General features: G+C 69.5%; 213 protein-coding genes, 2 tRNA genes and 2 pseudogenes (2 of these 217 running past the window's edge). 156 read left to right on the plus strand and 61 right to left on the minus strand.

All coding sequences use genetic code 11. The annotated features are described in order from the left end of the window. The 6 genes from treS to RM423_RS00285 all read right to left on the minus strand — a co-directional run. A protein-coding gene (gene treS / locus RM423_RS00260) for a maltose alpha-D-glucosyltransferase (RefSeq protein ID WP_311420979.1) crosses the window boundary here: on the minus strand, positions 1-113 show its 5' portion. Its footprint begins 1,678 nt before the window's first position; only the first 113 of its 1,791 coding nucleotides appear in the window; the start codon lies at positions 111-113; the stop codon falls past the left edge of the window. A gap of 156 nt (positions 114-269) precedes the next feature. Beyond that, positions 270-2,033 carry a malto-oligosyltrehalose trehalohydrolase gene (treZ, locus tag RM423_RS00265; protein ID WP_311420980.1) on the minus strand — a complete coding sequence of 588 codons (1,764 nt, stop codon included), beginning with the start codon at positions 2,031-2,033 and terminating at the stop codon, positions 270-272. Positions 2,034-2,113: 80 nt separating this feature from the next. Beyond that, positions 2,114-4,456: a malto-oligosyltrehalose synthase gene (treY, locus tag RM423_RS00270; RefSeq protein WP_311420981.1), complete on the minus strand. Its 2,343-nt coding sequence runs from the start codon at positions 4,454-4,456 to the stop codon at positions 2,114-2,116. Further along, on the minus strand, positions 4,456-6,570 hold the full coding sequence (gene glgX / locus RM423_RS00275; RefSeq protein ID WP_311420982.1) for a glycogen debranching protein GlgX: 2,115 nt from the start codon (positions 6,568-6,570) through the stop codon (positions 4,456-4,458). The genes treY and glgX (RM423_RS00275) overlap by 1 nt, the downstream gene beginning before the upstream one ends. 179 nt (positions 6,571-6,749) lie before the next feature. Continuing rightward, the gene (locus RM423_RS00280) at positions 6,750-8,066 is read right to left on the minus strand and encodes an SPFH domain-containing protein (protein WP_311420983.1); all 1,317 of its coding nucleotides are present in this window, start codon (positions 8,064-8,066) and stop codon (positions 6,750-6,752) included. A gap of 82 nt (positions 8,067-8,148) precedes the next feature. Further along, positions 8,149-8,583: an NfeD family protein gene (locus tag RM423_RS00285; protein WP_311420984.1), complete on the minus strand. Its 435-nt coding sequence runs from the start codon at positions 8,581-8,583 to the stop codon at positions 8,149-8,151. A 133-nt stretch (positions 8,584-8,716) separates the two neighbouring features. On the opposite strand from RM423_RS00285, the gene RM423_RS00290 reads away from it, so the two are divergent. After that, entirely contained in the window at positions 8,717-9,538 is an 822-nt protein-coding gene (locus RM423_RS00290; protein WP_311420985.1) for a lipase family alpha/beta hydrolase, read from the plus strand. Between the two features lie 24 nt (positions 9,539-9,562). Here the strand turns inward: RM423_RS00290 and RM423_RS00295 are convergent, their stop codons facing one another. Genes RM423_RS00295 through RM423_RS00305 form a run of 3 tightly spaced genes read right to left on the minus strand, consistent with a single transcriptional unit; the run spans position 9,563 to position 12,530 of the window. Beyond that, positions 9,563-10,378 carry an ABC transporter permease gene (locus tag RM423_RS00295; protein WP_311420986.1) on the minus strand — a complete coding sequence of 272 codons (816 nt, stop codon included), beginning with the start codon at positions 10,376-10,378 and terminating at the stop codon, positions 9,563-9,565. After that, positions 10,375-11,403 carry an ABC transporter ATP-binding protein gene (locus tag RM423_RS00300; RefSeq protein WP_311420987.1) on the minus strand — a complete coding sequence of 343 codons (1,029 nt, stop codon included), beginning with the start codon at positions 11,401-11,403 and terminating at the stop codon, positions 10,375-10,377. The genes RM423_RS00295 and RM423_RS00300 overlap by 4 nt, the downstream gene beginning before the upstream one ends. Next, a complete protein-coding gene (locus RM423_RS00305) occupies positions 11,400-12,530 on the minus strand; it encodes a hypothetical protein (RefSeq protein WP_311420988.1) in 1,131 nt (376 codons plus the stop codon). The genes RM423_RS00300 and RM423_RS00305 overlap by 4 nt, the downstream gene beginning before the upstream one ends. Before the next feature lie 184 nt (positions 12,531-12,714). On the opposite strand from RM423_RS00305, the gene RM423_RS00310 reads away from it, so the two are divergent. After that, positions 12,715-13,143 (plus strand): PPOX class F420-dependent oxidoreductase, encoded by a 429-nt coding sequence (locus tag RM423_RS00310; RefSeq protein ID WP_311420989.1) that lies wholly within the window; start codon positions 12,715-12,717, stop codon positions 13,141-13,143. A gap of 175 nt (positions 13,144-13,318) precedes the next feature. On the opposite strand, the gene RM423_RS00315 is transcribed toward RM423_RS00310, so the two are convergent. The 3 genes from RM423_RS00315 to RM423_RS00325 form a co-directional block, all read right to left on the minus strand. Beyond that, entirely contained in the window at positions 13,319-14,617 is a 1,299-nt protein-coding gene (locus RM423_RS00315) for an HNH endonuclease signature motif containing protein (protein WP_311420990.1), read from the minus strand. Between the two features lie 83 nt (positions 14,618-14,700). Next, positions 14,701-15,592 (minus strand): IS5 family transposase gene (locus RM423_RS00320; protein ID WP_396327532.1). Its coding sequence is split into 2 segments (ribosomal slippage): positions 14,701-15,253 and positions 15,252-15,592, totalling 894 coding nucleotides; the frame shifts between segments, so codons are not numbered across the junction. Positions 15,593-15,669: 77 nt separating this feature from the next. Beyond that, positions 15,670-17,658, minus strand: a complete 1,989-nt coding sequence (locus tag RM423_RS00325) for an alpha-1,4-glucan--maltose-1-phosphate maltosyltransferase (protein WP_311420991.1) — start codon at positions 17,656-17,658, stop codon at positions 15,670-15,672. Between the two features lie 89 nt (positions 17,659-17,747). Between RM423_RS00325 and glgP the strand changes: the two genes are divergently transcribed. Together glgP and RM423_RS00335 are read left to right on the plus strand one after the other, a co-directional pair. Next, positions 17,748-20,345 (plus strand): alpha-glucan family phosphorylase, encoded by a 2,598-nt coding sequence (gene glgP / locus RM423_RS00330; RefSeq protein WP_311420992.1) that lies wholly within the window; start codon positions 17,748-17,750, stop codon positions 20,343-20,345. A 5-nt stretch (positions 20,346-20,350) separates the two neighbouring features. Continuing rightward, complete coding sequence (locus tag RM423_RS00335) at positions 20,351-21,256, plus strand: NAD-dependent epimerase/dehydratase family protein (protein WP_311420993.1); 906 nt, start codon at positions 20,351-20,353, stop codon at positions 21,254-21,256. 106 nt (positions 21,257-21,362) lie between these two features. On the opposite strand, the gene glgX (RM423_RS00340) is transcribed toward RM423_RS00335, so the two are convergent. Next, a complete protein-coding gene (glgX, locus tag RM423_RS00340) occupies positions 21,363-23,528 on the minus strand; it encodes a glycogen debranching protein GlgX (protein ID WP_311420994.1) in 2,166 nt (721 codons plus the stop codon). A 121-nt stretch (positions 23,529-23,649) separates the two neighbouring features. Between glgX (RM423_RS00340) and RM423_RS00345 the strand changes: the two genes are divergently transcribed. The 6 genes from RM423_RS00345 (at position 23,650) to RM423_RS00370 (ending at position 28,850) form a co-directional block, all read left to right on the plus strand. Next, a complete protein-coding gene (locus tag RM423_RS00345; protein WP_311420995.1) occupies positions 23,650-24,459 on the plus strand; it encodes an ABC transporter ATP-binding protein in 810 nt (269 codons plus the stop codon). Between the two features lie 156 nt (positions 24,460-24,615). After that, positions 24,616-25,395 carry an enoyl-CoA hydratase/isomerase family protein gene (locus tag RM423_RS00350; RefSeq protein ID WP_311420996.1) on the plus strand — a complete coding sequence of 260 codons (780 nt, stop codon included), beginning with the start codon at positions 24,616-24,618 and terminating at the stop codon, positions 25,393-25,395. 2 nt (positions 25,396-25,397) lie between these two features. Then, positions 25,398-26,390, plus strand: coding sequence for a class I SAM-dependent methyltransferase (locus tag RM423_RS00355; protein WP_311420997.1), 993 nt, complete (start codon positions 25,398-25,400; stop codon positions 26,388-26,390). Beyond that, positions 26,387-27,037: an HAD hydrolase-like protein gene (locus tag RM423_RS00360; protein ID WP_311420998.1), complete on the plus strand. Its 651-nt coding sequence runs from the start codon at positions 26,387-26,389 to the stop codon at positions 27,035-27,037. Before RM423_RS00355 ends, RM423_RS00360 begins: the two co-directional genes overlap by 4 nt. Positions 27,038-27,039: 2 nt before the next feature. Next, positions 27,040-27,759 carry an acyltransferase gene (locus RM423_RS00365; RefSeq protein ID WP_311420999.1) on the plus strand — a complete coding sequence of 240 codons (720 nt, stop codon included), beginning with the start codon at positions 27,040-27,042 and terminating at the stop codon, positions 27,757-27,759. Then, positions 27,756-28,850, plus strand: a complete 1,095-nt coding sequence (locus tag RM423_RS00370) for an L-cysteine desulfhydrase Cds1 (protein WP_311421000.1) — start codon at positions 27,756-27,758, stop codon at positions 28,848-28,850. Before RM423_RS00365 ends, RM423_RS00370 begins: the two co-directional genes overlap by 4 nt. 146 nt (positions 28,851-28,996) lie before the next feature. Here the strand turns inward: RM423_RS00370 and RM423_RS00375 are convergent, their stop codons facing one another. From RM423_RS00375 to RM423_RS00385, 3 genes are all read right to left on the minus strand, one after another. Beyond that, positions 28,997-29,470 carry a hypothetical protein gene (locus tag RM423_RS00375; protein WP_311421001.1) on the minus strand — a complete coding sequence of 158 codons (474 nt, stop codon included), beginning with the start codon at positions 29,468-29,470 and terminating at the stop codon, positions 28,997-28,999. Positions 29,471-29,728: 258 nt separating this feature from the next. Continuing rightward, the gene (locus RM423_RS00380; RefSeq protein ID WP_311421002.1) at positions 29,729-30,508 is read right to left on the minus strand and encodes a class I SAM-dependent methyltransferase; all 780 of its coding nucleotides are present in this window, start codon (positions 30,506-30,508) and stop codon (positions 29,729-29,731) included. Continuing rightward, the gene (locus tag RM423_RS00385) at positions 30,505-31,206 is read right to left on the minus strand and encodes a cyclase family protein (protein WP_311421003.1); all 702 of its coding nucleotides are present in this window, start codon (positions 31,204-31,206) and stop codon (positions 30,505-30,507) included. The genes RM423_RS00380 and RM423_RS00385 overlap by 4 nt, the downstream gene beginning before the upstream one ends. A 75-nt stretch (positions 31,207-31,281) precedes the next feature. Here RM423_RS00385 and RM423_RS00390 point away from each other — a divergent pair, with 75 nt between their 5' ends. From RM423_RS00390 to RM423_RS00400, 3 genes are all read left to right on the plus strand, one after another. Further along, positions 31,282-31,911, plus strand: a complete 630-nt coding sequence (locus RM423_RS00390) for a hypothetical protein (protein WP_311421004.1) — start codon at positions 31,282-31,284, stop codon at positions 31,909-31,911. A gap of 79 nt (positions 31,912-31,990) precedes the next feature. Next, entirely contained in the window at positions 31,991-32,365 is a 375-nt protein-coding gene (locus RM423_RS00395) for a VOC family protein (RefSeq protein ID WP_311421005.1), read from the plus strand. 307 nt (positions 32,366-32,672) lie between these two features. After that, entirely contained in the window at positions 32,673-32,897 is a 225-nt protein-coding gene (locus tag RM423_RS00400) for an MgtC/SapB family protein (RefSeq protein WP_311421006.1), read from the plus strand. Between the two features lie 77 nt (positions 32,898-32,974). Here the strand turns inward: RM423_RS00400 and RM423_RS00405 are convergent, their stop codons facing one another. The 3 genes from RM423_RS00405 to RM423_RS00415 form a co-directional block, all read right to left on the minus strand. Beyond that, positions 32,975-34,606 carry an alpha-amylase family glycosyl hydrolase gene (locus RM423_RS00405; RefSeq protein WP_311421007.1) on the minus strand — a complete coding sequence of 544 codons (1,632 nt, stop codon included), beginning with the start codon at positions 34,604-34,606 and terminating at the stop codon, positions 32,975-32,977. A gap of 105 nt (positions 34,607-34,711) precedes the next feature. Further along, a complete protein-coding gene (locus RM423_RS00410; RefSeq protein WP_311421008.1) occupies positions 34,712-36,238 on the minus strand; it encodes a 1,4-alpha-glucan branching protein domain-containing protein in 1,527 nt (508 codons plus the stop codon). Continuing rightward, positions 36,235-36,945, minus strand: a complete 711-nt coding sequence (locus tag RM423_RS00415; RefSeq protein WP_311421009.1) for a class I SAM-dependent methyltransferase — start codon at positions 36,943-36,945, stop codon at positions 36,235-36,237. Before RM423_RS00415 ends, RM423_RS00410 begins: the two co-directional genes overlap by 4 nt. 392 nt (positions 36,946-37,337) lie before the next feature. Between RM423_RS00415 and RM423_RS00420 the strand changes: the two genes are divergently transcribed. The 8 genes from RM423_RS00420 (at position 37,338) to RM423_RS00455 (ending at position 47,341) form a co-directional block, all read left to right on the plus strand. Further along, positions 37,338-38,117: an electron transfer flavoprotein subunit beta/FixA family protein gene (locus tag RM423_RS00420; protein ID WP_311421010.1), complete on the plus strand. Its 780-nt coding sequence runs from the start codon at positions 37,338-37,340 to the stop codon at positions 38,115-38,117. 36 nt (positions 38,118-38,153) lie between these two features. Beyond that, positions 38,154-39,113: an electron transfer flavoprotein subunit alpha/FixB family protein gene (locus RM423_RS00425; RefSeq protein WP_311421011.1), complete on the plus strand. Its 960-nt coding sequence runs from the start codon at positions 38,154-38,156 to the stop codon at positions 39,111-39,113. Between the two features lie 114 nt (positions 39,114-39,227). Further along, complete coding sequence (locus RM423_RS00430) at positions 39,228-40,676, plus strand: MFS transporter (protein WP_311421012.1); 1,449 nt, start codon at positions 39,228-39,230, stop codon at positions 40,674-40,676. Between the two features lie 3 nt (positions 40,677-40,679). After that, positions 40,680-41,912, plus strand: coding sequence for a cysteine desulfurase family protein (locus RM423_RS00435; RefSeq protein WP_311421013.1), 1,233 nt, complete (start codon positions 40,680-40,682; stop codon positions 41,910-41,912). After that, the gene (mnmA, locus tag RM423_RS00440) at positions 41,909-43,030 is read left to right on the plus strand and encodes a tRNA 2-thiouridine(34) synthase MnmA (protein ID WP_311421014.1); all 1,122 of its coding nucleotides are present in this window, start codon (positions 41,909-41,911) and stop codon (positions 43,028-43,030) included. Before RM423_RS00435 ends, mnmA begins: the two co-directional genes overlap by 4 nt. A gap of 58 nt (positions 43,031-43,088) precedes the next feature. Further along, positions 43,089-44,099 (plus strand): methionine synthase, encoded by a 1,011-nt coding sequence (locus tag RM423_RS00445; protein WP_311421015.1) that lies wholly within the window; start codon positions 43,089-43,091, stop codon positions 44,097-44,099. Between the two features lie 291 nt (positions 44,100-44,390). Then, positions 44,391-46,451 (plus strand): NAD-dependent DNA ligase LigA, encoded by a 2,061-nt coding sequence (ligA, locus tag RM423_RS00450; RefSeq protein ID WP_396327542.1) that lies wholly within the window; start codon positions 44,391-44,393, stop codon positions 46,449-46,451. Further along, positions 46,448-47,341 carry an SIS domain-containing protein gene (locus RM423_RS00455; protein ID WP_311421017.1) on the plus strand — a complete coding sequence of 298 codons (894 nt, stop codon included), beginning with the start codon at positions 46,448-46,450 and terminating at the stop codon, positions 47,339-47,341. Before ligA ends, RM423_RS00455 begins: the two co-directional genes overlap by 4 nt. 113 nt (positions 47,342-47,454) lie before the next feature. Here the strand turns inward: RM423_RS00455 and RM423_RS00460 are convergent, their stop codons facing one another. Beyond that, positions 47,455-48,117, minus strand: a complete 663-nt coding sequence (locus RM423_RS00460) for an ACT domain-containing protein (protein WP_311421018.1) — start codon at positions 48,115-48,117, stop codon at positions 47,455-47,457. A gap of 148 nt (positions 48,118-48,265) precedes the next feature. On the opposite strand from RM423_RS00460, the gene gatC reads away from it, so the two are divergent. The 3 genes from gatC to gatB are packed head-to-tail and all read left to right on the plus strand — an operon-like array spanning position 48,266 to position 51,635. Then, positions 48,266-48,577 (plus strand): Asp-tRNA(Asn)/Glu-tRNA(Gln) amidotransferase subunit GatC, encoded by a 312-nt coding sequence (gene gatC / locus RM423_RS00465; RefSeq protein WP_311421019.1) that lies wholly within the window; start codon positions 48,266-48,268, stop codon positions 48,575-48,577. Then, positions 48,577-50,127 carry an Asp-tRNA(Asn)/Glu-tRNA(Gln) amidotransferase subunit GatA gene (gene gatA / locus RM423_RS00470; protein WP_311421020.1) on the plus strand — a complete coding sequence of 517 codons (1,551 nt, stop codon included), beginning with the start codon at positions 48,577-48,579 and terminating at the stop codon, positions 50,125-50,127. The genes gatC and gatA overlap by 1 nt, the downstream gene beginning before the upstream one ends. Beyond that, positions 50,124-51,635, plus strand: coding sequence for an Asp-tRNA(Asn)/Glu-tRNA(Gln) amidotransferase subunit GatB (gatB, locus tag RM423_RS00475; protein WP_311421021.1), 1,512 nt, complete (start codon positions 50,124-50,126; stop codon positions 51,633-51,635). Before gatA ends, gatB begins: the two co-directional genes overlap by 4 nt. Before the next feature lie 12 nt (positions 51,636-51,647). Here the strand turns inward: gatB and RM423_RS00480 are convergent, their stop codons facing one another. Further along, complete coding sequence (locus RM423_RS00480; RefSeq protein ID WP_311421022.1) at positions 51,648-52,886, minus strand: PQQ-dependent sugar dehydrogenase; 1,239 nt, start codon at positions 52,884-52,886, stop codon at positions 51,648-51,650. A 106-nt stretch (positions 52,887-52,992) separates the two neighbouring features. Between RM423_RS00480 and RM423_RS00485 the strand changes: the two genes are divergently transcribed. After that, on the plus strand, positions 52,993-53,925 hold the full coding sequence (locus RM423_RS00485) for a 2-hydroxyacid dehydrogenase (RefSeq protein ID WP_311421023.1): 933 nt from the start codon (positions 52,993-52,995) through the stop codon (positions 53,923-53,925). Positions 53,926-53,989: 64 nt separating this feature from the next. On the opposite strand, the gene RM423_RS00490 is transcribed toward RM423_RS00485, so the two are convergent. After that, positions 53,990-54,373, minus strand: a complete 384-nt coding sequence (locus tag RM423_RS00490; protein WP_311421024.1) for a PH domain-containing protein — start codon at positions 54,371-54,373, stop codon at positions 53,990-53,992. Positions 54,374-54,405: 32 nt separating this feature from the next. Between RM423_RS00490 and ilvD the strand changes: the two genes are divergently transcribed. Beyond that, positions 54,406-56,103, plus strand: a complete 1,698-nt coding sequence (gene ilvD / locus RM423_RS00495; RefSeq protein ID WP_311421025.1) for a dihydroxy-acid dehydratase — start codon at positions 54,406-54,408, stop codon at positions 56,101-56,103. Between the two features lie 16 nt (positions 56,104-56,119). On the opposite strand, the gene RM423_RS00500 is transcribed toward ilvD, so the two are convergent. Next, the gene (locus RM423_RS00500) at positions 56,120-57,382 is read right to left on the minus strand and encodes an FAD-dependent oxidoreductase (protein WP_311421026.1); all 1,263 of its coding nucleotides are present in this window, start codon (positions 57,380-57,382) and stop codon (positions 56,120-56,122) included. 249 nt (positions 57,383-57,631) lie between these two features. Here RM423_RS00500 and RM423_RS00505 point away from each other — a divergent pair, with 249 nt between their 5' ends. The 6 genes from RM423_RS00505 (at position 57,632) to RM423_RS00530 (ending at position 65,900) form a co-directional block, all read left to right on the plus strand. Further along, the gene (locus RM423_RS00505) at positions 57,632-59,425 is read left to right on the plus strand and encodes an acetolactate synthase large subunit (RefSeq protein ID WP_311421027.1); all 1,794 of its coding nucleotides are present in this window, start codon (positions 57,632-57,634) and stop codon (positions 59,423-59,425) included. A gap of 33 nt (positions 59,426-59,458) precedes the next feature. Then, positions 59,459-59,986, plus strand: a complete 528-nt coding sequence (gene ilvN, locus RM423_RS00510) for an acetolactate synthase small subunit (RefSeq protein WP_311421029.1) — start codon at positions 59,459-59,461, stop codon at positions 59,984-59,986. A gap of 70 nt (positions 59,987-60,056) precedes the next feature. Continuing rightward, positions 60,057-61,091 (plus strand): ketol-acid reductoisomerase, encoded by a 1,035-nt coding sequence (gene ilvC, locus RM423_RS00515; protein ID WP_311421030.1) that lies wholly within the window; start codon positions 60,057-60,059, stop codon positions 61,089-61,091. A gap of 98 nt (positions 61,092-61,189) precedes the next feature. Next, entirely contained in the window at positions 61,190-62,212 is a 1,023-nt protein-coding gene (locus tag RM423_RS00520; protein ID WP_311421031.1) for a 3-isopropylmalate dehydrogenase, read from the plus strand. Positions 62,213-62,243: 31 nt separating this feature from the next. Next, complete coding sequence (cimA, locus tag RM423_RS00525; protein WP_311421032.1) at positions 62,244-63,815, plus strand: citramalate synthase; 1,572 nt, start codon at positions 62,244-62,246, stop codon at positions 63,813-63,815. Positions 63,816-64,523: 708 nt separating this feature from the next. Continuing rightward, complete coding sequence (locus RM423_RS00530) at positions 64,524-65,900, plus strand: HNH endonuclease signature motif containing protein (RefSeq protein WP_311421033.1); 1,377 nt, start codon at positions 64,524-64,526, stop codon at positions 65,898-65,900. A gap of 256 nt (positions 65,901-66,156) precedes the next feature. Here the strand turns inward: RM423_RS00530 and RM423_RS00535 are convergent, their stop codons facing one another. Then, the gene (locus RM423_RS00535; RefSeq protein ID WP_311421034.1) at positions 66,157-66,504 is read right to left on the minus strand and encodes a hypothetical protein; all 348 of its coding nucleotides are present in this window, start codon (positions 66,502-66,504) and stop codon (positions 66,157-66,159) included. Positions 66,505-66,559: 55 nt separating this feature from the next. Between RM423_RS00535 and RM423_RS00540 the strand changes: the two genes are divergently transcribed. The 5 genes from RM423_RS00540 (at position 66,560) to RM423_RS00560 (ending at position 70,549) form a co-directional block, all read left to right on the plus strand. Further along, a complete protein-coding gene (locus tag RM423_RS00540) occupies positions 66,560-67,354 on the plus strand; it encodes a fumarylacetoacetate hydrolase family protein (RefSeq protein ID WP_311421035.1) in 795 nt (264 codons plus the stop codon). Further along, positions 67,351-68,853, plus strand: a complete 1,503-nt coding sequence (gene gltX, locus RM423_RS00545; protein WP_311421036.1) for a glutamate--tRNA ligase — start codon at positions 67,351-67,353, stop codon at positions 68,851-68,853. Before RM423_RS00540 ends, gltX begins: the two co-directional genes overlap by 4 nt. Positions 68,854-68,981: 128 nt before the next feature. Then, positions 68,982-69,053: transfer RNA gene (locus RM423_RS00550), tRNA-Gln, on the plus strand. 48 nt (positions 69,054-69,101) lie between these two features. Next, positions 69,102-69,174 (plus strand) — tRNA-Glu (locus tag RM423_RS00555). Positions 69,175-69,610: 436 nt separating this feature from the next. Further along, complete coding sequence (locus RM423_RS00560; protein WP_311421037.1) at positions 69,611-70,549, plus strand: peptidoglycan-binding domain-containing protein; 939 nt, start codon at positions 69,611-69,613, stop codon at positions 70,547-70,549. A 24-nt stretch (positions 70,550-70,573) separates the two neighbouring features. Here the strand turns inward: RM423_RS00560 and RM423_RS00565 are convergent, their stop codons facing one another. After that, a complete protein-coding gene (locus tag RM423_RS00565; protein WP_311421038.1) occupies positions 70,574-71,119 on the minus strand; it encodes a flavin reductase family protein in 546 nt (181 codons plus the stop codon). Positions 71,120-71,262: 143 nt separating this feature from the next. Between RM423_RS00565 and RM423_RS00570 the strand changes: the two genes are divergently transcribed. The 6 genes from RM423_RS00570 to RM423_RS00595 all read left to right on the plus strand — a co-directional run bounded on the left by RM423_RS00570 (position 71,263) and on the right by RM423_RS00595 (position 76,005). Beyond that, complete coding sequence (locus tag RM423_RS00570; RefSeq protein ID WP_311421039.1) at positions 71,263-72,141, plus strand: Gfo/Idh/MocA family protein; 879 nt, start codon at positions 71,263-71,265, stop codon at positions 72,139-72,141. Positions 72,142-72,361: 220 nt separating this feature from the next. Beyond that, entirely contained in the window at positions 72,362-72,928 is a 567-nt protein-coding gene (locus RM423_RS00575; RefSeq protein ID WP_311421040.1) for an adenylate kinase, read from the plus strand. A 201-nt stretch (positions 72,929-73,129) separates the two neighbouring features. Beyond that, positions 73,130-73,492, plus strand: a complete 363-nt coding sequence (locus RM423_RS00580) for a three-helix bundle dimerization domain-containing protein (RefSeq protein WP_311421041.1) — start codon at positions 73,130-73,132, stop codon at positions 73,490-73,492. Between the two features lie 105 nt (positions 73,493-73,597). Beyond that, positions 73,598-73,771 (plus strand): CsbD family protein, encoded by a 174-nt coding sequence (locus RM423_RS00585; protein ID WP_311421042.1) that lies wholly within the window; start codon positions 73,598-73,600, stop codon positions 73,769-73,771. Between the two features lie 124 nt (positions 73,772-73,895). Next, entirely contained in the window at positions 73,896-74,171 is a 276-nt protein-coding gene (locus RM423_RS00590; RefSeq protein WP_311421043.1) for a GlsB/YeaQ/YmgE family stress response membrane protein, read from the plus strand. A 220-nt stretch (positions 74,172-74,391) separates the two neighbouring features. Next, positions 74,392-76,005: an EAL domain-containing protein gene (locus RM423_RS00595; RefSeq protein WP_311421044.1), complete on the plus strand. Its 1,614-nt coding sequence runs from the start codon at positions 74,392-74,394 to the stop codon at positions 76,003-76,005. Here the strand turns inward: RM423_RS00595 and RM423_RS00600 are convergent. After that, positions 76,002-76,706 (minus strand): IclR family transcriptional regulator, encoded by a 705-nt coding sequence (locus tag RM423_RS00600; protein ID WP_311421045.1) that lies wholly within the window; start codon positions 76,704-76,706, stop codon positions 76,002-76,004. The two genes, RM423_RS00595 and RM423_RS00600, sit on opposite strands and share 4 nt — an antisense overlap. A 71-nt stretch (positions 76,707-76,777) precedes the next feature. Between RM423_RS00600 and leuC the strand changes: the two genes are divergently transcribed. Together leuC and leuD are read left to right on the plus strand one after the other, a co-directional pair. Then, complete coding sequence (leuC, locus tag RM423_RS00605) at positions 76,778-78,175, plus strand: 3-isopropylmalate dehydratase large subunit (RefSeq protein WP_311421046.1); 1,398 nt, start codon at positions 76,778-76,780, stop codon at positions 78,173-78,175. Between the two features lie 16 nt (positions 78,176-78,191). Further along, a complete protein-coding gene (gene leuD, locus RM423_RS00610) occupies positions 78,192-78,797 on the plus strand; it encodes a 3-isopropylmalate dehydratase small subunit (protein ID WP_311421047.1) in 606 nt (201 codons plus the stop codon). Positions 78,798-78,844: 47 nt separating this feature from the next. On the opposite strand, the gene RM423_RS00615 is transcribed toward leuD, so the two are convergent. Beyond that, positions 78,845-79,732, minus strand: a complete 888-nt coding sequence (locus tag RM423_RS00615; protein ID WP_311421048.1) for an NUDIX hydrolase — start codon at positions 79,730-79,732, stop codon at positions 78,845-78,847. Further along, positions 79,729-81,936, minus strand: coding sequence for an RNA degradosome polyphosphate kinase (locus RM423_RS00620; RefSeq protein ID WP_396327533.1), 2,208 nt, complete (start codon positions 81,934-81,936; stop codon positions 79,729-79,731). The genes RM423_RS00615 and RM423_RS00620 overlap by 4 nt, the downstream gene beginning before the upstream one ends. A gap of 143 nt (positions 81,937-82,079) precedes the next feature. Here RM423_RS00620 and RM423_RS00625 point away from each other — a divergent pair, with 143 nt between their 5' ends. Beyond that, positions 82,080-83,123 carry an NAD-dependent epimerase/dehydratase family protein gene (locus RM423_RS00625; protein ID WP_311421050.1) on the plus strand — a complete coding sequence of 348 codons (1,044 nt, stop codon included), beginning with the start codon at positions 82,080-82,082 and terminating at the stop codon, positions 83,121-83,123. Here RM423_RS00625 and RM423_RS00630 read toward each other — a convergent pair. After that, a complete protein-coding gene (locus RM423_RS00630; RefSeq protein ID WP_311421051.1) occupies positions 83,112-84,254 on the minus strand; it encodes a sensor histidine kinase in 1,143 nt (380 codons plus the stop codon). The two genes, RM423_RS00625 and RM423_RS00630, sit on opposite strands and share 12 nt — an antisense overlap. Then, entirely contained in the window at positions 84,254-85,018 is a 765-nt protein-coding gene (locus RM423_RS00635) for a response regulator transcription factor (RefSeq protein ID WP_311421052.1), read from the minus strand. Before RM423_RS00635 ends, RM423_RS00630 begins: the two co-directional genes overlap by 1 nt. A gap of 122 nt (positions 85,019-85,140) precedes the next feature. Here RM423_RS00635 and RM423_RS00640 point away from each other — a divergent pair, with 122 nt between their 5' ends. Genes RM423_RS00640 through RM423_RS00650 form a run of 3 tightly spaced genes read left to right on the plus strand, consistent with a single transcriptional unit; the run spans position 85,141 to position 87,121 of the window. Continuing rightward, on the plus strand, positions 85,141-85,785 hold the full coding sequence (locus tag RM423_RS00640) for a glycosyltransferase family 2 protein (RefSeq protein WP_396327543.1): 645 nt from the start codon (positions 85,141-85,143) through the stop codon (positions 85,783-85,785). Then, a complete protein-coding gene (locus tag RM423_RS00645) occupies positions 85,782-86,444 on the plus strand; it encodes a TIGR04282 family arsenosugar biosynthesis glycosyltransferase (protein WP_311421054.1) in 663 nt (220 codons plus the stop codon). The genes RM423_RS00640 and RM423_RS00645 overlap by 4 nt, the downstream gene beginning before the upstream one ends. Continuing rightward, positions 86,441-87,121 (plus strand): class I SAM-dependent methyltransferase, encoded by a 681-nt coding sequence (locus tag RM423_RS00650; RefSeq protein WP_311421055.1) that lies wholly within the window; start codon positions 86,441-86,443, stop codon positions 87,119-87,121. Before RM423_RS00645 ends, RM423_RS00650 begins: the two co-directional genes overlap by 4 nt. On the opposite strand, the gene RM423_RS00655 is transcribed toward RM423_RS00650, so the two are convergent. Together RM423_RS00655 and RM423_RS00660 are read right to left on the minus strand one after the other, a co-directional pair. Further along, entirely contained in the window at positions 87,061-87,504 is a 444-nt protein-coding gene (locus RM423_RS00655) for a hypothetical protein (RefSeq protein WP_311421056.1), read from the minus strand. The two genes, RM423_RS00650 and RM423_RS00655, sit on opposite strands and share 61 nt — an antisense overlap. Continuing rightward, positions 87,504-88,640: a molybdopterin-dependent oxidoreductase gene (locus RM423_RS00660; RefSeq protein WP_311421057.1), complete on the minus strand. Its 1,137-nt coding sequence runs from the start codon at positions 88,638-88,640 to the stop codon at positions 87,504-87,506. Before RM423_RS00660 ends, RM423_RS00655 begins: the two co-directional genes overlap by 1 nt. Between RM423_RS00660 and RM423_RS00665 the strand changes: the two genes are divergently transcribed. Further along, a complete protein-coding gene (locus RM423_RS00665) occupies positions 88,621-90,270 on the plus strand; it encodes a glycosyltransferase family 87 protein (RefSeq protein ID WP_311421058.1) in 1,650 nt (549 codons plus the stop codon). The two genes, RM423_RS00660 and RM423_RS00665, sit on opposite strands and share 20 nt — an antisense overlap. Positions 90,271-90,353: 83 nt before the next feature. Here RM423_RS00665 and cofC read toward each other — a convergent pair whose 3' ends face one another. Continuing rightward, the gene (gene cofC, locus RM423_RS00670; protein WP_311421059.1) at positions 90,354-90,980 is read right to left on the minus strand and encodes a 2-phospho-L-lactate guanylyltransferase; all 627 of its coding nucleotides are present in this window, start codon (positions 90,978-90,980) and stop codon (positions 90,354-90,356) included. A gap of 82 nt (positions 90,981-91,062) precedes the next feature. Between cofC and RM423_RS00675 the strand changes: the two genes are divergently transcribed. From RM423_RS00675 to RM423_RS00685, 3 genes are read left to right on the plus strand one after another with little or no spacing between them, the layout of a single operon-like run. Continuing rightward, positions 91,063-91,800: a lysophospholipid acyltransferase family protein gene (locus RM423_RS00675; protein WP_311421060.1), complete on the plus strand. Its 738-nt coding sequence runs from the start codon at positions 91,063-91,065 to the stop codon at positions 91,798-91,800. Then, positions 91,797-92,792: an NAD(P)H-dependent glycerol-3-phosphate dehydrogenase gene (locus RM423_RS00680; RefSeq protein WP_311421061.1), complete on the plus strand. Its 996-nt coding sequence runs from the start codon at positions 91,797-91,799 to the stop codon at positions 92,790-92,792. Before RM423_RS00675 ends, RM423_RS00680 begins: the two co-directional genes overlap by 4 nt. 22 nt (positions 92,793-92,814) lie before the next feature. Continuing rightward, positions 92,815-93,885: a D-alanine--D-alanine ligase family protein gene (locus tag RM423_RS00685; RefSeq protein WP_311421062.1), complete on the plus strand. Its 1,071-nt coding sequence runs from the start codon at positions 92,815-92,817 to the stop codon at positions 93,883-93,885. Positions 93,886-93,980: 95 nt separating this feature from the next. On the opposite strand, the gene RM423_RS00690 is transcribed toward RM423_RS00685, so the two are convergent. After that, entirely contained in the window at positions 93,981-94,538 is a 558-nt protein-coding gene (locus tag RM423_RS00690) for a DUF3515 domain-containing protein (RefSeq protein WP_311421063.1), read from the minus strand. 77 nt (positions 94,539-94,615) lie between these two features. Continuing rightward, positions 94,616-94,858: an Lrp/AsnC family transcriptional regulator gene (locus RM423_RS00695; RefSeq protein WP_311421064.1), complete on the minus strand. Its 243-nt coding sequence runs from the start codon at positions 94,856-94,858 to the stop codon at positions 94,616-94,618. A gap of 153 nt (positions 94,859-95,011) precedes the next feature. Here RM423_RS00695 and RM423_RS00700 point away from each other — a divergent pair, with 153 nt between their 5' ends. Then, the gene (locus tag RM423_RS00700) at positions 95,012-95,932 is read left to right on the plus strand and encodes a thiamine-phosphate kinase (RefSeq protein WP_396327534.1); all 921 of its coding nucleotides are present in this window, start codon (positions 95,012-95,014) and stop codon (positions 95,930-95,932) included. 31 nt (positions 95,933-95,963) lie between these two features. Beyond that, positions 95,964-97,049, plus strand: a complete 1,086-nt coding sequence (locus RM423_RS00705; RefSeq protein WP_311421065.1) for a branched-chain amino acid aminotransferase — start codon at positions 95,964-95,966, stop codon at positions 97,047-97,049. 116 nt (positions 97,050-97,165) lie between these two features. Here RM423_RS00705 and rpmB read toward each other — a convergent pair whose 3' ends face one another. Beyond that, a complete protein-coding gene (rpmB, locus tag RM423_RS00710; protein ID WP_311421066.1) occupies positions 97,166-97,357 on the minus strand; it encodes a 50S ribosomal protein L28 in 192 nt (63 codons plus the stop codon). Between the two features lie 287 nt (positions 97,358-97,644). Between rpmB and RM423_RS00715 the strand changes: the two genes are divergently transcribed. The 15 genes and pseudogenes from RM423_RS00715 to RM423_RS00785 all read left to right on the plus strand — a co-directional run bounded on the left by RM423_RS00715 (position 97,645) and on the right by RM423_RS00785 (position 114,137). Then, positions 97,645-99,414, plus strand: coding sequence for a DAK2 domain-containing protein (locus RM423_RS00715; RefSeq protein WP_311421067.1), 1,770 nt, complete (start codon positions 97,645-97,647; stop codon positions 99,412-99,414). Between the two features lie 32 nt (positions 99,415-99,446). Further along, positions 99,447-101,609, plus strand: coding sequence for an ATP-dependent DNA helicase RecG (recG, locus tag RM423_RS00720; protein ID WP_311421068.1), 2,163 nt, complete (start codon positions 99,447-99,449; stop codon positions 101,607-101,609). A gap of 82 nt (positions 101,610-101,691) precedes the next feature. Continuing rightward, a complete protein-coding gene (gene rsmD / locus RM423_RS00725) occupies positions 101,692-102,249 on the plus strand; it encodes a 16S rRNA (guanine(966)-N(2))-methyltransferase RsmD (protein ID WP_311421069.1) in 558 nt (185 codons plus the stop codon). A gap of 58 nt (positions 102,250-102,307) precedes the next feature. After that, positions 102,308-102,841, plus strand: a complete 534-nt coding sequence (gene coaD, locus RM423_RS00730; RefSeq protein WP_311421070.1) for a pantetheine-phosphate adenylyltransferase — start codon at positions 102,308-102,310, stop codon at positions 102,839-102,841. Beyond that, the gene (locus tag RM423_RS00735) at positions 102,838-103,467 is read left to right on the plus strand and encodes a hypothetical protein (RefSeq protein WP_311421071.1); all 630 of its coding nucleotides are present in this window, start codon (positions 102,838-102,840) and stop codon (positions 103,465-103,467) included. The genes coaD and RM423_RS00735 overlap by 4 nt, the downstream gene beginning before the upstream one ends. A 217-nt stretch (positions 103,468-103,684) precedes the next feature. Then, a complete protein-coding gene (locus RM423_RS00740) occupies positions 103,685-104,260 on the plus strand; it encodes a YceD family protein (protein ID WP_311421072.1) in 576 nt (191 codons plus the stop codon). A gap of 5 nt (positions 104,261-104,265) precedes the next feature. Then, a complete protein-coding gene (rpmF, locus tag RM423_RS00745) occupies positions 104,266-104,445 on the plus strand; it encodes a 50S ribosomal protein L32 (RefSeq protein ID WP_311421073.1) in 180 nt (59 codons plus the stop codon). 110 nt (positions 104,446-104,555) lie between these two features. Continuing rightward, positions 104,556-105,293 carry a ribonuclease III gene (rnc, locus tag RM423_RS00750; protein ID WP_396327544.1) on the plus strand — a complete coding sequence of 246 codons (738 nt, stop codon included), beginning with the start codon at positions 104,556-104,558 and terminating at the stop codon, positions 105,291-105,293. Next, on the plus strand, positions 105,294-106,169 hold the full coding sequence (mutM, locus tag RM423_RS00755) for a bifunctional DNA-formamidopyrimidine glycosylase/DNA-(apurinic or apyrimidinic site) lyase (RefSeq protein WP_311421075.1): 876 nt from the start codon (positions 105,294-105,296) through the stop codon (positions 106,167-106,169). A 6-nt stretch (positions 106,170-106,175) separates the two neighbouring features. Further along, a pseudogene (locus RM423_RS00760) lies at positions 106,176-106,316 on the plus strand (acylphosphatase); the annotation flags it as partial. Positions 106,317-106,513: 197 nt separating this feature from the next. Further along, positions 106,514-106,702: a hypothetical protein gene (locus RM423_RS00765; RefSeq protein WP_311421077.1), complete on the plus strand. Its 189-nt coding sequence runs from the start codon at positions 106,514-106,516 to the stop codon at positions 106,700-106,702. A 100-nt stretch (positions 106,703-106,802) separates the two neighbouring features. Continuing rightward, positions 106,803-110,525: a chromosome segregation protein SMC gene (smc, locus tag RM423_RS00770; protein ID WP_311421078.1), complete on the plus strand. Its 3,723-nt coding sequence runs from the start codon at positions 106,803-106,805 to the stop codon at positions 110,523-110,525. Between the two features lie 12 nt (positions 110,526-110,537). Next, complete coding sequence (gene ftsY, locus RM423_RS00775; protein WP_311421079.1) at positions 110,538-111,746, plus strand: signal recognition particle-docking protein FtsY; 1,209 nt, start codon at positions 110,538-110,540, stop codon at positions 111,744-111,746. Positions 111,747-111,859: 113 nt separating this feature from the next. Further along, entirely contained in the window at positions 111,860-112,903 is a 1,044-nt protein-coding gene (gene tdh / locus RM423_RS00780; RefSeq protein WP_311421080.1) for an L-threonine 3-dehydrogenase, read from the plus strand. Positions 112,904-112,958: 55 nt separating this feature from the next. Further along, positions 112,959-114,137 (plus strand): glycine C-acetyltransferase, encoded by a 1,179-nt coding sequence (locus RM423_RS00785; protein WP_311421081.1) that lies wholly within the window; start codon positions 112,959-112,961, stop codon positions 114,135-114,137. A gap of 43 nt (positions 114,138-114,180) precedes the next feature. Here RM423_RS00785 and RM423_RS00790 read toward each other — a convergent pair whose 3' ends face one another. Together RM423_RS00790 and pepN are read right to left on the minus strand one after the other, a co-directional pair. Next, complete coding sequence (locus RM423_RS00790; RefSeq protein WP_311421082.1) at positions 114,181-114,555, minus strand: VOC family protein; 375 nt, start codon at positions 114,553-114,555, stop codon at positions 114,181-114,183. A 24-nt stretch (positions 114,556-114,579) separates the two neighbouring features. Continuing rightward, on the minus strand, positions 114,580-117,066 hold the full coding sequence (gene pepN, locus RM423_RS00795; RefSeq protein WP_311421083.1) for an aminopeptidase N: 2,487 nt from the start codon (positions 117,064-117,066) through the stop codon (positions 114,580-114,582). A 166-nt stretch (positions 117,067-117,232) separates the two neighbouring features. Between pepN and RM423_RS00800 the strand changes: the two genes are divergently transcribed. The 13 genes from RM423_RS00800 (at position 117,233) to RM423_RS00860 (ending at position 132,571) form a co-directional block, all read left to right on the plus strand. Further along, positions 117,233-118,585, plus strand: coding sequence for an ammonium transporter (locus RM423_RS00800; protein ID WP_396327545.1), 1,353 nt, complete (start codon positions 117,233-117,235; stop codon positions 118,583-118,585). Continuing rightward, on the plus strand, positions 118,582-118,920 hold the full coding sequence (locus RM423_RS00805; RefSeq protein WP_311421085.1) for a P-II family nitrogen regulator: 339 nt from the start codon (positions 118,582-118,584) through the stop codon (positions 118,918-118,920). The genes RM423_RS00800 and RM423_RS00805 overlap by 4 nt, the downstream gene beginning before the upstream one ends. Then, entirely contained in the window at positions 118,904-121,225 is a 2,322-nt protein-coding gene (locus RM423_RS00810) for a [protein-PII] uridylyltransferase (RefSeq protein ID WP_311421086.1), read from the plus strand. The genes RM423_RS00805 and RM423_RS00810 overlap by 17 nt, the downstream gene beginning before the upstream one ends. Before the next feature lie 52 nt (positions 121,226-121,277). Continuing rightward, complete coding sequence (locus RM423_RS00815) at positions 121,278-122,387, plus strand: phosphotransferase family protein (RefSeq protein ID WP_311421087.1); 1,110 nt, start codon at positions 121,278-121,280, stop codon at positions 122,385-122,387. Continuing rightward, the gene (locus tag RM423_RS00820) at positions 122,388-123,626 is read left to right on the plus strand and encodes an acyl-CoA dehydrogenase family protein (protein WP_311421088.1); all 1,239 of its coding nucleotides are present in this window, start codon (positions 122,388-122,390) and stop codon (positions 123,624-123,626) included. Continuing rightward, positions 123,623-124,288, plus strand: coding sequence for a TetR/AcrR family transcriptional regulator (locus tag RM423_RS00825; protein WP_311421089.1), 666 nt, complete (start codon positions 123,623-123,625; stop codon positions 124,286-124,288). Before RM423_RS00820 ends, RM423_RS00825 begins: the two co-directional genes overlap by 4 nt. 17 nt (positions 124,289-124,305) lie before the next feature. Continuing rightward, positions 124,306-125,340 carry an LLM class F420-dependent oxidoreductase gene (locus tag RM423_RS00830; RefSeq protein ID WP_396327546.1) on the plus strand — a complete coding sequence of 345 codons (1,035 nt, stop codon included), beginning with the start codon at positions 124,306-124,308 and terminating at the stop codon, positions 125,338-125,340. Beyond that, complete coding sequence (locus RM423_RS00835; RefSeq protein WP_311421091.1) at positions 125,337-126,143, plus strand: SDR family oxidoreductase; 807 nt, start codon at positions 125,337-125,339, stop codon at positions 126,141-126,143. Before RM423_RS00830 ends, RM423_RS00835 begins: the two co-directional genes overlap by 4 nt. A gap of 72 nt (positions 126,144-126,215) precedes the next feature. Next, positions 126,216-126,980 (plus strand): 3-oxoacyl-ACP reductase FabG, encoded by a 765-nt coding sequence (gene fabG / locus RM423_RS00840; RefSeq protein WP_311421092.1) that lies wholly within the window; start codon positions 126,216-126,218, stop codon positions 126,978-126,980. A gap of 98 nt (positions 126,981-127,078) precedes the next feature. Continuing rightward, positions 127,079-128,638 carry a signal recognition particle protein gene (ffh, locus tag RM423_RS00845; protein WP_311421093.1) on the plus strand — a complete coding sequence of 520 codons (1,560 nt, stop codon included), beginning with the start codon at positions 127,079-127,081 and terminating at the stop codon, positions 128,636-128,638. 171 nt (positions 128,639-128,809) lie between these two features. After that, positions 128,810-129,892: an amidohydrolase family protein gene (locus tag RM423_RS00850; RefSeq protein ID WP_311421094.1), complete on the plus strand. Its 1,083-nt coding sequence runs from the start codon at positions 128,810-128,812 to the stop codon at positions 129,890-129,892. A gap of 94 nt (positions 129,893-129,986) precedes the next feature. Next, positions 129,987-131,309, plus strand: coding sequence for an MFS transporter (locus RM423_RS00855; RefSeq protein WP_311421095.1), 1,323 nt, complete (start codon positions 129,987-129,989; stop codon positions 131,307-131,309). A 47-nt stretch (positions 131,310-131,356) separates the two neighbouring features. Further along, positions 131,357-132,571: an amidohydrolase gene (locus RM423_RS00860; protein WP_311421096.1), complete on the plus strand. Its 1,215-nt coding sequence runs from the start codon at positions 131,357-131,359 to the stop codon at positions 132,569-132,571. A gap of 38 nt (positions 132,572-132,609) precedes the next feature. On the opposite strand, the gene RM423_RS00865 is transcribed toward RM423_RS00860, so the two are convergent. The 6 genes from RM423_RS00865 to RM423_RS00890 all read right to left on the minus strand — a co-directional run bounded on the left by RM423_RS00865 (position 132,610) and on the right by RM423_RS00890 (position 139,052). After that, on the minus strand, positions 132,610-134,043 hold the full coding sequence (locus tag RM423_RS00865; protein WP_311421097.1) for a glycoside hydrolase family 1 protein: 1,434 nt from the start codon (positions 134,041-134,043) through the stop codon (positions 132,610-132,612). Further along, positions 134,040-134,948: a carbohydrate ABC transporter permease gene (locus tag RM423_RS00870; protein ID WP_311421098.1), complete on the minus strand. Its 909-nt coding sequence runs from the start codon at positions 134,946-134,948 to the stop codon at positions 134,040-134,042. Before RM423_RS00870 ends, RM423_RS00865 begins: the two co-directional genes overlap by 4 nt. Beyond that, on the minus strand, positions 134,945-135,958 hold the full coding sequence (locus RM423_RS00875) for a carbohydrate ABC transporter permease (protein WP_311421099.1): 1,014 nt from the start codon (positions 135,956-135,958) through the stop codon (positions 134,945-134,947). The genes RM423_RS00870 and RM423_RS00875 overlap by 4 nt, the downstream gene beginning before the upstream one ends. A 74-nt stretch (positions 135,959-136,032) precedes the next feature. Next, positions 136,033-137,364 carry an ABC transporter substrate-binding protein gene (locus RM423_RS00880; protein ID WP_311421100.1) on the minus strand — a complete coding sequence of 444 codons (1,332 nt, stop codon included), beginning with the start codon at positions 137,362-137,364 and terminating at the stop codon, positions 136,033-136,035. A 285-nt stretch (positions 137,365-137,649) separates the two neighbouring features. After that, positions 137,650-138,681, minus strand: coding sequence for a LacI family DNA-binding transcriptional regulator (locus RM423_RS00885; RefSeq protein WP_311421101.1), 1,032 nt, complete (start codon positions 138,679-138,681; stop codon positions 137,650-137,652). 131 nt (positions 138,682-138,812) lie between these two features. Then, the gene (locus RM423_RS00890; protein WP_311421102.1) at positions 138,813-139,052 is read right to left on the minus strand and encodes a hypothetical protein; all 240 of its coding nucleotides are present in this window, start codon (positions 139,050-139,052) and stop codon (positions 138,813-138,815) included. Between the two features lie 7 nt (positions 139,053-139,059). On the opposite strand from RM423_RS00890, the gene RM423_RS00895 reads away from it, so the two are divergent. From RM423_RS00895 to RM423_RS00965, 15 genes are all read left to right on the plus strand, one after another. Then, positions 139,060-140,856, plus strand: coding sequence for a S8 family serine peptidase (locus RM423_RS00895; protein WP_311421103.1), 1,797 nt, complete (start codon positions 139,060-139,062; stop codon positions 140,854-140,856). 29 nt (positions 140,857-140,885) lie between these two features. Beyond that, complete coding sequence (locus RM423_RS00900) at positions 140,886-141,755, plus strand: hypothetical protein (RefSeq protein WP_311421104.1); 870 nt, start codon at positions 140,886-140,888, stop codon at positions 141,753-141,755. 169 nt (positions 141,756-141,924) lie between these two features. Beyond that, positions 141,925-142,461: a 30S ribosomal protein S16 gene (gene rpsP / locus RM423_RS00905; RefSeq protein ID WP_311421105.1), complete on the plus strand. Its 537-nt coding sequence runs from the start codon at positions 141,925-141,927 to the stop codon at positions 142,459-142,461. Further along, a complete protein-coding gene (locus tag RM423_RS00910) occupies positions 142,462-142,701 on the plus strand; it encodes an RNA-binding protein (RefSeq protein ID WP_311421106.1) in 240 nt (79 codons plus the stop codon). It abuts the gene before it with no gap. Between the two features lie 32 nt (positions 142,702-142,733). Beyond that, entirely contained in the window at positions 142,734-143,279 is a 546-nt protein-coding gene (gene rimM, locus RM423_RS00915) for a ribosome maturation factor RimM (RefSeq protein ID WP_311421107.1), read from the plus strand. Continuing rightward, a complete protein-coding gene (trmD, locus tag RM423_RS00920; protein WP_311421108.1) occupies positions 143,276-143,992 on the plus strand; it encodes a tRNA (guanosine(37)-N1)-methyltransferase TrmD in 717 nt (238 codons plus the stop codon). The genes rimM and trmD overlap by 4 nt, the downstream gene beginning before the upstream one ends. A 171-nt stretch (positions 143,993-144,163) precedes the next feature. Beyond that, positions 144,164-144,520, plus strand: coding sequence for a 50S ribosomal protein L19 (gene rplS, locus RM423_RS00925; RefSeq protein WP_311421109.1), 357 nt, complete (start codon positions 144,164-144,166; stop codon positions 144,518-144,520). Between the two features lie 25 nt (positions 144,521-144,545). Beyond that, positions 144,546-145,589 (plus strand): signal peptidase I, encoded by a 1,044-nt coding sequence (gene lepB / locus RM423_RS00930; RefSeq protein WP_311421110.1) that lies wholly within the window; start codon positions 144,546-144,548, stop codon positions 145,587-145,589. Beyond that, entirely contained in the window at positions 145,562-146,119 is a 558-nt protein-coding gene (locus RM423_RS00935) for an NUDIX hydrolase (RefSeq protein ID WP_311421111.1), read from the plus strand. Before lepB ends, RM423_RS00935 begins: the two co-directional genes overlap by 28 nt. Next, positions 146,106-146,990 carry a ribonuclease HII gene (locus tag RM423_RS00940; protein WP_311421214.1) on the plus strand — a complete coding sequence of 295 codons (885 nt, stop codon included), beginning with the start codon at positions 146,106-146,108 and terminating at the stop codon, positions 146,988-146,990. The genes RM423_RS00935 and RM423_RS00940 overlap by 14 nt, the downstream gene beginning before the upstream one ends. Next, the gene (locus tag RM423_RS00945; protein ID WP_311421112.1) at positions 146,987-147,310 is read left to right on the plus strand and encodes a DUF2469 domain-containing protein; all 324 of its coding nucleotides are present in this window, start codon (positions 146,987-146,989) and stop codon (positions 147,308-147,310) included. The genes RM423_RS00940 and RM423_RS00945 overlap by 4 nt, the downstream gene beginning before the upstream one ends. Positions 147,311-147,423: 113 nt before the next feature. Continuing rightward, entirely contained in the window at positions 147,424-147,780 is a 357-nt protein-coding gene (locus RM423_RS00950) for a YraN family protein (RefSeq protein ID WP_311421113.1), read from the plus strand. Next, the gene (locus RM423_RS00955) at positions 147,780-149,312 is read left to right on the plus strand and encodes a YifB family Mg chelatase-like AAA ATPase (protein ID WP_311421114.1); all 1,533 of its coding nucleotides are present in this window, start codon (positions 147,780-147,782) and stop codon (positions 149,310-149,312) included. The genes RM423_RS00950 and RM423_RS00955 overlap by 1 nt, the downstream gene beginning before the upstream one ends. After that, positions 149,309-150,646, plus strand: a complete 1,338-nt coding sequence (gene dprA, locus RM423_RS00960; protein ID WP_311421115.1) for a DNA-processing protein DprA — start codon at positions 149,309-149,311, stop codon at positions 150,644-150,646. Before RM423_RS00955 ends, dprA begins: the two co-directional genes overlap by 4 nt. A 78-nt stretch (positions 150,647-150,724) precedes the next feature. Beyond that, positions 150,725-151,819: a tyrosine recombinase XerC gene (locus RM423_RS00965; RefSeq protein WP_311421116.1), complete on the plus strand. Its 1,095-nt coding sequence runs from the start codon at positions 150,725-150,727 to the stop codon at positions 151,817-151,819. 36 nt (positions 151,820-151,855) lie between these two features. On the opposite strand, the gene RM423_RS00970 is transcribed toward RM423_RS00965, so the two are convergent. Continuing rightward, positions 151,856-152,410: a M23 family metallopeptidase gene (locus RM423_RS00970; RefSeq protein ID WP_311421117.1), complete on the minus strand. Its 555-nt coding sequence runs from the start codon at positions 152,408-152,410 to the stop codon at positions 151,856-151,858. A 364-nt stretch (positions 152,411-152,774) separates the two neighbouring features. On the opposite strand from RM423_RS00970, the gene rpsB reads away from it, so the two are divergent. The 6 genes from rpsB (at position 152,775) to rlmN (ending at position 158,684) form a co-directional block, all read left to right on the plus strand. Then, positions 152,775-153,773, plus strand: coding sequence for a 30S ribosomal protein S2 (rpsB, locus tag RM423_RS00975; RefSeq protein ID WP_311421118.1), 999 nt, complete (start codon positions 152,775-152,777; stop codon positions 153,771-153,773). Positions 153,774-153,893: 120 nt separating this feature from the next. After that, a complete protein-coding gene (gene tsf, locus RM423_RS00980) occupies positions 153,894-154,718 on the plus strand; it encodes a translation elongation factor Ts (RefSeq protein ID WP_311421119.1) in 825 nt (274 codons plus the stop codon). Between the two features lie 241 nt (positions 154,719-154,959). Then, complete coding sequence (gene pyrH / locus RM423_RS00985; protein WP_396327547.1) at positions 154,960-155,658, plus strand: UMP kinase; 699 nt, start codon at positions 154,960-154,962, stop codon at positions 155,656-155,658. A 52-nt stretch (positions 155,659-155,710) separates the two neighbouring features. Beyond that, on the plus strand, positions 155,711-156,268 hold the full coding sequence (gene frr, locus RM423_RS00990) for a ribosome recycling factor (RefSeq protein ID WP_311421121.1): 558 nt from the start codon (positions 155,711-155,713) through the stop codon (positions 156,266-156,268). Beyond that, positions 156,268-157,554 carry a phosphatidate cytidylyltransferase gene (locus tag RM423_RS00995; protein WP_311421122.1) on the plus strand — a complete coding sequence of 429 codons (1,287 nt, stop codon included), beginning with the start codon at positions 156,268-156,270 and terminating at the stop codon, positions 157,552-157,554. Before frr ends, RM423_RS00995 begins: the two co-directional genes overlap by 1 nt. Before the next feature lie 32 nt (positions 157,555-157,586). After that, the gene (gene rlmN / locus RM423_RS01000) at positions 157,587-158,684 is read left to right on the plus strand and encodes a 23S rRNA (adenine(2503)-C(2))-methyltransferase RlmN (RefSeq protein ID WP_311421123.1); all 1,098 of its coding nucleotides are present in this window, start codon (positions 157,587-157,589) and stop codon (positions 158,682-158,684) included. A gap of 206 nt (positions 158,685-158,890) precedes the next feature. Here the strand turns inward: rlmN and RM423_RS01005 are convergent, their stop codons facing one another. Continuing rightward, the gene (locus RM423_RS01005) at positions 158,891-160,639 is read right to left on the minus strand and encodes a hypothetical protein (RefSeq protein WP_311421124.1); all 1,749 of its coding nucleotides are present in this window, start codon (positions 160,637-160,639) and stop codon (positions 158,891-158,893) included. A 281-nt stretch (positions 160,640-160,920) separates the two neighbouring features. Between RM423_RS01005 and RM423_RS01010 the strand changes: the two genes are divergently transcribed. Next, positions 160,921-161,754 (plus strand): TrmB family transcriptional regulator, encoded by an 834-nt coding sequence (locus tag RM423_RS01010; RefSeq protein WP_311421125.1) that lies wholly within the window; start codon positions 160,921-160,923, stop codon positions 161,752-161,754. A gap of 34 nt (positions 161,755-161,788) precedes the next feature. Here the strand turns inward: RM423_RS01010 and ald are convergent, their stop codons facing one another. Beyond that, positions 161,789-162,904, minus strand: a complete 1,116-nt coding sequence (gene ald / locus RM423_RS01015) for an alanine dehydrogenase (protein WP_311421126.1) — start codon at positions 162,902-162,904, stop codon at positions 161,789-161,791. A 115-nt stretch (positions 162,905-163,019) separates the two neighbouring features. Between ald and RM423_RS01020 the strand changes: the two genes are divergently transcribed. Further along, the gene (locus RM423_RS01020) at positions 163,020-163,574 is read left to right on the plus strand and encodes an Lrp/AsnC family transcriptional regulator (RefSeq protein WP_396327535.1); all 555 of its coding nucleotides are present in this window, start codon (positions 163,020-163,022) and stop codon (positions 163,572-163,574) included. A 22-nt stretch (positions 163,575-163,596) separates the two neighbouring features. On the opposite strand, the gene RM423_RS01025 is transcribed toward RM423_RS01020, so the two are convergent. Together RM423_RS01025 and RM423_RS01030 are read right to left on the minus strand one after the other, a co-directional pair. Continuing rightward, on the minus strand, positions 163,597-165,006 hold the full coding sequence (locus tag RM423_RS01025) for an aspartate aminotransferase family protein (protein ID WP_311421128.1): 1,410 nt from the start codon (positions 165,004-165,006) through the stop codon (positions 163,597-163,599). Next, on the minus strand, positions 165,003-165,479 hold the full coding sequence (locus RM423_RS01030; RefSeq protein ID WP_311421129.1) for an Lrp/AsnC family transcriptional regulator: 477 nt from the start codon (positions 165,477-165,479) through the stop codon (positions 165,003-165,005). The genes RM423_RS01025 and RM423_RS01030 overlap by 4 nt, the downstream gene beginning before the upstream one ends. 209 nt (positions 165,480-165,688) lie before the next feature. On the opposite strand from RM423_RS01030, the gene speB reads away from it, so the two are divergent. Next, positions 165,689-166,702: an agmatinase gene (speB, locus tag RM423_RS01035; protein WP_311421130.1), complete on the plus strand. Its 1,014-nt coding sequence runs from the start codon at positions 165,689-165,691 to the stop codon at positions 166,700-166,702. A gap of 76 nt (positions 166,703-166,778) precedes the next feature. Here speB and RM423_RS01040 read toward each other — a convergent pair whose 3' ends face one another. Further along, positions 166,779-167,051, minus strand: coding sequence for a DUF2631 domain-containing protein (locus RM423_RS01040; RefSeq protein ID WP_311421131.1), 273 nt, complete (start codon positions 167,049-167,051; stop codon positions 166,779-166,781). A 163-nt stretch (positions 167,052-167,214) separates the two neighbouring features. On the opposite strand from RM423_RS01040, the gene dxr reads away from it, so the two are divergent. From dxr to RM423_RS01075, 7 genes are all read left to right on the plus strand, one after another. Beyond that, the gene (gene dxr, locus RM423_RS01045; RefSeq protein WP_396327536.1) at positions 167,215-168,438 is read left to right on the plus strand and encodes a 1-deoxy-D-xylulose-5-phosphate reductoisomerase; all 1,224 of its coding nucleotides are present in this window, start codon (positions 167,215-167,217) and stop codon (positions 168,436-168,438) included. An 89-nt stretch (positions 168,439-168,527) separates the two neighbouring features. Further along, complete coding sequence (locus RM423_RS01050; protein ID WP_311421133.1) at positions 168,528-169,820, plus strand: M50 family metallopeptidase; 1,293 nt, start codon at positions 168,528-168,530, stop codon at positions 169,818-169,820. 21 nt (positions 169,821-169,841) lie between these two features. Beyond that, entirely contained in the window at positions 169,842-170,228 is a 387-nt protein-coding gene (locus RM423_RS01055; protein ID WP_396327537.1) for an FKBP-type peptidyl-prolyl cis-trans isomerase, read from the plus strand. A gap of 91 nt (positions 170,229-170,319) precedes the next feature. Beyond that, positions 170,320-171,480 (plus strand): flavodoxin-dependent (E)-4-hydroxy-3-methylbut-2-enyl-diphosphate synthase, encoded by a 1,161-nt coding sequence (gene ispG, locus RM423_RS01060; RefSeq protein ID WP_311421135.1) that lies wholly within the window; start codon positions 170,320-170,322, stop codon positions 171,478-171,480. Positions 171,481-171,533: 53 nt separating this feature from the next. Further along, positions 171,534-172,763, plus strand: coding sequence for a GNAT family N-acetyltransferase (locus RM423_RS01065; protein ID WP_311421136.1), 1,230 nt, complete (start codon positions 171,534-171,536; stop codon positions 172,761-172,763). A 34-nt stretch (positions 172,764-172,797) separates the two neighbouring features. Continuing rightward, on the plus strand, positions 172,798-173,685 hold the full coding sequence (locus RM423_RS01070) for a GNAT family N-acetyltransferase (RefSeq protein WP_311421137.1): 888 nt from the start codon (positions 172,798-172,800) through the stop codon (positions 173,683-173,685). A 52-nt stretch (positions 173,686-173,737) separates the two neighbouring features. Continuing rightward, positions 173,738-174,415 carry an HAD family hydrolase gene (locus tag RM423_RS01075; protein ID WP_311421138.1) on the plus strand — a complete coding sequence of 226 codons (678 nt, stop codon included), beginning with the start codon at positions 173,738-173,740 and terminating at the stop codon, positions 174,413-174,415. A 4-nt stretch (positions 174,416-174,419) separates the two neighbouring features. Here the strand turns inward: RM423_RS01075 and RM423_RS01080 are convergent, their stop codons facing one another. Together RM423_RS01080 and RM423_RS01085 are read right to left on the minus strand one after the other, a co-directional pair. Next, positions 174,420-174,971 (minus strand): DUF4439 domain-containing protein, encoded by a 552-nt coding sequence (locus RM423_RS01080; RefSeq protein ID WP_311421139.1) that lies wholly within the window; start codon positions 174,969-174,971, stop codon positions 174,420-174,422. Continuing rightward, complete coding sequence (locus RM423_RS01085; protein ID WP_311421140.1) at positions 174,968-175,495, minus strand: hypothetical protein; 528 nt, start codon at positions 175,493-175,495, stop codon at positions 174,968-174,970. The genes RM423_RS01080 and RM423_RS01085 overlap by 4 nt, the downstream gene beginning before the upstream one ends. A gap of 94 nt (positions 175,496-175,589) precedes the next feature. On the opposite strand from RM423_RS01085, the pseudogene RM423_RS25345 reads away from it, so the two are divergent. The 6 genes and pseudogenes from RM423_RS25345 to rbfA form a co-directional block, all read left to right on the plus strand. Next, a pseudogene (locus RM423_RS25345) lies at positions 175,590-175,733 on the plus strand (ribosome maturation factor RimP); the annotation flags it as partial. A 98-nt stretch (positions 175,734-175,831) separates the two neighbouring features. Continuing rightward, complete coding sequence (locus RM423_RS01090; protein WP_311421141.1) at positions 175,832-176,275, plus strand: ribosome maturation factor RimP; 444 nt, start codon at positions 175,832-175,834, stop codon at positions 176,273-176,275. Positions 176,276-176,278: 3 nt separating this feature from the next. After that, on the plus strand, positions 176,279-177,457 hold the full coding sequence (gene nusA, locus RM423_RS01095; RefSeq protein ID WP_311421142.1) for a transcription termination factor NusA: 1,179 nt from the start codon (positions 176,279-176,281) through the stop codon (positions 177,455-177,457). Positions 177,458-177,518: 61 nt separating this feature from the next. Continuing rightward, positions 177,519-177,800: a YlxR family protein gene (locus RM423_RS25350; protein WP_396327548.1), complete on the plus strand. Its 282-nt coding sequence runs from the start codon at positions 177,519-177,521 to the stop codon at positions 177,798-177,800. Between the two features lie 173 nt (positions 177,801-177,973). Further along, positions 177,974-180,958, plus strand: a complete 2,985-nt coding sequence (gene infB / locus RM423_RS01105) for a translation initiation factor IF-2 (RefSeq protein ID WP_396327538.1) — start codon at positions 177,974-177,976, stop codon at positions 180,956-180,958. A gap of 106 nt (positions 180,959-181,064) precedes the next feature. Beyond that, positions 181,065-181,499 (plus strand): 30S ribosome-binding factor RbfA, encoded by a 435-nt coding sequence (gene rbfA / locus RM423_RS01110; protein WP_311421143.1) that lies wholly within the window; start codon positions 181,065-181,067, stop codon positions 181,497-181,499. A 105-nt stretch (positions 181,500-181,604) separates the two neighbouring features. Here rbfA and RM423_RS01115 read toward each other — a convergent pair whose 3' ends face one another. Further along, positions 181,605-181,748, minus strand: coding sequence for a hypothetical protein (locus RM423_RS01115; protein ID WP_311421144.1), 144 nt, complete (start codon positions 181,746-181,748; stop codon positions 181,605-181,607). Here RM423_RS01115 and RM423_RS01120 point away from each other — a divergent pair, their 5' ends adjacent. The 5 genes from RM423_RS01120 (at position 181,749) to nusB (ending at position 185,548) form a co-directional block, all read left to right on the plus strand. Further along, positions 181,749-182,024, plus strand: a complete 276-nt coding sequence (locus RM423_RS01120; protein WP_311421145.1) for a GNAT family N-acetyltransferase — start codon at positions 181,749-181,751, stop codon at positions 182,022-182,024. 10 nt (positions 182,025-182,034) lie between these two features. Next, positions 182,035-183,345 (plus strand): MATE family efflux transporter, encoded by a 1,311-nt coding sequence (locus RM423_RS01125; protein ID WP_311421146.1) that lies wholly within the window; start codon positions 182,035-182,037, stop codon positions 183,343-183,345. Between the two features lie 47 nt (positions 183,346-183,392). After that, positions 183,393-184,295, plus strand: coding sequence for a tRNA pseudouridine(55) synthase TruB (gene truB / locus RM423_RS01130; RefSeq protein ID WP_311421147.1), 903 nt, complete (start codon positions 183,393-183,395; stop codon positions 184,293-184,295). A 205-nt stretch (positions 184,296-184,500) separates the two neighbouring features. Next, complete coding sequence (efp, locus tag RM423_RS01135; protein WP_311421148.1) at positions 184,501-185,064, plus strand: elongation factor P; 564 nt, start codon at positions 184,501-184,503, stop codon at positions 185,062-185,064. Positions 185,065-185,110: 46 nt separating this feature from the next. Beyond that, complete coding sequence (gene nusB, locus RM423_RS01140) at positions 185,111-185,548, plus strand: transcription antitermination factor NusB (RefSeq protein WP_311421149.1); 438 nt, start codon at positions 185,111-185,113, stop codon at positions 185,546-185,548. A gap of 44 nt (positions 185,549-185,592) precedes the next feature. Here the strand turns inward: nusB and RM423_RS01145 are convergent, their stop codons facing one another. Further along, positions 185,593-186,069 (minus strand): transcriptional regulator, encoded by a 477-nt coding sequence (locus tag RM423_RS01145; RefSeq protein ID WP_311421216.1) that lies wholly within the window; start codon positions 186,067-186,069, stop codon positions 185,593-185,595. Positions 186,070-186,471: 402 nt separating this feature from the next. On the opposite strand from RM423_RS01145, the gene pyrR reads away from it, so the two are divergent. The 10 genes from pyrR to gmk all read left to right on the plus strand — a co-directional run bounded on the left by pyrR (position 186,472) and on the right by gmk (position 197,955). Further along, complete coding sequence (gene pyrR / locus RM423_RS01150; RefSeq protein WP_396327549.1) at positions 186,472-187,044, plus strand: bifunctional pyr operon transcriptional regulator/uracil phosphoribosyltransferase PyrR; 573 nt, start codon at positions 186,472-186,474, stop codon at positions 187,042-187,044. Beyond that, positions 187,041-188,063, plus strand: coding sequence for an aspartate carbamoyltransferase catalytic subunit (locus RM423_RS01155; RefSeq protein ID WP_311421151.1), 1,023 nt, complete (start codon positions 187,041-187,043; stop codon positions 188,061-188,063). The genes pyrR and RM423_RS01155 overlap by 4 nt, the downstream gene beginning before the upstream one ends. Next, positions 188,060-189,427: a dihydroorotase gene (locus tag RM423_RS01160; protein WP_311421152.1), complete on the plus strand. Its 1,368-nt coding sequence runs from the start codon at positions 188,060-188,062 to the stop codon at positions 189,425-189,427. Before RM423_RS01155 ends, RM423_RS01160 begins: the two co-directional genes overlap by 4 nt. Beyond that, positions 189,424-189,951, plus strand: coding sequence for a PH-like domain-containing protein (locus RM423_RS01165; protein ID WP_311421153.1), 528 nt, complete (start codon positions 189,424-189,426; stop codon positions 189,949-189,951). The genes RM423_RS01160 and RM423_RS01165 overlap by 4 nt, the downstream gene beginning before the upstream one ends. Then, positions 189,944-191,056 (plus strand): glutamine-hydrolyzing carbamoyl-phosphate synthase small subunit, encoded by a 1,113-nt coding sequence (carA, locus tag RM423_RS01170; RefSeq protein WP_311421154.1) that lies wholly within the window; start codon positions 189,944-189,946, stop codon positions 191,054-191,056. Before RM423_RS01165 ends, carA begins: the two co-directional genes overlap by 8 nt. Before the next feature lie 148 nt (positions 191,057-191,204). After that, positions 191,205-194,570, plus strand: a complete 3,366-nt coding sequence (carB, locus tag RM423_RS01175) for a carbamoyl-phosphate synthase large subunit (RefSeq protein ID WP_311421155.1) — start codon at positions 191,205-191,207, stop codon at positions 194,568-194,570. Next, complete coding sequence (locus RM423_RS01180) at positions 194,567-195,457, plus strand: dihydroorotate dehydrogenase electron transfer subunit (protein WP_311421156.1); 891 nt, start codon at positions 194,567-194,569, stop codon at positions 195,455-195,457. Before carB ends, RM423_RS01180 begins: the two co-directional genes overlap by 4 nt. 1 nt (position 195,458) lies before the next feature. Then, the gene (locus RM423_RS01185; protein WP_311421157.1) at positions 195,459-196,424 is read left to right on the plus strand and encodes a dihydroorotate dehydrogenase; all 966 of its coding nucleotides are present in this window, start codon (positions 195,459-195,461) and stop codon (positions 196,422-196,424) included. Next, complete coding sequence (gene pyrF / locus RM423_RS01190) at positions 196,421-197,248, plus strand: orotidine-5'-phosphate decarboxylase (protein WP_311421158.1); 828 nt, start codon at positions 196,421-196,423, stop codon at positions 197,246-197,248. The genes RM423_RS01185 and pyrF overlap by 4 nt, the downstream gene beginning before the upstream one ends. 122 nt (positions 197,249-197,370) lie before the next feature. Next, a complete protein-coding gene (gene gmk, locus RM423_RS01195; protein ID WP_311421159.1) occupies positions 197,371-197,955 on the plus strand; it encodes a guanylate kinase in 585 nt (194 codons plus the stop codon). Between the two features lie 40 nt (positions 197,956-197,995). Here gmk and RM423_RS01200 read toward each other — a convergent pair whose 3' ends face one another. From RM423_RS01200 to RM423_RS01210, 3 genes are read right to left on the minus strand one after another with little or no spacing between them, the layout of a single operon-like run. Continuing rightward, positions 197,996-199,393, minus strand: a complete 1,398-nt coding sequence (locus tag RM423_RS01200) for an NAD(P)(+) transhydrogenase (Re/Si-specific) subunit beta (protein ID WP_311421160.1) — start codon at positions 199,391-199,393, stop codon at positions 197,996-197,998. Further along, entirely contained in the window at positions 199,390-199,740 is a 351-nt protein-coding gene (locus tag RM423_RS01205; protein WP_311421161.1) for an NAD(P) transhydrogenase subunit alpha, read from the minus strand. Before RM423_RS01205 ends, RM423_RS01200 begins: the two co-directional genes overlap by 4 nt. Then, positions 199,737-200,966: an NAD(P) transhydrogenase subunit alpha gene (locus tag RM423_RS01210; RefSeq protein ID WP_311421162.1), complete on the minus strand. Its 1,230-nt coding sequence runs from the start codon at positions 200,964-200,966 to the stop codon at positions 199,737-199,739. Before RM423_RS01210 ends, RM423_RS01205 begins: the two co-directional genes overlap by 4 nt. A gap of 260 nt (positions 200,967-201,226) precedes the next feature. Here RM423_RS01210 and rpoZ point away from each other — a divergent pair, with 260 nt between their 5' ends. The 4 genes from rpoZ to RM423_RS01230 all read left to right on the plus strand — a co-directional run bounded on the left by rpoZ (position 201,227) and on the right by RM423_RS01230 (position 206,178). Next, complete coding sequence (gene rpoZ / locus RM423_RS01215) at positions 201,227-201,499, plus strand: DNA-directed RNA polymerase subunit omega (RefSeq protein WP_396327539.1); 273 nt, start codon at positions 201,227-201,229, stop codon at positions 201,497-201,499. Between the two features lie 40 nt (positions 201,500-201,539). Continuing rightward, positions 201,540-202,787 carry a bifunctional phosphopantothenoylcysteine decarboxylase/phosphopantothenate--cysteine ligase CoaBC gene (gene coaBC / locus RM423_RS01220; protein WP_311421164.1) on the plus strand — a complete coding sequence of 416 codons (1,248 nt, stop codon included), beginning with the start codon at positions 201,540-201,542 and terminating at the stop codon, positions 202,785-202,787. Positions 202,788-202,820: 33 nt separating this feature from the next. Further along, positions 202,821-204,023, plus strand: a complete 1,203-nt coding sequence (gene metK / locus RM423_RS01225) for a methionine adenosyltransferase (protein WP_311421165.1) — start codon at positions 202,821-202,823, stop codon at positions 204,021-204,023. Between the two features lie 127 nt (positions 204,024-204,150). Then, positions 204,151-206,178 carry a primosomal protein N' gene (locus RM423_RS01230; RefSeq protein ID WP_311421166.1) on the plus strand — a complete coding sequence of 676 codons (2,028 nt, stop codon included), beginning with the start codon at positions 204,151-204,153 and terminating at the stop codon, positions 206,176-206,178. 112 nt (positions 206,179-206,290) lie between these two features. Here RM423_RS01230 and RM423_RS01235 read toward each other — a convergent pair whose 3' ends face one another. Continuing rightward, on the minus strand, positions 206,291-208,174 hold the full coding sequence (locus RM423_RS01235; protein ID WP_311421167.1) for an MFS transporter: 1,884 nt from the start codon (positions 208,172-208,174) through the stop codon (positions 206,291-206,293). A 118-nt stretch (positions 208,175-208,292) separates the two neighbouring features. Between RM423_RS01235 and def the strand changes: the two genes are divergently transcribed. The 9 genes from def to RM423_RS01280 all read left to right on the plus strand — a co-directional run bounded on the left by def (position 208,293) and on the right by RM423_RS01280 (position 216,211). Next, the gene (def, locus tag RM423_RS01240) at positions 208,293-208,868 is read left to right on the plus strand and encodes a peptide deformylase (RefSeq protein ID WP_311421168.1); all 576 of its coding nucleotides are present in this window, start codon (positions 208,293-208,295) and stop codon (positions 208,866-208,868) included. Beyond that, positions 208,865-209,839, plus strand: coding sequence for a methionyl-tRNA formyltransferase (gene fmt / locus RM423_RS01245; RefSeq protein WP_311421169.1), 975 nt, complete (start codon positions 208,865-208,867; stop codon positions 209,837-209,839). The genes def and fmt overlap by 4 nt, the downstream gene beginning before the upstream one ends. Then, positions 209,839-211,197 carry an RsmB/NOP family class I SAM-dependent RNA methyltransferase gene (locus RM423_RS01250; RefSeq protein WP_311421170.1) on the plus strand — a complete coding sequence of 453 codons (1,359 nt, stop codon included), beginning with the start codon at positions 209,839-209,841 and terminating at the stop codon, positions 211,195-211,197. Before fmt ends, RM423_RS01250 begins: the two co-directional genes overlap by 1 nt. An 80-nt stretch (positions 211,198-211,277) precedes the next feature. Then, entirely contained in the window at positions 211,278-211,958 is a 681-nt protein-coding gene (gene rpe / locus RM423_RS01255; RefSeq protein ID WP_396327551.1) for a ribulose-phosphate 3-epimerase, read from the plus strand. A 14-nt stretch (positions 211,959-211,972) separates the two neighbouring features. After that, a complete protein-coding gene (gene ribD / locus RM423_RS01260) occupies positions 211,973-213,034 on the plus strand; it encodes a bifunctional diaminohydroxyphosphoribosylaminopyrimidine deaminase/5-amino-6-(5-phosphoribosylamino)uracil reductase RibD (protein WP_311421172.1) in 1,062 nt (353 codons plus the stop codon). A 2-nt stretch (positions 213,035-213,036) separates the two neighbouring features. Then, positions 213,037-213,696: a riboflavin synthase gene (locus tag RM423_RS01265; RefSeq protein WP_311421173.1), complete on the plus strand. Its 660-nt coding sequence runs from the start codon at positions 213,037-213,039 to the stop codon at positions 213,694-213,696. Then, entirely contained in the window at positions 213,689-215,038 is a 1,350-nt protein-coding gene (locus RM423_RS01270) for a bifunctional 3,4-dihydroxy-2-butanone-4-phosphate synthase/GTP cyclohydrolase II (RefSeq protein WP_311421174.1), read from the plus strand. Before RM423_RS01265 ends, RM423_RS01270 begins: the two co-directional genes overlap by 8 nt. Continuing rightward, positions 215,035-215,526 (plus strand): 6,7-dimethyl-8-ribityllumazine synthase, encoded by a 492-nt coding sequence (ribH, locus tag RM423_RS01275; protein WP_311421175.1) that lies wholly within the window; start codon positions 215,035-215,037, stop codon positions 215,524-215,526. Before RM423_RS01270 ends, ribH begins: the two co-directional genes overlap by 4 nt. Positions 215,527-215,539: 13 nt before the next feature. Next, positions 215,540-216,211, plus strand: coding sequence for a nucleotidyltransferase family protein (locus RM423_RS01280; RefSeq protein ID WP_311421217.1), 672 nt, complete (start codon positions 215,540-215,542; stop codon positions 216,209-216,211). 23 nt (positions 216,212-216,234) lie between these two features. Here RM423_RS01280 and RM423_RS01285 read toward each other — a convergent pair whose 3' ends face one another. The 3 genes from RM423_RS01285 to RM423_RS01295 are packed head-to-tail and all read right to left on the minus strand — an operon-like array spanning position 216,235 to position 220,078. Further along, positions 216,235-217,656, minus strand: coding sequence for a YlbE family protein (locus RM423_RS01285; RefSeq protein WP_311421176.1), 1,422 nt, complete (start codon positions 217,654-217,656; stop codon positions 216,235-216,237). Beyond that, positions 217,653-219,212 carry a hypothetical protein gene (locus RM423_RS01290; RefSeq protein ID WP_311421177.1) on the minus strand — a complete coding sequence of 520 codons (1,560 nt, stop codon included), beginning with the start codon at positions 219,210-219,212 and terminating at the stop codon, positions 217,653-217,655. Before RM423_RS01290 ends, RM423_RS01285 begins: the two co-directional genes overlap by 4 nt. Next, a complete protein-coding gene (locus tag RM423_RS01295) occupies positions 219,209-220,078 on the minus strand; it encodes an oxamate carbamoyltransferase subunit AllH family protein (protein WP_311421178.1) in 870 nt (289 codons plus the stop codon). Before RM423_RS01295 ends, RM423_RS01290 begins: the two co-directional genes overlap by 4 nt. Positions 220,079-220,131: 53 nt before the next feature. On the opposite strand from RM423_RS01295, the gene RM423_RS01300 reads away from it, so the two are divergent. From RM423_RS01300 to RM423_RS01335, 8 genes are all read left to right on the plus strand, one after another. Further along, entirely contained in the window at positions 220,132-221,856 is a 1,725-nt protein-coding gene (locus tag RM423_RS01300; RefSeq protein WP_311421179.1) for a PucR family transcriptional regulator, read from the plus strand. Between the two features lie 195 nt (positions 221,857-222,051). Next, positions 222,052-223,458: a uracil-xanthine permease family protein gene (locus RM423_RS01305; RefSeq protein ID WP_396327552.1), complete on the plus strand. Its 1,407-nt coding sequence runs from the start codon at positions 222,052-222,054 to the stop codon at positions 223,456-223,458. Further along, positions 223,455-224,327 carry an FAD binding domain-containing protein gene (locus tag RM423_RS01310; protein WP_311421181.1) on the plus strand — a complete coding sequence of 291 codons (873 nt, stop codon included), beginning with the start codon at positions 223,455-223,457 and terminating at the stop codon, positions 224,325-224,327. Before RM423_RS01305 ends, RM423_RS01310 begins: the two co-directional genes overlap by 4 nt. 8 nt (positions 224,328-224,335) lie before the next feature. Beyond that, on the plus strand, positions 224,336-224,884 hold the full coding sequence (locus RM423_RS01315; RefSeq protein WP_396327553.1) for a (2Fe-2S)-binding protein: 549 nt from the start codon (positions 224,336-224,338) through the stop codon (positions 224,882-224,884). Continuing rightward, positions 224,881-227,310: an aerobic carbon-monoxide dehydrogenase large subunit gene (gene cutA / locus RM423_RS01320; RefSeq protein ID WP_311421183.1), complete on the plus strand. Its 2,430-nt coding sequence runs from the start codon at positions 224,881-224,883 to the stop codon at positions 227,308-227,310. Before RM423_RS01315 ends, cutA begins: the two co-directional genes overlap by 4 nt. Continuing rightward, positions 227,307-227,972 (plus strand): SRPBCC family protein, encoded by a 666-nt coding sequence (locus RM423_RS01325; protein WP_311421184.1) that lies wholly within the window; start codon positions 227,307-227,309, stop codon positions 227,970-227,972. Before cutA ends, RM423_RS01325 begins: the two co-directional genes overlap by 4 nt. Further along, positions 227,972-228,943, plus strand: a complete 972-nt coding sequence (locus RM423_RS01330) for a carbon-nitrogen hydrolase family protein (protein ID WP_311421185.1) — start codon at positions 227,972-227,974, stop codon at positions 228,941-228,943. Before RM423_RS01325 ends, RM423_RS01330 begins: the two co-directional genes overlap by 1 nt. An 8-nt stretch (positions 228,944-228,951) precedes the next feature. Next, on the plus strand, positions 228,952-229,566 hold the 5' end (the start) of the coding sequence (locus RM423_RS01335) for a hydantoinase/oxoprolinase family protein (protein WP_311421186.1). The gene runs 1,509 nt beyond the window's last position; the window shows 615 of its 2,124 coding nt (coding positions 1-615); its start codon is at positions 228,952-228,954; its stop codon lies beyond the right edge, outside the window.

The following is a 229,566-nucleotide window of genomic DNA, read 5'->3' on the forward strand; positions in this document are numbered from 1 at the left end:
AGATCGCCCGTGCCGTCGCCGTTGGAGTCGGCGAAGCCGCGGACCAGCACCTCATAGAAGACAGCACGCTTGAACCACTCGGGATCAGGCGTGGTGGACGCAGGGTGATTCACTTCGGGTTCCAATCGCCGACGCTCCTGATGCATGTGTTTGCGAGTCTGCCACGTCGAAATCTCCCTCACAGGCCGCTCACTCGGCTGAGTTCGCCTCGAGCAGGCACGGCTCACTCGGCTGAGTTGGCGTGGGCAGGGCTCGGCTGGTTAGGCGGCTTATGCCACCCGTACGATGGCTGCCGATTCGGCCGACAACCGTACGCCGGACGTCCCACCCGGGGATTCGTCCAGCTCGGCGGTCGAGCCGGTGGCGAACACGATCTCGCCGGCGCCCGGTACCTCGACGGTCTGCGGCCGGCCGGCGAGATTGGCCACGACCCGGAACTCACCGCGGTGCACGACCACCCAGTTGCGATCCTCGTCGAAGTCGACCGAGACCTCGCCGAGCCGGGGATCGGCCAGGCTGGGATTGCTCGCGCGGAGCCGGATCAGGTCGCGGTACAGCCGCAGCACCCGCGCGTGCTCGCCGCCCTCGGGCTCGGACCAGTCCAGCACCGAGTCGTGGTAGGCGGCCGGGTCCTGCGGGTCCACCATCGCGGCGGTGTCCCAGCCGTGGTCGGCGAACTCGGCGACCCGGCCCTCGCTGACGGCCTTGCCCAGGTCGGCCTGCGGATGCGAGGTGAAGAAGGGCCACCTGGTACGGGCCGCCCACTCCTCACCCATCCACAGCATCGGGGTGAACGGCGAGGTGAGCAGCAGCGTCGCCCCGACGCCCAGCAGTCCCGGCGACACCAGCTCGGACAGCCGGTTCCCGGCCGCCCGGTTGCCGACCTGGTCGTGATCCTGCAGGAAGGCCACGAACCGCCAGCCCGGAGTGCGTTCGCGGTCCACCGGCTTGCCGTGGGTGCGGCCCCGGAAGCTGGAGTACGTCCCGTCGTGGAAGAACGCCCGGGTGAGTACCTTGGCCAGGCTCGGCAGCGATCCGAAGTCGCTGTAGTAGCCGTGCCGCTCGCCGGAGAGCATCGCGTGCAGCACGTGATGAACGTCGTCGTCCCACTGCGCGTCCAGGCCGTAGCCGCCCTCGGCCTGCGGGGTGATCAGCTTCGGGTCGTTCAGATCGGACTCGGCGATCAGCGGCAGCGGCCGGCCGGCCTTAGCGCTCAGCCGGCCCACCTCGGTCGCCAACTGCTGCAGCAGGTGGGTCTCGGAGGAGTCCACCAGGGCGTGCACCGCGTCCAGGCGCAGACCGTCGATATGGAACTCACCCAGCCACATCAGGGCGTTGTCCAGGATGTAGCGGCGGACCTCGTCGCTGCCGGGGCCGTCCAGGTTGACCAGGTCACCCCAGGTGTTGCGACCGGTCTTGAGGTACGGCCCGAACTTGGGCAGGTAGTTCCCGCTCGGGCCGAGGTGGTTGTAGACCACGTCCAGCACCACAGCCAAACCCCGGGCGTGGCAGGCGTCGACGAACCGCTTCAGCGCGTCCGGGCCGCCGTACGGCTCGTGCACCGCGTACCAGGCCACGCCGTCGTAGCCCCAGTTCCAGGTGCCGTTGACCGCGTTGAGCGGCAGCAGTTCGACGTGGCTGATCCCGAGCTCCACCAGATGATCGAGCCGCTCGATGGCCGAGTCGAGCGTCGCGCCCCTGGTGAAAGTGCCGACGTGCAGCTCATAGATCACGCCGCCGGCGAGCTTCCGGCCCTGCCAGCCGGAGTCCTGCCACTGGTGCGCCTGGGTGTTATAGACCTCGGTGAGGCCGTGTACGCCGTCGGGCAACCGCCGCGAGCGCGGGTCGGGGACGGCCGTCTCGTCGTCGTCCACCAGGTAGCCGTACCGGGTGCCCGGCGGCAGGTCCTCGTCGAGCTGCCACCAGCCGGAACGGAAGGCGTCCCTGGCAAGCTCTGTCTGCCGCTGATCCTCGCCGGTGGCGATCACCGCGCGCACGCGCTGGCTGTCCGGTGCCCATACTGCCGGTCGCATCGTGTTGCCTCGTCCTTGCTGTCGCGCTCGGACCTGTCTGCTCAGGCCGTCCCTCTGGGAAATTGTCTGGTCCGGAAAGCTCAGTCGCTGAGGGCCAGCAGGGCGACCGGGTAGTCCGCGAGCAGCACGGCCACCTCGACGGTGCCGCTGTACTCGTGGCCGGTGAGATCGTCCCGGTAGCGGCCGTTGGGCAGGGTCACCGCGGTGTCGTGCCACCCCCCGGCGCGCTGCAGGCCGACCGGAAGCCGGGTCGCCACGGTGATCGCGCCGCCACGGTCGAAGGCCACCACGTGCTCGGCCGCCTCGCCCGCCGCGGTCAGCGGCGTGTACGAGCTGAACCGGTCCGGGTGCAGCCTGCGCAACCGCAGCACGCACGCGGTCAGCCACAGCTTCGCCTTTCCGATCATCTCGAGCTGCAGTCCCGGCGTACTGGACCGGCCGCTATTGACCGAATGCGCCGGACGGCTGTCGAGCTCACTCAGCAACTGCCGCCGCAGGTCGAAGTCGACCGGACGCCGATTGTCCGGATCCACCAGGGAATAGTCGAACAGCTCGGTGCCCTGGTAGACGTCGGGGATGCCGGGCATGGTGAGTTGCACCAGCTTCTGCGACAGGCTGTTGGACCAGCCGTGCGGCGTCACCTCGGCCATCAGGTCGTCGAGCAGGTTGTAGATCTCCTTGTCGACATAAGCCCGATCGACCACCGCGTGTACCGCTGCCTCGAAGTCGGCATCCGAGTCGCGCCAGCCGGTCCCCGCACTGGCCTCGCGCATCGCCTTCTCGGCATAGGCGTGCATCCGCTCCGGCTCGATCCAGCCGGCTCCGACGAACGTCTGCCAGAGCAGGTAGCCGAAGCTCTGGTCGGGCAGCGGGCAGCGCTGCATCAGCTGCTCGGCAGCCGCGTACCAGCGCTCGCCGAGTTCGGGCAGCACCGCGACCCGGGCCCGGACGTCCTCGCTGCGCTTGGTGTCGTGGGTGGACAGCGTGGTCATGGACTCGGGCAGCAGCCGCTGGCGCTGTTCCTGCGCGGCGTGGAACTCCGCGACCGTGCTGCCGAAGCTGCCGGGATCTCCGCCGACCTCGTTCAGGCCGATGGCCCGGTTGTAGCGGTAGTAGGCGGTGTCCTCGACGCCCTTGGCCATGATGGCACCGGTCGCCTGCTCGAAGCGGACGGTGACCTCCCGGTCCCCGCCAGCCAGCAGCGGGAGCAGCGCGTCGAAGGTGCCGGCGAGCTCGGGTTTGCGCGAGGTCGCCAACTGGACGGCCGCACGCAACTGCTCGTTGCCCACCGGCTGGTAGGACCGGTACACCGGAAACGCGACAGCCAGCTCGGTGAGGGCCGCGACCACGAGCTCGTCGCCGTCGGCCAGGTCCGGTGCCGCGGCCCGGACGGCCCGCCCGATGCGCAGCAGCTCCGCGTGCAGGATGGTGGTGGCGACCAGCCTCTTGCCCTGTGCGACATGGCTGCCCCAGTCCCGGTCATCGCCGGTGAGCGACCGGTACCGGCTGCTGGCCGTGGCCTCGTCGGCCGGGTCGTAGAGCAGCGAGTTGACCTCGGCCAGCGCGTCGTACCCGGTGGTGCCGGCGACCGGCCACTGTTCGGGCAGCAGCTCCCCGGGCTCGGTGATCTTCTCCACCGTGATCCACGAGTCGGGCGCGGCCGCGGCCAGCCACTCCAGGTACTCGGCCGGGTTGGCGAGGCCGTCCGGGTGGTCGATCCGGATTCCGTCGACGCCGCCGGTGGAAACCCAGCGCAGGAGCTCGGCATGGGTGGCGTCGAAGACGGCACGGTTCTCGACCCGGATGCCGGCCAGATCGGTGACGGCGAAGAAGCGCCGGTAGTTCTGCTCGGCGTCCGCCCGCCGGTAGCTGACCAGCTCGTAGTGCTGGCGCCCGTGCACCTCGGCGGGGGTCGCCCCCCCGGGCGCCGTGCCGGGTGCGATCGGGAAGCGGTGCTCGAAGTAGCGCAGCTCGCCGTCTTCCAGGGTGAGCTGGTCGTCGGTGAAGTCGTCCCCGAGGACAGGCAGCTTGATGCGGCCGCCGCCTGCCTTCCAGTCGACGTCGAACCAGGCGGCGTGCTCGCCCTCGCTGCCGAGACGGAGCAGCTCCCACCAGGCCTTGTTCTGCGCCGCGTCGGCGACGCCCATGTGGTTGGGGACGATGTCTACGACGACCTCGAGCCCGAGCTCGCGCGCCTTGGCGACCACGTCGAGGCGCCCCTGCTCACCGCCACGCTCGGGGTCCACCCGGTCATGGCTGGTGAGGTCGTAACCGTGGTCGGAGCCTGAGGTGGCCTGCAGGATGGGGGACAGGTAGACCGCGTCCGCCCCCAGCGTCTTCAGGTAGTCCGCCACCTCGGCCGCCGCGCTGAGCGGGAACTGCTGCCGGATCTGCAGCCGGTACGTCGAGGTGGGAACCGCCATCAGCTCATCCTCTGCAGCACGACCAGCGTGCGTGGCTGAACCGGCACCGTACTGCCCGGCGCGAACGGCTTCTCGTCGTCGCCGGCCAGCTCGTCCGAGGCAGTGTCGATGACGACCTGCCAGCAGACCTCGTCACCGAGACCGGGGAGCTGGAAGTCGATCGGCTCGTCGTGGGCGGAGAAGCAGAGCAGGAACGAGTCGTCGGTGACCGGGCCGCCGCGCTCGTCGGTGCCCGGAATGGCCGCGCCGTTGAGGAACACCGCGACCGACCGGCCGAAGCCGGAGTCCCAGTCCTCATCGGTCATCTCGCTACCGTCCGGACGCAACCAGGCGATGTCGGGCAGGCTCTCTTCACCCTTGCGCTTGATCGGCCGGCCGTCGAAGAACCGGCGGCGGCGGAACGCCGGGTGCTCCCGGCGAAGGGCGGCGATGCGGCTGGTGAACGCCATCAGCGCCTCGTCCGCGGACTTCCAGTCGATCCAGGTCAGCTCGTTGTCCTGGCAGTAGCCGTTGTTGTTGCCGTGCTGGGTGCGGCCGAGCTCGTCACCATGGCAGAGCATCGGAACGCCCTGCGACAGGAACAGTGTCGCGATGAGGTTGCGCTGCTGCCGCGCGCGCAGCGCGTTGATCCCGGGGTCATCCGTCGGGCCCTCGACGCCGCAGTTCCACGACCGGTTGTGGCTCTCGCCGTCGTTGTTGTTCTCGCCGTTGGCCTCGTTGTGCTTCTCGTTGTACGACACCAGGTCGCGCAGCGTGAAGCCGTCGTGCGCGGTGACGAAGTTGATGCTGGCGACGGGCCGGCGGGCGGAGTGCTCGTACAGGTCGGCCGAGCCGGTGAGCCGGGCCGCGAACTCGCCGAGAGTGGCCGGCTCGGCGCGCCAGAAGTCACGGACGGTGTCGCGGTACTTGCCGTTCCATTCAGTCCATTGCGGCGGGAAGTTGCCGACCTGGTACCCGCCGGGGCCGATGTCCCACGGCTCGGCGATGAGCTTGACCTGACTGACGGTCGGGTCCTGCTGCACGAGTTCGAAGAAGCTCGACAGCCGGTCCACGTCGTAGAACTCGCGGGCCAGGGTGGCGGCGAGGTCGAAGCGGAAGCCGTCGACGTGCATCTCGGTGACCCAGTACCGCAGCGAGTCCATGATCAGCTGCAGCGAGTGCGGATGCCGGACGTTGAGGCTGTTGCCGGTACCGGTGTAGTCGGTGTAGTAGCGCTTGTCGTCCTCTTCGAGCCGGTAGTACGCGGCGTTGTCGATGCCGCGGAAGCTGACCGTCGGACCCAGGTGGTTGCCCTCGGCGGTGTGGTTGTAGACCACGTCGAGGATGACCTCGATGTCGGCGGCGTGCAGCGCGCGCACCATGGTCTTGAACTCCTGCACCTGGCCGCCGGGCGTGGTCGACGAGCTGTACTTGGAGTCCGGCGCCAGGAAGCCGATGGTGTTGTAACCCCAGTAATTGCTCAGGCCCTTGTCTATCAGCGTGGAGTCGTTGGCGAAGTGGTGGACGGGCATCAGCTCGATCGCGGTCACGCCGATGGAGTGCAGGTGCTCGATGATCAGCGGGTGCGCGACGCCGGCGTAGGTGCCGCGAAGCTCCTCCGGCAGGCCCGGGTGCCGCTCGGTGAGGCCCTTGATGTGCGCCTCGTAGATCACGGTGTCGGCGTACTGGCGCTTCGGGGGCCGGTCGACGCCCCAGTCGAAGAACGGGTTGATCACCACGGACTTCGGCATGTGCTCGGCCGAGTCGTCATCGTTGCGGCTGTCGGGGTCGCCGAAGTTGTAGCCGAACAGCGACTGCTCCCAGTCGAAGGTGCCGTGAATGGCCTTCGCGTACGGGTCGAGCAGCAGCTTGTTGGGGTTGCACCGCTGACCGTTCTCGGGGTCATGGGGCCCATGCACGCGGTAGCCGTAGAGCTGACCGGGCTCGATACCTGGTACGAAGGCGTGCCAGACCAGGCCGTCGACCTCCGGAAGGTCGATCCGGGTCTCGGTGCCGTCGGCGTCGAACAGGCACAGCTCGACCCGGTCAGCGATGTCGCTGAAGAGGCCGAAGTTGGTGCCCGAGCCGTCGTAGGTTGCACCGAGCGGGTACGCGGTGCCTGGCCAGATCTGCATGAGTCTCCTTGATTGCCCGAAACGCTGATTCCCCAGCGTTCCAGATGCTCGCAACTGGCCGGACGAGCAGCCCCCGGTAAGCGGGGGGTTCGGAGGAGATATTACCGACAGCGTCCGACGGCACGCGCCACCGCTGACGCCGCGCTACCTCAGTGCTGGCCCACTCAGTGCTGGCCCACTCAGTGTTCGCTCGAGCCGTTGAGCTGGTCCGAGCCCGTGAGCTGCTCCGTCGCGGTGCTGAGGGGCGGCACGGTGGGCAGCGGCGGGACGGACGGCAGCGCCGTTGCGGGCTGGTCGTCGAGGCCCTCGTGCGCCAGTAACGAGTCGGGATCGCCGTCCGAGGCCCGCAGGTTGCCGGCCTCGGGCTGGGCCGCGGCGGGCGGCAGGTTGGAGTCGAACCAGCCCTCGGTGTCGATCTTCTCCCCGGGCGGGGTGTCGGCTGCCGCGTTCGGACCGCCGGTGCTGGTCGCCGACAGCCAGGACGGGGTGCCTCCAGCAGTGCTGGCGGTGCCCCCAGCACCGTCGGTGCTGGCGGTGCGCCCAGTGCCTGCCGCCGCGCTGCCGGCCGCGCCCGCGAGGCCGGCCAGGCCTTCGAGTGCCTTGGAGAACTCGCTCGGCACGATCCACATCTTGTTGGCGTCGCCCTGAGCTATCTGGGGCAGCGTCTGCAGGTACTGGTAGGCGAGCAGCGCCGGGTCCGGCTTCGCGGCGTGAATCGCGTTGAAGGTCGTCTCGATCGCCTTGGCCTGGCCCTGGGCGCTGAGGTAACGGGCGGCGCGCTCGCCCTCCGCGCGCAGGATGCGGGACTGCCGGTCCGCTTCCGCGGCGAGGATCGTGGCCGTCTTCGCACCCTCGGCCGACAGGATCTGCGCCGCCTTCTGACCCTCGGCGGTCTTGATGGCTGATTCCCGTTGCCCTTCGGCGGAAAGGATGATCGCGCGCTTGTCGCGGTCGGCCCGCATCTGCTTCTCCATGGCGTCGCGGATGGAAGGCGGTGGCTCGATCGCCTTGATCTCGACCCGGGCGACCCGGATTCCCCACGGGCCGGTGGCCTCGTCCAGCACCCCGCGCAGCTGGGTGTTGATGCCGTCCCGGCTGGTCAGCGTCTGCTCCAGGTTCAGGGAGCCGACCACGTTGCGCAGCGTCGTGATGGTGAGCTGCTCGACGGCCTGGATGTAGTTCTGGATCTCATACGTGGCCGAGCGCGGGTCGGTGACCTGGAAGTAGATGACCGAGTCGATGCCCACCGTGAGGTTGTCGGAGGTGATCACCGGTTGCGGCGGGAAGCTGACGACCTGCTCGCGCATGTCGATCAGCGGCCGCATCCGGTCCACGAAAGGCACCAGCACGGCTACCCCGGGACCCTGGGTGCGGGTGTACCGGCCCAGCCGTTCGACCACCGACGCGCGCGCCTGCGGCACGATCCGAACGCTGCGCAGCAGCGTGATGACGACAAGCGCGGCGACGATCAACACCGCGATCAGTACAGCGTCCATGCTGACTCCTTCTCAGAGATCTGTGCGGTCTCACTGGCTCTCGGCGGTGCTGGGTCTGCGTCTCGGGTGCGGGATCGGGTTTTCACAGCGTGTGGGTCCAGACGAGCGCGGTCGCGCCGCTGATCTGCATCACCTGCACGCTGGCGCCCACCGGGATCACCTGGGTCTCGTCGTAGGATCGGGCCGACCACTCGCCGCCATTGAGCCGGACCCGGCCGCCCTTGGCGTCGACCGTGCTCAGCACGATGGCGTTCGTACCGACCAGCGCGCTGGTCCCGTCCAGAGTCGTGTCTGTCCCGGTGAGGTGGCGCTTGGCGACCGGCCGGACGAACAGCAACAGCGCCAGCGCGCCGGCGATAGCGACGGCGACCTGCGCCGCCGGTGGCAGTCCCGCCGCCGCGCCCACGCCGCCCGCCGCGGCGCCGCCCGCGCACATGATCAGCACCAGGTCCAGCGACAGCGTCTCAGCACCCGCCAACGCCGCGGCGAGGATGAGCCAGAGCAGCCAATCGTGCACGCCCCCATGGAACCACGCTATGGCGGTTCTGCCCGCTGAAAGGAGCCTTCTGTGACCGCTTCTCAACCGGGCTGGTCCAACCGGCTTCGTCGGGCTGTCCTTTCCCGCGTCCGGAGGGGCGCAATATGAACGGATGCTCTCATCCCTCGCCCCGGCGCGCCGCCGGCTCGTCGTCGGGATTGTGGCCCTCGTCCTGCTCGCCGCGCTGGTGGCAGTCGGGATCGCGATCGCCGGCGGGTCCTCGCGCGGCAAGGCCGGGACCGCGCCACCGGTCGCACAGAGCAGGCCGGGTCCCGTGCTCCTGCTTCCCGGCTACGGCGGGTCCACCACCGGACTGCGGGTACTGGCGGGACGGTTACGGACGTCCGGCCGGGGCGTCGAGGTGGTCAGCCTGCCGGACAACGCCCAGGGCGACCTGCGGGCGCAGGCGCGGGTGGTGGCGAGCGCGGCCAAGGCGGCAATGGCACGAGCGGGCGCCGCGTCCGTGGATGTCGTCGGGTACTCCGCGGGCGGCGTGGTCGCCCGGATCTGGCTCAAGGAAGACGGCGGGGCGGCGATCGCGCGACGCGTGGTCACCCTCGGCGCGCCACAGCACGGAACGGAACTGGCCACGCTGGGATCGCTGTTCCAGGGGGAATGCCCGACGGCGTGCCAGCAGTTGACGCCGACCAGCGACGTGCTCGCCGCGCTCAACGCGGACAACGAGCTTCCGGCCGGTCCCGCCGTGATTTCGCTGTGGAGCAGCAGCGACGAGGTGGTGATCCCGCCGCGGTCGGCTGAGTTGAAGGGCGCGCTGAACATCGAGATTCAGCAGGTCTGCGCCGGTTCCACTGTGCGGCACGGCGCGTTGCCGACCGACCCGCTGGTGTCGGCGATGGTGGCCGTGGAGCTCGGTGGCAGCCGGCCGACCAGCCTCACCGCCAGGGACTGCGCCCGGTTGAGCAAGGGCTCCTGAGCCGACTTGTTGGGCTGTGCTGGCTCAGCTGGTGATGTCCTTGGTGGTGAAGTTTGCCCAGGCGGCGCCGAGCAGAACCACCACGTACACGCCCTGCAGCGCGACCCCGCGCACTACGTTGCGCCACAGGATCGGATTGCGGAACAGGTCGATGAACGAGAGCCAGTACCGGGTCGGCAGGTACGGCTGCAGCGCGCGGGAGGCGTCGATGGTGAGCAGCAGCGACGACGCGATCAGGATGGCCAGCGCGCCGAGGCTGGCCGACAGGGCGGAGTCGGTGAGGGTGGACAGGAACAGCGCGACCGCGGCGACCCCCAGCATCGAGAAGGCCACGTAGCCGACGGCGATCAGCGTCCGGACGGCGAGCTGGCCGGGTGTGAGCGCGCTCCCCGACACACTGGTCACCGCGACGCCCAGGGACTGGTTGCCCAGCAGCGCGCGCCCGACCAGGAACCCGGTGCCGGCGACCACCACGACGGAGACGCACACGAACACGAACACCGCGACGAGCTTCGCGGCGAGCAACCTGGTCCGCCCGACCGGGCGGATCAGCAGGTAGCGCAGCGTTCCGCCCTGGGCCTCGCCGGCAATGGAGTCACCGGCGACGACCGCCACCGCGACCGGCAGGAACAGCGGCAGCACGATGCCGAGCGCGGCCACCGCGAACAGCGAGCCGTTGGCCAGCACCGCCGACAGGAACGCCGGCCCCTGCCCGGGCCGCGGGCCGATGTGCGTGATCGCCAACAGCACCGCCACGAGCGTCGGCAACGCGTCCAGCAGCGCGATCGTCAGCCAGGTCCGGGGCCGGCGGAACAGCTTGAGTAGTTCGATCCTGATCACGAGGGCTCCACCCGATCCGCGCTCGGTCCGGTGAGCTCCAGAACGGTCTGTTCCAGACTTCGCCGTTCCAGGCCGAGCTCACTGACCCGGACGCCGCGCTGCACCAGCCGGGCATTGAGCTCGGCCGGGTCCAGGGCGCGAATCAGCAGCCGGTCGCCGTCCTGGTGCTCGACGTGTCCGTCCAGCAAAGACCGGGCGGCGGCGATGTCGGGCGTGCGCACCACGATCCGTCCGGTGGGTTTCTGCAGGTCTGCCAGCTGTGATTGCACGATCAGCCGGCCACGGTCGAGCACTCCGACCCGGGTGCACAGCTGTTCCACCTCGGCGAGCAGATGGCTGGACAGGAAGATGGTGGTGCCGTTGGCGTGCAGGTGCAGCAGCAGCTGGCGGATCTCCTGGATGCCCTGTGGGTCCAAGCCGTTGGTGGGCTCGTCCAGGATCAGCAGTTCGGGAGACCGCAACAGGGCCGCGGCCAGGCCGAGTCGCTGGCGCATGCCCAGCGAGTACGCTTTCACCGGGCGCCGTCCGACACCACCCAGGCCGACGTGCGTCAATGCCTCGTCGACCCTAGCGCCGCGGTTGCGGCGGCTGGCGCCGGGACCGCTGCCATCGAGCAGCAGCAGGTTGGTCCGGCCGGACAGGTGCCCGTACGAGCCGGGACCCTCCACCAGCGCGCCGACCTTGGGCAGCACCCGACCGGTGGCCTTGGGCATCCGCTGGCCGAGCAGCTCGATCTGGCCGGACGTCGCCAGCACCAGGCCCAACAGCATCCGGACGGTGGTGGTCTTGCCGGAGCCGTTCGCGCCCAGGAAGCCGTAGATGTCACCGCGGCGCACATCCAGGTCGATGGAGTCGACCGCGACGAGCGAGCCGAACCGCTTCGTCAGGCCGCGGGTGGCGATGACGGAGGTGCCGGCGGTCGAGACGGCGGCTGATGGGCTGAACAAGCCTTCGGACGCGGGCGCGCCGCCAGAGCTGTGAGAGTCGCCGGGTGTGGCACCTAGTGCTGAGGCTTCGGTGCTCATGGCAGTTCCGGGTGCGGCGGGAGCTCGGCCGCGGCGGTGGTCAGGATGGTCGATTGCACGGTGCCGACCAGCAGCCAGGCGCTGCCGAATCGCGCACTGTTGCTGAGCAGCAGGTTCAACGGACCCACCGAGACGTTGAAGTCGGCGTTGGAATCGACGGTGCTGTCCCCGGGGCTCGCGCTGCTGGTCGGCTTGGCGGCGCCGAGCTGCTGGCGAAGCAGGTACGCGGCACGTCCGGGCAGCGGTACCGCGACGAACTCGGTGACGCCCCGGCCGTATACGCCGACGCTGCCGAGCTTGGGCAGCGCGGTGTTGCGAGCGATGCCGGCCAGGTTCGCCGGTGATACCACTCCGGCGAGCTGGTCGATTGCCGTGGCAAGGTCCTGCGAGGTGCCGCTGCTGATGCTCGCGTTCGCCGGCGGTGAGAAGGCGGTGACGGACGCCGACGGGGTGGCGAGTGACAGGTCCAGGAAGCTGCTGGATACCGCGGGGCTCAGGGCCTGCTTGCCCCGGACGACCACCCGGAGCGGCAGGCCGGTAGCGGGGTCGGCCCACACGTCGACGTGGTCGATGCTGGACGTCTGCGCGTCCGGCTGGATCCGCAGGCCGGCGGCGCTGTGCCCAGCGATGCGGTCCGAGCCGATCCGTGATGCCTCCCGGGGCAGTGCCTCGCTGAGTAACCGGCGCCCCAGCTCGGGCGGCGTGAGGTCGACCGCTGTCGGCAGCCGGACGCGGGGTGCCTGCGGTTGTTCGGTCCAGGTGGCGCTGTTCGACTCGTAGTTCCAGGTCCAGTAGCCCCGGGCGCTGCGCCGGACGTCGGTCTCGCCGGCGATACCCACCGAGTCCACGCGCCAGTCGTCGGTCGAGCGCCACCACACTCGTAGCTGGCTCTGGCCGCCGAACAGATCCGCGATGGAGCTGAACTGGTTGGTGACCGGCAGGCTCAACCCGCCGGTGGATTGGGCGTAGCCGCTGTACGGCGTGGATGCCGAGTGCTGGATGCGGGTGAGCAGTTGCGACGCGCTCAGCTCGGGGGTGTGCGACGGCAGCGCGCCGACTGCGGACGGCAACGCCACCAGGACCGCGATGCCGGCGAGGACGACAAGCCATCGCCGCGGGGAGGTCATTCCTCACGGTACGTCAGACGGCGGCGATGCTGCCCGCGTTGCCGACGAGCGTTCAGGCTCTCGGCTCGCAGGCAGCGATAGCCCGCAAGCGGCGGTAGTGCGGTTTCCCGATCTCCCGATGTCCCGATGTCGCGCTGGCAGTGCGACGCTGGCAGGGCTGCGCGGTGTCGGGGATAGTGGCTGGATGGCACACCCGATGACCCACGAGCAGATCCGTGCATTTCTCACCGAGGGGTACCGGACCGGCAAGGTCGCCACGGTGCGTGCGGACGGCCGTCCGCATGTGGCGCCGATCTGGTTCGTGCTCGACGGCGACGACATCGTCTTCATGACGGGGGCCGAGACGGTGAAGGGCAGGTCGCTGCGTCGCGATCCGCGGGTTGCGATGTCGGTGGACGTGGAGGAGCCACCGTACGGATTCGTGCTCGTCGAAGGGTCCGTGACGATCTCGACGGACCTGAACGAGATGCTGCCGCTTTCGATCGAAATCGCGCGACGGTATGTCGGTGACGAGCGCGCGGAGGAGTACGGCCGGCGCAATGCCGTCGAGGGCGAGTTGCTGATCCGGCTGCGTCCGGACAAGACCGTCGCCGTGGCTGACCTGATGGGCTGACCGCAGCACACCGGTGAAGCGCGGCCGTGGCGGGATGCAGCGGTCGTCCGGGCCAGTGCTCGGTACGGCGTCGACCCGCGCAGCGCACGGCGTTGGCCCGCGCTGCGCACGGCGTTGGGCCGCCCAGCGCACGGCACGGCATTGCCCGGCAGCATGCTCATCCTGAGACGATGGCTCATGGTGCTACCGAGAATCGTGAGTTGCGCAGGGGTTTTCGTTCCGGGTCGATCCACTCCGGTGGGATGAACCACGGGATCCCGGCACGCATGTCGATCGTCCATTGCTGGCGTTCGTGCCGGTCGTGGTGGTAGTCGCACAGCAGGCACATGCCGTCGACGTCGGTCTGGCCGCCGTCCGCCCACGGAATCACGTGGTGCTTCTCGGTCCACTCCGGCGGTGCCTGGCAGCCGGGAAACGCGCAGCCGCCGTCCCGGGCAATCAGTGCCAGTGTCTGATGCTCTGTTGCCAGCCGCCGTGTTCGACCGAGCGCCAGTGGCTTACCGTTGCTGTTGTGCACGATCCACGCGATAGCTGCTTGGTCGGCGAGTCGTAATGCGCAGTCGATGCTGAGCGGCTGGCCGAAGGACGTGCTTGCCACCCCGGTTCGCGACTCCAGTTGGTCGGCCGTCATGGTGATGAGCACGGTCGCGGGAGTGCCGCCGGACTTCGGCAGTTCGCCGGACCGCAGCGCGAGCTTGAGCACGGATCGGAAGGCGTCGTGGCGGCGCTGTCCCGGCGTGCGCTCATCGCGGCCGCCGGCGTCGGTGGGTTGCGGCGCAGACAGCGAGCCCAACACCGCACTCGCGAGAGCACTGCACTCCGCATCGAGTTCTCCGCTGATGCGATGCATACCATCGCCCAGAGCCGTTACGGTTACGTTCCTGCGACGTGCTTGGTCGCGCTCGTCGGTCAGGCTTCCATCGGGGTCAAGGGTGTCCAGCAGTCGGTGAGCCACACCGGTGAGCTGCCTCGCGTCGATCTTCGTTGCCCAGTCGGCGAGGAATCGCTCCGCCTCAGCAGCCTCCTCGACCGGCAAGCAGGCGGGAAGCTTGTGGAGCGTGCGCAGGATCACCGAGGCGTGCTCGTCGGTGATGCGTCCTGCGGTTCGGTGTTCGGCCGTTGCCTCCCATAATGGCGCGAGAGCCTGTCCCGAGGGCGACAGTCGCACGCCCAGCTCGCGAGCGTGTCGCACCCTGCGACCGGCCTCGGCAGGGGACAGGTTCAGCACTCCGGCCAGTACCGCGGCAGCGTTGCGCATCACCAGCCGCTCGGGAATGGCTCGGCTGTCCAAAGCCGCCACGACGTGCTGGTCGAAGCATTCGAGCCGGCGGCGCGCAGTCTCGACCGCGCGCATGGTGTCGAGCACTTCGGCGTCGGTCAGCGAATCCATCGGTGAACGCAGCAGATCGTCTACGGCAGCGGTCAGTGCGGTCACCCTCGCGGCAACCGACCCATCCATCCCCGAAACGCCCATAGGAGAAGGCTAGGACAGGGGTCTGACAAAACCGGGCCAAGCACAGCCGAGCCGATCAGAACCACTAGGGTCTGTCTCCCGGATCATGTCCTGAGCCAGAGGGCGAGGCTGGCTAGGACGACGCCGCCGAGGTAGTTGGTGGCGAGTTTGTCGAAGCGGCTGGCGATGCCGCGCCACTGCTTGAGTTGGGCGAAGCAGCGTTCGACGACGTTGCGGTCGCGGTAGGCGCTGTTGTCGAAGCTGTAGGGCCGGCCGCCGGCGCTGCCCCGAGCCGTGCGGTGGTGCTTCTGGTCCTCCCGCTCGGGGATCGTCACCGCGATGCCGCGACCGCTGAGCATGCGACGGTTCGTCCTGGAGCTGTAGCCCTTGTCCGCGAGCAGCCGGGTGGGCCGGGTCCGTGGTCTTCCAGGACCCTGCCGAGGCACCCGAATCTGCGCCAGCAACGGCCCGAGCAGCTGGGTGTCGTTGGTGTTCCCGCTGCTCAGCAGCATCGCCAGCGGCCGTCCCCGGCCGTCGCACGCCAGATGAACCTTGCTCGTCAAGCCGCCCCGCGACCGCCCGATCGCATGATCAACCGGCTCCAGGCGCAGATCCTTGTAGTTCGACCGAGCCCCCCCTGACCTGACAGGCCTGCGGCCGGGCCCCGGCGCTGTGCTGATGCGCACGGGCGATCGTGGAGTCCGCTGACACCACCCAGTCCAGGCCCCCAGCCGCGTCTGCGTCCGCCTGCACCGCCTGCAGCAGCCGCACGTACGTCCCGTCAGCGCTGAACCTGTCGTGCCGCTTCCACACCGTCTGCCACGGCCCGAACCGCTCCGGCAGGTCCCGCCACGGCGAGCCGGTCCGGAACCGCCACGCGATCGCCTCCAGCACCAGACGGTGATCCCGAAAGCGCCCCCCGCGCAACCCCTCCGAGCTCGGCAGCAACGGCTCGATCCGCGCCCACGCCTCATCTGAGAACACCACAGCAGCCATACCGAACAAGATCTCGCCCCCGACCGCCTACATCCCGGAGACACGCCCTAGGCGAAACAGGTCTCAGCCGCCAGGGCCTACAGGTGCCGGTGCACCGCGAAGATGTGCGCCGGCGCGTCGGGACTCAACCGGACGAAGTTGTGCTCGCTCCACGGATAGTTCACCCCGCTGAGCAGGTCGGCCGCGGCGAAGCTCTTGTCCGTCCCGATGCCCAGCTCGTCCAGTCGCAGGTGCACCCATCCCTCACGGGTGTTGTGCGGATCCATCGAGCACGCAACGAGAATCGTGTCACCGGTCGCGGAATCGTGCTTGGAGAACACCAGGATCGCGTCGTTCTCGCTGTAGTGGAAACGCAGGTTGCGCAACAGGTGCAGCGCGGGGTGCGCTCGGCGGATCCCGTTGAGTCGCTTGAGAAACGGCGCCAGCGAGTCGCCGCGCCTGATCGCGCCCTCGTAGTCGCGCGGGCGCAGCTGGTACTTCTCGGAGTTCAGGTACTCCTCGCTGCCAGGGCGGACCGGCACGTTCTCGTACAGCTCGTAACCCGAGTAGATGCCGTACGCGGGCGCCATCATCGAGGCGAGCACGGCGCGGATCGCGAACGCTGCGCGCCCGCCGTGCACCAGGAATTCATTGAGGATGTCGGGAGTGCTCGGAAAGAAGTTGGGCCGCATGTAGTCGGCCGCCTCGACCAGCTCCTCACCGTACTGCCCCAGCTCCGAGGCGGTGTTTCGCCAGGTGAAATAGGTGTAGCTCTGGGTGAAGCCGATCCGAGCCAGCTCATGCATCATGGCCGGCCTGGTGAACGCCTCGGCCAGGAAGAGCACGTCGGGATGCTCCGCCTTGATGCTGCGGATGAGCCACTGCCAGAAGTTGAGCGGCTTGGTGTGCGGATTGTCGACCCGGAAGATCCTCACACCGCGCGAGATCCACAGCAGCGCGACCCGCAGCACCTCGGCCGCCAGTCCGGCCGGGTCGTTGTCGAAGTTGAGGGGGTAGATGTCCTGGTATTTCTTCGGTGGGTTCTCGGCAAACGCAATCGTGCCGTCGGGCAACGTGGTGAACCACTCGGGGTGCTCGGTCACCCAGGGGTGATCCGGCGCGCACTGCAGAGCGAAGTCGAGCGCCACCTCGAGGTCCAGTTCACGGGCTCGCGCCACGAAGGCCGCGAAGTCCGCCTCGGTGCCCAGCTCGGGGTGGATGGCGTCGTGGCCACCCTCTGCCGAGCCGATCGCCCATGGCGAGCCGGTGTCCGTCGGCTTGGCGTTCAGGGTGTTGTTCGGTCCCTTGCGGTTGACCCGTCCGATCGGGTGGATCGGCGGCAGGTACGCCACGTCGAAGCCGAGGTCCGCGACGTAGTCCAGATGCTTGGTGGCGTCGGCGAGCGTGCCGTGCCGCGCCGGGCGCGCCGGATCGTCCGGGTCGTTGGCCAGCTCCGCGCCGATGGAGCGCGGAAAGAACTCGTACCAGGCGCCGTACAGTGCCCGCTGCCGATCGACCCAGACCTCGTGACTCGAGGACTCGGTGATCAGCTCGCGGACGGGGTAGTCATGGGCGAGCTCGCGCACCTCACTGCTCATCGCGCGGGTGGTGCGCAGGGGCAGGTCGACGGACTCCCGGCGCAGATCCGCCGCGGTCTCCAGGGCGAGCTCGGAGCCTGCCTTCGAGCCGGCCAGCTTCGATACCTCGTCGAAGAGCCGGGCGCCGATCTCGAGATCGTTGGCGAGTTCTTCGGCACTCTGGCCGGCGTCCATCTTGACCTCGACCGCGTGGTACCAGGTCGCCAGCGGATCGCGCCACGCCTCGATCACGTACGTCCAGGTGCCGGTGCTGTCGGCCACCACCTCGGCGCGCCAGCGGTCCGTGCCGCCGCCCAGCGGGCGCATCCGGTTGAAGCCGGCTGCTTTTCCGTCAGGTGAGCGCCACACGACAGACGCGGCTACGGCGTCGTGTCCCTCACCGAAGACGGTCGCCTCGACAGGGACCGGCTCGCCGACAACGGCCCTGGCGGGCAGCTCTCCGTGCGCGATCACCGGATGTACGAAATTGAGTCCTAAGCGTCCAGCCACGCCTCTACGGTATCGTCCCGGCGGCCGCCCGCAATCACCGCTGATGGGATTGTCCGTAAGCGCTACCGCCAGCCGCTATCGTGTGCGGAATGAAGGCACTACGACGACTGACCGTCCGCGCGGCCCTGCCCGCAGCACTGGCTCCGCTCGGCGAGATCGTGGCGAACCTACGCTGGTCCTGGCACGCGGATTCCCTAGACCTCCTGGAGTCGATCGACCCTGAGCTGTGGGCCGAGTGCAACGGCGACCCCGCCCGGCTGCTGGGCGGCGTGAGCACGGAGCGCCTCGCCGCCCTCGCCAAGGACCGCAAGTTCCTGCGCCGGCTGCAGGACGTCTCCGATGACCTGCGCGACTACCTGGAGCAGCCGCGCTGGTACCAGCGCCAGCAAGAGCTCGAGGCCGCCAAGCCCGCGAACGAAGCCTCGTCGCTGCCGTCCTCGGTGGCGTACTTCTCGCCCGAGTTCGGCATCGCCGAGGTGCTGCCGCAGTACTCCGGCGGCCTTGGAATTCTCGCCGGTGACCACCTCAAGGCAGCCTCGGACCTCGGCGCTCCCATCATCGGGGTCGGACTGCTCTACCGGGCCGGCTACTTCTCCCAGTCCCTGTCGCGCGAGGGATGGCAGCAGGAGCGCTATCCGTCGCTGGACCCCCAGGGCCTGCCGCTGACCCCGCTGCGCGACGTCGCCGGCAACCTTGCCCGGGTGCTGCTGGAACTGCCCGACCAACGCGCCCTGCACGCCCAGATCTGGCTGGCCTCTGTCGGCCGCGTTCCATTGCTGCTGCTGGACTCCGACGTCGAGGAGAACGACGCGGCGGCCCGCGGCGTGACCGACCGCCTGTACGGCGGTGGCCCTGAGCACCGCCTGCTGCAGGAGCTGCTGCTGGGTGTCGGCGGCGTCCGGGCGCTGCGCGTCTACTGCTCCATCACCGGTCATCCCGAGCCCGAGGTGTTCCACTCCAACGAGGGCCACGCGGGCTTCCTCGGCATCGAGCGGATCAGCGAGCTCAGCTCCGGCCCGGCCAAGCTGAGTTTCGCCGAGGCCCTGACGGCGGTACGCGCGGGCACGGTGTTCACCACCCACACCCCGGTTCCGGCCGGCATCGACCGCTTCGACCGCGACCTGGTGGCCGCCCACCTGGGCAAAGTTCCCGGCGTCCCGGTCGCCGAGGTCCTGGCGCTGGGCGCCGAGGATGATCCGACCAAGTTCAACATGGCGCACATGGGCCTGCGGCTCGGCCAGCGCGCCAACGGAGTGGCCCAGTTGCACGGCCGGGTCAGCCGCTCGATGTTCAACAACCTCTGGCCCGGCTTCGACGCCGACGAGGTGCCGATCACCTCGATCACCAACGGCGTGCACGCCCCGACGTGGATGGCGCGTGAATTTCTCGACCTCGCCGAGCAGGCGATCGGCTCCGAGGCGCTGGCGACCGGTGGCGGCTGGGCGGCCATCGACCAGGTCGAGGACACCGAGCTGTGGTCGACCAAGCGTGAGCTGCGTGCCCGGCTGGTCGGTGAGATCCGGCGCCGGATTCGGCAGAGCGGTGTCGAGCGCGGTTTCTCCGGTGTCGAGCTGGCGTGGACCGCCACGGCCTTCGATCCGGACGTGCTCACCATCGGATTCGCCCGGCGGGTGCCGTCCTACAAGCGACTCACCCTGATGCTGCGCGACCCGGCGCGGCTGAAGCGCCTGCTCACCGATCCTGACCGTCCGGTGCAGATCGTGGTGGCGGGCAAGTCGCACCCCGCCGACGACGGCGGCAAGGAGCTCATCGCGCAGCTCGTCCGGTTCACCGACGACCCGGAGGTCCGGGGCCGGATCGCCTTCCTGCCGGACTACGACATCGGCATGGCGCGCTACCTGTACTGGGGCAGCGACGTGTGGCTGAACAACCCGCTGCGCCCGCTCGAGGCCTGTGGTACGTCCGGGATGAAGGCGGCGCTCAACGGCGGCCTGAATCTGTCCATCAAGGACGGCTGGTGGGACGAGTGGTGCGAGGACGGCAAGAACGGCTGGGAGATCCCGTCCGCGGACGACTCGCTGACCGGTACCACCGACGACCACCGCGACGCCGTCGAGGCTGCCGCGATGTATGACCTGATCGAGCACCAGGTCTCGCAGCGGTTCTACAGCCGCGACGCCCGGGGGATTCCGACCCAGTGGATAGCGATGGTCCGCTACACCCTGAAGTCACTCGGACCGAAGGTGCTCGCGACCCGGATGGTCCAGGACTACATCCGCAAGCTGTACGCCCCGGCCGCGCGCTCGGCCGCCGTGCTGGTGGCCGATGACTTCGCGGCGGCGAAGGACCTGGCCGCGTGGAAGAGCTGGGTTGCCGGTGCCTGGAAGGACGTCGCCGTGCGGCACGTCGAATCGCACGTCGAGGGTGATCCGACCCTGGGTGGGTTCCTGCAGCTGCGGGCCGAGGTGGCGCTGTCCGGGCTGAAGTCCTCCGACGTCCAGGTGCAGGCGCTGTACGGGCCGGTGGACGCCGACAACCGGCTGACGTCGGTACAGATCGTGCCGCTGACCATGGCGGACGAGCGTGATCACACCGGGTTCTTCACAGGCGACGTGCCGCTGAAGAAGGCGGGTCCGTTCGGTTACACCGTGCGGGTGTTGCCGCACAACGATCTGCTCGCCAATCCCGCCGAAACCGGCCTGGTCGCCGCGGCGACGCAGGGCTAGCCGCCATGAAGGTATTGGTCACCGGCGCTCGCGGAAAGGTCGGGCGAGCGGCGGTCGCCGAGTTGCTCTCCGTCGGTCACGACGTGGTGAGCACCGATCTCGGCACGCCGACGTACGAGCGAGCCGAGCCCGGTTCGGCCCACTACATTCGGGCGGATCTGACCGACGCGGGGGCGGCGTTCCAGCTCGTACGCGGGATGGACGCGGTCGTGCACTGCGCCGCGATTCCCGAGCCCACTCAGGACGTTGCGCACACGGTGTTCGGCAACAACCTGCTGGCCGCGTTCAACATCGTCGAGTCGTGCGTCCGGATGGGTGTCTCCCGGCTGGTGAACGTCTCGTCCGAGACGGTGCCCGGAATGGCCTTCGCCGAGCGGCCGTTCGAGCCGGACTACTTTCCGATCGACGAGCAGCATCCGGTACGGCCGCAAGATCCGTATGCGCTGGCCAAGCACTTCGGCGAGCAGCTTTGCGACGCGGCAGTGCGCCGGTCGGACCTGCGCTGCGTGACGATCCGGCCGACCTGGGTGCAGGACGAGACGTCCTATGCGCGCAACCTCGGACCGATGATTCGGGCGGCGCGGTCCGGTAACCCGGAACCGAGCCTGAACGGCTGGTCCTACATCGACGCCTACGACCTGGCCATCGCGCTCCGGCTGGCGGCCGAGTCGGAGCTGTCCGGCCACGAGATCTTCTATATTTCATCACCGGATTCCGCCGGGATGCCGGACACCGCGGCCGCGCTGCGCGCCTTGTACGGGAACCGGGTCGAGGTCCGCGAGCTGCCGTTCGCCGATGCCTGCGGGACGTCGATCACGAAGGCCCGGCGGCTGCTCGGCTGGAATCCGACCCGCAGCTGGCGCGACTACCTGACGGACGAGGGCGAGGCTCGGCCGATCGACCGTGGCTGAGGGTTGGTCGACTGAGAATGAGCCCGTCGTCGAGTGGCCCCGTCGGCTGACGAGGAGCTTCGCCGGGCGTGCACCGGCTGATCGGCGCGGTGGTCGAACTTCGGGTTCAGACCCGGACGGCCCGCAGCAGCAGCACCGACCGGGCTTGTACCAGGAGCTGCGTTCCCGCCGCAACAGTGCTGACCGCCGTTCCACTCACTTCGGTAGTGTCGATGACGCTCTCGTACTGCTCGGCCCAGGGACGCCCGGGCAGCAGAAACCGCACCGGCTCGTCTCCGGAGTGCAGCACCAGCAGGTAGGACTCGTCGGTGATGACGTTGCCCCGGGGCCCGCGATGGCGCAGCCCCTGGCCGTCCAGGTACATGCCGATGGTGCGCAGTGCGGTGTCGAACCAGTCGCCGTCGTGGAGCTCGCGGCCTGAGGCGTGGAACCACGCGAGGTCCTTGCAGCCGTCGCCGCCCGGAAGCGGACGGCCCTCGAAGAACGCATGCCGGCGCAGCACCGGTGACTGCTTGCGCAAGGCGATCAGCCGGCGGGTGAGCGCCAGCAGGTCCGCCCCGGCCTCGGTGTCACTCCAGTCGATCCACGAGATCTCGTTGTCCTGCACGTAGGCGTTGTTGTTGCCGCCCTGGGTGCGATAGCGCTCGTCACCGGCCACCAGCATCGGAACGCCGGTGGACACTAGCAGCGTGGTGAGCAGATTGCGAACCTGCCGTAGCCGCAGGGTATTCACTCCTTCGTCCGCCGTCTCGCCCTCGACGCCGAAGTTGATCGAGCGGTTGTCGTCCGTCCCGTCGCGGTTGTTCTCGCCGTTGGCCTCGTTGTGCTTGCGTTCGTAACTGGCCAGGTCGCGCAGGGTGAAACCGTCGTGCGCGGTGACGAAGTTGATCGAGGCGAACGGGGAGCGGCCGTCGTCGGCATACAGGTCCGAGGAGCCCGTCAACCGGAAGGCGAGGTCGCGGACGCCGCCGGCGCCGTGGGCCCAGAAGTCCCTTACGGTGTCACGGTATTTGCCATTCCATTCGGTCCACAGCGGCGGGAACTCACCGACCTGGTAACCGCCGTCGCCGATGTCCCAGGGCTCGGCGATCAGCTTGACCTGGCTGATGACAGGGTCCTGGTGGATGGTGTCGAAGAAGGACGACAGCTTGTCGACGTCGTGCAGCGAGCGGGCCAATGCCGAGGCCAGATCGAAGCGAAAGCCGTCGACGTGCATCTCGGTGACCCAGTACCGCAGCGAATCCATCACCAGCTGCAGCACCGCCGGGGTACGGACGTCCAGGGTGTTGCCGCAGCCGGTGTAGTCCAGGTACCGGGAAGGATCGGCGGGGTCGACGCGGTAGTACGCCGCATTGTCGATTCCGCGGAACGACAGCGTCGGCCCGTCCGGCGTCGCCTCGCCGGTGTGGTTGTAGACGACGTCCAGGATCACCTCGATGCCGGCGGTGTGCATTGCCCGCACCATGGCCTTGAACTCGCGGACCTGGTTGCCGCCGAGCCGGCCGGTGTGGGTGGCGTAGGCCGCGTGCGGGGCGAAGAAGCCGATCGAGTTGTAGCCCCAGTAATTCTTGGCGCCGCGCCGCTGCAGGGCCGGCTCGGAGACGAACTGGTGGATCGGCAGCAGCTCGACCGCGGTCACCCCGAGGTCCTTGAGGTACGAGATGACCGCCGGGTGTGCCAGGCCGGCATAAGTTCCGCGCAGGTCAGCCGGAATGTCCGGATGGCGCGCGGTGAAGCCCTTGACGTGCAGTTCGTAGATGATCGTGTCGTCCCAAGGCCGGTTGGGACGGGGGTCGTTGCCCCACGGAAAGCTGTCCACCACCACGACGGAGCGAGGGACGTACGGCGCGGAATCCAGCTCGTTGTCGCCATATACCGCGTCGTTGTCAATGAAATCGCCCTCGATGGCCCGGGCGTACGGATCGATCAGCAGCTTGTGCCGGTTGTGCCGCAGGCCGGTGCTCGGGTTGTACGGGCCGTCCAGGCGGTAGCCGTAACGCTGGCCGGGGTTGATGCCGGGCAGGTAGCCGTGCCAGATGTGAAAGCTCTGCTCGACGAGCCGGGCCCGGTGCTCGGCTCCGGTGCTGTCGAAGAGGCAGACCTCGGCCCGGGTCGCGGTGGGGGACCAGACGCTGAAGTTGGTGCCCTCGCCGTCCCAGCTCGCGCCGAGCGGAAACGGCTTGCCCGGCCAGGACGCCACCGCGCCGAACTCGTCCGGTGCCGAGTCGAGCCGGCGGGCGACCACGTGCGAGAGATCAGCTGCCGATTCCATAGAGCGCCGACCTTACGCCCGGCTGACCGGGCCTCGGGCCGCAATCCGCGGACGTCGGGGCAGGGGGCTGTGCGGCGCGCCCTGCTGAGGCACCGGGAACGGCATGGGGTTGGATAGGGCCGTGGCGGTTCCTGACTTCGACGTTGATCCCGATGCCGTCCTGCAGTTGCGGCAGGCGACCGTGCGGCGTGGCTCCAAGCTGCTGCTCGATTCGGTCGACTGGACGGTCGAAGAGGATGAGCGGTGGGCCGTACTCGGTCCGAACGGCGCGGGTAAGACGACGATGCTGCAACTGGCCGCGGCGACCATGCACCCGACGTCCGGGCAGGTGGCGATCTTCGGCGAGCGGCTGGGCGCGGTGGATGTCTTCGAGTTGCGTCCCCGGATCGGCTTGTCCTCCGCGGCTCTGGCGCAACGGATTCCCGGCGGTGAGCTAGTCGTGGACGTGGTCGTGTCGGCGGGCTACGCCGTGATCGGACGCTGGCGTGAGGCCTACGGCCGGCTGGACGTCGGGCGGGCACGCGCGTTGCTGACCCGCTTCGGGGTGGGTGAGCTGGCCGATCGTACGTACGGCACTCTGAGCGAGGGCGAGCGGAAGCGGGTTCAGATCGCCCGGGCGCTGATGACCGACCCGGAGTTGCTGCTGCTGGACGAGCCCGCCGCCGGGATGGATCTGGGTGGCCGGGAGGATCTGCTGCGCCGGCTGGGCATGTTCGCGGTGGACGCCGAGGCACCGGCGATGATCCTGGTGACCCACCACGTCGAAGAGATTCCGCCGGGGATGACGCATGCCCTGCTGCTGCGCGCGGGCCGGGTCGTGTCGCAGGGCCTGATCGGCGACGTACTGACCTCCGAGAACCTGTCCGAGGCGTTCGGGTTGACGCTGACGGTGGAGCGCGAAGCCGCCCGGTTCTTCGCCCGGGCAGTGTGACGGGCGCATGTGATAGCCCGGGCAGTGTGACGGGCGCATGTGATCGCCCGGGCAGTGTGACGGGCGGGTGTGATAGCCCCGGGCAGTGTGACGGGCGCATGTGACATTTCGGGCGGTATGACCGTCCGGCGAGTGGGTGTCGGTAGGCTCGCGGCCATGACAGAGTTTGTGCAGCTCGAGGTCGACGGCTCGGTCGCCACCATCCGGATCAATCGCGCGCCGGTCAACGCCCTGAACGAGCAGGTACAGGAGGAGTTGCGCGAGGCCGCCACCGCCTGTACCCGCCGCGACGACATCAGGGTGGTCATCCTGTGGGGCGGCGAGAAGGTATTCGTCGCCGGCGCCGACGTCAAGGAGTTCCACACCATGTCCGCCCAGGACATGCAGCGTCGGGCGGCGGACCTGTCCTCGGCCCTGGACGCGGTGGCACACATCCCCAAGCCGGTGATCGCGGCGGTGACCGGCTACGCCCTCGGCGGCGGCTGCGAGCTGGCCCTGACGGCGGACTTCCGGATCAGCGCGGACAACGCCAAGTGGGGCCAGCCCGAGATCCTGCTCGGGGTCATTCCGGGCGCGGGTGGAACACAGCGGCTACCCCGGTTGATCGGCCCCGCCAAGGCGAAGGACCTGATCTACACCGGGCGGTTCGTCGCCGCCGACGAGGCGCTGGAGCTGGGCCTGGTGGACGCGGTGGTCGGCGCGGATGAGGTGTACCCGACGGCGCGGGCGATGGCCACCAAGTTCGCCGCTGGGCCGGCACTGGCGCTGCGGGCCGCCAAGGCCGCCATCGACGGCGGCCTGGACACCGACCTCGGCAGCGGCCTGAAGCTCGAATCGCACTTGTTCGCCGGGCTGTTCGCGACCGAGGACAAGCAACGCGGGATGGCCTCGTTCATCGAGCAGGGCCCCGGCAAGGCCCAGTTCGTGGGTAACTGACCGTGTCGGCAACAGAGAACCTTCAGCCCCAGACAAACACGAATCCGCAGACAAGCGCCAACCCGCACGCCAGCATCGAGCAGGTCGAGGCGGCCTGGCAGGACCCCAAGCTCGCCAATGTGCTTTACCACGACTGGGAAGCCGGAACCTACGACGAGAAGTGGTCGATCAGCTTCGACCAGCGCTGCATCGACTATGCCCGCGACCGCTTCACCCACGTGGCCGGCGATCAGGGCTGGCCGTACGGCAAGGCTCTGGAATTGGGCTGTGGTACCGGCTTCTTCCTGCTGAACCTCAAGCTCGCGGGCGTGCTGGACGAGGGCCACGTCACCGACCTGAGCCCCGGCATGGTCGGGGTCGCCATCCGCAACGCCGAGGGTCTGGGCTTCGCCGTCGAGGGCCGGGTGGCCGACGCCGAGTCGATCCCGTACCCCGACAACAGCTTCGACCTGGTGCTCGGCCACGCGGTGCTGCACCACATCCCGGACGTGGAGCAGGCGCTGCGCGAGGTGCTGCGGGTGCTCAAGCCGGGTGGCCGGCTCGTGTTCGCCGGCGAGCCGACGACGTACGGCGACTACATCGCCCGGCGGCTGTCCCGGCTGATTTGGTGGGCCACCACGCGGGCCACCAGGCTGAACCGGCTCTCGGCGTGGGAGCGGCCGAAGGCGGAACTGGACGAGTCCTCCCGTGCCGCGGCGCTCGAAGCGGTGGTGGACCTGCACACCTTCGACCCCGCCGACCTGCGCAGGCAGGCGCTGCGGGCCGGCGCGGTCGACGTACGCACCACCACCGATGAGCTGACAGCCGCCTGGTTCGGTTGGCCGGTGCGGACCTTCGAAGCGGCCGTTCCCAAGCACAAGCTCGGCATGCGCTGGGCAATGTTCGCCTTCCACAACTGGCAACGGCTGCACGCGCTGGACTCCAAGGTGCTGGCGCGGGTCGTCCCGGCGAAGCTGTTCTACAACGTCGAGATCACCGGAACGAAGCCCGAATGAGCACCTCGGTTCTGTTCGACCTGGACGGCACCCTCAGCGACTCCGCGCCCGGCATCCTCGGTTCACTGGAGTTCGCCTTCGACGAGCTGGGCCTGCCCTGGGTGGACGAGGTCACGGCCCGGTCGCTGCTCGGGCCGCCGTTCTGGCACTCGCTGCCGCCGCTGGTCGGTGCGAGCCGCGTGGACGAGGTCGTCGAGGTCTACCGACAGCATTACGTCGAGGACGGCGGGATGTTCAACACCCGGCGCTACGACGGTGTGATGGAGGTTCTCACCGCGCTCAGCGATGCCGGTTATCGGCTGGCCGTGGCGACCAGCAAGCCGGAAATCCACGCGGTGCGGATCCTCACCCACCTCGGCATCACCACCTTCTTCGAGCGGATCTGTGGCGACACCCTCGACGGCCAGCGCGGCTCGAAGGCGATGGTGGTCGGTGAGGTGCTGTCGCGGCTCGGGCGGCCGGACCCGGAGTCGGTGCTGATGGTCGGTGACCGCAGCCATGATGTGCTGGGCGCAGCCGCGCACGGCGTGCGTTGTGCCGGTGCGCTATGGGGATACGGCACCGTCGAGGAGTTGACCGCGGCCGGCGCGCTGCGGTTGTGCGAGCGCCCCGGTGAGGTGCTGGAGCTGCTCGGCGTCGGCCGCTGACCATGCTGACGCGATGGCGGGCGCGCAGCCGTGACCCGCGCCAGGCGCGGTTCCTCACGCTCGCGAGCCTGCGCTGGGTGCGCGCCAACCGCGCGTACACGCCCTGGTATCTGCTGCGGTACTGGCGGTTCTGGCGGTTCAAGGTGGCCAATCCGCACGTGATCACGACCGGCTTCGTGTTTCTGGGCAGGCGGGTCGAGGTCACCGCGCGTCCCGGCTTCGGGCGGCTGGTGCTCGGTCGCTGGGTGCACCTCGGTGACGGCACGTCGCTGCGTTGCCACGAGGGGACTTTGACCATAGCCGACAAGGTCGTCTTCGGTCGTAACAACGTGGTGAACTGCTACCTCGACGTCAGTGTCGGAGCGGCGAGCATCATCGCCGACATGGTGTACGTGGCCGACTTCGACCACGTATTCGCCGATGCGGACACGCCGATCAAGGACCAGGGCATCGTGAAGTCACCGGTCCGGATCGGTGCGGACGTGTGGCTGGCGAACAAGGTCTCCGTGGTGCGCGGAACCTCGATCGGCGATGGTTCGGTGGTCGCCGCCAACGCAGTGGTGACCCGGGACCTGCCGCCGTACTCGATCGCTGGAGGCGTTCCGGCGCGGGTGATCCGCAACCGCCGCGACGACTCCGAGGCCGCCGCGCAGACCCGCGAGGCGCTTGCCGACATGGCCGCCAAGCTCGCCGCGGCGCGGGATGGGACCATCCAGCCATGACGGACTTCGAGCGGAGCGCCGGAACTGGGCGCGTGTGGTGTGACCAGGCGATGCGCAAGGTCGAGGCGGACGCCAACCGCTCGGCGGACACCCATCTGGTGAAGTACGAGTTGCCCTCGGACTGGGGCGTCGACCTGTATTTCAAGGACGAATCCACCCATCCGACAGGCTCACTGAAGCACCGGCTGGCACGCTCGCTGTTCCTGTACGCGCTCGCGAACGGCTGGCTCGCCGAGGGAACCACGGTGGTCGAGGCATCGTCCGGCTCGACCGCGATCAGCGAGGCGTACTTCGCCCGGATGCTCGGCCTGCCGTTCGTGGCGGTGATGCCCCAGAGCACGTCGGCGTTCAAGATCGAGCTGATCGAGCGCGAGGGCGGCCGGTGCCAGCTGGTGGGCGACCCGAACACGGTGTACGCCGAGGCGGCCCGGCTGGTGGCCGAGACCGGCGGGCACTACATGGATCAGTTCACCTTTGCCGAGCGGGCCACCGACTGGCGGGGCAACAACAACATCGCCGAGTCGATCTTCGCGCAGATGCGGCAGGAGCCGTGTCCGGTGCCGCGCTGGATCGTCACCGGCGCCGGAACCGGTGGCACGTCGGCCACCATCGGCCGCTACCTGCGATACCGGCAGCTTGCTACCAGACTCTGTGTGGTGGATGTCGAGAACTCCGCGTTCCTGCCGGGGTGGCGGGCCAACGACGACACCGTCCGGACGGGGCGGGGCTCCCGGATCGAGGGCATTGGCCGGCCGCGGGTGGAGCCGAGCTTCGTGGGAGACGTGGTGGACCGGATGATCGCGGTGCCCGATGCCGCGTCGCTGGCCGCCATGCGGTTGCTGGAGGGATCGCTCGGCAAGCGGGTCGGCGCGTCCACCGGCACGAACTTCGTCGGAGCGCTGCGGATCGCGTGCCAGTTGAAGGCCGCGGGGGAGCGGGCCAGCATCGTGACGCTGATCTGCGACAGCGGCGACCGGTACGCCCAGACGTACTACTCCGACGACTGGGTGCGGGCGCAGGGGCTCGACCTGGCACCGCACACCGAGCAACTGCGTGCCGTGCTGAGCAGTGGTTCCTGGATCGAGATTTAGCCTTGTTCTGCTGAAGGTTTGTTCGTCGACTCGCACCGTGGGCGGTTCAGCACCCGGGCGTACACCTGTGCGGTTCGCTCGCCGGCGCACCAGCAACACGCGCATTCGACGACGATGATCGCGCATGGCCGGCGTCGGGTGGGCAGCTACGGCAGCTCCATGGTCTCGGCGCGCTCGATCTCGGCGAGCGCGAAGCTCAGGTAACCGTCCAGTGGTTCGTCGGCCATCACCAGCAGATCGGCAATGAGCAGTGCGGCGTGCTCGGCGATGGCGGTGTGGTTCGGCTGCGGGCCATCGGTCGGGTCGGCGGCACCCAGTGCGCCCATGAGCACCAGGACGAGCAGGTTCGGGTCGAGGTCCGGGTACCACGGTGCCGCGTTCTTTGCGCAGCACTGGATGGCCTCTTGAGCGTCGGCGCTGGACAGCCCACCGGGGTGCAGTTGTTCGAGCAACGTACGTACGACGGAGCCTTGGACGATCGCCAGCCGCTCGTGGTCCTTGGCGCTGCTGGCGGCGTGCAGCGGTTCGAGCTGGTGCGCCGCGGCGGCAGCGGTCGCCTCTGTCACGGATCGCCGAATGCCGCGCACGGCAGCGGAGCCGCTGGGTGGTCGAGTGCTCATCGGGTGCTCTCCGTTTCGTCGTCGGCGCCATCCTCTCAGCCGGTCGCTAGTGGTGTTGGATGCGGTGGTTTTGTTGAGGTGTGGGTCGCAGCACCGGAATGCAGTACACCCTCCGACTGCTGCTGACCCGTTGGTCCATACATCAGAAACTACGACCACCCTCCGGCAATTCTGTCCGATTTCTAGTGCCGGCGAAGCATCCTGGCTGCCCCGGCTCGAACGGCCCGGTGCGTGCGGTGTTCGAGGATGACCTTCGACTCAGCTGGTGATCGGCGCGGGTGCGGCGATGGTGATGATCTCAGGGCTGTCGTCGGTGAGCGGCCGGCTATTCCAATCGCCGAATTGGTGTACGACGTCCAGACCCGCCGCGGCGAGGAGTGCGGCCAACCGCTCGACGCCGCAGAAGCGCAGGCTCGTCCGGCTCACCTTCGGAGTTCCCCAGTCCGAGGAGGTGAACGTCTCGGAGAAGCGGACCACGTCGCCCTCGACAGGTTCCGCTACCTGGTGCTCCACACGCACGGTGGAACCCGACGCGGTGACGGCCTCGACGGCATGAGCCGGCGTCCAGGATTCCCATGGACGGGTCAGTGGATTCCTGATCTCGAAAACTACTCGACCCTCGGGAACGAGGCACGATCGCATCGCGGCGAGGGCGGCTTCGATGTCGTCGTCGGTCAGGAGGACCTGAAACGCGTGGCCGGTCATCACCACGAGATCGAACCGGCCAGGCAAGGAGCAACTGGCCAGATCCCCCTGCACCCACTCGATGTCTGCGCGCGCACGCCCCACGTCGAGCATTGCCGCCGCCGGGTCGAGCCCGCACAAGCGGCCATGGTGGCCCGATTCGCGGGCGCGGCGCAAGAGGGCGCCGGTTCCGCACCCGACGTCCAGCACGGACGCCGCTGACATCGTCAACCCAAGGTAGAACTCGTCGCTGGGACCCCACGGATTCAGGAGGTCGTACAGCTCCGCCAGGGAGTGGTCGGAGTAGGCGCGGTCAACCTCGCTCGAAGCACTGCTCACCACTTCGCTGGTCACGGCTTCGGCGCACCCGACTCCACCGAGGCATAAGTGCGCACCGGAAAGGTGCCGAACTGCGCAACCCGCGGTGGAGCGGCGGTGAAGCGGGCACCGGTGATCGGCAATTCGCCCAATCCCGTCAGGTGTTCAACGATCGGAATGCCGGCCGCGAGCAGGACGGTGTGAGCCGGCCGCTGTCCGCCGCCGGTGGTGTCATCGATGTTGACGGAGTCGATTCCCACGAGCTGTGCTCGGTGTTCGACGAGCCAGTGGGCGCCCGCTTCGGTGAGGTAGGGCGCGTCGATGGCGTATTCCGGCGTACCCCAGTGCTCGTCTCCACCGGTATGCAGCAACACCGCGTGTCCCGTCAAGTCGTCAATGCCGGGCGCGGCCAGGTCGGGCACATCGACGGCGCGTGAACGGCTGCCCTTGGTCCGCACCACCACGGTGGGCAGATCGGCCAGTGCGCTGAGCGGCAGACCGGCGAGATCGGTTCCGTCGGCGTACCGGTGGAACGGGCTGTCGAGGTACGTCCCGGTATTGCCGATCATGCTGATGCGGTCCATGGCGAACTCGGTCCCCGGCGCGTAGACCTGCCGGGATGCCTCGCGGGTGAGATGTGGCGTCACCTCGGGAGCCGGCAGCCCCGGGTACGTCGTCATGCCGGCGACAATCAGATGGCTGAGCTCGACCCAGTTCCGTAGGGGTGGTGTCATGCGCCTGAGCTTGCCCGTCCGGTGGCTGTCGGCAAAACGATATCGACCACCGCTCGGGTATGGCAGCGTGATCGGATGACGAACTGGCAAGCGTGGCACGAGCCGTACCAGGACGCCGACTCGCCGCTGTCCCGCCGGCTGGCTGTTGTGCGACGGCACATCGTGACGTGGCTGGACGAGCGACCGGAGCCGACGCTGACCGTGCTGAGTGTGTGCGCCGGCCAGGGGCACGACCTGCTCGGGGTGCTGGTGACCCGGCCGGACGCGCGAAGAGTCCGCGCCACGCTGCTGGAATCCGACCCGCACAACGTCGAGGCGGCCGAGGCGGCTGTCGAGAGCGCGGGCCTCCAGCACATGTCGGTGGTGCGCGTCGATGCCGGCGATCTGGCCTCGTACGTCGGTTCGGTACCCGCCGATCTGGTGCTCATGGCCGGCGTGTTCGGCAATATCAGCGACGCCGATGCCCACCGGACGATTCGGGCGCTGCCGCGGTTGTGCGCGGCCGGTGCCACGGTGGTGTGGACCCGAAGCCGGCGCGCTCCGGACCGCACCCCAACGATCCGGCGGTGGTTCGAGGCCACCGGCTTCGTGGAACGCGCCTTCGATGCGCCGGACGACGCCCTGTTCTCGGTTGGGGTCTCGCGCTTCGAGGGTGTGCCGGAGCCCTTGACCGCGCACGGGCGGCTCTTCACCTTTCTCCGCTGAGGTGAGGTGAGGTGGGCTGACGTGGGCCGAACTGCGCTGGCGAGCGCCTTTTGTCGTACCCCCGTGCTGTAGTGATTGCATGACAGTCATAGCGCGTCTCGCGGCAGTATCACTGGATTGTGCGGACCCGGCCGAGCTGGCTGGGTTCTATCGAGATTTGCTGGGCCTCGAACAGTTCTGGGAATCACCGGACTTCGTCGCGCTCAAGGGGGCGGGGATCTATCTGACCATGCAGCGGATCGAGGATCACCAACCGGCCAGCTGGCCGGGCGGCAGCAGACCCAAACAACTGCACCTCGAGTTGGCGGTCACCGATCTCGACGGCGCGGAGGAGCAGGCGCTCGCTCTAGGGGCGGTAAAGGCCGACATCCAACCGTCGCCGGATGGCTGGCGGGTGTTTCTGGACCCGGCCGGGCATCCCTTCTGCTTCACCACGCTCGTGCCCGAGCTGTGACCGCCAGAGCGTGCCTTGAGTTACGGCTTGCCAGCAAAGCTGAACGGCGAGGTGGGGCCACGGTCGGTCGTAGCGCCACCGCCGAAGGTTCTGCGCGGTCACGGGGAACGGTGCGCAACGTGCGCGTCGCAACCGCCGATGCAGGGCCACCGGATCTGCGAACGGTCGGTAGCGCGGACCGGCTTGCCTATGCCCGCTGATAGCGCCGCGGATGTGGCACCGTCGAAAGGGTGACCTCCGTTCACGTGATCGCGTTGGCGGCGAATCATGGGCAGGGCTGGCGTCAGATCGGCGAGCTGCTCGTGGCTTGGGGCTGTCGTCGCTCATCGGCCTGGAGCGCCAGATTCGGGGCAAGAGTGCCGGCGGCAACCGTGACCGCACCGCACTGCACTTCGTGATCGTGCTCGGCTATACCCCGTTGTCCCGTCACCTGCCGAGGCCGAACCAGCGTGCCAGTCATGTCCGGGTCGTCTACAACGACGGTCAGGGCGTGCTGCGCCAGCTCCTGGCCGAGTGCACCGCCCACCAGTGACCATCCTTGCTCTGGCCACGGCCGCGCCGCGGAACCCAGACGATGTCGGCAGGTTGTTGATCGAGTGACTGGCCGGCTCAGTCCAGTTCGATGATGGCGGCCTCGGCCGGTTCCAGCACCAGCTCCCCGAGGACCACAGCCGTCCCCGCTGCCCGGCTGCCTGTGGACAGCACCAGCCGTCCCGGCGCCGTGCCCAGCTCACCGGACGGCAACCGGGCAATCACGGGCTCGTCCGAGAAGTTGATCGCCACAAGCAGCCCGCCGGACCCGGTCCGGCGGGTGAACGCGTACACCTGCTCGGCGGCGGCGACGCCCTGGTAATCGCCCCCGGTCAGGCGTGGCTCGGCAGCCCGAAGCGCGATAAGCCGGCGGTACAGGCTGAGCAGTGACGATGGATCGCCTTGCTGCGCTGCCACATTGACCTTCGACAGCGCCGGTGCCGCCGGGACCGGCAGCCACGGCCGGCCGGTGGTGAAGCCCCCGGCGAAGGAATCGCTCCACTGCATCGGGGTGCGGTACGGGTCGCGTCCGTCGGGGTCGGCGGCCTGCTCCGCGGGCACCGGCACGTCGGTCATGCCGATCTCTTCGCCGTAATAGACGAACGCCGTGCCGGGCAGCGTCAGCAGCAGTACCGCGGCCGCGCGTGCTCGGGCCAGCACCTGGTCGATGCCTGCACCGGGGCCGCTGAAGCGGGTGGCGCTGCGGGACAGGTCGTGGTTGGACAGCACGTGCGTCGGCCAGCGGCGCGGATCGGGCTGCCGGTCCAGCCGCTCGCCCAGGGCACGGAAGGATTGCGCGTCCCAGCCGGTGTCGAGGTAACCGAAGTCGAAGATCAGTTGGAACTCATCCCCGGCGCTGCCGGGGTAGGCCATCCGGCGCACGGGATGGCGTACCCCGACCTCGCCGATGAGCACCTGGTCGGGGTACTCGTCGAGCACCGACCGGAGGCCGCGAATCAGCTCGTGGACGTCCTCATGGTCGATGTTGCGGTGCCGCCGGTCGTCCAGCTGGGTGCTGAGCAGCACGTTCACCACGTCTGGCGGGTTGTCCCGCAGCTCGGGGTCCTTCGCGATCCGATGCGGCGCGTCCACCCGGAAGCCGTCCACCCCGCGGTCCAGCCAGAACCGCAGGACGTCGTGCATCGCAGCGCGTACGGCGGGGTTTCGCCAGTTCAAGTCGGGCTGTTCGGGTGTATAGGAGTGCAGGTAGTACTGGCCGCTGGCCTCGTCCAGGGTCCACGCGCTGCCGACCTTCGCGAATGCCGAGCGCCAGTTGTTCGGCGGGCCGCCGCCGGCCGCGGGGTCCGCCCAGACATAGCAGTCGCGGTGCTCAGCGGCGGGACCTGAGAGCGCGTCGACGAACCACGCGTGCTGGTCCGAGGTGTGGTTCGGAACGAAGTCGAACAGCACGCGCAGCCCATGGTGGTGCGCCTGCTCGATCAGCGTCTCGGCGTCGGCAAGCGTGCCGAACCGGGGATCGATGTCGCAGTGGTCGGCGATGTCGTAGCCGAAGTCGACCATGGGGGAGCGGAAGATCGGCGACAGCCAGATGGCGTCCACGCCGAGGCTGTCCGGCTCCCCGGCCAGGTACCCCAACTGAGATGTGATGCCTGCCAGATCACCGACACCGTCACCGTCGGAGTCGGCGAAGCTGAGCGGGTAGATGTGATAGATCGCGGCTCGCTGCCACCACGCCTCGTCAACGGCCATACCGCGATCCAAGCAGCATTGCGGGCTCGGCATCCAATCAGCATTGCGGGTTCGGTGACAGCAGAGGTGCCGCAGCCGCTCAAACGCTCTCAGAACAGCCGCTCGTCAGAACAGCCGCGCGTCGACGTGGCCGAACGGGCCGTCGATCCGACGCAGCCGCTCGGCGAGCGCCGCCGCCGCACGGGCATCCCCCGATTCCATCGCGTCGGCCAGGGCGTGGAACCGCTCGGCGTGACCCCGCGCGCGTTGCCGCCCGTAGTCCGCCGCAGAGTCACGGGTCACCATGAAGGCCCAGTCGCTGGCGCTCACCAGCAGCGCCTCGCGCGCAAGCTGGTCGGCCACCGCGTCGCGACCAGCTGACGGCCTCGGCACTGCCGCGGCGGCCCGACGTGCGAATCGCCCGTCCAGTACGGCATAAAGCCGCTGCTGCACCTGAGCGATCTCGTCGTTGAGGTCGCGGATCTCGTCGTTGTCCCACACCCGCCAATCCTTGCCCGCGCCCCAGGACGAGGACGGCAGTCGGATCGGGTCAGCGACCAGGCCCGCGTCCATCGCGCCGCGCAGGGTGCTCAGCCGGACCCCCGCCCGGGGCAGCAGCCGCAGCACCGTCTCGAGAAACTCCGGTCCCTCGTACCACCAGTGTCCGAACAGCTCGGTGTCGAAGGCCGCCACGACAAGCGCGTCGCGACCGTGCCGCCGGCTCAGCTCCGTCAACCGGCTCAGCACCGCGCCCACGAAATCCTCGGCGTCACGCAGCACCGCCGCACTGGCCGAGGCCGGGTCCCACGGCTGCTTGGCCTCGCTGGACACCGACATCCCGGTGACCCGCGACGGCCGAAACCCCGAGGCGTGGTCGAAGGTGTGGAAGTCGCGGTAGCTCTCACCGCCCGGGTACCCGGCCCGTGCGGACCAGATCCGGTACGAGACGGGCAGGTCCCGGGCGAACGCCACGACGTCCGACTCGCCGACCGGACGGCCGAACCCGGTGTCACCGTCCACGGCCGGGCCGTCCACCAGAAAGTGCGACACCCCATGCGCGGCGTAGCGATCCTCCAGGCCGGAGGCATAACCGCACTCCGGCGCCCAGATGCCCGTGGGCGAGGTGGTGCCGAGCCGCAGCCTGGTGTCGGCGAGGCCGGTCGCCAGCTGGGCATCGGCGAACCGGTCGGTGAGCAGGGGCTGAAACGGATGGGTGGCCGGCCCGGACAGGACCTCCAGAACGCCGGCGTCCAGCAGCGGCCGGAGCACACCGGACAGCCCACCCGTGAGCCAGCGCCGCTCGACATCATCGAGGCACGCCACCGCCTGCCGCCGCTCGTACCCGGCCAGTTCGCCGAACTCCGGGCGGGCGCTCAGCTCCTCGGCACGCAGTTGCCACCGCCCTGCCCAGGAATGGATCTCGTCCAGACAGTAGGGATCATCCATCATCGCCGCCACGATGGGCGTCACTCCGAGCGTTGCCACGTCCGAATAGCCTTGTTCGGCAAGGGATTCGAACACTCTCAGCACCCGGCGCCATGATCCGGTGAACGCCTGATGCAACCATTCCTCACCGACCGGCCAGGTCCCGTTGTGCGCGACCCAGGGCAGATGGGTATGCAGGACGAGGCAGAACGTGCCGACGGGCTTCACGGCCGCCGCGCCAGCAGGATCAGATCAAGGCTCTCGTCCACAGCTTCCTCGGCCACCTCGAAATCGGCGGTACTCACCGAGGCCACCGAGGTCCGTACGTCCGCCGGCCACTGATCCGGCGGACACGCCAGCTGAGCTGCCGCGAAGCCACCGGACGCCGCGTGCTCGGCGTCCAGGGATCGCAGCCGGCTGCCGGCATGCAGACCGAGCACGGATATCGCCTCGAACCCGGCGCGCGCGATCAGGCTTGACAGCTCGGCCGCGGTGAACTCGTGCGTGTGAAAAGGATTGACGGGCGTGTCGAGGCCTGGGGAGAAGGTCAGCCGGTTCGGCGTCGAGAGCAGCAGCAGGCCGCCCGGACACAGCACTCGCCAGCACTCGGCGACGAACTCCGGATGGTCCCAGACATGCTCGATCACCTGCAGCGAGACGACGGCGTCGACGGTGCCGTCAGCGATCGGCAGCGCGGCCAGGTTCGCCCGCACCGGTCGCAGCCGGGGATAGGTTCGCGCCAGGTGAGCGATGGCGAGCTCGTCGTAGTCCAGCGCGAGTACGGTCCTGGCACGCTCGGCCAGCAGGTCGGCGCCGTACCCCTCGCCGGCCCCCACCTCGGCCAGGACGCCGGTGCTCGGTTCGTCCGGCAGCAGCCCGAAGACGAACTCGTAGGCGGCCTCGTGACGCCGGAACCAGTAGTTCTCGCTCAGCACACCCGGCAGGGTGCGCTCGCCGGTCAGCGGCAGCGCCGGTGCGTGCCCCCGACCGCGTTGGAACTTTCACCCCCCTTCCGGGTCACAGGCTGATCCTTCCGGGTCGAGGCTGAGGCGTCCGGTGGTGCCTGCCATGCCGACTCCCTCGCCGACCGTGTAAGAGCATCTTGTAAGACAATGCAGACAGACGGTGCTGCCGGGCGTGCCCGGGGTTGGTACCGGGTGATCGGGAACACCCTACGGTCGCAGCCCGAACGGTTACTGCTCACAGGTACCGTCAGCGCTATCGCAGGACCGCAGGCGGTGTAACCGCACCGTGTGCGGACGCGCTGACGAGGAACCGACAGCGCTGACCGAACCGACAGTGACCGAACAGTAAGGACGAGTGACGGATGAACATCGTTGTCCTGATGAAGCAGGTGCCCGACACCTATGCCGAGCGCAAGCTCAATCCCGATGACAACACCCTTGACCGCGACGCCTCCGACGCCGTCATCAACGAGATCGACGAGTATGCGATCGAAGAGGGCCTGCGGCTGAAAGAGGAGCATGGCGGCGAGGTCACCATCCTGACGATGGGGCCGGACCGGGCCATGGAATCGATCCGCAAGGCGCTGTCCATGGGTGCCGACAAGGGTGTGCACGTGGTCGACCCGGCACTGCACGGTTGCTGTGTCATCACGACCGCGAAGGTGCTCGCCAAGGCGCTCGGCACCATCGAGTACGACCTGGTCATCGGTGGCTCCGAGGCGACCGACTCCCGGCTCTCGGTGCTGCCCGCCCTGCTCGCCGAGGCGACCGGCCTGCCGCAGCTGTCCGGTGCCCGCAAGGTGACCGTGGACGGCTCCTCGGTGACCATCGAGCGGGTGACCGATACCGGTTATGACGTCGTGCAGGCATCCACCCCGGCCGTCCTGAGCGTGGTCGAGAAGATCAACGACCCGCGCTACCCGTCCTTCAAGGGCATCATGGCCGCGAAGTCGAAGCCGGTGACCCAGTTGTCGATCGCTGACCTCGGACTGACCGAGGGCGAGGTCGGCCTGGCTGCCGCGACCACGGCGGTTGCATCCTTCGAGGTCGCACCGCCGCGCGCGGCCGGTGTGGTCGTCAAGGACGAGGGCAACGGTGGCGCCGCGATCGCTGAGTTCCTCGCGACCAAGAAGCTCATCTGAGTCGGCTGACGAGACAGAACAGGACGAATAACAATCATGGCTGAAGTGCTTGTGCTGATCGATTCAGTGAACGGAAACGTCAAGAAGTCCTCCCTGGAACTGCTCACCGCCGCCCGCGCGCTCGGTGAACCCGCCGCCGTCGTCATCGGCGCGCCGGGCACCGCCGCCGCGCTGAAGGACAAGCTCGCCGAGTACGGCGCCGCCAAGGTCTACGTCGCCGAGAGCGATGAGGTCGATGGTTACCTGGTCGCCCCGAAGGCCGAGATCCTGGCGGCCGTGGCCGGTCAGGCCAGTCCCGCCGCGATCCTGGTCGCCTCGACGCCGGAGAACAAAGAGGTCGCCGCGCGCACCGCGTTCAAGATCGACTCCGGCTTCATCGCCGACGCGGTGGACGTCAGCGCGGACGGCTCCGCCACCCAGTCCATCTTCGGTGGTGCCGTCTCGGTGTCCTCCAAGGTGACCCATGGCATTCCGGTGGTCAGCCTGCGCGCGAACTCGGTCGCCGCCGAGCCCGCCCCCGGTGCGGCCGAAGAGGTATCTGTCCCGGTGAGCCTGAGCGACGGTGCGAAGGCCGCCAAGGTCGTCGACCGGGTGGCCGAGGCCAAAGGCTCCCGCCCGTCCCTGCAAGACGCCTCGGTGATCGTCTCGGGAGGTCGCGGGGTGGGCTCGGCCGACAACTTCTCGGTCGTCGAGAGCGTCGCCGACTCCCTCGGGGCCGCGATCGGCGCCTCGCGCGCGGCCACCGACGCGGGCTGGGTGCCGCATCAGATGCAGGTCGGGCAGACCGGTGTCACGGTCTCGCCGCAGCTGTACGTGGCCCTGGGCATCTCCGGCGCGATCCAGCACCGCGCGGGCATGCAGACGTCCAAGACCATCGTCGCCGTCAACAAGGACGCGGAGGCGCCGATGTTCGAGCTTGTCGACTTCGGTGTCGTCGGTGACCTGTTCAAGGTCGCGCCTCAGTTGGCGGAAGAGATCAGCAAGCGCAAGGGCTGATCGACGCCCCATCCCACCTGCTTCGGCGGACTGCTTTGCGGCGTACGGCACGGGAGCCGCCGTCGTGTTCCGCGGCGTGCGAAACCGTTTCTGAGGCCGCCTAGACTGAGCGAAGTGACCGTCGACAACTCCCGCCGCAGCCGCAGCCGCAAGCCTGGCCGCCGGAGCCGGTCCACCGCCTCGGTCTTCGCTCCGCGCTACCGGATCACCACTCTCGCCATCCTGACCCTGATGACGATCATCGCCTTCGAGGCGCTGGCCGTCGCCACAGCGCTGCCGACCGCGGCCCGCAGCCTGCACGGATTGGCGTCCTACGGCTGGGCGTTCACCGGGTTTCTGGTGGCCAGCGTCGTCGGCATGGTCGCCTCGGGAATGCACGCCGACTCGCGCGGCGCGCGGTCCCCGCTGCTGATCGGCCTGGTGCTGTTCATCAGCGGGCTGCTCGTCGGCGGTGTGGCGGAGTCGATGCGGGTGCTGATCGCCGCCCGGGTGGTACAGGGACTGGCGGTCGGCCTGCTGATAACCGCCATGTACGTGGTGATGGGCGAGGTCTATGACGACGCGATCCGGCCCAAGATGTTCGCCGCGCTGGCGACGTCCTGGATCGTGCCGGGCCTGGTCGGCCCGGTCGTCGCCGGCTGGATCACCGAGCACCTGTCGTGGCGGTGGGTCTTTGGCGGACTGGCGCCGTTCGTGGCGATCGCCGGGCTGATGCTGCTGCCGGCCCTGCGCCAGCTGCGCACGCACACCGCCTCCGGCGCGATGCGCGACCGCCGCCGGATCGGGTTTGCCGTGCTCACCGCGCTCGGCATTGCCGGGGTCGCGGACCTCGGTGAGAGCCAGAGCGTGCTCAGCGTGCTCCTGGGGATCCTCGGTCTGGCCGCAATGGTGTTCGGGCTGCGACGGCTGCTCCCGGCTGGAACGGCCGGCTTCGTCGTCGGGGTACCTGCGGCCATCGCCTTTCGCGGAGTGCTGTCCGGGGTGTTCTCCGGCATGGAGATCATCGTTCCGCTCACCCTGACCGTCCAGCACCACTACTCACCGACCCTGGCCGGCATGCCGCTGATGCTGACCGCCATCTCGTGGGCGACCGCATCCCAGATCCAGGGGCGGCTGCGCGATCCCAACCGGGCGGTGCTGGTGGCGCTCGGGCTCACCCTGATCGCGGCCGGCGGTTTCGGCATGGCCGTGGTGGCAGTCCGGGCCGTTCCCGGCTGGACCGCGTTCCTCTGCTGGCCGGTGGCGGGGTTCGGCGCGGGCTTCGCCCTGACGAGCGCGAGCGTGGTGCTGCTCGAACACACCACCGACGCCGACCGCGGCTCGGACTCGGCGGCGTTCCAGCTTTCGGACTCCGCGATGAGCGCCCTGTTCACCGGGTTCTCCGGCGCCCTCGTGGCGTCCGCCGCGCATGGCCGGATCAGTTACGGCGCCGGCTTCGCCACGGTCTACCTCACCATGGCGATCGTCGCGGTGCTGACCATCCTGCGGGCACCGCGGCTGCGGCCGAAATCGGTCCCCGACGGCGTCGGTCCGCTCGGCGCGCCGAGCGTCGTAAGCTCGTAGCCGATGCCCTATCTCGATCACGCCGCGACCACTCCGATGCTGGAGGAGGCCATCACCGCGATGTCAGCGGCGATGGCCCAGGTCGGCAACCCGTCGTCGTTGCACACCTCCGGCCGGCGGGCCCGCCGCATCGTCGAGGAGTCCCGTGAGCGGCTGGCCGCGGCCCTGGGCGCCCGTCCGTCCGAGGTGATCTTCACCAGTGGCGGCACGGAGTCCGACAACCTGGCGGTGAAGGGCATCTTCCTGGCCCGCCGCAACGAGGCCCGCGCCCACCGACGGGTGCTGATCAGCGCCATCGAGCACCACGCGGTGCTGGATTCGGCGCAGTGGCTGGTCGACCACGAGGGCGCCGAGCTGGTGCTGCTGCCGGTGGACGAGCGGGGCACGGTACTTCCCGCGGCGCTGTCCGCCGCGATCGCCGAGGACCCGAACGCGGTGGCCCTGGTCAGCGTGATGTGGGCGAACAACGAGGTCGGGACGGTGCAGCCGATCGCCGAACTGGTCGCAATCGCGCACGCGTACGGCATTCCGTTCCACACCGACGCCGTGCAGGCCGCCGGGGCGCTGCCGGTCTACTTCGCCGAGTCCGGCGTCGATGCGATGACGGTCACCGCGCACAAGCTCGGTGGCCCGTACGGCACCGGCGCGCTGCTGCTCGGCCGCGGCGTCGCGTGCGCCCCGGTGCTGCACGGCGGCGGCCAGGAGCGCGATGTCCGCTCGGGCACCATCGACACTCCCGGGGTGGTCGGCTTCGCCACCGCCGCCGAGATCGCGGTCGCCCGCCGGGACGCCTCGGCCGCCCGGCTGGCCGGTTTGCGCGACTCCCTCGTCGCGGGCGTGCTCGAGGCGGTTCCGGATGCCGTGCTCAACGGCGATCCGGTGTCCCGGCTCCCTGGCAACGCCCATCTGTCCTTTCCCGGCTGCGAGGGTGATTCGCTGCTGATGCTGCTGGACGCCCGGGGCATCGAGTGCTCCACCGGCTCCGCCTGCTCGGCCGGCGTCGCGCAGGCATCCCACGTGCTGCTGGCGATGGGCGCCGACGACCAGCGGGCACGCGGCTCGCTGCGGCTCTCGCTCGGCCACACCTCCACGGCCGAGGACGTGCATGCCGTGATCGAGGCGATCGGACCCGCGGTCGAGCGCGCCCGGCGGGCCGGCATGGCCTCCGGCGGGTCAGCATTCGCGTACTCTTCCCCGGCTCTGGCCGGGATGGACACCACCGGACGAAATCGATGAGGGTACTGGCCGCGATGAGCGGGGGAGTGGACTCGGCGGTTGCCGCCGCTCGGGCGGTCGACGCCGGCTGGGACGTCACCGGCGTCCATCTGGCGCTGTCGCGTCAGCCCGCGACGCTGCGCACCGGCTCGCGTGGTTGCTGCTCGGTCGAGGACTCCCACGACGCCCGCCGAGCCGCGGACGTCCTCGGCATCCCGTTCTACATCTGGGACTTCGCCGAGCGCTTCCAGGCCGACGTGATCGATGACTTCGTCGCCGAGTACGAGGCCGGCCGCACCCCGAACCCGTGCCTGCGCTGCAACGAGAAGATCAAGTTCGAGGCGCTGCTGGACCGCGCGCTGGCCCTGGGCTTCGATGCGGTGGCCACCGGGCACCATGCCCGGCTGGTGAACGGCGAGCTGCGGCGCTCGGTCGATGAGGCCAAGGACCAGTCCTACGTCCTCGCCGTGCTGCGGCCCGACCAGCTCGCGCACGCGATCTTCCCGCTCGGAAACAGCACGAAGGACCAGGTACGCGCCGAGGCCGCGGCCCGCTCGCTGTCGGTGGCGAACAAGCCGGACTCCCACGACATCTGCTTCATCGCCGACGGCGATACCCAGGGCTTCCTGTCCCGGCGGCTCGGCCAGCAGCCCGGCGAGATCGTCGATGCCGACGGTTCGGTGCTCGGCGGGCACGACGGCGCATTCGGCTTCACCGTCGGCCAGCGCAAGGGGCTGAATCTGACGAAAGCCGGCCCCACCGGGGAGCCGCGGTACGTGCTCTCGATCCAGCCCAAGACCAATACCGTGGTGGTCGGCAGCGCCGCGGACCTCGAGATCGACACGGTGCGCTGCGTCCGTCCGGTGTGGACGTCGGGCGTGCCGGCTGCCGCCGCCGATGGCACCGGAACTGACCTGCGGTCGAACTGCCTGCGGTTCGGCTGTCTGGTGCAGTTACGCGCGCACGGGCTGGTGTCGGCGGCCACGATCAGCGGGACCCCGGATGGCGAGCTGACCGCGACGCTGACCGAGCCGCAGCGTGGCATCGCCGCCGGCCAGGCGCTGGTGATGTACGACGGTGACCGCGTGATCGGTTCGGCCACCATCACCGCGGCGCATCGCGCAACGGTGTCCGCCTGATGGCGACACTCCTTGATGGCGACTCCTTGATGGTGGTTCGTTTGATGGCGGCTTTTTAATGGCCCAGAGTGTGCAGGCCCATCCGTGGCCGCCCGGCGCGGCGACCGGCATCGGATCACTGCCCGGCACCGACCCCGGCGAGGCTGTTCGGCTGGTGCTCGGCGAGGTTCCTGACCTGCCGTATCTGCCGGAGCTGCCCGAGCGTGGGCTCGGCGCGGATCTGGTGGGGCGGACCGGTTCGCTGCTGGTCGACCTGCCGCTGGAGTGGCAGCCGCACGGCTGGACGGTGGCCAGCCATCCCGGCCGCGACCTTTCGCGTGCCCACGACCAGCTGGCCCGTGATCTCGACGCCATCACCGAGTTGGGGCAGGGTTTACCACTCCTCAAGGTGTCGGTCTGCGGGCCGATGACCCTGGGCGCCAGCATCGAATTGCCCAATCTGCACAAGGTACTCACCGACCATGGCGCCTTCCGGGACCTCGCCGCGTCACTGGCCGAGGGCGTCCGGGAACACCTGGCCGACCTTGCCTCGCGGCTGCCCGGTACCGCTCTGGTGCTGCAGGTGGACGAGCCGAGCCTGCCGCAGGTGCTCAGCGGCCGGGTTCCCACACCCTCGGGGTACGGAACTGTCCGGTCGTTGGAGCGCTCGATCGCCGGACCGGCGCTGGCGCAGCTGCTGGCGGTAGCCGCCGAGGGCCACCGGGTGGTGCACTGCTGCGCCGAGGACGTCCCGTTCGACCTGCTCGCCAGCTCCGGCGCGTCCGCGATAGCGGTGGACGCCGACCTGATCACCCACGCCGACCTCGACGCGGTCGGTGAGCTGGTCGAGTCGGGTGTGGGCCTGTGGCGCGGTGTGGTGCCCGGCGTCGATGCTCCGATCTCGGTCCACTCGGCACGGGCGAAGATCCAGCCGGTGTGGAGCAAGCTCGGGTTCAGTCCGGAACTGCTGGCCAGCGCTGTGGTCCCCACGCCGTCCTGCGGCCTGGCCGGGGCGTCGCTCGGTTATGCCCGCAAGGCGATGAAGGTGCTGTCAGAGGTGGGCAGGTCACTGCTCGAAGAGCCCGCCTGATCACGTCTTTCCGTGTTTTCTGCGCCACCGGCGTCCACCGTCCGCTGTCCGCCGTCAGGCATCCTGGAAGAGCGGTTCTCTTTCTGCTGTTCCAGCGCTACATCCTGAGCACGGCCGAGGGCGGCCTGAAGGAGTGAACTCGGCTGAGCAGAACTGTCGGCCGGTCGCGGTAGCTTAGGCCTCGTGACGACAGCACCCGACCGCGAGCAGCGGAGCGCCGGCGACCGGCCAGCCGGCGACCGGCCAGGCGGGGACGAGCCAGCTGGCGACCGGCCAGGCGGGGACGAGTCTCTGGCCGCCCGTCAGCGCCATGCCGAGCTTGTCGCCCGGCTGACTGACGCCGAGTACCGGTACTACGTCCTGGACGTCCCGAGCCTGTCCGATGCCGACTATGCCGGACTGCGCGCCGAGCTGACCACTCTGGAGGGCCGGTTCGCGGACCTGGCCTCGCTCGACGTGGCCGCCCAACACGCCGCTGAAAGCCTGTCGGTGCAGTTCAGCCCCGTCCAGCACCTCGAGCGGATGCTCTCGCTGGACAACGCCTTCTCCGCCGACGAGCTGGCTGCCTGGGCGCTGCGGGTGCGGCGCGAGGTCGGCGAGACCCCGTACCTCTGCGAGCTGAAGATCGACGGCCTGGCCATCAACCTGGTGTACGAGTCCGGCACGCTGGCCCGGGCAGCGACCCGCGGTGACGGCCACACCGGTGAGGATGTGACCGCCAACGTCCGCACCATCAGCTCGATCCCGAACCGGCTGAGCGGTGACGATCTGCCCGAGGTGATCGAGGTCCGTGGCGAGATCTTCTTCCCGCTCGAAGAGTTCGCGGCGCTGAACGCCCAGCTGGTCGCGGCGGGCAAGGCCCCCTACGCCAACCCCCGCAACACCGCCTCCGGCTCGCTGCGCCAGAAGGACCCGCGGATCACCGGCGCCCGCAAGCTGCGCATGGTGGTGCACGGGGTGGGGCGCGTCCAGGGTGGGCCGCCGGTCGAGAGCCAGTCCCAGTGGTACGAGGTGCTGCGGGCCTGGGGCCTGCCGACCTCCGCGCGCGCCACGGTGGTGAACTCCATGGATGAGGCGTCGGCGTTCATCGCGCACTGGGGCGAGCACCGTCACGACGTCGAGCACGAGATCGACGGCGTGGTGGTCAAGGTCGACTCGCTGGCACACCAGCGGCAGCTCGGCTCGACCAGCCGGGCGCCGCGCTGGGCCATCGCGTACAAGTACCCGCCCGAAGAAGTGCAGACCAGGCTGCTCGCCATCGAGGTCAACGTCGGCCGCACCGGCCGGGTGACGCCGTACGGCGTGATGGAGCCGGTGCTGGTTGCCGGGTCCACGGTCGAAATGGCGACCCTGCACAACGCCAGCGAGGTCGCCCGCAAGGACGTCCGGGCAGGCGACACCGTGGTACTGCGCAAGGCCGGCGACGTGATTCCCGAGATTCTGGGACCGGTTCGCGAGCTGCGTCCCACCGACGCGCAGCCATGGGTGATGCCGACGCACTGCCCCGCCTGCGGCACCGAGTTGCGGCCGCAGAAAGAGGGTGACGCCGACATCCGCTGCCCCAATCAGCGCTCCTGTCCCGCACAGCTGCGGGAGCGGCTGTTCCACGTCGCCGGCCGCGGTGCGTTCGATATCGAGATGCTCGGCTACGAGGCGGCCACCGCGCTGCTCGATGCGGACTTGGTTTCCGACGAGGGCGACCTGTTCACCCTGTCGGCCGAGCAGCTGGAGCAGAGCGCCTTCTTCACTCGCAAGACGGGAGGCCTGGCGGCGAACGCCCGCAAGCTGCTGGACAACATCGAGGCGGCCAAGACCCGGCCGTTGTGGCGGGCGTTGGTGGCCCTGTCCATCCGCCATGTTGGCCCGACCGCCGCCCAGGCGCTTGCCCGCCAATTCGGCTCGATCGAGCAGATCCGCACGGCCAGCAGCGAAGCGCTGGCCGCGACCGAGGGGGTCGGCCCGACCATCGCCGAGGCCGTCCGCGCGTGGTTCGAGGTGGATTGGCATCGCGACATCGTGGCCAAATGGCTGGCAGCAGGCGTGTTCAACGAAGAAGTGGTGGTCGACAGCGGGCCGAAACCGCTGGCGGGCATCGCGGTGGTCGTCACCGGAGCTTTGCAGGCTTACAGCAGGGACGAAGCGGCCGAGGCGATTACCAGCCGTGGTGGCAAGGCGGCCAGCTCCGTATCGAAGAAAACCTCGTTCCTCGTCGTGGGGGACACCCCCGGCACCAAGTATGCGAAGGCGGTTGAGTTGAAGGTTCCGATTCTCGACGAGGCAGGATTCACCCTGCTGCTCGAAGAAGGTCCCGAGGCCGCAACTGCGGTCGCCCGCGCCGGAGAGCCGGAGTGAACGAGTTCGTTACCGCCGAGATCCTGAGCCAGCCCGAGTGCTGGCGCCGGGTGGCCACCATGGACAGCGTCAGCGCCCTGCCCGCGTCGGGCAAGCGAATCGCCGTCACCGGCTGTGGGACGTCCTGGTTCATCGCGATGGCCTACGCCGCGCTGCGTGAAGAGGCCGGTCACGGCATCACCGACGCCTTCGTCGCGTCCGAGTTCCCCCGCGGCCGCGAGTACGACGCGGTAGTCGTGATCAGCCGGTCCGGCACGACCACCGAGGTTGCCGAGCTGCTGAGCTGGTTGTCCACCACCGCGCCGCACATCCTCACCGTGGCCATCGTCGGGGTCGCCGGAACGCCGATCGAGCGACTCGCCGGAACCGCCGTCGTACTGGACTTCGCCGACGAGCAGTCGGTGGTGCAGACCCGGTACGCCACCTCGACACTGGCCTTCCTGCGCGCGCAACTCGGCCACGACCTGAACCGGATCGCCGCGGCCGGTGAGCGTGCGCTGCGGCGGCCGTTGCCCGAGGCGGCGGTGACGGCGGAGCAGCTGACCTTCCTCGGCCGGGGCTGGACCGTCGGACTGGCCCACGAGGCGGCCCTGAAGAACCGCGAGGCGGCCCAGTCGTGGGCCGAGTCCTATCCTGCGATGGACTACCGGCACGGCCCGATCGCGATCGCCGCGCCGGGCCGGGTGGTCTGGGGCTTCGGTGAGATGCCTGCCGGTCTGGCGGCCGACGTGGCGGCCACCGGCGCCGACTGGATTTCCGGCGACCTCGACCCGATGGCCGAGCTGGTGGTGGCCCAGCGGGTCGCGGTGGCCCGGGCCGAGTGCCTCGGACTGGACGCCGACCGCCCGCGTCACCTCACCCGGTCGGTCATCCTCGACCAGCACTCATAGCGGGGCAGCACTCATAGCAGGGCGGCACTCTTAGCGGGGCCGGCACTCTCAGCGGGCAGCAGTCGTAGCGGAGCAGCACTCTCAGCGGGGCAGCACTCTCAGCGCGAGCATGCTCAGGACGCGGCCGGCTCCAGCACGGTCGCGGCGATCGAGGCCAGGTGTGACATCCGGATGATCTCGCTCGCGAGCCAGCGCAGCCCGGGCCGGCCCACCAGGATCGCGTTCGGCCCCAGCGGTGCCACCGCCAGCTCGGTGCCGAGCTGGCCCCAGTCCACCGGCGCCCAGCCCTCGTCCGCGCTCAGCGGTCGGGGCGGCGTCGGCGGCCACCAGGGGGCGACCAGCGTCTCGATCTCGGGCGCGGCCGCACTACGGGCGACGACGGTGGCGCGGTCGCCGTCCAGCTCAGGCGCTTGCAGCACCAGCGCCCAGCCGGCCCGGAACAGGCGGCAGAAGCCATCGGCCAGCACCCGCGGCGCTTCCTCCGGGGCGACGGCCAGCTTCTCGAGCAGCTGCAGCTCGCGGAACGGGTCGATCACACCGGCGTACGGCCGGATGGACTCGACCCGAACGCCCTCCACGCTGCTGGCCGCTGAGACCAGTGAGTCGGCCAGCTTGCCCGCCGGCAGCTCGACCACCAGGTCGTCGATGGCCTGTCCGGCCGAGCGCTCGACGATGTCGACGCTCAGGATGTCCGCGCCGGCGTGTCCCAGCGCCGACGCGACAGCTCCCAAGGCACCCGGACGGTCGGGCAGGACGACGCGGATGAGGTGGGACACGGCCACAGTCTGCCAAATGGATATATCTCTGCTGTTACGACGAGCGGGTTGGACCGGCACCAGTTCCCGATCCTGTTTCGGCGCCGCTGGCAACCGGGAGCCGCCCGGGCCGGTCGTTTGTCGGCGGCGAGCCCTAGACTCAGGACCCGTGTCCGATGATCGCACCACCCTCACCCGCGACGAAGTCGCGCACCTTGCCCGGTTGGCCAGGCTGGCCGTGACCGATGACGAGCTCGACCTGTTCGCGGGCCAGCTCGACGTCATCCTCACCGCCATCGCGCGGATCGGCGAGGTAGCCGCGGCCGACATCAAGCCAACGTCGCACGCCGTGCCGTTGCAGAATGTGCTGCGTCCGGACGAGGTGCGGCCGTCGCTGCCCCGCGAGGATGTCCTCGCCGGAGCGCCCTCGGTTGAGGACGACCGTTTCCGGGTGCCGCAGATCCTGGGAGAAGAAGAATAATGGCCGACCTGGTTGAACTGAGCGCCGCCGATACCGCCGCCGCCATAGCGGCCGGTGAGACGAGCGCGGTGGATGTCGCCCAGGCGCACCTGGACCGCATCGCCGACGTGGACTCGCAGTTGCGGGCCTTCCTGCACGTCGACGTCGACGGCGCGCTGTCCGCGGCGAAGTCCGTGGACGACCGTCGCGGCACGGGCGAGGAGCTCGGCCCGCTGGCCGGCGTGCCGCTGGCGATGAAGGACGTCGTCGTCACCAAGGGGCTGCCGACCACCTCGGGCTCGAAGATCCTGCAGGGCTGGATCCCGCCGTATGACGCCACGGTGACCCGCAGGATCCTCGACGCGGGGCTGGTCATGCTCGGCAAGACCAACATGGACGAATTCGCCATGGGGTCCTCGACCGAGAACTCGGCGTACCACCCGACTCACAATCCTTGGGATCTGTCCCGGGTGCCCGGCGGTTCGTCCGGCGGTTCAGCGGCCGCGGTGGCCGGTTTCGAGGCGCCGCTGTCGATCGGTACCGATACCGGCGGGTCGATCCGCCAGCCCGCGGCCGTCACCGGCATCGTGGGCCACAAGCCCACCTACGGTGCGGTGAGCCGTTACGGGCTGATCGCCTTCTCGTCCTCGCTGGACCAGGCGGGCCCGTTCGGCCGTACCGTGCTGGACACCGCGCTGCTGCACCAGGTGATGGCCGGGCACGACCCGATGGACTCCACCTCCATCCCGCAGCCGGGCCCGGACGTCGTCGCCGCGGCGCGTTCGGGAGCGCGCGGCAACCTTGCCGGCCTGCGCATCGGGGTCGTGCGTGAACTCGACGGTGCCGACGGTGGCTACCAACAGGGCGTGCTCGACTCCTTCCATGAGGCCGTGCGAACGCTGGAGTCCCTCGGGGCCGAGGTGGTCGAGATCTCGTGCCCGCACTTCGGCTACGCACTGGCTGCGTATTACCTGATTGCGCCGAGTGAATGCTCGTCCAACCTGGCGCGCTTCGACGCCGTCCGCTACGGCCTTCGGGTCGGCGACAACGGCAGCCACTCGCTCGAGGACGTGATGTCACTGACCCGCGAGCAGGGCTTCGGGCTCGAAGTGAAGCGCCGGATCATGATCGGCACCTACGCGCTGTCGTCGGGCTACTACGACGCCTACTACGGGCAGGCGCAGAAGGTTCGCACCCTGATCGCCGGGGACTTCGCCGCGGCATTCAAGCAGGTCGACGTCCTGGTCTCACCCACGTCGCCGTTCGTGGCATTCGGCCTGGGCGAGCGGGTCGATGACCCGATGGCGATGTACGTCAACGACCTCTGCACGCTGCCGGCCTCGCTGGCGGGCACCCCCGCGATCTCGGTTCCCTGCGGGCTGTCCGACGAGACCGGCTCCGCGCTGCCGGTGGGCCTGCAGGTGATGGCCCCGGCGATGTCCGATGACCGCTGCTATCGGGTGGGCGCCGCCTTCGAAGCTGCCTACAACGCCGCCAACGGGCCGATTCTGGCCCGCATCCCCACGCTGGCTCGCAACGTCGGAGCGGGCCCGGACGGAGCCACACGATGACTCTCAGCTATGACGCGACCAGCTACGACGATGTGCTGACCCGGTACCAGCCGGTGTTCGGGCTCGAAACCCACGTCGAGCTGGGCACCGCGTCCAAGATGTTCTGCGGCTGCTCCACCGTCTTCGGTGCCGAGCCCAACACCCACACCTGCCCCGTGTGCCTGGGCATGCCGGGCGCGCTGCCGGTGGTCAACGCCTCGGCCATCGAGTACGCCATCAAGATCGGCCTGGCGTTGAACTGCTCGATCGCGTCCTGGTGCCGGTTCTCCCGCAAGAACTACTTCTATCCCGACATGCCGAAGAACTACCAGATCTCGCAGTACGACGAGCCGATCTGCGGCGAGGGCTATCTCGACGTCGACGTCAACGGGCAGACGGTCCGGGTCGGCATCGAGCGGGTGCACCTGGAGGAGGACACCGGCAAGAACACCCACCTGGGTGGCGCGACCGGCCGCATTCACGGCGCCGACTACTCGCTGGTGGATTTCAACCGAGCCGGCATCCCCCTCGTCGAGATCGTCACCAAGCCGGTCGAGGGCACCGGCACGATGGCACCCGAGGTGGCCCGCGCCTACGTCGCCGAGCTGCGCGACATCCTGCGCACCCTCGGGGTCTCCGACGTCAAGATGGAGCAGGGCAGCCTGCGCTGCGACGTGAACACCTCGTTGTCCCCGATCGGCAGCTCCGAGTGGGGCACCCGCACCGAGACCAAGAACGTGAACTCACTCCGCAGCGTCGAGCGGGCGATGCGGTCGGAGATGATCCGGCAGGCCTCGATCCTGGATGCTGGCCGCAAGATCAAGCAGGAGACCCGGCACTTCCAGGAGACCACCGGGACGACCCGGTCCGGGCGCAGCAAAGAAGAGGCGACCGACTACCGCTACTTCCCCGAGCCCGACCTGGTGCCGGTCGCACCCGCGCCGGACTGGGTGGCTGAGATCCGGGAGTCGCTGCCGGAGCTACCGGCCGCGCGCCGGGCTCGGCTGCAGTCCGAGCTTGCCCTCACCCCGGACGAGCTGCGGGCCCTCGTCAACGCCGGCCTGGTGGACGTCTTCGCCGACACGGTAGCCGCCGGCGCCCCGGCCGCGGAGGCGCGCAACTGGTGGCTCGGCTATCTGGCGCAGCTGGCCAACGCGCAAGAGATCGAGGCCTCGGCGCTGGCCATCACGCCCGCGCAGGTGGCCGCGGTGATCAGCCTGGTCGCCGAGGGCGCGTTGTCCACCGCACTCGGCAGGCAGGTCGTGGACGCCGTGCTCGAGACCGGTGAGGATGTTGACCGGGTCATCGCCTCCCGTGGGCTGGCCGTGGTGTCTGACACCGGGGCGCTCACCGAGGCTGCCGACGCGGCCATCGCCGCCAACCCCGCGGTAGCGGACAAGGTGCGCGGCGGCAAGATCCCCGCCGTGGGCGTGCTGGTCGGCTCGGTCATGAAGGCGACCCGCGGCCAGGCCGACGCCGCCACCGTCAAGGCAATCCTGCTGGAACGCCTCGGCGTCAGCGAGAACTAGCGCCTGTTCGGCTCAGACGATGGGGCTGCCGGAGTCCGACGAGGACGTGATCCGGATGACCCGGTCGTCCTCGGCCGTCGGCTTGCCGTGCCCGTCCCGGTTGCGGGTGGTCAGCCACAGGGCGCCATCCGGCCCGGCGACCGCGGTGCGAAGGCGACCGTAGGTTCCCTTGGCGGCGGGGGCGAAGGCTCCGATCACGCCCTTGGCGCTGATGCTTGCCACCGCCAGGGACTTGCCGGCGGACGTGGCGATGGTCAGCTGTCCGTTGCCGGTCGCGCAGCCACCGCCGCCCGGCGTCGTCGAGGGCAGCGTCTTGGCGGCACCGACCGACAGGTTGCTCGGGCGAGGCCACCCGTAGTCCACCCCCGCCTTGACGATGTTCACCTCGTCCGGCGTGCGCGAGGCTCCGCTGCCCGCCGTCGCCGAGATGGCGATGCGCACGCCGGACTTCGGATCCACGCACAGGCCGTCGACGGAGCGCAGGCCGCGGGCGTACACCCGCGAGGTCGGCGACGGGTTGTCGGCAAGCGGCTGCCCGATGTCGTTGGTCCGCAGGATCTTGCCTGCCAGGCTGGTGGCTGACGCGGCCAGCGCCGGACGTCCGGCGTCACCGGTTCCGGTCAGCAGGGCACCGGTCGCGTCGAAGGCGATGCGGCCGGAATTGCCTGTCCTGCCCTTGGGAATCCCGCCAATGACCGTGGACGGAACCGAGCCGAGCGCGAAGTGCAGTACCCGGTTGTCCGTCGCGGTGGTGACGTAGGCGTAGACCAGCCCGTCCTGGTCGAAGGTCCGCGACAGTGCCAGATCCAGCAGGCCGCCATCGCCGGTGCCGTCGACTCCCGCCACGGTCTGCACGAGTACGGCCGGCCTGCCGGCCACCGGCTGAACTCGGAAGATCTTGCCGGTCCTCCGCTCGCCGACGAGTGCGGTTCCGTCGGGCAGCACGACCAGACCGGTGGGTTGGTCGAGCTTGCTGGCCACCACGCTGGGATCGGTCGCGGGCGTGGACCGGCCGGGGCTGGCTGCGGACCCGTTCGGTGCCGGGGCCGGCTGGCTGCCGCCTGGCATGGACGGCGCGGGGATACCCGGGTTGGGCAACTGCGGCTGCGGATCGTTGTTGCCCTGGTAGTTGGGTTGAGCGACCCACCCGCCGCTGTCGTCCTTGGACCCTGAGCTGCATCCGGTCAGGACGGCCAGCGCGATCGCGGCAGCGGCCGCCATCGCCCGTCGGGTCAGGAGTGGGGATGACACCCGGTCAGTCTGCCCGTTCCGGCGAAACTTTCCTACCGACCCGACGAACCGGGGTGGGGCGCGCGCGAGCCGGAGCACCGTTCGGCTCCGACTAGGATGGGAAGACATGAGAAGACTGTGCGTTCCCTCGGCCGCCATCCTCGACCGCGTACGCGCGGTGGCTCCGGACCTGGAGCTCGCCGAGAGCGCGTTGGTGTGGCAGGACGCCGCGACACCGCCGGCGGACGTGGCCGAGATCGAGTTCTGGGTACCGCCCTTTCTCGGCACGGACCAGGACGCGGCGCGGGCGGCGGTGGCGCAGATGCCCAACCTCAAGGTCATCCAGACGCAGTCGGCCGGTGTCGACGTCGTGCTGCCGATCGTGCCCGAGGGAGTCTCGCTCTGCGATGCCCGGGGCGTGCACGGCTCCTCGACCTCGGAGTGGGCGCTGACGGCGATCCTGTCGGTGCTGCGGGAGTTTCCGCGATTCGAGCGTGCCCGCCAGGCCCGGCACTGGGACCAGACGGCGACGGACGAGCTCGCGGGCAAGCGGGTACTGATCATCGGCGCCGGTGATGTCGGGCGCCAGCTCGGTCGCCGGCTGTCCGCGTGTGACGCGACGCCGGTGTTCGTGGCCCGGACGGCTCGCGACGATGTGCACAGCATGACCGAGCTGCCGCAACTGCTGCCCGAGGCGGATGTGGTGGTGCTCATCGTTCCGAAGACGTCCGAGACGATCGGCATGGTCGACGCGGCGTTCCTGGCGCGACTCAGGGACGGTGCGCTGGTGGTGAACGCCGCCCGCGGTCCGGTGGTGGACACCGACGCGCTGCTGGCGGAACTGCAATCGGGCCGGCTGCGTGCTGCCCTGGACGTGGTCGAACCCGAGCCGCTGCCCGCGGACCACCCGCTGTGGGCCGCGCCGAACCTGCTCATCACCCCGCACGTCGGCGGGGCGGTGCCCGGGCTGCCCGGCCGCTTCGCAGAGCTGCTGGTGGCTCAACTGCGCAGGTTCGGCAAGGGTGAGCCGCTGGAGAACGTCGTCGTGGGTGAGTACTGAGCAAGCGCGTACAGAGTAAGCGCGTACAGAGCGGGCGAGTGCTGAGCGACGGGTAGCCGGTGGATCAGCCGGGGTTCTTGGCGGGATCCGGAATCCGCCCCCGGCCGGCAGCTACCAGCGCGTCGAGCCGGGTGCTGCGGATGCACGGCAGCCGCACCTGGCCGTCGCTGCGGTCCACTGCGTACACCGACCCCGAGGGGTCCAGCCGCAGCCCCGCGATCTCGTCCCAGGTCACGAGCTGCGAGCCGAACAGGCCCTGCGCCGTGATGCCGCGCTCGTCGACCACCGTCGCGGTGCGGGCCAGGAACGCCGCGCCTGCCAGCGGAATCAGATACACCAGCAGCTGAATGGGCGAACGCACCAGGGCCGTAGCGCATAGCGCCACGAAAGCCACAATTAGGTATCCCGAAGCCGGATGCTTGATCACGGTGCGCTGCATCGCCGTCATGGTGTGTCAGCGTAGGTCGTACGCTCTTCGTCGTGACGACTGAGCAGCCCGGTAGTAAGCCGCAACACCGCAAGCCGCACTCCGGAGCGGTCACCGACGGCATCCAACGCGCCGCCTCGCGCGGCATGCTGCGCGCCGTCGGCATGGGTGATGACGACTGGCGCAAGCCACAGATCGGGGTGGCCTCGTCCTGGAACGAGATCACCCCCTGCAACCTGTCGCTGAACCGGCTCGCCAAGCGCGCGAAGGTCGGCGTGCGGGGTGCGGACGGGTTTCCACTGGAATTCGGCACCATCTCGGTCTCTGACGGCATCTCGATGGGCCACGAGGGCATGCACTACTCGCTGGTCTCCCGCGAGGTGATCGCCGACTCGGTCGAGACGGTGTTCCGCGCGGAGCGCCTCGACGGCGGCGTGCTGCTCGCCGGCTGTGACAAGTCACTGCCCGGCATGTTGATGGCCGCCGCACGGCTCGATGTCGCGGCGGTGTTCCTGTATGCGGGTTCGACCCTGCCCGGCAAGCTGCACGGCAACGACGTCACCATCATCGACGCCTTCGAGGGGGTCGGTGCCTGCCTGGCGGGCAAGATCACCCGCGACGAGCTCGACGAGATCGAGCGTGCGATCTGTCCGGGAGAGGGTGCCTGCGGCGGGATGTACACGGCGAACACGATGGCCTCGGCCGCTGAGGCGCTGGGGATGTCGCTCACCGGTTCGGCCGCCCCGCCCGCCCCGGATTCGCGCCGCGACGCCTACGCCGAGCGCTCCGGAGAGGCTGTGGTGCACCTGATCGACGCCGGCATCACGTCGCGCCAGATCCTGACGAGGCAGGCGTTCGAGAATGCGATCACGGTGGTGATGGCGCTCGGCGGCTCCACGAATGCGGTCCTGCACCTACTGGCGATCGCCCACGAGGCCGAGGTAGAGCTGGAGTTGGCGGACTTCAACCGGATCGGCGACAAGGTTCCGCACCTGGCCGACATGAAGCCGTTCGGCCGGTTCGTGATGACCGACGTCGACCGCATCGGCGGCATCCCGGTGGTCATGCGCGCTTTGCTGGACGCCGGTCTGCTGCACGGCGACGCCCTGACGGTCACCGGAAAGACGCTCGCCGAGAATCTGGAGTTGATTTCACCGCCGCTGCCGGACGGCGAGGTCATCCGGCCGATGAACCGGCCGATCCACCGCACCGGCGGCATCACCATCCTGCACGGCTCCCTGGCTCCCGAGGGCGCGGTGGTGAAGACCGCCGGCTTCGACGCCGAGGTGTTCGAGGGAACGGCGCGGGTCTTCGACCGCGAGCAGGCCGCGATGCAGGCGGTCGAGGACGGCACGTTGAAGGCTGGTGACGTGGTGGTCATCCGATGGGAGGGGCCGAAGGGTGGCCCGGGCATGCGCGAGATGCTCGCCATCACCGGCGCGATCAAGGGGGCTGGCCTCGGCAAGGACGTGCTGCTGCTCACCGACGGCCGCTTCTCCGGCGGCACCACCGGCCTCTGCATCGGCCATGTCGCTCCCGAGGCCGCGGTGGGCGGCCCGATAGCCCTGGTTGCCGACGGCGACCGGATCGTGGTCGACATCGCCAATCGGACGATCGAACTGGACGTGGACTCCGACGAGCTGCAGCGCCGCCGCGATGCCTGGCAGCCGCTGGCGCCGCACCTGAACACCGGGGTGCTGCGCAAGTACGCCCAGCTCGTCGGCTCCGCCGCTCAAGGCGCCGTCTGCTAGCCGCTCAGTTGGCCGGCTAACTGAGCGGTGAGCCCAGCTGCCGGAGGATCGCCCGCGCCGCACGCGCCCCGGAGGCGAGCGCGCCCTGCTGTGACGGGGTGTCGCGGTGGTCGCCGGCCACGAACAGGATGTCGCTGAGCCGCACCGGCTGGCGCAGCACCAGCGGCGGAACGGCCGCCGGAAGGGCCGCGTCGATCTGGTCGGTCCGCAGCAGCTCCCACTCGGCGGTGGACCCGCCGAAGATCAGCCGGGCGTGCTCGGTGACCAGCTGCGGGTCGACGGCCGGTCCCACCACGCTGCACTGGATCAGCGCGCGAGAGTCGGGGGAGTACCCCGGCGCGACCGCGGACATCACCACGGCGTTCACGACCGGGCCGCGGCGCAGGCCGTCCACGTGCAGGATCGGCCGGGCACAGGGCGGCTGCGGGCCGACGAACCAGAAGGTGCTCAGCGTCCGGGTCAGCGGGGAGGCCAGCCCGGTCAGTGTCGCGGCGCCGGCCGGATCGGCGGCGACCAGGACCGCGCGGGCAGTCACCGTCCCGTGCGAGGTGTGCACCGCACCTGCCGCCACCCGCTCCACGCGGACACCGGTAACCAGCGCTCCGGCGGGCAGCGCGGCCGCCAGCTGCTCCGGAAACGCTCCCATCCCGGCGTCCGGAACCGCGGGCGTGCCCCGTACGAAGGTGCGCATCAGCAGCGAGACGTAGTGCGCCGAGGTCTCACCGGTGTTCTCACCGAGCACGCCGGCCAGGAAGGAATCCAGCACGCCGGTGCGCAGCGGGCCGGTGATGCCCGCGCGGTTCAGGGCGGCTCCGTACGGCTCGTCCGGGCCGGCCGTCAACCGGCTCACCGGCTCGACCGCGCGCCGGGCAGCCCAGGCGGCCAATCGGGTCTTGACCGCGATCGATCCCACCGGTGCGCGCAGGGTGGCGAGCAGCTCCGCGGGACGGCGCAGCGGGTCGGCGAGTACCACCCGGCTGTCCGCCAGCGCCACCCGGACGCCCGGCTCGAAGCTGCGCAGCGCCAGCCGGGGCAGGTCCAACACGCCCCGCTCGGCCAGCCGGCGCACCTGCGGGTACGCGGGATTGAGCTGCTGAAAGCCACGGTCCAGCCGGAAGCCGTCGACCACGTCGGTTCGGACCCGGCCGCCCGGGCGGTCCGAGGCCTCCAGCACCGTGATGGTGAGGCCCGCGCGTACCAGTGCCACCGCCGCCGCCAGCCCCGAAAGTCCCGCGCCGACGATGGCGACATCGACCTCGGAGAAAAGCCCACTCGCCATGGCAGCACTGTATGCGTGGATGGCATCGTCCCGCTCAATGAGATCCCGTTCCCGAAGAGTTGAACGGCTCGCGAAGCGGGGTGTAGAGTTTCTCGCATGCAGCGCCTCGTACTTATCGACTAGCGCGTCCTCAGCGGCAGACCGCCGCAGACGACGCGCAAACCCTTCGTGCCTCAGCACGAGGGGTTTTTTGTTGCGGCAGAGCTACTTGGACGTCCGAGCAAGACCGCTAGAAGGAGACACGGGTACATGACAGGGACATTCGCCGAAGAGCAGGTGAGCGGAGCGAAGTCGCTGGTTCGATCGCTCGAAGAGGTGGGCGCGGACGTGGTGTTCGGTATTCCGGGCGGCGCGATCCTGCCGGCGTACGACCCCCTGTATGACTCCACGAGAGTTCGCCACATCCTGGTCCGCCACGAGCAGGGCGCAGGACACGCGGCAGAGGGTTATGCGCAGGCCACCGGCAGGGTGGGCGTCTGCATGGCGACATCCGGACCGGGTGCCACGAACCTGGTCACGCCGATCGCGGACGCCTTTCTCGACTCGGTGCCGATCGTGGCCATCACCGGTCAGGTTCCGTTTCCGGCGATCGGCACCGATGCCTTCCAGGAAGCCGACATCTCCGGCATCACCCTGCCGATCACCAAGCACAACTTCCTGGTTCAGCACCCCGAGCAGATTCCGCAGACCATCGCGGAGGCGTTTCACCTTGCGGCAACGGGCCGTCCGGGACCGGTGCTGGTCGACATCCCCAAGGACGTGCTGCAGGCAGGCACCACCTTCAGTTGGCCACCGACGATCGACCTGCCGGGTTACCGTCCGGTGCTCAAGCCGCACGGCAAGCAGATCCGCGAGGCGGCCAAGCTGATTGCCAGCGCGCGACGTCCGGTGCTCTACGTCGGCGGCGGCGTGCTCAAGGCCCGGGCCACCGCGGAGCTGCGAAAGCTCGCCGAGCTGACCGGCATTCCGGTCGTCACGACTTTGATGGCGCGCGGTGCCTTTCCCGATTCGCACCGTCAGCACCTGGGCATGCCCGGCATGCATGGCACGGTCGCCGCGGTGACGGCGCTGCAGAAGAGCGATCTGCTGATCGCGCTGGGAACCCGGTTCGATGACCGGGTGACCGGCCGCCTGGACTCGTTCGCACCGCATGCCACGGTGATCCACGCCGACATCGATCCCGCTGAGATCGGCAAGAACCGGATCGCCGAGGTGCCCATCGTCGGTGATGCGCGCGAGGTGATCTCGGAGTTGATTCCCGCGGTCCAAGCCGAGTACGCCGCCGGCAACCGCTACGACCTGACCGGGTGGTGGCGCGAGGCCGACCGGTGGCGCACGACTTACCCGTTGGGGTATGAGGATCCGGCCGACGGCAGCCTGGCGCCGCAGTACGTCATCCAGCGGCTCGGAGCCATGGCCGGTCCGGACACCATCTTCGCCTCGGGCGTCGGTCAGCATCAGATGTGGGCCTCGCACTTCATCTCCTATGAGAACCCCTACACCTGGTTGAACTCCGGCGGTGCCGGCACGATGGGCTACTCGGTGCCAGCCGCGATGGGAGCCAAGGTCGGCGCACCCGACAAGCTCGTCTGGGCGATCGACGGGGACGGCTGCTTCCAGATGACGAACCAGGAGCTGGCGACCTGCGCGATCGAGGGCATCCCGATCAAGGTTGCCGTGATCAACAATGGCAATCTCGGCATGGTGCGGCAGTGGCAGACGCTGTTCTACGAGGAGCGTTACTCCAACACCAACCTCGGCACCCACTCGATCGGTGAGCCCGGCACGTCGGGTGCCACCCGCCGCATTCCGGACTTCGTGAAGTTGGCCGACGCTCTGGGTTGTGTTGGGCTGCGGTGCGAGACGAAGTCCGAGGTCGATGCCACGATCGAGAAGGCGATGTCGATCGATGACCAGCCGGTCGTGGTCGACTTCACCGTCGGCAAGGACGCGATGGTCTGGCCGATGGTTGCCGCCGGCACCTCGAACGATGAGATCATCGCCGCCCGCGGTATCCGTCCCAACTTCGACGCGGGGGTTTGAGATGAGCGCTTGCGTGAAGATCGGAAGCCGATAATGTCTATCCACACCCTGTCCGTGCTGGTCGAGAACAAGCCGGGCGTACTGGCCCGGGTGTCGGGTCTGTTCAGCCGACGCGGCTTCAACATCGAGTCACTGGCGGTGGGCCCCACCGAGCATCCCGAAATCTCCCGGATCACGATCCTGGTGTCCGTCGAGGGCAATGCGCTGGAGCAGATGACCAAACAGCTCAACAAGCTGATCAACGTGCTCAAGATCGTCGAGCTCGAGCCGGGTCAGGCAGTGCAGCGCGAGTTGCTGCTGGTGAAGGTCAGAGCCGATGACACCAACCGCAGCGGCGTGGTCGACATCGTGGAACTGTTCCACGCGAAGGTGGTCGACGTCAGCCTCGAGACGCTGACTGTCGAGGTCGTCGGGCCGCCCGCCAAGCTTGAGGCGATGCTCAAAATGCTGGAGTCCTATGGCATCCGAGAGATGGTGCAGTCCGGAATGGTCGCGCTCGGCCGCGGTCCCCGCTCGATGACCCAGGCAGCGTTGCGGGCCGTCGAGCGTAACGCCGGCTAACCCAGCACGTCAGGTACGAACCCGAGGCCGTCGCAGGGATGGCCCACCCGAATGAGAGGGAACGCCGCACATGGCCGTGGAGATGTTTTACGACGACGACGCCGACCTGTCCATCGTCCAGGGACGCAAGGTGGCCGTGCTCGGCTTCGGTAGCCAGGGTCATGCCCACGCGCTGAGCCTGCGCGACTCGGGCGTCGACGTGCGGGTGGGCCTTCCCGAGGGTTCCAAGAGCCGCGGCAAGGCCGAGGACGCCGGGCTGCGCGTGCTGACCCCGTCCGAGGCCTCGGCCGAAGCCGATCTCATCATGGTCCTCGCGCCCGACCACAAGCAGCGGGCGCTCTACACCGAGTCGGTCGAGCCTAACCTGAAGGACGGTGACGCCATCTTCTTCGGGCACGGCTTCAACATCCGGTTCGGCTACATCAAGCCGCCGGCGAACGTCGATGTCGCGATGGTCGCACCCAAGGGCCCGGGCCATCTGGTGCGGCGGCAGTTCATCGACGGCAAGGGCGTGCCGGTGCTGGTGGCCGTGGAGCAGGACGCGTCCGGATCGGCCTTCCCACTCGCACTGTCCTATGCCAAGGCCATCGGCGGCACCCGGGCCGGCGCGATCAGGACGACCTTCACCGAAGAGACCGAGACGGACCTGTTCGGCGAGCAGGCGGTGCTCTGTGGTGGTGCCTCGCAGCTGGTGCAGTACGGCTTCGAGGTGTTGACCGAGGCCGGGTACGAGCCGGAGATCGCGTACTTCGAATGCCTGCACGAGCTCAAGCTGATCGTGGATCTGATGTACGAGGGCGGAATCGCCAAGCAACGCTGGTCGATCTCGGACACTGCCGAGTACGGCGACTACGTGTCAGGCCCGCGAGTGATCGACGCCCATGTGAAGGACAACATGAAGACGATCCTCGGCGAGATCCAGGACGGGTCGTTCGCGGCTCGCTTCATCGCCGACCAGGACGCGGGGGCGCCGGAGTTCAAGGCGTTGCGCGCCAGGGGCGAGCAGCACCCGATCGAAGAGACCGGCCGCAAGCTGCGCGGGTTGATGAGCTGGGTCAACAGCGATTCCGACTCCGACTACCAAGAGGGCACGGCAGCTCGCTAGAGCTGGCCGCCCCATCGATCCGCCGCCCCATCGATCCGCCGATTCACCAGCAGACGATTCACCAGCAGACGATTCACCAGCAGAGAAGGACAAAGCCGATGAAGCTAGCCGTGGTGCCCGGTGACGGAATCGGGATCGAGGTGACCGAGCAGGCTCTCGCGACGCTGGAGGCGGTGCTGCCCGGTGTGGACAAGACCTCCTACGACCTCGGCGCGGGACGGTGGCACCGCACGGGGGAGGCGCTGCCCGACTCGGTGCTGGCCGAGTTGCGCCAGCACGACGCGATCCTGCTCGGCGCGGTCGGCGATCCCTCGGTGCCGTCAGGGGTTCTCGAACGCGGACTGCTGCTCCGGCTGCGTTTCGAGCTCGACCACTTCGTCAACCTGCGCCCGGCGAAGCTGTATCCGGGTGTCGCCACCCCGCTCGCCGGCAATCCGGCGATCGACTTCGTTGTGTACCGCGAGGGAACCGAGGGACCGTACGTCGGCAACGGCGGGGCGTTGCGCAAGAACACGCCGCATGAGATTGCCACCGAGGTCAGCATCAACACCGCCTTCGGTGTCGAGCGCGTGGTGCGGGCGGCGTTCGAGGGCGCCGCCCGGCGTCCACGTCAGCACCTCACCCTGGTGCACAAGAACAATGTGCTTGTGTACGCAGGTGATCTCTGGTTCCGCACCGTGCGGCGGGTCGCCGAGGAGTACCCGGCGGTCACGGTCGCCTACCACCACGTCGACGCGGCCACCATCTACCTGGTGACCGACCCCGGACGCTACGACGTGATCGTCACCGACAACCTGTTCGGCGACATCATCACCGACCTTGCCGCCGCGGTGGCGGGCGGAATCGGTTTGGCCGCAAGCGGAAATGTGAATCCGACGGGGACCTCGCCATCGATGTTCGAGCCTGTCCACGGGTCCGCACCGGACATCGCCGGGCAGGGCAAGGCTGACCCAACGGCGGCGATCCTGTCGGTGGGAATGCTGCTGACCCACCTGGGCCACGATGCGGAGGCGTCGCGGGTCGAAGCCGCAGTGGCAGCAGACCTGGCCTCGCGCGACTCATCGTCTCCGGGCTCCACGAGTGAGATCGGCGAGCGGATCGCGTCCGCCGCAGCCTCCTGACTCGCCCGGTTCCCAACCGATAGGAACAGCCATGCTCACCGACGATTTCCACGTGTTCGACACGACATTGCGCGACGGCGCACAACGCGAGGGCATCAGCTATTCGGTCGCCGACAAGCTCGCCGTGGCGCGCCTGCTCGATTCCCTCGGCGTCGGCTTCATCGAGGGCGGCTGGCCGGGCGCGGTACCCAAGGACACCGAGTTCTTCGCCCGAGCGGCGCAGGGTGAGCTGCAGCTCAAGCACGCGACGCTGGTGGCGTTCGGGTCCACGCGCAAGGCCGGGGTGGCGGTGCGCGAGGACCGGCAGGTGCAGGCGCTGCTGGACAGCGGTGCTCCGGTGATCACCTTGGTGGCCAAGTCCGACGTCTGGCACGTCAAGCGCGCGCTGCGCACCACGCTGGATGAGAACCTCGCAATGGTGAGCGACACGGTGTCGTTCCTGCGGGCGGCGGGTCGCCGGGTGTTCGTGGACTGCGAGCACTTCTTCGACGGCTACAAGCACGATTCCGATTACGGCGTCAGGGTTCTCGACGCGGCACAGGCGGCCGGTGCGGACGTCGGAGTGCTGTGCGACACCAACGGCGGCATGCTTCCGATGGGCATCGGGGACACCGTCCGTGCCGTCCGTGCCCGTACCGGAATCCGGCTGGGTATCCACACCCAGGACGACACCGGGTGTGCCGTCGCGAACACCCTGGCCGCGGTCGACGCAGGCGTGACGCACGTGCAGGGAACCGCGAACGGCTACGGCGAGCGAGCCGGTAATGCCGACATTTTCGCCGTGCTCGGCGGCCTGGTGTTCAAGATGGGGCTGAACGTGCTGCCCGAGGGAACCATCGGCGAGAGCATGCGGGTCTCGCACGCCATCGCTGAGATCGCCAACCTGGCTCCGGACACGCACGCGCCGTACGTGGGCAGTTCGGCCTTTGCGCACAAGGCAGGACTGCATGCCTCCGCCATCAAGCTGGGACCCGAGTTGTACAACCACATGGACCCTGAACTAACCGGCAACAGCCAGAAGATCCTGATCACCGAGATGGCCGGCCGGGCGTCGGTGGAGCTGAAATCCGCCGAGCTGGGCATGGACGTCACCGATCGTCCGGACGTGGTGAGCAGCGTGGTGGACCGCGTGAAGGAGCGGGAGTCATCGGGCTGGTCGTACGAGGCCGCCGATGCCTCGTTCGAGTTGCTGGTCCGCGACGAGCTGCACACCGCGCCCAGCCAGTTCCGGCTGGAGTCCTACCGGGTGATCATCGACCGGCGCGAGGACGGCGCGCTGGTGACCGAGGCGACCGTCAAGGTGCACGCGGGGGAGCAGCGCATCATCACCACCGCCGAAGGCAACGGGCCGGTCAATGCCCTGGACCTGGCGCTGCGGTCGGCGCTCGGCGAGGTTTTCCCACGGCTGGCGGCACTCGAGCTGTCGGACTACAAGGTGCGCATCCTGCCGGGCAAGCACGGCACGGACGCCATCACCCGGGTGCTCATCGAGACGTCGGACAAGAGCACCGAGTGGACGACGGTGGGCGTGCACCCGAACATCATCGAGGCGTCCTGGCTGGCGTTGGAGGATGCGGTGCGGTTCGGTCTGCTGGAGCGCTGACGGGCATGAGTAGGTTCACGTTGCGGAATCCATGGCGGCCGGACCGTTTCACCTTTCTTGATGGGCAGGTTCGTCGCCTCAGTGAGCTGTTGGAGACGCCGCCGGGTGTCGAAGTCGGTCAGCGGCTCCTGACGCCAGGCATCGATGGTGCGGGCCAGGAGGTGCAGTTGGGCGATGTCGGTGTTGACGCAGTAGGTCAGCCACCGGTGCAGTCGCTGGGCAGCTCGGATGCGGCCTGTGGCGGCGTAGCGGAGCCGGACGTCTTGGGCGGTGATCCAGGTCGGCCGAGGCGGGTGACATGAAAGCGGTCCAGCACCCGGGGCGCTGCCGGAAGACTGGTCGCGGGGGGCGGTGGCGTGGCATAACCACGGAACGGATCCGGTGCCGCCACGGCGATTGGATCCCGCCATTCAGGTGGGCGTTGATTCACCCATCCCGATAAAGCTGGTCCGACCGGCCAGCCACGGTGTCCAGCAACCAGGGGTAGTCGTACTCGCGCACCGCGGCCATGACCGTGGCCCAGCCGCCCCCAACTGCCCAGCGGCCTACGCAACTGTGTGACCGTCCTGCCCCACCCGGCGAGCTCGTTCGGTCAGGCAGACACGCGCCGGATCGCCTCGCTGTGCGCTCGGTCCAGGTCCGCGCCCGATCACCACGTTTCATTTGGAAGAGCAAGTTCTGTCAGACCCTGTCCGTAGTGTCCAGGACATGGCGGACATGAACGGCGGCGCGGTCTCGGGCGGGTTGACCGAGGCGGCCAACGGGCTGTCGTTTTATCTTGGCGACGTCTCCGCCGGAGTCCTGAGCAGCCTGTCGGACGGCGATCTGCTCGCTGAGTTACGCGAATGTGAGGCCCTGCGACGGCGCTGGTTGATGGTTGATGCCGCGCTGGTCGCCGAACTGGAACGGCGTTCGTTTGCCGGACGGTTGGCAATGCCCTCGACATCGACGCTATTGCAGGGTGTTCTGCGGCTGTCCCCGACCGAGGCGCGGCAGCGGGTCGATGCGGCCGCGGTGTGCGGACCGCGATGGTCCCTGACGGGCGAGCGACTCGAGCCGCTGCTACCCCGGGTCGCCGCGAGCCAGGCGGACGGTGTGCTGTCTGCCGAGCACGCGCGGGTGATCGCTTCGACGATCGAGCGCCTTCCCGCATCGGTGGCCCCAGCCGACGCTATTGCCGCTGAGGAGCACCTCGTACTGGCCGCCGGGCAATTGCGGCCGCGCGAGGTCGGTCTGGTGGGGCAGCGGATCCTCGCCCACTTGGATCCCGACGGCGTCTTGCAGTCCGATGCCGAACACGCTCGACGGCGCTCGTTCAGCGTGACGCCCGAGTCTGGCGGCGGTTACCGGGCGTCCGGGCGGCTGACGCCGGCATGTGGCGCGCTGCTGCTGACCTGGCTCAGCCCGCGCGCGGCACCCCGGCCGGCAACTTCCGAGGGGCCCCATAACTCAGGTGACAACGCTGCCGAAGACAACAGGTCCGCTACTGGTGCGCCGTCGGAACGCGTGCAGGACGCCCGGTCGTACGGGCAGCGCATGCATGACGCGCTAGAAGAGTTGGCCGGACTCGCGGTCCGTAGCACCGAAGTTGTCGAATCGGGCGCGCCGGCACAGGTCATCATCACCATGACCGCCTCGCAGCTGGCCGATAGGAGCGGCCTGGCCGAGACCTCCTTCGGGCAACTGCTAACGGTTCCCGAGGCACTGCGATTGGCCGACGAGGCCGCGATCAGCCTGCTGGTGCGTGATGCTCGCGGGGCGATCCTCAAGCATGGCCGACTCAAACGAATCGCGACGAGAGCCCAGACACTCGCGTTGATAGCCCGGGACAGGGGCTGTTCCTTTCCTGGCTGTGACAGGCCGCCGGAATGGTGCCAGCGCCATCACGTCGTTGGCTGGGCAGAGGGTGGCCGGACCGATCTGGACAACCTCACCTTGATTTGTGGCTACCACCACCGTCACTTCGAAGCCGAGGGTTGGTCGTGCCGGCTCGTCGAGGGACTGCCGACCTGGATTCCTCCACATTGGATCGACCCCGAGCGCAGACCACGACGCAACCACCGCATCACCCATGAGCTGCGGTAACGCCGGGTCCCGGCGCGGGCTCCCGGTCTCCCCGGGGCCGAATACGAGGAGGGCGTCAACGCCATCCGGCATGCGGACATCCGGCATGGGGACACAGGGCGACCCGACATCCGCCATGCGGAAATCTAACATGGGAAGGTTCGACCTGCCGTGGGCAGCCACGGTTTACCTAGCTTGGTTCGGCCTGCCTAGCTTTGGTTCGGCCTGCCTTCGCTGTCCTGGAGCCGGCCGACCTCCGCCCTTCCCGCAGCGAACGTCAGACGCGCCGTAGTGATTTCACAGCGCAGTCGTCCACGCCGCAGGCGCCGCAATTCGAGCCGCAGCTATCGGCTCCGGTGAGCGCTGCCTCGCCGAGGATCGCGTCATCCAGTTGCTGTTCTCGCGCGGCGGCCTCGTCCAGGGCGGCTGAGCGCTGCAGGCCCCAGGCGACGCCGAGTACCAGCACGGCCAGAACGATCAACACCACACCGACGAGCTTCCAAACGATGCCACCCGCCACAACCGGGACCGCTCCGGCCACCAGCAACACCGCACCGAAGGGCATGAGCACCAGTGCCATCTGCCGCCGTCGCGCCGGCGCGATGCGGTTCAGCTCGTCGCTCACACGATCCAGTATCCGACATGCGGGCGGCCGCAGGAGCACCGGTAGCCTGAGTGCCGTGCGCATCGCGAGATTTGTTCATCCTGGTGGAATTGCTTGGGGCGTCGTCGAGGGAGTGGTCGAGGCGGGGTCCAAGCCCAGCTTCGATGCGCTGACCATCGCGGCCATCAAGGATCATCCGATGGGGCCGATCGAGTTCACCGGGGACCGCTTCGCCGTGGGCGACGTCCGGTTGCTGGCCCCCATCCTGCCGAGCAAGGTGCTGGCCATCGGCCGCAACTACGCCGCCCACGCGGCCGAACTCGGCAACAGCGTGCCGGAGCGGCCGCTGATCTTCCTCAAGCCCTCCACGTCGGTCATCGGCACCACCGACGTGATCCGGCTCCCTGCCGATTCCGAGCAGGTCGAGCACGAGGCCGAGCTGGCCCTGGTGATCGGCAAGGTCGCCAAGGACGTCCCGCGCGAGCGCGCACTCGACGTGGTGTTCGGCTACACCTGCGCCAACGACGTGACCGCCCGCGACCAGCAGCGCGCGGACGTGCAGTTCACCCGGGCCAAGGGGCACGACTCGTTCTGCCCCATCGGTCCCTGGATCGAGACGTCCTTCGATCCGTCGGCGGTCCGGGTGCGGGCGCTGGTCAACGGTCAGACCAGGCAGGACGGCAACACCGGCGACATGATCTTCGACGTCGCGACCATGGTGTCGTTCATGTCGCATGTGATGACCCTGGTGCCCGGCGACGTCATCCTCACCGGAACCCCCGAGGGCGTCGGCAGGATCGTCGACGGCGACACGGTCACGATCTCGATCGACGGCATCGGTGACCTGGTCAACCCGGTGCGGCGCAAGTGAGTACCCCAGGAGCGGCGGTGCACCCGGCCACCGGCAGCGACATCCGCGTCCGGTTCTGCCCGTCCCCGACGGGCAATCCGCACCTCGGACTGGTGCGCACCTGCCTGTTCAACTGGGCCTACGCCCGGCACGTCGGCGGCACCTTCGTCTTCCGGATCGAGGACACCGACGCCGCCCGGGACTCCCAGCAGTCCTACGACCAGTTGCTGGATGCCCTGCGCTGGCTCGGGCTCAACTGGGACGAGGGCCCTCAGGTCGGCGGCCCGTACGGCCCCTACCGGCAGAGCGAGCGCCGCGGGCTGTATGCCGAGGTCATCGACAAGCTGCGGGCGGGCGGCCACCTCTACGAGTCGTTCTCGACCCCGGACGAGGTCGAGGCCCGGCATCGGGCGCAGGGTCGGGACCCGAAGCTGGGCTATGACAACTTCGACCGCGACCTGACCGACGAGCAGCGGGCGGCGTTCCGGAGCGAGGGTCGCCTGCCGGTGCTTCGCCTGCGGATGCCGGACCAGGACCTCGGCTGGCGCGACCTGGTGCGGGGCGACGTCAGCTTCGCGGCCGGCAGCGTTCCGGACTACGTGTTGGTGCGCGCCAATGGGGAGCCGCTGTACACGCTGGTGAATCCGGTGGACGACGCGATGATGCGGATCACCCACGTGCTGCGTGGCGAGGACCTGCTGCCGTCCACGCCACGCCAGATAGCCCTCTACCGGGCGCTGATGAACGTCGGCGTCGCCGAGTTCGTGCCGGAGTTCGGGCACCTGCCCTACGTCATGGGCGAGGGCAACAAGAAGCTGTCCAAGCGCGACCCGCAGGCGTCGCTCAATGCCTACCGCGAGGCCGGTTACCTGCCCGAGGGACTGATCAACTATCTCGCCCTGCTGGGCTGGTCGATCGCCGATGACCACGACATCTTCAGCCTGGACGAGATGATCGCCGCCTTCGATGTGGCCGACGTCAACGCCAGTCCCGCGCGCTTCGACGTCAAGAAGAGCCTGGCCATCAACGCCACCCACATCCGTCTGCTTGCCGGCCCTGACTTCGCTCGTCGGCTGCGGGACTTCCTCGCGTCCACCGGGCTGATCGCGGCCGAGCCGACGCCCGAACAGCGCCGGCTCATCGAGGGCGCGGCGCCGCTGGTGCAGGACCGGGTGCAGACCCTCGGCGAGGCCGCCGAGATGCTCGCCTTCCTGTTCGTCGCCGACGATGATTTCGTGCTGGACGAGGCAGCGACCGCCAAGCAGCTGGGTGACGCCGGCCAGGCGGTGCTCAGCGCCTCGGTCGGTGCGTTGGAAGGCCTGGCGGAGTGGACCACGGACGGCATCGAGCAGGCGCTGCGGGCGGAGCTCATCGAGCGGCTCGGGCTCAAGCCCCGCAACGCCTTCGGCCCGCTGCGGGTCGCGGTGACCGGAAAGCAGATCTCGCCGCCATTGTTCGAGTCCATGGAACTGCTGGGGCGCGACATCTCTCTCGGTCGGCTCCGGTCAGCTCAGAAGTGATGTCGGCAGGGACGTGGCACGGCTGCTCAGAGCAGCGGTTCGCCACGCCGCGGCAGCCCCGATTTCAGCCAGCGACAGGCGTCAGGTAGTGTTTCGTCTCGGCCGGTTGATGGTTCCGGCAAGCCAATTGGGGTATGGGGTAATTGGCAGCCCAACTGATTCTGGTTCAGTTAGTCTAGGTTCGAGTCCTGGTACCCCAGCGCAAGAGGCAGTATCGCAGGGTGATGTACAACAGAAAAGTTCCCAGAGGCCCCGTCGTCTAGTGGCCTAGGACGCCGCCCTCTCACGGCGGTAGCACGGGTTCGAATCCCGTCGGGGCTACAGTGGAAACGGCCTCCGGTTGCACTCAGAAGATCTGAGCGGAACCGGGGGCTGTTTGCTGTGTCGGCCTGCTTTGCTGTGTCGGCCTGCTTTGCCGGTGCTCGCTGACCTCAAGGCGCCGCACCCCGCGTGGGACTGTCCGGTGACCGAGCGCCTGCGAACCGAGCGCGATCACCAGCCCGACCGACGGTCGACGGTGCCAGCGCCCTCGTGCTGGTGGCGTTCCACGTCGAACCGGATGCCGCCGTTGCCCCGGGCACTTGAGTGACCTGCCGCCGGGCACTTGAGTGACCTGCCGCCGGGCCGATAGGTACTGCAGCCTGCCGCGCCCCGCAGCGGCAGGGAATCCGTGGAGATGCCCGTGCCAGCTCAAGCAGGAAGTGGCTGCCGACGATCCACCCGAGCGCGTGCAGCCGCGCTTCTAGCCGCGCTCGCCGTGACCTTGCTCGCCACGATCACGACGTCGGCCGGACTCGTGGTGACCGCGGCGCCGAGCTCAGCCGGTGTACCCAGCCTCAAGGTGCCTGCCGGGATGCCTCGGGCGATCGAGCCGCTGGCCGCCTATGTCGGCCAGGTGGCGTGCCAGCCGGCGTTCCGGTCGGGCACCCGGGCGCTCGGCCGGTTGCTGGTGAGCACCTACCCGAACACGACCTTCGGCGGCAACTACGACTGCGGCACCGACAGCTCCCAGAGCGAGCACTACGAGGGCCGCGCGGTCGACTGGATGAACTCCGTCCGCAACAAGACCCAGGCCGCCCAGGGAGCGTCGGTCATCAACTTCCTGCTCGCCACCGACAGCTACGGCACCACGTTCGCCAACGCGCGCCGGCTGGGCATCATGTACATCATCTGGAACAACCGCATCTGGGGCTCCTGGGACGGCAAGTGGGAGCCGTACAACAACTGCGCGAGCACCCCGGCCGTGTCGTCGGACAACGCCTGCCACCGCAACCACATGCACTTCTCACTGTCCTGGAACGGCGCGCTGGGACGGACGTCCTTCTGGAGCAAGCACGTCGCGGCCACGGATGACTACGGTCCCTGCCGAGCCCGGGACCTGAACTGGTCCGGCGACTACGGCACCAGCCGCCCGACGCCCTGCCCCCGCTACCCCAAGGTCGCCGCTCCGGCCGGCTCGTCGGCCGTGATGCGCGCGCTGGTCAGCTACTCCGGCGCCACGATTTTCCCTGGTATGTCCGGACGACCGGTGTCGGCGGTGCAGCAGGCCTTCGACAAGCCGGTGACCGGTCATTACGACTCCGCCACCGTCGCGGCGATGAACCGGTACAAGAAGGCGCATCACCTGAGCACCAACGGGATCATCGACGGCAGGACCTGGCGCGCGCTGCTCGTCACGTACGAACCCAAGGTCTGACCGCGCCGCCGGTGACTGCCGTGCTCAGAACGTCGAGTAGCGGCCGCGACGGTGCACCAGTGGCGGCAAGTCCGCCCCGATCTCGGTGTGCTCGACGCGCAGCCGGACCTCGACGCCCCAACCCAGTTCCGTCCACCCCAGTTCGGTGTTGCCCAGTTCGGCGGCTGGAACCCCGCTGAGCCGGCACCCCGCCCACGCGGAGGCGCCGGCAAGTGCGGGCCCCCACTCGGTGTCGATCCAGGTGGCTGAGCGAAACGGCCCACCGGGCGCCGGAGCGACGTAACCGAATGCGTCGGCCAGCTGCCGGTGCTGCCAGCCGAGGACGTTCACCACTGCCGCGCCGGAGTTCCGAAGGGCATCCCACAGGTCCGACAGCGGGTCGAGCACGCCGACGACATAGCCCGGGTCCCCGTCGGCCACCAGCACCGAGGACACGGTCAGCCCGGCCCGCTCGCCCTTGTCGACGGCAGTCCAGACCGTCACCGGGGCCGCCAACCGGCCGCGCAGCCGCCGGACGGGGCTCCGCTCGGACTCCGCGGGCAGGAAGGGGTGCTCGCCATGGATGCTCACCTCCCGCATTCTCCCCTGCTCACCTCCCGCATTCTCCCTGCTCATCCCGGGCGCGGGCGCCGGTAGCGGACGCCCGGTGCGGCAGAGTGGGTCGCAACGTCCGGCGTACGAGGCGACGGCACATTACGGAGCGGAGCGGCGGCATGCGGATCGGGCTGGTAGGCAACGGGTACTGGGCACGGGCGACACACGCGGCGGGGCTGCAGGCCGAACCGTCGGTGCAACTGGCCGGCGTGTGGGGGCGCGACCTCGGCAAGAGCCAGGCGCTGGCTGCCGACCTCGACATCACCCCCTACGACGACGTCGATCAGATGTTCGCCGACGTAGACGCGGTCGCGTTCTCGGTCCCGCCGCACGTGCAGTCCGAGCTGGCGGTGCGTGCCGCGCGGCTGGGCAAGCACCTGCTGCTGGAGAAGCCGATTGCCGTCACACCCGCCGCGGCCGCGGAGTTGGCCGCGGTGGTCGATGCTGCCGGCGTCGCGTCGGTGGTGTTCTTCACCGGGCGCTACGACGCCGCCCAGCGAGCGTGGGTGGAGCAGACCGCGCGGCGAACCGACTGGGACGCCGCCGCAGGCCTGTGGCTCGGTTCCGCGTTCGCCTCGGACAGCCCTTTCGACACACCCTGGCGGCACGAGAAGGGCGGCCTGTGGGACGTCGGCCCACACGCCCTCGCCATGCTGTCCGGGGTGCTCGGGCCCATCGAGCGGATCACCGCCCGGGCGGGTCGCCGCGATCTCGTGCACCTGGTGACCGGGCACGCCTCCGGCGCCAGCGCCACGTACTCGGTGAGCATCGACACCCCGGAGGCCGCGGCTGTCACCAGCTTGACGGTCTGGGGACCGGCCGGACGGACCGAGCTTCCCGCCGGGCCCGCCGATCCCAGCGCCGCCCTCGCCACCGCCGCCCGGGAGCTGGCCGCCGCGGCGCGGCAGCAGCACCCCAGCCACCCTCTGGACGTCCACTTCGGCCGGCATGTCGTCGACCTGCTCGCGGACGCCCAGTCCCAGCTCGCGGCTGGCTGACCGCCGTCGCCAACGCCCGCGAGCGTTGATGAGGCCAAGATCACCCATCCGATGGACAGTGTCACGGCAGGCCCGTCCACGTGGCCGGCGGTCCGGCGCGCCGGCGTCCGAGCCAGTGTTCGCCACGGTGCCTCGCAGCGTGCTGTCCGGTGCCTGAGCACAATGACCGGGCCGGCGAGATAGCGTTCCCCACGACACGTGGCATGAGGGGAGGGCGATCATGAGACTGCTGTTGATAGGCGCGCCCGGCGCGGGCAAGGGCACCCAGGGTGAACGGTTGGCCACTCGCCTCGGGGTGCGGCACATCGCGACCGGTGACCTGCTCCGTGCCGAGGTCAAGGAGGGCACGCCGCTCGGGAAATCCGTCGCGGACTACCTCGACCGTGGCCAGCTGGTTCCCGATCAGTTGATCCTCGACCTGGTGATGCCGAAGTTGCTGGCCGCCAGCCGCGACGGTGGGTACATCCTCGACGGCTTTCCCCGGTCGGTGGCCCAGGCCGTTGAGGCCCGCGAGCTGGCGGATCATGCGGACGCCGCAGCCGAACACGTGGTGTTTCTGCAGGCCCCCCGGGAGGCACTCGTGCAGCGCCTGCTCGCCCGTGCGGTCGCCGAGGGGCGCAGCGACGACACCCAGGACGTGATCGTCAACCGGCTGCGGATCTTCGAGGACGCGACGAGCCCGCTGGTCGACTACTACCGGGGTCGCAACATGCTGCACGTCATCGACGCGGACCAGCCGGCCGACGACGTCATGGCCGCGATTCTTGCCGCGATCTGCACGGTCTGAGCCCGGCCGCGCGGGCGTTTCCATTCGCCACGGCATCTGGCGCGGCGTTAGAATGTTTATGGACGGTTACGCAGTCAGCCGTCGAACGTCGAGCGTTCACAAAGGTTGACGCCGTTTGCGGCACGGGCTGAGCCCCGAATTCCGGGCTCCAGGGCTCGCGCTGCCGGTTGCGTCTCACCTCCGGTCACCTTCGAGGTATGCATGACCGCACTGCCGGCAATTCCGTGGCAATCCCGTCCGTTTCCCGACGTTGCCTACGTCGACAACGTGTACGTCGACACCGAGACAGCCAGCCCCGAAGCGCATGAGGGCTCATTCGCTGACATCGTCGAGCGGTTGTTCCGTGCCTTCGAGGACCACTTGCCGCTGGGCACGATCGTCGGGGTTGTCAAAGAATCCCGTGAGCACCTCCGAGGTTCGCCCGTCGGCGCGTTGCCCGAGTTGACGGAGCGGCTTGCCCGCGAGCGCCTCAGCGCACTGAGCATGGCGTCCGAATCAGGCCCGACCCTGGCCGATACCAGCCTGAACTCGGCTTCCGCGGCCGCTCCATCGCGACGGCGCTGACCGCCGACGTCAGCGTGGCGGCTGGACGGCTGACGGCGACCGAGGTACAAAGACGGTCCTACCGACCGGGATGGATCGTACGTCCGCAACGAGAAGGAGAACAAGATGAGTGCACTGGACAAGGCCAAGAACAAGGCCGAAGAGACCAGCGGCAAGCTCAAGGAGAAGACCGGCGAAGCAACCGGTGACGAGAGCTTGCAGGCCGAGGGCAACACCGACCAGGCGAAGGGCAACCTGAAGCAGGCCGGCGAGAAGGTCAAGGACGCGTTCAAGGACTGACGTTGGTCATGATCGTCCGTTCGTCACGATCGTCCCCGCCCCGGCTCACCGGCGGCGGGGATGATCGACCACCGCAGGCAGCCTCGACCAGAGGTGATTCCGCTCTAGCTCCCAGGAGTGCTCAATGCTCGGCTTGATTATCAGCCTCATCGTCATCGGCCTCATCGCCGGCGCGATCGCCCGGCTCGTGGTGCCCGGCAAGCAGGACCTCAGCATCGTGGCCACGATCATCCTCGGCATCGTCGGGTCGTTCATCGGCGGTTTCCTCGGCTACCTCATCTTCCACAAGGACGGCTCGAACGGCTTCTTCCAGCCGTCCGGCATCATCGGCTCGATCATCGGCGCGATCATCGCCCTGCTGATCTGGCAGCGCGTCGGCCGGCGCTCCGCCGTCCGGTAACCGCGGACGCCGATCCCGGCAGTGTGATCGAGCGCTACTGATTCTCCGGGAAAGCCGCAGGGACAGCCACGATTGTGGTAGTCCTTGCGGCTTTCTGGCATTCACGGCCATGAGTGTTGACAGGTCTCGGCTGGATGCGAGGATCATGGTCAGGACAAGCCCCGGCTATCTCGGCTCACGCGCCTCGGTATCGAGGCAGGAGCGGCCGAGGGGAGGCCCGGTGAGCGACCTCGACTCCGGCTGCCGGGCGGACTGCCCACCCCGGTCGCTGGTGCTGCTGGAGAATCGGGGAACCGCGGCGGTACTGCTGGCTGCCGATTCCACGGTGCTGTGGACCAGCGCCCAGTACCGGCAGCTGGTGGGCTGCGACAGCCCGCTCGGTAGGCCGTGGGCCGCCACCCTGCCCGAGGACATGGCACCGCACGCGCAACGTCTGGTGGCCGGGTTGCTGAACCACCAGGACCTCGACGAAATCCTGGTGAGCGCTCGACCGCGACCGCGATGGTTCGGGGTGACGTCCGCGGCCGCGCGGGGGGCGGACGGGCCACCGTCCGGTGTGCTGCTGGAGGTAGCGGAGCTGACCGGGACCGACGACCCGGCAACACCGTCGTCGGCGCCCGTCATCAGGGATCAGCTGACCGGTCTGTACAACCGCCGCGCGTTCCTCGACCTGGCGGGGCTGGACGTACCCAAGCTGTCGCCGTTCCACGCGGTGGCGTTCGTCGACGTGCGGCGGTTCCGGAGCATCAACGAGCTCTGGGGCCACTTCGCCGGCGACGAGTGCCTGATCGCCGTGGGCCGGTGGCTGCGCTCGATCGTCTCACCGGGGGATCTGGTGGCCAGGCTCTCGGGTGATGAGTTCCTGATCTTGTGCACCGCCGGCTCAGAGCTCGCCGGCGAACTGCGCCAGTCCGCGGAGCGCACGCTCGACATCGCCGGCCGGCCGATACGGGTCGCCCTGCAAGCCGGATTGGCCCGGCGTCAACCGGGCGGTTCGCTGCTGGACACCGCCGAGCAGGCCGAACGGGCGCTGGGCGCGGCCAAGCGCGAGCCGTGGCGGACGGTGGTCGAATGGCTGCCCCGGCATTCCGCCGCCGCCTCCGAGGTGGCGACGCTCGAAGACGCGGTGCGCCAGGCGGTCTCAGCGGGAGAGGTCGCCGTGCACTTCCAGCCCCTGGTCAACCTGGCACGCCAGGAGGTGCACGGGTTCGAGTCGCTGATCCGGCTGGGCGGCGCGGCCGGTGAGCTGCCGGTGGAGCGGATCATCGCGGCCAGCCACCAACTCGGCCTCACGCCGCACCTGGCCGAGGTCGTCTTCGATCAGGCGCTGGCGGGGGGCCGCTCGCTGCGGAACCGGTTCCCGGGTGCGGTGATCGGCATCAATATCTCTCGGCAGTTCCTGGGAACGGGCCTTGCCATCGATACCGTCGTGCGCTGTGCCACCAGAGCGGGGCTGCCACTGTCCCAGGTCGTCGTGGAGCTGACCGAGATGCGCCGGGGCGCCGAACTGGGCCTGCGAATGGTCATCGACGACTTCGGCCGCGGCGAAACCTCACTGGCCTTGCTGCGCACCCTGCCGCTGAGCGCCATCAAACTGGATCGATCGCTGCTGCCGGTCGACGACGATCCGCGCGCGTGGAACTTTCTCGAGGGCGCGGCGTCGCTGCTGCGCAATCTGACCGACGACCTGGTGGTCGAAGGTGTCGAGACGGCGTTCCAGTCCCGCCGGCTGCGCGAGATCGGGATCGAACTGCAGCAGGGCTACCTGTTCGGCCACCCGAAGCCGAGCGACTACTGGCTGGCTCATCCGGTGCCGGTGCCGCTGCCGCGCTAGGTGAGCGCCGCCTGCAGACGTTGGGCGCCTGCCGTGAGGATCGGAGCGAGGCGCTGGCCGGGTGAGCGCCCGAGCCGCTCGATCGGGCCTGAGATCGAGATGGCCGCCACCACCTGGCGCCCGCGGCCGAACACCGGGGCCGACACCGATGCCACCCCCGCCTCGCGTTGCCCCACCGACTGTGCCCAGCCCCGGCGGCGGACCTCCGCCAGTGAGCGGTCGGTGAACTGCGCCGTCTGCAGCAGGTGCGACACCGTGTCCGGTGGCTCCCACGCGCACAGCACCTGCGCGCCGGAGCCCGCGGTCAGCGGCAGCCGGGCACCCAACGGCACTGTGGTCCGCAGCCCGGCTGCCCGTTCGGCCGCTGCCACGCACACCCGGTCACGGCCGTCCCGGCGGTAGAGCTGCGCGCTCTCGCCGGACGTGTCGCGAACCCAGGCGAGCACGTCGATCGCCCGGTCCAGCAACGGGTCGCCGGCGGTCGCGGCCAGTTCGGCCAGTCGCGGGCCGGGAATGAACCGGCCCTCGGAGTCGCGGATCAGCAGCCGGTGCACCTCCAGCGCGACCGCAAGCCGGTGCGCCGTCGCGCGGGGGATCTGGGTGCGCTCCACCAGATCCGACAGGGCCGCCGGGCCGTCGGCGGCCGCGGCCAGAATGGCAACCGTCTTGTCCACCACGCCGATGCCGCTATGCTGTCCCATAGCTCGATATTAATGTCTCACGTTGTGAGAAAGCAAGATGATGGCACGGCGATGCGAAGAGGAGCCTGTTGATGGGTAAGACGCTGGCGGAGAAGCTGTGGGACAGCCATGTCGTGCGCAGTGCACCGGGTGAGCCGGACCTGCTCTTCATAGACATGCACCTCATCCACGAGGTGACCAGCCCGCAGGCGTTCGACGGGCTGCGGCTGGCGGGCCGTCCGTTGCGCCGTCCCGACCTCACGCTCGCCACCGAGGACCACAACGTCCCCACCCTCGATATTCTCAAGCCGATCGCGGACCCGGTCAGCCGGGTGCAGGTCGAGACACTGCGCCGCAACTGCGCCGAATTCGGCGTGACGCTCTACCCGATGGGCGACGCCGAGCAGGGCATCGTGCACGTGATCGGGCCGCAACTGGGCATCACCCAGCCCGGCATGACCATGGTGTGCGGTGACTCGCACACGTCCACCCACGGGGCGTTCGGTGCGCTGGCCTTCGGCATCGGCACCAGCCAGGTCGAGCACGTGATGGCCACCCAGACCCTGCCGATGGACCGGCCGAAGACCATGGCCGTCACGGTGAACGGGGCGCTGGCCGACGGGGTGACCCCGAAGGACGTCATCCTGGCCGTGATCGCGCGCACCGGTACCGGCGGCGGTCAGGGCTACATGGTCGAGTACCGCGGCGACACCTTCACCGGCATGAGCATGGAAGGCCGCATGACGGTGTGCAACATGAGCATCGAATGGGGCGCCAGGGCTGGCATGATCGCACCGGACGAGGTCACGTTCGAGTACCTGCGGGGCCGTCCGCACGCGCCCGCGGGTGACGACTGGGATGCCGCCGTGACGTACTGGAAGACCCTCGTCACCGATCCGGACGCCGAGTTCGACGCCGAGGTGGTGTTGGACGCGGCCGAGATCAGCCCGTTCGTCACCTGGGGCACCAACCCGGGCCAAGGCGCACCGCTGTCGGCCACCGTCCCGGACCCCGCCGACTTCGCCGACCCCTCCGACCAGGTGTCGGCGGTCAAGGCCCTCAGCTACATGGGACTCTCCGCGGGAACGCCGCTGCGCGACATCACCGTCGACACGGTGTTCGTCGGGTCCTGCACCAACGGCCGGATCGAGGACCTGCGGGCCGCCGCCGAGGTGTTGCAGGGCCGTCGGGTGGCCGACGGCGTGCGGATGCTGGTGGTGCCGGGATCGATGCGCATTCGGGCTCAGGCCGAGGCCGAGGGCCTGGATGCGGTGTTCACCGCAGCCGGGGCGGAGTGGCGCCAGGCCGGCTGCTCGATGTGCCTGGGCATGAACCCGGACCAGCTCGCGCCGGGGGAGCGCAGCGCGTCCACCTCCAACCGCAACTTCGAGGGACGCCAGGGCAAGGGCGGCCGGACGCACCTGGTGTCGCCGCTGGTCGCCGCCGCCACGGCCGTCACCGGCCACCTGGCCAGCCCGGCCGACCTGTAAGGGAGCGCGCACAACCATGGACAAGTTCTCAGTGCACACCGGACGCGCGGTGCCGCTGCGCCGCAGCAATGTCGACACCGACCAGATCATCCCGGCCGTCTACCTCAAGCGGGTCACCCGCACCGGCTTCGAGGACGCGCTGTTTCAGGCCTGGCGAGCGAACGAGCCGGGCTTCGTCCTGAACCAGGAGCGCTACGCCGGCGCCAGCGTGCTGGTGGCCGGCCCCGACTTCGGCACCGGATCGTCTCGCGAACACGCCGTCTGGGCGCTCTGGGACTACGGTTTCCGGGTCGTCATCTCGCCACGCTTCGCCGACATCTTCCGGGGCAACTCGCTCAAGGCGGGGTTGCTGACGGTAGTGCTGGCGGAGAAGATCGTGCAGCGACTGCTCGACGACATCGAGGACGACCCCACCATCGAGGTCACCGTCGACCTGCTGGAGCGGCAGGTCCGCTGGCCGGGTGAGGTGCATGACTTCGCGCTCGAGGACTACACGCGGTGGCGATTGCTCGAGGGCCTGGACGACATCGGCCTGACGCTGCGCGAACCCGAGCTCATCGACGCCTACGAGCAGGACCGCAAGCCGTGGCTGCCGAAGCTGCCGCAGGCAGCAACGCCCTGATCCAGCTAGCCCCTGATCCAGCTAGCCCTGATCCGGCTGGTCCCGGCTCAGCGCTTCGGACGCGGATAGTAGTCAGCCGCGACCACCGCGCCACGGCTGGTCGACAGCGCCCATGCCGAGCCCTTGCGGGTGGGGTGCCGGGGGCTCTGCACGCCGAGCTCGTCCAGCAGCGCCGGAATGGCGCTGCCCTGGCTGCACACCACGCTGGTGCCGGGCTCGTGCATCAGCGAGCGGACGGAGCCCAGCGCCTGCGGCGGGTCCGCGGCATAGCCCTCGTCCGACAGCAGCGGGGCGCTGGTCACCGCGAGCCCGAGGCAGTCCGCCAGCGGAGCGACCGTCTGCTCGCAGCGAACGCGATCCGCCGACAGTACCCGCCGCGGGCCGAACAGCGCGAGCAGCGGGGCCAGCGCCCGGGCATCGCGCCGGCCGACCTTGTCGAGCGGGCGCAACCGGTCGTCCCCGTCGTACTCGCTGCGCTTGCCGGCGCGGGCATGGCGCACCAGCAGGAGCGTCCGGGTGTCGGCGGGCAGCCGTGCGAAGTCGGCGAGGACGCCACGGTCGATGGGATAGGTCATCAGCTTGGCCGCCTCGGCGATCGTCAACCACCGCAGCGAGTCCACCTCGTCGTTGGCGGTGTGCTCGCCGCCGCGGTGCCGCATGGCCCAGAAGTGCACGGTCTTGAGGGCGTCGGAGTCCACCGGGTACTCCACGCAGGCCAGCCTGCGGCCCACCTCGACCCGCGCGCCGGTCTCTTCGCAGACCTCGCGGGCCGCCGCGGCGAGGACGTGCTCGCCAGGTTGCAGCTTGCCCTTGGGCAGGCTCCAGTCGTCGTACTTGGGCCGGTGTGCCACGGCGACCAGCAGGTCCGGGCCGTCATGGCGCCACAGCACACCGCCCGCGGCGGGGGTGGCTTTGCGGCGGGGTGAGCCGGTCACTCGCCGCGAGGAGCTAGCCGCTTGAGCAGCACGTCCTGGTAGTCCACCGACTTCGCGCCGCCGCCGCGGACCCAGCGGTCGTCACCCTGCAGTTCCCAGGCCGCGGTGTCGGGATCGAAGGCGAGGTCCAGCGTCGCGCGGAGCTGGTCGGCGTTGGCGCCGGTGACCTGGGTCAGCACCTCGACCCGGCGATCGAGGTTGCGGTGCATCAGGTCCGCCGAGCCGATCCAGTACTCCGGCTCGCCGTCATTGGCGACGTAGAAAATCCGGGAGTGCTCCAGGAACCTGCCCAGGATCGACCGGACGGTGATGTTCTCGCTCAGGCCGGGAACGCCGGCCTTGATGGTGCAGAAGGTCCGCACCATCAGCTCGACCTTCACGCCGGCCCCGGAGGCGCGATACAGGGCGTCGATCAGGATCTCGTCCACCAGGTGGTTGCACTTGATCTGGATGTGGGACGGCTTGCCGGCCTTGGCGTTCTCGATCTCACGCTCGATCCGCGCCAGCAGGCCGGGGCGCAAGCCCTGCGGCGCGACGAGCAGGGTGCGGTACTCGGTCTGGCGGGAGTAGCCGGTGAGGACGTTGAACAGATCCGTGAGGTCGGCGCAGATCCTCTCGTCGGCGGTGAACAGGCCCAGGTCCTCGTACAGCCGGGCGGTCTTCGGGTGGTAGTTGCCGGTGCCGATGTGGGCGTAGCGGCGCAGCGAGCCGCCTTCCTGGCGCACCACGAGCGAGGTCTTGCAGTGCGTCTTGAGCCCGACCAGGCCGTACACGACGTGGCAGCCGGCGCGCTCCAGGGCGCGGGCCCAACGGATGTTGGCCTGCTCGTCGAACCGCGCCTTGATCTCGACCAGCACCATCACCTGCTTGCCGGCCTCGGCCGCGTCGATCAGCGCGTCCACGATCGGGGAGTCGCCCGACGTCCGGTACAGGGTCTGCTTGATGGCCAGCACGTTCGGGTCCGCGGCCGCCTGCTCGATGAAGCGCTGCACGCTGGTGGCGAAGGACTCGTACGGGTGGTGGACGAGGACGTCGCCCTCCCGCAGCGTGGCGAACACCGACTTCGGGCTCTCCCCGTCGGCGAACCGCGGGTGCGTCGCCGGCACGAACGGCCGCTCCTTCAACGCCGGGCGGTCGACGTCATAGACCTGCCAGAGCGCGGTGAGATCGAGCAGCCCCGGTACCCGCACCACCTCGCCGGCCGCCACGTCGATCTCGCTGGTGAGCAGCGTCAGCACCTCGTCGTCGATGTCATCGGCGACCTCCAGACGGACCGCGGGGCCGAACCGGCGGCGGACGAGCTCGCGTTCCAGGGCCTGCAGCAGGTCCTCGTCCCGGTCCTCGTCGACCTCGAAGTCGGTGTTGCGGGTGACCCGGAACAGGTGGTGCTGGACGATCTCCATGCCCGGGAAGAGCGCGGACAGGTGCGCCGCGATCAGGTCCTCGATGGGCAGGAACTCCGCGTCCTCTGCCGTCCGGCGGACGACGACGAACCGGGCGACGTTGTTGGGCACCTTGACGCGGGCGAAGCGGTCGACGTCCGAGTCGGGGTCGCGCACCAGCACGGCGAGGTTGAGCGAGAGCCCGGAGATGTAGGGGAACGGGTGCGCCGGGTCCACGGCCAGCGGCGTCAGCACCGGAAAGATCTTGGAGTGGAAGTACTCGGTCAGCTCCTGCTGCTGGGCCAGGTCCAGGTGCTCCCAGCGCAGGATGCGAATGCCCTCCTCCGCCAGCGCCGGCGCGATGTCGGTGAGAAAGCACCTCGCGTGCCGCGCGGTCAGCTCCCGGCTGCGTTCTGACACCAGCGCGAGGATCTCGCGCGGTGAGAGCCCGTCCGGGGACCGGACCGTCAGGCCCATCTCCATCCGGCGCTTCAAACCGGCGACCCGGACCATGTAGAACTCGTCCAGGTTGCTCGCGAAGATCGAGAGGAACTTCATCCGCTCCAGCAGCGGCTGGCGGCGGTCCTCGGCCAGTGCCAGCACCCGGGCGTTGAAGTTGAGCCACGACATCTCGCGGTTGGAGAACCGGACCTCAGGCAGATCGGCCGCGTTATCGGCACCCGGGGCCAGCTCGGTGGACAGGGCCGTCGGGTCTGTCACGGCAACGGTCTCGGTCATGAAGCCATCATGCCTGGCACCGGGCGCCGATATCGATCTCGGGTACTGCGGCAGAGCCGGCGCCTTGATCGTCGGGGCTCCCATGGCACGCTGCCGGGTCCAGCTCGGCCGCACAGCCGAGCGGAATGGCTCCAGGTAAGGTCGGCGGATGAACAGCGCGACTCACACCAGCCGAGCGGTGACCACGCCGAGCGCCGCCCCGTTGCGATCGATTCGATCCTGATCTGATGCGCATCCTGCTCACCGGTGGCGCCGGTTTCATCGGCCGGCACGTCGTTACGATTCTGCTCGAACGCGGGCATGAGGTACGAGTGCTGGATTCACTGCGGCCCGACGTGCACGTCGGTGTCTTATGGCAGGCCCCGGACACGGTCCAGCTGAACATTGGTGATGTGCGCGACTCCGCTGCGGTGGACGCTGCTTTGACCGGCATTGACGCGGTCGTGCATCTGGCAGCGAAAGTCGGCCTCGGGGTGTCGGTCGCGGACCTTCCCGACTACGCGGCGTCCAACGACGTGGGAACCGCCGAGGTACTCGCGGGGATGTCCAGGGCCGGGGTTGGCCAGTTGGTGCTGGCAAGCTCGATGGTGGTCTATGGCGAGGGCCTGGGACGCTGTGCCGAGCACGGCGCGAAGAGTCCCGGCCCCCGACTGGAAGCCGCCTTGGCGGCCGGGCACTTCGAGCCTCCCTGTCCGGTGTGCGAACGCCCGTTGGGCACCGAGTTGGTTGACGAGTCGGCTCCCACCGACCCGCGAAACGCCTATGCCAGCAGCAAGTTGGCGCAGGAACTTTACGCGAGCAACTGGGCGCGAGCCACCGGAGGTTCGGTAGCGGCAATGCGCTACCACAATGTCTACGGCCCGGGCATGCCCCGTAATACCCCCTATGCGGGAGTGGCTGCCATCTTCACCTCGGCCCTGCGCAGGCGCGAGGCGCCGAGGGTCTTCGAAGACGGTGAAATGCGTCGGGACTTCGTGCACGTCCGGGACATCGCCCGCGCCACCGTGCTTGCCGCCGAACGGCACCGCGATGGCGTCCGTGCGTTCAATGTCGGCTCCGGATGCCCTCGCACGGTGGGCGAAATGGCTGCCAATCTGGCGACCGCGATGCATGGGCCGCAGCCCGTCATCACCGGGGACTACCGACTCGGCGACGTGAGGCACATAACGGCCGACTCCTCTCGGCTGAGAAACGAGCTCAGCTGGACACCCCAGGTGAGCTTCGCCGACGGGATGCTCGAGCTGGCTGAACTCGAGAGCTCAAGCAGGTAGCGGGAGCTGGACCGTGAACTCGCAGCCGTCGGCGGTGTTGTTGACCGCCACAATGCCCAGATGCGCCGTGATGATGCCTCGAGTGATGGCAAGCCCGAGGCCTGCTCGACCGCCGAGATCCGGCGACGGCGTGCGGGCCTGCTGGCCGCGGTAACCGACGTCGAACAACCGGGGCAGGTCATGAGCTGCGATTCCACCGCACTGGTCGCGAACCCGGACGCGCACCGCGGGGCCACTGTCGCCGATGGCGGAGCTGACGCCGATCGCCACCGTCGTATCCGGCGCCGAATGCCGAATGGCATTGATCAGCAGGTTGGTGATGGCCCGGTTGAGTTCTGCGCTGTCGCCGACGACCTCCTGAGTATCACAACCGGTGATGCTCGCCTCGCGAACCAACTGCACCCGCTGCAGCTTGGCCACCGGTTCAAGCGCCGCGACACAGTCGGAGACCAGATCGTCGAGGTTCACCCGGTCGGTCCGAGCCCGTGGCGCACCGGCCTGGAGCCGGGAGATCTCGAAAAGGTCATCGACCATGCCGGCCAGCCGGTCGACCTCGATGCGCATCTGCTTGTGATAACGATCCGGAGACTCGGCGATGCCGTCCTCCAACGCCTCGGCCATGGCCCGAAGGCCAGCCAGCGGGGTGCGCAGATCATGCGAAACCCACGCCACCAGTTCCCGACGCGACGCCTCCAGAGCCCTTTCCCGGTCTCGGGTCTCGGTCAGCGTTTGCGCGGTGCTGTCGAGTTCGGCGCGCAGTCGTCGCAGCTCTCCGGACAGCTGACGGCCGTCTTGCGCGGGCAACTGCCCCGCCCGCAAGGCATCCACCGCCGCGTGGATGACCTCGCTGTCTCGGGTGAAACGCCGTGCCATGAAGATCGCGGCGAATGCGGCCATGAGGCCGGCCAGGCACGCGACGCTGACGGTGACGTACTCATCGCCCTTGGTCAGGAACATGGCGCGGGTGTTGCCGATCAACGCGCCGATGGACGCAGCCGTGGCCACGACCGAGACTGAGAGCAGGGCGAGCGGCTGGGACCGCCTGCTCAACGGCCAGGTCACCACCCAGGCGATCGCCGCCCCGAAGCCACCCCAGAGCAGCGCCGTCTCAGTGATGTGCAGCGCTTGCATCACCGGGATTGACCCATGTTCCCACTTCGCTGTGCCATGGCATCCGAATCGGTCGCCGTGGACAAGGTTGATGGCGCTTGGGCGTCTATCCGATAACCGACTCCCCAGATCGTCTGGATCAGGACGGGTGAACGGGGGTCGTCCTCTATCTTCTCGCGGACGCGCCGGACATGGACCGTCACGGTGGAATGGTCACCGAACGTCCAGCCCCAAACGGCGCTCATCAGCTGGCTCCGGCTGAACGCCTCACCCGGATGTGACATCAGGTAGATCAGTAGGTCGAGTTCGCGCACCGTGAGCTTGAACTCGACACCGCTCTTGCTTGCGCGGCGAGCCGCGGTATCCACCGAAATCGGCCCAACCTTCAAGACCCTGGCCGGAACGGCGGCCGTCTGGGCTCGGCGCAGCAGCGATTCGACCCGGAGCACCAACTCGCGTGGAGAGAACGGCTTGGTCAGGTAGTCGTCGGCGCCCATCTCCAGGCCGGCGATCCGATCATCCTCCTCGCCCAACGCGGTGAGCATGATCACGGGAAGGACAGGATGGTTGATGCGAAGCCGGCGGCATATCTCTACACCGTCGAGACCGGGCAGCATCAGGTCGAGCACAACCAGGTCATGGCCACCGGCATCCTGAGCTGTGACGATTCTCGCTCCGGAAACGCCGTCGGCGATCGCCTCGCACTGATGGCGCGCCCTCCTCAGATACGAGACGACCACTTCGGCGACGGTCGGATCGTCCTCGATCACAAGGACGTTGGCCATGACATCCAGCTTAGGTGCAGCCGAGCGCCATGCGTCGAGCGCCGCGCTCGAGGCAGGGGTTGCGTGTTTTGCGAGCTGTAAAGTTGTCTTCCTCGCTGGCCCCGACGTAGCGTCACAGCATGATCGACCTTATTTTGCCGTGTCTCGACGAGGCGCTGGCGTTGCCGTGGATCATGAAGCGCCTTCCTGCCGGCGTTCGTGCCATCGTTGTCGACAACGGCAGCGCCGATGGAAGCGCGGAGGTCGCTGTCGCACTCGGTGCACGGGTCATCTCCTGCGAGCAACGGGGCTACGGAGCGGCGTGTCATGCCGGGTTACTGGCAAGCGACGCCGAACTCGTCGGCTTTTGCGACTGTGATGGCTCCGTTGACCCGGCGGTGGTGCCTGCATTCGCAGAGCTGGTCTCGTCAGGCGCCTCTGACCTTGTGGTCGGCAGGCGGCGGCCTGTGAGTGCCGGCGCCTGGCCGCTGCACGCCAGGCTCGCGAACACGGGGCTCTCGTGGTGGTTGCGTCGAACGACCGGCGCGCAGCTGCACGATATCGGCCCGCTGAGGGTCGCTCGCCGGGTCTGCCTGCTCGGGCTTGGACCGATCGACCGGCGCAGCGGATATCCGCTGGAGACCGTGGTACTGGCGGCACGAGCCGGCTGGAAGATCACCGAATGCGACATTGCCTACCGGCCGCGTGCCGGCCGTTCCAAGGTGACCGGCACGGTGTCGGGAACACTGCGCGCCGTGCAAGACATGTCGGCGGTGCTGGCTCGATGAGCGACTGCCGGCTCACAAGCATCGCGGTGATAGCGAAGGAACCGCTGGCGGGCAAGGCCAAGACCCGCCTCATCTCTCCGGGCGTGAGCGCGGTCGCAGCCGCGTCCCTGGCCGAGTGCGCGCTGCAAGACACCCTGGACGCGCTCGCCGCCGTGGACGCCTTGCACCGGGTGCTGATACTCGATGGCAGCCCGCCGTCCTGGACGCCCGGTTCGTGGCGGATCCAGGCGCAGTCTTGCGGGTTGCTCGATGAGCGGTTGGCCAGTGGATTCGATCGGCTGGCAGCTGGGCCTGCACTGCTGGTCGGCATGGACACCCCGCAACTGCGCCCGGCCGATCTCGGATTCGACTACATGACCTACGACGGATGTCTGGGGCTGGCATCCGACGGCGGATACTGGGCCATCGGTTTTGCCGATCCCCGTGCGGCCAGGGCAGTTATCAGCGGTGTGCCGATGTCTGAGCCCGCCACCGGCGCCATCCAGTTGGACCGGATGCGCTCGGCCGGCATGCAGGTGCAGCTTCTGCCCGTCCTCACCGATGTCGACACCGCCGCCTCAGCCGACCAGGTGGCAGCCCTCAGTCCGTACACGAGATTCGCTGCGCGTTGGCGTGAGTTGCGGGTTGAGCGGTCGATCGGCGCAGGTCGACTGCGGTGACTGCAGATGACGGCGGTTGGAATGCGCAGGCACGCGGCCCGTATGCGCAGGCACTGCTGTCCCAACAGGACCTCGAACTGGTTGCCGGAGACGGACGGGTTGTGCAATTGGATATCCGGCGTTACCTCGCTGATGCCGATGAGGTCGATGCCACGGTGCTCCAACGTTGCGTGCCGCCGGTGCTGGATGTCGGCTGCGGACCAGGTCGCATCGTGTACGCCTTCGCGTCGGCCGGCATGGCGGTCCTCGGCGTCGACGTCGCTGATGTCGCCGTCGAACTCACCACCGACCGCGGTGGCTCAGCGCTCACCAGAAGCGTCTTTCAGCGAGTGCCGGGAGAGGGCCGGTGGCCGACAGTGCTCGTGCTGGACGGCAACATCGGCATCGGTGGAGACGTCGACCGGCTCTTGGACCGGCTCACTGAGCTGATGTCGGACACCGGCCAGTTGATCGTCGAGGTGAGCTGTGATTCAGCGGCCCCCACGCCTACCGACGAGGTGCTATCCGTCAGATTCGCTGTGGGGAACTCAGTCGTCGGCCCGGTCTTCGACTGGTCCGTGGTGGACGAGGCATCCTTGATCAGCCGCGCACGCCGACTCGGCCTCGCGGCCGCGGGTCAATGGTCAGCGGGGGGCAGGGCCTTCGTACGCCTGGTGCGAGCAGTGGACAGCCCGTAGGCAGCCACCGTGCTTGCCGCGATGACCAGCATCAGGATGGCGGTGTCGAGAAGATAGTTCCGCTGCAGCAGAGTCAGGGATTTCGCCCCATACTTGTGCTGGCGCCAGATCAGGAACACTGCCACCGACAGCACCGAGGCCGCGCAGATCAGTCCGCCCTGCAGGAACGGGCGGAACCGAGCGGGCACGTGACGGTTGGTCACCCATCCGATGCCCAGGACGAGCGGTGCGAGGACGACGTCGTGGACCAGCACCGAGCCGAGCAACCACTTGGCCAGTCCAGGTAGGGCCGCACGTTGCTGTTGCCACAGCCGAAGGCCGCCGTAAACCACGACGGCGGCGCCCAGGGCGCCCAGGGCGCCTCGCAGAATCCGATCCTTCATCATCGCACCATGATTCGGTTGAGCCACTTGGTCTGCAGCACCCCGGCCCGGTCGGGCGCGATCAAACGCAGGGGATAACCGTGGTCTATGTTCAAGCGCTCGCCGTTGAGATGGGTGGCAAGCAGAGCGTGCTCGAGCTGGCCGTCGCTGAGATGAGAGCTGCCGTACGCCCCGTTCTCCATCGAGCCGACGGTGACTCTCGAGGCCTTCGAACCGCCCGCTCGGACAACCAGGTCGAGCAGTCGAGGTCCCCGCCAGCGCGCGGACCGGCTCCAGCCCTCGACACAGGCGATCGGCAGCGTGGCCTCGAAGGCATCAAGCGCCTCGAGCTCGGCCAATGTGAGCGTGAATCCGCGCGGACCGGTGACGGCGAGCCGGTATTGCGGCGAACGTGCGGCGGTGAGCACCCCGGCCGCAAGGGCGGTCTTGTTGACCGGCAGGTTCTGCGGACCGCTCGACGGTCTGCGAGGCGCGAGCAGCGCGACCGGTTCGAGCACCGGAATCACCTGTCCGACTGTTGTTATCGCCACCAGGCCAACTCCGGCCCCGGCGGCTGCCAGCATGCCGCGTCGGCTGATCCCGCCGTCCTCGACGTGCTCGATGTGAGCCGGCTGGGCGGGTTCTGGTACCCCAGAGTTGATCGAAGAGCTGTCGGATCGGCGCCACATCGGCGTGGACAGGCCCTCACGGATGAGTGGCAGCTTGACCGCGATGTGCAGCACCAGGGACCCGATGATGATCCAGGAAAGCCAGTAGTGCACGCCAATGAAGCCCCACGGCCAGGCATACCACTGCAGGACGTTCATCAACCCGGTCACCAGTTGCAGCACTGAAGTCGCGACCAGGACGCCGATCGACAGCCGTTCCAGTCCATGCACGACCGAGCGGACCGCGGGCCATGCCCAGAACCTGTGGTAAACCGACCACAGCTTGAGCAGCAGCAGCGGAATGGCCGCGATGCCGGTGACCACGTGGATGCCCTGGGTCAGTCGATAGCCCCAGGACGGCGTCGCGGGCTCGGGCAGCCAGGCCCACTGCGTGTACTGGTAATGGCTCAACAAGCCCGTGACGAAGCACAGCGTGAAGGCGATACCGAGCAGCCGGCCGATCCGCGCGGTGACGGCAGTGCTGCGCAACGTTGAGCGCAAGTGCGGCCAGAAGGGTGGCTCTGTTGTCGCCAAACGGCTTAGGACATGGACCAATGACGGCATCCTGGATGGACTGCTGGTCGGATTCACTCAGTCAGTCTCCACCTGGATCGGAGCGATACTTCTTACGTTGCAAGGAACATCGGCCAGTCAACCACTCCGCATTCGCACTCTCCAGCCGCGAGATGTCACGCTGTCGGGTGTGCAGGCAACAACCGCTTCCGCCAGGGTCCTCCTGGTTGCCGCCTTCACCGCCGAGATGGCCCTGGTGGGATTGGGGCTGAACGGCGATCTGCACGGCAACGTCTTTCTCCTGGAATTGCTCGCGCTGGTCCCATTCCTGATCTCGCTCCCCGCGCTGGTGTGGGCCAGGATCAGTTCCAAGACAGCCTTGATGCTGATCATCGGCGTCGGTATCGCGCTGCAATGCCTCGCCGTTTCGGCGCCGCCGACGTCCAGCGATGACTTCAACCGCTACGTGTGGGACGCAAAGGTCCAGCTGGCCGGCATCGATCCGTACCGATTCGCGCCTGACTCCGCCGACCTGGCGAAATTGCGTGAGCGGCCGCTGTTTTATCCGGGAACCGATTGTGCCTGGCCGTTGGGAGGTGGCGTCTGCAGCAAGGTGAACCGGCCCGCGGTCCACACGATTTATCCACCCATCGCCGAGGGCGTCTTCATTGCTGCCCGGCTTGCCAGCGGTGAAGCGAGCGACGGCGCCCGGCCTCTGCAGGTGCTGGCGGCCCTGTCCGCGATCGGGGTCTCGCTGCTGCTGGCGCGTCAGGCCTCGCGCAATCGCATGCCTGCCTGGACGGTAGCGCTCTGGGCCTGGTGTCCGGTTACTGTTTTCGAGCTCGGCAACAACGCTCACATCGACGGCGTCGCGGTTCTGTTGTGCGTCGCCGCCGTTGTGTCGGCCCGGGCAGGCAAATCCAGCTGGGCGGGCGGCCTGGTGGGCGCGGCGATCGCCACCAAGCTGTATCCCGCAGTGTTGCTGCCGGCGTTGCTCGGCCGGAAGGGCGCGGTCGCTGGGAACGGGTGGCGAGTGGCCGCGGCCGCCATAGGTGTCGTCGTGGTGAGCTACCTGCCGCATGTGCTGGCCGTCGGCCTGGACGTTCTCGGCTACCTGCCCGGTTATCTCAAGGACGAGGACTACACCAACGGCGGTCGGTTCCTGCTGCTGAATGCCGTTCTGCCGCGCGGCATTCTGACGGTCGCAGCGGCGCTCATCCTGCTCGCCGGCGCGGCCCTCGCAGCACGCGGGTCCGATCCGCGACGTCCCGAGCGACAAGCTGTATGGCTTGTCGGGTTGACGCTGCTGATCAGCACGCCGTCCTACAGTTGGTATGCGCTTCTCCTGCTGGCACTGGTCTCGATGTCAGGACGGATCGAGTGGCTGGTGTTGTGCATAGCCCCGACCATCGGGATGCTCGGCGCCAACCACGTGAGCCATCCGACGTTGTTGAGGACGTGCTGCTACGGCTTGGGTCTGCTGGCTGCGCTGGTTGGCACGGGATTGCGGCAACGCCGAAAAGTGAGCAACGCCTTGCACGGTGTTGTTGCGACCGGCGCTTCCCCGCCGGTGGAGGCGGGTTCCGTGACCAACCACCCGCAGTGACCTGTCCAGCGACCGGTTGCGGTGGGCATGCCTGGCCGCGCGAGATCGATCTCGGGTGTTGCCGGGCCGGTCGGGGCTTGGAGTCAGGCGGGGGTGGCGAGACTGGCCGCCATCCGCCCGGTTGCCGGGCCGACGCCCAGGGACAGGCACCGCCGGAGGTCGGCTGCGGAGTCGACGTCTGCTCGAACGCTTGGCGTGGCGAGCAGTTCTACCGCACCCGAGAGCGCGTGCCGCTGCGCCGAGCCGACCCCGAACAGCGGCTGCAGGCCGAGGCCGGCAGCTGTCAGCAATGTGGTGCCGGTGCCATCGGCATCGCGCACGAACGCGCGTCCGGCGAGCGGAGCGTCGGCGAGCACCGCGAGCAGGTCCTCGCCGCGAAGCGACGGCAGATCGGCGACCATTGCCACCACACCGTCGTCTGGGAAGCGCTGGTTCAGCTCGTGCGCGCCGGCGGTGAGCGCGGCGTTCAGGTCACCCCCGGGATCGTGAAGCACCTCGATGCCGGCGGCGAAGTGGGTGCGGGACTGGGTCGTCACCACGAACACCCCGCCGACGAGTGGCGATTCGGCCGCGCCCAGCGCTGCCGACAGGGTGTCGAGCTGGATCGCGCGCACGAGCTCGGCGTGGTCGCCGAGGCGCCTCGTCGCCCCTTTGAGCCTGGTCTTGGCCGATGCCGCTTCCTTGATCGGGACCAGCACTCGCCACTGCACGCCCCCGATGCTGCCACGAATGGCACACTCGCATCATCCGGCGCGACAGCGCCGCACGCCCATAAGTGCTGAAGGGGACCCGGTGATCCGACGTTTCCCGGAGAAGGTCGGCCCCTACATGGGGTTCGCGGTGGCGGTCGTGTTTCCGCTGACCAGCCTGCTCTTCCGGCGCCGGTGGCACGGTCTGGAGCACATCCCCGACCACGGGCCGGCCATCGTCGCCGTCAACCATGTCTCCTATGCCGATCCGCTGATCTTCGGCCGGTTCGTGTGGGACGCCGGCCGGATCCCGCGCTATCTCGCCAAGTCGAGCCTGTTCGAGCTGCCCTTCCCGCTGGGCCGCATCATGACCGGCGCGGGGCAGATTCCGGTCCACCGTGGCGCCGCCGACGCCGCCCAGTCACTGCGGGGCGCCGTCGACGCGCTCGGCCGAGGCGAACTCGTGCTGATCTACCCCGAGGGCACGGTCACCCGCGATCCTGGCTTCTGGCCGATGCGCGGCAAGACCGGCGTTGCCCGGCTGGCCCTGCTGGCTCCGGACGTTCCGGTGGTACCGGTCGGCCAGTGGGGTGCGCAGGCATTCCTGGACGTCTACCACCGGCGATTCCGTCCGCTTCCCCGTACCCGCATCACCATCTCGGCGGGCAAGCCGGTCGACCTGTCGGACTTCGCCGGCGCCGAGCCGACGGCGGAGGTTCTCGAGGCGATGACGGACCGGATCATGCGGGCCGTTCGGGACCAGGTCGCGTTCGTCCGGGGCGAGGCCGCGCCCGAGGCGTTCCACGTCCACCGCACCGACCGGCCGGAGCGGCCTCGATGAAGGCGGCGGTACTCGGTTCCGGCTCCTGGGGAACCACGTTCGCCAAGGTGCTGGTGGACTCCGGCACCGAGACGGTCATGTGGGCGCGCCGCTCCGAGCTCGCCGAGACGATCACCCGGCGGCACGCCAACCCGGATTATCTCAGCGGCGTCCGGCTGCCTTCGGGGTTGCGGGCGACCAGCGACGCCGCCGAGGCCCTGGACGGGGCTGACCTCGTGGTGCTGGTGATCCCGTCACAGACGCTGCGCGAGAACCTGCGCGGGTGGACGAAGCTGCTACCTCCCGACGCCACCCTGGTCAGCCTGATGAAGGGCATCGAACTGGGGACGGCCAAGCGGATGAGCGAGGTGATCAGCGAGGTCGCCGGCGCGGGCCCGGACCGGGTGGCGGTGGTGTCAGGACCAAACCTCGCCCGCGAGATCGCGCTCGAGCAGCCCACCGCCACGGTGGTGGCCTGCGCCGATGTCGACCGCGGCGCCCAGGTCCAGCGGGCCTGCACCGCACCGTACTTCCGGCCGTACACGAACATCGACGTGGTCGGCACCGAGCTCGGCGGCGCGGTGAAGAACGTCATCGCGCTGGCCTGCGGCATGGCCGCCGGAATGGGGTTCGGCAACAACACCACCGCCTCGCTGATCACCCGCGGCCTGGCCGAGACCTCGCGGCTGGGCCTGGCGCTCGGCGCTGACCCGATGACCTTCGCCGGCCTGGCGGGCCTGGGCGATCTGGTCGCCACCTGCGCCTCCCCGCTGTCGCGCAACCGCAGCTTCGGTGAGCGGCTGGGCAAGGGGGAGTCGCTGGAACAGGCGCAGGCCGCGACCCACGGCCAGGTCGCCGAGGGCGTGAAGTCCTGCCGGTCGGTGCTCGACCTCGCGGAGCGGCACGGCGTGGACGTGCCGATCACCCGAGTCATGGAGTCGGTGTGCCGGGGCGTGATCGGGCCGGTCGACGCCGCGCGATTGCTGATGAGCCGCTCCACGAAGAGTGAGTGAGCATCGACTAGCCTCGGGTTTCATGGCGGAACGGATTCGGATCGGCGTCGTCTACGGCGGCCGTAGCAGCGAGCACCCCATCTCCGTCCTCAGCGCGGGCAGCGTGCTGGCGGCGCTTGATCCGGCCAAGTACGAGGTCCTCACCCTCGGCATCACCCGCAAGGGCGCCTGGGTGCGCACCGACGCCGATCCGCGTCAGCTCCAGATTGCCGGCAGCGAGCTGCCCGAGGTGCACTCCGAGGGCACCGGGATCGTGCTGCGTCCCGGAACCTCCGAGGCCGCGGTGTTCGCCGACAGCTCCGCGCTGGCGCTGCTGGACACCGTCGACGTGGTGTTCCCGGTGCTGCACGGCGCCTACGGCGAGGACGGCACCATCCAGGGCATGTTGGAGATGGCCGGCATCCCCTACGTCGGCCCGGGCGTGCTGGCCAGCGCGGTGGCGATGGACAAGCTGTTCACCAAGGTCGTTCTCGAGGCGGCCGGCCTCGAGGTGGGCGAGTACGTGGTGCTGCGGCGCGGGGACCCGGTGCTGGCCGCCGACATCGAGCGGCTCGGCCTGCCGGTGTTCGTCAAGCCCGCGCGCGGTGGCTCCAGCGTCGGCATCAGCAAGGTGCGCTCGTACGCGGACCTCGCCGAGGCCGTCGACCTGGCCCTGGAACACGATTCCAAGGTGCTCATCGAGGCGGCAGTGACCGGGCGTGAGATCGAGTGCGGCGTGCTGCAGGACGCCGACGGGACGGTGTCGGCCTCGCTGCCGGCCGAGATCCGGTTGCGGCCGGACGTCGACTGGTACAGCTTCGAGGCCAAGTACCTCGACGATGCCACCGACTTCGACATCCCGGCGGACGTCGGCGAGCGGATGGTGCGCGCCATCCAGGATGCCGCCTGCCGGATTTTCACGGCTCTGGAGTGCTCGGGCCTGGCGAGGGTGGATTTCTTCGTCACCGCGGCCGGCACCCTCATCGTGAACGAGGTCAATACGATGCCTGGCTTCACGCCGATCTCGATGTACCCGAAGATGTGGGCGGAGTCCGGCGTTCCCTATCCCGAGCTGATCGACCGCCTGGTCGCCACCGCGCTGGCCCGGCCCTGACAGCGCTGGCCCGGCCCTGACAGCGCTCGCCCGGCTTGACGGCGCTCGCCCGGCTTGACGGCGCTCGCCCGGCTTGACGGCGCTGGGCCGACAGCTCAGCGGCAGATCGGCAGTTGAGCCCCGGTATGTCCGGCGGCGTCGGTCGCGGTGCACACCTGCGGCAGCGTCGACACCGCCGGAGCCAGCAGCGGAAGCGGCTGGTCCGCTCCGGCCGGCACCGTCACGTCGATGTAGACACCGCGGTCGACCGCCGTGTAGACCGTCCGGGTCTTCTGCGGGTCGGGTTGCCAGATCACGTTGTTCACGTCGACCGGTTGCGCCGCGGCCACGGTTCCGAAGATGGCCGGCTTGGTGACTCCGCAGCGGACCACGATCGCCGGGTTTCCCCACGCCGCCACGAAGGCAGAGTCGGTTTCGGTACGTCGGGGCACGAGGTTGCCCAACTGCACCGGAAGCGCGGCGAACACCTTCACGCACGCCGCCTGGACGCTCGCCGCGGGCGAGGGCGGAGCGGCGACCGTGACGGCGGCCAGCGGCCCGCCGGCCGAAGGCGATGTGCCGGCACTGCCCGAACGGTCCCCGGTCGAGTGACCGGCGGTGAGCACGAACGCGACCACGATCGTGACCGGCACCGCGATCGCGGTGGCGATCACGGCCGCTCGGCGTTGCGTCCTGTCGATGACGGGTCCTGACGGGTCGGAAAGGGTGTCGTCGGTGGGTGGCTTCGCTGTCAGAGGTGCACGACCGGGCAGGTGAGCGTCCGGGTGATGCCGGTAACCCCCTGGATCTTGGCCACCACCAGCCGGCCGAGCTCGTCGACGCTCGCGGCCTCGGCCCGCACGATCACGTCGTACGGGCCGGTGACATCCTCGGCCATGGTCACGCCCGGCAGTTCGGCGATCTCTTGCGCCACTGAGGCCGCTCGGCCCACCTCGGTCTGGATGAGAATGTAGGCGTTCACCGTAGTGGGCACGGGGCGTCCTTTCCTTCGTCGTTGCGTTCGTCCTGAGTGCGGGTACCGAACCTATCGCAAGCCCGGAACAGGCCTGTGTGAGGATCTTCCCCACGGGGACCACTGCACCGACTGGAGGCGGGATCCATTTCTGAGCCGAGAACGATCGCTGACGTGGGGGAGTTCGGCCTCATCGCGCGCATCACCGCCGCGCTGCGGCCCGTCGACTCCACCGTGGTGGGTCCCGGTGACGACGCCGCGGTGATCGCCTGCCCGGACGGGCGTGTCGTCGCCTCGACGGACCTGCTGCTGGAGAACCGGCACTTCCGGCGGGACTGGTCCACGGCCAACGACGTGGGGCACAAGGCAGCGGCTCGCAACTTCGCCGACATCGTGGCGATGGGGGCGCAGCCGACGTCCCTCCTGGTCGGTCTCGCCGCGCCGGGCGAGCTGGAGCTGACCTGGATCGACGGGCTGGTCGCGGGCTTCGCTGAAGAGAGCGCCGAGGTCGGCGCCGCGGTGGTCGGTGGCGATGTCAGCGCCGCGGACCTCATCGTGCTGTCCGTCACTGCCCTGGGCGACCTGCAGGGCCGCGAGCCGGTGCGGCTGTCCGGGGCCCGGCCCGGCGACATCGTCGCGGTGACGGGGCGCCTGGGCTGGGCCGCTGCCGGCTACGCGGTGCTCTCCCGCGGCTTCCGCTCGCCGGTCCAGGTCGTCAACGCCCACCGCCGGCCCGAGCCGCCGTACGCCGAGGGCGTCCGCGCCGCGGAGCTCGGCGCCACCGCCATGACCGACGTCTCCGACGGCCTCGTCGCGGATCTGGGCAACATCGCGGCGGCCAGCGGCGTGCGGATCGACCTCCGCAAGGACGCCCTCGCCCCGTCGCCGAAGCTGCGGGACGTGTCGTCCGCGCTGAACGCCGATCCCCTCGCCTGGGTACTAGGTGGCGGCGACGACTACGCCCTGGTGGCGACCTTTCCCAATGCTGTCCGGCTGCCGTCGGCATGGCAGGTCATCGGCATGGTCAACGAGGGTTCCGGCGTGCGGGTCGACGGGCTGCGCTGGGGTGAGGGCGGCCACGAACACTTCCGCTGAGCCCCATCTCGATGACCCTAGAATGGCGCCCATGACTCTCGGCTTTCCGTTTGAGCAGACCACCACACCACTGTCGGACGAGGAACGTGCGGCGATCCTGGCCGACCCCGGCTTCGGCCGCTACTTCACCGACCACATGGCCTCGGCCGGATGGACGCCGGCCGCCGGCTGGCATAACAGCCGGGTCGGTCCGCTGCAGCCGTTCTCGCTGCACCCGAGCGCGGCCGTCCTGCACTACGCCCAAGAGATCTTCGAGGGGCTCAAGGCCTACCGGCACGCCGATGACAGCGTGTGGCTGTTCCGCCCCGAGCTGAACGCCCGGCGGTTCGCCCGCTCGGCCACCCGGCTGGCCCTGCCCGAGCTGCCCGAAGAGGCGTTTGTCCAGAGCGTCGAAGAGCTGGTCAAGGCCGACGAGGCGTGGGTGCCGGCGTACGGCGGTGAGCAGAGCCTGTACCTGCGTCCGTTCATGTTCGCCTCGGAGCCGTTCCTCGGCGTTCGTCCGGCGGCGCACGTCACGTACTCGGTGGTCGCCAGCCCCGCGGGCCCGTACTTCAGCTCCGGCGTGACGGGCGTGACGTTGTGGGTCAGCAACACCTACACCCGCGCCGCGGTCGGCGGGATGGGGGCGGCCAAGACCGGCGGCAACTACGCCGGCGGGCTGGTTGCCCAGCTCGAGGCCCAGGAACACGGCTGTGACCAGGTGCTGTACCTCGACGGCGCCGAGCACCGGTGGTTGGAGGAGTCCGGCACGATGAACCTCTGCCTGATCACCTCGGACGGCGAGCTGATCACGCCGGGCCTGGGCACGATCCTGGAAGGCGTGACCCGGGGCAGCGTCCTGCAGCTGGTCACCGAGCACGGGCTGACCCCGGTCGAGCGCCGGGTGTCCATCGACGAGCTGCGCGCCGGCTGCCGGGACGGCTCCATCACCGAGGTCTTCGCCGTGGGCACCGCCGCGGTCATCACGCCGATCGTCGGGTTCAAGGGCGACGGGTACGAGGCCGTCGTCGGCGACCGCCAGCCGGGCAAGATCACGCTCGCGGTTCGCGAGCACATTCTCGACCTCCAGTACGGCCGGGTTCCCGACAGCCGCGGCTGGCTCCGCCGGGTCGGCTGATCCAGCGCTCGCGTCTGAGCTGCTGGCTGTGAGCCGTGCGATGCCGTGACAGACGAAAGGCCGGCTTCTCCGAGAAGAAGCCGGCCTTTCGTCTTAGCGCTGGGTGGAACCCGCGACTAGGCGCGGGTGACCTTGCCCGCCTTCAGGCATGAGGTACACACGGTGACCCGGCGACGGGTGCCCGGGGCGACGAGGGCGCGGACCGTCTGCACGTTCGGGTTCCAACGACGGTGGGTCCGACGGTGTGAGTGCGAGACGGACATGCCGAAGCCGGGCCCCTTGCCGCAGACATCGCAGTGGCTGGCCACAATGGCCTCCTCAGAAATAGTCGAGTGCTGATGATTCGATGCTGGTGGTGCTGTGACTACGTTCGGGTTGCGCCCAACCTGAACCGGGCAACCGGCCAAGTGTAGCCAGCAGGCGGTGGGCCCACAAAACCGGACCGCCGGAGCGCGGCGCACGTAGGGTGGCGCGAGCGGCGCTGCTCGCGCCTTCGCTACTCCAGGGTGCCCGAGGCCAACGATATGGTGCCCGAGTTCAACGATGTGGTGCCCGAGGCCAAGAATCCCGACCGACACGGCTGGAAGGAGCTTCGATGCTCTCGTTGCTCGACGCCTCGGCCATCCGGCGGTGGTGTGGCGCCGCGGCGGCCGGCCTGTCCGAGCGGCGCGCCGAGATCGACGCGCTCAACGTCTATCCCATACCGGACGGCGACACCGGCACCAACCTGGATCTGACGTTGCGCAGCGCGGCCGAGGCCCTGGAGTCCGACGCCCTCGCCGATGGCTCCACCGGTGCCGGCGCGGTCCTCGCGGCCATGGCCCAGGGCGCGGTTCTGGGCGCGCGCGGCAACTCCGGCGTCATCGTGTCCCAGATCCTGCGCGGCATGGCAGACGCCTTCGGCGATGTGGCCTCGGCCGACGGCGCGCAGCTCGCGGCAGCCCTGGAGGCGGCGTGCGAGTCGGCGTACGCGGCAGTCGCCAAGCCCGTCGAGGGAACCATCCTGTCGGTGCTGAGGTGCGCCGCGGAGGAGTCTCGGCGAACCTGTGATCGGCCCGGTGCCAGCCTGGCCGACATCGTCGCGGCCGCCGCCGACGGCGCCACCGCGGCGCTGGCCAGGACGCCTGGGCAACTGGACGTGCTCGCGGCGGCGGGTGTCGTCGACGCGGGCGGCCAGGGCCTGGTCGTGATGCTGGACGCGCTCGCCGCCACCGTCCGCTGTCGTGAGGCGCCCGCCCGTGCTGCCTCGGTGGATACCGGTCCGCTGAGCCCGACGCAAACGCAGGGTGCTGAGGCGGGGCCCGCTGCTCCGGAGTACGAGGTCCAGTACCTGCTGCGCTCCGACGAGCCGTCCGTCGCTCGGCTGAAGAAGGCACTGGGCGAGCTCGGCGACTCCCTGGCCGTCGTGGGCACCGGGGACGGCGTCTTCAACGTCCATGTGCACGTCAACGACGTCGGCGCCGCGATCGAGGCAGGTATCGAGGCCGGCAGGCCGCACCGGATCAGCGTCGTCCGCCTCGCCAACCAGCTTCCCGGCAAGCATCCCGGCAAGCTTCGCCGCAAGCATCCCGACAGCCATTCCGATGAGGTTCGCAACCAAGTCCCCGGCAAGCTCCCGGACCAGATTCCCGACCACGTGGCGCACCGGCCCGCTGACCACCCCGTGGGCCACCCGGCCGGGCACACCGAGAGCTCGCGGACCGGCACCGCGATGGTGGCGGTCGCGCCCGGCGAGGAGCTCGGCGACCTGTTCCGCTCCGAAGGGGTGGCGGTCGTCGAGGGCGGTCTGGGCGACAACCCGTCCACGGCCGAGGTGTTGGCCGGCATTCTGGCGGTCGACGCCGCGCGGGTGATCCTCCTTCCCAACGCCGCCGCCGGCCGGGCAGTGGCGGAGCTGGCCGCCGAGCAGGCCCGCGAGCAGGGCATCGAGGTCGCGGTGGTGCCCACCAAGTCGCCGCTGCAGGGGCTGGCCGCGGTGGCCGTGCACGACGAGGACCGCCGCTTCGAGGACGACGTGATTGCGCTCGCCGAGGCGGCGGCGGCAACCCGGTTCGCCGAGGTGACGCTGGCTGTCCGCGAGTCGATCACCTACGCCGGGCGGTGCGCGGCCGGTGATGTACTCGGCCTGATCGATGGCGAGGTGGTCCGGATCGGCTCGGACGTCTCCGAGGTCGCCATCGACCTGGTGAACCGGCTGATCGCCGCGGGCGGGGAGCTGGTGACTGTTGTGTCCGGCGCCGGCGCCGGGGCCGCACAGGCGGCCGCCGTGCTGGAGCGACACGTCAGAGCGGCGCACCCACTGGTGGACATCAGCATGTTCAGCGGCGGACAACCGTACTTTCCGCTCCTGATCGGGGTCGAGTAGAACTGTCGGCCGCTTCTGGCACAGTGAAGGTCATGGCAACTCCCAGCACCCTGCTGCGTGATGTGCTGGGCGGCAAGACCAGCCAGGCCTTCGAGAAGGGACTCCAGCTCAGCACAGCCGGCGACCTGCTCCGGCACTATCCGCGTCGCTTCAACGAACGCGGCGAACTCACCGACCTGTCCCAGCTGAGCGAAGGGGACGAGGTCACCGTCCTGGCCGAGGTCGAGTCCGCCTCGATGCGGCGCATTCCCGGACGCAGGCTGAGCATCCTCGAGGTCGTGATCCGCTCCGGCCGCCACCAGGCGACGTTGAGCTTCTTCAACCAGCAGTGGCGCGAGCGTGAGCTGCGTCCTGGCAGGCAGGGGATGTTCGCCGGCAAGGTCACCCGGTTCCGCACGAAGCTGCAGCTGAACTCGCCCGACTACATCCTGATGGACGAGGCGGACGATCTGCAGGCCCAGGACTTCGCCAGCGCGCTGATCCCGGTCTATCCGGCCACCAGCGGCCTGCCCTCGTGGACCATCGCCCGGTGCGTGCGGATGGTGCTGGACCAGCTGGACGAGGTGCGCGACCCGCTGACCGAGGAGTTGCGGGCCCGCGCCGGGCTGATGGAACTCGGCCCAGCACTGCGCCGGATTCACCGTCCGGAGACCATGGCCGAGTATCACCAGGCCCGTCGGCGGCTGGCCTTCGACGAGGCGTTCGGAGTGCAGCTGGTACTGGCCCAGCGCAGGCATGCCATGGCAGCCAACCCGGCAGTCTCGCGCCCGCGCGTCGCCGGTGGCCTGGTCGACGCCTTCGCCGACCGGCTGCCGTTCACCTTTACAGCCGAGCAGGTTGAGATCGCGGCGACCATCGAGGCCGAGCTCGCGGCCGAGCACCCGATGCACCGGCTGCTGCAGGGCGAGGTCGGGTCCGGCAAGACCGTCGTCGCGCTGCGCGCCATGTTGCAGGTCGTCGACGCCGGCGCGCAGGCCGCTCTGCTGGCCCCGACCGAGGTGCTGGCGGCGCAGCACGCGGCCACGGTGGCCGAGCTGCTGGGCGACCTGGCCGACGCGGGCCGGCTCGGCGGCTCCGACCAGGGCACCAAGGTGGTGCTGCTGACCGGCTCCATGTCGGCGCCCGCGCGCCGGGCCGCCCTGCTCGACGCCGCCTCCGGTGCCGCGGGCATCGTGATCGGCACCCATGCCCTCATCCAGGACTCCGTCCAGTTCGCCGACCTCGGCCTGGTCGTGATCGACGAGCAGCACCGCTTCGGTGTCGAGCAGCGCGACGCCCTGCGCGGCAAGGCATCGGCGCCGCCGCACATGCTCGTCATGACGGCGACCCCGATCCCGCGCACCGTCGCGATGACCGTCTTCGGTGACCTCGAGACCTCGGAGTTGCACGAGTTGCCGGCCGGGCGCAAAGAGATCACCAGCAATGTCGTCCCGGTCACCGAGCGGCCCGACTGGTTGGACCGGGTGTGGCAGCGGGTGCACGAAGAGGTCGCCGTCGGCCGGCAGGTGTTTCTCGTCTGCCCGCGGATCGGCGAAGAAGAGGACGCCGAGGACATCGGTGCGGCGGCCGACGACCAGGCCGTGCAGACCGCGTCGGTGCTGGCGACGTACGCCGAGCTGGCCGCCGACCAGCTCGCGGACCTCCGGCTGGCGCTGCTGCACGGCCGGATGCATGCCGACGAGAAGAACGACGCCATGGCGCGGTTCGCGGCCGGTGAGGTGGACGTGCTGGTCGCCACCACGGTGATCGAGGTCGGGATCAACGTTCCCAACGCCTCGCTGATGGTGATCCTGGACGCCGATCGGTTCGGGGTCTCACAACTGCACCAGCTGCGCGGCCGGATCGGCCGCGGTGGTCATCCGGGACTCTGCCTGATGCTTAGCCAACTGCCGTTCGGGCATCCCTCGCTGACCCGGCTGGAAGATGTTGCCAAGACCACCGACGGGTTCGAGCTCGCGATGCTGGACCTCAAGCAGCGCCGCGAGGGCGACGTGCTCGGCGCGGCGCAGTCCGGCCGCAAGTCCCGGCTCAAGCTGCTGTCGCTGGTGCAGGACGAGAAGCTGATCCTGTTGGCCCGTGCCGAGGCCAGGCAGATCATCGAGGACGACCCGACGTTGGCCGCACACCTGCCGCTGCAGGAGTTCCTGTGGGACTCCTTCGACTCCGACCGCGCAGACTTCCTGTACAAGTCCTGACCCGAGCCGGCCGCGGCTCTGTAGTGAGTTCGATGAAAGTGACCGGAGACGTAGCGCTGCCTGACCACTACGCTCAACATCCGTGACTCGGATCGTGGGTGGCGAGGCCAGGGGCCGACGGCTCGCGGTTCCCCCCCGCGGTACCCGGCCGACCTCGGACCGGGCACGCGAGGGCCTGTTCAACACCCTGCGCGCCGAGATGCAGCTCGTCGGTGCCCGGGTCCTCGATCTGTACGCGGGCTCCGGGGCGGTGGGCCTGGAGGCCCTGTCACGGGGCGCGGCAGTGGTCGTGTTCGTGGAGTCCGAACGCAAGGCCGCGACTGTGCTGCAGGACAACGTCCGGGCCGTCGGCCTGCCGGGCGCGACCGTGCACCGCTGCAGCGTCGACACCTACCTCGCGGCTCTCGGTGCCGAAGATCCGTTCGACGTGGTCTTCGCGGACCCGCCGTACGCCGTGACCGACGCGGTGATCGCCACCGTGCTGGAGCGGCTCTCGGAGAACGGCTGGGTGTCCTCGGGGGGCGTGGTGGTTCTCGAGCGGTCGTGCCGCGGTCCCGAGCCGCAGTGGCCGGCTGAGATAAAAGCCATCAAGCAACGGCGGTACGGCGAGGGTTGCCTTTGGTACGGTCGCCGGGCGTAGCCAACGTGACCGAAATCGCGATGCCGCCTGTCAGGGTGGCCTCTTTTCGAAGGTGTCGATGAGCGCTGAGTCCATAGTCCGACGCGCGGTGTGCCCGGGCTCCTTCGATCCGGTCACCAACGGGCATCTCGACATCATCAGCCGGGCCGCGGACCTCTACGACGAGATCGTGGTGGCCGTCCTCGTCAACAAGAGCAAGTCCAGCCTGTTCACCGTCGAGGAGCGGATCTCGCTGCTCACCGAGGTGACCCAGAGCTACGGCAACGTCCGGGTCGACTACTTTCACGGGCTGCTGGTGGAGTACTGCCGGGCCCGGCAGATCCCGGTGATCGTCAAGGGCTTGCGGGCTGTCAGTGACTTCGACTACGAGTTGCAGATGGCGCAGATGAATCGCGGCCTTGCCGGCGTGGACACGCTCTTCATGCCCACCAATCCCGAGTACAGCTTCCTCGCCTCCAGCCTGGTCAAAGAGATCGCCACCTACGGCGGGGACGTCAGCAGCCTGCTTCCCGAACTGGTTCACAAGCGGTTGCTGGAACGGCTGGAGGAGCAGACCCGGGCGCGGCGAGCAGACTCCGGTCAGCTGCGATGACCGACCACACGCTGGCACGGGCGGACGAGGTTCTCACCGACCTGGTCGAACTGGTGGAAACAGCTCGGTCGGTGCCGATGTCGTCGTCCTGTGTGATCCCGCGGGAGCGGACGCTGGATCTGCTGGACGCACTGCGCGAGGTGCTGCCTCCCGAGCTGATGGAGTCCCGGCGCATCGTCGCCGAGCGCCACCGCACCCTGGCCGAGGCCGGCGAGCGGGCGGATGAGGCGCTCCGCGCCGCGCGCGAAGAGGCCGACCTGCTGCTGGCCGCGTCGCAGGCCCAGGCCCGCGAGCTGGTCGAGGCCGGGGAGCGGGAGCAGGCCCGGCTGGTGTCGGCCGGCAGCGTGCAGCAGGCCGCACTGGTCGAGGCCGACCGGCTCCGTGCCAGCGCCGAGGAGCACGCCGAGCAGACTCGGACGGCGACCGACGAGTACGCGGACCAGACCAGGGCGGCAGCGGAGGAGTACGCCGAACGGGTCACCGCCGATGCCGACGAGTACGCCGGGCGGCTGCGCTCGGATGCCCAGGGCTATGCCCACAAGACCCTGTCGGAACTGGTCGAGAGCCTGCAGCGGCTCGTGGTCACCGCCGAGAACGGGCGGAACGCGCTGCTTCCACCGGAATAGGCCCAGCGACCGACCAGGCCAGCCATCGGAGTACGCAAGCCGGCGGAGCACGCAAGCCGACACGAGCGTTCCGGGCGGTTGCGCGGGCACGCGGCCAGCCAATTTCTGCGCCCGCACGGGCTCAGGTAGTCTGGACAACGGTCTAATCCATGTTCTGGGCAAGCACCATCAGCAAGCTCCACAGTCTGCTCCACATCACATCAAGTGAAGGTCGTCAGTGAACCCGCGCAGCCCGTTCGTCCTGGATACCCGGGAACTCGGCCGTCGCCCGGGTTTGAAGCGCGACTATCACCGCGATGCTGAAGCGCCTGCACAGCTTGGCCTGGACATGATCGGTGTGCCTCAGGGCGCGCTGCTCGACATCAACGTCCGGCTCGAATCGGTGACTGAAGGCGTCCTGGCGACAGGTACGGTCACCGCTCCGGTCGAGGGCGAATGCGGGCGGTGCCTCTCACACTTCACCGACACATCAGAGGTCGAGTTCGTCGAGCTGTTCGCCTACCCGAACAGCATCACGGTCGAGACCACCGATGAGGATGAGGTCGCCCGGCTCGAGGGTGATTACCTCGATCTCGAGCCGGTGGTGCGTGACGCGGTGGTGCTGAGCTTGCCGCTCACCCCGCTGTGCGGTCCAGACTGCGGCGGTCTGTGCCCCGAATGCGGGGAGCGGATCGACGACCTGCCGGCCGATCACACGCACACCCAGCTCGACCCACGCTGGGCTGCTCTCGCAGAGCGGTTCGGTGCACAAGAGTCCGAAAGCCCCGACAGCACCACACAGAGTCAGGAGTAACCGCCGTGGCCGTGCCGAAGCGGAAAATGTCGCGATCCAACACCCGGGCGCGACGCTCGCAGTGGAAGACCACCGCGCCCAACTTGATGACCTGCCCGAACCGGGCGTGCGGTCAGCCGAAGCTGCTGCACACCGCGTGCGCCAACTGCGGCCAGTACGACGGCCGGCAGGTCCTGTCGGTCTGACGAGCGCTCATGCTGCTCGCTCAACCCGCACCTCAGGCCTCGTAACCGTGGCCTCCAGGCCGCCGAGGACGGCGGAGCCTGCTGAATTGGCGGCGGAGCTCGGTGTCGACATGGATGCCGAGCTCTTTCGTCGTGCCCTGACGCACCGCTCGTACGCGTACGAGAACGGCGACCTGCCGCACAACGAGCGGCTCGAGTTCCTGGGCGACTCGGTGCTCGGTGTCGTCATCACCGAAGCGCTCTATCGGGAGCACCCCGAGCTGGCCGAGGGCAAGCTCGCGAAGCTGCGCGCGTCCGTGGTCAACATGCGCGCGCTCGCGTCGGTCGCCCGTGGCATCGGCCCGGACGGCATCGGCAAATACATCATGCTGGGCCGGGGCGAGGACGCCACCGGTGGCCGGGACAAGCCCTCGATCCTCGCGGACACCCTCGAAGCGATCCTCGGCGCGGTACACCTGCAGCACGGCCTCGGCGTTGCCAGTGAGGTGATCCACCGGCTGTTCGACCCGGTGCTGGCCGCCGCGCCCGGTTACGGGGCCGCGCTGGACTGGAAGACCTCGCTGCAGGAGCTGACCGCCGTGCGCGGGCTCGGGGTGCCCGAGTACGTGATCACCTCCGAGGGGCCCGACCACGCCAAGGAGTTCACCGCCGCCGCCGTGGTGGACGGCCAGACGTACGGCATCCGGCCGGGTCGGAACAAGAAAGAGGCCGAGCAGGCGGCGGCCGAGGCAGCGTGGCAGGTCCTCACCGCCGAATCGGCTGATCCAGCGGGTGCCGATGGCGCTGATGATGCGGGAGCCGAGGACGGCCCTGTTCACACTCCCGCCAGCGGCGGCGGAACCGGCTGAGTGCCTGAGCTTCCCGAGGTCGAGACCGTCCGCGCGGGCCTGGCGCGCTGGGTGGTGGGTCGCACCATCGCCGAGGTCGACTCCTTGCACCCGCGCGCGATCCGGCGGCACCTGGCCGGTCCGGTCGACCTGGCCGAGCGGCTGGTGGGTCGGCGCGTCAGCTCGGCCGAGCGCCGCGGCAAGTACCTGTGGCTGGTGCTGGACGACGGCCCGTTCTGCCTGATCGGCCACCTGGGCATGAGCGGGCAACTGCTGGTACTCGAGCGCGGGGCGGAACCCGGGCCACACCTGCGCGGACGCATAACGTTCACCGACGGCGGCCGCGAGCTCCGCTTCGTCGACCAGCGGACCTTCGGTGGCCTGCACCTGGACGAGCTGGTGCCCGACGGGCCCACCCAGGTTCCGGCGAGCGTGTCGCACATTGCACGTGACCCCCTCGATCCGTACTTCGACGACGAGGGCTGGATCCGGTCCGTCCGCCGCCGTAACACCACGATCAAGCGGGTGCTGCTCGACCAGACCTCCATCTCCGGCGTGGGCAACATCTACGCCGACGAGGCGCTGTGGCGCGCCCGGCTGCACGGCGACCGACCCACCAGCGCGCTGACCCGGCCGGCCTTGCGCACGCTGCTCGCCGAGCTGCGGGTGGTCTTCGCCGACGCCGTGAAGGCGGGCGGAACCTCCTTCGACGCCCTGTACGTCAACGTCAACGGCGAGAGCGGGTACTTCGACCGGTCGCTGAACGCCTATGGCCGGGCGGGGAAGCCGTGCGCTCGCTGCGGGCGGCCGATCGCCCGGACCAAGTGGATGAACCGGTCGTCGTACTTCTGCCCCCACTGCCAGCGGCCACCGCGCGGGCAGAGCATCGGAAGGTGAAGCGTCATGACGGAACCAGACAGGCCGGCGGCCCCGGTTCGGCTGACCGCCTGGGTGCACGGGCAGGTGCAAGGCGTCGGGTTCCGCTGGTGGACCCGGTCGCGGGCGTTGGAACTCGGGCTCGTCGGGAGCGCGACGAACCTGGCCGGTTTCGTCGAGCGGTAACGGCGGCCACCCTGCCAGCTCCTGAGGATCGTGATGAATTTGTTTCTCAGCCGCCGCGGTGCGACCATGAAAACTCCAAGTCAATTCTTCGCCGGCAGCTCGCCGGGCGCTCGCGATGCGACCCACGTCGCCGCGGGCCTACACCGAACGAGCGCCGGGAGTCCGTGAAAGGTCGCCACATGGCCAGGGCGCTGATGGGTCATCTCCCCACTTCCGCAGATCGCTACCTCGTTGCGGAGGTCGCACGGCTCAAGGTCCGCGTTCGCGACCTCGAAGCTGAACTCGCCGACGTGCGGGCAGCTCACGAGTCGGAGCAACTGCTCGACGAACTGCACCGCATCACCTCGGACGCCTCCGCGCTCGCCTAAGCCGCACCGGCGGCTCGGGGCGGTAGATTCTCTCCCGGCGCGCGGCCCGATGGCCGGCGCTGTCGTCAGAGATCGTCGCCGAGCCACGTCCGGAGCCTGAGTGCACCTCAAGTCGCTGACCCTCAAGGGCTTCAAGTCCTTCGCCTCGGCAACCACACTGCGGTTCGAGCCCGGGATCACCGCGGTCGTCGGCCCCAACGGCTCCGGCAAGTCCAACGTGGTCGACGCGATCGCCTGGGTGCTCGGGGAGCAGGGCGCCAAGGCGCTGCGCGGCGGCAAGATGGAAGACGTCATCTTCGCCGGAACAGCGGGTCGTCCGCCACTGGGCCGCGCCGAGGTCACGCTGACCATCGACAACACCGACGGCGCGCTGCCGATCGATTACGCCGAGGTGTCCATCACCCGGCGGATGTTCCGCGACGGGGCCAGCGAGTACGAGATCAACGGCGAGGGCGCGCGGCTGCTCGACATTCAAGAGCTGCTGTCGGACTCCAGCATCGGCCGCGAGATGCACGTCATCGTCGGCCAGGGCCAGCTCGACTCGATCCTGTCCGCGCGTCCGGAGGACCGGCGCGGCTTCATCGAAGAGGCAGCCGGCGTCCTGAAGCACCGCAAGCGCAAAGAGAAGGCGCTTCGCAAGCTCGACTCGATGCAGGCCAACCTCACCCGGCTGACGGACCTCACCGGCGAACTCCGCCGCCAGTTGAAGCCGCTCGGCAAGCAGGCCGAGGTCGCGCGCCGGGCAGCCGGCGTCCAGGCCGAACTGCGCGACTCCCGGCTGCGGCTGCTCGCCGACGACCTGAGCACCCTGCGAGACACGGTGGCGGCCGAGGTCGCCGACGAGACCGCCATCCGCGCCCGCCGGGCCGAGGTGGAGCAGTCCCTCGGGTCGGCCACCGTGTCGGAATCCGAGCTGGAGCGCGCGCTGGCCACCGATGCCCCCGCGGTCACCGCCGCGCAGGAGGTGTTCTTCCGGCTCTCGGCGCAGCAGGAGCGCTTCCGCGGTACCCAGAAGCTGGCCGCCGAACGGCTCCGGCACCTGTCCGCGGCGCCGGAGGAGGAGCGCCGTGGTCGCGATCCGGAAGAGCTCGAGAACGAGGCCGCCGAGATCCGCCAGACCGAACTGGCGCTGGCCGACGAGCTGGAAGAGGCGCGGTCGACGCTGCAGGCCGCGCTGGAGGACCGCCAGACCGGCGAACGCGAACTGGCCGATGCCGAGCGCGCCCTGGTGGCGGCGGCCCGGGCGGTGGCCGATCGCCGTGAGGGCCTGGCCACGCTGGCCGGCCGGGTGAACGCCCTGCGCAGCCGGGCCTCGGCCGGTGGGGACGAGATCGCGCGGATCGGCGCGGCCGCCGACGCCGCGAGGCAACGCGCCGCCGCGGCCGGTTCGGAGCTCGTGACGGCACAGCGCGAGGTCGGCGCGCTGGACCAGGGCGAGGTGGACCTCGACGGCCGGCACGAGGCGGCCCTGGCCGAGCACGACGAGGCCACTGAACTGCTGACCGGCCTGGTCGAGGCACAGCGCGAGGCCGAGCGGGAACGCTCCACCTGGACGACCCGCCGCGACGCCCTGGCGATGGGACTCACCCCCAAGGACGGCGCCGGTGCGCTGCTGGCGTCCCAACTGCCGGGCGTGCTCGGCTCCGTGGCGGCGCTGCTCGGTGTGGAGGCCGGTTCCGAGGCTGCCCTGACCGCGGCGCTGGGTGCGGTCGCGGACGCGGTCGCGGTCAGCTCGCCCGGCGACGCCAGCGCCGCACTCCGACTGCTCAAGGACGCCGACGCGGGCCGGGCCGGCCTGCTCGTCGCGGGTCTAACCTCCACCGTCGACACAGGCGTCGACACAGGCGTCGACACAGGCGTCGACACAGCCGTCGACACAGCCGGCTGGCCGCAGCTGCCCGCCGGCGCTCGCTGGGCGGTGCGGCTGGTCACGGCGCCGGATGCCCTGCGTACCGCTGTGCACGCGGCGCTGGACCGGATCGCCGTGGTGGACTCGCTCTCCGACGCCGAGCGGTTGATCCAGAGCCATCCCGACGTCCGGGCGGTGACCCGGGGCGGGGACGTGCTGGGGCGCAACTGGGCCATCGGCGGGTCGGCGTCCTCGCCCAGCGTCCTCGAGATCCAGGCGGCCGTGGACGAGGCCGAGCAGAAGGCCGGCGCAGCCGCGGCGGAGTGCGACAGGCTGCAGGCCGACGTCGCCCGAGCCCGGGACCGGTCGACGGCGACAGCGGCCGAGGTGGCCCGCACCCTGACCGCGTTGAACGAGTCGGACGCCAGGCTGAACGCCGTCGCGGAGCGGCTCGCCCAGCTGGCACAGGCGGAGCGGTCCGCGACCGCCGAGGCGGAGCGCCTGGACCAGTCGCGGCTGGCCGCGGAGCAGGCCCGCGACGCCGACCTGGCCGGGCTCGTCGAGCTGGCGGAACGGCTGCGGCTGGCGGAGGCAGAGCCGACCGAGGAGCAGCCACCCGTCGAGGAGCGCGACGCCAGGGCGGCCCGGGTGGCCGCGGCCCGCCAGGCCGAGATGGACGCCCGGCTGACCGTACGCACCCAGGAGGAGCGGGTCCGGGCGATGGCCGGCCGCGCGGACCAGCTGCTGCGCGCCGCCCAGTCCGAGCGCCAGGTCCGTGCCCGCCAGGAGGCCGCGCGGGTGCGTCGGGCGCGGGCCGCGGTCGTCGCCGAGGCTGTCGAGGCCGCCGCGAGCACGGCGCTGGTGCACCTGGAACGGGCGGTGGCCCTGGCCGCCGCCGAGCGTGAACTGCTGCAGGCCGCCCGCGCCGAGCGCGAGGCCACGCTGTCCGGGGCCCGCGCGGCCGTCCGGGAGCTCGGGTTGCAACTGGCCAAGCTGACCGACGCCGTGCACCGGGACGAGGTCGCCCGCGCCGAGCAGCGGCTGCGGATCGAGCAGCTGGAGGCCCGCGCCGCCGACGAGTTCGGCATCGAGGTGTCCGCACTGCTCGCCGACTACGGCACTGACCAGCCGGTGCCGCCGTCGTCGGCGGAGGTCGCCGAGTACGAGCAGGCCAAGCAGCGCGGTGAACAGGTGCTGGTGCCGCAGCCGGGGCCGTTCGATCGCCGCAGCCAGGAGAAGCGCGCCGGCCGCGCCGAACGCGACCTCGCCCTGCTGGGCAAGGTCAACCCGCTGGCGCTGGAGGAGTTCGCCGCGCTGGAGGAGCGCCACCAGTTCCTGGCGACCCAGCTGGAGGACCTCAAGAACACCCGCCGCGACCTGCTGACGGTGGTGAAAGAGGTGGACGACCGCATCCTGGAGGTCTTCACCGCCGCTTATCACGATGTTGCGCGCGAGTTCGATATCGTGTTCCGCACGCTGTTCCCGGGCGGTGAGGGAAAGCTGATCCTGACCGAACCGGACGACATGCTGACGACCGGCATCGAAGTGGAGGCCCGTCCGCCGGGCAAGAAGGTCAAGCGGCTGTCGCTGCTGTCCGGTGGTGAGCGGTCGCTCACGGCCGTGGCCATGCTGGTCGCGATCTTCCGGGCCCGTCCCAGCCCCTTCTACGTGCTGGACGAGGTCGAGGCGGCGCTGGACGACGTCAACCTCGGCCGGCTCGTCGGCCTGATCGGCGAGCTGCGGACCAGCAGCCAGCTCATCGTGATCACCCACCAGAAGCGGACGATGGAGGTGGCCGACGCGCTGTACGGAGTGACCATGCGCGGGGACGGCATCACCCAGGTGATCAGCCAGCGGCTGCGCGACAGCTCCGACGACGCCCCGCGTACGGCTGCCCCGCTCCCGGCCCCCAGCGACCAGCCCGATTCGGTGATCGGACCGGTGCCGGTGGCTGGCGGAGTCGCCGCGGACTGAGAGACTGGTCAGGTGCTTGAATTTCTCCTGATCTCGATCGCCATTGTCGTTGTCGCGGTCGGCGCCCTCGTCGGCCTGGTGTTCCCGAGGGCCCGGCGCAACCGCGAGATCGCGCCGCCGACCGTGCCACCGCTCGACGAGCGCGGCGGCAGCTCCGGGGGAGCCACCGCCGTCGGCACCCGCCCGCCGTTGCTGCAGCCGCCGGGTGTGCCCGACGTCCAGCCGTCGGTGGAAGCCGATGCCCTGGTCCCGCCCGTTTCCACGGCGCCCCAGCTCGACGTGCCGGAACTGGACGTTCCCGAGCCCACCGCCGGCCGGATGCAGCGGCTGCGCGCCCGGCTGGCCCGCTCGCAGACATCGCTGGGCCGTGGCCTGCTGAGCGTGCTCGCCCGGGACCGGCTCGACGAGGATGCCTGGGAAGAGATCGAAGAGGCGCTGCTCACCGCCGACGTCGGCATCCGCCCGACGACCGAGATCGTGGAGCGGTTGCGCAACCGGACCCAGGTGCTGGGCACCCGCGACCCCGCCCAGCTCCGCTCGCTGCTCGCCGAGGAGCTGGTCACCGCCCTGCAGCCCGAACTCGACCGCACCCTGCGCACCATCCCCAGCACCGATCAGCCCTCCGTCGTCCTGGTCGTCGGCGTGAACGGCACCGGCAAGACCACCACCTGCGGCAAGCTCGCCCGGGTGCTGGTGGCCGACGGTCGGACGGTGCTGCTCGGTGCCGCCGACACCTTCCGCGCTGCGGCGGCGGACCAGCTGCAGACCTGGGGTGCCCGGGTGGGGGCCGACACCATCCGCGGCCCCGAGGGCGGCGATCCGGCCAGCGTGGCGTTCGACGCGGTCCGGGTGGGTCGCGAGCGCGGTGTCGACACGGTGCTCATCGACACCGCAGGCCGGCTACACACCAAGGTGGGGCTGATGGACGAGCTCGGCAAGCTCAAGCGCGTGATCGAGAAGCACGGCCCCATCGACGAGACGCTGCTGGTGCTCGACGCCACCACCGGCCAGAACGGGCTGACCCAGGCCCGGGTGTTCACCGAGGTCGCGGACGTGACCGGCGTGGTGCTCACCAAGCTCGACGGCACCGCGAAGGGCGGCATCGTCATCAGCGTGCAGCGCGAGCTGGGCGTGCCGGTGAAGCTGATCGGCCTCGGTGAGGGAGCCGATGACCTGGCCCCGTTCGACCCCGTCGAGTTCGTCGACGCCCTGCTCGGCTGACGGCACTGCCTGAATAACGTCGAGTGGACCGATCTGGCAAGCTTTGCACGGTTCCCCGCAACGGAACGGGCGCCGGTGTCCGGCAGGAGCAGCTCGAGAAAGGCATTCCAGTCATGAAGGCGCTGTTCAAGGCGGCAGCCCAGCCAGGGTTCGAGTTCGTGGACCGGCCGGAGCCGGAGCCCACCGCCGGCGAGGTGAAGATCCGGGTGCTGCGGACCGGCCTGTGCGGTACCGACCTGCACATCCAGTCGTGGGACGCCTGGGCGCAGAGCGAGATCCGGACACCGCTGATCCCCGGCCACGAGTTCTACGGCGAGGTGGTCGAACTCGGTGCGGACGTCCGTGACGTGCAGGTGGGCGACCAGGTCTCCGGCGAGGGGCACATCGTGTGCGGTACCTGCCGCAACTGCCGCGCGGGCCGACGCCAGATGTGCATCCGGACGCTCAGTGTCGGCGTCCACCGCGACGGGGCCTTCGCCGAGTACGTGGTCATTCCGGAGCGCAACGTCTGGGTCCACCAGAGCGAGATCGATCCCGACCTCGGCGCGATCTTCGACCCGTTCGGCAATGCCACCCACACCGCGCTGAGCTTTCCGCTCGTCGGCGAGGACGTGCTGATCACCGGGGCCGGCCCGATCGGGTTGATGGCGGCCGCGATCGCCAGGCACGTCGGCGCCCGGTTCGTGGTGGTCACCGACGTCAGCGAGCCCCGGCTGCAACTGGCGCGGACCATGGGTGCCGATCTGGCCGTCAACGTCGCCACCTCCACGATCGCTGACGCGCAGGCCGAGCTCGGGATGCGCGAGGGCTTTGACGTCGGCCTGGAAATGTCCGGTCACCCGAGTGCCCTGCCCGACATGATCGCCAACATGAATCACGGCGGCCAGATCGCCATGCTGGGGCTGCCCAGCGAGCCGATCTCGGTGGACTGGGCCAAGGTCGTCACCCACATGCTGACGGTCAAGGGCATCTACGGCCGTGAGATGTTCGAGACCTGGTACGCGATGAGCGCGATGCTGCAATCCGGCGCCGAGCTCCAGCGCGCGGTGACCGCCGTGGTGACCGACCGCTACGATGCCGCCGACTGGGCCGCCGGCTTCGCGACCGCCCGGGCCGGAACCGGTGGCAAGGTCGTCCTCGACTGGTCCCACGTCTGACCCGCCCTGGCAGACCCGCCCGTTTTCCAAGAAGATCCACAGCAGGGAGCTACAGATGTACGGCAGCATGCAGCAGCGCCTGGCCACGACGCTGGAGGAGATCCGCGACGCCGGCCTGTTCAAGAGCGAACGCCAGATCGGTTCGCCGCAGTCCTCGCACATCGTCGCCGGCGGTGGCGAGGTGTTGAACTTCTGCGCCAACAACTACCTCGGGCTGGCCGATCACCCCGACATCCTGCGCGCCGCCAAGGACGCCCTGGACGACTGGGGCTTCGGCCTGGCGAGCGTGCGGTTCATCTGTGGCACCCAGACCCAGCACGTCGAGCTGGAGCGGCGGATGGCGGAGTTCCTGGGCACCGAGGACACGATCCTGTACTCGTCGTGCTTCGACGCCAACGGTGGAGTGTTCGAGACGCTGTTCTCGGCCGAGGACGCCATCGTCTCCGACGAGCTGAACCACGCCTCGATCATCGACGGCATCCGGCTGTCCAAGGCCCAGCGCTACCGCTACCGCAATCGGGACATGGCCGACCTGGAGGCACAGCTGGTCGCCGCGTCCGGGGCGCGGCAGCGGGTGATCGTCACCGACGGGGTCTTCTCGATGGACGGCTACCTCGCGCCGCTGGCCGAGATCTGCGACCTGGCCGAGCGCCACGACGCGCTGGTGATGGTGGACGACTCGCACGCCGTCGGCTTTCTCGGTGAGCACGGACGCGGCACTCCCGAACAGGCCGGTGTTCTGAACCGGGTCGACATCCTCACCGGCACCTTCGGCAAGGCCCTGGGCGGCGCATCCGGGGGCTACGTCAGCTCCCATGCCGAGATCGTCGCGCTGCTGCGCCAGCGCTCGCGGCCCTATCTCTTCTCCAACAGCGTGGCTCCGGCCGTCGTCGCGGGCACCCTGGCGGCACTGGACCTGGTCGCCACCAGCGGCGAGGGACGCCAGGCGCTGCGGCGCAATGCCGAGCTGTTCCGGCGCCGGATGACCGAAGAGGGCTTCGACCTGCTGGATGGCCAGCACCCGATCATCCCGGTGATGTTCGGCGACGCGGCGCTGGCGGCCCGGGTCGCGGACGCGATGCTCGCGGAGGGCGTCTACGTCATCGCGTTCAGCTATCCGGTGGTGCCGCAGGGCAAGGCCCGGATCAGGGTCCAGTTGTCGGCGGCCCACACCAGCGAGGACATCGAGGCCTGTGTTCAGGCTTTCATCGCCGGACGGGCCAAGGCTGCCTGAGTCGGCCGCGCCGTCTGAGCGGTCTGAGCTGAAGTTGCCTGAGCTATACCCCCGGAACGACGCCCAGGTCCTCGTACAGGCCCAGCGGGTTGCCCCACGGGTCGGTCAGGTTCGAGAAGGCCACCAGCCCGGGCAGTCGCTTGACGGCACTGGGCTCGAAGCCCTTGCCACGCAGGATCTTCACCGAGCTGTCGATGCTCTCGACCTGCAACCGGAGCCGGAACGAGGACGGGGTGATCGCGGTGCGGCCGGTGGCCAGCTGCAGCCAGGCACCCGGCGAGATCTCCCACTCGTAGAAGTCCGGGTCCGGTCCCAGATCGGGGTCGCGGCCGATCAGGGCGCAATAGAAGGCCAGAGCCTCGTCGCGGTGTCCGGCATGCACGGCAATCGTCAAGCCGCGAACGCTCATCTCAGTCATGGGGGGACCCTAGCGTCCGGTCGCTCAGGGCTTGGGCACCCTGCCATAACGGTTCAGTGAAGCGATCGCCCGGCGCAGCGGGTCGGCCCCGTCCACGAACGACCGGCGCACGGCCGGGTCCAGGCCGGGGCGTGCGATGGCTACGTCCGCGAGCGTCAGTACGTCCGGCGAGGCGGCGGCGGAAGGAAAGGCCGCCAGGACGACGTGCGCCAGCGCCCAGCCGTGCCGGTGCCGCGCGGTGGCCGGCATCTCGTCGAAGAACCGCGCCACATAGGGGTCGGTGAGGTCCGGACGGCGGGCGTCGAAGAATCCCGCGGCCGTGGCGTAGAGCTCGTAGGCAGGGACGTCGCTCGGCTCGACGAGCATCCGCCAGGCGGCCGCCTTGGCCCCGGCGGTCGGCAGGCCGGCTCTGGCCCGGGTCGCGTGCAGAACACCGGAGGTGCACTTGTCCCGGTCGAGTTCGGCGTCGATGTCGGCCCCGCTCAGCTCGCCGAGTGCGGCCAGCCGGATCACCAGCAACCAGCGGAGCTCGGCGTCGATCACCAGGCCTGCTGGCACGTCCTGCCCGTCCAGCCAGTGCCGCAGCGGCTCGCCGGCGTCACAGACCCGGATCCACGCCCGGGCAGCACCCAGCTGAGCATCGGAGCCGGCAGCCGCACCGGCCAACAGGCCCCGTGCCACGCCGGCGATGCGGGCTCGGCGTGGTGCCCGCTCGGCCGGTGGCGCGTATGGGCCCGCGAGCTGCTCGGTCGCGAACTGCAGGGCCGCGGTCGCCACGGGCTGGACGGTCTCGGCGGGCATGGCGTCCAGCAGCATGTCAAGCGCCGCGGCCGGGTCCAGGTCGGCGTCGCGCACCGCGTCGCGGATCGAGTTGTGCAGCACCACCCGGGTGAGCGGGTTGGCGATCCGGGGCAACAGCTCGGCAACCGGTGCCCAGTCGCCGCCGCCGAACCGGATCTTGGCCCAGGTGTCGTCGGCGCTGTCCGGCACCGCGAGCCGGACCGGTCCGAACACCGGCATGCTGACGGAGATGCCGTCGAGGGCGACCGGCCGCTCGGCGATCACCGCTCCGGCGCCGTCGTAGGCGGCGACCCGGACGGTGTGCGGGCGGTGGGAGTCATCCGGCGGGGTGCGGGTGACGGTCACCGCCGAATCGCTGACCTCGGCGCTGAGGGTGTCCAGGCCGGTGGTCCGCAGCCACTGCACCGCCCAGTTGTCCAGGTCCACGGCGCCGGCATCCGTCCAGGCCCGGATCAGATCCGCCAACTCGGCGTTGCCGAAACTGTGCCGCTGGAAGTAGCTGCGCAGGCCACCGAGAAAGACGTCGTCCCCGACGTGGGCGGCGAGTTGCTTGAGCACCGACGCGCCCTTGGCGTAGGAGATGCCGTCAAAGTCCGCCAGCGCCGACGCCGCGTCGTCGGAGCCGTTGCCCGCCACCGGATGCGTCGAGGGGGACTGGTCGGCGACATGGCCCCAGCTCTTGCGCTGGATTCCGAAGTCGGTCCACGCGGGGTAGTCGGTGACCTCCGAGCACACCCGGTAGGCCAGGTACTCGGCGAAGGACTCGTTGAGCCAGAGGTCGTCCCACCAGCGCATGGTGACCAGGTCGCCGAACCACATGTGTGCCATCTCGTGGGCGATCGTCGCCGCCCGCACGCCACGCTCACCGGACGTGGCGGCGGAGCGGAACACGTACTGGTCGCGGAAGGTGACGCAGCCGGGATTCTCCATCGCCCCGGCGTTGAAGTCCGGGACGAAGGCCTGGTGGTACTCGCCGAAGGGGTACCGGATGCCGAACAGGTCGTGATAGCGGTCCAGGAAACGCCGGGTGACCTCCAGCATGTCGGCGGCCTCGGCGTCCAGCGCCGCGGCGAGCGAGGCCCGGGCGTGCAGGCCGAGCGGCACGCCGTCGTGGACGGTGCGCACCGAGTGGTACGGGCCGGCCACCAGCGTGACGAAGTACGTCGACAGCGGCCGGGTGGTCGCCAGCCGCCAGAATCCCGGCTCGACCTCGGTGGCCGCGCCGTTGCCGAGCACCGTCCACTCCGCCGGGCAGCGCACCTCGAGGTCGTAGCCGGCCTTGAGGTCGGGTTGGTCGAAGCACGGGAACCAACGGGGGCCGGCGTCGAGGAAGGACATCGCGTACAGGTAGACCAGTCCGTCGGCGGGGTCGACGTGGCGGTGCATCCCCTCGCCGTCGGAGGAGTACGCCATCCGGGCGGTGATCCGCAGCTCGTTGTCCGCGCGCAGGTCGGTCAGCCGCAGCCTGCCGTCGACCACGCCCGCGACCGTCTCGACCGCAAGCTCGACGCCGTTGAGCACCACACTGTCGATTCCGGCGGCCTGCACGTCCAGGAACGTGCTGGCCCCGGGCGTCGCGCAGCCGAACCGGATCGTGGTGTCACAGCCGAACTCCGGCCCGGTGGTCGGCAGGTCCAGGGCGATCCGGTAGTGGTGCACGGTCAGCAGCGAGGCCCGTCCGGCCGCTTCGATCCGGGTGAGGCTGGGCATGCGGCCAACCTACCGCCCGTTCATCTGCGCGAAACATGGCTGGGGCCGCCGTGTAACAGCGAGACCTGATCCTCTTCCCAGCGGAGCTCAACGGCGAGCGGCTCACCACCCATCCCACCCGAAGGGCAGACCCTTGTCACACGTCGTCCTCGCCGCACCCACGTACGTGCCGTTCGACCTGAAGAGCCTCAGTGGTGGCGACACCGCCTGGGTCCTGGCGTCGGCATCCCTCGTCCTGCTGATGACCCCGGCGCTCGCGTTCTTCTACGGCGGGATGGTGCGGGCCAAGCACACCCTCGCCATGCTGATGCAGAACTTCGCCGCCATGGCGATCGTCAGCGTCACCTGGGTGGTCGTCGGTTTCAGCCTCGCCTTCGGCGGCACCGGCCGCTACCTCGGCGACCTGCACTACGTCCTGATGCACCACATCAACGACGTGGTGCCGACGCTGGGCACGGCCCAGACGATGCCGACCATCGTGTTCGTGGCCTTCCAGCTCACCTTCGCGATCATCACGCCGGCCCTGATCACCGGTTCGACCGCGGACCGGTGGAAGTTCGGGGCGTTCATCGCCTTCGTGTCGGCCTGGTCGATCCTGATCTACGCCCCGGTCGCGCATTGGGTGTTCAACGGCTACGGCTTTCTCAACCAGTCGCTGCGCCCGGCCGGCAAGTTCTTCGCCGAGGACTTCGCCGGCGGAACCGTCGTGCACATCAACGCCGGCGCCGCGGGCCTGGCCATGGCCCTGGTGCTGGGCAAGCGGCGCGGGTGGCCGAAGGAGAACATGCGCGGGCACAACATCCCGTTCGTGATGCTCGGCGCCGGGCTGCTCTGGTTCGGCTGGTTCGGGTTCAACGCCGGATCGGCGCTGGCGGCCAACGGCCTGGCCGGCTACGCCTGGATGAACACCAACACCGCGACCGCCACCGCCATGCTCGGCTGGCTGATCGTGGAGAAGCTTCGCTACGGCAAGTCGACCGCGCTGGGTGCCGCCTCGGGCGCCGTGGCCGGCCTGGTCGCGATCACCCCGTGCGCCGGCTTCGTCAGCGTCACCGGCGCGCTGTTCATCGGCCTGCTGGCCGGAGTGGGCTGCGCCTTCGCCATCGGCCTGAAGAACAGGTTGGGCTACGACGACTCGCTCGACGTGGTGGGCGTGCACTTCGTGGGTGGCTGGATCGGCACCCTGTGCGTCGGCTTCTTCTCCACCTCGGGCACCAACCCCCTTGCCAACAACGGCATCTTCTACCACGGCGGCGGCAAGTGGGGCGGCTGGAGCCTGTTGCTGCACCAGGCCGAGGCAGCCGCGGTGGTGACCGTGTTCTCCTTCGTCGGTACGTTCCTCATCGCCAAGGTCATCGGTCTGGTGATGCGGACCCGGGTCACCGAGGAGGACGAGATCACCGGTATCGACCTCTCCATCCACGGTGAGACCGCGTACGACTTCGGCCCGCTGGCCGGCTCCGGCAGCGGCCATTACGTGCCCGCAGCGGCCGCGTCGAAGGAGAGTGTTCAGGCATGAAGCTCGTGACAGCGATCATCAAGCCGTTCAAGCTGGAAGAGGTCAAGGTGGCCCTGGAGAACCTGGGCGTCCAGGGACTGACGGTCAGCGAGGTCTCCGGCTTCGGCCGCCAGCGCGGTCACACCGAGGTCTACCGGGGCGCGGAGTACACCGTCGACCTGGTTCCGAAGGTTCGGGTCGAGGTGCTGGTCGATACCTCCGACGCCCTCAAGGTCGCCGACGCGGTGGTCGAGGCGGCCCGCACCGGCAAGATCGGTGACGGGAAGGTCTGGATCACCGAGGTCGACACCGTGGTGCGGGTGCGGACTGGCGAACGGGATGCAGACGCCCTCTGAGCGGTCCATCAGGTCGTCCCGGACCGAACTCCTGGCCCGGGTGGATCTGGTAGGCGCGCCGTTGCGAGTGGCCCTCACCGAGCTGTACGACGGCTGGCTGGCAGGGTTGCTGGCAGACGTCGACGGGGTAGCCCTGATGGCTGTCGGGGGACTGGGACGGCGCGAGCCGGCTCCGTACGGCGACGCCGATCTGGTGTTGCTGCACAACGGCAAGGTGTCCGACCTGGCCGAGATAGCGGACCGGATCTGGTACCCGGTGTGGGATTCGGGAATCGGGCTGGACCACTCGGTTCGCACGGTGGACCAGGCTGTCGCGGTGGCGGCCGAGGACGGAAAGGCGATGCTGGGCATGCTCGACGCCCGGCATCTCGCGGGCGATCCGGCCCTGACCGGATTGCTGCGTGAACAGGTTCTCTCGCGATGGCGGCGGTCGGCGCCCTCGCGGATGGCCGAACTGCGGGAACTGGCTCGGAGCAGGTGGCGGGTTCGCGGAGACGCGTCCTTCCTGCTGGAGCCGGACCTCAAGGACTGCCGGGGCGGGTTGCGTGATTGGGTGGGACTACGCGCACTCGCCTCGGCCCAACTGGTGGATCTGACGCCGCCGGTGACGCGGGCGAGCGCCCTGCTGCTGGACGTCCGGGGCGAGCTGCACCGGATAGCAGGGCGCGCGGCCGACGTGCTGCGGGGTCAGGACCGGGCGGCGGTCGCCCGGCGGCTGGGGATGAGCGGTCCGGACGAGGTGCTGCGGGCGGTGAACGAGTCCGCCCGCACGCTGGCCTTCGCCACGGACGTGGCTTGGCGCCGGGTCGCCGCGGCGGAGGCCCCGTCGGGTCGCTCCCTGCTGCGCCGGCTGCGGCCCGTTCCGGCTCAGCGGGGCCTGCCGGACCCGTCCGTCCGGGTGCCGCTGGCCAAGGACGTCGTCGCCCAGGGCGGTGAGGTGGTGCTGGCGCGGGACGCCGACCCCTGGGCCGATCCGGTGCTGGTACTGCGGGTGGCGCGGGCCGCCGCCGCGACGGACCTGCCCATCTCGACGTACGCGCTGACGCGGCTGGCCACCGAGGGCGCTCCGATGCCGCACCCCTGGCCCGCCGCGGCCCGCGCGGAGTTCATCGGCCTGCTGGGAGCGGGCGAGCGGGCGATCTCGCCGCTGGAGGCGCTGGACCAGCACGGCATGCTCAGCCGGCTGCTGCCGGAATGGGAGCGGGTGCGGTTCAAGGCGCAGCACAATCCGGTGCACCTGTTCACCGTCGACCGGCACCTGATCGAGACGGCCGTGCGGGCCGGTGCGCTGACCGCCGAGGTGGCCCGGCCGGACCTGCTGCTGGTCGGTGCCCTGCTGCACGACATCGGCAAGGGCTATCCCGGCGACCACTCGATCGTCGGTGCCCGGCTCGCGGCCACCATCGCGGCGCGGATGGGCTTCAACACCAAGGACTGCGCCACCATCGCCGCGCTGACCCGGCACCACCTGCTGCTGCCCGACACCGCCACCCGCCGCGACCTCGACGACCCGTCCACCATCCACATCGTGGTGTCCGCCATCGAGGGCTCCACCGAGCTGCTCGACCTGCTGCATCACCTGACCGTCGCCGACGCGCTGGCAACCGGGCCGGCGGCGTGGAGCGACTGGAAGGCCTCGCTGGTCTTCCAGCTGGTCCGCTCCACCCATAAGGTCTTGGACGGAGAGCCGGTACCGACCCCCGAGCCGCCGTCGGCGGCCGTGCTGGAACTGGCCCGGCGCGGCGAGACGCGGGTGGCCGTCGAGGGCTCCGACGTCATCGTGGTCGCACCCGACCAGCCCGGCCTGCTGTCCAGCGCCTCCGGGCTGCTGGCCCTGCACTCCCTCGACGTCCAGGCCGCCGACGTGCGAACGGTCGAGGGCATGGCGGTGAACCGGTTCTCGGTGTCGCCCCGGTTCGGCGAGCTGCCGGACCCCGCGCTGCTCAACGCCGACCTGCGCCGCATCCTCGCCAGGACGCTGCCACTGGAGGAGCGGCTGCGGGCCAAGGAGTCGACCTACCGCCGCGGCGGTACCGACCCCAGCCCGCCACGGCTGCTGTGGTTCGACGACGAGGCCACGGACGCGACCGTCCTGGAGGTTCGCGCGCCGGACGCCATCGGGCTGCTGCACCGGGTGACGGCCGCGGTGGAGCTGCTGGGCCTGGACATCCGATCCGCCAGGATCTCATCCTTCGGGGCGCACGTGGTGGATGCCTTCTACCTGACCGACCCGGACGGCAAGCCGTTGTCCGAGAACCACCAGGCCGAAGCGGGGGAGCGAATCACCGCGGCGCTGGCCGGTTGACGTTCGGCGGGCAGCCTTGACCGACCGGTCGGTCGGACTTTAGGGTGCTGGAGTGACCACGCGAAGGCCCTTGATCGCGTCCTCGGACAGCCCACCTGGGGTCGACCTCGCCAGGCTCGCCGCCTGGTTGGACGCCGAGCGACCGGGCCTGCGACAGGGGCCGCTGAACGCCACCGTGATCGTCGGCGGCCGCTCCAACCTGACCTACCGCCTGACCGACGGCAGCCACCAGTGGGCGCTGCGCCGGCCGCCGCTGGGCCACGTGCTGCCCACCGCGCACGACATGGTCCGCGAGTTCACGGTTCTCTCCGCCCTGTACGGCTCGGCGGTTCCGGTGCCCGAACCGATCGCGCTCTGCACCGACGGGGACGTCCTCGGCGAGCCGTTCTACCTGATGGGCTTCGTCCCCGGCGTGGTGCTGGAGCGTCCGGAGCTGGCGCCCAACGCCACGGTGGCGCGGCATGCCACCGAGACGCTGGTCGACACCCTGGTCGCCCTGCACGGCGTGGACCCGGGCGAGGTCGGCCTGGCGGACTTCGGCAAGCCCGGGGGCTTCCTGCAGCGCCAGGTGAGAAGGTGGCACCAGCAGTTCGACAGCTCCACCGAGCCGGCACCAGCCGATTCCAGCAGTGCGGTCGACAGCAGTGCGGTCGATGTGCGGGCGCTGGAGCTGTCCGTCGTCCGGCGGCTGCGCGAGCAGTTGCCCGAGTCGTCCCGTTCGGGAATCGTGCACGGGGACTACCGGCTGACCAACGTCCTGTTCAACCCCGACTTCGCCAGCTCCCAGTCGACCACCGCGTCCATCGAGGCTGTGGTCGACTGGGAGATGGCGACGCTGGGGGATCCACTGACCGACGTCGGGCTGCTGTACGTCTACCACGACTGCGCCCGCACGTCCGGCTCGGTGATGCCGGACTTCCCGGCCGAGCAGGGCTATCTCTCACCGCAGGCCATGGTCGCCCGGTACGCCGAGGCCACCGGGCTCGAGATCGCCGACCTGGACTGGTACATCGCCTTCGGCTACTACAAGCTCAGCGTCATCGCGGCCGGTATCCATGCCCGGTTCCAGCAGGGCAAGACGATCGGCGAGGGCTTCGGCGTGTTCGGCGGCCTTCGCGACGCCACCATGGACGCCGCGTCCGCGCAGCTCGGAGGAAACTAGATGGACTTCACCCACAGCCCGCGCTCCATCGAGCTGCAGGCGGCGATCAGCCGCTTTCTCGACGAGGTCGTCTATCCGGCGGAGGCCGAGTTCCACCAGCAGGAGCAGGCCAATCGCGCCGCCGGCACGCCGTTCGCGACCCCCGCGGTGCTGGCCGGCATCAAGCAAGAGGCTCGCCGCCGCGGGCTGTGGAACCTCTTCCTGCCCGGGGACCGCTTCGGCGCGGGGCTGTCGGTACTCGACTACGCGCCGCTGGCCGAGCTGTCCGGGCGCTCGATCGCCATCGCACCCGAGGCGATGAACTGCTCGGCGCCCGACACCGGCAACATGGAGTTGCTTGCCATGTTCGGCACCGACGACCAGCACAGCCGCTGGCTCGAGCCGTTGCTCGCGGCTGAGATCCGGTCCTGCTTCTCGATGACCGAACCCGCCGTGGCGTCCTCGGACGCCACCAACATCGCCACCCGGATCACCCGCGACGGTGATTCCTACGTGGTCAGCGGGCACAAGTGGTGGTCCACCGGCGCGATGCGCGACGAGTGCGCGGTGTCCATCGTGATGGGTGTGTCCGACCCGGACGCGGACCGGCACGCCCAGCACTCGATGATCCTGGTTCCCCTCGGTGCCCCGGGTGTCACCGTGCACCGGTCCACCACGGTGTTCGGCTACGACGACGGGCCGCACGGCGGCCACGGCGAGATCAGCTTCGACGACGTGCGGGTGCCCGCCGGCAACCTGCTCGGCGCCCAGGGCGCCGGCTTCGCCATGGCCCAGGCCCGGCTCGGCCCGGGCCGGATCCACCACTGCATGCGCGCCCTCGGGATCGCCGAACGCGCCCTGGAACTGATGGTGAACCGCTCGCTCCACCGGCACGCCTTCGGCGGCCCGCTGGCCAGCCAGGGAGTCATCCGTGAGTGGATCGCCGAGTCCCGGCTGGCCATCGAGCAGGCTCGGCTGCTGGTGCTCAAGGCGGCGTGGCTGATCGACACCGCCGGCGTGAAGCAGGCGGCCACCGAGATCGCCGCCATCAAGGTGGCGGCACCGCGGGCGGCCTCCTACGTCCTGGACCGGGCGATCCAGACCTTCGGCGCGGCCGGGGTGTCCGGCGACACGCCGCTCGCCGAGATGTGGGCCGGCGTACGCACGCTGCACCTGGCCGACGGCCCGGACGAGGTCCACCTGCGCAGCGTGGCCCGGGTCGAGATCAACCGCGCCCGGAGTGCGGCGGCGGGCAGGTGAGCGTGCCCCGTCCCGAGCTTCCTGGCCGCCTCTCCACCGACGTTGCCGCCGCGGATCGGCAGCTCTCCACCCGCGAGCGGATCGTCGCCAGTGCGCTGGCGCTGTTCGCCGAACAGGGGTTCGACGCCACCAGCGTCAACCAGATCGTGGTGCGCGCCGGGGTGGCCAAGGGCGCCCTCTACCACCACTTCGCCAGCAAGGACGACCTGCTGTACGAGGTGTCCAGGGAACTCGTGGACCGCCAGCTCGACGGCATGAACGCCATCCTCGCGGACCGGCAGGACACCGCCCGGACGCTGCGCGAGCTGATCCGCGACCTGGTCGTCACCACCGCCGGCAGTGCGCCGGCGGCGAAGGTCTTCTCTCGCGAGAGCCACCGCCTCGGCGACGCGAACCAGGCCCGGGTGCGCGCTGCCCGACGCAGCATCCACGACACCTTCACCGATCTGGTGCGCTCAGCGCAGCACAGCGGTGAGTTCCGGGCGGTCACCTCGCCGGACATGGTGACGTTCACCGTCTTCGGCTTCATCAACGAGCTGCCGGTCTGGTACCGCGCGGACGGTCCCAAGACGCCGGTCCAGATCGCCGACGAGCTCAGCGAGCTGATCCTGTCCGCGCTGATGCCGGCGCCGGGACAGCTACCTGCCGAAGGTCAGCCATGAGCGGGCAGAGCTGGGGCCTGACCGTCCCGCTGACGGGGGTGCCGCTGCCCGCGCACGCGGAGCTGCTGCGCGCCCTGCCCGGCTGGGGCTACACCGATGTCTGGTCCTCCGAGGTGGCCGGGACCGACGCCTTCACGCCGCTGGCGCTGGCCGCCGCGTGGGAGCCGCGGCTGCGGCTGGGCACCGCCATCGTGCCGGTGTTCACCCGCGGCCCGGCCCTGATCGCCCAGTCAGCCGCCGCGCTGGCGGCCGCGGCACCGGGGCGATTCACCCTGGGCCTGGGCGCGTCCAGCCCGGCGGTCGTCGAGCAGTGGAACGGGATCGGCTTCGAGCAGCCGTTCCGCCGTACCCGGGACGTCCTGCGGTTCACCCGCGCCGCGCTGGACGGCGAGAAGGTGACCGCCGACTTCGATACCTTCTCGACCAGCGGCTTCCGGCTCGAACAGCCACCCGACGAGCGGGTGCCGATCCTGCTCGCGGCGCTGCGTCCGCAGCTGCTCGCCCTCGCCGGACGGGAGGCCGACGGGGCGATCCTCAACTGGCTCGCGGCCGGCGATGTCCCGACCTGCCTGGAAGCCGTCGGTAACCCCGCCGCCGACATCGTGGCGCGGATCTTCGTCTGCCCCACCGAGGACGCCGGCTACGCCCGAGCGCTTGGCCGGCGGATGATTTCGAGCTATCTGACCGTGCAGGCGTACGCGCGGTTCCATCGCTGGCTCGGACGGGGGCCGGCGCTGGAGCGGATGTGGGAACTGTGGCGCGAGGGCGACCGCAAGGGCGCCACCCAGGCGGTGCCGGACGAGGTCGTGGACGAGCTGGTGCTGCACGGCAGCCCGATGTCCTGCCGGGAGCAGGTGCTCGACTACGTCCGGGCCGGCGTTCGCACGCCGGTGTTGGCGCTGCTGCCGACTCCGGAGCTGACCGATGCCGCCTCGCTGGCGGGGGTGCTGGCCGCGCTGGGACCGGCGGCGGCTGCTGTTATGAAGCCGGCTGAACCGACGCCGCCCAGAACGACACCGGTTGCACAGACACTGCCGGCGGGGACCGCATGAGGATCGCCGACTCCGTCATCGTGATCACCGGCGGCGGCAGCGGCATCGGTGCCGGCCTGGTCCGGCGGTTCGCCGCCGAGGGTGCCCAGGCTCTGGTGGTCGCCGACTACCGCATCGAGGGCGCTGCCGCGCTCGCCGGCGAACTGGGGGACCGGGTCAGCGCCGTCGAGGTGGACGTCACGGACGAGGCCGCGGTCGCCGACCTGGTCGCCGGGGCGCTGGCTGAGCACGGCCGGATCGACCTGTTCTGCTCCAACGCCGGCATTCCGACCGGAGTTGGCCTCGAAGGCGGCGAGGTGGCCGACCGGGCCTGGCAGCGTGCCTGGAACGTGCACGTGATGGCACACGTCTACGCCGCACGCGCCGTCCTGCCGGTCATGGTCGAGGCGGGTTCGGGGTACCTGCTGAACACCGCCTCCGCGGCGGGGCTGCTGAGCGCTCCGGGCGACGCCCCGTACAGCGTCAGCAAACACGCCGCCGTGGCGTTCGCCGAGTGGCTGGCCTACCAGTACCGCGATCGCGGAATCCGGGTCAGCGTCCTGTGCCCGATGGGTGTCGACACCCCGCTGCTGATGGACGGTCTCAACTCCGGCGCCGCCGCGGCCAAGGCAGTGGCCGCCTCCGGTGAGGTGCTCGGTGTCCAGGCGGTGGCCGAAGCCGTGGTGCGGGGACTGGCCGACGAGCGGTTCCTGATCCTGCCCCATCCCGAGGTCGGCACGTACTGGGCCGGCAAGGCCGCCGACGTCGAGCACTGGCTGGCAGGCATGGCCCGGCTGGCGGCTGCGGCCGGTACGACAGCCTGACGGTCGAACCACCCAGGCACATCAGTCCACTACTACATCAGTCCCTACAAAAAGAACAATGAGGAGCAGTACATGGCTGGAGTTCAGGATCGCGTCGCGCTGGTGACCGGCGGCGCCCAGGGCATCGGGGCCGCGGTCGCCGCCCGGCTCGCCGCCGCTGGCGCGAAGGTGGCGGTGCTCGATCTCAACGAGGACAGTGCCGCCGCGACCGCCGCGGACATCACCGCCTCCGGCGGAACGGCCATCGGTATCGGGGCCGACGTCAGCAGGGCCGACCAGGTGCAGGCGGGGGTGGACCGGGTGGTCGCGGAGTTCGGGGCGCTGCACATCCTGGTCAACAACGCCGGCGTGCTGCGGGACAACATGCTGTTCAAGATGTCCGAGGACGACTGGGACATCGTGATGAACGTCCACCTCAAGGGCGCGTTCCTGTGCAGCAAGACGGCCCAGCAGCACATGGTCGCCGCCAAGTACGGCCGGATCGTCAACATGTCCTCGACCTCGGCGCTCGGCAACCGCGGCCAGACCAACTACGCCACCGCGAAGGCCGGCCTGCAGGGCTTCACCAAGACCCTGGCCATCGAGCTCGGCCCGTTCGGGGTCACCGTGAACGCCGTCGCGCCCGGCTTCATCGAGACCGCGATGACCAAGGCGACGGCGGAGCGGATCGGCAGCACCATCGACCAGATGCGCGAGGCGGTGGCCGGCGCCGTGCCGGTGCGCCGGGGCGGCGTTCCGGAGGATATCTCCAACACGGTGGCCTTCTTCGCCGGTGAAGAGAGCGGTTATGTCACCGGTCAGGTTCTCTACGTCGATGGCGGCCGCGGCCTGCTCTAGCCGGGCGGCGGGTCACGTAGCCTGTTGGCGAGGGTTTCCACCGGGCGCCTCGCCCGGTATCCGGCGCACCAGCCGTACAAGCCGTTTAAGGGGGTCGCGTGTTCGACACACTGTCCGACCGGCTCAACAAGGTCTTCACCGGTCTTCGGGGCAAGGGACGGCTCTCCCAGGCCGACATCGACTCGGTGGCCCGTGAGATCCGCATCGCGCTGCTCGAGGCCGATGTGGCGCTGCCCGTCGTCCGCCAGTTCATCGCCGCGGTCAAGGAGCGGGCAGCCGGCGAAGAGGTCAGCAGGGCGCTCAACCCGGCCCAGCAGGTCATCAAGATCGTCAACGAGGAGCTCGTCAAGATCCTCGGCGGCGAGACGCGGCGCTTGCAGTACGCGAAACAGCCCCCGACGGTGATCATGCTGGCCGGCCTGCAGGGCGCCGGAAAGACGACCCTGGCCGGCAAGCTCGCCCGTCACCTGAAGGACCAGGGCCACGCCCCCGTCCTGGTGGCCTGTGACCTGCAGCGGCCCAACGCCGTCAACCAGCTCCAGATCGTCGGTGAGCGCGCCGGGGTCGCGGTGTACGCGCCCGAGCCCGGCAACGGGATCGGCGACCCGGTGGCCGTCGCCCGCGACTCCCTCGACTTCGCCCGCCGCGCCCAGCACGACATGGTGATCGTCGACACCGCCGGCCGGCTCGGTATCGACACCGAGATGATGCGGCAGGCCGCCGCGATCCGGGACGCCGTCCAACCGCAAGAGATCCTGTTCGTGCTGGACGCGATGGTCGGCCAGGACGCGGTCAACACCGCCGAGGCGTTTCGCGACGGCGTCGGGTTCACCGGCGTGGTGCTCACCAAGCTCGACGGTGACGCCCGCGGTGGCGCCGCGCTGTCGGTGCGCTACGTGACCGGGCAGCCGATCATGTTCGCCTCCAACGGTGAGAAGCTCGGTGACTTCGACGTCTTCCACCCCGATCGGATGGCCTCGCGCATCCTCGGCATGGGCGACATGCTCACGCTCATCGAGCAGGCGCAGAAGACGTTCGACCAGGACGAAACCGAGCGGATGGCGTCCAAGCTCGCCAGCGGCAACGAGTTCACGCTGGAGGACTTTCTCGAGCAGTTGCAGGCGATCCGGCGGATGGGCCCGATCGGCAACCTGCTGGGAATGCTGCCCGGCGCCGGCCAGATGAAAGAGGCGCTGGCCGCTGTCGACGACAAGGATCTGGACCGCACGGCCGCCATCATTCGCTCGATGACGCCGGGCGAGCGGGCCGATCCCAAGCTGATCAACGGCTCTCGCCGGCTGCGCATCGCCAACGGCTCCGGGGTCAAGGTCAGCGAGGTCAACAACCTGGTCGACCGGTTCTTCGAGGCCCGCAAGATGATGTCCCGGATGAGCGGCATGGGAATGCCCGGTGGCCGGCGCAACGCCAAGAACGCCAAGGGCAAGAAGGGCAAGGGCAAGGGACGCAACGCCAAGGGCGGCAGGGGTCCGACGCAGCCGAGGATGCCCGCGGGCTTCCCCGGCATGCCCGGTGGCCTTCCCGGCGGTATGCCCAGCGGCCTGCCGGGCGGTTTCGGAGCAGGCGGTGGCGGCATGCCCGAGCTGCCGTCGGGTGTCGAGCTGCCGGACATCTCGAAGTTCAAGTTCCCGAAGTCCTGACCTCCCGTCCTTCGACCACGAGTCCCGAGTCGACCGCGAGTCCCGAGTCGACCGCGAGTCCCGAGTCGACCGCGAGTCCCGAGTCGACCGCGAGTCCCGAGTCGACCGCGAGTCCCGAGGCCCGTTCCGCCGGCGGCCGCCGGCGAGCGCGATGAGCAGAAAGCGGTTCGCATGCCTGACCAGGAGGCGTTGCACCTGCGCGGGGTGTTCCTTCCCGAGGAGCGGGAGCGCGACGCCTGGATCGTCGACGGCCGGCTGACGTTCGAGCCGGTTCGGAACGCTCACACGATCGCCGACCGCGGCTGGGTGCTGCCCGGACTCGTCGACGCGCACTGCCACATCGGCCTGTCGATGGACGGTTGGGCCGAACCGGACGAGCAGGCGGAGCAGGCGATTCTCAACCGGGACGCCGGCGCCCTGCTGCTGCGCGACGCCGGGTCACCGGTCGACAACACGGGTGTCCAGCGGCGCGAGGACCTGCCCCGGCTGGTGCGCGCCGCTCGTCACATCGCCCGGCCGCGGCGCTACATCCGCCACCTGGGCATCGAGGTCGAGCCCGAGGATCTGGTGACCGAGGTCGAGAAGCAGGCGGCCCTCGGCGATGGCTGGATCAAGCTGGCCGCGGACTGGATCGACCGGTCCGCCGGCGACCTCATGCCGGTCTGGCCGGACGACGTGCTGGCCACCGCCATCGGCCGCGCGCACGAGCTGGGCGTGCGGGTGGCGGCCCACGTCTTCGGCGAGGACGCGCTGCCGGGCCTGATCCGGGCCGGTCTGGACTCCATCGAGCACGGCACCGGCATCACCGACGACCTGCTGGACGAGGTTGCCCGCAGGGGCATCGCCGTGGTGCCGACGCTCATCAACATTGATACCTTTCCTCGGATCGCCGCGTCCGGCGCCGAGAAGTTCCCGGCTTACGCCGCGCACATGAACGCGCTCTACGCCACCTCGCGGGAGCGGATCCGTCACGCCTACGAGGCGGGCGTCCCGATCTACACCGGCACGGACGCGGGCGGATCGCTGCCGCACGGGTTGATCCGGGACGAGATCGCGGCCCTGGTCGGAGCGGGCATCCCGCAGGCCGAGGTCATTGCCCAGGCATCCTGGCGGGCACGGGAGTGGCTGGGCTTCGAGGGCCTGGTCGAGGGGGCTCTGGCGGATCTCGTCGTGTACGACGCCGACCCACGCACCGACCTCGACACCCTGGCCGCACCATGCCGCATCGTGCTGCGGGGGATCGTCCGGGGCTGAGGCCCGGCGCTGAGACCGCGAGGACCGCGAGCTGGGTCGAAGGGACCAGTCGCCGCACTAAGCTGGTATTCATCCCCCACGTGAAAGGTCACCAGTGACAACCCTGCGTCAACGTCGGGCGGTCGCTGTCCGGCGGTGGTCCATAGCCGTCGCGGTCTACCTCGTTGCGGTGTTCCACCGGACCTCCCTGGGCGTCGCCGGGCTGCAGGCAGCGACCCGTTTCGGTATCAGCCCCAGCCAGCTCAGCATCTTCGTGCTGCTGCAGCTGGGGGTATACGCCGGAATGCAGATTCCGACCGGCATCCTGGTCGACCGGTATGGCCCCCGCCGGCTGCTGATCGCCGCAGCCTTCACCATGGGGGCGGCCCAGATCCTGTTCGCACTGGCGCACAGCTACCCGGTCGCGCTGCTGGCCAGAGCGCTGCTCGGCCTCGGCGACGCCCTCACCTTTGTCAGCGTCCTGAGGTTCGCGGCCGGCCAGTTCGCGCCGCGGCGGTATCCGGTAGTGATCGCAATCACCGGCACCCTGGGCTCGGTCGGCAACCTCGCGGCGACGCTGCCGCTGACCGCGCTGCTGCACCACGCGGGCTGGACGCCGACCTTCCTCGTGGCCGGGCTGGTGTCGGTGGTCAGCGGCGTCGCCGTCTACGCGATGCTGCCGAGGTCCGCACCGGTGCCGCGACGGCCCCGGGAGGCAGCCGCGCTGATGGCCTCGGCTCGCAGTGTCGGCCGCCGGGTTCGCACCGCGTGGGCGCTGCCCGGCACCAGGGCCGGCTTCTGGGTGCACTTCACCTCGATGTCGACGTCCCTCACGTTCGGCGTGCTGTGGGGCGTGCCGTTTCTGGTCGAGGCGCAGGGCTTCAGCCGCGACGCGGCCAGCACGGTGCTGCTGGCGAGCGTGCTGGTCGCGATCGTCGCCGGACCGCCGATCGGCCAGCTCACCGCGCGGCATCCCGCCACCCGGGTTCCGCTGGCCATCGGCGTGTGCTCGGTCACCGTGCTGGGCTGGTACACCGTGCTGGCGGCCTTCTCCGGCCCCATTCCGCGGTGGCTGCTGATCGGACTGGTGCTGCTGACCACGGTGGGCGGACCGGTGTCGGCGATTGGCTTCGCCCTGGCACGCGACTACAACGGCCCCGCCATCGTCGGCACGGCCACCGGCGTGGTCAACGTGGGCGGCTTCGTCGCGGCGATCTCGGCATGCCTCGTACTGGGTTGGACTCTGGACCTGGCCGGTTCGGTGGACCGGGGCGCCTACCGGCTGGCGTTCGCGGTGGCGGTGTCCGTGCAGCTGGTGGGGCTGGTCCAGATGGTCCGGTGGTGGCTGCGCGCCAGGCACACCCTGCTGAAGGCGCTGGAGGTGGGCCGACCGGCCCCGGTCCAGATCGTGCGGCACCGCTGGGACCTCACCCGCTGAGGCAGCGGCGAGCGAGCATGATCGGCTCCGGAGCTATGGTCGGGAACATGACTCAGCAGATCGCAAGTGTGGCCATCGTCGGTGGATATGTCGTGCCGATCGACGGTGATCCGATAGCGAACGCGACCGTCCTGGTCACCGACGGCAGAATCGCCGCGGTGGGAGCCGAGGTGCGGGTCCCCGATGGCGTCGAGGTGGTGGACGCGACCGGCAAATGGGTGCTGCCCGGCTTCGTCGACGCGCACGCCCACCTCGGGGTGCACGAGGAGGGCGAGGGCTGGGCCGGCTCCGACGTCAACGAGATGACCGATCCGAACGGCGCCCGGCTGCGGGCCCTGGACGGCATCAACCCGGCCGAGGAGGGCTTCCGGGACGCCCTTGCCGGCGGTGTCACCTCGTGCGTGGTGAAGCCCGGCAGCGGAAACCCGATCGGCGGTCAGACGGTGGCCATCAAGACCTGGGGCCGGATCGTGGACGAGATGGTGATCAAGTCACCGGTCAGCGTGAAGAGCGCGCTGGGTGAGAATCCCAAGCGGGTGTACGGCGATCAGAAGAAGCTGCCCTCGACCCGGCTCGGCGTCGCGGCCGTCATCCGCGACGCGCTCACCAAGGCTCAGGACTACCAGGCCAAGCGGGACGCGGCCGCGGCGAAGCAGGAGCCCTTCGACCGTGACCCCGCACTGGAGGTGCTGGTGCAGGTCCTCACCGGTGAGCTGCCCTGGTGCCAGCACACTCACCGCGCGGACGACATCGCCACCGCCATCCGGCTGGCAGACGAGTTCGGGTACCGGCTGGTGATCAACCACGCCACCGAGGCCTATCTGCTCGCCGACGTGATCGCCGAGCGCGGCATCCCCTGCATCGTGGGGCCGCTGTTCCACACCCGGTCCAAGGTCGAGGTCCGCAACCGCAGCCTGGCGACCGCGGGCAAGCTCGCCAACGCCGGGGTCACGGTGGCCCTGACCACCGACCACCCGGTGGTGGCGATCGACTTCCTGGTGCACCAGGCGACCTTTGCCGTGCGCGAGGGCATGACCCGCGAGGATGCGCTGCGCTCGATCACGATCAACCCGGCCAGCATCCTCGGCTTCGACGACCGGGTCGGCTCGCTCACCGCCGGCAAGGACGGCGACGTGGTGATCTGGTCCGGCGACCCGCTCGACGTCCTGCAACGAGCCGAGCGGGTCTTCGTCTCCGGTACTGCGGTGTACCGCTACGAGAAGGGCCGCGGCATCACCACGGACCCCTATCGAGTCAGCTGACACGGCAGGGGCCGACCGATCCGGCAAGTGAGGCTCGGTCAGTCCTCGGGCAGCTCCACGGCGTTGTTCTTGATCACGTCGCGGAACCAGAGCGCGGAGTCCTTCGGGGTGCGAGCGAGGCTGTCGTAGTCGACGTGCACCATCCCGAAGCGCTTGGAGTAGCCCCAGGCCCACTCGAAGTTGTCCATAAACGACCACAGGTAGTAGCCGCGTACGTCCGCGCCGCCCTGGATGGCGGCGTGCACGGCGGCGAGGTGCCGGCGCACGTAGTCGATCCGGTCGGCGTCGTGCACCTCACCGTCGGAGGTCACCTCGTCGTCGAAGGACGCCCCGTTCTCGGTGATCACCATCGGGATCTCGGGGTAGTCCCGGCGGACCCGCAGCAGCAGGTCGGTGAACGACTCGGGCACGATCGGCCATCCCATGCCGGTGTAGGGCCCCGGCTGGGAAACCGAGTACGCCAGGTCGGTGCCGGGCCACGGTGAGGCTCCGGCGTCGGCCTGGCTGGGATCGTTGACCCACCGGCCGGTGACCTGGGCGCGGACCTCGTCGGTGGCCGCGGTGACCCGGCTCGGCGCGTAGAAGTTGACGCCCAGCACGTCGATGGGCGCGTTGATGTCGGTGAGGTCGCCCTCGGCCACGAACGCCCAGTTGGTGATATGCCGGGTCGTGTGCAGCAGGTCCGAGGGGTAGGCGCCGCGCAGGATCGGGTCCAGGAAGATCCGGTTCGCGATCGCGTCGACGTGGGACGCGGCCTCGACATCGGCCGGGGTGTCGGTGGCGGGGTACACCTGCGCCAGGTTCAGCGTGATGGACAGCTGGGTGGACGACGGAACGACCGCCCGCAATGCCGTCACGGCGCGGCCGTGCGCGAGGTTCAGGTGATGAGCCGCCGTGATCGCCGCGGCGTTGTCGGTGATCCCGGGGGCGTGTACTCCCGAGGAGTGACCGAGGAAGGCCGAGCACCATGGCTCGTTGAGGGTGGTGATGGTCGGAACCCGGTCACCGAGTGCGCGGCCGATCACCTCGGCGTAGTCGACGAACCTGCCCACGGTCTCGCGGTTCGTCCAGCCGCCGTCGTTCTGCAGGGCCTGCGGCAGGTCCCAGTGGTACAGGGTCAACAGGGGAGTGATGTTGCGCTCCAGCAGGCCGTCCACCAGGCGCTGGTAGAAGTCCAGGCCGGCCGCGTTGACCGGGCCGGAACCGCCCGGAACCACCCGGGGCCAGGACACCGAGAACCGGTAGGACGGCAGGCCGAGAGCCGCCATCAGGTCCAGGTCGCCCTCCATGCGGTGATAGTGGTCGTCCGCGACGTCCCCGGTGTCGCCGTTGCGGACCTTTCCTGGGACCTGGCAGAAGACGTCCCAGATGCTGGGCAGCCGTCCGTCGGCGTTGGCCGCTCCCTCGATCTGGTAGGCGGCGGTGGCCGAACCCCAGGTGAAGTGGTCCGGAAAATGAAGGCGGTGGGTCATCCCTTGACTGCTCCTTGCATGATTCCGCCGACAATCTGCCTGCCCAGCAGGGCGAAGACGATCAGCACCGGGACGGTGCCGTAGAGAGTGCCGGCCATGATGATTGATTGTTCGGGCGCGTACCCGGTGGCCAGGCTCTGGAACGAGACCTGGACGGTGGGGTTCTGGGAGCTGAGGGCGATGATCGGCCAGAAGAAGTCGTTCCAGGCCGTGAGGAACGTGAGCATCGCGAGCACGGTCATGGCGGGCCGGGCAGCCGGCATCACGATGGACCGGAAGATGCGGAAGGTGTTTGCGCCGTCGACGTAACCGGCTTCGATGAGCTCGTCGGGCACCGCGCTGGCGATGTACTGGCGCATGAAGAACACCCCGAAGGCGGTCACCAGCGTCGGCAGGATCACCGCTTGGAGGTGACCGGCGAAGCCGAGCTTGGCCATCATCATGTACAGCGGGATGATCCCCATCTGCATCGGGACCATCATGGTGCCGATGCACAGGCCGAGCAGCAGGTTGCTGGCACGAAAGCGCAGCTTGGCAAAGGCGAATCCGGCGAGGGTGCAGAACGCGACCGTGCCGAGGGTGATGCCCGCCGACACGATGAGCGAGTTCAGCAGGCCCTTGTTCAGCGGTGCCAGCTCGAAGGCCGCCTTGATGTTGCTGACCAGCGCCCCGCTCGGAAACAGCGGCGGCGTCTTGGCTGCCATCTCGGCGTTCGTGTGCGACGCCATCACGATCGTGTAGTACAGCGGGAACACCGACACCAGCGTGACGAGGATCAGCACGAGATAAGTGGGCCAGCCGGCCTGCATCGGCTTGCCCTTGGCGCCCCGGTGGCGCCGGCTCTCAGTCGCCGCGGGCCTGACGGCGGTAGCCGTCGCGGGCGGCCGTTCGACCGTGCTGGTCATGAGGTCACCTCGACGGTTGCGGCAGCGGCGGCGACGGGCGCCACGATGCCGGTCCTGCGCTCGCGCCGTCGGGCCAACCCGAGGTTCACCAGGACGGCCAGCACGATGATCAGGAACATGGTCCAGGCCGTTGCCGACGCCAGACCGAGCCGGTCGTTGGTCCAACCCTGCTGGTACATCAGCAATCCTAGCGTCTGGTACTGCCCGGACGTGCCGCCATCGGGCATGCCGTTGTGATAGAGCAGCGGTTCGCCGAAGAGCTGGGCGGCACCGATGGTCGAGACCACGATGGTGAAGAGGATGGTCGGGCGCAGGCCGGGCAGGGTGACGTGACGGAACTGCTGCCAGCGCGAGGCGCCGTCGATGGCCGCCGCCTCGTACAGCGACGAGTCGATTGCCTGCATGCCGGCGAGGTAGATCAGCGCGTTGTAGCCGGTCCAGCGCCAGGTGACGATGGCCGAGACGGCGACCTGGGCGGGCCACTTGGAGCCCTGCCAGTCCACCCGAGGCAGGTGCAGCAGGTGCAGCGCCCAGTTGATGATGCCCAGTTGCGGGTCGAAGAGCTGTAGGAAGATCACTGTCGCGGCCGCGAGGCTGGTCGCGTACGGCATCAGCATGGCGACCCGGAAGAAGGTCCGGGCGCGCAGCTTGTAGTTCAGCAGGTGCGCGATGCCCAGCGCCAGGCACAGCTGCGGCACGGTGGCGATGATGCCGATGGTGACGGTGTTGCGCAGGGCGTTCCAGAAGAACTTGTGCGTGAAGAGGTTGCGGTAGTTCTCCAGGCCCACCCAGGTCTGCCTGTCGTAGGTGGTCAGCCGGACGCTGTGCAGCGACACCCACGCCGTGTCCAGCCAGGGATAGACACTGAACGCCGCGAAGACCACGAAGAACGGCGCGATGTAGGCGTAGGCGGCCTTGCTGCCGGGGCGGGTGCGCTTGCGGCCGACCCGGACCGCTGCCTGTGGCGGACCGCTCGCTGGCCGGATTCCGGCCTCGGTGCTGGCTGACATGTCACCACTTTCTCGAACGGGGTGGTCCTCCTGCCACGGGGTCGACGCACCCGCGGCAGGAGGGGCGAGTGGGCTCAGCCGGTGACCTGCTTGATGGCGTCCATCGCGTCGCTGAACGCCTTGTCGGGGCTGGCCTTCTTCTTCTCGACGTTGGTCAGCTGCGTCGTGATCGCGCCCTGGATCTGGGTGTCGTACAGGCCGATCGGCGGGATCTTCATGGAGTTGGCGATCTGGCCGAAGATCTGGCCCACCGGGGCGTTGCTGAAGTACGCGCTCTTGGCGCCCGCGACCGCCGGGTCCTCGGCCGCGCCCTTGTTCGTCGGCCAGTGGCCGCCCTCGGTCCACATCTTGACCTGCTGCTGCTTGCCCGTCAGCCACTCGACGAGCGCCTCAGCCGCCTTCTGGTGCTTGGAGGCCTTCGGAACGGCCAGCCAGGAGCCACCCCAGTTGGTGGCGCCGCCCGGCAGCACCGGGGCAACGCTCCACTTCGCGGTTCCGGCCTTGCCGGCCTGTCCCTGGATGTAGCCCATCATCCAGGTGGGGCAGGCGATGGTGGCGAACCCGCCGTTGGAGAACGCCTTGTTCCACGGGGTGGCGAACTGGGTGAGGCCGGCGGTGATATCGGCCTGCGCGGCTTCGGTGCCGTACTTCCACGCGTTCTTCACGCCGTCGCTGTTGGCGACGTCGGGCGCGCCGCTGGCGTTGTTGTACGCCTCATTGCCCTGGTACACGGCGGTGGAGAAGATGCTGGCCGCGCTGTCTACGAACTTGCTGCCGGTCGGCTTGGACGTCGATGCCTCGTACTGCTTGCCGAAGGCGATGTAGTCGTCCCAGGTCTTCCACTTGGTGGCCAGGGCCGCGCCGTCGGAGGGCAGGCCCGCGGCCTTGAGCAGGTCGGGCCGGTAACAGATCGCCTCGGGCCCGGCATCGGTTCCCAGGCCGAGGAGCTTGCCGTCGCCGGTCGTGGCCTGCTTCAGCTTCCAGTCGTAGAACGAGGACTTCAGCGTGCCGCCCTCGGGCAGGGAGGAGAAGTCGACGAACTGGTTGGCGTGGTTCTGCACCACGTCCGAGACGAAGCCGATCTCGACGCCCTGGATGTCGTCGAGGCCGGTGCCCGACGCGAGGCGGGTCTTGAGCCGGGTCCAGTAGTCGGCGGACTGCTCGACGGTGTCTTCCTTGATGGTGACGTTCGGGTGCTGCTTCATGTACTCGTCGTACAGTCCGGCCTCCTTGAAGCCGAAGGAGCCGAACAGGCCCACGGTCAGGCTGACCTTGGCGTTGGGGTCGTCCTGCGCGGCGCTGGTCGACTTGCTCGACGACGAGCATCCCGCCAAGCCAGCCATACCGAGAGAAGCGACCGTGAGTGCTCCGATTATGCGCACTCCGGCGCGGGACAAGCTGGACATGAATCCTCCTGGTGGGAACGAGCGTCTTCGGCTGGGTGCTCGCTGCGAGCGGTGTGATGGCGTTCTCGTCAAGCGGTGGAAGGGTGCTTACGACAGGCGGTTGAAACATGCGCTTGGAGGCCGCTGAGAGCGCTCTCACGGCTGACGACGACAATGCGGGATGAGGAATCTGCTGTCAAGCATTCTTCGCACAATGGAAACCATTTCGTTGCCACGCGCCGGAAATGTTCGCGTAGCGCATCCGAAATGTGACCAGCTGTAACCGTAGGGCGGCTGGTCGGCTGGTCAGGCTGTCGCGCGCTGGATCAACTCCACCGGCAGCACGGTGCGCGCGACAGCCGGCTCCCCGGCCATCCGTTGCAGCAGCCGGGTGGCCATCATCCGTCCCATATCGCCGATCGGCTGCCGGATGGTGGTCAGCGCCGGGTGGGCGAGCTGGGCGTCGCCGATGTCGTCGAAGCCCACCACGGCCACATCGTCGAGCACCCGGCGCCCCGACGCCTCGATGGCTCGCATCGCCCCGATGGCGGTGAGGTCCGAGGCCGCGAAGACGGCGTCGATGTCCGGCCGGGCGCGCAGCAGCGCGGTCATCGCTGAGCTCCCGCTGGCGATGGTGAACCGGCCGGTCTCGACCAGTTCCGCCGAGTCCGGCCGGCCGGCGTCGGCCAGCGCCTTGCGATAGCCGATCAGCCGGTCCTGCCCCGCGCACATGTCGAGCGGACCGGTGATGGTGGCGATCGTCCGGCGCCCGCGCTCGATCAGGTAGCGGGTGGCCATGGCGGCACCGCCCACGTTGTCGGAGTCGACGAAGAACAGCTCGTCGCCCCCGCTGAACGGCCGGCCGCTCAGAACCGTCGGCACGGCGTGGGATTCGAGTTCCTGGGGAAGCTGGTCGCGCCCGTGCAGCGACAGCACCAGCACGCCGTCGACGTGACCGCCCGCGGCGTAGTGCAGGAACCGCTCGTGCTCGTCCCGGGTCGAGGCGACGGTGAATACCAGCTGCAGCCCAGCGGCGGCGATCACCGTCTGGGCGCCCCGCAGCATGCCGAGGAAGAACGGATCGGAAAACAGCCGATCCTCGGTCTCGGCCACCAGGAACGCGACCGAGTCACTGCGGCCGGTGACCAGCGCGCGCGCCGCCCGGTTCGGGGCGTAGGAGATGTCCTCGGCGGCGTTCAGCACGGCCGAGCGCGCGTGCTCGCTGACGTTCGTGGCCCCGCGCAGCACCCGGCTGGCGGTCGCCCGAGACACGCCGGCGCGGGCTGCCACCTCTTCGAGGGTGGGCAGGTTTCTCGAACCGGGGCTCGAAGTGCTCACGACCAGCAGTTTGGCACGGCCGCCGCCGCGCCGTGCCGCCCACTGACGGATACCGCGCACGTGTCGCGTCAGCTGCACACGTGTCGCGTCGACAGCCTTGTTAAGTATGGGTACGCTCGCAAAGACTTTACTCACCATTCACAAAGACCCCCCCTGAAGAAGTCCCGCCTGGTCGTCGCGGGCGCCGTCTCGACGCTGGTCCTCGGATCGCTCAGCACCGTCGCCACGGCCCAGCCGGTCACTCCGTCCGCCCCCGAGCCGCCGGCGAGTTCCCAGCTCCAGCACCACACCCCGCCGGTATCGGCCGCGGTCACTGCGGCGGCGAGGACGTGGCCGGCCAAGTCGGCCCGGTACCGCGCCGCCCTCGGCACACAGCGGGTGGTCCCGCACCTCGCGCCGCGGCTCAACCGGCTGGCGGGCGTGCCCGGCGCCACTGCCGTGAACCCAGCCGAGGTGTCGGTGAACCCCGCCGGTCGGGTCGAGGTCACCGTGACCGGCCCCGGAGCCCTGGCCGCGGCGAAGGTCACCGGCGCGCGGGTGCTGGCGACGTTCGGGAACACCGCCAGCGTCACCCTGCTGCCGGACAAGCTGCGCAGCCTGGCCGGCCAGCCGGGAGTGAGCCGCGTGGAGCCCGCGAACCAGGCGACGCCGCAGAGCACCAGCGAGGGCGTGAGCGTGTCCGGTGCCAACCGGTGGACCGATCAGGGCAACGTCGGCAACCAGGGCGCCGGAATGGACATCGGTGTCGTCGACGCGGGTTTCGGCAGCCTGCAGGCCGAGATCGGCAACGGCAACCTGGGCCCCGCCGGAACCGTGGTGTACGGGGCGGACCACAACCACTGCAACGACCAGAACGGCACGGCGCACGGCACGGCCGTGGCCGAGATCGTCCACCAGATGGCACCAAAGGCGATCCTCCACCTGTACTGCGTCCAGGACAGCGTCGGCTTCGCCCAGTCCGCGAACCAGATCGTCACCGCGGGCGTCAAGGTCGTCAACAGCTCGCTGGCTTTCCTGACCGAGCCCCGGGGGGTGGCTTCGCGCGGTGACGGCTACGGCGCGCCCGGCTCCAGCGAGCTGGCGGTCAAGACCGCCCGCGAGGCCGGTGTGCTGTGGGTCCAGGCGTCGGGCAACAGCGCCGCCGACCACTGGTCGGGCACCCTGGCCGACACGAACAAGGACGGCCTGGTCGATCTGAAGAACGCCAGCGAAGAGGTGGACCAGGTCGACCTCGCGCCCGGTTCCAGCGGCCGGATCGTGCTCGCCTGGGACCAGTGGCCGACCTCCTCGACCCCGGTGACGCTGGCGGTGGCCGAGTACGACAGCCAGAACCGCCCCGTCGGCGACGTCCACTTCATCGCCCATGTCCCGGGTCAGGACCCGGTCCTGACCGCGAACATCACCAACACCGGTGCCGACCTGCACCTGTACAGCATCGCCATCGTCGACGCCTCGGCCCCGACCCTGTACTACGACCTGACGTACGGCGGCGATGTCTACCCGTCCACCTTCAGCGGCGACGAACCGGCTCGCGCGGCGAGCGGCAGCGTGCTGCAGCCGGCCAGCTCGCCGTGGGCACTCGCGGTCGGCGCGGCGGACTGGCAGACCGGGACGGTCGAAGCCTTCTCATCCCGCGGACCCTCCATAGACGGCCGGGTCAAGCCGGACCTGATCGGCTATGACGGCGTGTCCACCAACATCGCCGAGGTCCGCTCGCCGAGCGGGGGCTCCGGTTACTTCTACGGCACGTCCGCGGCGGCGCCGCACGTGGCCGGCGCCGCGGCGCTGGTGCTGGCGGCCAATCCCGGCATGGACGCGGCCGACATCCAGGCCTTCCTGGAGCGCCGGGCCTCGCACAACACCAGCCCGGCCACGAACGCCCTGGGCCACGGCCTGATCAATCTCGGCGACCCGAGCGGCGTGCAGGGCGTTCCCGGGTCGCGCTACGTCCCGTTCGCCACGCCCAACCGGATAGTGGACACCCGCTCCGGGCTCGGCGTGCGCGCCGGCGTGCTCATCGGTGGCACCGCGCTGCCGGTGACGGTTGCCACGACGGGGACGAACGCGGTGCCCGCCGACGCCACCTCGGTGGTTATCAGCCTGTCCGGCACCGCCGCGCAGGGCAGCACGTACCTGTCCGTCTACAGCGCGGCGTTCGGCGGAACTCGACGCTGAACCTCAACAGCCAGGACGCCAACGCGACCGTGACCGCCGTCGTCAAGCTCAACAGCAAGCACGGCTTTCTGCTCCGCAACCAGGCGGCCAAGACCCACGCCCTGATCTCGCTGCTGGGTTACTTCGCCGCACCGGCCGCGACCGGCGGCCTCGGCTACGTCGCGCTGCCCTCGGCCCGGCTGCTCGACACCCGCACCGGCGTCGGTGCGCCCAAGGCCAAGCTCACGCCGAACCAGTGGGTTGCGGTGGACGCGACGACCGGTGGCGTGCCGGCCGACGCCACAGCCGCCGTGGTCAACATGACCGCGCTGGACCAGACCGCCGGCGGCTACCTCACCGCCTACCCGACGGCCTCGCCGGCCATCGCCTCGGTGGACTACCACCAGTTCTCCCGCTCGAACCTGGTGCTGGTGCCGCTGGTGGCGGGCAGGTTCGTGGTGCAGAACCGGGCGGCCACGACCGACGCGATGATCGACATCGTGGGGTACTTCAGCCTGACGGCGACCGCCCGGTTCGTCGCCCTTCCCAGCCCGGCGCGGATCGCCGACAGCCGCACCGGCAACGGCGGCCATTACGGCACCATGACCGCGAACTCGACGTTCACCGTGGACGCCGGCGGCCTCAACGGGGTTCCGTACAACGTCAGCGGGCTGTGGGTAGGCCTCACCGCGATTGCCGCCGGCAACGGCTACGTCAGCATCTACCCGGCGGGAACGGCGGCGCCGCACGCGTCCAATATGGACTTCACCAACGGCCGGGTGGTTCCGAACGCGGCCATCGCCACGCTGTCGCCGCGAACCGCCACGGCACCGCCCCGCTTCACGACCGTGAACCGGTTCGGATCGTCCAACATCCTCGAGGACGCGTACGGGTACTTCGTCTCGCCCGGCCCGAACTAGGGTCAGTCTCAGCGAGCCCGCCGCGTCTGGCAGAATGGTCGACTGAGTACCGGCTGGCCCACGGACCCTCTCACCGCGTGCCTGCCAGTCCCTAGGATCTGACGTCGCGGTGTTCCCCACCGGGCGACGTGCTGGTCCGTCCCTGCACATAATGGAGCGAACAACACTCGTGGCAACCAAGATCAAGCTCACCCGCGTCGGCAAGATGCGCGAGCCGCACTACCGTGTCGTCGTCGCCGACGCCCGTACCAAGCGGGATGGCCGGTCCATCGAGACCATCGGCGAGTACCACCCCAAGAACGACCCGTCGGTGATCCGCATCGACGCCGACCGGGCCGCGTACTGGCTGGGTGTCGGCGCGCAGCCGACCGAGGCCGTCACCGCGATCCTCAAGGTCACCGGCGACTGGCAGAAGTTCAAGGGCCTGCCCGCCCCCGAGCCGATGAAGGTGGCCCCGCCCAAGGCCGACAAGCGCGCCCTGTTCGACGCCGCGCTGAAGGACTCCGACGGTGAGCCGGCCCTGGAGGCCACCACGCCCAAGAAGCGGTCCACACCGAGGAAGGACACCGCCGAGGCACCCGCCGCCGAGGCGCCCGCCGCCGAGGCGCCCGCGGCCGAGGCTCCTGCGGTGACCGAGGCTGCTGCGGTGACCGAGGCACCCGTGACCGAGGCTTCCGCCGCGACCACCGACGGCGCGGAGCAGTAAGTGCTGGAGGAAGCCCTCGAGCACCTCGTCCGGGGGATCGTGGATCACCCCGATGACGTCGTGGTCGATCTGGTCGACAACCGGCGTGGCCGCCGGCTCGAGGTCCGGGTGCACCCCGAGGACCTCGGCCGGGTGATCGGCCGTAACGGGCGTACCGCCAAGGCGCTGCGCCAGGTCGTCAACGGCGTAGGCGGCAAGGGCATCCGGGTCGACGTCGTCGACACGGACGAGAGCCGCTGACAGCCGGTACGGGCCCAGCCGAGATCCAGCCGATGAGCAACTCGATCGACGGCGGCGCTACCCCCGATGGGGGTGCCGTCGCCGTCGGTCGTATCGGCAAGGCTCACGGGGTCCGTGGTGACGCGTTCGTCGAGCCGTGGACCGACGCCCCGGACGAGCGGTTCTACGAGGGCGCGGTGCTCAGCACCGACCCGGCCCGGCACGGACCGCTGACGGTCGAATCCGCACGCACCCACTCCGGCAAGCTGGTGGTGCACTTCGCCGGCGTCGAGGATCGCAACGGGATCGAGGCGCTGCGCGGGGTGGTGCTGGTGATGCCGGCGTCGGCGCGGCCGGTGATCGAGGACCCGGACGAGTTTTACGACACCGACCTGATTGGGCTGCGCGCGCGCACCGTCGCCGGGCTCGAGCTGGGTCCGGTCACCGACGTGCTGCACTCGCCGGCCGGCAGCCTGCTGGTGATCGACCTGGCCGGCCGTGAGGTGCTGGTGCCGTTCCGTGCCGAGTTCGTACCCACCGTCGACATCGCGGGCGGCATCACCGAGATCGATCCGCCGGACGGGCTGCTGGACCTGTGAGCGAGCGGCAGGACCTCGCGGTCGACGTGATCACGATCTTTCCGAACTACCTGGCGCCACTTCGCGAGTCCCTGCTGGGCAAGGCCCTCGAGCGGGGCCAGGTCCGCCTCGGCGTGCACGATCTGCGCGCCTGGACGACGGACGTGCACCGGACGGTGGATGACACCCCGTACGGCGGCGGCCCCGGCATGGTGATGCTGCCCGAGCCCTGGGGCCGGGCACTGGACGCGGTGGCGCCGGCGGAGCGAGCCCAGCCGCGGCTGATCATCCCCACCCCGACCGGCCGGCCGTTCACCCAGGCCGTGGCCGCCCAGCTGGCGGCGGAGCCGTGGTTGCTGTTCGCCTGCGGGCGGTACGAGGGCATCGACGCCCGGGTCGCCGAGTACGCCGGCGGCCGGATGGTGGTCGACGAGATCAGCCTGGGCGACTACGTGCTGTGCGGGGGAGAGGTCGCCGTGCTGGCGATCGTGGAGGCGGTGGCCCGGCTCATCCCCGGCGTCCTGGGCAACGCGCTGTCGGCGTCGGAGGACTCGTTCACCGCCGCGGTCGACGGCTTGCTGGAGGCACCCGCCTATACCAAGCCGGCGCTCTGGCGGGGGTTGGCTGTTCCCGAGGTGCTGCTCTCGGGGCATCACGCGAGGATCCGGCAATGGCGGCGTGAACGGTCGCTGGACCGCACCCGAAAGCGGCGTCCGGACCTGTTGGATTCCTAGGAGTACCCGGCCCCGGTTTCTCATTCCTCGGGCCGATATGGCACCATCGAGAGGTTGCCCGCGACCGCCTTGCGCTGGACGCGGCACCCTCACCACAGAATCATCTCGACGATATGGGCCTTGCGCGCGCCGAGCGCGCGTGGATCCCAGCCACGAAGGAAGCAGACCACGATGAACACCTTGCAGACGCTGGATGCCGAGTCGCTACGCAGCGACGTGCCGGACTTCCGGGCTGGTGACACGTTGAAGGTGCACGTTCGGGTCATCGAGGGCGCTCGCTCGCGCGTGCAGATCTTCCAGGGTGTAACTATCCGTCGCCAGGGCGGTGGCCTGCAAGAGACCTTCACGGTCCGCAAGGTCAGCTTCGGCGTCGGTGTGGAGCGCACCTTCCCGGTGCACACCCCGGTCATCGAGAAGATCGAGGTCGTCACCCGCGGTGACGTGCGCCGCGCCAAGCTGTACTACCTGCGCGACCTGCGCGGCAAGGCCGCCAAGATCAAAGAGAAGCGCGACGCGGTCAACCGCTAGTCGCTGACTGCCTTCCCGTTTCCACGTGCGCCGCTTTCGCGAGGTGTCGAACTCCGGTACGGGCGAGCAGGCTGAGCGCCCGGCCGGAGCTGACGGCGGTCCCGATGCCGTAGCTGCTGAGCGCGCCGACACCGACGTCGTGCCGGACGGCACGGATGGCCCCGCAATCGACGGTGCCACCGGCTCTTCGTCCGCACAGCCCGCCGCTCCGGCTGGCCGCCGCAAGGCATCTCGCCTCGAGCTGCCCATCCTGATCGTGGTGGCCATCGCCATCGCGGTGGTGCTCAAGACGTTCGTCGTCCAGCCGTTCTACATTCCCTCGCAGTCGATGGAGCAGACCCTGTACGGGTGCCCCGGCTGCTCGGGCGATCGGATCCTCGTCTTCAAACCGGTCTATCACGTGCGCACCCCCCACCCGGGCGACGTGGTGGTGTTCAAGGCGCCCAAGGACTGGGACGAGCTCGGCGGCGTGCAGCTGTCAGGCAACCCCGTCGTGCACGGGGTCCAGTGGTTCGGCCAGCTGGTCGGGGTTGTGCCCCCCAGCGAGAAGGACCTGGTCAAGCGGGTCATCGCGGTCGGCGGCGAGACCGTCAAATGCTGTGACGACCGGGGCAATGTCCAGGTGTCCGAGCATGGCAGCGCGGGGCCGTGGCGGAGCCTGAACGAGCCGTACATCTTCCAGAACAGCAGTTGGACGAAGCCTGGCACTCCGGGGGCGAAGGCGCCGAACGACACCCGCAGCTTCGGGCCCGTCACCGTGCCCGCGAACCGGATGTGGGTGATGGGCGACCACCGCGGCGACTCCGCCGACTCGCGCTACCACTGCCGCGACGGTGGCACCGGCCCGAACTGTGACCCGGTCGCCAGCACGGTGCCGAACTCCGACGCGATCGGCAAGGCGGTCGTCATCGCCTGGCCACCCTCGCGCTGGCGAACGCTGGGCACGCCGAAGACGTTCAGCTCGCTGGGACTGCCCGGCGTGGGTGCGCTGCCCGGTGAGCCGGCGGGTTTTGCCGTGGCCGGAGTCGCTGTGATCGGCGGTTGGCGGCACCGCCGCCGTCGTCGATGACCGTGGGCGCCTCGAACACGTCGGACACGTTCGGCGAGCCGGCCGCGACACCCCGGACCGCCGGGCGGATGTTTGTGCTCGACCCCGGCAACCGGCTCTTGCTGGTGCACGAGCGGCGCGAGATCGGCTCGGTGGAGTCGCACTGGATCACGCCGGGCGGCGGGGTCGAGGACGGCGAGACCCTGGCCGAGGCGGCGGTGCGCGAGGTGTACGAAGAAACCGGCCTGCGGATTGCCCTCGCTGCCGACGCCGAGCCGATGTACGCCGAGCGGGTGCGGTTCCGCTTCGCCGGTAATCACTTCGCCCAGACGAACCACTACTTCCTGGCGCGGGTGCCGGCCGGCCAGGTGGTCGAGCCGGCCGGGCACACCGACATCGAGCGGCAGGTCGTTCTGGAGCTGCGCTGGTGGACCTTGAGCGACCTGGCCGCCTCTGACGTGGTCCGCGAACCAGTCGCTATGGTCGAGCTGATCGAGCGTGCGCTGGAGGCTGGGGCTGGAGGCTGGGTAGGTGGCGATGACAACCCGTAGGACGCCGACCCTGCGCTATGAACGCGAGGTCTGGAGGTCCGGCGCCGGGCTGCTGGCCGCCATCGACGAGGTGGGCCGGGGTGCCTTGGCGGGCCCGGTGTCGGTCGGCGTGGTGCTGCTCGCTCCCGACACCAAGCCCGCCCCGTTCGGCGTGGCCGATTCCAAGCTGCTCACCCCGCAGGCCCGGCAGCGACTTGTGCCGCGAATCCGCCGGTGGGCGCTGGATTGCGCCGTCGGGCACGCGTCCGCTGCCGAGATCGACCGCATCGGAATCATCGCGGCGCTGCGGCTGGCGGCCGAGCGCGCGGTGTCCCAGCTGTCCACAACGCCGGACTGGGTGCTGCTGGACGGCAACCACAACTACCTGATACCGCGTGAGCAGCCCGGCTTGTTCGAGGTGGACGACCGCGCTGGCTTCGCTGCGGGAGCTCCGCCGGAACCTGAGCGCTGGCGCTGCCAGGTACCGGTGCGCACGCTCATCAAGGGCGACCTGCGCTGCTCCTCGGTCGCGGCGGCCTCGGTGCTGGCCAAGACCGAACGCGACGCTCTGCTGGTGGAGCTGTCCCGGGACTATCCGCAGTACGGCTTCGACGAGAACAAGGCCTACTCCTCGCCCCGGCACCTCGCCGCCCTGGCCGAGCACGGCCCGTGCGCCGTGCACCGATGCTCATGGAACCTGCCGGGAGTGGGCCGGCTCGACCTTGACGACACCGATCCGGACGGCGCTGATCGTGCTGCCGCCGACGACCTGAACGACCAGACCTGGCCCGACGGCGATGAGCCGCCGGCCCCGACCGAGACCCGTTCGTTTCCAGCCGACTGGGTGATGGGCGATGATGGACAGATGACAGCCGCAGGAGCCGCGCGATGAGTGCCGAGGATCTCGAGAAGTACGAGACCGAGATGGAGCTGCAGCTCTACCGCGAGTACAAGGACATCGTGGGCCAGTTCAGCTACGTCGTCGAGACGGAGCGGCGGTTCTACCTGACCAACGACGTCCAGCTGGTGCCGCGCAATGCCGACGGCGAGGTGTACTTCGAGGTCACGATGCGGGACGCCTGGGTCTGGGACATGTACCGGCCGGCGCGGTTCGTCAAGAACGTGCGGGTGCTGACCTTCAAGGACGTCAACGTCGAAGAGCTGGAGAAGCCCGACCTCGACCTGTCCGGCAAGAATCCCTTCGGCGGTTAGCTGTACTGTCTGGCCTCTGTTTGCTGGCGGATCGCGCTGTCCACAGCCTGAGCGCTCGTCCACATTCGCTGTTGCCGCGGCTCGCCGACCTCTCCACGCGGCACTGTCGGGGAATGCAGCTAAAAGACGCAGTAGGACGCTTCGGCGAGGCCATCGCCGCGCGTTTCCTGGTGGATTCCGGTTACCAGCTTCTCGACCGCAACTGGCGGTGTGCGCGCGGCGAGATCGACATCATCGCCTCGTACGGTCGCACGCTGGTCTTCTGTGAGGTGAAGACGCGGTCGTCGCTGGCCTTCGGCACTCCGGCGGAGGCGGTCGGCAGGGTGAAGGCCCAGCGGCTGCGGAAGCTGAGCCTGCAGTGGCTGGGCGAGAACCCCGGCGGCTGGGAGGCGATCCGGTTCGACGTGATCTCGGTGCTGCGCCGGCCGGGCGCCCCCGCCCAGCTCCATCACCTGCAAGCGGCGTTCTGATGGGCCTGGCACGAACCCTGTCGATCGCGCTGAGTGGGGTGTCGGGTCGGCTCGTCGAGGTCGAGGCAGACCTGTCCGCGGGGCTGCCCGGGCTGACGTTCACCGGCTTGCCGGACGTGTCGGTGATGGAGTCCCGCGACCGGATCCGGGCGGCGGTGCTCAACTCCGGTTACAACTGGCCCAACAAGCGGATCACCGTCGCGCTGCTGCCCGCCGACCTGCGCAAGAACGGCTCCATGTTCGATCTGGCGCTGGCCGTCGCGGTGCTGGCAGCCGCCGGCGAGGTCCCGGCCGCAACCCTGTCCGAGGTGGTGTGGCTCGGTGAGCTCGGCCTCGACGGCAGGCTCCGGCCCACTCGCGGCGTGCTGCCCGCCGCGCTGGCGGCACACGAGCTGGGCGTGCCCACCATCGTGGTGTCGATGGGCAACGCCGAAGAGGCGGCACTGGTCAGCGGCCTGACCGTGCTGGCCGCGCACTCCCTGGCCGAGGTGATCGCCGCGCTCCGCGCCGACGGGCCACCGCTGCGGGTGGCCCACTGTCCGGACCGCCCCGACATCGATGAGCTTCCCGACCTCGCCGATGTCGTCGGCCAGCCGATCGCCCGCCGCGCACTCGAGATAGCCGCGGCCGGAGCGCATCACCTGCTGTTGCAGGGCGCGCCCGGTGCGGGCAAGACGATGCTCGCCGAGCGGCTGCCCTCGATCCTGCCGCCGCTGGAACCGCACGAGGCGCTCGAGGTCACCGCGATCCACTCGGTGGCGGGCGTCCTGCCCACCGGCACCGGGTTACTCCGGCGGCCGCCGCTGCAGAGCCCGCACCACACCTCCTCGATGGCAGCGCTGGTCGGCGGCGGCAGCGGACTGGGACGTCCGGGAGCAGCGTCGCTGGCGCACCGCGGCGTCCTGGTGCTCGATGAGGCGGCCGAGTTCAAGCCGACCGTGCTGGACTCGCTCCGCCAGCCGCTGGAGTCCGGCACCATCGTGCTGCACCGAACCGGTGGCGCGGTGGAGTACCCGGCCCGCTTCCAGCTGGTCCTGGCGACCAACCCGTGCCCGTGCGGCGCGCCGAAGGACAGCGACTGCAACTGTCGGCCGGACGCGCGGCGGCGCTATCAGCGCAGGCTGTCCGGGCCGCTGCTGGACCGGATAGACCTGCGTATCCCGGTCGACCCGGTGTCGCACGCCGATCTGATGGGCGACCAGGCGCAGCCCGAGTCCAGCGCGGTCGTCGCCGAGCGGGTGGCCGCCGCCCGGGCAGCGGCGCGCCGGCGCTGGGCATCGTGCGGGTGGAGCACGAATGCGGAGGTGCCGGGCCCGGTGCTCAGATCGCGCGCGTGGCGGCCGCCACGCGCCGCCCTCGCCCGGCTGGACGAAGAGGTCGAGTTGGGCCGGTTGAGCGCCCGGGGATGCGACCGCGTGCTGAAGCTGGCGTGGACACTGTCCGACCTGGCAGGCACGTCCAGCCCCGGTCTGGCGGAGGTTTCCGAGGCAGTCTGGCTACGCACCGGCCGGGCGTCGGGGCTGGTCTCGTGACGTCGTCGGACACCTCCGGGGCGCTGTCAGCCCATATCTGTCCCGACGCGCGGGCCAGTGCCGTCGATGTGCGGCTGGCCGCGCGGCCCAGTGCCGCCGAGTCCCGTCCCGACGCGCGGGCCAGTGCCGTCGATGTGCAACTGGCCGCCGCGTATCTGAGCCGGGTGGCCGAGCCCGCGTCGGTGCCGCTCTGGCTCTTCGTGCAGGAGCACGGCTACGTCGCCGCGGCGGAGGCGGTGCGTCGTGGGGACGCTCCACCGGAGGTCGCGGCGCATACCGAGGCGCGCCGAAGCACCGCCGATCCGGGTGCCGACCTCGAAGCCGCGGAGCGCAACACGATCCGGCTGATCACTCCGCTGGACGACGAGTGGCCGCACTTCGGACTCGCGGCGCTGTCGGTGGCGGGGGAGCGCAGGGCCACCGAGTGGCTGGCGGGAGCCCGCACCCGGCCCGAGCGGGGTGAGCTGATGCCGCCGCTGGCGTTGTGGGTGCGCGGAGCGGGGGACCTACGGTCGCTCGGTGTCCGATCACTGGCGGTCGTCGGGTCGCGGGCGGCGACGGCCTACGGCGAGCACGTGGCCTCGGATTTCGCCTACGGGGTGGCGCAGCGCGATGTGGTCATCGTCTCCGGAGGGGCGTACGGCATCGACGCCGCGGCTCATCGGGGCGCGCTCGCCGCCGATGGCGTGTCGGTGCTGGTATCGGCGGGTGGCCTGGACCGGCCCTATCCGACCGGCAACCGCAACCTTTACTCCCGGACGGCGGAGCGCGGGCTGCTGATCAGCGAGCGGCCACCGGGCAGCGCCCCGCACCGGCAGCGCTTTCTCAGTCGGAACCGGCTGATCGCGGCCCTCGGGTCGGCGACGTTGGTGGTAGAGGCAGCGCACCGGTCCGGGGCGTTGAACAGCGCTCGGTATGCGCGTGATCTGGGCCGGCCGGTGCTGGCGGTGCCGGGGCCGGTGACGTCGGCGATGTCGGTGGGGTGTCATGCCTTGATTCGCAGGGACGAGGACCCGGCGCGGTTGGTGACGAGCGTGGCGGATGTGCTGGCGTACTGCGGTGGTGCTGAATTGTTCACCGATCCGGACGGCGCTATCCCTTCCTCCGAGGCAGGGCAGCTTGCGGGGTCGAGCGGGTACGACGCCCTCGACGCGGTGTCGAAATCGGTGTTGGACGGGTTCCCGGGTCGAGGCAGCGTAACCGAGGCCGCGCTGGCAAGTCTGAGTGGCCGGCCGATTCAGGTCGTCCTCGCCGCATTGCCGGTGTTACAAGGGTTGGGTTTGGTCGCCGCCAGCCGGGAGGGTTACCGGCTGAACCGGCCGCCGCGAGGTTAGCGCGGGGTGGGTTCACCGACGAAGGGTGCGTGTGCGTGGCGAGTTGACCGGCGTGCGCGGCCAGCGCACTGTTCGGGCATGACCGGCGGCTCGAGGGACAGCGACAGCGGCCGAAAAACTGCCAGCCGCGCGACGCCTGCCAGCCGCGAGCCGTCCGGCGGCGGCGGAATCCGGTCCCACAGCGCACCGGAGGCGGCAGCCGACGCGGTGCCACTTCCGCCGCACGCTCGCCGGAGTAAGCCGGCTCGCCTCGACCTTGCGGCCCTGCGCCGCGACCTGCCACCGGAGTTCGCCACCGCCCTCACCGACTTCGAGCGCTTCCTGCGGCTGGAGCGCAACCGGTCCGAGCACACCGTCCACGCCTATGTCGGTGACCTCACCCTGTTGCTGCGGTACCTGCAGTCCCAGGGCGAGACACAACTGCGCGCGTCGACCCTGCGGAGCCTGCGTGGCTGGCTCGCGCAGCTGCACACCGGCGGCGCCTCCCGGACGACCTTGGCCCGGCGCGCGGCAGCTGCCCGGACGTTCACCACCTGGGCCTTCAAGCACGGACTGTTGGCCGCCGACGTCGGAGAGCTGCTGGTCAGCCCCCGGCCGCATCGCAGCATCCCCACGGTGTTGTCCGCGGACGAGGCCGGTGTCGTGCTGGAGGCGCTCACCGGCGACGAGCCCGAGCAGTTGCGGGACCGGCTGATCCTGGAGCTGCTGTACGCCTCCGGCATCCGGGTCGCCGAGCTCGTCGGGCTCGATATCGATGATGTCGACCGGGGCCGACGGGTCCTGCGGGTCATCGGCAAGGGCGACAAGGAACGCGCGGTTCCCTACGGCATCCCCGCGGAGCAGGCCTTGCAACGATGGCTGGACACCGGCCGCCCGGCCTGGTCCATCCCGGCCTCAGGCGGGGCGCTGTTGCTGGGACGCCGCGGCGGCAGGCTCGACCAGAGAGCGGCGCGGGCAGTCGTGAACCGGGCCACCGAACGGGTGGCCGGCGGCGGGATCTCGCCGCACGGGCTGCGGCACACCGCCGCCACGCACCTGCTGGAGGGCGGCGCCGATCTGCGCGCGGTGCAGGAACTGCTCGGACATGCCAGCCTGGCGACGACCCAGCTCTACACCCACGTCTCGGTGGAGCGGCTGCGGACGAGCTTCGACCAGGCGCACCCCCGAGCCTGAGCAGCACCCACCACGAGAACCGCGCACCAGCGGCCGTCACCGATCTGCCTCATCCCAGGGCACCAGCCGAACGACCCCGAGCGGCCGGAGCAGCGACAGCGGGTCGAGGTAGGCGGCGCCCCGGCGGGCTCCCCAGTGCAGGCAGGTGGCCGGCGCGCAACTGCGGTGTGTCCCGTGCACCCTCGCGATGACCTCACCGCCAGTGACGCGCTGTCCCACCGCGACCCGGGCGCTCACCGGTTCGTACTCGGTACTGATGCCGTCCGCGTGCAACAGCACCACCACCCCGCGGCCGGCCACCGCACCCGCGTAGCGCACGACCGCTGGGCCGGCCGCGAGCACCACCGTCCCGTCCCGAGCGGCGAGGTCGACGCCGAGATGCCCGGAGCCGTACTTGGCGACCGGCGGATGGAATGGCGTCAGCACCCGGGAGCCGCCAGCCAGCGGAGCGCGGTAGGCCGAAGACTTCGCATCATCGGCCCTGGCAGCAGTTCCGGTAGCCGTCACAGGACGGTCGACCTCAGTAAAGGCAAGCGAGCCGAGCGACAGCGACCCCAACGACAGGGCGGCGAGCACATCCGATAGCTGCATGAGCACAGCCTGGACCGATACCAGGCCATCCCGGCGCCCATGCGCCACACTGTGGACAACCCAGCCGCGGTCCACAGGGCCCCGACCACACCGCCGACCGCTCGTACGCGGTTTCCTGCCGAGCGCGGCTCGGCGCTACACTATCCTTGCGCCCGGCGAAAGCCGGGTGACTTCGCGTGCCCGTCTACCGATCAGCTCCACAGGTAGCCGGCCGACCTCGGTCCGTCTCGCAAGAGCCGGCGGTCGGCCGCGACATCGGGCACCAGGGTGGTCGACCAACCGGTACGGCTACGACAACCGAATTCGCGCGTGGCACGCAAGCGAGGTGTGCCGGGCGCATGAAACGCAAGGAGGACGTGGCCCCATGGCTGTCGTCACCATGAAGAACCTGCTCGATTCCGGCGTGCACTTCGGTCACCAGACCCGTCGATGGAACCCGAAGATGAAGCGATTCATCTTCACCGAGCGCAACGGCATCTACATCATCGACCTGCAGCAGACAATCGGCTACATCGACCGCGCCTACGAATTCGTCAAGGAGACCGTGGCGCACGGTGGCACCGTGCTGTTCATCGGCACCAAGAAGCAGGCGCAGGAAGCGATCGCCGAACAGTCGACGCGCGTGGGCATGCCCTACGTCAACCAGCGCTGGCTCGGCGGCATGCTGACCAACTTCTCAACCGTCTACAAGCGGCTGCAGCGCCTCAAGGAGCTCGAGGCGATGGACGAGAACGGCTGGGAGGGCACCGCCACCAAGAAGGAGCAGCTCATACTGACCCGTGAGAAGGTCAAGCTGGAGCGCACCCTCGGCGGTATCCGCGAGATGTCCAAGACCCCGAGCGCGGTCTGGATCGTGGACACCAAGAAGGAGCACCTGGCCGTCGCCGAGGCGCACAAGCTCAACATCCCGGTCATCGCGATCCTGGACACCAACTGTGACCCGGACGAGGTCGACTACAAGATTCCCGGCAATGACGACGCGATCCGCAGCGCAGGCCTGCTCACCCGGGTCATCGCGGACGCGGTTGCCGAGGGACTGATGGCCCGAGCCGGACTGGCCGCCAACGCTGGTCGCGACGAGAAGCCAGAGCCCGGCGTCCTCGCCACCGACGAGCCACTGGCCGACTGGGAAACCGAGCTGCTAAAGCCGACCGATACCCCTGCCGCTGACGCGGCCCCGGCTGCCGAGGCTCCTGCCGCTGACGCGGCCCCGGCTCCTACGGCTGAGGCTGCCGACGCCGCTCCGGCTACCGCTGACGCGGCCCCGGCTCCTACGGCCGAGGCTGCCGACACCGCTGTTGCTGACGCTCCTGCGGCTGAGGTTGCCCCGGCTGACGGCACGGAAGCTCCCACCGCTTCCTGAGCCGCCACGCCTGATCACGCATCCGCTGCCAAGGGCGTCCGTCTCGACCACGTCGATTCGGACGCCCTTGGCGTGCGCCACCACACCGAACATGAACGAGAGAGACGGGATATCGAGAAGATGGCAATTACCGCTGCCGACGTGAAGAAGCTCCGGGACGCCACCGGCGCCGGAATGATGGACGCGAAGAAGGCCCTCGAAGCCGCAGCCGGCGACTTCGACAAGGCCGTGGAAGAGCTCCGCATCAAGGGCGCGGGCAAGGCCGCCAAGCGCGGCGCCGAGCGCGAGACCAGCAACGGCCTGGTCGCCGCCGCTGAGAACGCGATGATCGAGCTTGCGTGCGAAACCGACTTCGTTGCCAAGGGTGAGCAGTTCCAGACGCTGGCCGGCGACATCGTCGCCCACTTCGTCGGGTCCTCCGCGTCCGACGCCGAGGCTTTGCTGCAAGAGACGCTGGCCGACGGCAAGACCGTGGCCGAGAACATCGCCAACCTCAACGCCGTGATCGGCGAGAAGATCGAGCTCCGCCGCGCGGTGAAGCTCGACGGCAAGATCGCGACCTACCTGCACAAGAAGTCCAGCGACCTCCCGCCGCAGGTCGGCGTCCTGGTCGCCTTCGAGGGTGACGACGTGAACGCCGCTCGCGCTGCCGCGATGCAGGTCGCCGCGCTCAAGGCGCAGTTCCTGTCACGCGAGGACGTCCCTGCCGACATCGTCGAGAACGAGAAGCGGATCGCCGAGGCCACCGCCCGCGAAGAGGGCAAGCCGGAGGCCGCACTGCCGAAGATCGTCGAGGGCCGGGTCAACGGGTTCTTCAAGGCCGAGGGTGGCGTCCTGCTCGACCAGTCCGCCGTGCAGGACAATAAGAAGACCGTCCGGGCCATGATGGACGAGGCTGGTGTGACGCTCAAGGCGTTCGCCCGCTTCGAGGTCGGCGCGGCCTAGCAGGTGCTTGCCCGCTGACTCACCGACCCGGCGGGCCGGTGAGTCGGGTCCGGCGACGACGGCCGGAATAGGGCAGGATCAGAAAGCGCAGAGCGTTCGACGTACCGAGGCGGATCCGCCGGGCCGACGTACGAAGTGTCACACGAGAGGGGCCGCCATGACCGTTACAGGACGGGCGGCCCCCTTGTCGTCCGCCGACGAGCTGTTCGCCGCCGATACCCCCAACCGCTTCCGCCGGGTGATGCTCAAGCTCTCGGGCGAGGTCTTCGGCGGCGGTGAGGTCGGCGTCGACCCGGACGTCGTCTCATCCATCGCCCGGCAGATCTCCGAGGTGGTCCGCACCGGCACCCAGGTCGCGGTCGTGGTCGGCGGCGGGAACTTCTTCCGCGGCGCCGAGCTCAGCCAGCGCGGCATGGACCGCGACCGCGCCGACTACATGGGCATGCTGGGCACCGTGATGAACTGCTTGGCGCTGCAGGACTTCCTGGAGAAGGCCGGCGTGCCGACCCGGGTGCAGACCGCCATCACGATGGGTCAGGTCGCCGAGCCCTACATTCCGCGTCGGGCCGAACGGCACCTCGAGAAGGGCCGCGTGGTGATCTTCGGTGCCGGTGCGGGCATGCCGTACTTCTCCACCGACACCGCCTCGGCGCAACGGGCGCTGGAGATCGGCTGTGACGTGCTACTGATGGGCAAGAACGGCGTGGACGGTGTCTATGACGCCGACCCCAAGACGCACCCGGACGCGGTCAAGTTCGACAGCATCAGCTATGACGAGGTTCTGCGGCGTGGCCTGCAGGTCGCCGACGCCACGGCCTTCAGCCTGTGCCGCGACAACGCGATGCCGATCGTGGTGTTCGATCTTGCCGATGGCAACATCGCCCGGGTGGTACGCGGTGAGAAGATCGGCACGCTGGTAGCAGCCGAAACGAGCCGATAGCCGGCGGCGCTGTCGGCGCGGCACGGATCAACGTAGAACCAGGGAGATGGACGTGATCGACGAAACGCTCTTCGAGGCCGAAGAGAAGATGGAGAAAGCGGTCACCGTGCTGCGCGATGACCTCACCAGCCTGCGGACCGGTCGCGCCGCCGCCAGCAGCTTCGCCCGGATCAACGTCGAGTACTACGGCGCCATGACACCGCTGCCGCAGCTGGCATCGGTAAGCGCCCCCGAGGCGCGGATGGCGGTGATCAAGCCGTACGACTCCACGCAGCTCAATGTGATTGAGAAGGCCATCCGGGACAGTGACCTCGGCGTCAACCCGACCAATGACGGCAACCTGATCCGGGTGCTCTTCCCCCAGCTGACCGAGGAACGCCGCCGTGAACTCGTCAAGGTCGCCAAGAGCAAGGGCGAGGACGCGAAGGTGTCCATTCGCGCCGTACGCCGGCACTCCAACGACACGTTCGGCAAGCTGGTCAAGGACGGCGAGGTCGGCGAGGACGATGCCCGCCGTGCCGAGGGCGAGTTGCAGAAGCTGACCGACAAGTACGTCGCGTCCGTCGATGACCTGGTCAAGCACAAAGAAACCGAGCTCCTCGAAGTCTGATGACCGGCATCGAGGAATCGTCGCCCGTTACGGAACAGTCCGGCCGGCATGGTGGCAGTGGCGGGTTGTCCGCGTCCGAGCTGATTGCCCGTTCCCGGGCCGCGTCGCCCGATGTTCCGGCACGGCCGTCCCGCGCGGACCGGCGTGCTGCCGAGGAAGCCGCGGAGCAGCGACAAAACCCGTCATTGCCCACCCCTGTCACTCCAACGGCGGTCGCGCCCGCGGCGGGAACTACCCGTCCGGTACCCCTGGCGGCTGCTGCCCCCCCGGCGAGCGCGTCAGCCCAAGCCAGCGCCCCCCCGGCGAGCGCGTCAGCCCAGGCCAGCGCGCCAGTCTCTGACAGCGTCGTCCAGGCAAGCGTCGCGGAGCGGCTCGACGCGCTGCCGACCCTCGATGTGCCGGCTCCCGAGGCCCGTCACCTCAGCGGCGTCGATGGCGACCCGCAGGTTCTCGACGCCGGCACAGCGGCCGCCTCGAGAAAGTCCCGGGCGGGTCGCAACCTGCCTGCCGCGATCGGCGTGGGGCTCGGCCTCGGTGCCCTGGTCATCGCGACCCTGGTGCTGTATCGCCCCAGTTTCGTGATCCTGGTCGGCATTGTGATCGCGGTGGGCGTGTACGAGATGGTCACCGCGATCTCCACCGTCGAAGCGCGGCCGCCGTTGGTGCCGCTGCTGGCAAGTGTGGTGGCGACGCAGGCGGCTGCCTGGTTCCACGGCCCCGAGGGTCTGGTCGGAGCGCTCTTGCTGACCGTGCTCGGCCTGAGTGTGTGGCGACTGGCGGACGGCGCGGCCGGATACCTGCGTGATGTCGCGGCGGGCAACCTGGTCGCGCTCTACCTCCCGTTCCTCGCCGGCTTCGCCGCCCTGATGGCCCATGCCGACGACGGCGTCGCGCGGATCATCATCTTCATCCTCACCGTGGTCTGCTCGGACACCGGCGGGTACGCGATGGGGGCGCTGTTCGGCAAGCACCCGATGGCCCCGACGGTGTCGCCGAAGAAGTCCTGGGAGGGCTTCGGCGGCTCGATCCTCGCGGGTAGCGCCTGCGGTGTCCTGATGATGGTGTTCTGCTTTCACCACGCCTGGTGGAAGGGTCTGCTGTTCGGACTCGCCGTCGTGGTGACGGCGACCCTAGGCGACCTGGGCGAGTCCATGATCAAGCGGGACCTGGGACTGAAGGACATGGGCAAGCTGCTGCCGGGTCATGGCGGTCTGATGGACCGGCTCGACTCCCTGCTGCCGTGCGCGCCGGTCGCCTACCTGGTGCTGGTGGCGTTCCTGCGCTAGCAACCCCGCAGGCGTGGGACACTGGACAAGCCATGACCTCATTGCCCTTGATCTTTGACGCCCCCCGCAAGTCCATGCCACCGAGGCATCTCGCCGACCTGTCCGAGACCGAGCGCCGCGCGGCCGTCATCGAGCTCGGCGAGAAGCCGTTCCGGGCGGACCAGCTGTCCCGGCACTACTTCAGCAGGCTGAACAACGACCCCGCCGCGATGACCGACCTGCCCGCGGCGGTGCGGTCCCGGCTCGGCGACGCGCTGCTGCCGACGCTGCTGACCGAGGTCCGTCACGTCGAGACCGACCAGGGCAAGACCCGCAAGACGCTGTGGAAGCTGCACGACGGCACCCTGGTCGAGAGCGTGCTGATGCGCTATCGCGACCGGTTGACCGTCTGCGTCTCCAGCCAGGCCGGCTGCGGTATGGCGTGCCCGTTCTGCGCGACCGGCCAGGGCGGCCTCAACCGGAACCTGTCCACGGCCGAGATCGTCGAGCAGGTGGCAGCAGCCGCACGGGTCGCGGCGTCCGGTGAGCTCCGCGGCGGACCGGTCCGGCTGTCGAACGTGGTGTTCATGGGGATGGGCGAGCCACTGGCCAACTACAAGCGCGTCGCCGCGGCGTTGCACCGGCTGATCGAGCCGGCGCCCGCGGGTCTCGGACTGTCGCAGCGCTCCATCACCATGTCCACGGTCGGGCTCGCTCCGGCCATCGGCAAGCTCGCGGACGAGGGGCTCAACGTCACGCTGGCCGTCTCGTTGCACGCCCCGGACGACGGGCTGCGCGACACCCTGGTTCCGGTGAACACCCGCTGGAAGGTCAAAGAGGTGCTCGAGGCGGCGGACGCCTACGCCGCGCGAACCGGCCGCAGGTACTCGATCGAATACGCGATGATCCGCAACGTCAACGACCAGCGATGGCGCGCGGACCTGCTCGGCGAGCTGCTCTCCGGCCGGCTGGCGCACGTGAACCTGATCCCGCTGAACCCGACTCCCGGTTCGCCGTGGGATGCCTCGCCGAAGCCGGTCGAAGAGGCCTTCGTCGCCGGCATCGCTGCCCATGGGGTGTCGGTGACGGTGCGAGACACCCGCGGCCGCGAGATCGACGGAGCCTGCGGCCAGCTCGCCGCGAAGGGCTGAGCCTTCTCGAAGCACGAAGGGCTGCCTTCCCGAAACACGGCTGTGCGTCCCGTGAACTACCGACCGCAGAACGGACGAGAGGCCTGCTGAGAACGGAGATCCGTTCCCAGCAGGCCTCGTCGTCTGTCACGGTCCGGCTTGCGCCGCTCAACCGATAGTGCTGTAGCTGACTGACGTCCTCTGCTCGAGGCCGGGCAGCAGGACGATCAGCTGAGCGTCAGCGCGGTGTCGTCGACCACGAAGGACGTCTGCAGTGAGGAGTCCTCGACGCCGGAGAAGCTGACCGTGATGGTCTGGCCGGCGAGTGCGGAGACGTCGAAGGACTTCTGGGTGTAGCCGGTGGCGGCGTTGGTGTTGGAGTAGGCGGCGAGGGTGGTGGAGCCGGCCTTGACGGTGAGCTTGTCGTAGGCGGTGGTGCCGGTTTCGGCGGTGTCGATGTGCAGCCAGAAGGACAGGGTGGCGTGGCAGCCGGTGGGGATGGCGACCGATTGGGTGAGGGTGTCGGTGTGGGCGCTGCCGTAGCCGTTCATCCAGGCCTTCCAGGTGCCTGAGTGCGCGGCTTCGCCGGTGGTGTTGTCGATAACGCCGGTCGAGGTGGTCCAGGGTGCGGCGGTGCCGGTCTCGAAGCCGGGGTTACCCAACTTCTGACCCGAGCAACCTCCGCCGGTGGTGGAGCCGGCCTTGAACGCCGCGGTGCCGTTCGGTGTGCCCAGGCCGGTCGGGCCGTCCCAGCCGGTGCCGGCGGTGCACAGCGGCGCGCCGCAGGTGCCGTTGGATCCGCTGGTCACGTCGTTGAGGTTTGCCCGGTGGGCGTAGGGGTAGGTGTTCGGAACGTCCGTCGCGCCGGGCGCGCCGGCGAGGGCGTAGACGCTGGCGACGATGGGGGCTGCCGCGCTGGTACCGCCGTAGACGGCCCAGCCCGAGCCGCCGTAGGTCTGGTAGACGGCGACGCCGGTCGCCGGGTCGGCGACCGCCGAGACGTCAGCCTCGGCGCGGTTCGCGCAGCCGGTGCTGATGCCGTTCTGGAAGGCGGGCTTGGCCACGTACTTCGAGCAGCCCGAGCCGGCACCCTCGGTGTAGCTGGTGGTGTTCCAGACCTTCTCGGTCCAGCCGCGGGTGTTGGTCGCGGTGCTGAGCGAGGTTCCACCTACCGCGGTGACGTACTTCGACGTCGCGGGGTACGAGCCACCGTCGTAGTCGCTGTCGCCTGAGCTCGCGGTGATCGCCACGCCCGGGTGGTTGAAGTAGTTGGCGTCCGAGGTGTTCTCGGTGCCATCCTCAGCGCCGCCATAGCTGTTCGATACGAACTTCGCTCCCAGGCGGACCGCGGTGTTGACCGACGTCCCGAGGTTGGCGATGCTGGCGGTGCTGGCCTCGACGAGCAGGATGTGGCAGCTCGGGCAGATCGCGGACACCATGTCGAGGTCCAGGGAGATCTCACCGGCCCAGCCCGTGTCGGCAGTGGGCAGCGGCGAGGTGGCGCCGCTCTGGTTCACCTTCTTGAAGCAGCCGTTGGCCGTAGTACAGGCCGGTAGGCCGTACTGGGTGCGGTACGCCGCGAGGTCGGACTCGGCGTTCGGGTCGTCCTGGGCGTCGACGATGCCGACGGTCTGGCCGCTGCCGGCGGTGCTCGAGGGCAGCGCATAGGCGGACTGGAGGCTGCCGGGCCCGTAGCCGCCGGGAGTGACGTTGGGGGAGAGGGCGTTCGGCGTGAGATTCGCCGGCTCGGTCGGGTCGATCTGCTTGATCGCCATACAGGCCAGGTGCCCCTTGGCGGGAGCGGCGCACAGCCGGGTGGTCTTGTGGTGGGCGGCCGCTGGTGCGGCAGCTCCGGAGGCCTGCGTGGCAGCGCCGGCGGTGCCGCTCGTGAGAGCGGACGCGAAGCCGACGGCTGCAAGCACCGCCATGCCGGCGAGCACACCGCGTCGGCGGCGTGATGTGGTGGACAACGTCATTGTGGATCCCTTCGAATGAGGACTACCTGGCCTTCGTGGTCGAGCAGACTCCTTCCGGCGAGAAACGTTCGATGGTCGCCCCGGCCTGCACAGAGCGTGACTGTCCGGAGTGACACCACCCACGAGTGGTGCCATCGCGGGAAACCTAGCGGGGAGAACACGTCTCGTCAATGGGGTGTCTGCGACCAATGTGACGCGTCGCAGAATTTACGTCCGGGAAATGTCTGCTCCGGCTCGCTCAAAATCGGACGGATCGCGATTCCGGTGGGTACGGTTCTAAAATGGCCGGTCTGAACTCACACGTCCACGGTCTCGTCGAGCTGGGAATGACGCGATACGAGGCAAAGGCTTATCTGACGCTCATCCAGCGAGAGAGCTACGCGGCCTCGGAACTGGCCAGCGAGGCCGGCATTCCGCGGCAGCGCATTTACGACGTGCTGAACAGCCTGGTTTCCCGCGGCCTCGCCCGGGACTGGCCGGGTCCAGTCACCCGATACGCCGCGACGGACCCCGAAACCGCCATCGACCGGCTGCTGGCCGTGCAGCGACAGGCGCTCTCGGGGTTGGAGTCGCATTCGGCTGACCTGGCCTCGGACCTGCGCGCTACCTGGGTGGTCGGCCGCGAAGAGAACGCGCCGCTGGACTACGTCGAGGTGCTTCGGAACGCGGGCATGTTAGGGGCGCGCTTTCGCGAGCTGCAGCACGAGGCCGAACGCGAACTGCTGACCTTCGCCAAGGCACCGTACGCGATGACGGAGAACCGGGTCGGTCTGGCCGCCACCCGCCGGATCGCCGACAGCGGCGGCGACGTGCGATGTGTCTACGAGTACAGCGTGCTCGACGACGCCGAGGTGGTCGCCGAGACGCTGGAGTTCATCGCGGCGGGCGAGGGCGCCCGGGTGGCGGCGGACGTGCCGATGAAGCTCTGCCTCGCCGACGGCCACCGCGCGCTGTTCTCGCTCACCGACCCCATCGCCGGCGGGCTGACGTCGACCAACATCCTGGTCGAGCACGCCTCCTTGACGACCAGCCTGCGGTTCACCTTCGAGGCGCTGTGGGCGAACGCCGAACCATTTGAACAGGCCCTGGAGAACCGGCTGCAGTCCTCCGCCTGAGCCGCCCGCGTCTGAAGAACCGAGCGTGCCGTGCTCAGGCCAGGACGTCGGCGACCGGCACGCTCTCATAGCCGAGGGCGCTGCCGACGGGGGCATTGGTCAGGTCACCGGCGTGGGTGTTCAGGCCCAGGGCCAGTGCGCTGTCGGCCCGCAGCGCGTTCCGCCAGCCGCGGTTGGCCAGCTCGATGGCGTACGGCAGGGTGACGTTGGTCAGCGCGTAGGTGGAGGTGTGCGGTACCGCGCCTGGCATGTTCGCCACGCAGTAGAACACCGAGTTGTGCACGTTGTACGTCGGCTCGGCGTGGGTGGTGGGCCGCGAGTCCTCGAAGCAGCCCCCCTGGTCGATCGAGATGTCGACCAGCACCGAGCCGGGCTTCATCCGCGACACCAGCTCGTTGCTGATCAGGGTGGGGGCCTTCGCCCCCGGGATGAGGACCGCGCCGATCACCAGGTCGGCGTCCAGCACCGCCTTCTCGACCTCGTAGGCATTCGAGGCGACGGTCTGGCAGTGGCCCTGGTAGATCGCGTCCATCTGGCGGAGCCGGGCGACGTTGCGGTCGAGCAACAGCACCTCCGCCTGCATGCCCAGGGCGATGGCGGCGGCGTTCTGGCCGGACACGCCGGCGCCGATCACGACGACTTTCGCCGCGTACGTTCCGGGCACGCCGCCCATCAGCACGCCGCGACCGCCGCCGTGGCGCATCAGGTGATACGAACCCACTTGCGGGGCCAGCCTGCCGGCCACCTCCGACATCGGGGCGAGCAGCGGCAGCGACCCGTCCGGCAGCTGGACGGTCTCGTAGGCGATCGAGGTGGTACCGGCCTTGAGCAGGGCGTCGGCGCAGTCCCGGCCCGCGGCCAGGTGCAGGTAGGTGAAGAGCGTCTGGTCCGCGCGCATCCGGCCGTACTCCTCGGCGATCGGCTCCTTCACCTTCAGGATCAGGTCGCCGGTGCCCCAGACGTCGTCGGCATCGGGAAGGACCTGGGCGCCAGCGGCGATGTAGTCCTCGTTCGGAATGGACGAGCCGACGCCCGCGTCCTGCTCGACGAAGACGTCGTGACCGTTGCGCACGAGTTCGTTGACCCCGGACGGTGTGATCGCCACCCGGTACTCGTGGTTCTTGATCTCGCGGGGGATCCCGACCTTCATTGCTGCCTCCGTCGCCATTGACATCTCGTCAGCTCGCCTGTGCAAGTCTCCTGACAATGAACGATCCACAGCTGGATTGCTAGTGCGCTGAAGAATATTCTGCCAAGCTCGCCTGATGAGCATCAAAGATTCGGAAAATCGGTCGAGCCTGCCCCCAGGACCGAACAGGATGCGGGAGGTGGGGGCGCCACCCGGGGCAGCGGCAGGGTCGCCCAACGCCGAACTGGATCGCATCGACCGCGAGATCCTGCGGGCGCTCGCAGCCGACGCGCGTATCCCGAACAACGCTCTGGCCGCTGCCGTGGGCATCGCCGCGTCGACCTGCCTCGGCCGGGTCCGCAGTTTGCGGGAGCGCGGCATCATCCGGGGATTTCACGCAGACATCGATCCGGCGGCGGTGGGGCACGGCATCCAGGCCATGATCGCGGTGCGGATGCAGTCCCACGCGCGCAGCCACATCGCCGAGTTCGCCGCGACCGTGTCAGAGCTGCCGGAGGTCCTCAACGTGTTCTTCCTGGCCGGTGCCGACGACTTTCTGGTGCACGTGGCGGCCCGAAGCACCGAGAATCTGCGCGACTTCGTGGTGGTGAACCTCAGCGGCAACCCGGATGTGGCTCTCACCGAGACGAACCTGATCTTCGAGCACATCCGGGCGGGTGCCGCCTACTGACATCCAGAGCTTCGCCGTGGGATTAGATCTTGGTTGCGCCCTCGATGAGTACAGCCCGCAGGATCTGCTCGATCTCGTCGAACTCCGCCTGGCCGCAGATCAGCGGCGGCGCGAGCTGGATGACCGGGTCACCACGGTCGTCAGCTCGGCAGTACAGGCCACCATCGAAGAGTGCCTTGGACAGGAAGCCGCGCAGCAGGCGCTCGGACTCGTCGTCGTCGAACGTCTCCTTGGTGGCCTTGTCCTTCACGAGCTCGATGCCGTAGAAGTACCCGTCGCCGCGGACGTCGCCGACGATCGGCAGGTCATTGAGCTTCTCCAGGGTCGTCCGGAAGGCATTCTCGTTGTCGAGCACCCGCTGGTTCAGGCCTTCTCGCTCGAACAGGTCGAGGTTGGCCATCGCCACCGCTGCCGAGACCGGATGGCCGCCGAAGGTGTAGCCGTGCGGGAAGTAGTCCGTCCCGTGCAGGTACGGCTCGGCAAGCCGGTCGGAGATGATGCAGGCGCCGATGGGGGAGTAGCCCGACGTCATGCCCTTGGCGCAGACGATCATGTCGGGGACGTAGTCGAACTTGTCGCAGGCGAACATCGGGCCGAGCCGGCCGAAGGCGCAGATCGTCTCGTCCGACACCAGCAGCACGTCGTACTTGTCGCAGATCTCGCGGACCCGCTGGAAGTATCCCGGCGGCGGCGGGAAGCAGCCGCCGGAGTTCTGCACCGGCTCGAGGAACACCGCCGCAACCGACTCCGGACCCTCCATGATGATCGCGGTCTCGATCTGGTCGGCGGCCCACTGACCGAACTGCTTGAGGTCATCGCCGTGGATGGGCGCCCGGTAGAAGTTGGTGTTGGGCACCTTGTGCGCACCCGGCACCAGCGGCTCGAACATCGTCTTGGCGCCGGGAATGCCGGTGATCGACAAGGCCCCCTGCGGGGTGCCGTGATAGGCGACGTAGCGCGAGATGACCTTGTGCTTCAGAGGCTTTCCGGTCAGCTTGAAGAACTGCTTGGCAAGCTTCCAGGCCGTCTCGACCGCCTCGCCGCCGCCCGTGGTGAAGAAGACCCGGTTCAGGTCGCCGGGTGCCGCGTCGGCCAGCCGCTCGGCGAGGTTGATGGCCGGCGGGTGGGCGTAGGACCAGATCGGGAAGTACGCCAGCTCGCCGGCCTGCTTGGCGGCGGCCTCGGCCAGTTCCCGGCGCCCGTGACCGGCCTGGACGGTGAAGAGTCCCGCCAGGCCGTCCAGGTAGCGGCGGCCCTCGACGTCATAGATGTACGCGCCCTCGCCCCGCACGATCGTGGGCACCGGCGAGTTGTCGTAGGAGGACAGCCGGGTGAAGTGCATCCACAGGTGGTCCCGGGCCGAGGCGGACAGCCTGGCAGCCTCGTCGGAGACAGCGGCCGGCTCGGTCGGTTCAAAGTTGCTGGTTGTCATGCGATACCCCAGTTGTAGGTCTGCTTCTTGAGCTTCAGGTACATGAAGGTCTCGGTGCGGCGCACCGCGGGCAGCTTGCGAATGCGATCGTTGAGCAGTTCCAGCAGGTGTTCGTCGTCAGTGACCACCGCCTCGGCGAGGATGTCGAAGGATCCTGCAGTCAGTACGACGTAGACGAGCTCGGGAATCTCGGCGAGCTCCGCGGCGGCTGCCTCCAGGTCGCCCTCGATGTTGATGCCGATCATCAGCTGGCGCGCGAAGCCGATCTGCTGAGGATCGGTGACCGCGACGATCTGGACGGTGCCGGAGTCGACGAGCTTCTGGACGCGCTGCCGCACTGCTGCCTCCGACAGCCCGACCGCCTTGCCGATCGTGGCGTAGGGACGCCGGCCGTCCTGCTGCAGTTGCTCGATGATCGCCTTGGAGGTGTCGTCGAGCTGCGGGCGGCCGGCTCGGCGCGGGGAAGCGGCCATGACACGAATAATGCACCAGACACCCCGCTCCGGCAAGTGAATCCGAAGCAGAATGGTGCTGTGAGGTGCTGAAAAGCTCTGTCCGGCCGGTGCGCGCTCTGGCGCTCGTCCTGGCCGCGGCTCTAAGGTGAGGCACTGGGCGTCTCGGGTGGCGGCCGCAGCCACCAGCCTTGGGGGCACCAGCATCACGAGCACGCAGCGGAGGAAGTATGGCGCGCTACGGCGCACAGTTCGGGCCGGACATCACCTTTCTGGGGGTGCGCCGCTGTGACTGGGCCGATCCCAGCAGCTATGCCGGTGCCGACGTGGTGATCCTGGGAGCCCCGTTCGACGGCGGCACCTCGCACCGGTCGGGGACCCGGTTCGGCCCGCAGCACATCCGCCAGACCTGTTACCTGGCTCAGGACGGCAGCCGTCCGTCCCTGGCGATGCGGGTGGACGGCCTGCGGGACCTGTCGGTCTTCGACGCCGGCGACGTCGAGATGTTCTCCGGCGACGCCGACCGCTCGGTGCGCGACCTGCAGGCGGCGGTGCACGCGGTCACGGCCACCGGCGCCATCCCGCTGGTCCTGGGCGGTGATCACACCATCGCCTGGCCGGACGCCGCCGGGGTCGCGCAGCACCTGGGCCAGGGCCGGGTGTCGATGATCCACTTCGACGCGCACGCCGACACCGGGGACGTGGAGTTCGGCTCGCTGATCGGGCACGGCCAGCCGATGCGCCGGCTGATCGAGTCCGGCGCCCTGCGTGGCGACCGGTTCCTGCAGTTGGGCCTGCGCGGCTACTGGCCGGGGCCCGAGACGCTGGACTGGATGGCCGAGCAGGGCATGCGGTCCTATGAGATGACCGAGATCACCGCGCGGGGGTTGGAGGTGTGCCTCACCGAGGCCTTCGCCATCGCGACGGACGACTGCGACGGGGTGTTCCTGTCCATCGACATCGACGTGTGCGATCCGGGCCATGCCCCGGGCACCGGCACTCCGGAGCCCGGTGGCCTCACCTCACGGCAACTCCTCGACGCCGTACGCCGGATCTGTTACGAGCTGCCGGTTGTGGGCGTGGACCTGGTCGAGGTGTCACCTCCTTACGACCACGCCGAGATCACCTCGTTCCTGGCCAACCGGGTGGTGTTGGAGGCGCTGTCGGCGATCGCCCGCCGCCGCAAGGATGCCGCCGACGGCACCACCTGGAACCCGTTGCAACCCCTGCTCGACGGCCGCTGACGGGAGAGATGCGATGAGACTGCTGATCCTGGCTCACCGTGGGGACTGCGCGACGACGACTGAGACGACTGATCAGCTAGGAGCGCCACTGGGTGCGGCGGCGGCGGATATCATAGATCAGCCCACCGGCAATGCCGAGCATCAGCAGCACGATGAACACGTTGCCCGAGTCGTTGTAATGAGTCGTGGTCAGCAGTGCGCCGAGGATCAGGAAGGTGATCCAGCCCGCGATCTGGCGCCCCTTGGTGAACTCGTGGTGCCAGCCCCACGCGTCGGCCGGTTCGTGCTCGGACGCAACGGGTTCGACCTCGGACGTGCTCGTCTTCTGGGGGGCGTTCTCGGCAGACACGGGCGGGTCACTCCTAGATTCCGGCGAACTCGAAACGACGGGATGGGCACCCTCATTCTGCACTCATTCTGGCAGCCCCATTCTGCCGCCGCGGGGCGCCCTCCACCCGTCGCCGCGCGGCGGTACGGCCAATACGACACCACAGCGCGGCCGGTCGGCGACAATGTGCGGTGTGAGCATCTCCGAGAGCCCGGCCAGCGATCCGCGGCGCGTCGTCCTGCTCGGTTCCACCGGCTCGATCGGTACCCAGGCGCTGGACGTGATCGCCGGTTCGCCGGAGCGGTTCGCGGTGGCCGGCATCTGCGCCGGTGGCTCCAACGTTGAGCTGCTGGTGGAGCAGGCCGTGCGCTGGCGGGTCCAGCAGCTGGCGGTCAGCGATCCGGCCGCCGAGTCCGAGCTGCGCGGGCGGCTGAGCGCGGCGTGGCCGGCCGGGGTGCCTGAGCCCGAGATCCTGGCCGGCCCCGGCTCCACGGCGGAGCTGGCCACCCTGGAGTGCGACGTCGTCCTCAATGGCGTTGCCGGAGCCCAGGGCCTGCGGGCGACGCTGGCGGCCCTGGACGCCGGTCGCACCGTCGCACTGGCCAACAAGGAGTCCCTGATCGCCGGTGGACCGCTCGTCCTGGCCGCAGCCAAGCCCGGACAGCTGGTGCCGGTGGACTCCGAGCACTCAGCACTTGCCCAGTGCCTGCGCGGCGGCTCACCGGCCGAGGTCCGCCGGTTGGTGCTCACCGCCAGCGGCGGGCCGTTCCGGGGCCGTGACCGCGCGGCCCTTGCCGACGTCACGCCGGCCCAGGCCCTGTCGCATCCGACCTGGGACATGGGCAAGCTCGTCACCACCAACTCCGCGACCCTGGTCAACAAGGGGCTCGAGCTGATCGAGGCGCAGTTGCTCTTCGGAGTGGGCTATGACCGCATCGACGTGGTCGTCCACCCCCAGTCGGTGGTGCACTCGATGGTGGAGTTCGTCGACGGGGCGACGCTGGCCCAGGCCAGCCCGCCGGACATGCGGCTGCCCATCGCGCTGGCGCTCGGCTGGCCGGATCGGGTGCCGGGCGCGGCCGCCGGCCTGGACTGGAGCACCGCGCACACCTGGACGTTCGAGCCGGTCGACAACGAGGCCTTTCCGGCGATCGAGCTGGCCCGGACGGCGGGCCGGGCAGGCGGCTGCGCCCCGGCCGTGTACAACGCCGCGAACGAGACTCTGGTCACGGCCTTTCACAGCGGCCGCTGTGGTTTCCTCGCCATAGTTGACACGGTCGCGGCCGTTGTGACCCGGTGGCTGGACTCCGAGCACGCCGCAGCTGGGAAACCACGCGACCTTGCCGATGTGGAAGCTGCACAGCGCTGGGCCGAACGCGAGGCGACGGCGCTGCTGACATCACAGTGAGCTGAGGGCAGCGCGCTGGTAACCGGCTGGCGAGGCACAATCGTTGTGAGAACCCCGTTTTCTTTCGCGATCGAGAGGATGACAATCACGTGCTCTACGCACTGGGTGTGATCGCCTTCGCCTTCGGGCTGCTGGCCTCGATCGCGCTGCACGAGATCGGCCACATGGTGCCGGCCAAGAAGTTCGGCGTCCGGGTGACCCAGTACATGGTCGGGTTCGGGCCGACGGTGTGGTCGCGCCGCAGGGGTGAGACCGAGTACGGACTGAAGGCCATCCCGCTCGGCGGCTACATCCGCATGATCGGGATGGTGCCGCCGCGGCCGGACGGCAAGCGCTCGCGCTGGCCCCGGCGGATGGGGGAGCTGGTCGAGGATTTCCGGGCGACCAGCCGCAGCGAGGTGACCGAATCCGACGGCGATCGGCAGTTCTACCGGCTGACCCCTGGCAAGAAGATGATCATCATGCTCGGCGGTCCGACCATGAACCTGCTCATCTTCTTCGTGATCAGCATCCTGCTGTACGGCGTGATCGGGCTGAAGGCCCCTACCACGACGGTCAGCTCGGTGAGCGAGTGCGTGGTCTCTACCACGGTCGCCACCCCGGCCTGCCCGGCGCCGACCGCACCGGGCTACCAGAAGGCGCCGGCCAACGGCGTGCTGCAGCCGGGGGACAAGATCACCGCCATCGGTGGCGTGGCGATCGAGAACTGGTCGGCCGCGGTGAAGATCATCGAGGCGTCGGCGAACAAGCCCATCACGGTGGACGTCCGCCGCGACGGTCGGTCGGTGCCGTTGAAGTTGACCCCGGTGCGCAACACCAAGTACGCCAATGACACCGGTACCGCGACCAAGCAGGCGGGGTTCATCGGCATCAGCACCACCGAGAGCTATCAGGCGCTGTCGCCGGGTCAGGTCCGCAGCGTGATCTGGCACCAGCTGACCCTGAGCGTGGACGCGTTGAAGCAGTTCCCGGCGAAGATCGGCAGCCTCGTCGGAACGGTCTTCGAGGGCAAGCCACGAGACCAGAACGGCGCGGTGGGAGTGGTCGGCCTCGGTCGGATCGGTGGCCAGATCGCGAACAGCAACCAGGTCGCCGCGCTGGACAAGGTCTTCAGCCTGCTGAGCCTGCTGGCCAGCGTCAACCTGCTGCTGTTCCTGTTCAACCTGCTGCCGCTGCTCCCGTTGGACGGCGGCCACGTCGCCGGGGCCATCGTCGAGGCCAGCCGCCGGGGGGTGGCGCGGCTGCGCAAGCGTCCTCGGTTGATCTTCGTCGACGTCGCTCAGCTCGTCCCCGTGATGTACGTGGTGGCCAGCGTGCTTATCGTCTTCTCGGTGCTGGTGATGTACGCCGACATCGTCAAGCCGATCACCCTGCCGAACTGACCTCGCACAGACCGAAGCATCATGGAAAAGGAGTACCTCGTGACCAAGCCCGTAGTCGAGTTTCCCACCGCAGAGCCGACCGGAGAGCTGCAGATCCGCGACCTGATCGTCGGCGACGGCGAGACCGCCCAGGCAGGCCAGCAGGCCGTGGTCCACTACGTCGGGGTCGCACACTCGACCGGCGAGGAGTTCGACGCCAGCTACAACCGGAACTCGCCCTTCACCTTTCCGCTGGGCGGCGGCCGCGTCATCGCGGGCTGGGACCAGGGCGTGCAGGGCATGAAGGTCGGTGGCCGGCGAGAATTGATCATCCCGCCGCACCTGGGCTACGGGGACCGCGGTGCGGGCGGCGCCATCAAGGGCGGCGAGACGCTGATCTTCGTCGTCGACCTGCTCGACCTTCGCTAGAGCCGGCGCGCGAGATCTCAGCGCACAAGATCCGCACCACGACGTTCTGTCGCAAGAGGAACGTTTTTCGCAAAAGGATTGAGGAACAGCAGTGAGCACTCCGATCTCGTTGGGCATGCCCGCGGCCCCGCCGCCGGTGCTGGCGCCGCGCCGACGGTCCCGCAAGATCCAGGTGGGCTCGGTCGCGGTCGGCGGCGACGCGCAGGTATCGGTGCAGTCGATGACGACCACTCTCACGTCCGACATCAACGCGACCCTGCAGCAGATCGCGCAGCTCACCGCGGCGGGTTGCGACATCGTGCGGGTTGCCTGCCCGAGTCAGGATGACGCGGACGCGCTGCCGGCCATCGCCAGGAAGTCCCAGATCCCGGTGATCGCCGACATCCACTTCCAGCCGAAGTATGTTTTTGCCGCCATCGATGCCGGCTGCGCAGCCGTCCGGGTGAATCCTGGCAACATCCGCGCCTTCGACGACAAGGTCGGTGAGATCGCGCGGGCGGCCAGTGACGCGGGAGTGTCGCTGCGGATCGGCGTCAACGCCGGCTCGCTGGACAAGCGGTTGCTGGAGAAGTACGGCAGGGCCACTCCGGAGGCGCTGGTCGAGTCGGCCCTGTGGGAGGCCTCGCTCTTCGAGGAACACGGGTTCCGCGACTTCAAGATCTCGGTGAAGCACAACGATCCGGTGATCATGGTCCGCGCCTACGAGCAACTGGCCGAGCAGTGTGACTACCCGCTGCACCTCGGCGTGACGGAGGCCGGCCCGGCGTTCCAGGGCACCATCAAGTCGGCGGTGGCCTTCGGATCGCTACTGGGCAAGGGCATCGGCGACACCATCCGGGTCTCGTTGTCCGCGCCGCCGGTCGAAGAGGTGAAGGTCGGTCTGCAGATCCTGGAGTCGCTCAACCTCCGCCAGCGCCGCCTGGAGATCGTCTCCTGCCCGTCCTGCGGGCGCGCTCAGGTCGACGTCTACACCCTCGCCGAGAAGGTCACGGCCGGGTTGGAAGGCGTCGAGGTCCCGCTGCGCGTCGCCGTCATGGGGTGCGTGGTGAATGGCCCCGGCGAGGCACGCGAGGCGGACCTCGGGGTGGCCAGCGGCAACGGCAAGGGTCAGATCTTCGTCCGCGGTGAGGTCATCAAGACCGTTCCGGAGTCCCAGATCGTCGAGACCTTGATCGAAGAGGCGCTGCGGATGGCCGAGGAGATGCAGGCCGCCGGCATGGCATCCGGCCAGCCCAGCGTCGCGGTGAGCTGACCGTGGCGAAAACCGCTTGGCGTCCCGCCGCGGCGAGTGAACACTGCTGAGTCATGGGCATCGAGATCCGGCCGGCGGTACCTGAGGACCTTTCCGAAATAGGTCGGCTGGACGGCATCGCGTTCGGCGAGCAGCTCTCCGTACAGGACCTGGCTGACGCCTTCGACGTCGAGCCGCCGCGGTTCGTGGTGGCCACCGAGGACGGTTCCATCGTCGGGGTCGCCGGTGACTTCCGCTTCGACATGACGGTGCCGGGTTCGCCGACGGCGGCACACCCGGCACCGGCGCTGCCCTCGCTCGGGGTTCCCGGGGTGACCTGGGTATCGGTGAGCCCGACTCGTCGGCGCCGCGGCATTCTTCGCCGGCTGATGGAGTTCCAGCTCGCCGAGTATGCCGCGGCAGCCGAGCCCGCGGCGATCTTGACCGCGAGCCAGGGCGGCATCTATCGCCGATTCGGCTACGGCCCGGCGGCGGTCACCCGTGCGGTGTCGATCGACCGCAGGCTTACCGGGCTGCTTACGCCCGTCGACGATTCGGCGGTCCAGGTGCTGTCCGCCGATCGGGCGCGGGCCGTGCTGCCTTCGCTGCATCGCAACTGGCGCAAGCAGGTGCCGGGCGCGCTGAGCCGGAGCGAGGCCTGGTGGGACCGGCTGTTCCTGGACCGGGAACAGCACCGTGGCGGCAGAAGCGCCAAGTTCTATCTGGTGCATCCAGAGGGCTACCTCAGCTACCGAATCCGCAATGGATGGAACGGCGGGGACGTCGAGAGCGTCTGCTCGATCGTGGACTACGCGCCCGGCAGCGCATCCGCGCACGCGGCACTGTGGCAGACCCTGCTCGCGATGGACCTGGTGTCGGTGATCGAGAGCGAGCAGGTGTCCATCGATGACCCGCTGCCATTTCTGCTGACCGACCACCGGGCGCTGAAGACCACCGCGCTCCGTGACGGCCTGTGGCTGCGTCCGGTCACCGTGCCGGCGTTGCTGGCGGCCCGCGGGTACGGCCTCGACGTGGATGTCGTGATCCGGGTGCTCGATGACCAGCTCGGCGACAGCACCGTACGCCTGCAGGCCGGGCCCGGCGGCGCGATGTGCGAGCCGGCCAGCAGCGTTGCCGATATCGAGTTGCCGGCGGCAGCGCTCGGATCGGTGTACCTCGGCGGCCACCGGTTGCGCACGCTCGCGCAGGCCGGCCTCGCCCGAGCCGACGACCCGGCGTCGCTGGCCCGGGTGGATCTGGCCTTCGCGGCCGACCCGGCGCCGAGGCACGGCACCGGGTTCTGAGCGGGCGGCGGCGGGTGGCGGTACGTTTCTTCCCATGACCGCGACCCAGACCCACCCCCGGGTTCTGAGAAGTGCGGACGCGGCGGCGATCCGCTCGCTGGTCAGGCGTGACCCGGTCCTGCACTGCGTTCTGGACGCCCGATTGGGCTTGGCGCACGACCTGGATCCGCAGCGGCTCGGCGGCTTTCTCTGGGGCATTGATGGCAACACTGACGGCAGCACGGCCTGCACGGACGGCGACGTGGCGCCGGGCCTACGGGCGGCGGCCTTCCACGGCGGCAACCTGATCCCGATCGGCGAGGACGCCGAGGCGCTGGAGGCGATCGCGACGCAGCTCTCCCGATCCGGCCGCGGCTGCTCGTCCATCGTGGGCTCGGCCGCGTCGGTGGCGGTGATGTGGCCGGTGCTCCTGCGGCGCTGGGGTCCCGCCCGCGCGGTGCGCGCCAACCAGCCGCTGATGATGATCGATGCCCCGTCGGCGATCCCGCCGGACCCGGCGGTGCGCCGGGTCGAGTTGGTGGAACTGCCGCGTTTCTTTCCGGCGGCGGTGGCGATGTTCACCGAGGAGCTGAGTGTGTCACCGATCGCCCACGATGCCGGCCGGGGCTATCGGGCACGGGTGGCCGAGCTCGTCAGCGCGGGACGCGCGTTCGCCCGGTTCGATCACCGGGGCGAGGTGGAGTTCAAGGCCGAGGTCGGCTCCGTCGGCGGCGCGACCGCGCAGATCCAGGGGGTGTGGGTGCGCCCGGACCTGCGCGGGCGGGGGATCGGGACGGCCTGCATGGCCGCCGTGCTGCGGCAGGCGCTGGCGATGGCGCCGTCGGCGAGCCTGTACGTCAACGACTACAACGAGTCCGCGCGGCGGATGTACAGCCGGCTGGGAATGTGGCAGGCGAACGTCCTGACGACCGTCCTGTTCTGACCGGGCGCTGCCCTTTCGCTCCGTTGTCGGCGGCTTGTGGTAATTCTGTGGCATGAACCTGGATGCCGTGATCTTCGACTGGGGCGGCACGCTGACGCCCTGGCACACCGTCGACCACCTCGACTGCTGGCTGAGCGTGACCGGTGACCCCGCGCGCGCCCGGGCGCTCAGCGCCGCCGAGGAGCGGGTGTGGATCGCTATGCGGGATGAGCATCGCAGCGGCACCGTTGACCAGATCGTGCGGGAGGCGGGGCTGAGCCTCACCGAGGCTCAGCGCCGGGAGTACTACCGCTGGTGGGACGCGCACAGCTACACCGATCCCGCTGTGCCCGAGCTGTTCTCAGCCTTGCATGCGCGCGGATTGAAGGTGGGCATCCTGTCCAACACGGTGTGGCCGGCGCTGGAGCATCAGCGCATCTTCGCCCGGGACGAGATTCACCACCTGATCGACGGAGAGGTGTATTCCTCCGAAATCGAATGGACGAAGCCCCATCCCGAGGCGTTCCAGGCGGCGCTCGACGCGGTTGGCGTCACCGATCCGTCCCGCGCGGTGTACGTCGGTGACCGCCTGTTCGAGGACGTGTTCGGCGCGAACCAGGCCGGGATGCGTTCGGTGTTCATCCCGCACAGCGACATCCCGGCGCATCAGCAGACCGGGGTCGAGGACACCCCGGACGCGGTCGTCCATGAACTCGGCGAACTGGTGGCGGTGATCGACTCCTGGCTGTAGCGGTTCAGAGGCCGGGAAAGGCCACGGTGGGCTTGGCGGGTGTTACCAGCGCCCGCCAGGTCGTCGCGGCGGCTGCGGCGGTTGCCAGCCCGCTCAGTGCCTGGGTGCGCACGGCGAGCTGTTTACCGCCGGCGGCGACCGCCGCGGTCAGCAGGTACCGGTAGGCGTCCGCGCAACCCTCTTCGAGCAGGACGGCCGAGCGGACGGCAGCGACCGGATCGGTTCCGGTTCTGGGTTCAGTTCGGGTTGCGGGTGCAGTTTCGGTTTTGGCTTCGGGCGGCCGGTACACCGGCTGGGCGGCTACCGGAGTCAGTCCGAGCCCGGTGAGTTGGGCCATCAGGTCGTCGCGGACCTGCCGGTGCGCCGACTCGAATTCGCGGGCGTGTTGCACCTGACCGCGTTCGGTCAGCCGGACGCCCGCCACCGGATAGCCGTACACCGCGGCGTGCTCGGCCGCGAGCACCCGCTGCAGGGCATCCGGCACGGTGGGCGAGATGGTCGCTGCCGCGCCCGCCGGCGTGGTGCCGGGAGCGGGACTGGCCGCGGGTTTCGTCATGACAGCACCTGTGCGTGCGTGGAAAGGCTGGCGGAGATGCTCGCCAGCACGGGTACCACCTGGGTGGCGTGCGCCTCGTCGGCGGCCCAGTCCATGGCGCTGGCGCGCAATTCCTTCGCCGCGGTCGTGCTCGCGGCGGCCAAACCCCCGACCGTGCCGGGCACCGGCGCGGCCTCCGGCAGCGTGGCTGTGACCGTTCCAGTGGCCCCGGCAGCTCCAGCCTGCGACAGCCGCCAGCCGGGATAGCGCTCCAGCAGCGCCCGAAGCGCCGCGCCGTGCTCGCTCACATCGGCTCGCAAGCCGGTCAGGACGCCCGACCTCACCTTCGCCGCCAGCACCCGGTCGTACCCCTCCAGCAGGGCTTGCTGCCGGCTGACGGCGGACGTCAGCGCCTCCGGCGGCCTCGGTGGTGGCACCGCCACCTTGTGCGACACCGACCTGGTCAGCCCGGCGAGGGCGCCGCCGCCGACCGCGGCCAGGAGCAGGGTGCGGCTCAGCAGAGCGCGTCGGGTAATGGCTGCCATGGCGCAAGCAGTCTCTCAGATGCCGGTAAGCTGGCGCCCGAGCAACTCGAACAAGCGCGTTTGCCACAACTGGACATCGACGGGAGCGCCTGACATGACTGCGCGAACGCCACAGCGGCAGCAGCTCATTGCCCTACTGACCCCGGTGATCGCCTCTGAGGGCTATGACCTCGAGGACCTCTCGGTCACCGCCGCCGGACGCCGGAGCTTGATCCGGATCACGGTGGATGCGGACAACGGAATCGATCTCGATGGAGTCGCGGCGGTGTCGCGCTCCATCTCGGCCGCGCTGGACGATGACACCGATGGCGGGACGCGGCCTTTGCCGGCCCGTACGTGCTCGAGGTCAGCTCACCGGGCGTCGACCGCCCCCTCATCGAGCCGAGGCACTGGCGGCGAGCCGCCGGCCGGTTGGTCGAGTTCTCGGTTACCGAGCGGGCCGGCTCACACCGGGTGGTCACCGGCCGCGTCAAGGCCCTGGAGGGCTCCGACCTGGTGGTCGACGTGGCTGGCACGGAGCAGCGATTCGCGCTCGACACGGTGGGCTCCGGCCGGGTTCAGGTGGAGTTCTCCCGTCCCGGCCAGTCCGTTGACAGTGACAGCGAGCTGGCGCTCGATGACAGCGACAGCGACGGCCTGGACGACGATCTCGACGATGACAGCGACCTGAATTTCGACGAAGACGACGAGCCCCGCCCCGTGGGCGGCCTCAGCGCCGCATCGGATGCCGAATCAGCCGACCACAGCGACGCGGCCCGCGCGCGACATAAGGAGGCCTGAGACATGGTCTCAGTGGACATCGCAGCCCTGCGCAGCATCGAGCGAGAGAAAGAGATCTCGTTCGAGACGGTGATGGAGGCCCTCGAAACGGCCCTGTTGACCGCCTACCGGCACACCAACCACCCGATGCCACACGCGCGGGTCGAGATCGATCACAAGAGTGGAGCCGTTACCGTCTGGGCCGCCGAGTACGGCAAGGACGGCGAACTGGTCGAGGAGTTCGACGACACCCCGACGGACTTCGGACGGGTCGCGGCGATGACGGCCAAGCAGGTGATCATCCAGCGGCTGCGCGACGCCGAGCACGACAACACCTACGGCGAGTACTCCGGCCACGAGGGCGACATCGTCACCGGCATCATCCAAGCCGACGCCCAGGCCTCCCAGCGCGGACTCGTCCTCGTCAGCCTCGGCAAGGTCGAGGCGATTCTGCCGCAGTCCGAGCAGGTTCCGGGCGAGGTCTACGAGCACGGCACCCGGATCAAGAGCTACGTCGTCTCTGTGGTCCGAGGCATGCGGGGCCTGCAGATCACGCTGAGCCGGACCCACCCCGGCCTGGTGAAGAAGCTGTTCGCCCTCGAGGTTCCCGAGATCAACGACGGCAGTGTCGAGATCATGGCGGTGGCCCGTGAGTCCGGGCACCGCACCAAGATCGCGGTCCGGAGCACCGTCGACGGCCTCAACGCCAAGGGCGCCTGCATCGGGCCGATGGGGCAGCGGGTGCGCAACGTCGTCGCGGAGCTGCACGGCGAGAAGATCGACATCATCGACTACGCCGACGATCCGGCCACCTTCGTCGGCAACGCGCTGTCACCGGCCATCGCCCGCGAGGTTGCCGTCGTGGACGCGACTGCCAAGGCCGCCCGGGTGGTCGTTCCGGACTACCAGTTGTCGCTGGCCATCGGCCGGGAGGGGCAGAACGCCCGGCTCGCGGCTCGGCTCACGGGCTGGCGCATCGACATCCACTCCGACGCCGAGGGATCGGCTCCCGAAGGATCGGACGGAGCGGCACCGGCAGCAGCGGCGATGTCTTCGGCCGAGGCCGCCATGTCCTCGGCCGAGGTGGAACCGACAGGGGCCGAGGAGTGGGATCCCGAGCCCGAGATCGACATCCATCCGGCAGGTTCGCGTGCGCTGGACACTTCGGCCGCGGTGGATAATGCATTCCGGGTCGGGGAGTAGACTGACTTCTGCGGCCGTCGACTCGACGGTGGCACCTCCGGTTCCGCATGCGGTCATCCGTATGTGTATCGGTTGTCGCCAACGAACGGAAGCCGCAGAATTGCTTCGCATCGTCGTTGACCTTGCAGCTCGCCCCGAACCGGACCTTTCGACTTCGAGCGTGCTGCCGGACCCACGACGAAGCGCTCGAGGCCGGGGGGCCTGGCTCCACCCGGTAACGCGATGCGTTGAACTGGCGGAGCGCCGTCGAGCATTCGGCAGGGCCTTGCGTGTCGAGTCCAGGCTGGATCTGACGGCAGTGCGAGAGTATGTCGAGTCGGTGACCGGAGCTGGCAGCCGGTGATCGTCGCGAGTCAGCAAACCGTGTGCATGCCCGCACCAGCTCCCGCTGGTGAGGTACTTAGCGATTGTGAGAAGACGAGCTATGAGCACCCGATGAAGCGCCAACAATGATTGCGTTTCCAACCTAAATCGGGATCGTGCGGGCTACCGCCGGTCCTGTGACGAAGGAGTCCAGTGGCAGGCAAGGCCCGCGTTCATGAGCTCGCCAAAGAGCTCGGCGTACCAAGTAAAGACGTTCTGGCAAAGCTCAGCGAGCTCGGTGAGTTCGTGAAGAGCGCATCCTCGACGGTGGAGGCCCCGGTCGCCCGGCGGCTCCGTGAGTCGTTCCCTACCTCATCCGCCCCGGCCGCATCCGCCCCTACCCCGTCCGCCTCCGCACCGGCTCAGTCGCCGGCAGCGGCCGCTCCGAGGTCGGCTACCACGCCCGTTGTCGAAGTGGCGCCCGCACCGACGGCACGGTCTGCCACCCCTGCACCGTCCGGTGCTGTGCCCGGCCCCGCTCCGGTACGCACGCCGGCTCCCGCCGCGACCGTACAGGCACCGCGATCGGCCGAACGCCCGGCGGCTCCGGCGGCCCCGGTCGCTTCTCCGCAGGTACCGGCAGCGTCTGCCGCTGCCGCGCCCACCGCGCCGGCGGCAGACTCCGCCCCGGCCCGGCCGGGTACGCCGACCCCCGGTTCCGCACCGCGTCCGGGAGGCCCCCGTCCGGGTGGACCTCAGCGCGTCGCGAACAACCCGTTCGGCGTGGGGGGCGGCCAGCCTGCTCCCCGTCCGGGCGCGTCGCGACCCGGCGGGGGTAATCCCGCTTCCGGCGGAAGTCAGATGCCTCCTCGTCCCGGCTCGCCCCGCCCCGGCGGCTCCGCCGGTCCGGGTGGTCCGCGTCCCAATCCTGGCATGATGCCGCCCCGGCCCAACCCGGGCATGGTGCCGGGTCGTCCCGGTGGCGCTGGCCGTCCGGGTGCTCCTGGCCGTCCTGGTGGTCCCGGCGGCCCCGGTGGTGCTGGTGCCGGTCGTCCCGGTGGCCCCGGTCGTCCCGGTGGCGCTCCTGGTGGGGGCGGCGGTGGTTATCGCGGTGGTCCCGGTGGCGGTGGTGCTCCCGCTGGGGGCGGCGGTGGTTACCGCGGCGGTCCGGGTGGCGGTGGCGCTCCTAGTGGCGGCGGCGGTGGCTTCGGTCCCCGTCCCGGCGGCGGTGGCCCCGGTGGCCGTGGTCGCGGTGCCGGTACCGCAGGCGCCTTCGGTCGCGGTGGCGGTGGTCGTCCGACCCGTGGGCGCAAGAGCAAGAAGCAGCGTCGTCAGGAATTCGACAACATGTCGGCGCCTTCGCTCGGTGGCGTGCAGGTTCCCCGCGGTAGCGGAGAGATCCTGCGGCTGCCGCGTGGCGCCTCGCTGTCGGACTTCGCGGACAAGATCAACGCCGAGCCGGCCGCGCTGGTGACGGTGATGTTCCACCTCGGTGAGATGGTGACGGCGACGCAGTCGGTCAACGAAGAGGTCCTGCAGCTGCTGGGTGCCGAGCTGAACTACAACGTCCAGGTCGTCAGCCCCGAGGACGAGGACCGCGAGCTGCTCGAGTCCTTCGACCTGACCTTCGGTGACGACGAGGGCGAGGACGAGGAGCTGGTCGCGCGGCCGCCGGTGGTGACCGTCATGGGTCACGTCGACCACGGTAAGACGCGACTGCTCGACGCGATCCGCAAGTCCAACGTCATCGCGGGCGAGGCCGGTGGCATCACCCAGCACATCGGTGCCTACCAGGTTCACGTCGATCACGACGGCACGGACCGCGCGGTTACCTTCATCGACACCCCCGGTCACGAGGCGTTCACCGCCATGCGTGCCCGTGGTGCCTCGACCACCGACATCGTGGTGCTGGTCGTGGCGGCCGATGACGGCGTGATGCCGCAGACCATCGAGGCGCTGAACCACGCCCAGGCGGCGAACGTGCCCGTCGTGGTCGCGGTCAACAAGATCGACAAAGAAGGCGCGAACCCGCAGAAGGTGCGTCAGCAGCTCACCGAATACGGGTTGGTGGCCGAGGAGTACGGCGGCGACACGCTGTTCGTCGACGTGTCGGCGCGCAACAACCTCAACATCGATGGGCTGCTCGAGGGCATCCTGCTCACCGCGGACGCGGCCCTGGATCTGCGGGCCAATCCGCACCAGGACGCGCAGGGTATCGCCATCGAGGCGCACCTCGACCGCGGCCGCGGGCCGGTGGCGACCGTGCTGGTTCAGCGCGGCACGCTGCACGTCGGTGACTCGATCGTGGCCGGGGACGCCTTCGGCAGGGTTCGGGCGATGCTCGACGACGACGGCAAGAACATCGACGAGGCCGGACCGGGTACGCCCGTGATGGTGCTGGGTCTGACCTCGGTTCCAGGTGCCGGTGACTCGTTCATCGTCGTCGAGGAGGACCGGATCGCCCGGCAGATCGCCGATCGCCGGTCGGCGCGGGAGCGCAACGCACAGCTCGCGTCCAACCGTCGTCGGATCTCTCTGGACGACCTGGACAAGGCGCTCGCGGCTGGTGAGGTTCAGCAACTGAACCTGATCATCAAGGGTGACGTGTCCGGTTCGGTCGAGGCTCTCGAGGACTCACTGCTCAAGATCGAGCTCAACGACGGCAACGACGAGGTCTCGCTGCGGGTCATCGGACGTGGTGTCGGCGCGATCACCGAGAACGACATCAACCTGGCCATCGCCTCGGACGCGGTCGTCATCGGCTTCAACGTCCGGCCCGAGGGCAAGGCGCGTGAGGCGGCCGAACGCGAGGGCGTGGACGTCCGGTACTACACCGTCATCTACCAGGCCATCGACGAGGTCGAGGCGGCGCTGAAGGGCATGCTCAAGCCCGAGTTCGAAGAGGCGCAGCTGGGCACCGCCGAGGTGCGCGAGGTGTTCCGGGTTCCCAAGATCGGCAACGTCGCGGGTTCCATCGTCCGTTCCGGCACAATCCGCCGGAACTCCAAGGCCAGGCTGGTCCGCGACGGCATCGTCGTCAACGAGCACCTCAGCGTGGACTCGCTGCGGCGGTTCAAGGACGATGCCACCGAGGTCCGGGAGGGCTTCGAGTGCGGTATCGGTCTCGGGTCGTTCAACGACATCAAGACCGGCGACATCATCGAGACCTTCGAGATGCGCGAGAAGCCGCGCGGCTGACCCAAGCCGGAGCGGCTCCAGTTCGACTTCTGCTCAGCGCGGGCGCACGCCCGCGCTGAGCAGAACTCTCGGGTGGGCTCGCGTCCACAGCAAGGAGAACAACGTCATGGCCGACAGCCCGCGCTCCCGCCGCATGGCCGGCCGCATTCGGCAGATCGTCGCCTCGTACATCGAGAGCCAGATCAAGGACCCTCGACTCGGCATGGTCACCGTGACCGATGTCCGGATGACCGGCGACCTGCATGATGCCTCCGTCTTCTACACCGTCTTCGGGGACGAGGCGGAGCGTGCGGACTCGGCTGCCGCACTTGGGGCGGCCAAGGGGCAGATTCGTTCCGAGGTCGGCCGGCAGACGGGTGTGAAGTTCACCCCCACTGTCTCGTTCTTCCTGGACGAGCTGCCGGAATCGGCCAAGCACATCGACGACCTGCTCGCCGTCGCCCGCAACGCCGATGCGCAGGTCGAGAAGGTCCGTGCCAATGCCACCCCGGCCGGCGAGCCGGATCCCTACCGTAAGCCCCGTGAACCCGAAGAGGAGTAGTTCCCGGCCGGACGCCGAGGTGGTGCTCACCCGGGCCACCGAAGCGGACTGGCCCGGGATCTGGCCGATCTGGCACGAGATCGTCACGGCCGGCGAGACGATCGCCTACGACCCGGCCGCGGACTCCGAGACCAGCAAGCGGTCCTGGTTCAGCGGTTCCGACGAGGTGTGGGTGGCGAGAGCCGGCGGCGCGACCGACGTGCTCGGGACGTACAAGCTCGGCCCGAACAGGCCCGGTCCGGGTCGCACGTGGCCACGGCCACCTATCTGGTCAGCTCGGGTGCCCGCGGCCGGGGCGTGGGGCGGGCGATGGTGCGGCACTGCCTGGACCGGGCGGCCGGAGCCGGCTACCGGGGCATCCAGTTCAACGCCGTCGTGGCGACCAACGTGTACGCCGTCGCCCTGTACGAGGACCTCGGCTTCTCCGTCACCGGCCGGATCCCGGGCGGCTTCCGCCATCCCGAGCACGGCTTCGTCGACCTGCTGATCATGTATTGCGACCTGATCGGATACCGCGACCTGTGACGGCCCGGCCGTGGTGACCCCCGCCGAGGTCTCCACCCGGCGCATCGTGACACTGGCCGGGTCCGCCTTCGTGGTGCTCGCCGCTGAGCCGCTGTTCCTGCTTGTCGACACCGCTGTGGTGGGCCACCTGGGCAGGGTTCCGCTGGCCGCACTGGGCGCCGCCGGCATCGTCATGACGTTGCTGGCCATCGTCGGCACCTCCCTGGAGTACGGCACCACCGGACGGGCGGCCCGTTACTTCGGCGCGGGCCGTCGGGAGGCCGCGGTGAACGAGGGCGTCCAGGCGTCCTGGTTGGCACTACTGATCGGCCTGGTCGCCCTCGTCGTCGGTGAGGCCGTGGCCGGGCCGGTCGTTCGGGTGGTCACCGGCGGAGCCGGGCCGGTGGCCGACGACGCCGAGCGGTGGTTGCGGATCGCCATTCTCGGACTGCCGGGAGTCCTGCTGGTACTGGCCGGCAACGGCTGGCTGCGCGGCGTACAGGACACCAGGACCCCGGTACGGATCGTGGTGCTGGCCAACGCCGTCTCCGCGGTCGCCTCGCCCGTCCTGGTGTACCCGGTGGGCATGGGGCTGGCGGGATCGGCCGTGGCGAACGTCTGCGCCCAGGTGCTGGCGGCGGCGCTGTGTGTCCGCGCGCTGCGTGCCGAGCGGGTGCCGAGCCGCCCGCAGTGGCACGTCATGCGGTCACAAGTCGTGGTCAGCCGGGACCTGGTTGCCCGGTCGCTGGCATTCCAGGCCGCGTACCTGACCGCGGCGGGCGTGGCCGCCCGGATGGGGGCAGCCCAGCTCGCGGCGCACCAGGTCGGCCTGCAGCTGTGGGAGTTCATCGCACTGCTGCTCGACTCGTTCGCGATCGCGGCGCAGTCCCTGGTGGGCGCCGCGCTGGGCGGCGGCGATGTCGAGGCGGCCAAGAGCACCGCGTGGCAGGTGAGCCGCTACGGGGTCGTCGCCGGTGTGATCTTCGCCGGGGTGGCCGGTGCGGGCTGGCAGCTGCTGCCCAAGGTGTTCAGCTCCGACGCCGCGGTGCAGGCACAGGCGCACGTGCTGTGGCCGTGGCTGATCGCGATGATGCCACTCGGCGGCGTCCTCTTCGCCCTGGACGGGGTATTGCTCGGCGCCGGGGACAACGCGTTCATCCGTAACGTCACCATGGTGGCCGCACTCGGCGCGTTCGTCCCCATCGCCCTGCTGGCGCTGCGCCTGGACTGGGGACTGGGCGGAGTGTGGGCCGGCATCGCGTCCTTCATCACCGTCCGGCTGATCGGCATGGCGTGGCGTACCCGCAGCGGACGGTGGCTGGTGGTGGGGGAACGGCGCTGAGGGCCGGGCGCCTCAGTCCACCCGAGCGGTGCAGCTACCCTTCCTGCATGGCGAGAAAGGGGCCGACCGGGCCGGGCGGGCTGATCATCGTCGACAAACCGGCGGGGATGACCTCACACGACGTGGTGGGCAAGGTCCGCCGGATAGCCGGGACCCGCCGCGTCGGGCACGCCGGCACGCTGGACCCGATGGCTACCGGAGTGCTCGTCCTCGGGGTCGAGCGGGCCACGAAGTTGATGAATCACCTTCTGCTCTCGGACAAAACCTACCTGGCCACCATCCGGCTCGGTGCCTCGACCAGCACGGACGACGCCGAGGGGGAGGTGCTGGCCACCGCCGACGCCAGCTCGATCCGGCTCGCCGACGTCGAGACCGGAGTCGCGCGGCTGACCGGGGACATCCTGCAGCGGCCGTCGTCGGTGTCGGCGATCAAGGTCGATGGCCAGCGGGCGTACGCCCTCGTCCGCGCCGGCGAGACGGTGGATCTTGCCGAGCGGCCGGTGAGCATCGAGCGCTTCGAGCTGCTGTCCGAGCCGCGCCACGTCGACGGCTTCTGCGACTTCGACGCCGTCGTCGACTGCTCGTCCGGTACCTACATCCGCGCGCTGGCACGCGACCTCGGCGCCGCCCTCGGCGTGGGCGGGCACCTGACCGCCTTGCGGCGCACCCGGGTCGGCGCGTTCGAGCTGCGGCACGCCCGCACGCTGGGGCAGCTTGCCGAGCTGCCCGATCCGATCGTCCTGCCGCTGCCCCGAGCCATCGCCGAGGCGATGCCGGTACGGACCCTGCTGCCCGACGAGGCCAGCGAGCTCAGCTACGGCCGGACGATCGAGCCCGCCGGGATCGAGGGGACCTACGGCGGGCTCACCGAGGACGGAACCGCCGTGGCGCTGCTCCAGGAGTGGGGCGGTCGGGCGCGCCCGGTACTGGGCTTCACCCCGAAGACGTGACCCCAACACGCGACGGTGGTGCGGTAAGCGCGTGCTGCCGTCCCGGACGAGGCCGGTAAACTTCTCGGCTGGCGCGTGTCTCATGCCGTGGACGAGCTCCGAGCGGGGCCCGCAGTACCCAGATATGCAGTACCCAGATATGCAGTACCCAGATATGCAGTACCCAGACATGCAATACCCAGATTATTAGGAGAGTTGCCCACACATGGCCAGCACGAACGACTTGAAGAACGGCCTGGCGCTCAACATCGACGGCCAGCTCTGGACCGTGGTGGAGTTCCAGCACGTCAAGCCCGGCAAGGGCGGCGCCTTCGTGCGGACCACCCTGAAGAATGTGCTGTCCGGCAAGGTGGTGGACCGGACCTTCAACGCCGGGACCAAGGTCGAGACGGCGACCGTCGACAAGCGCACGATGACCTACCTCTACAAAGAGGGCGAGGACTTCGTGTTCATGGACGGCGACACCTACGAGCAGATGCACATTCCGGCCGCTGTGGTCGGCGAGGGCGCCAACTACCTGCTGGACAACGCCGAGGTTGCGGTCGCGGTGCACGAGGGCCTGCCGCTCTACATCGAGCTGCCGACCTCGGTCGAGCTGCTGATCACCTACACCGAGCCGGGCCTGCAGGGTGACCGGGCCACCGGCGGCACGAAGCCCGCCACGGTCGAGACCGGCGCCGAGGTCCAGGTGCCGCTGTTCGTCACCACTGGCGAGAAGATCAAGATCGATACCCGGGACGGCCGCTACCTCGGCCGCATCAACGGCTGAGCTGAGCACAGCCCAGTGAGCAATCAGAGCGGGATGATCTGAAGACATGGCTGCCCGCAGCAAGGCCCGCAAGCGCGCCGTCGACCTTCTCTACGAGGCCGACCTTCGAGGCGACGATCCGGTGACCACCCTGGCCGACCGGATCGCCCTGTCGGACCCGCCGATCAACGACTACACGATCGAGCTGGTCGAGGGCGTCGCAGAGCACCAGCGCGAGATCGACGACATGCTCAGCGACTACTCCGAGGGCTGGACGCTGGACCGGATGCCGGGCGTGGACCGGGCGGTGCTTCGGATCGGCCTGTACGAGCTGCTGTGGTCCGACGACGTCCCGGACGCGGTCGCCATCGACGAGGCCGTCGAGCTGGCGAAGGCATTGTCGACGGATGAGTCCCCGAAGTTCGTGAACGGCATCCTGGGCCGCGTCCTGCGCGACCAGCTGCCAGCAGGCGGCCACCCAACTGAAGGCAGCCAACCCAGCTGAGCAACGTGAAACGCAGCGGCCCGGGTAGCGTCCGCTGATCGCGGCTAGTCGGGCACCTGGCCCATCGAACCAGGAGCGAGCACGCCCCAGCCGACCAGCTTCTCGGTGAGCCGGTCCAGCGAGGTGTCGAACATCAGCGCCAGCGCCCGCAGGTCCTCGCCACGGATGGACAGCACCTTGTTGCCGTAGTCACCACGCTGGCGCTGGATCGACTGGGCGTAGCGAACGAGCGGGGCGGCGTCCTCGGCCGGCACGTTCTGCAGCTTCTGCAAGTCCAGCACGATCTTGCCGCTGGTGTCCGCGCGTGAGCCGGTGGCAACGCCTTCCTCGGTGGGCAGCAGTTCAGAGATCGGCACACCGTAGAACTCGGCCAGCTCAGCGAGCCTGGCGACCGACACTGCCCGGTCGCCGCGCTCGTAGGAGCCGACGACGACCGCCTTCCACTTGCCGCCGGACTTTCGTTCGACGCCGTGCAGGGACAGCCGCTGCTGGGAGCGGACGGCCCGCAACCGGGTCCCCAGCGCTCGCGCATACTCGCGGTCATCCGGCGCTTCACCGGCGGCCTCCGCAGTCGAGGGCCGGCCGAGAGCGGCCGCTCTCCCATCGCCGCCTATGGTCGGAGTGTTCTGCTCAGTCACGTCCCCGTCCTCAAAGTTCTGGCCACGCATCGTAACTAGTGGAGTCGAGCTTGTACGTCTGTGATGGCAATGCTGACCTCACAGGGTAACAGTTCTCGGACTTCTGGTCAGGGCACACCTGAGATTAGCTTCCCACGGCCGGGACCGTGCTCACTGGCTGCTACCGTTGAGCCCGTTACCGACGTCCTTTAACGACTCGTCCTGTGAGGCGAGGAAGGGGGTCTTCGCAGCGTGCCTGCGCAGTCAGCCTCAGCTCCGCACGTCCCGTCGCCGTCGGTGCCTACAGTGCCAACCGTCCGGACCGGAGTCGACGCCAAGACCGTCTTCCATCCCGAAGACGTCTCCCGGGTTCTCGACCGCATCGCTCACCAGATCTTGGAGAAGACCCGCGGTGGCGAGAACGTCGTCCTGCTCGGCATCCCCACCCGTGGCGAGTTCCTCGCCCGGCGGCTGGCAGGGCGGCTGGCAACCTTCGCCGACGTGCGGGTCGGCCTCGGGGTCCTCGACATCACGCTCTACCGCGACGACCTGCGCACCAAGGCGATCCGGCCACTGGGCCACACCGTGGAACCGGCCGGCGGCATCGACGGCAAGCTGGTGATCCTGGTCGACGATGTGCTCTTCTCCGGCCGGACCGTGCGCGCGGCCCTGGACGCCCTCAACGACCTCGGCCGGCCAAGCGCCGTGCAGCTTGCCGTGCTCATCGACCGCGGCCACCGGCAGCTGCCGATCCGCGCGGACTACGTCGGCAAGAACCTGCCCACCTCGGCGCAGGAGCAGGTCCACGTCGCGCTCAGCGAGTGCGACGGCGCGGACGGGGTCACCATCTCACCGGCCGAAGGCGGTACCCAGTCGTGAAGCACCTGCTGTCAGCCGGTGATCTGGACGCCGGGTCCGCGTTGCAGATCCTGGATTCGGCCGAGCAGATGGACGCCATCCAGAACCGGGTCGTCAAGAAGCTGCCGGCGTTGCGGGGCCGGACGGTCGTGAACCTGTTCTTCGAGGACTCCACCCGCACCCGGTCCTCGTTCGAGATCGCGGGCAAGTGGCTCTCGGCCGACGTGATCAACGTCAGCGCCAAGGGCTCCAGCGTCAGCAAGGGTGAGAGCCTGCGCGACACCGCGCTGACGGTCGCGGCCCTGGGCGTCGACGCGCTGGTCGTCCGGCACCCGGCCTCGGGCGCGGTCAGCCGGATCACCGAGTGGGTCGACTGCCCGGTGATCAACGCCGGTGACGGCACCCACGAGCACCCGACCCAGGCGCTGCTCGACGCCTTCTCGCTGCGCCGCCGGCTGGGTGAGCTGGCCGGGCGCCACGTCGTCATCGTCGGCGACCTGACGCACAGCCGGGTGGCCCGCTCCAACGTGCTGCTGCTGCGCACCCTGGGCGCCGAGGTGACGCTGGTCGCGCCGCCGACCCTGATGCCCTCCGGTGTCGGCACCTGGAACTGTTCCACCAGCTGGGATCTGGACGCCGCGCTGTCGGGCAAGGTGGCCGGTGACGTGGACGCGGTGATGATGCTGCGGGTCCAGCGCGAACGGATGGGCGGCGGGTCCGCCGGCGACGGTCGCCCCAACGTCGGCTACTTCCCGACCGAGCGGGAGTACGCCATCGGCTACGGCCTGAGCCCCGCTCGGCTGACGCTGCTTCCCGCGCATACCCCGGTGCTGCACCCCGGACCGATGAACCGGGGGCTGGAGATCTCATCCGCCGCCGCCGACAGCGACCGGTCGCTGGTACTCGATCAGGTGCGCGCGGGGGTCGCCGTCCGGATGGCCGTGCTGTATCACCTGCTGGCCGGTGCGGAGGCGCCGGCGACCGGTCTCGCGGAGGTAGCGCCAACCACCGAGGCAGTCCGAGAAGCGAGGACGGCATGAGCGAGACCAAGAGGCCCGGAGCCGGGGCGGGCACGCGACCGGTGCTGTTGCGGGGTGTCCGGCCGCTCGGCGGGCAACCGGTAGACGTGCTGCTGGCCGACGGGCTGATCGCCGGTATCGGGAGCTCGCTGCAGACCCCGCCGGATGCCGAGCTGATCGATGCCGACGGAGCCGTGCTGCTGCCCGGTTTCGTGGACCTGCACACCCATCTGCGGGAGCCGGGACGCGAGGACGCCGAGACCATCGCCACCGGTTCCGCGGCAGCAGCGCTCGGCGGCTTCACGGCCGTGCACGCGATGGCCAACACCAACCCGGTGGCCGACACCGCCGAGATGGTCGAGCAGGTCGCCCGGCTCGGCCAGCGGGCCGGCCTGGTCGACGTCCGTCCGGTCGGCGCGGTGTCCAAGGGCCTGGCCGGTGGACAGCTGGCCGAGATCGGCAACATGGCTCGGTCAGCCGCGGCCGTCCGGGTGTTCAGCGACGACGGCTCCTGCGTCAGCGACGCCCGGCTGATGCGCCGCGCCCTGGAATACCTCAAGCCCTTCGACGCGGTGCTGGCCCAGCACGCCCAGGACCCGCGGCTGGCCGACGCCAGCTGCTGCGCCCACGAGGGTGAGCTGTCCGGCCGGCTCGGGCTGGCGGGCTGGCCGTCCGTGGCCGAGGAGAGCATCGTGGCCCGCGACGTGATGCTGGCCGAGCACACCGGTTCCCGGCTGCACGTGTGCCACGTCTCCAGCGGGGGAACCGTCGAGGTGCTGCGCTGGGCGAAGGCCCGGGGCGTCGCGGTCACCGCTGAGGTCACCCCGCACCACCTGCTGCTCACCTGCGACCTGCTCAGCACGTATGACCCGGTCTTCAAGGTGAACCCGCCACTGCGCCCGGCCGAGGACGTCGAGGCGCTGCGCGCTGGGCTGGCCGAGGGTGTGATCGATGCCGTCGCCACCGACCACGCCCCGCACGCGGCACACGACAAGGATCATGCCTTCGGCGACGCGGCGTTCGGCATGCTGGGGCTGCAGACCGCGCTCGGTGTGGTGATCGAGACGATGAGGGTCACCGGCCGCCTGGACTGGGCCGGCCTGGCCGATCGGATGAGCGTCCGGCCCGCGCAGATCGGGCGGCTGACCGGGCACGGACGCCCGCTCGCCGTCGGTGAGCCGGCCAACCTGACGCTGGTCGAGGAGTCCAGCAGCTGGCTGGTGGAACCGGCCGCGCTCGCCTCGCTCTCGCGCAACACCCCGTTCGCCGGACGCGAGCTGCCCGGTCGGGTGCTGGCCACCTTCCTGCGCGGGCGGGCCACCGTCCGCGACGGCGCGCTCGCCGAGGCCAGTGAGCTCGCCGAGGCCGCCGAGGCGAGCCGATGACCCGCTGGGAACTGGTGATGGCTCTGCTCGTCCTGTTCGCCCTCGCGCTGGCCGGTATGCGGCTGGGCTGGCGGCACCGCGGCGAGCGCCAGGCCACGCTGCCCGACCTGCCGGTGGCACCGGCGGACCTGGGACCCGAGCTGGCTCCGGCGCTGACCGGCCTGTACGTCGGCAGCACCCCCGCCACTCGCTGGCAGGACCGGATCGTTGCCGGCGGCCTGGGCGTCCGGGCCGATTCGGTGCTGCGGCTCGGCACGGCCGGGGCGCTGATCGAGCGCCAAGGCGGCACCGCCATCTTTCTTCCGGCCGACCGCCTGGTCGATGCCAGGCTGGAGCCGGCGCTGGCCGGCAAGGTGGTCGGCCGCGGCGGGCTGCTGGTGCTGCGCTGGCGGCACGGGAACGAACTGCTCGACAGCGGGCTGCGCGGTGACGACAAGACCGTTTACCCAGAGTGGATAAGGGCAATCGAGACGCTGTCGCAGAACACGACGCAACAGACAGAGGGGTGGAGTGCTGGTGAGTAGCAAGGCGATCCTGGTGCTCGAGGACGGCCGGATCTTTTCCGGCGAGTCCTACGGGGCGGTCGGCGAAACGTTCGGCGAGGCGGTGTTCAACACCGGGATGACCGGTTATCAAGAGACGCTGACCGATCCGTCCTATCACCGGCAGGTGGTGGTGCAGACCGCGCCGCACATCGGCAACACCGGCGTCAACGACGAGGACCGGGAGTCGGCCCGGATCTGGGTCTCGGGTTACGTGGTGCGCGATCCCGCCCGCCGGGTCTCGAACTGGCGCGCGACGAGTTCGCTGGACGAGGAGCTGGTGCGCCAGAACGTCGTCGGCATCAGCGGTGTGGACACCCGCGCGCTGACGCGGCACCTGCGCGAGCGCGGCGCGATGCGCTCGGGCATCTCGTCGGTCGACACCGACCCGAAGTCGTTGCTGGCCAGAGTGCTGGAGTCACCGTCCATGGTCGGGGCCGACCTCGCCGACCAGGTCAGCACCACGCAGGCCTACACCGTCCCGGCCATCAGCGAGGAGCGCTACACCGTCGCGGCCCTGGACTACGGCATCAAGACCATGACCCCGCACCGGCTCGCGCAGCAGGGCATCACCACCCACGTGCTGCCGGCCCACTCGACCTTCGAGCAGGTGCGTGCCACTGGCGCCGACGCGGTGTTCCTGTCCAACGGGCCCGGCGACCCGGGCACCGCCGATGCGGCGGTGGCGCTGGTGAAGGAGCTGCTGCGCAACGGCACCCCGATCTTCGGCATCTGCTTCGGCAACCAGATCCTGGGACGGGCCTTCGGCTTCGGCACGTACAAGCTGCGCTACGGTCACCGCGGCATCAACCAGCCGGTGGCCGACCGCGTGACCGGCAAGGTGGAGATCACCGCTCACAATCACGGGTTCGCCGTGGACGCGCCGACCGACCTGGCCGTCCAGACCGACTTCGGTGGCGTCGAGGTCAGCCACGTGTGCCTCAACGACAACGTCGTCGAAGGCCTGCGCGCCCACGATGTGCCGGCGTTCTCGGTGCAGTACCACCCCGAGGCGGCGGCCGGCCCGCACGACGCCGGCTACCTGTTCGACCGGTTCACCCAGCTCCTGGAAGGGCGACGCGAGTGAGCATCGCTGTGAGCATCGGAGCGGAGCGAGCCGGCGAGAAGCGCTCGCGCGAAGAGCAGAAGGTCCAGCGAGTGAGCATCGCAGCGGAGCGAGGAGCGGATCGAGCTGGCGATGAGCGCTCGCGCGAAGAGCGAAAGGTAAGCCTGTAATGCCCAAGCGGACGGACCTGAACCACATCCTCGTCATCGGCTCCGGGCCCATCGTGATCGGTCAGGCCTCGGAGTTCGACTACTCGGGTACCCAGGCGTGCCGAGTGCTGCGCGATGAGGGCTTTCGCGTCAGCCTCGTGAACTCCAACCCGGCCACGATCATGACCGATCCCGAATTCGCCGATGCGACCTACATCGAGCCGCTTACGCCGGAGTTCGTCGAGAAGGTGATCTGCGCCGAACGGGACCTCGGACATCCGGTCGAGGCGATCCTGGCGACCCTGGGCGGACAGACCGCGCTCAACCTCGCCGTCAGCCTGCACGAGTCCGGGGCGCTGGAGCGGCATGGCGTCGAGCTCATCGGTGCCGACATCGATGCGATCCAGCGCGGTGAGGACCGGCAGAAGTTCAAGGACATCGTCCGCACCGTCGGCGGCGACGTCCCGTCCTCCGCCGTGTGTCACACCCTGGACGAGGCGCTGGCCTTCGCCGCAACGGTGGACAACCGGATCGTCGTCCGGCCCTCGTTCACCATGGGCGGCCTCGGCTCGGGCATGGCCAACTCCGCCGACGAGGTGCGCACCCAGGTCTCACGCGGGCTGGCCGCCTCGCCGGTGCACGAGGTGCTCGTCGAACAGAGCGTGTTCGGCTGGAAGGAGTTCGAACTGGAGCTGATGCGCGACCGCAAGGACAACGTGGTCGTGGTCTGCTCGATCGAGAACGTCGACCCGATGGGCGTGCACACCGGTGATTCGATCACCGTTGCCCCCGCGATGACCCTGACCGACCGCGAGTACCAGCACATGCGCGATATCGGCATCGCGGTGCTGCGCGAGGTCGGTGTCGACACCGGCGGTTGCAACATCCAGTTCGCGATCGACCCCGACAGCGGCCGGATGATCGTGATCGAGATGAACCCGCGAGTATCGAGGTCTTCGGCACTGGCGTCCAAGGCGACCGGCTTCCCGATCGCCAAGATCGCCGCCAAGCTCGCGGTCGGCTACACCCTGGACGAGGTCAGCAACGACATCACCCGCGCGACGCCGGCGTGCTTCGAACCGGTGCTGGACTACGTGGTCGTCAAGATTCCGCGCTTCGCGTTCGAGAAGTTCCCCGGTGCCGATCCGGTGCTCACCACGCACATGAAGTCCGTCGGCGAGGTGATGTCCATCGGCCGCAACTTCACCGAAGCGCTGGGCAAGGCAATGCGCTCGATGGAGACCAAGGCAGCCGGCTTCTGGACCGCCGACGCCACCGGCCCCGGCGATTGGTCGGCCGAACTGCGGTCGGTCGACGAGCTGCTCGGCATCGCCTCGGTGCCGACCGACGGCCGGCTCTACGCCATCGAACGGGCGCTGCGGGCGGGTGCCTCCGTTACGGCGGTGGCCGAGGCGACCGGTATCGACCCCTGGTTCGTCGACCAGTTCGCGCTGATCATCGAAACCGGGACGGCGGTCTCAGCGGCGCCGGTGCTCAGCCCCGAGCTGCTGCTGCGAGCGAAGCGTCATGGCCTGTCGGATCGCCAGATCGCGGTGCTGCGGCCGGAGCTGGCGGGGGAGCAGGGCGTGCGCACGCTGCGTCACCGCTCCGGCATCCGCCCGGTGTACAAGACCGTCGACACCTGTGCGGCCGAGTTCGCGGCACTCACGCCCTACCACTACTCCACCTATGACGAAGAGACTGAAGTTGCCGCCCAGCCCGACCGTCCCAAGGTGCTGATCCTGGGCAGCGGGCCGAACCGGATCGGGCAGGGCATCGAGTTCGACTACTCCTGCGTGCACGCGGTGATGGCGCTGCGGGCAGCTCCGCTGGACGGCGGTGCCGGCTATGAGACCGTGATGATCAACTGCAATCCCGAGACCGTCTCCACCGACTACGACACCGCCGACCGGCTGTACTTCGAGCCGCTGACGCTCGAGGACGTCCTCGAGGTGGTGCACGCCGAGCAGCAGTCGGGCACGGTCGCCGGCGTGATCTGCACGCTGGGCGGCCAGACTCCGCTCGGGTTGGCGCAGGGTCTCAAGGACGCAGGCGTGCCGGTGCTCGGAACCCAGCCGGAGGCCATCGACCTGGCCGAGGACCGCGGCGAGTTCGGCCGGGTGCTGGCCGAGGCCGGCCTGATCGCGCCCAAGCACGGCCTGGCGACGTCCTTTCCGCAGGCCAAGGCCGTCGCCGACTCGATCGGCTATCCGGTGCTGGTCCGGCCGTCCTACGTCCTGGGCGGCCGCGGCATGGAGATCGTCTACGACGAGCACGGCCTGTCGACGTACATCGCCAACGCCACCGACATCGCGCCGGACCGCCCCGTGCTGGTCGACCGGTTCCTCGACGATGCCGTCGAGATCGACGTCGACGCCCTGTACGACGGCACGGACCTGTACCTCGGCGGAGTGATGGAGCACATCGAAGAGGCCGGCATCCACTCCGGCGACTCGGCCTGCGCGCTGCCACCGATCACCCTGGGCAGCAGCACCGTGGCCGAGGTCCGCCGGGCCACCCTCAAGATCGCTCGGGGCGTGGGCGTGCGCGGCCTGCTCAACGTCCAGTACGCCCTCAGCGGCGATCTGCTGTACGTGCTGGAGGCCAACCCCCGGGCGAGCCGGACGGTTCCCTTCGTGTCCAAGGCCACCGCGGTGTCGCTGGCCAAGGCCGCGGCCCGGGTGGCCGTCGGCGCCACCATCGCCGAGCTCCGGGCCGAGGGGATGCTGCCGCGTACCGGGGACGGCGGTGACCTGCCTGCCGACGCCCCGATCGCGGTCAAGGAGGCGGTGCTGCCGTTCCACCGCTTCCGGACCCCGGCCGGTGACCAGGTCGACTCGATCCTGGGGCCCGAGATGAAGTCCACCGGCGAGGTGATGGGCTTCGACCGGATCTTCGGCACCGCGTTCGCGAAATCCCAGGCCGCCGCCTACGGTTCGCTTCCGGTCAAGGGCACGGTGTTCGTGTCGGTCGCCGACCGGGACAAGCGCGCCGCTATCTTCCCGGTGCGCCGGCTGCACGACCTGGGCTTCCGGATCCTGGCCACGGCCGGAACGGCGCAGGTGCTGACCCGCAACGGCGTCGGGGCCGAGGTCGTCGGCAAGTTCTCCGACGGCCCCGGCAACATCGTCGAAGAGATCGCGGCCGGCCTGGTGGACCTCGTCCTCAACACGCCCTTCGGGTCACCGGGCAACTCCGGGCCCCGGATGGACGGCTACGAGATCCGTACCGCCGCGGTGCAGGCCGGCATCCCCTGCCTCACCACGGTCCAGGCCATCGCGGCGGCCGTGCAGGGCATCGAGGAACTGATCCGGGGCGATGTCGGGGTGTCGTCCCTGCAGTCACATCATCTGGCGCTGAACAGCTGGCGAGAGGGATCTGAATGAGCACCGAGACAACCGGGAAGTCCGCGGCCGCTGCCCGTCCGGTCCAGGAGAGCGGCGAGATCTTCGACGTGACGAGGCTGGGCAGCTACACCCAGTTCACCGTCGTCGCGCCGGGGGTGGCCCGCTCGTTTCGTCCCGGCCAGTTCGTGGCGGTCGCGGTCGGCGGTCCGGCGACGTCGATGCTGCTGCGGCGATCGTTCGCGCTGTACGGCGTGAAGCCGGGCAGCCAGTACGCCGGTACGGTGCAGTTCGTGGTCGCACCCCAGGGCCCCGGTACCGAGTGGCTGGTCCGCCAGCCGATCGGCGCGCAGCTGGACCTGGTCGGGCCGGTGGGGGTGCCTTTTACCCTTCCACCCGAAGGGGTTCCGGTGGTTCTGGTCGGCGGCGGTTACGGCACCGCGCCGCTCATCCCGCTGGCCCAGCAACTGATCGAGCGGGGCAGCGAGGTCGACATCATCATCGGCGCGGCGACGGCCGACCGGCTGTTCGGCGAGCTGCAGGCCAAGCGGTTGATCGGCCGGGTCACCGTGACCACCGACGACGGTTCGGCCGGCCAGCGTGGGTGGGTCACCGATCCGCTGCCCGGCGTGATCAGCCGGCTCGGCGCCGAGATCGTCTACGCCTGTGGACCGATGGCGATGCTGCGCGCGGTGGGTGAGGTCGCGCAGGCGCACGCCATTCCCGCCCAGGTCGCGGTCGAAGAGGCGATGGCCTGTGGCATCGGGGTCTGCATGACCTGCGTGCTGCCGGTGCGCGGAGTGGACGGGGTGTCGCGCTTCGTCCGGTCCTGTGTCGAGGGACCGGTCTTCGAGGCGGGACAGGTGCGGTGGGCCGACGTGGGCACGCTGCCGGCCGACCTGCACGGCGCCGACGGAATGGGACGCTGAGATGGCCGATCTGAACACCAGGCTGGGCTCGTTCGCACTGCCGAACCCGGTGCTGACCGCCTCCGGTTGCGCCGCGGCCGGCCGCGAGCTGAGCCAGTTCTTCGATGTCGCCGACCTCGGCGGCATCGTCACCAAGTCGATCATGCTGCGGGCCCGCTCGGGACGCCCGACCCCGCGGATGGCCGAGACGCCCAGCGGGATGCTCAACTCGATCGGCCTGCAGGGACCGGGCATCGATTCATTCCTGGCCAACGACCTGCCGTGGCTGCGCGACCACGGAGCGCGCGCGGTGGTGTCCATCGCCGGTGGCCACACCGACGAGTTCGTGGCCCTGGCGAAACGGCTCTACAACCACAAGCTGGACGCCATCGAGGTCAACATCTCGTGCCCGAACGTCGAGAGCCGCGGCCAGGTCTTCGCGTGCGATCCGATCGCGGCCGGCCGGGTGATCTCGGCGGTTCGCCGGGCCGCGCACCCGAACGTCCCCATCCTGGCGAAGCTGTCGCCCGACGTCACCGACATCGGGGTGATCGCCCGCGCGGTCGCCGACGCCGGTGCCGACGGCATCTCGCTGATCAACACCCTGCTGGGATTGGCGATTGACCTGGACACCATGCGGCCGGCGCTGGGCGGGGTGACCGGTGGCCTGTCCGGCCCGGCGATCCGGCCGGTGGCGCTGCGCTGCGTCTGGCAGGTGCACCAGGCGGTTCCGCACCTGCCCCTGCTCGGCATGGGCGGCATCCTGACCGGTCGCGACGCGCTGCAGTTCATTCTGGCCGGAGCCTCCGCGGTATCGGTGGGCACCGCCGTCTTCCACGACCCGACCGCTCCGATCCGGATCCTCGCCGAGCTGAACCATGAACTCGACCAGCGCGGTTTCTCCTCGGTCGGCGAGGCCGTCGGCTTCGCCCATCACAGCGCCGAGGAGCAGGCGGCGTTCTTCGCCCGGGCCGGGGCACCGGTATGACCTTCGGCGCCCGGCTCGACAAGGCACTGACCGCGCGCGGCTCGGCCTGCATCGGCATCGACCCGCACCCGGCGCTGCTGACGCAGTGGGGGCTCGTGGACGATCTGGTGTCCCTGGAACGCTTCGCGCTGACCTGTGTCGAGGCGTTCGCGCCGGTGGCGGCCGTGGTCAAGCCGCAGTCGGCGTTCTTCGAGCGGTTCGGCTCGCGCGGCGTGGCGGTGCTGGAGCGCACCATCGCGGAGGCTCGGAACGCCGGCGCGCTGGTGCTGCTGGACGTCAAGCGCGGCGACATCGGATCGACGATGGCCGCCTACGCGCAGGCCTATCTCGATCCCGCGTCCAGCCTGGCCGTCGACGCGCTGACGCTCAGCCCCTATCTCGGCGTGGGGTCCCTCGACCCGGCCTTCGACCTCGCGGCTCAGCACGACGCCGGCGTGTTCACCCTCGCGCTGACCTCGAACAAGGAGGGACCGCAGGTCCAGCACGCCCGGCTGTCCGACGGCCGCACCGTCGCCCAGTCGGTGATCGACGAGCTGGCGGAGCGCAACCGCGACGCCGTTCCGCTGGGTTCCTTCGGGGTCGTGGTCGGAGCGACCATCGGCGAGTCGGTTGCCGAACTCGGGGAGCTGAACGGCCCGTACCTGGTTCCGGGAATCGGCAGCCAGGGCGGAACCGTCGACGATGTGCGACGGATCTTCGGCGCCGCCCTGCCAGCGGTGCTGCCCAGCGTCTCGCGGGAGGTGCTCCGCGCCGGTCCGGACGTGCCGGCACTGCGGTCGGCCGCGGAGCGAGTGATCGCGGACTTCACGTTCCTGCGCGCCTGATCGGTAGTCGGATCGAGCTGTACTCACGCTGCACTCGCCGGACAGCCTTGCGCAGCCTGTAGTGCACGCGACGGGCGGGCCGCGTTACTCACCCGTATCGCGCACGCGGCACAATCGCTGGCATGACCGAGCAAGCCGCACCCACGCCGCAACCCGCCCGCCTCACCGTGCTGTCCGGACCTTCGGGCGTGGGCAAGGGCACGGTGGTCGCCGAGGTGCGCCGGCTGTTCCCCCACGTGTGGGTATCGATCTCGTGCACGACCCGGCGCCCCCGACCCGGCGAGGCCGACGGCGTGCAGTACCACTTTCTCAGCGACGCCGAGTTCGATGACTTGATCGCCTCCGACCGGTTACTGGAATACGCCAGCTTCGCCGGGCACCGCTACGGCACTCCCCGCAAGCCGGTCGAGCAGCACCTCGCGGCCGGCCGTCCCACCCTGCTCGAGATCGAGCTGCAGGGCGCACGGCAGATCCGGCAGCGGATGCCGGAGGCGCGCTTCGTCTTTCTCGCCCCGCCGTCGGTGCGGGAGCTGCGGGACCGGCTCGTCGGTCGCGGCACCGAGGCCACCGAGGTCGTCGAGGCGCGACTGGCACAAGCCGAGGTCGAGCTGGAGGCACACGACGAGTTCGACGTGGTCGTGGTGAACGACGATGTCGAGCGTGCCGCCGCCGAGGTGGTCTCGCTGATCAGCGTCGTGGACGCCTGAGCGCGCTGCGTACGGTCGGCCGTGCTGAGCGGGTGCGGGCTCAGTCCACCAGCTTGGTCGCGGCCACCAGTGAGGCGAGCCCCTTCTTCGCGTCGCTGAACAGCATGCTGGTCTTCGGGTCGCCGTAGAGTTCGTTGTCGATTCCGGCATAGCCAGAGGCCATCGAGCGCTTCACGACGATGATGCTGCGCGCGTGGTCGACGTCCAGGATCGGCATGCCGGACACCGCATTGCCCGGACGCCGGGCCGCGGGATTGGTGACGTCGTTGGCACCGACCACCAGCACCACGTCCGTCCGGTCGAATTCGGGATTCACGTCCTCCATCTCGCGCAGCTGGTCGTAGGACACGTTCGCCTCGGCCAGCAGCACGTTCATGTGACCGGGCATCCGCCCCGCCACCGGATGGATCGCGTACGAGACCTCGATGCCGCGGCTCTCCAGCAGCTCGCCGAGCTCGCGCACCTCGTGCTGGGCCTGCGCGGCGGCCAGGCCGTAGCCCGGAACGACGATCACCTTGCTGGCATAGGCCAATTGCAGCGCGGCGTCGTCGATGGCGATGGACTTCACCGTGCCGCCCGAGCCGCCGGCCACCTCCACCCCGGTGGCCCCGGTGCCGAAGCCGCCGGCGATGATGCTCAGCACCGAGCGGTTCATCGCGTCGGCCATCAGCTTGGTGAGGATGCCACCGGACGCGCCGACCAGGGCACCGGCGATGGTCAGTGTGGCGTTGCCCAGGACGAACCCGGCCATCGCCACGGCCGTTCCGGTAAACGCGTTGAGCAACGAGATGACCACCGGCATGTCGGCGCCGCCGATCGGCAGCACCATCAGGATGCCGATGCCCAGTGCCGTCACCACGACGATGGTCAGGATCCAGGCGTTGTGCGCGCCGGCGATCACGTCCACCCCGGCGGCGAGCGCGGCCAGCGTCAGCGCGGCGGAGGCGAACCGTGCGCCGGGAAAGCTCACCGGCTGGCTCCAGTGGCCCTGCAGCTTTGCCGCCGCGATCAGCGATCCCGAGAACGTCACGCCGCCGATCACCACGTCCAGCACCGTCGCGGTGGCGACGCCTGCCGACACCGAGGTGTCGCGCTGGTAGTCGGCCAGGGCGATCAGGGTCGCCGCTCCGCCGCCGACCGCGTTGAACAGGCTGACCAGTTGCGGCATCTGGGTCATCTCGACCGTCCGCGCCGAGTACAGCCCGGCCGCTCCGCCGATCAGCGCGCCGCAGCCGAGTACCAGCCAGCGGGTGAGGGTCATGGAGCCGCCGTGGCTGACCGACACCAGGACCGCCAGCACCGCGACGAGCATTCCGAACGCCGACAGCTGATTCCCGCGCCGTGCGGTGGCGGGGGAGTTCATCAGGTGCAGGCCCAGGACGAAGGCCACCGCCGCGAACAGCGAGGCCAGCCGGACGCCGGTGTCCACGCCGCTCATCTGGTGCCGTCCTGCTTCGCCGGCGAGCTCGGTACCGCTGTCGAGCCGGCTACTGAACCCGCTGCCGGGCGTTTGCGGAACATCTGCAGCATCCGGTCGGTCACGGCGTACCCGCCGACGACGTTGGCGGCACCGAAGGCGGCAGCCAGGAAGGTGAGGACGTAGCCGAGTGGGCCGTCCACGAACGAGGACAGGATCACCGCGCCCACCAGCACCACGCCGTGGATGGAGTTGGCGCCCGACATCAGCGGCGTGTGCAGCGTGGCGGGCACCTTGCTGATCACCTCGAAGCCCACCAGCAGCGCCAGTACGAAGATGGTCAGGTCGCCGACGAAGCCGCCGCTCATGCTGTTTCTCCCGCGTGGGTGGCTGACTGTTCGCTGGCCGCTACCGCGGCCCCTTCACTGGCCGCTACCGCGGCGGCTTCACTGGCCGCTACCGCGGCGGCAACCGGGGTGGAGACGATCTCGCCGCCGTGCGTCACCACGACCCCGCGCTGGATCTCGTCGGCGAGGTCGATCGCCAGCTCGCCGTCGCGGACCAGATGGGTCACCAGCGCCGAGATGTTGCGCGACAGCGCCTGTGACGCACTGGTCGGCATCCGGGCCGGCAGGTTGGCGGCTCCGACGACGGTGACGCCGTTGTCGGTCACCAGTGTCTCGCCAGGACGGGACCCGGCCACGTTGCCGCCCAGCGCGCTCGCCGCCAGGTCCACCAGAACCGATCCCGGCCGCATCCGGGCGACCGTGTCCGCTGGAACCAGCAGCGGTGGAACCCGGCCCGGCACCTGGGCGGTGGTGATCACGATGTCGTGCCGGGCGATGTGCTCTGCTAGTTCACGCTGCTGCGCCTCGCGCTCGTCGGCGGTCAGCTCGCGGGCGTAGCCACCGGTTCCGGCGGCAGCAATCCCCGCCTCCAGCTCGATGAACTTCGCACCGAGCGACTTCACCTCCTCGCGAGCCGCCGGGCGCACGTCGTAACCGCTGACCACCGCGCCGAGCCGGCGGGCGGTGCCGATGGCCTGCAGTCCGGCGACGCCGGCGCCCAGCACCAGCACCGCGGCCGGCTTGGAGGTGCCGGCGGCGGTCATCAGCAGCGGGAAGAACCGGTCGTAGTGCTCGCCGGCTATCAGCACCGCCTTGTACCCCGCCACACTGGCCTGAGAGCTCAGCGCGTCCATGCCCTGCGCGCGGGTCAGCGTTCGCGGCAGCCCGTCCAGGCTGATGGCGGTGACCTTGGCGCGGCACAGCCGCCTGACCAGATCCGGGCTTGTCAGCGGCGCGAGCAGGCCGAGACAGGATTGCTCCGGGCGCAGCTGGTCCACCACGTCAGCGTCCGGCTGGCCGACCGACAGCACCAGGCCGGCTTCGGCGACGGCGGTGGCACGGTCGACGATGCGCGCGCCCTGAGCGGCGTAACCGGCGTCGGGAAACCAGGCGGACGCGCCGGCTCCGGTCTCGACGAGCACCTCCAGCCCTGCGGCCTTCAGGCGTCTGGCCCCGTCCGGGTCGAGCGCCACCCGGCGCTCGGAGCGGACGGTTTCGCGCAGCACCGCGACGCGCAATGAACTCATCCGTCGGGCCTCCGATCAGTGGGCCGGGCAACGTGGGGCGTCAGCCAACCTGACGTGGGCAGAACATTAGCGCCCGGACGGGGCGACACGGGTGACCTTGCCCACACCGATACCTGAGGGCCTTGCGGGTACGGCCAGGGCGGTACTCCCAAGTTGATAAGATGAATCGAATCTGCGCCGAGTCGGGCTGAACCGCGCCAGCAGTACGAGTAGCACGGTGGCGTCGGCCCGGGTGACGCACCCCGACTGAATTTGAGGCTATGCGCGTGACCACCAGTTCTGGTCCCACCCCTGAAGGCATCACCAACCCCCCGATCGACGAGTTGCTCGACCGCACCGGCTCGAAGTACGCGCTCGTCATCGTGGCCGCCAAGCGTGCCCGCCAGATCAACGCCTATTACAGCCAGCTCGGTGAGGGCCTGCTCGAGTACGTCGGTCCGATGGTCGAGACCGCTCCCCAAGAGAAGGCGCTGTCGATCGCGCTGCGCGAGATCAACTCGGATCTGATCGAGTTCAAGCCCTCCGAAGCCTGACACCCGCTCGGGTCCGGGAACTGAAGCGATGTCAGGTTCGATGCCCGAGGTACCGGCGTTGCCGGCCGTCCGGCGAATCGTCCTCGGCGTCGCCGGCGGCATCGCTGCCTACAAGGTCGCCGACCTGCTCCGCAAGCTCACCGAGGCCGGCCACGATGTCACGGTGGTCCCCACCGCGTCCGCGTTGAAGTTCGTCGGTGCGCCGACCTGGGCCGCCCTGTCGCACAATCCGGTCGCGACCGATGTCTGGACCGCAGCCGAGGACGTGCCGCACGTGCAGCTCGGCCGCCGGGCAGACCTTGTGCTCGTCGCGCCGGCCACCGCTGACCTGCTCGCCAAGGCCGCTTCTGGTTTCGCCGACGATCTGCTGACCAACACCCTGCTGACCGCGCGCTGCCCGGTGCTGTTCGCGCCGGCCATGCACACCGAGATGTGGCAGCACCCCGCCACGGTAGAGAACGTGGCGACCCTGCGCCGCCGTGGCGCCGTGGTGGTGGAGCCGGCTTCCGGCCGGCTGACCGGATCCGACACCGGTCAGGGGCGGCTGCCCGAGCCGGCCGAGATCGCGCGGCTCGCCGAGCTGCTGCTTCGCCGCCCCGACGCGCTATCGCCTGACCTCATCGGCCGACGCGTTCTCATCACTGCCGGTGGCACCCGTGAGCCGCTGGATCCGGTGCGCTTTCTCGGCAACCGCTCATCGGGCAGGCAAGGCTTCGATCTCGCGACTGTGGCCGCGGCACGGGGTGCCCGGGTCACTCTGGTGGCCGCCAATGTCGATCTTCCGCCGCCGGCCGGCACAGAGGTTCTCCGGGTGTCGAGCACCGAGGAGCTTCGGGAGGCGACGCACGGCGCGGCCAAGGACGCCGAGGTCGTCATCATGGCCGCCGCCGTCGCCGACTTCCGCCCGCTCACCCGCGCCCGAAGCAAGATAAAGAAGTCCGACGCGGCGCCGACCGCGATCGAGCTGGTCCGCAATCCCGATGTGCTCGCCGAACTCGTGGCAGGACGAGCCACCGGCCAGCTCAACACGGCGGTGATCGTCGGCTTCGCCGCCGAGACCGGTGACGAGGACGGCGACGTCCTCACGCACGGCCGCGCCAAGCTCGCCCGTAAGGGGTGTGACCTGCTCGTGGTCAACGCCGTGGGCGAGGGCAAGGCCTTCGGCCAACCGGACAACGCCGGTGTCCTGCTCGGCGCCGACGGCTCCGAGGTCCAGATCCCCCTCGGGCCCAAAATGGTGCTCGCCGCCGCCGTGTGCGATGCGGTCGCGGGCCTACTTCCTCGTTAGACTCAGTTCGCCATCACACCTCTAGGAGCATTCGTGAGCCGTCGCCTCTTTACCTCGGAATCAGTGACCGAGGGGCACCCCGACAAGATCGCCGACCAGATCTCGGACGGCATCCTCGACGCGTTGCTGAGCCAGGACCCCGCCAGCCGCGTCGCGGTCGAGACCCTCATCACCACCGGGCAGGTGCACATCGCGGGTGAGGTCACCACCGGCGCCTACGCCGACATCCCCGCGATCGTCCGCAAGACCATCCTGGGCATCGGCTACGACTCCTCGCGCAAGGGCTTCGACGGCGAGTCCTGCGGCGTCAGCGTCTCCATCGGCGCGCAGTCCGCGGACATCGCGCAGGGCGTGGACACCTCCTACGAGGCGCGCGTCGAGCACGCCGACGAGGCCGAGGACGCCATCGCGTCCCAGGGTGCCGGCGACCAGGGCCTGATGTTCGGCTATGCCTGTGACGACACCCCCGAACTGATGCCGCTGCCGATCTGGCTGGCGCACCGGCTGTCGGAGAAGCTGACCGAGGTCCGCAAGAACGGCACGGTTCCCTACCTGCGTCCCGACGGCAAGACCCAGGTCACCATCGAGTACGTCGACGACAAGGCCGTCCGGCTGGACACCGTCGTCGTGTCGAGCCAGCACGCGGAGGACATCGACCTCGACACCCTGCTCAAGCCCGACATCGAGGAGCACGTCGTCAAGCCGGTGCTCGAGGGCCTGTCCATCGACACCTCGGACTACCGCCTGCTGGTCAACCCGACCGGCCGCTTCGTGACCGGTGGCCCGATGGGTGACGCCGGCCTGACCGGCCGAAAGATCATCGTCGACACCTACGGCGGCATGGCGCGCCACGGTGGCGGAGCCTTCTCGGGCAAGGACCCGTCGAAGGTGGACCGCTCGGCCGCGTACGCGCTGCGCTGGGTCGCCAAGAATGTGGTCGCGGCCAAGCTCGCGACCCGTGTCGAGGTGCAGGTCGCGTACGCGATCGGCAAGGCTGAGCCGGTCGGGCTGTTCGTCGAGACCTTCGGCACCGAGACGGTTCCCGTGGACAAGATCATCGACGCGATCAACGAGACGTTCGACCTGCGGCCGGGTGCGATCATCCGCGATCTGGACCTGAAGCGGCCGATCTACCAGAACACCGCCGCCTACGGTCACTTCGGCCGGGAGGACGCCGACTTCACCTGGGAGCGCACCGACCGCGCCGACCAGCTCGCGAAGCTTGCCAATAGCTGATCGCACTCGATTACCAGCGGGGTCGGGCTCTTCGGAGTCCGGCCCCGCTGTGCTGTGCGGCTGAGCTGGTTCGGGCTGAGCTGAATCGGATACCGGAACAGTCGGTGCCGGCTGGTAGGCATATCCCGTGAGCACGACGCAGGCCAACCCGACCGGACGGGCACGAGTGACCCGGCCCGCCGGTTCGCCGCGCCGTGACCGGCACCCCGCGGACACGCTGCCGGTCGCCCGGGTGATGGTCGACTCTCCGCTGCCGCACCTGGACCGGCCCTTCGACTATCTCATTCCCGCGGAGTTGGCAGACGTCGTCGTGCCCGGCTCACGGGTTCGGGTCCGCTTCGCCGGGCGCCTTCTCGACGCCTGGGTGCTGCGGCGGCTCGAAGCCAGCGAGCACGACGGCAGGCTGGCCTACCTGGAGCGGGGTGTCGGTGACGAGCCGGTGCTGACGCCCGAGACCACAGAGCTGTTCCACGCAGTCGCACACCGCTGGGCCGGCACCTTCGCCGACGTGCTTCGCTTGGGAGTGCCGCCCCGGCATGCCCGCGCCGAAGCAGCCGTGTCCGCCCAGCCGTCCCCCCTGCCCACGCCGCCGGACACCTCGCGCTGGGCTCGTTACCGTGCCGGCGCGGCGTTTTTGACCGCCGTCTCGAACGGCCGTGCCGCTAGAGCGGTATGGAATGCCACGCCGGACGAGGACTGGGCCGCCCGGATCGCCGAGGCCGTGCAGGCGGCCCTTGCCGCAGGCCATGGCGCGCTGGTGGTCACTCCGGATGCCCGGGACGCCCGCCGGGTGGACGAGGCGCTCACCGCCCTGCTGCCGAAGGGCGCGCATGTGACGCTCACCGCGGACCTGGGACCCGAGGCACGCTACCGGCGCTGGCTGGCCGTCCGCCGTGGCGCGGTCAAGGCGGTGGTCGGCAACCGCGCCGCGGTGCTGGCGCCGGTGGCCGACCTGGGGCTGATCGTGGTCTGGGACGACGGCGACAACCTGCATGCCGAGCCCCGCGCGCCCTATCCGCACGCCCGTGACGTCGCCGTGCTCCGGTCGGCGATGGGCGGCGTGCCGCTGCTGGTCGGCGGGTTCGCCCGGACCGCCGAATCGGCGCTGTTGGTGGAATCCGGCTGGGCCCAGCCCATCGTCGCCGACCGCGCGGTGCTGCGCGCCGCTACGCCCCGCATCGTCGCCCTGGGCGATGACGTCGAACTGGAGCGTGACCCGGCGGCACGCTCGGCGCGGCTGCCGGCCCTGGCCTTCCGGACGGCCCGGGCCGCACTCACCGCCGACCGTCCGGTGCTGGTGCAGGTGCCCAGGCGCGGTTATCAACCGAGCCTGGCATGTGCCCGCGACCGCAGTCCGGCCCGCTGCGAGCACTGCCACGGCCCGCTCGCCGCGGCGGCCCGGCAGGCCGTGCCCACCTGCCGCTGGTGTGGACGCCTCGCGGTCGACTGGCACTGCCCGCTGTGCCAGGGCACCCAGCTGCGGGCCAGTGTGGTGGGGTCGAGTCGGACCGCCGAAGAACTCGGACGCGCGTTCCCCGGTGTGGTCACCCGCACCAGCGCCGGGGACGCGGTCCTCACCGATATCCCGGCCGGACCCTCTGTGGTGGTCGCCACGCCTGGGGCCGAACCCAGCGTGCCCGGTGGCTACGGTGCGGCGTTGCTGCTGGACGGCTGGTCGCTGCTGTCCCGACCGGACCTGCGGGCGGCCGAAGAGGCCCTGCGCCGGTGGGCGAACGCCGTGTCGCTGGTCGCTCCGGACGGGACCGTGATCGTGGGCGCCGACGAGTCCCTGCCCGTCGTACAGGCCCTGGTCCGGTGGGATCCGGCCGGCTATGCCGAGCGGGAGCTGGCCGACCGCCGCGAGCTGGACTTTCCGCCGGTGTCCCGGCTCGCCTCGCTCACCGGCGCCCCTGCCGACATCGCCGAGCTGCTGTCGCTGGCCCAGCTGCCGGCCTCCGCCGAGGAGCTGGGCTCGGTTCCGGTGCAGCCGGCCCGGGGTCCGGAGCCGGTCGAGCAGCTCCGCAGCCTGATCCGGGTTCCCCGTCGCGACGGCATCGCCCTAGCGGAGGCGCTACACGCGGCCGCTGCGATCCGGTCGGCGAAGAAATCGGGCTCCGCCGTCCGGGTCGCCCTCGATCCGCTGGAGCTCTTCTAGCAGCGCCCGAGGTTGGTATGCCGTCCGGCCGCCATGGCGGCTCAGGGATATACCAACCCCGCCGGGACGGGGCGGCGCCGTGCATACGGGGGCCGCGCTCATGACAGCGGGGCTAGCGGTCGGAGACCCCGCCGTGGTCGGCCAGCGCCTCCTCGAAGGCAACGTCCTGATCCGGGATGCCGTCCAGCGCGGCAGCCTCACGGGCCAGCGCCACCCCGGCACTCTCGTGGCTCGGGGCGTCAGCATCCACGGCATCGGCATCCACGGCATCGGCATCCACGGCATCGGCATCCACGGCGTCGACTGCAACCATGCCCGTCTCGCCGTGCACGAACCGCTCACCGCGCATCAGCGAGGCGACGGCCGCGATCAGCAGCATGACGATCGACACGCCGAACGCGATGGCCAGGCCGTGCCGGAACGGGTCGGCGATGAGGTGCGGAAAGAACGAGCGTCCGGTGAGGGTGGCCACGTCCACGCCCGAGCCCGGCTGCAACTGCTGGGGATCGACCTGCTCCACGAGCGCCTTGATCGGGTTGTCGCCGAGGAACGCCGCGAACAGGGTGCCGACCGGGGGAGTGTGCGAAATGGTGTGCGCCGCGTCCGGGCTGATGCCGAGCCGGGTCAGGCCGGCGTACATCGAGTCGGGGAGCCGAGCCGCCAGCCCGACCGCCATCAGGGTGAAGAACCCGCCCATGGACAGCACCATGCCGGCGTTCATCCCGGTCGCCCGGACACCCGAGGCGGCACCGCGCTCGTGCGCCGGCACGGAGTTCATGATCGCGGCGGAGTTGGGCGCCGCGAGCAGCCCCATGCCGATGCCGTTCAGGGCCAGCAACGTCGCGAAGATCAGGTAGTTGAAGTCGGCGGAAATGGCCATCAGCCCGCCGAAGGTGGCGGCCGTGAGCAACAGCCCGCCGGTGGAGAACGCCCGCGCGCCGAACCGGTCGGACAGCGCGCCGGAGGCCGGTCCAGCCACGAGGAAGCCGATGGTCAGTGGCAGCATGTAAATGCCGGCCCACAGCGGAGTGCTGGCGAAGTCGTAGCCGTGCAGCGGCAGCCAGATTCCCTGCAGCCAGATGATCAGCATGAACTGCAGGCCACCGCGGGCCATCGAGGACAGGAAGTTGACCGTTTGGCCCGCGGCGAACGCCCGGATCCGGAACAGCTTGAGGTCCATCATCGGGTCGCTGACGCGGGTCTCGATGATGCCGAAGGCGAGAAGTAGCACCACGCCGCCGATCAGACCGGTGAGCACCTTGGGCGACGTCCAGCCCATGGTGTGTCCGCCGTAGGGCTGCAGGCCGTACGTGATGGCCACCAGAATCCCGATCAGGCCGATACCGAACGTCAGGTTGCCCCACCAGTCGATCGCAGTCTTGACGCGGTTGTCGCGCGGCTTGTCACGCAGGGTGCGGTAGCCCATCCAGGTGCCCCAGATGCCGATCGGGACGCTCACCCAGAAGACCGCGCGCCAGTGCCACTCCGACAGCAGGCCGCCGACCACCAGGCCGGCGAAGGACCCGCCGATGCCCGCGACCTGGTTGACGCCGAGGGCGAAGCCGCGGCGGTCGGGAGGAAAGGCGTCGGTGATGATGGCGGTGGAGTTGGCGGTCAGCATGGCGCCGCCGACGCCCTGGACGACCCGCAGCGCGATCAGCTCCAGCGCTCCCGCCGACCCGGTGTTGGGCACCAGGGCGCACAGCACGGAGGCGACCGTGAACACCAGGAATCCCAGGTTGAACAGCTTGGCCCGACCGTACTGGTCGCCCAGGCGGCCGAAGGTCACCACGAGCACGGCCGTCACCAGCAGATAGCCCATCAGCATCCACAGCAGGTAGGAGATGTTGGCGGGGGCGAGCGGGTTGAGCCCGAGACCCTCGAAGATCGCCGGCAGCGAGATCAACAGGATCGAGGAGTTCAAGGTGGCGGCGAGGATGCCGACCGTGGTGACGGACAGCGCGATGCGCCGGTCGTGCGCGGCAGTTGTGGACACAGTGATTCCCTTCTTCGTTAGCCAGACTAACTACTACCGGGACTGCGTGGCAATCCGGTAACGCGCGCGTTGCGCCGTGGCTGCCCCGCCCACGCGAAGGGTCCATAGACTGGGCCTCGTGACCGTGCAGCCCATCCGCCTCTTCGGCGATCCCGTCCTCCGTACGCCTGCCGAACCGGTGACAGTGTTCGACAAGGAGCTCCGCCGGCTGGTGGACGACATGACCGAGACCATGATCGACGCGCCGGGTGCGGGCCTCGCGGCTCCGCAGGTCGGCGTCGGGCTGCGGGTGTTCACGTACCGGGTGTCGGAGGAGGAGCAGGGTCACCTGATCAACCCGGTGCTGCACTTTCCGTCCGAGGAGACCCAGGACGGACCCGAGGGCTGCCTTTCCATTCCGGGCCTGTTCTGGGACTGCCGCCGGCTCGAACATGTGGTTGCGCACGGGCAGAATTACTACGGCGACCCGATCACCGTCGTCGGCACCGCCAAGCTGTCGCGCGCCATCCAGCACGAGGTCGACCACCTCGACGGCGTGCTGTTCATCGACCGGCTCGACCCGGAGACCCGCAAGGCGGCGCTCGCCGAGATCCGCAACGCCGAATGGGCCGGCCTCACTCCGCCGGTCGTCAAACTCAGCCCGCACGCCGGGATCTTCGCGCCGGGATCGGCCGGCCGAGGCTCGACCGCGTGAGACTGCTCTTCGCGGGCACCCCGGCAGCGGCGGTGCCCTCGCTACGCGCGTTGCTGGAGCACCCCGGCCACGAGGTCGTCGCGGTGCTGACCCGTCCGGACGCCCCGTCCGGACGCGGTCGGCGGCTCGTCCGGTCACCGGTGGCCGAGCTGGCCCAGTCCGCGGGCGTCGAGGTCCTGACGCCGGCCCGCCCCTCCGAGCCCGAGTTCCTGGACCGGCTCCGCGAGCTCGACGTCGATTGCGCCCCGGTAGTGGCCTACGGAGCGCTGCTGCGCGAGCCGGCGCTGAGCCTGCCCCGGCGCGGCTGGGTCAACCTGCACTTCTCGCTGCTGCCGGCCTGGCGCGGTGCGGCCCCGGTCCAGCACGCGCTGCTGCACGGCGACGACAGCACCGGTGCCAGCACCTTTCTGATCGGGCCCGGGCTGGACGACGGCCCGGTGTTCGGCGTGATGACCGAGCTGATCCGGCCGCGGGACACCAGCGGCGACCTGCTCGAGCGGCTGTCCCAGGGCGGTGCCGCGCTGCTGGCCGCCACCCTGGACGGCATCGCCGACGGCTCGCTGCGCCCGCAACCGCAGTCCCCGGACGGCGTGTCCCTCGCACCGAAGCTGAGCACTGCCGACGCCGAGATTCGCTTCGACCAGCCGGCGCTGGCCATCGACCGGCGAATCCGGGCCGGCACCCCCGCACCCGGCGCGTGGACCGCCTTCGGAGACGAGCGGCTCAAGCTCGGCCCGGTGACGCCAGTTGATTCCGAAAGTGCCCTGCCGGCGGGGGACCTGCGGATCACCAAGCGCTCGGTGCTGGTCGGCACCGCCACCGTCCCGGTCGAGCTCGGCACCGTCCAGCCGGCGGGCAAGAAGCCGATGCCGGCCGCGGACTGGGCTCGCGGCCTGCGCCTGAGCTCCGGCGACATCTTGGCACACGGCGGCGCCCACACCGCCGTTTCCACCGAGGCGGGGAACCGTTGATGGACAAGCCCCGCACCGTGGCCTTCACCGTCCTGCAGGCGGTGTCCAAGGACGACGCGTACGCCAACCTGACGCTGCCCAACCAGCTCGGCGCCGCCGGGCTCACCGGCCGGGACGCGGCGCTGGCCACCGAGCTGAGCTACGGCTGTCTGCGCGCATCCGGCACCCTGGACGAGGTTCTGCGCCGGTGCTCGACCCGGCCGCTGCCCGACATCGAGATCGCGGTGCTGAACCTGCTGCGCCTGGGCGCGTACCAGTTGCTGCGAACCCGGATTCCCACGCACGCCGCGGTGGCCACCACCGTCGACCTGGCACGCTCGACCGGCAACACTCGGGCGGCCGGTTTCGTCAACGCCGTCCTGCGCAAGGTCGCCGCGCGCGACTTCGACACCTGGTGTGCCGAGATCACCGAGGGTGCCTCCGCGCTGGGACAGCTTGCTGTGCGCCACAGCCACCCCGGCTGGATCGTCGGGGCGTTCACGGACGTGTTGGGCGATGACCCGGCCGAGATCGAGGCGGCCCTGTCAGCCGACGACGCCCGTCCGGAGACGCACCTGGTGGCGTGGCCCGGGCGGATCGAACGGGACGAGCTGGTGGCCCAGTCCGGCGGCACGCCCGGCCCGTACTCGCCGTACGCGGTGCGCCTCACCGAGGGCGGCGAGCCGGCGGCACTGCCCGCGATCAAGGGGCGTCAGGCAGGGGTACAGGACGAGGGCAGCCAACTCTGCGCGCTGGCGCTGGCCGCCCTGCCGCTGTCCGGGCCGGACGAGCGGTGGCTGGACCTCTGCGCGGGCCCCGGCGGCAAGGCCGCGCTGCTCGCGGCGCTGGCAACGGACCGCGGCGCGCACCTCACCGCCCAGGAGCTGCACCCGCACCGCGCCGAGCTGATCACCCGCGCGACCGAGGGCTGGGACGTCGACGTCCGGGTCGGCGATGCACGCAAGCTGCAGCCGGACGAGCGAGGCTATGACCGGGTGCTGCTGGACGCGCCGTGCACCGGCCTCGGGGCGCTGCGACGGCGGCCGGAAGCCCGCTGGCGGCGTACCCCCGACGATCTCGCCGACCTCGTTCCGCTGCAGGACGAGCTGCTCGCTGCGGCGCTGCGGCTCGTCCGGCCGGGCGGCGTGGTCGCCTACGTGACGTGCTCGCCGCACCTGGCCGAGACCGAGGACCACATCACCCGCGCGCTGCAGGCCGATGACACCCTCGAGCTGCTGGACGCCCGGCCGGCCTTCAACACGGTGTGCGGACTGCCCGACTCGGCTACCGTCCAGCTCTGGCCGCACCGGCACGGCACCGACGCGATGTTCTTCGCGGCCCTGCGCCGAGGGACGCCGGCGAGCAGCTGGGCGCACTGAGGAATCCCTCTCCAGCCGCCGGTGGGCGGCGCACACCGCGCGCCTAGACTCGCCACGTGCCAGCATCAGCCCCGGAGCCCATGATCGCACCGAGCATCCTGTCGGCCGACTTCGCACACCTCGGTGCCGCGGCCGATGCCGTCTCACGCGCGGACTGGCTGCATGTCGACGTGATGGACAACCACTTCGTGCCCAACCTGACGCTGGGCCTGCCGGTGGTGCGGAGCCTGCGGCAGGCGACGGACCTGCCGCTGGACTGCCACCTGATGATCGACGACCCGGACCGGTGGGCCGTCGGTTACGCCGAGGTCGGCGCCGCGAACGTCACCTTCCATGTCGAGGCCGCCGCCGATCCGGTCGGGACGGCGCGGGCCATCCGCTCGGCCGGCGCCTTCGCCGGGCTGGCGGTCAAGCCGGGCACCCCACTGGCGCCCTATCTCGACGTCCTGAAGGAGTTCGACACGCTCCTGGTGATGTCGGTGGAACCCGGTTTCGGCGGGCAGACATTCATGGCGGAGGTGCTGCCCAAGGTGCGGCTGGCGCGTCAGCACGTCAACGCGGGACACCTGCGGCTGTTCATCGAGATCGACGGCGGCATCTCAGCCGACACCATCGAGCAGGCCGCGGAGGCCGGCGTCGACGTCTTCGTCGCGGGCTCAGCGGTCTTCGGTGCGGCGGACCCCGGCGCGGCCGTCAGCCACCTCCGGGAGCTCGCCCGGGACGGGATGGCCCGCTCCGCGCACGCGGCCGGCCGGCTGTGACCGATGCCGGCGCGGTGGCCGACACCGAGCTGGCGGCCATGCGGCACGCGGCGCGCCTGGCCCGCGTCGTGCTCGGACGGACCAGTCCCAACCCGCCGGTGGCCGCGGTCATCCTGGACCCTGCCGGCCACATCGTCGGCGAGGGCGCGACCCGGCCACCCGGCGAGGAGCACGCCGAGGTGCTGGCGCTGCGGGCGGCCGGGGACCGCGCGGGCGGCGGCACCGCGGTGGTCACGCTGGAGCCGTGTAACCACACCGGCCGGACCGGTCCCTGCACCGAGGCGCTGATCGCGGCCGGCGTCGCCCGGGTGGTCTACGCGGTGGACGATCCGAATCCCGTTGCCGCGGGCGGGGCGCAACGGCTACGCAACGCCGGCCTGCAGGTCGTCGCGGGGGTGCTGCGGGACGAGGTCGCCGACGGGGCGCTGCGGGCCTGGCTGCACGGGGTGGCCCAGGCGCGGCCACTGGTGACCTGGAAGTTCGCGAGCACCTTGGACGGCCGGACCGCCGCCGCCGACGGTAGCTCTCGCTGGGTCACCAACCAGGTGTCGCGCGCGGACGTACACGCGCTGCGCGACACCGTGGATGCCGTGCTGGTAGGCAGCGGAACGGTGCTCGCCGATGACCCGCAGCTGACCGTGCGCCAGGTCGGCGGCGTCGCGGACGGTGAGCTCGCGGCCCGCCAGCCGCTGCGGGTGGTGCTGGACCGGCGTGGCCGGGTGCCGCGTACCGCCCGGGTGTTCGACGGCGCCGCCGAGACGCTGGTGCTGGACACCGCCGTGCCACGCTTCGCCCTCAAGGCGCTCTTCGACCGCGGCGTGCGGCACGTCCTGCTCGAGGGCGGCGCGACCCTGGCCGGCGCGTTCCTGGAGGCGCGGCTGATCGACGACGTGGTCGGCTACGTGGCGCCGAAGCTGCTCGGGGACGGGACGGGTGTGCTCCGCGACGCGGGAATAACCACCATGGCCGAAGCCGTCTTCCTTTCGGTGGTCGACGTGGCCCGGCTGGGCGACGATGTCAAGATCACCGGCCGCCCCGTGTGGGCGGACTCCGGCAACGTACGTCGAGAGGACTAGACATGTTCACCGGCATCATCGAAGAGGTGGGCGAGGTCGTCGAGCTCTCGACAGGGGGCGATTCGGCCGTGCTGCGGATCCGGGCCGGCGTGGTCGGCGAGGACGTCACGCACGGTGCCTCCATCTCGGTAAACGGCGTCTGCCTCACCGTGGTCGGCCAGCGTCCGGCGGAGACCAACCTGCTGGAACTGGACTTCGATGTGATGGGCGAGACACTCCAGCGCAGTGTCATCGGGGCGCTGGCGCCCGGACACCGGGTGAACCTGGAGCGCGCCGCCCGCATCGACAGCAGGCTGGACGGCCATATCGTCCAGGGCCACGTCGACGGCACCGGCGAACTGCTGGTCCGCACGCCCGCACAAGAGTGGGAATCGCTACGTTTTGCCCTGCCGGCTTCGCTTTCACGTTACGTTGCCGAGAAGGGCTCGATCGCGGTCGACGGCGTGTCGCTGACGGTGTCGGCGGTGAGCGAGCCTGACGACGACGGGCCGGCCTGGTTCGAGGTCGGCCTGATTCCCGAGACGCTGCGCGCCACCAATCTCGGAGCGAAGAAAGTGGGTGAGCCCGTGAACCTCGAGGTGGACGTGCTCGCCAAATACACCGAACGCCTGCTGGCCTCCAGCGGGCGCACCACAAGAAACGGCGGGGCCGCACATGCTTGATCCGATCGACAAGGCGATCGCCGAGATCGCCGCCGGGCGGGCGGTCGTCGTGGTGGACGACGAGGATCGCGAGAACGAGGGCGACCTCATCTTCGCGGCCGAGCTGGCCACCCCGGAGCTGGTGGCCTTCATGGTCCGCTACACCTCCGGCTACATCTGTGTCCCGATCACCGACGACGAGGCGGACCGGCTGGACCTGCCGCCGATGTTCCACACCAACCAGGACAAACGCGGAACCGCGTACACGGTGACCGTCGATGCGCGTGAAGGCGTCAGCACCGGCATCTCGGCCGCCGACCGTTCCCGCACGATCCGGCTGCTGGCTGATCCCTCGACGACGTCGGTGGACCTGACCCGTCCCGGCCACATCGTGCCGCTGCGGGCCAAGGAGGGCGGGGTGCTGCGGCGTCCCGGCCACACCGAGGCCGCGGTGGACCTTGCCGTGCTGGCGGGCTTGCAGCCCGCCGGCGTGCTCTGCGAGCTCGTCAGCGAGACCGATCCGTCGGGCATGGCGCGCTCGCCGGAGCTCCGCGAGTTCGCCGACGAGCACGGGCTCACGATGATCTCGATCGCCGACCTGATCGCCTATCGCCGGCGCTTCGAGAAGCTGGTCAACCGTGAGGCCAGCGCCCGGGTTCCGCTGCGCTACGGCGAGTTCATCGCGCACGGCTACTCGTCCTCCTACGACGACCGGGAGCACGTCGCCTTCGTCTTCGGTGAGATCGGCGACGGCGAGGACGTCCTCGTCCGGGTGCACTCCGAGTGCCTGACCGGCGATGTGTTCGGCTCGCTCCGCTGTGACTGTGGCCCGCAACTGGACGCCGCGCTGGCGGCGGTGGCTCGCGAGGGCCGCGGCGTGGTGCTGTACATGCGCGGTCACGAGGGCCGGGGCATCGGGCTGATGCACAAGCTGCAGGCCTACCAGCTCCAGGACGCGGGTCGCGACACCATCGACGCCAACCTCGACCTCGGCCTGCCCGCCGACGCGCGCGACTACGGCACCGGAGCGCAGATCCTGGTCGACCTCGGGGTCCGGACGATGCGGCTGCTCACCAACAACCCGGCCAAGCGCGCGGGTCTGGAGGGCTACGGGCTGTCGGTGACCGGTCAAGTGCGGTTGCCTACCCACTCCAACCCGGAGAACCTCCGATACCTGCGGACCAAGAAGGATCGGATGGGCCACGAGCTGGACCTCGAGGACGAGTTGCTGGGGCCGGAGGCCGTTGCCGCGGAGCTCGACGAGGTCGCGCGGAAACTGAACCCGGCCGCCGAGTTCGATGGGGGCGCCGGGAAACTGAACCCGGCCGCCGCGCTCGACCAGGTCGCCGGGGAGCAGGTGTGAGCGGGCACGGTGCGCCGGAGACCGGCGCGGTCGAGGGTGCGGCGGGGCTGAAGGTCGTCATTGTCGCCGCGCGCTGGCACATCCAGGTGATGGACGGATTGCTCGCGGGCGCCCAGCGCGCTCTCGCCGATTCCGGAGTGACGGACGTGACCGTGCTGCGGGTGGCCGGGACATACGAGCTGCCGGTGGCGGCCAGCCGGGTCGCTGCCGCGGGGGTGGACGCGATCGTCGCTCTGGGCGTGGTGATCCGTGGTGGCACGCCGCACTTCGAGTACGTGTGCGGGGCGGCGACCGACGGCCTGACCCAGGTGTCGGTCCGCACCGGCATTCCGGTCGGCTTCGGGGTGCTCACCTGCGATGACGACCAGCAGGCATTGGACCGGTCGGGGTTGCCTGGCTCGAAAGAGGACAAGGGGTACGAGGCGGCGCAGGCCGCGCTGGCCACCGCCGTGGCGCTGGCGGACTACCCGCGCCCGGCTGCTTCCTAGCGCGGTGAGCCCGATGCCGACGGCCGGTGGTTGTTCGGGCGTGATCGGGATCGTGCTCGCGGCGGGCGCGGGCCGCCGGCTCGGGCAGCCGAAGGCCGAGATCATGGTGGCTGGCGAGCGGCTGGTCGACCGGGCGGTGCGCACCCTGCGTGCGGGCGGGTGTGCCGAGGTGCTGGCGGTGGTGCGCTCGGCCGAGCTGGTGGTGCCCGGGGCGCGAACGGTCGTCAATCCCGATCCGGATGCCGGCATGGGATCGTCGCTGCGGTGCGGCCTGGACGCGGCCCCTTCCGGCGCGGCGGCCGGACCGGGTGGTGCTGATGTTCCTGAGGGTGCCGGCGGCCCGGATGCTCCCTTCGATGCCGCGCTTCCGGACGCGTGCCTGATCACGCTGGTCGATCTGTACGACGTCGAAGCCGCCGAGGTGGCCTCGGTGCTGGACGCCTTTCGCGCCGGTGCCGGCATTGTCGCGGTCCGGCGCGCGGGACAGCGCTCGCATCCGGTGCTCGTCTCGCGTCGCTGGTATGCGGCACTGGCCGCGTCCGCGGTCGGCGATCAGGGCGGTCGCTCCTTCTTCGCCGATCGGGTTGCCGACACCGTGTTCGTCGATGTGCCGGATTCCATCAGCGACATCGATACCCCGCAGGACCTCCGGCAGGCTCGTCGAAGGGCCGCGCAGCGCGGGTGATCCCGGCCACCGGCCGGGCGCCACTAGCGCGCCGTGCCGGTCTGAGCCGCCGCATCCTCCGCTCGCCGGGCAAGCGCGGACAGCGCCTTCGGAAATATCTCGGCGGGTGGAGTGACCAGTCCCGCACCGACCTGCCCCACTCCTGCCTGCTTGCCCGCCATGCCGGTGTTGATCTGCGGCAGGATGCCGGTGCGCACCACCTTGGTGACATCGATACCGGTCGGCGCGCCGCGGAAGTCGAGCACCGGTATCGCGTACATAGGATGCTCGCCGACGGTGATCTCATACATCCGCCGGGACGCCGCCAGCGCGTCTGACACCTCGCCGCCCACGAAGCGCACGATCGCCGGAGCGGCCGCCATCGAGAAGCCGCCCAGGCCGGCCGTCTCGGTGATGGCCGAGTCACCGATGTCGGGGTTGGCGTCCTCGGGGCCGTAGTCGCCGAGGAAGAGCCCGTGCGCGACCTGAGCCGGTCCGGTGAACCACCGGTCCCCGGTACCTGCCACCTGGATGCCGAAGTCCGTCCCATTGCGCGCCATCGCGACCACCACGGTTGAGCCGTCGATGCCGCGGGCTGCGTCGAGCGTCAACTTGCAGGCCGGCATCGCCAGGTTGAGAAAGAAGTGGTCGTTGCCCGAGACAAAGCGCGCAACCTCGGCAACGTCGGCGGAAGGCGCCCCGGACTCGATCAGGTCCGGAAGCAGATCGCGCAGCAGCATCAGGGTGCCGGCCCGGTTGCGGTTGTGGGCCTCGTCGCCCATCTGCAGCATCTGCGCCAGGATGGCCTTGAGGTCGATGGGGCCATGCCGACGCACCGCGCGCTGCAACAGCGGCCCGAGCACCTCGCTCATCCATCGTAGCCGGATCAGCACGTCGGGGGAGTAGGCGCCGTAGCGCAGCACCTTGCCCAGGCCCTCGTTCAGGGTGCAGTACGTGCGACGTCCCGACGCCGGATCTTCCACGACGAACACCCACATCGACGCCGACACCACACCGGCCATCGGGCCGACAGCCGCGTGCGCATGGCAGGTGTCCAGTGAATGCCCGGCTCCGGACTCGAACAACGCGACGGCGGCGTCCGGATCGGCTGCCAGCCCTTCGAGAACGGCCGCGCCCATCAGGGCTCCCCGTAACGGACCGGATGCCCGCGCCCAGTCGATCGGCGGCCCGGCGTGCAGGAAGTCCGATGCTGACAGCCCCAGCGCGGGCCCCGCGGGAACGACGTCGACCAGCAGCGCCTCGGTGGAGCAGATCCGGCGCAGCGCTTCGGCGTTCGCAGCCGCTCGCCGCCGGTCTGCCATCACCGCGGCCAGGTCGGTCTCTGTTCCGGGCAGCGGCGGTTGCCAGTCCACCTCGGTGACCGTCGCACCCTGGGCCGCCGCGGCGTCGGCGAACAGGCCGGCACCCGCGGTGAGCAGGTTCTGGCCGGTCAGCAGCCCGGTCATGATCCGAACCTCTCGATCGGCCGCCCCCGCTGTCGGCCCGAGCCGGAATCCGCAGGCGCCGCAGCGTCCACGCCGGAGCCGGCGCTGGGGGAATCGGCGCTGGGGTCGCTCACGATGAGGCCGACCGAATGGCGTGCCGCGGCCGCGTTGGAGGTGAACACCGACGCACCGGCGGAGTGCAGCCGCTGTGCCGAGGTTTGCAGATCCTGCGGATCGCGTCGCGCGCCGATCAGGCTCACCACCACCGGAACCCGCGTGCCCTGAAGGATCGGCAGCAGCTCCGCCACCGGGTCGGGATGGGAGCCATGGCCCAGCACCACGTCCAGCAGCACGACGGCCGTGAGCGGATCGGACAGCGACTCACGCAGCCGCTCGGTGCGCAGCGACGGGTCGATCATGGGATGGGCGCGGCCCTGGGTCAGTGCGTCGTCGCCGAAGTCGATCATCACGTGCCCGGGGTGGCGCAGCGATGCGTCGAGGGACCAGTCCGGTCGCAGCGCAATGTTGGAGCGGACCTCGCCGAATCGGTCGGTGGCTATCAGCATCGCCTCGTCACACAGCGTGCCGCCGCAGAACAGACCGCGCAGGAAGCCGAACCGGGGCTCGGCGGGTGCCACCCAGGCCGGCCAGTCGGTACCGGTGCGGCCGAGTCGGGTCAGCACTGCTTCGGTTGAGGCAGTGAGGTCAGGCCGGCCGGGACCGAGCAGGGCGAACAGCACCGGGGTGTCCAGTTCAGCCGCCACCGACCGAATCCGCTCGGCGACCACGTCCGCCGGCGGCTTCGACACGACCAGGATGAGTTGGGTGCCGGGATCGGCGTCGAGCAGCCGCATCGCCGCCACGGTGGACCGGCCGGCGACCGCCTCGGACAGGTCCCGGCCACCCACGCCGAGCGCCGCGCTCACCCCCACTCCGGCCGCGTCGAGCAGGCACAGCACCTGTTGCGCTCCGGTGCCCGAAGCGGCGACGATGCCGACCGGCCCGTGGTCCACGGTGTGCGAGAAGCCGAGACCGATGCCGCCGACGACGGCGGTTCCGCAGTCGGGGCCCATGACCAGCTGACCCCGTTCGGCGGCAAGGTCCTTCAGGGCGATCTCGTGCTCGACGCTGACATTGTCCGAGAACACCATCACGTCGCAGCCGGCATCGAGGGCGTCGACCGCCTCGGTGAACGCGTGCTGGCCGGGCAGCGAGATCAGTGCCAGCGACGGCCCCGCCAGAGCGGCGGCGGCACCGAGAGTGCGCGGCGGAGCAACGGTGGCCGAGCCGCCACCGGCCGTACGCCGGGGCGCGTCGAGTAATTGGGCAGCCAGCGCCGCGGCGGCCGCCGCGGTGGCCTCGTCCGTCGCCCGTACGGCAATGACGAGCTCGTTGGGGGATTCCGTCCGGGGTGCCGCAAAGCCCATACCGGCCAGCACATCGAGGTTGAGCTCGGTCGCCATGGCGACCAGCGCGGTCAGCACGCCCGTGGATTGCCCGACCTCGCGGCTGACCTGCATCAGCGTCACCGAGTCGGCGTACATCCCACGTCGAACCGATACGTGTTCCGCTGTCACCAATACGTCCCCTCAACTGCGTTACCTGGCGAACCAGCCGCGTTACCTGACGAACCAGCCATGGCGAGTACGCCCATCGCGAGCGCCGCGCCCGAGCTGTGCCCGATTGCCGCCAGTCTGGCGCATGCCGCCGACAGAATGCCGGAATCTGTTCCGCAGACCGCCTTGCCCAACGCCGAGACCTCGGCGAGTCCGTGTCCCGCCACCGCACTCAACAGCAATTGCCGCGACAGGCTGGTGGTCGCGCGCGGCCGAGCGGCGAGGGCGCCGAGCACGGCGTGTCTCAACACTTCGATCGGCCGATCGAACAGGACGCCACCGGCCAGCGCGCCACACAGCACGTCGTCTCCGGCGGGCGTCAGTCCGAGGCCCCGGCCGAGCAGGGCGCCCACCGCTTCGGCGGTGCTCTGAAGATTCCCGGCGTGCGCCAGCCGGCGTGCCAGTGCCGGATCGATCTCGGTCGCGGCCAGCATGCGCACGGCTTCCGCTACCTGCCCGGGGACCGGAATGCCGACGGGTATCAGGCCCGAGGGGCGCAGCCGCCTGATCACCACGTCGAGCGTGCCCACGCAGCCACTCACCCGCAGCATCCCGCCCGCCGCCCGCGCCGGGCCGGTGTAGCGGTCCAGCGGCAGCGACCGGCTGGATCCCGGAACCGTCACGCCGATCGGCAGCTGGACCGCATCGCCGGCAAGCAGCGCGAGCACCGCGCCGGAGGCCGTACCCAGGTACAACGCGGTCGGAAACGCCCCGAGCACGGTCAGCGGCCCGGCGGTGCGGTGCAGCTCGTCCCGGGCGAACTCGGTTGCGGTACCGGAAAGCCGGATCGGGCTACTCGGGCAATGTCGAACGACGATGGACGCCAACTCCTTCGAAGAATCTCTCGCTGCAAGTAAATGAGGTGCGTTAACGTCTGCCGATGGTCACACTTGCCAACGATCCGGCTTCAAACGTGCGGGATCTGCCAGAGCCGCTCGCCGAGGGACTGAGCGTGCGTGACCTTCTTGCCCAGCCCGGGCTTGCCGGGGCGACCGTGCTTGCCGGCCGAGCGGGGCTGGACCGGATCGTCCGCGGTGCCAACGTCATGGAGGTGCCCGACATCCTGCCGTGGGTCAAGGCGGACGAACTGCTGCTGACCACCGGCTTTCCGCTCACGCGCGCCGCGGATACCGATGCCGGCTCGGGTGCGCGGCTGCTGGACCTCCTTCCCGAGCTGGACCGGATCGGCCTGTCCGCGCTGGCCATCAAACTCGGCCGCTACCTCAGCGCGGTTCCGGAGCCGGTTCTCCGGCTCGCCGACCAGCTCGGGTTTCCGCTGCTGCGGCTGGCCGATGACGCCGCCTTCGACGAGGTGCTGTCCGGCATGTTCGGGGTGTTGCTCCGCCAGCAGAACGAGGTGCTCGCCCAGGCGGATGCGCTGCACCAGGCCATCTCGGCCATCGTGCTCGGTGGTGGCGGATTGCCCCAGATTGCCAGGGAGGTGTCGCGGCTGCTGGACTGCGTGGTGCTGATCACCACGCCGGACGGGCGGGTACTCGCCGACGAGGGGCATGAGCCGCACCGGTCGGCGATCCGCGAGCTCGACGTGTTCGATGCCAGCGGCAGGCTGCGGACCGAACGCCTGCGGATCGGCGTGCACCCAGTGCCGGGCGGCGTCCGGGCGGCGTCCGGTTCGGCGGGAATGAGCGCGATCGTGGCGGGCGGTGTGGATCACGGCCGGATCGTGGCGTACCGGCTCGGTGCCGGGCTGCTGCCGGGCAGCATGCAGGCCTTGGAACGGGTCGCCATCGTCGCCGCCCTGACCATCACCAAGGAGCTCGCGGTGGCGGCGGTCGAGGGCAAGTTCCGCGGTGATTACCTGCGTGATGTCCTGACCGGCCTGCTGCCCGCCGATGACCAGGTGGTGGAGCACTGCCGCTCGCTGGGGTGGGAGATCAACCGTCCGATGGTGGTGGTGGTCGCCGAACTGGACCCGGCGGAGGTCAGCCAGCGTGCCGGCGGAGCCGTCTCGGGAGTGCAGCGCTCGCAACACGAGAGGTTCGCCTCGGCATGGCAACAGGTCCTGCGGGCTCACGACAAGACCGCTCCGGTGGTGGCGTTCAGTCGCGAGGTCGTCGCCCTGTTGCCGGTTCGCTCAGCCGATTCCGCCGCGGCTGTCGACGGGGTCGTCGCCGCCGTGTCGGGTGACCGGGGCGGCGGCCGGCACTCGTTCTGCGCCGGCGTGTCGCGGCTGGTCTCAGCGCCTGCGGACATCGCCGCCGGCTACGCCCAAGCCCGCAAGGCGGTCCAGGTCGGGCGGCGGGTGCACGGCCATGGCAGCGTCTCGCATTTCGACTCGCTCGGCGTTCACCGGTTGCTGTCGCTCGTTCCCGACGCCGCCGAGCTGAAGTCCTTCGCGGCCGACGTACTGGCCGACCTGGCCGCGGACAGCCCCGACGCCGCCGACCTGCGCGCCACCCTGCAGACCCTGCTCGACACGAACCTCAACGTCGCCGAGACCGCGCGGCTGCTGCACTTTCACTACAACACGCTCCGCTACCGGATCGGCAAGCTCGAGCGGATCGTCGGACCCTTCACGACCGATCCGCACCTGCGCCTGGATGTGGCGCTCGCCCTGCAGGTCGTGCAGATGCGAGGTATCTGATGCCGTCCCGGTCCCATAACGGACGAGAATGTCAGAGCGGTTACCTACGCTGTGCCCAGTGCCACAGAGTTGCGGCGGATCTTTCGTCAACAGTTCACCGTGTAGTCGCGCGGTCCGGGTCAATAGCGTGCGGCCACACGACCATGAACGAGCGCGGCGTGCACGCGCTCGTCTCGTTCCGATAGCTGGGAGGCCCTGGTGGCAACTGCTGGGTGGAAGCTCGTCTACGGCGGTAAGACCCCTCCGCCGGGTGCGGTCGTCCGGCCGCAGGAGCGGTTGTCCTGGGCGCGAATGGGGGGCCTGGGAGCCCAGCACGTCGTGGCGATGTTCGGCGCGACGTTCGTGTTTCCGGCGATCATGGGACTCAACCCGAATCTCGCGGTACTCATGTCGGGTATCGCGACGATCATCTTCCTTCTGATCGTCAAAGGAAAAGTACCGTCCTATCTCGGCACCTCCGCCGCCTTCGTGGCATCCGTGGCGGCGATCCGGCAACAGGGCGGTGATTCGGCCGATGTCACCGGCGCCATTCTGGTCGCGGGCCTCATCCTGGTGGCGATCGGCGTGCTGGTCCACTTCGGTGGCAGCCACCTCGTCCGGGCGATCCTGCCGCCGGCGGTGACCGGAGCGGTGGTCATGCTGATCGGCTTCAACCTCGCCACGGTGGCGACCACGACCTACTTCCCGGCCGAGCAGTGGATCGGCCTGCTCACCACCGCCTTCGTCATCGTCACCGCGGTGTTGCTTCGCGGGTTCATCAGCCGGATCGCGATCTTCCTGGCGCTGGTCTTCGGCTACCTGATCTCGTGGCTGGCCGACCAGATCAGGCTGCTGCATCAGTGCACGGCGGGCAAGTGCGTCGACGTGCATCGCATCGACTGGAGCGGGGTGCGCAGCGCGCATTGGATCGGCGTGCCGAAGGACATCATCAGTCCCACGTTCGGCCCGCTGACCGGGCCACATCTGCCCGCGTTCCACATCACCTTCATCCTGCTGGTCATCCCGTCGGTGATCGCGCTGCTGGCCGAGAACTCCGGCCACGTCAAGGCGGTTTCCGAGATGACCGGTGATGACCTGGACCCCTACCTCGGCCGTGCCTTCATCGGTGACGGCATCGGCACGGCGCTGGCCTCGTTCGTCGGCGGATCGCCGACCACCACCTACGCCGAGAACATCGGGGTGATGGCGGCGACCCGCATCTACTCGACGCTGGCCTACTACATAGCGGCGGTGGTCGCGATCCTCTTCGGTTTCTGCCCCAAGTTCGGTGCGGTGGTGGCGGCCACTCCGGGTGGTGTTCTGGGCGGCATCACGCTGGTGCTCTACGGGATGATCGGGCTGCTCGGCGCCAAGATCTGGATCGAGAACCGGATCGACTTCGCCAATCCCATCAACCTCGTGCCGCTTGCCGCCGGAATCATCGCGGGGATCGGCAATCTGAACATCAAATTCAGTGACAGCTTCTCCATCAGCGGCATCGCGGCGGGCACGCTGATCGTGCTGATCGGCTACCACCTCGTGCATATCCTTGGTCCGAGGCTGGGCACCGTCCCGGCCGCCGACACGGTCGCCGAGCCGACGAGGACGGTCCAGCAAAGGTGAAACCTCCAGCGTTCGAGTACAGCCGGCCGGAGTCTGTCGTCGAGGCAGTCACCCTGCTGGCGGAGCTCGGCCCGGACGGCAAGGTGCTGGCCGGCGGTCAGAGCCTGATTCCGCTGCTGTCGATGCGGCTCGCGACTCCGGCACACCTCCTCGACATCAATCGGATCGCCGAGCTGGACTATGTGCGCTGCGACGGGGGCGGCGTCCGGGCGGGCGCCCTCGCGCGGCACGCCGGGGTGGAGCGCGATGCGGGAGCCCGGTCCACCCAGCCCCTGCTGTCGCAGGCGCTCAGGATGGTCGCGCATCCCACCATTCGCAACCGCGGGACGACCCTGGGCAGCATCGTGCACGCCGACCCCGCCGGTGAGATGCCCACCGTGCTCTGCCTGCTCGGCGGCTCCGTCACCGTCGCCGCGGTGTCGGGCCGGCGGATCATCCGTGCCGAGGACTTCTTCCTGGGACCGCTGGAGTCGGCGCTGCGCCCCGACGAGTTGGCGATCGAGGTTTTCTTCCCCGCACTGAGCCGACTGTCGGGCACCGCTTTCGAAGAGATCTCGCGGCGCCACGGCGACTACGCCATGTGCGGAGTGGGCGCGCTGGTGTGTCTGGACGAGGATCTGCGGATCACCTCCGCCAGGGCGGGGTACCTCTCGATCGCGGGGACTCCGCTGGTGCTGGACCTCACCGAGGCGGTACGAGGGCGAACCTTCGACGGGGACCTTTCCGGGGCCGTCGAGCTGGCCAGGACGGCAGTGGACCCGGCGGCCGACATCCATGCCAGCGCGGACTACCGGCGGCAGCTGGCGGCCGTGCTGACCCACCGCACCCTGTGCAGCGCCGCCCGGACAGCGGCGGGGGTCAGCGCGTGACCGAGACGATGCACGAGACTTCCTTGACGGTGAACGGCATTCCGTTGAAGGCGACCGTTCCGGCGCGCAGGCTGTTGTCCGACTGCCTGCGCCACGACCTCGGTCTGACCGGTACCCACGTCGGCTGCGAGCACGGAGTGTGCGGCGCCTGCACCGTGCTGATCGACGGCGTGCCGATGCGCTCGTGCCTGCTGCTGGCGGTCAGCATGGACGGTAGCGCCATCACCACGGTCGAAGGCCTGTCAGGCCCGGACGGCGCGCTGTCACCGGTGCAGCAGGGATTCGCCGAGTGCCACGGCCTGCAATGCGGCTTCTGCACGCCCGGCTTTCTCACCACCATCACCGCCGGGCTCGAAGACAACCCCGATCCCACCCCGGACGAGGCACGGGAACTGATCGGTGGCAACCTGTGCCGCTGCACCGGTTACCAGAACATCGTGGCCGCGGTGCTCAGGGCCGCCGAGATCACTCGCGAGGGCGCTGGCGATTCACCCGGCAACTCACGGTGTACGCCCGGCCCAGCCAGCTCCACAATGAGCGGGGAGGCCGCGCTGTGACCACCAGAATGGTCGGCGAGCCGGTGCGGCGCGTCGAGGACCCCCGGCTGCTGACCGGTGCCGGCCGCTACCTCGATGACCTCGGGTCCGACGCGGTCGAGGTGGCGATGGTGCGGTCACCGCACGCGCACGCTCGCATTCTCGACATCGACGTCACCGCGGCGCTCGAGGTCGACGGCCTGCTCGCCATCTACATCTACGAGGATCTGTCCGGCCCGCTCGCCGATCCGCTGCCGCTGCTCATCCCGCACCCGGCCCTCACCCATGGGCGGACGCAGTATCCGCTCGCCAGGGACGAGGTCAACTACGTCGGTGAGGCCGTGGTCATGGTGGTTGCCGAGGACCGCTACCGCGCCGAGGACGCGGCCGAGCGGATCGTGGTCAGCTACCAGGCGCTGCCACCGGTCGTCGGCCTGCAGGCGGCTCGGGATGCCGCTCATCTCGTGCATGAGGATGTGCCCGGGAACGTGGCCGCACACTTCGTGCAAGAGGTCGGCGACGCATCGGCCGCCCTCGCCACCGCCCCGCACCGCCTCGAACTGGACCTGGGCGTGGAGCGTTCGGCCGGCACCCCGCTCGAAACCAGGGGAGTGCTCGCGCGCTGGGACGACGACTCGCAGCGACTTCGTTTGTGGACCTCGACCCAGACCTCGACCGGCGTGCGGGCGGCGGTGGCCACCAAGCTCGGTCTGGACCTGGGCAGCGTCGAGGTGATCACCCCGGACGTGGGCGGCGGGTTCGGCGTGAAGATCATGCATCCCTGGCCCGAAGAGGTGCTGGTGCCGATGGCCGCCCGAGCTCTGGGCCGCGCGGTGAAGTTCACCGAGGACCGCCGGGAGCACTTCATCTCGTCGGCGCACGAGCGCGGGCAGCTGCATAAGGTCGAGGTCGGGTTCGACGACGAGGGACACCTGCTCGGGCTGTCGGTGCGGTTCTGGCACGACCATGGCGCCTACATCCCGTACGGGCTGATCGTTCCCATCATCACCTCGACCCAGCTGCTCGGGCCCTACAAACCCGGGGCGTACCGCGTCGAGTTCGAATCGCTCTACACCAACACCGTCATCGTGACGCCCTACCGTGGCGCGGGCCGTCCGCAGGCCGTGTACGCGATGGAGCGGACCATGGACGCCATCGCCAACTATCTCGGCATGGACCGCGCCGACGTACGGTCCAATAACTTCATCCAGCCTGACGAGATGCCATACGACCACAAGCTGATCTTTCAGGACGGCCGTCCGTTGGTGTATGACTCCGGTGATTTTCCGGCGTCATTGGACAAGCTCAAGAAGCTCGTCGGATGGGATGAGTGGGCGGAATTCAAGGCTGACGCGCAGGCTGAGGGGCGCCGGGTCGGCATCGGGTTGGCTTGCTACGTCGAGGGAACCGGCGTCGGTCCGTACGAGGGCGGCCACGTCCAGATCGAGACGACCGGCAAGGTGAAGGTCGCCACCGGTCTGACATCGCAGGGCCAGGGCCATCAGACGGCCTTCGCCCAGATCGTCGCCGATGAGCTCGGTGTTGCGATGTCCGACATCGAGGTCGTCACCGGCGACACCAGGCGTTTTCCCTACGCCGTCGGCACGTTCGCTTCCAGGGCGGCGGTGATGAGTGGCTCCGCGATCGCACTCGCCGCGCGGGCCGCGCGCGCCAAGGCGCTTCGCGTCGCGGCCGACGCACTGGAAGCCAACGCGGAGGACCTGGAAATAGTCGACGGCATGGTCCGGGTGAAGGGCAGTCCCGGTGCCGAGATCGGCCTCGGCACCGTCGCGGTGCTGTCCAACCCGTTGCGCTATGCCTTCGACGAGGCCTCCAAGGCGGCGACCCAGTTCGCGGTCGGCCATCCCGACCTCGCCCCGGTGGCCGATGAGGACGAGCCGGGACTGGAGGGCCGCGACTACTACTCACCCATCCGTTCCACGTTCGCCAATGGAATGCACGCCGTCATCGTGGAGACCGATCCGGACACGGCTGAGATCAAGATTCTGCGGTACTGCGTCGTGCATGACTGCGGCCGTTTGATCAACCCGCTGATAGTCGAGGGCCAGGTCCACGGTGGCGTGGCCCAGGGCATCGGCGGTGCGCTGTACGAGCGGATGGCCTATGACGAGAACGGTCAGCTGCAGAACGCCTCGTTCATGGACTTCCTGATGCCCTATGTCTCCGAGATGCCCCGTGAGATCGAGATCGACCACCTCGAAACACCGTCACCGCTGAACCCGCTGGGCATCAAGGGCGCCGGCGAGGCCGGTGTCATCCCGGGCTCGGCCGTGTTCGCCGCGGCCATCTCGGATGCCGAGGGATTCGAGATCACCTCGATGCCTATATCACCCAGCGAGCTGTTCTCGCTCCGGCAACGTCATCAGGCCCGTCACACTGATCAAGCTCGTCCGAGTAGGACCGACGGAGAGGCCGGTAACCGATGAAGGTCGCGGGACAGGCGCTGCTGCACGCACCCATCGATCGGGTGTGGGCAGCTCTCAACGATCCGATCGTGCTGGCCGAGGTGATCCCGGGCTGCGAGCGGCTGGAGGCGACCGGCCCGGACGCCTATGCGATGACCGTGACAGCCGGAGTCGCCTCCATCAAGGGAACCTACGCCGGCAAGGTCGCGCTGGAAGATCGGTGCGAGCCGACCTCCTTCGTGTTGCGGGCGTCCGGGGCGGGCGGTCCGGGGACGGTGAGCGCCAACGTCAAGGTCGCCCTCGCCCAGGTCGGGGAAGGCACCCGGCTGGACTACGACGCCGATGCCGTGGTGGGTGGGGTGATCGGCGGGGTGGGCCAGCGGATGCTGGTGGGAGTCGCCAAGAAGATGGCCGGGGAGTTCTTCGCCGGGGTCGACGATGTGCTGACCCGGCCGGCAGCGGTTGCCGTAACCCGCGGGCCAACAGCAACGGAGCGGCCAGCCGGAACCGACCGCCCGGTTCACACCGACGGCGTGTTGACGGCCCCGAGGGCCGCCGGTGGATTGCCGCGCACGACTTCAAGGAGTGCCGAGGTCTCCTTCGCCGTCGGCGCGGTCGTCGGCGCCATCACCGCCCTTGCCGGCGTCCTGGTCGGCGCACGGCTGAGCAGAGGAGAACGCTGATGCGTGAGTTCATAGCGGCTGCGGTTCAGCTCGCACCGAGTTCCGCGCCGCTGACGGCCGATTCCATGGCGGCCAACACCGAGCGTGCTCTCGAGCTGACCCGCGCGTGCCACCAGGCGACCGGAGCCGAACTCCTCGTGCTCCCCGAATCGGTGACGACCGGCTTCACTCCCGGTATCGACAGCGAGCAGTTGTGGGACCTGGTGAGCGAGCTGCCCGGCCCGGCGCTGCAGCCCTTCGCCGACCTCGCCGCCGAGCTGGGTGCCCACCTCGTCGTGGGGACGTACGAGCGTGGTCCGCGGCGTGGAGTGGTCTACAACGCCGCAGCCGTCGTCGGCCCAGCTGGCGAGTTGTTGGGCGTCTATCGCAAGACCCATCCCTTCACGACCGAGCGGGCGGATCGGGGCGGCTGGGTGACTCCGGGCGAGGACGTGCTGGTGGTCGACACCGACCTCGGCAAGATCGGCGTCATCATCTGCTTCGACGGCGACTACCCGGAGCTGTCCAGGATCACGGCTATCAAGGGGGCGGAGGTGATCTGCCGGCCGTCGGCGCTGTTGCGCTCAGCTGACCTCTGGGAACTGACCAATCGGGCTCGCGCCTATGACAACCATGTCTATGTCATCGGCACGAACGCTACCGGCGTCGACCCGGCCGGCGTGATCTACTTCGGCAACTCGATGATCGTCACCCCGATCGCCGAGGTCGTCGCGCGGGCGGCGTCCCATGAATGCTGGGTGTCCGCGCGATTGGATCCCGCCACCGCGATGAGTTCACTGACCCCGGGTTCCTCGATTCCGCAGTCATTCGACCATCTCGCCGACCGCAATATGGCTCTCATCCGAAAGCACTCGGACGTGCTGCTCAGCGACGCGGGCTCCTCGTTTCCGAAGGGCAAGCCGGACGTGCCAAGGCCGCGGCCCGTGATCGGGCACAATACGCCGACGCCTTCGTCGAGGTTGGCCGATTGACTTCACCCATGGCAGCACGGCGCATTCGGTTCGGCATCGATACCGGCGGAACGTTCACCGACGTGGTGGCTCTGGACGAGGACTCGGGCCAGCTCGTCACGACCAAGACGCCGTCGACCCCGGCAGATCCGGCCGACGGCTTCATGGCCGGAATCGACAAGGTCCTCGGCATTCTCGGCATCCCGGTAGCGGAGGCCGGTCAGGTCCTGACGGCGGTCAGCCACGGAACCACGGTGGCGACGAACCAGTTGCTCGAGGGCAAGGTCGAGGCGCTGGGGTTCATCACGTCCGAGGGCTATGAATTCATCCTCGAGATCGCCAGACAGTCGGTCCCGGACGGGTACGGCAACAGCTACTTCTGGGTGAAGCCGGATCGCATCGTCCCCGCGCACCTGGTCAAGGCGGTCGGTGGCCGGCTGGACTACACCGGCGCGGAGGTCCGACCCTTCGACGAGGCCGGCGCGGTGCGCATCGCCCGGTGGTTCAGGGATCGGCGGATAGACACCATCGGGGTTTGCCTGCTGCACTCCTACGCCGACCCCCGGCACGAACAGCGGATGCGCGACATCCTGCGGACCGAGCATCCCGACGCTGTCGTGTCGATCTCGGCCGACGTGCTGCGG

This window comes from Jatrophihabitans lederbergiae, assembly GCF_031845305.1.
GTDB classification, from domain to species: Bacteria; Actinomycetota; Actinomycetes; order Mycobacteriales; family Jatrophihabitantaceae; genus Jatrophihabitans_A; species Jatrophihabitans_A lederbergiae.

Bases quoted from the DNA above. Each gene is read 5' to 3' on its own strand.
- treZ (WP_311420980.1), bottom strand. From the start codon at position 2,033: ATGCGACCGGCAGTATGGGCACCGGACAGCCAGCGCGTGCGCGCGGTG.
- treY (WP_311420981.1), bottom strand. From the start codon at position 4,456: ATGGCGGTTCCCACCTCGACGTACCGGCTGCAGATCCGGCAGCAGTTC.
- glgX (WP_311420982.1), bottom strand. From the start codon at position 6,570: ATGCAGATCTGGCCAGGCACCGCGTACCCGCTCGGTGCAACCTACGAC.
- RM423_RS00280 (WP_311420983.1), bottom strand. From the start codon at position 8,066: ATGGACGCTGTACTGATCGCGGTGTTGATCGTCGCCGCGCTTGTCGTC.
- RM423_RS00290 (WP_311420985.1), top strand. From the start codon at position 8,717: ATGCTCTCATCCCTCGCCCCGGCGCGCCGCCGGCTCGTCGTCGGGATT.
- RM423_RS00300 (WP_311420987.1), bottom strand. From the start codon at position 11,403: ATGAGCACCGAAGCCTCAGCACTAGGTGCCACACCCGGCGACTCTCAC.
- RM423_RS00305 (WP_311420988.1), bottom strand. From the start codon at position 12,530: ATGACCTCCCCGCGGCGATGGCTTGTCGTCCTCGCCGGCATCGCGGTC.
- RM423_RS00310 (WP_311420989.1), top strand. From the start codon at position 12,715: ATGGCACACCCGATGACCCACGAGCAGATCCGTGCATTTCTCACCGAG.
- RM423_RS00315 (WP_311420990.1), bottom strand. From the start codon at position 14,617: ATGGGCGTTTCGGGGATGGATGGGTCGGTTGCCGCGAGGGTGACCGCA.
- glgP (WP_311420992.1), top strand. From the start codon at position 17,748: ATGAAGGCACTACGACGACTGACCGTCCGCGCGGCCCTGCCCGCAGCA.
- RM423_RS00335 (WP_311420993.1), top strand. From the start codon at position 20,351: ATGAAGGTATTGGTCACCGGCGCTCGCGGAAAGGTCGGGCGAGCGGCG.
- glgX (WP_311420994.1), bottom strand. From the start codon at position 23,528: ATGGAATCGGCAGCTGATCTCTCGCACGTGGTCGCCCGCCGGCTCGAC.
- RM423_RS00350 (WP_311420996.1), top strand. From the start codon at position 24,616: ATGACAGAGTTTGTGCAGCTCGAGGTCGACGGCTCGGTCGCCACCATC.
- RM423_RS00360 (WP_311420998.1), top strand. From the start codon at position 26,387: ATGAGCACCTCGGTTCTGTTCGACCTGGACGGCACCCTCAGCGACTCC.
- RM423_RS00365 (WP_311420999.1), top strand. From the start codon at position 27,040: ATGCTGACGCGATGGCGGGCGCGCAGCCGTGACCCGCGCCAGGCGCGG.
- RM423_RS00370 (WP_311421000.1), top strand. From the start codon at position 27,756: ATGACGGACTTCGAGCGGAGCGCCGGAACTGGGCGCGTGTGGTGTGAC.
- RM423_RS00375 (WP_311421001.1), bottom strand. From the start codon at position 29,470: ATGAGCACTCGACCACCCAGCGGCTCCGCTGCCGTGCGCGGCATTCGG.
- RM423_RS00385 (WP_311421003.1), bottom strand. From the start codon at position 31,206: ATGACACCACCCCTACGGAACTGGGTCGAGCTCAGCCATCTGATTGTC.
- RM423_RS00390 (WP_311421004.1), top strand. From the start codon at position 31,282: ATGACGAACTGGCAAGCGTGGCACGAGCCGTACCAGGACGCCGACTCG.
- RM423_RS00395 (WP_311421005.1), top strand. From the start codon at position 31,991: ATGACAGTCATAGCGCGTCTCGCGGCAGTATCACTGGATTGTGCGGAC.
- RM423_RS00405 (WP_311421007.1), bottom strand. From the start codon at position 34,606: ATGGCCGTTGACGAGGCGTGGTGGCAGCGAGCCGCGATCTATCACATC.
- RM423_RS00420 (WP_311421010.1), top strand. From the start codon at position 37,338: ATGAACATCGTTGTCCTGATGAAGCAGGTGCCCGACACCTATGCCGAG.
- RM423_RS00425 (WP_311421011.1), top strand. From the start codon at position 38,154: ATGGCTGAAGTGCTTGTGCTGATCGATTCAGTGAACGGAAACGTCAAG.
- RM423_RS00435 (WP_311421013.1), top strand. From the start codon at position 40,680: ATGCCCTATCTCGATCACGCCGCGACCACTCCGATGCTGGAGGAGGCC.
- mnmA (WP_311421014.1), top strand. From the start codon at position 41,909: ATGAGGGTACTGGCCGCGATGAGCGGGGGAGTGGACTCGGCGGTTGCC.
- RM423_RS00445 (WP_311421015.1), top strand. From the start codon at position 43,089: ATGGCCCAGAGTGTGCAGGCCCATCCGTGGCCGCCCGGCGCGGCGACC.
- gatA (WP_311421020.1), top strand. From the start codon at position 48,577: ATGGCCGACCTGGTTGAACTGAGCGCCGCCGATACCGCCGCCGCCATA.
- gatB (WP_311421021.1), top strand. From the start codon at position 50,124: ATGACTCTCAGCTATGACGCGACCAGCTACGACGATGTGCTGACCCGG.
- RM423_RS00485 (WP_311421023.1), top strand. From the start codon at position 52,993: ATGAGAAGACTGTGCGTTCCCTCGGCCGCCATCCTCGACCGCGTACGC.
- RM423_RS00490 (WP_311421024.1), bottom strand. From the start codon at position 54,373: ATGACGGCGATGCAGCGCACCGTGATCAAGCATCCGGCTTCGGGATAC.
- RM423_RS00500 (WP_311421026.1), bottom strand. From the start codon at position 57,382: ATGGCGAGTGGGCTTTTCTCCGAGGTCGATGTCGCCATCGTCGGCGCG.
- RM423_RS00505 (WP_311421027.1), top strand. From the start codon at position 57,632: ATGACAGGGACATTCGCCGAAGAGCAGGTGAGCGGAGCGAAGTCGCTG.
- ilvN (WP_311421029.1), top strand. From the start codon at position 59,459: ATGTCTATCCACACCCTGTCCGTGCTGGTCGAGAACAAGCCGGGCGTA.
- ilvC (WP_311421030.1), top strand. From the start codon at position 60,057: ATGGCCGTGGAGATGTTTTACGACGACGACGCCGACCTGTCCATCGTC.
- RM423_RS00520 (WP_311421031.1), top strand. From the start codon at position 61,190: ATGAAGCTAGCCGTGGTGCCCGGTGACGGAATCGGGATCGAGGTGACC.
- cimA (WP_311421032.1), top strand. From the start codon at position 62,244: ATGCTCACCGACGATTTCCACGTGTTCGACACGACATTGCGCGACGGC.
- RM423_RS00530 (WP_311421033.1), top strand. From the start codon at position 64,524: ATGGCGGACATGAACGGCGGCGCGGTCTCGGGCGGGTTGACCGAGGCG.
- RM423_RS00570 (WP_311421039.1), top strand. From the start codon at position 71,263: ATGCGGATCGGGCTGGTAGGCAACGGGTACTGGGCACGGGCGACACAC.
- RM423_RS00575 (WP_311421040.1), top strand. From the start codon at position 72,362: ATGAGACTGCTGTTGATAGGCGCGCCCGGCGCGGGCAAGGGCACCCAG.
- RM423_RS00580 (WP_311421041.1), top strand. From the start codon at position 73,130: ATGACCGCACTGCCGGCAATTCCGTGGCAATCCCGTCCGTTTCCCGAC.
- RM423_RS00585 (WP_311421042.1), top strand. From the start codon at position 73,598: ATGAGTGCACTGGACAAGGCCAAGAACAAGGCCGAAGAGACCAGCGGC.
- RM423_RS00590 (WP_311421043.1), top strand. From the start codon at position 73,896: ATGCTCGGCTTGATTATCAGCCTCATCGTCATCGGCCTCATCGCCGGC.
- RM423_RS00600 (WP_311421045.1), bottom strand. From the start codon at position 76,706: ATGGGACAGCATAGCGGCATCGGCGTGGTGGACAAGACGGTTGCCATT.
- leuC (WP_311421046.1), top strand. From the start codon at position 76,778: ATGGGTAAGACGCTGGCGGAGAAGCTGTGGGACAGCCATGTCGTGCGC.
- leuD (WP_311421047.1), top strand. From the start codon at position 78,192: ATGGACAAGTTCTCAGTGCACACCGGACGCGCGGTGCCGCTGCGCCGC.
- RM423_RS00620 (WP_396327533.1), bottom strand. From the start codon at position 81,936: ATGGGAGCCCCGACGATCAAGGCGCCGGCTCTGCCGCAGTACCCGAGA.
- RM423_RS00625 (WP_311421050.1), top strand. From the start codon at position 82,080: ATGCGCATCCTGCTCACCGGTGGCGCCGGTTTCATCGGCCGGCACGTC.
- RM423_RS00630 (WP_311421051.1), bottom strand. From the start codon at position 84,254: ATGCAAGCGCTGCACATCACTGAGACGGCGCTGCTCTGGGGTGGCTTC.
- RM423_RS00635 (WP_311421052.1), bottom strand. From the start codon at position 85,018: ATGGCCAACGTCCTTGTGATCGAGGACGATCCGACCGTCGCCGAAGTG.
- RM423_RS00645 (WP_311421054.1), top strand. From the start codon at position 85,782: ATGAGCGACTGCCGGCTCACAAGCATCGCGGTGATAGCGAAGGAACCG.
- RM423_RS00655 (WP_311421056.1), bottom strand. From the start codon at position 87,504: ATGAAGGATCGGATTCTGCGAGGCGCCCTGGGCGCCCTGGGCGCCGCC.
- RM423_RS00680 (WP_311421061.1), top strand. From the start codon at position 91,797: ATGAAGGCGGCGGTACTCGGTTCCGGCTCCTGGGGAACCACGTTCGCC.
- RM423_RS00685 (WP_311421062.1), top strand. From the start codon at position 92,815: ATGGCGGAACGGATTCGGATCGGCGTCGTCTACGGCGGCCGTAGCAGC.
- RM423_RS00705 (WP_311421065.1), top strand. From the start codon at position 95,964: ATGACTCTCGGCTTTCCGTTTGAGCAGACCACCACACCACTGTCGGAC.
- RM423_RS00715 (WP_311421067.1), top strand. From the start codon at position 97,645: ATGCTCTCGTTGCTCGACGCCTCGGCCATCCGGCGGTGGTGTGGCGCC.
- recG (WP_311421068.1), top strand. From the start codon at position 99,447: ATGGCAACTCCCAGCACCCTGCTGCGTGATGTGCTGGGCGGCAAGACC.
- coaD (WP_311421070.1), top strand. From the start codon at position 102,308: ATGAGCGCTGAGTCCATAGTCCGACGCGCGGTGTGCCCGGGCTCCTTC.
- RM423_RS00735 (WP_311421071.1), top strand. From the start codon at position 102,838: ATGACCGACCACACGCTGGCACGGGCGGACGAGGTTCTCACCGACCTG.
- rnc (WP_396327544.1), top strand. From the start codon at position 104,556: ATGGATGCCGAGCTCTTTCGTCGTGCCCTGACGCACCGCTCGTACGCG.
- RM423_RS00765 (WP_311421077.1), top strand. From the start codon at position 106,514: ATGGCCAGGGCGCTGATGGGTCATCTCCCCACTTCCGCAGATCGCTAC.
- tdh (WP_311421080.1), top strand. From the start codon at position 111,860: ATGAAGGCGCTGTTCAAGGCGGCAGCCCAGCCAGGGTTCGAGTTCGTG.
- RM423_RS00785 (WP_311421081.1), top strand. From the start codon at position 112,959: ATGTACGGCAGCATGCAGCAGCGCCTGGCCACGACGCTGGAGGAGATC.
- RM423_RS00790 (WP_311421082.1), bottom strand. From the start codon at position 114,555: ATGACTGAGATGAGCGTTCGCGGCTTGACGATTGCCGTGCATGCCGGA.
- pepN (WP_311421083.1), bottom strand. From the start codon at position 117,066: ATGCCCAGCCTCACCCGGATCGAAGCGGCCGGACGGGCCTCGCTGCTG.
- RM423_RS00805 (WP_311421085.1), top strand. From the start codon at position 118,582: ATGAAGCTCGTGACAGCGATCATCAAGCCGTTCAAGCTGGAAGAGGTC.
- RM423_RS00810 (WP_311421086.1), top strand. From the start codon at position 118,904: ATGCAGACGCCCTCTGAGCGGTCCATCAGGTCGTCCCGGACCGAACTC.
- RM423_RS00820 (WP_311421088.1), top strand. From the start codon at position 122,388: ATGGACTTCACCCACAGCCCGCGCTCCATCGAGCTGCAGGCGGCGATC.
- RM423_RS00835 (WP_311421091.1), top strand. From the start codon at position 125,337: ATGAGGATCGCCGACTCCGTCATCGTGATCACCGGCGGCGGCAGCGGC.
- fabG (WP_311421092.1), top strand. From the start codon at position 126,216: ATGGCTGGAGTTCAGGATCGCGTCGCGCTGGTGACCGGCGGCGCCCAG.
- RM423_RS00850 (WP_311421094.1), top strand. From the start codon at position 128,810: ATGCCTGACCAGGAGGCGTTGCACCTGCGCGGGGTGTTCCTTCCCGAG.
- RM423_RS00860 (WP_311421096.1), top strand. From the start codon at position 131,357: ATGACTCAGCAGATCGCAAGTGTGGCCATCGTCGGTGGATATGTCGTG.
- RM423_RS00865 (WP_311421097.1), bottom strand. From the start codon at position 134,043: ATGACCCACCGCCTTCATTTTCCGGACCACTTCACCTGGGGTTCGGCC.
- RM423_RS00870 (WP_311421098.1), bottom strand. From the start codon at position 134,948: ATGACCAGCACGGTCGAACGGCCGCCCGCGACGGCTACCGCCGTCAGG.
- RM423_RS00875 (WP_311421099.1), bottom strand. From the start codon at position 135,958: ATGTCAGCCAGCACCGAGGCCGGAATCCGGCCAGCGAGCGGTCCGCCA.
- RM423_RS00880 (WP_311421100.1), bottom strand. From the start codon at position 137,364: ATGTCCAGCTTGTCCCGCGCCGGAGTGCGCATAATCGGAGCACTCACG.
- rimM (WP_311421107.1), top strand. From the start codon at position 142,734: ATGAGCAACTCGATCGACGGCGGCGCTACCCCCGATGGGGGTGCCGTC.
- rplS (WP_311421109.1), top strand. From the start codon at position 144,164: ATGAACACCTTGCAGACGCTGGATGCCGAGTCGCTACGCAGCGACGTG.
- RM423_RS00940 (WP_311421214.1), top strand. From the start codon at position 146,106: ATGACAACCCGTAGGACGCCGACCCTGCGCTATGAACGCGAGGTCTGG.
- RM423_RS00945 (WP_311421112.1), top strand. From the start codon at position 146,987: ATGAGTGCCGAGGATCTCGAGAAGTACGAGACCGAGATGGAGCTGCAG.
- RM423_RS00950 (WP_311421113.1), top strand. From the start codon at position 147,424: ATGCAGCTAAAAGACGCAGTAGGACGCTTCGGCGAGGCCATCGCCGCG.
- RM423_RS00955 (WP_311421114.1), top strand. From the start codon at position 147,780: ATGGGCCTGGCACGAACCCTGTCGATCGCGCTGAGTGGGGTGTCGGGT.
- RM423_RS00965 (WP_311421116.1), top strand. From the start codon at position 150,725: ATGACCGGCGGCTCGAGGGACAGCGACAGCGGCCGAAAAACTGCCAGC.
- RM423_RS00970 (WP_311421117.1), bottom strand. From the start codon at position 152,410: ATGCAGCTATCGGATGTGCTCGCCGCCCTGTCGTTGGGGTCGCTGTCG.
- rpsB (WP_311421118.1), top strand. From the start codon at position 152,775: ATGGCTGTCGTCACCATGAAGAACCTGCTCGATTCCGGCGTGCACTTC.
- tsf (WP_311421119.1), top strand. From the start codon at position 153,894: ATGGCAATTACCGCTGCCGACGTGAAGAAGCTCCGGGACGCCACCGGC.
- pyrH (WP_396327547.1), top strand. From the start codon at position 154,960: ATGCTCAAGCTCTCGGGCGAGGTCTTCGGCGGCGGTGAGGTCGGCGTC.
- RM423_RS00995 (WP_311421122.1), top strand. From the start codon at position 156,268: ATGACCGGCATCGAGGAATCGTCGCCCGTTACGGAACAGTCCGGCCGG.
- rlmN (WP_311421123.1), top strand. From the start codon at position 157,587: ATGACCTCATTGCCCTTGATCTTTGACGCCCCCCGCAAGTCCATGCCA.
- RM423_RS01005 (WP_311421124.1), bottom strand. From the start codon at position 160,639: ATGACGTTGTCCACCACATCACGCCGCCGACGCGGTGTGCTCGCCGGC.
- RM423_RS01010 (WP_311421125.1), top strand. From the start codon at position 160,921: ATGGCCGGTCTGAACTCACACGTCCACGGTCTCGTCGAGCTGGGAATG.
- ald (WP_311421126.1), bottom strand. From the start codon at position 162,904: ATGAAGGTCGGGATCCCCCGCGAGATCAAGAACCACGAGTACCGGGTG.
- RM423_RS01020 (WP_396327535.1), top strand. From the start codon at position 163,020: ATGAGCATCAAAGATTCGGAAAATCGGTCGAGCCTGCCCCCAGGACCG.
- RM423_RS01025 (WP_311421128.1), bottom strand. From the start codon at position 165,006: ATGACAACCAGCAACTTTGAACCGACCGAGCCGGCCGCTGTCTCCGAC.
- RM423_RS01030 (WP_311421129.1), bottom strand. From the start codon at position 165,479: ATGGCCGCTTCCCCGCGCCGAGCCGGCCGCCCGCAGCTCGACGACACC.
- speB (WP_311421130.1), top strand. From the start codon at position 165,689: ATGGCGCGCTACGGCGCACAGTTCGGGCCGGACATCACCTTTCTGGGG.
- dxr (WP_396327536.1), top strand. From the start codon at position 167,215: ATGTGCGGTGTGAGCATCTCCGAGAGCCCGGCCAGCGATCCGCGGCGC.
- RM423_RS01055 (WP_396327537.1), top strand. From the start codon at position 169,842: ATGGAAAAGGAGTACCTCGTGACCAAGCCCGTAGTCGAGTTTCCCACC.
- RM423_RS01065 (WP_311421136.1), top strand. From the start codon at position 171,534: ATGGGCATCGAGATCCGGCCGGCGGTACCTGAGGACCTTTCCGAAATA.
- RM423_RS01070 (WP_311421137.1), top strand. From the start codon at position 172,798: ATGACCGCGACCCAGACCCACCCCCGGGTTCTGAGAAGTGCGGACGCG.
- RM423_RS01075 (WP_311421138.1), top strand. From the start codon at position 173,738: ATGAACCTGGATGCCGTGATCTTCGACTGGGGCGGCACGCTGACGCCC.
- RM423_RS01080 (WP_311421139.1), bottom strand. From the start codon at position 174,971: ATGACGAAACCCGCGGCCAGTCCCGCTCCCGGCACCACGCCGGCGGGC.
- RM423_RS01085 (WP_311421140.1), bottom strand. From the start codon at position 175,495: ATGGCAGCCATTACCCGACGCGCTCTGCTGAGCCGCACCCTGCTCCTG.
- nusA (WP_311421142.1), top strand. From the start codon at position 176,279: ATGGTCTCAGTGGACATCGCAGCCCTGCGCAGCATCGAGCGAGAGAAA.
- RM423_RS25350 (WP_396327548.1), top strand. From the start codon at position 177,519: ATGTGTATCGGTTGTCGCCAACGAACGGAAGCCGCAGAATTGCTTCGC.
- rbfA (WP_311421143.1), top strand. From the start codon at position 181,065: ATGGCCGACAGCCCGCGCTCCCGCCGCATGGCCGGCCGCATTCGGCAG.
- truB (WP_311421147.1), top strand. From the start codon at position 183,393: ATGGCGAGAAAGGGGCCGACCGGGCCGGGCGGGCTGATCATCGTCGAC.
- efp (WP_311421148.1), top strand. From the start codon at position 184,501: ATGGCCAGCACGAACGACTTGAAGAACGGCCTGGCGCTCAACATCGAC.
- nusB (WP_311421149.1), top strand. From the start codon at position 185,111: ATGGCTGCCCGCAGCAAGGCCCGCAAGCGCGCCGTCGACCTTCTCTAC.
- RM423_RS01160 (WP_311421152.1), top strand. From the start codon at position 188,060: ATGAGCGAGACCAAGAGGCCCGGAGCCGGGGCGGGCACGCGACCGGTG.
- RM423_RS01165 (WP_311421153.1), top strand. From the start codon at position 189,424: ATGACCCGCTGGGAACTGGTGATGGCTCTGCTCGTCCTGTTCGCCCTC.
- carB (WP_311421155.1), top strand. From the start codon at position 191,205: ATGCCCAAGCGGACGGACCTGAACCACATCCTCGTCATCGGCTCCGGG.
- RM423_RS01180 (WP_311421156.1), top strand. From the start codon at position 194,567: ATGAGCACCGAGACAACCGGGAAGTCCGCGGCCGCTGCCCGTCCGGTC.
- RM423_RS01185 (WP_311421157.1), top strand. From the start codon at position 195,459: ATGGCCGATCTGAACACCAGGCTGGGCTCGTTCGCACTGCCGAACCCG.
- pyrF (WP_311421158.1), top strand. From the start codon at position 196,421: ATGACCTTCGGCGCCCGGCTCGACAAGGCACTGACCGCGCGCGGCTCG.
- gmk (WP_311421159.1), top strand. From the start codon at position 197,371: ATGACCGAGCAAGCCGCACCCACGCCGCAACCCGCCCGCCTCACCGTG.
- RM423_RS01200 (WP_311421160.1), bottom strand. From the start codon at position 199,393: ATGAGCGGCGTGGACACCGGCGTCCGGCTGGCCTCGCTGTTCGCGGCG.
- RM423_RS01205 (WP_311421161.1), bottom strand. From the start codon at position 199,740: ATGAGCGGCGGCTTCGTCGGCGACCTGACCATCTTCGTACTGGCGCTG.
- RM423_RS01210 (WP_311421162.1), bottom strand. From the start codon at position 200,966: ATGAGTTCATTGCGCGTCGCGGTGCTGCGCGAAACCGTCCGCTCCGAG.
- rpoZ (WP_396327539.1), top strand. From the start codon at position 201,227: ATGCGCGTGACCACCAGTTCTGGTCCCACCCCTGAAGGCATCACCAAC.
- coaBC (WP_311421164.1), top strand. From the start codon at position 201,540: ATGCCCGAGGTACCGGCGTTGCCGGCCGTCCGGCGAATCGTCCTCGGC.
- RM423_RS01250 (WP_311421170.1), top strand. From the start codon at position 209,839: ATGGACAAGCCCCGCACCGTGGCCTTCACCGTCCTGCAGGCGGTGTCC.
- rpe (WP_396327551.1), top strand. From the start codon at position 211,278: ATGATCGCACCGAGCATCCTGTCGGCCGACTTCGCACACCTCGGTGCC.
- RM423_RS01265 (WP_311421173.1), top strand. From the start codon at position 213,037: ATGTTCACCGGCATCATCGAAGAGGTGGGCGAGGTCGTCGAGCTCTCG.
- RM423_RS01270 (WP_311421174.1), top strand. From the start codon at position 213,689: ATGCTTGATCCGATCGACAAGGCGATCGCCGAGATCGCCGCCGGGCGG.
- RM423_RS01280 (WP_311421217.1), top strand. From the start codon at position 215,540: ATGCCGACGGCCGGTGGTTGTTCGGGCGTGATCGGGATCGTGCTCGCG.
- RM423_RS01285 (WP_311421176.1), bottom strand. From the start codon at position 217,656: ATGACCGGGCTGCTGACCGGCCAGAACCTGCTCACCGCGGGTGCCGGC.
- RM423_RS01300 (WP_311421179.1), top strand. From the start codon at position 220,132: ATGGTCACACTTGCCAACGATCCGGCTTCAAACGTGCGGGATCTGCCA.
- RM423_RS01315 (WP_396327553.1), top strand. From the start codon at position 224,336: ATGCACGAGACTTCCTTGACGGTGAACGGCATTCCGTTGAAGGCGACC.
- RM423_RS01325 (WP_311421184.1), top strand. From the start codon at position 227,307: ATGAAGGTCGCGGGACAGGCGCTGCTGCACGCACCCATCGATCGGGTG.
- RM423_RS01330 (WP_311421185.1), top strand. From the start codon at position 227,972: ATGCGTGAGTTCATAGCGGCTGCGGTTCAGCTCGCACCGAGTTCCGCG.